Annotated in this window: 164 protein-coding genes, 3 tRNA genes, 5 pseudogenes and 1 CRISPR repeat array (1 of these 173 cut by a window edge); of the genes and pseudogenes, 107 read left to right on the plus strand and 65 right to left on the minus strand. The window is 68.5% G+C overall.

Going from position 1 to position 230,686, the window contains the following annotated elements:
- Positions 1-713: 713 nt before the first annotated feature.
- The 4 genes from C3B71_RS01230 to C3B71_RS01245 all read right to left on the minus strand — a co-directional run bounded on the left by C3B71_RS01230 (position 714) and on the right by C3B71_RS01245 (position 5,769).
- Positions 714-1,937, minus strand: coding sequence for an ROK family protein (locus C3B71_RS01230; RefSeq protein WP_159097602.1), 1,224 nt, complete (start codon positions 1,935-1,937; stop codon positions 714-716).
- A 146-nt stretch (positions 1,938-2,083) separates the two neighbouring features.
- Positions 2,084-3,178: a DUF6571 family protein gene (locus C3B71_RS01235; RefSeq protein WP_159097603.1), complete on the minus strand. Its 1,095-nt coding sequence runs from the start codon at positions 3,176-3,178 to the stop codon at positions 2,084-2,086.
- A 44-nt stretch (positions 3,179-3,222) separates the two neighbouring features.
- Entirely contained in the window at positions 3,223-5,319 is a 2,097-nt protein-coding gene (locus C3B71_RS01240; RefSeq protein WP_108965565.1) for a DUF6571 family protein, read from the minus strand.
- Between the two features lie 48 nt (positions 5,320-5,367).
- Positions 5,368-5,769, minus strand: coding sequence for a hypothetical protein (locus C3B71_RS01245; RefSeq protein ID WP_108965568.1), 402 nt, complete (start codon positions 5,767-5,769; stop codon positions 5,368-5,370).
- Between the two features lie 330 nt (positions 5,770-6,099).
- On the opposite strand from C3B71_RS01245, the gene C3B71_RS01250 reads away from it, so the two are divergent.
- The 11 genes from C3B71_RS01250 (at position 6,100) to C3B71_RS01300 (ending at position 14,216) form a co-directional block, all read left to right on the plus strand.
- Positions 6,100-6,801, plus strand: coding sequence for a hypothetical protein (locus tag C3B71_RS01250; RefSeq protein WP_108965570.1), 702 nt, complete (start codon positions 6,100-6,102; stop codon positions 6,799-6,801).
- A gap of 45 nt (positions 6,802-6,846) precedes the next feature.
- Positions 6,847-7,875 (plus strand): hypothetical protein, encoded by a 1,029-nt coding sequence (locus C3B71_RS01255; protein ID WP_146752437.1) that lies wholly within the window; start codon positions 6,847-6,849, stop codon positions 7,873-7,875.
- Between the two features lie 120 nt (positions 7,876-7,995).
- Positions 7,996-8,595: a malonic semialdehyde reductase gene (locus C3B71_RS01260; RefSeq protein WP_108965573.1), complete on the plus strand. Its 600-nt coding sequence runs from the start codon at positions 7,996-7,998 to the stop codon at positions 8,593-8,595.
- A gap of 101 nt (positions 8,596-8,696) precedes the next feature.
- Positions 8,697-10,055 carry an AGE family epimerase/isomerase gene (locus tag C3B71_RS01265; RefSeq protein ID WP_108965575.1) on the plus strand — a complete coding sequence of 453 codons (1,359 nt, stop codon included), beginning with the start codon at positions 8,697-8,699 and terminating at the stop codon, positions 10,053-10,055.
- Positions 10,056-10,142: 87 nt separating this feature from the next.
- A tRNA-Ser gene (locus tag C3B71_RS01270) sits at positions 10,143-10,231 on the plus strand.
- Between the two features lie 104 nt (positions 10,232-10,335).
- Positions 10,336-10,425 (plus strand) — tRNA-Ser (locus tag C3B71_RS01275).
- A gap of 36 nt (positions 10,426-10,461) precedes the next feature.
- Complete coding sequence (locus tag C3B71_RS01280; RefSeq protein ID WP_199912545.1) at positions 10,462-10,833, plus strand: transcriptional regulator; 372 nt, start codon at positions 10,462-10,464, stop codon at positions 10,831-10,833.
- A complete protein-coding gene (locus tag C3B71_RS01285; RefSeq protein ID WP_199912546.1) occupies positions 10,830-11,489 on the plus strand; it encodes a nucleotidyl transferase AbiEii/AbiGii toxin family protein in 660 nt (219 codons plus the stop codon). Before C3B71_RS01280 ends, C3B71_RS01285 begins: the two co-directional genes overlap by 4 nt.
- Positions 11,490-11,691: 202 nt before the next feature.
- Positions 11,692-11,764, plus strand: a tRNA-Arg gene (locus C3B71_RS01290).
- A 136-nt stretch (positions 11,765-11,900) separates the two neighbouring features.
- The gene (gene aqpZ / locus C3B71_RS01295) at positions 11,901-12,632 is read left to right on the plus strand and encodes an aquaporin Z (RefSeq protein ID WP_108965577.1); all 732 of its coding nucleotides are present in this window, start codon (positions 11,901-11,903) and stop codon (positions 12,630-12,632) included.
- 138 nt (positions 12,633-12,770) lie between these two features.
- Positions 12,771-14,216: a GuaB1 family IMP dehydrogenase-related protein gene (locus C3B71_RS01300; RefSeq protein ID WP_108965579.1), complete on the plus strand. Its 1,446-nt coding sequence runs from the start codon at positions 12,771-12,773 to the stop codon at positions 14,214-14,216.
- Positions 14,217-14,319: 103 nt separating this feature from the next.
- Here C3B71_RS01300 and C3B71_RS01305 read toward each other — a convergent pair whose 3' ends face one another.
- The 8 genes from C3B71_RS01305 to C3B71_RS01340 all read right to left on the minus strand — a co-directional run bounded on the left by C3B71_RS01305 (position 14,320) and on the right by C3B71_RS01340 (position 22,166).
- Positions 14,320-15,174, minus strand: coding sequence for a hypothetical protein (locus C3B71_RS01305; protein WP_108965582.1), 855 nt, complete (start codon positions 15,172-15,174; stop codon positions 14,320-14,322).
- A gap of 66 nt (positions 15,175-15,240) precedes the next feature.
- Positions 15,241-15,873 (minus strand): hypothetical protein, encoded by a 633-nt coding sequence (locus C3B71_RS01310; protein ID WP_146750764.1) that lies wholly within the window; start codon positions 15,871-15,873, stop codon positions 15,241-15,243.
- Between the two features lie 245 nt (positions 15,874-16,118).
- On the minus strand, positions 16,119-17,306 hold the full coding sequence (locus C3B71_RS01315; RefSeq protein WP_108965586.1) for a hypothetical protein: 1,188 nt from the start codon (positions 17,304-17,306) through the stop codon (positions 16,119-16,121).
- Positions 17,303-17,596 carry a hypothetical protein gene (locus C3B71_RS01320; protein ID WP_073327906.1) on the minus strand — a complete coding sequence of 98 codons (294 nt, stop codon included), beginning with the start codon at positions 17,594-17,596 and terminating at the stop codon, positions 17,303-17,305. The genes C3B71_RS01315 and C3B71_RS01320 overlap by 4 nt, the downstream gene beginning before the upstream one ends.
- Positions 17,593-17,868, minus strand: a complete 276-nt coding sequence (locus C3B71_RS01325) for an SAV_915 family protein (protein WP_234416020.1) — start codon at positions 17,866-17,868, stop codon at positions 17,593-17,595. The genes C3B71_RS01320 and C3B71_RS01325 overlap by 4 nt, the downstream gene beginning before the upstream one ends.
- Before the next feature lie 304 nt (positions 17,869-18,172).
- Positions 18,173-19,384 (minus strand): PLP-dependent transferase, encoded by a 1,212-nt coding sequence (locus C3B71_RS01330; RefSeq protein ID WP_108965588.1) that lies wholly within the window; start codon positions 19,382-19,384, stop codon positions 18,173-18,175.
- Between the two features lie 127 nt (positions 19,385-19,511).
- Entirely contained in the window at positions 19,512-20,903 is a 1,392-nt protein-coding gene (locus C3B71_RS01335; protein WP_108965590.1) for a MalY/PatB family protein, read from the minus strand.
- A 393-nt stretch (positions 20,904-21,296) separates the two neighbouring features.
- The gene (locus C3B71_RS01340) at positions 21,297-22,166 is read right to left on the minus strand and encodes a TetR/AcrR family transcriptional regulator (protein ID WP_108965592.1); all 870 of its coding nucleotides are present in this window, start codon (positions 22,164-22,166) and stop codon (positions 21,297-21,299) included.
- Positions 22,167-22,370: 204 nt separating this feature from the next.
- Between C3B71_RS01340 and C3B71_RS01345 the strand changes: the two genes are divergently transcribed.
- From C3B71_RS01345 to C3B71_RS16860, 5 genes and pseudogenes are all read left to right on the plus strand, one after another.
- The gene (locus tag C3B71_RS01345; RefSeq protein ID WP_108965594.1) at positions 22,371-25,289 is read left to right on the plus strand and encodes a YhgE/Pip domain-containing protein; all 2,919 of its coding nucleotides are present in this window, start codon (positions 22,371-22,373) and stop codon (positions 25,287-25,289) included.
- 212 nt (positions 25,290-25,501) lie between these two features.
- On the plus strand, positions 25,502-27,469 hold the full coding sequence (locus C3B71_RS01350) for an ABC transporter transmembrane domain-containing protein (protein WP_108965595.1): 1,968 nt from the start codon (positions 25,502-25,504) through the stop codon (positions 27,467-27,469).
- Entirely contained in the window at positions 27,466-28,380 is a 915-nt protein-coding gene (locus C3B71_RS16280; protein ID WP_234416021.1) for an ABC transporter transmembrane domain-containing protein, read from the plus strand. Before C3B71_RS01350 ends, C3B71_RS16280 begins: the two co-directional genes overlap by 4 nt.
- Positions 28,356-29,222: an ABC transporter ATP-binding protein gene (locus tag C3B71_RS16285; protein ID WP_234416022.1), complete on the plus strand. Its 867-nt coding sequence runs from the start codon at positions 28,356-28,358 to the stop codon at positions 29,220-29,222. The genes C3B71_RS16280 and C3B71_RS16285 overlap by 25 nt, the downstream gene beginning before the upstream one ends.
- A 794-nt stretch (positions 29,223-30,016) precedes the next feature.
- Positions 30,017-30,196: pseudogene (locus C3B71_RS16860) on the plus strand (helix-turn-helix domain-containing protein); the annotation flags it as partial.
- Positions 30,197-30,742: 546 nt separating this feature from the next.
- On the opposite strand, the pseudogene C3B71_RS01365 reads toward C3B71_RS16860, so the two are convergent.
- Positions 30,743-32,003 (minus strand): annotated as a pseudogene (locus C3B71_RS01365) (IS3 family transposase); the annotation flags it as partial.
- Positions 32,004-32,045: 42 nt separating this feature from the next.
- On the opposite strand from C3B71_RS01365, the gene C3B71_RS01370 reads away from it, so the two are divergent.
- Both C3B71_RS01370 and pulA (C3B71_RS16755) read left to right on the plus strand, forming a co-directional pair.
- A complete protein-coding gene (locus tag C3B71_RS01370; protein ID WP_159097604.1) occupies positions 32,046-32,756 on the plus strand; it encodes an integrase core domain-containing protein in 711 nt (236 codons plus the stop codon).
- Between the two features lie 395 nt (positions 32,757-33,151).
- Positions 33,152-39,226 (plus strand): pullulanase-type alpha-1,6-glucosidase, encoded by a 6,075-nt coding sequence (pulA, locus tag C3B71_RS16755; protein ID WP_199912547.1) that lies wholly within the window; start codon positions 33,152-33,154, stop codon positions 39,224-39,226.
- Between the two features lie 295 nt (positions 39,227-39,521).
- Here the strand turns inward: pulA (C3B71_RS16755) and C3B71_RS01380 are convergent, their stop codons facing one another.
- Positions 39,522-40,637, minus strand: a complete 1,116-nt coding sequence (locus C3B71_RS01380) for a hypothetical protein (protein WP_108965599.1) — start codon at positions 40,635-40,637, stop codon at positions 39,522-39,524.
- Positions 40,638-40,754: 117 nt separating this feature from the next.
- Here C3B71_RS01380 and C3B71_RS01385 point away from each other — a divergent pair, with 117 nt between their 5' ends.
- Both C3B71_RS01385 and pulA (C3B71_RS01390) read left to right on the plus strand, forming a co-directional pair.
- Positions 40,755-41,312, plus strand: coding sequence for a TetR/AcrR family transcriptional regulator (locus C3B71_RS01385; RefSeq protein WP_073327895.1), 558 nt, complete (start codon positions 40,755-40,757; stop codon positions 41,310-41,312).
- Positions 41,313-41,419: 107 nt separating this feature from the next.
- Positions 41,420-44,260, plus strand: a complete 2,841-nt coding sequence (pulA, locus tag C3B71_RS01390) for a pullulanase-type alpha-1,6-glucosidase (RefSeq protein ID WP_108965601.1) — start codon at positions 41,420-41,422, stop codon at positions 44,258-44,260.
- 158 nt (positions 44,261-44,418) lie between these two features.
- Here pulA (C3B71_RS01390) and C3B71_RS01395 read toward each other — a convergent pair whose 3' ends face one another.
- The 3 genes from C3B71_RS01395 to C3B71_RS01405 form a co-directional block, all read right to left on the minus strand.
- Entirely contained in the window at positions 44,419-44,760 is a 342-nt protein-coding gene (locus C3B71_RS01395) for a HepT-like ribonuclease domain-containing protein (protein WP_073327891.1), read from the minus strand.
- Positions 44,757-45,242 carry a nucleotidyltransferase domain-containing protein gene (locus C3B71_RS01400; protein ID WP_083565434.1) on the minus strand — a complete coding sequence of 162 codons (486 nt, stop codon included), beginning with the start codon at positions 45,240-45,242 and terminating at the stop codon, positions 44,757-44,759. Before C3B71_RS01400 ends, C3B71_RS01395 begins: the two co-directional genes overlap by 4 nt.
- A gap of 83 nt (positions 45,243-45,325) precedes the next feature.
- Positions 45,326-46,738, minus strand: coding sequence for a replication-associated recombination protein A (locus tag C3B71_RS01405; protein WP_108965603.1), 1,413 nt, complete (start codon positions 46,736-46,738; stop codon positions 45,326-45,328).
- A 391-nt stretch (positions 46,739-47,129) separates the two neighbouring features.
- Here C3B71_RS01405 and C3B71_RS01410 point away from each other — a divergent pair, with 391 nt between their 5' ends.
- The 3 genes from C3B71_RS01410 to C3B71_RS01425 all read left to right on the plus strand — a co-directional run bounded on the left by C3B71_RS01410 (position 47,130) and on the right by C3B71_RS01425 (position 49,225).
- Complete coding sequence (locus tag C3B71_RS01410) at positions 47,130-48,089, plus strand: SPFH domain-containing protein (protein WP_108965605.1); 960 nt, start codon at positions 47,130-47,132, stop codon at positions 48,087-48,089.
- Positions 48,090-48,119: 30 nt separating this feature from the next.
- On the plus strand, positions 48,120-48,380 hold the full coding sequence (locus tag C3B71_RS01415; RefSeq protein WP_108965607.1) for a hypothetical protein: 261 nt from the start codon (positions 48,120-48,122) through the stop codon (positions 48,378-48,380).
- Positions 48,381-48,763: 383 nt separating this feature from the next.
- The gene (locus tag C3B71_RS01425; protein ID WP_159097605.1) at positions 48,764-49,225 is read left to right on the plus strand and encodes a GNAT family N-acetyltransferase; all 462 of its coding nucleotides are present in this window, start codon (positions 48,764-48,766) and stop codon (positions 49,223-49,225) included.
- A gap of 83 nt (positions 49,226-49,308) precedes the next feature.
- Here C3B71_RS01425 and C3B71_RS01430 read toward each other — a convergent pair whose 3' ends face one another.
- On the minus strand, positions 49,309-51,999 hold the full coding sequence (locus C3B71_RS01430; protein WP_108965611.1) for an excinuclease ABC subunit A: 2,691 nt from the start codon (positions 51,997-51,999) through the stop codon (positions 49,309-49,311).
- 74 nt (positions 52,000-52,073) lie between these two features.
- Here C3B71_RS01430 and C3B71_RS01435 point away from each other — a divergent pair, with 74 nt between their 5' ends.
- The 3 genes from C3B71_RS01435 to C3B71_RS01445 all read left to right on the plus strand — a co-directional run bounded on the left by C3B71_RS01435 (position 52,074) and on the right by C3B71_RS01445 (position 59,191).
- Positions 52,074-52,544 (plus strand): helix-turn-helix domain-containing protein, encoded by a 471-nt coding sequence (locus C3B71_RS01435; protein ID WP_073327881.1) that lies wholly within the window; start codon positions 52,074-52,076, stop codon positions 52,542-52,544.
- 243 nt (positions 52,545-52,787) lie between these two features.
- On the plus strand, positions 52,788-58,394 hold the full coding sequence (locus C3B71_RS01440) for a DEAD/DEAH box helicase (RefSeq protein WP_181574878.1): 5,607 nt from the start codon (positions 52,788-52,790) through the stop codon (positions 58,392-58,394).
- Between the two features lie 110 nt (positions 58,395-58,504).
- Positions 58,505-59,191: an L-threonylcarbamoyladenylate synthase gene (locus tag C3B71_RS01445; RefSeq protein WP_108965615.1), complete on the plus strand. Its 687-nt coding sequence runs from the start codon at positions 58,505-58,507 to the stop codon at positions 59,189-59,191.
- Positions 59,192-59,195: 4 nt separating this feature from the next.
- Here C3B71_RS01445 and C3B71_RS01450 read toward each other — a convergent pair whose 3' ends face one another.
- The 4 genes from C3B71_RS01450 to C3B71_RS15735 form a co-directional block, all read right to left on the minus strand.
- Positions 59,196-61,682, minus strand: coding sequence for a (Fe-S)-binding protein (locus C3B71_RS01450; RefSeq protein WP_108965617.1), 2,487 nt, complete (start codon positions 61,680-61,682; stop codon positions 59,196-59,198).
- Positions 61,683-62,299: 617 nt separating this feature from the next.
- Positions 62,300-62,641 carry a winged helix-turn-helix domain-containing protein gene (locus C3B71_RS01455; RefSeq protein ID WP_108965620.1) on the minus strand — a complete coding sequence of 114 codons (342 nt, stop codon included), beginning with the start codon at positions 62,639-62,641 and terminating at the stop codon, positions 62,300-62,302.
- Positions 62,638-63,141 carry a hypothetical protein gene (locus C3B71_RS01460; RefSeq protein WP_108965622.1) on the minus strand — a complete coding sequence of 168 codons (504 nt, stop codon included), beginning with the start codon at positions 63,139-63,141 and terminating at the stop codon, positions 62,638-62,640. Before C3B71_RS01460 ends, C3B71_RS01455 begins: the two co-directional genes overlap by 4 nt.
- A complete protein-coding gene (locus C3B71_RS15735) occupies positions 63,134-63,463 on the minus strand; it encodes a hypothetical protein (RefSeq protein WP_146750819.1) in 330 nt (109 codons plus the stop codon). The genes C3B71_RS01460 and C3B71_RS15735 overlap by 8 nt, the downstream gene beginning before the upstream one ends.
- 677 nt (positions 63,464-64,140) lie before the next feature.
- On the opposite strand from C3B71_RS15735, the gene C3B71_RS16760 reads away from it, so the two are divergent.
- The 5 genes from C3B71_RS16760 to C3B71_RS15745 all read left to right on the plus strand — a co-directional run bounded on the left by C3B71_RS16760 (position 64,141) and on the right by C3B71_RS15745 (position 68,597).
- Positions 64,141-65,478, plus strand: a complete 1,338-nt coding sequence (locus tag C3B71_RS16760; RefSeq protein ID WP_325048214.1) for an SNF2-related protein — start codon at positions 64,141-64,143, stop codon at positions 65,476-65,478.
- Positions 65,462-65,683 (plus strand): phospholipase D-like domain-containing protein, encoded by a 222-nt coding sequence (locus tag C3B71_RS16765; protein ID WP_325048215.1) that lies wholly within the window; start codon positions 65,462-65,464, stop codon positions 65,681-65,683. The genes C3B71_RS16760 and C3B71_RS16765 overlap by 17 nt, the downstream gene beginning before the upstream one ends.
- A gap of 63 nt (positions 65,684-65,746) precedes the next feature.
- Positions 65,747-66,340, plus strand: a complete 594-nt coding sequence (locus tag C3B71_RS15740) for a hypothetical protein (RefSeq protein ID WP_146752414.1) — start codon at positions 65,747-65,749, stop codon at positions 66,338-66,340.
- A 167-nt stretch (positions 66,341-66,507) separates the two neighbouring features.
- Entirely contained in the window at positions 66,508-66,660 is a 153-nt protein-coding gene (locus C3B71_RS01480; protein ID WP_159097607.1) for a hypothetical protein, read from the plus strand.
- A 326-nt stretch (positions 66,661-66,986) separates the two neighbouring features.
- Positions 66,987-68,597, plus strand: coding sequence for a hypothetical protein (locus C3B71_RS15745; protein WP_146752415.1), 1,611 nt, complete (start codon positions 66,987-66,989; stop codon positions 68,595-68,597).
- Between the two features lie 36 nt (positions 68,598-68,633).
- Here the strand turns inward: C3B71_RS15745 and C3B71_RS01485 are convergent, their stop codons facing one another.
- Positions 68,634-69,512, minus strand: coding sequence for a Fic family protein (locus C3B71_RS01485; RefSeq protein ID WP_146752416.1), 879 nt, complete (start codon positions 69,510-69,512; stop codon positions 68,634-68,636).
- 953 nt (positions 69,513-70,465) lie between these two features.
- Here C3B71_RS01485 and C3B71_RS01490 point away from each other — a divergent pair.
- Positions 70,466-71,530 (plus strand): helix-turn-helix domain-containing protein, encoded by a 1,065-nt coding sequence (locus C3B71_RS01490; RefSeq protein ID WP_159097608.1) that lies wholly within the window; start codon positions 70,466-70,468, stop codon positions 71,528-71,530.
- Between the two features lie 59 nt (positions 71,531-71,589).
- On the opposite strand, the gene C3B71_RS01495 is transcribed toward C3B71_RS01490, so the two are convergent.
- Positions 71,590-71,883, minus strand: a complete 294-nt coding sequence (locus tag C3B71_RS01495; RefSeq protein ID WP_108965636.1) for a DUF4235 domain-containing protein — start codon at positions 71,881-71,883, stop codon at positions 71,590-71,592.
- Between the two features lie 484 nt (positions 71,884-72,367).
- Between C3B71_RS01495 and C3B71_RS01500 the strand changes: the two genes are divergently transcribed.
- From C3B71_RS01500 to C3B71_RS01545, 10 genes are all read left to right on the plus strand, one after another.
- On the plus strand, positions 72,368-73,510 hold the full coding sequence (locus C3B71_RS01500) for a thiamine ABC transporter substrate-binding protein (RefSeq protein ID WP_309300316.1): 1,143 nt from the start codon (positions 72,368-72,370) through the stop codon (positions 73,508-73,510).
- 22 nt (positions 73,511-73,532) lie between these two features.
- Positions 73,533-75,299 (plus strand): ABC transporter permease, encoded by a 1,767-nt coding sequence (locus C3B71_RS01505; protein ID WP_108965638.1) that lies wholly within the window; start codon positions 73,533-73,535, stop codon positions 75,297-75,299.
- Positions 75,296-76,435: an ABC transporter ATP-binding protein gene (locus tag C3B71_RS01510; protein ID WP_108965640.1), complete on the plus strand. Its 1,140-nt coding sequence runs from the start codon at positions 75,296-75,298 to the stop codon at positions 76,433-76,435. The genes C3B71_RS01505 and C3B71_RS01510 overlap by 4 nt, the downstream gene beginning before the upstream one ends.
- A 340-nt stretch (positions 76,436-76,775) precedes the next feature.
- Positions 76,776-77,765, plus strand: a complete 990-nt coding sequence (locus C3B71_RS01515; protein ID WP_108965642.1) for an ABC transporter permease — start codon at positions 76,776-76,778, stop codon at positions 77,763-77,765.
- On the plus strand, positions 77,762-78,748 hold the full coding sequence (locus C3B71_RS01520) for an ABC transporter permease (protein ID WP_108965644.1): 987 nt from the start codon (positions 77,762-77,764) through the stop codon (positions 78,746-78,748). The genes C3B71_RS01515 and C3B71_RS01520 overlap by 4 nt, the downstream gene beginning before the upstream one ends.
- A gap of 61 nt (positions 78,749-78,809) precedes the next feature.
- Complete coding sequence (locus C3B71_RS01525) at positions 78,810-80,540, plus strand: ABC transporter substrate-binding protein (protein WP_108965646.1); 1,731 nt, start codon at positions 78,810-78,812, stop codon at positions 80,538-80,540.
- The gene (locus C3B71_RS01530; RefSeq protein WP_108965648.1) at positions 80,540-82,351 is read left to right on the plus strand and encodes a dipeptide ABC transporter ATP-binding protein; all 1,812 of its coding nucleotides are present in this window, start codon (positions 80,540-80,542) and stop codon (positions 82,349-82,351) included. Before C3B71_RS01525 ends, C3B71_RS01530 begins: the two co-directional genes overlap by 1 nt.
- Before the next feature lie 294 nt (positions 82,352-82,645).
- The gene (locus C3B71_RS01535) at positions 82,646-83,512 is read left to right on the plus strand and encodes a glutathione transferase (protein WP_083565777.1); all 867 of its coding nucleotides are present in this window, start codon (positions 82,646-82,648) and stop codon (positions 83,510-83,512) included.
- A 403-nt stretch (positions 83,513-83,915) separates the two neighbouring features.
- Positions 83,916-84,242 carry a hypothetical protein gene (locus C3B71_RS01540; protein WP_073330390.1) on the plus strand — a complete coding sequence of 109 codons (327 nt, stop codon included), beginning with the start codon at positions 83,916-83,918 and terminating at the stop codon, positions 84,240-84,242.
- Positions 84,243-84,294: 52 nt separating this feature from the next.
- On the plus strand, positions 84,295-86,400 hold the full coding sequence (locus C3B71_RS01545; protein ID WP_108965650.1) for a DUF6571 family protein: 2,106 nt from the start codon (positions 84,295-84,297) through the stop codon (positions 86,398-86,400).
- 80 nt (positions 86,401-86,480) lie between these two features.
- Here the strand turns inward: C3B71_RS01545 and C3B71_RS16865 are convergent.
- Positions 86,481-86,606: pseudogene (locus C3B71_RS16865) on the minus strand (IS110 family transposase); the annotation flags it as partial.
- A 74-nt stretch (positions 86,607-86,680) separates the two neighbouring features.
- Here C3B71_RS16865 and C3B71_RS16055 point away from each other — a divergent pair.
- Positions 86,681-88,032, plus strand: a pseudogene (locus C3B71_RS16055) (IS3 family transposase).
- Here the strand turns inward: C3B71_RS16055 and C3B71_RS01560 are convergent.
- From C3B71_RS01560 to C3B71_RS01575, 4 genes are all read right to left on the minus strand, one after another.
- Entirely contained in the window at positions 87,975-88,295 is a 321-nt protein-coding gene (locus tag C3B71_RS01560; protein WP_108965652.1) for a type II toxin-antitoxin system TacA family antitoxin, read from the minus strand. The pseudogene C3B71_RS16055 and the gene C3B71_RS01560 overlap by 58 nt on opposite strands.
- A gap of 61 nt (positions 88,296-88,356) precedes the next feature.
- Complete coding sequence (locus C3B71_RS01565; protein WP_073330382.1) at positions 88,357-89,697, minus strand: DUF4921 family protein; 1,341 nt, start codon at positions 89,695-89,697, stop codon at positions 88,357-88,359.
- Positions 89,698-89,811: 114 nt separating this feature from the next.
- Complete coding sequence (locus tag C3B71_RS01570; protein WP_108965654.1) at positions 89,812-90,378, minus strand: cyclophilin-like fold protein; 567 nt, start codon at positions 90,376-90,378, stop codon at positions 89,812-89,814.
- A gap of 212 nt (positions 90,379-90,590) precedes the next feature.
- Entirely contained in the window at positions 90,591-91,310 is a 720-nt protein-coding gene (locus C3B71_RS01575) for an excalibur calcium-binding domain-containing protein (RefSeq protein ID WP_108965656.1), read from the minus strand.
- Positions 91,311-91,640: 330 nt separating this feature from the next.
- Here C3B71_RS01575 and C3B71_RS01580 point away from each other — a divergent pair, with 330 nt between their 5' ends.
- The 4 genes from C3B71_RS01580 (at position 91,641) to C3B71_RS01595 (ending at position 94,070) form a co-directional block, all read left to right on the plus strand.
- A complete protein-coding gene (locus C3B71_RS01580) occupies positions 91,641-91,880 on the plus strand; it encodes a DUF4244 domain-containing protein (RefSeq protein ID WP_108965658.1) in 240 nt (79 codons plus the stop codon).
- A gap of 208 nt (positions 91,881-92,088) precedes the next feature.
- Positions 92,089-92,418 (plus strand): TadE family type IV pilus minor pilin, encoded by a 330-nt coding sequence (locus C3B71_RS01585; RefSeq protein ID WP_108965660.1) that lies wholly within the window; start codon positions 92,089-92,091, stop codon positions 92,416-92,418.
- Positions 92,415-92,903, plus strand: coding sequence for an Rv3654c family TadE-like protein (locus C3B71_RS01590; protein ID WP_325048216.1), 489 nt, complete (start codon positions 92,415-92,417; stop codon positions 92,901-92,903). Before C3B71_RS01585 ends, C3B71_RS01590 begins: the two co-directional genes overlap by 4 nt.
- 273 nt (positions 92,904-93,176) lie before the next feature.
- Positions 93,177-94,070, plus strand: a complete 894-nt coding sequence (locus C3B71_RS01595) for a prepilin peptidase (RefSeq protein WP_108965664.1) — start codon at positions 93,177-93,179, stop codon at positions 94,068-94,070.
- A gap of 203 nt (positions 94,071-94,273) precedes the next feature.
- Here the strand turns inward: C3B71_RS01595 and C3B71_RS01600 are convergent, their stop codons facing one another.
- Positions 94,274-96,922, minus strand: a complete 2,649-nt coding sequence (locus tag C3B71_RS01600; RefSeq protein WP_108965666.1) for a DEAD/DEAH box helicase — start codon at positions 96,920-96,922, stop codon at positions 94,274-94,276.
- Between the two features lie 778 nt (positions 96,923-97,700).
- Positions 97,701-97,829, minus strand: coding sequence for a hypothetical protein (locus C3B71_RS16660; RefSeq protein WP_258522159.1), 129 nt, complete (start codon positions 97,827-97,829; stop codon positions 97,701-97,703).
- A 204-nt stretch (positions 97,830-98,033) separates the two neighbouring features.
- Here C3B71_RS16660 and C3B71_RS01605 point away from each other — a divergent pair, with 204 nt between their 5' ends.
- Positions 98,034-99,827 (plus strand): SWIM zinc finger family protein, encoded by a 1,794-nt coding sequence (locus C3B71_RS01605; RefSeq protein WP_108965668.1) that lies wholly within the window; start codon positions 98,034-98,036, stop codon positions 99,825-99,827.
- A 655-nt stretch (positions 99,828-100,482) separates the two neighbouring features.
- Positions 100,483-100,977 carry a helix-turn-helix domain-containing protein gene (locus C3B71_RS01610; RefSeq protein ID WP_108965671.1) on the plus strand — a complete coding sequence of 165 codons (495 nt, stop codon included), beginning with the start codon at positions 100,483-100,485 and terminating at the stop codon, positions 100,975-100,977.
- Between the two features lie 92 nt (positions 100,978-101,069).
- Here C3B71_RS01610 and C3B71_RS01615 read toward each other — a convergent pair whose 3' ends face one another.
- The 4 genes from C3B71_RS01615 to C3B71_RS15750 all read right to left on the minus strand — a co-directional run bounded on the left by C3B71_RS01615 (position 101,070) and on the right by C3B71_RS15750 (position 111,430).
- Positions 101,070-102,005, minus strand: a complete 936-nt coding sequence (locus C3B71_RS01615) for an Abi family protein (protein WP_108965673.1) — start codon at positions 102,003-102,005, stop codon at positions 101,070-101,072.
- Between the two features lie 229 nt (positions 102,006-102,234).
- Positions 102,235-104,736, minus strand: coding sequence for a UvrD-helicase domain-containing protein (locus C3B71_RS01620; RefSeq protein ID WP_108965675.1), 2,502 nt, complete (start codon positions 104,734-104,736; stop codon positions 102,235-102,237).
- A 1-nt stretch (position 104,737) separates the two neighbouring features.
- Entirely contained in the window at positions 104,738-111,274 is a 6,537-nt protein-coding gene (locus C3B71_RS01625; protein WP_108965676.1) for a DEAD/DEAH box helicase, read from the minus strand.
- A 3-nt stretch (positions 111,275-111,277) separates the two neighbouring features.
- Positions 111,278-111,430, minus strand: a complete 153-nt coding sequence (locus C3B71_RS15750) for a hypothetical protein (protein ID WP_159097609.1) — start codon at positions 111,428-111,430, stop codon at positions 111,278-111,280.
- Between the two features lie 112 nt (positions 111,431-111,542).
- Between C3B71_RS15750 and C3B71_RS01630 the strand changes: the two genes are divergently transcribed.
- The 5 genes from C3B71_RS01630 to C3B71_RS01650 all read left to right on the plus strand — a co-directional run bounded on the left by C3B71_RS01630 (position 111,543) and on the right by C3B71_RS01650 (position 114,928).
- A complete protein-coding gene (locus C3B71_RS01630) occupies positions 111,543-111,803 on the plus strand; it encodes a type II toxin-antitoxin system Phd/YefM family antitoxin (RefSeq protein ID WP_181574810.1) in 261 nt (86 codons plus the stop codon).
- A complete protein-coding gene (locus C3B71_RS01635) occupies positions 111,800-112,063 on the plus strand; it encodes a type II toxin-antitoxin system RelE family toxin (RefSeq protein WP_108965678.1) in 264 nt (87 codons plus the stop codon). The genes C3B71_RS01630 and C3B71_RS01635 overlap by 4 nt, the downstream gene beginning before the upstream one ends.
- A 298-nt stretch (positions 112,064-112,361) precedes the next feature.
- Complete coding sequence (locus C3B71_RS01640) at positions 112,362-112,862, plus strand: ImmA/IrrE family metallo-endopeptidase (protein ID WP_258522914.1); 501 nt, start codon at positions 112,362-112,364, stop codon at positions 112,860-112,862.
- 51 nt (positions 112,863-112,913) lie between these two features.
- The gene (locus C3B71_RS01645) at positions 112,914-113,204 is read left to right on the plus strand and encodes a type II toxin-antitoxin system RelB/DinJ family antitoxin (protein WP_199912548.1); all 291 of its coding nucleotides are present in this window, start codon (positions 112,914-112,916) and stop codon (positions 113,202-113,204) included.
- 392 nt (positions 113,205-113,596) lie between these two features.
- Positions 113,597-114,928 (plus strand): hypothetical protein, encoded by a 1,332-nt coding sequence (locus C3B71_RS01650; protein ID WP_181574811.1) that lies wholly within the window; start codon positions 113,597-113,599, stop codon positions 114,926-114,928.
- A gap of 176 nt (positions 114,929-115,104) precedes the next feature.
- Here C3B71_RS01650 and C3B71_RS01655 read toward each other — a convergent pair whose 3' ends face one another.
- From C3B71_RS01655 to C3B71_RS01670, 4 genes are all read right to left on the minus strand, one after another.
- Entirely contained in the window at positions 115,105-115,980 is an 876-nt protein-coding gene (locus tag C3B71_RS01655; protein WP_108965685.1) for a DNA adenine methylase, read from the minus strand.
- 3 nt (positions 115,981-115,983) lie between these two features.
- On the minus strand, positions 115,984-117,546 hold the full coding sequence (locus tag C3B71_RS01660) for a ParB/Srx family N-terminal domain-containing protein (protein WP_108965688.1): 1,563 nt from the start codon (positions 117,544-117,546) through the stop codon (positions 115,984-115,986).
- Positions 117,547-117,711: 165 nt separating this feature from the next.
- Positions 117,712-122,526 (minus strand): restriction endonuclease subunit M, encoded by a 4,815-nt coding sequence (locus C3B71_RS01665; RefSeq protein WP_108965690.1) that lies wholly within the window; start codon positions 122,524-122,526, stop codon positions 117,712-117,714.
- On the minus strand, positions 122,526-125,861 hold the full coding sequence (locus C3B71_RS01670; RefSeq protein WP_234416026.1) for a helicase-related protein: 3,336 nt from the start codon (positions 125,859-125,861) through the stop codon (positions 122,526-122,528). The genes C3B71_RS01665 and C3B71_RS01670 overlap by 1 nt, the downstream gene beginning before the upstream one ends.
- A 959-nt stretch (positions 125,862-126,820) precedes the next feature.
- On the opposite strand from C3B71_RS01670, the gene C3B71_RS01675 reads away from it, so the two are divergent.
- The 5 genes from C3B71_RS01675 to C3B71_RS01695 all read left to right on the plus strand — a co-directional run bounded on the left by C3B71_RS01675 (position 126,821) and on the right by C3B71_RS01695 (position 130,707).
- Positions 126,821-127,258, plus strand: coding sequence for a helix-turn-helix domain-containing protein (locus tag C3B71_RS01675; protein WP_108965692.1), 438 nt, complete (start codon positions 126,821-126,823; stop codon positions 127,256-127,258).
- 59 nt (positions 127,259-127,317) lie between these two features.
- Entirely contained in the window at positions 127,318-127,890 is a 573-nt protein-coding gene (locus tag C3B71_RS01680) for a PIN domain-containing protein (protein ID WP_111819380.1), read from the plus strand.
- Positions 127,891-128,317: 427 nt separating this feature from the next.
- Positions 128,318-128,533 carry a hypothetical protein gene (locus C3B71_RS01685; RefSeq protein WP_234416030.1) on the plus strand — a complete coding sequence of 72 codons (216 nt, stop codon included), beginning with the start codon at positions 128,318-128,320 and terminating at the stop codon, positions 128,531-128,533.
- Complete coding sequence (locus C3B71_RS01690; RefSeq protein ID WP_258522910.1) at positions 128,524-128,868, plus strand: type II toxin-antitoxin system PemK/MazF family toxin; 345 nt, start codon at positions 128,524-128,526, stop codon at positions 128,866-128,868. The genes C3B71_RS01685 and C3B71_RS01690 overlap by 10 nt, the downstream gene beginning before the upstream one ends.
- Before the next feature lie 201 nt (positions 128,869-129,069).
- Positions 129,070-130,707 (plus strand): hypothetical protein, encoded by a 1,638-nt coding sequence (locus C3B71_RS01695; protein WP_108965700.1) that lies wholly within the window; start codon positions 129,070-129,072, stop codon positions 130,705-130,707.
- Between the two features lie 282 nt (positions 130,708-130,989).
- Here the strand turns inward: C3B71_RS01695 and C3B71_RS01700 are convergent, their stop codons facing one another.
- The gene (locus C3B71_RS01700) at positions 130,990-131,985 is read right to left on the minus strand and encodes an ROK family protein (protein WP_108965702.1); all 996 of its coding nucleotides are present in this window, start codon (positions 131,983-131,985) and stop codon (positions 130,990-130,992) included.
- A gap of 39 nt (positions 131,986-132,024) precedes the next feature.
- On the opposite strand from C3B71_RS01700, the gene C3B71_RS01705 reads away from it, so the two are divergent.
- The 7 genes from C3B71_RS01705 (at position 132,025) to C3B71_RS01735 (ending at position 139,942) form a co-directional block, all read left to right on the plus strand.
- Positions 132,025-132,825 (plus strand): GntR family transcriptional regulator, encoded by an 801-nt coding sequence (locus tag C3B71_RS01705; RefSeq protein WP_073330337.1) that lies wholly within the window; start codon positions 132,025-132,027, stop codon positions 132,823-132,825.
- A gap of 34 nt (positions 132,826-132,859) precedes the next feature.
- Positions 132,860-134,158, plus strand: a complete 1,299-nt coding sequence (locus C3B71_RS01710; RefSeq protein WP_108965704.1) for an ABC transporter substrate-binding protein — start codon at positions 132,860-132,862, stop codon at positions 134,156-134,158.
- An 11-nt stretch (positions 134,159-134,169) separates the two neighbouring features.
- Entirely contained in the window at positions 134,170-135,117 is a 948-nt protein-coding gene (locus C3B71_RS01715; protein ID WP_083565772.1) for a carbohydrate ABC transporter permease, read from the plus strand.
- Positions 135,114-135,989, plus strand: a complete 876-nt coding sequence (locus C3B71_RS01720; protein WP_108965706.1) for a carbohydrate ABC transporter permease — start codon at positions 135,114-135,116, stop codon at positions 135,987-135,989. Before C3B71_RS01715 ends, C3B71_RS01720 begins: the two co-directional genes overlap by 4 nt.
- A 17-nt stretch (positions 135,990-136,006) precedes the next feature.
- The gene (locus C3B71_RS01725) at positions 136,007-137,098 is read left to right on the plus strand and encodes an SIS domain-containing protein (protein WP_073330328.1); all 1,092 of its coding nucleotides are present in this window, start codon (positions 136,007-136,009) and stop codon (positions 137,096-137,098) included.
- Positions 137,089-139,194 (plus strand): glycoside hydrolase 5 family protein, encoded by a 2,106-nt coding sequence (locus tag C3B71_RS01730; RefSeq protein WP_108965708.1) that lies wholly within the window; start codon positions 137,089-137,091, stop codon positions 139,192-139,194. Before C3B71_RS01725 ends, C3B71_RS01730 begins: the two co-directional genes overlap by 10 nt.
- A 160-nt stretch (positions 139,195-139,354) precedes the next feature.
- Positions 139,355-139,942 (plus strand): GmrSD restriction endonuclease domain-containing protein, encoded by a 588-nt coding sequence (locus C3B71_RS01735; RefSeq protein ID WP_108965711.1) that lies wholly within the window; start codon positions 139,355-139,357, stop codon positions 139,940-139,942.
- A 243-nt stretch (positions 139,943-140,185) separates the two neighbouring features.
- Here C3B71_RS01735 and C3B71_RS01740 read toward each other — a convergent pair whose 3' ends face one another.
- Entirely contained in the window at positions 140,186-140,428 is a 243-nt protein-coding gene (locus C3B71_RS01740) for a hypothetical protein (protein ID WP_108965713.1), read from the minus strand.
- Positions 140,429-140,813: 385 nt separating this feature from the next.
- On the opposite strand from C3B71_RS01740, the gene C3B71_RS01745 reads away from it, so the two are divergent.
- Positions 140,814-142,763 carry a ribonucleoside triphosphate reductase gene (locus C3B71_RS01745; protein WP_395994448.1) on the plus strand — a complete coding sequence of 650 codons (1,950 nt, stop codon included), beginning with the start codon at positions 140,814-140,816 and terminating at the stop codon, positions 142,761-142,763.
- Positions 142,764-142,945: 182 nt separating this feature from the next.
- Positions 142,946-143,659, plus strand: coding sequence for an anaerobic ribonucleoside-triphosphate reductase activating protein (locus C3B71_RS01750; RefSeq protein ID WP_108969424.1), 714 nt, complete (start codon positions 142,946-142,948; stop codon positions 143,657-143,659).
- Positions 143,660-143,797: 138 nt separating this feature from the next.
- On the opposite strand, the gene C3B71_RS01755 is transcribed toward C3B71_RS01750, so the two are convergent.
- Positions 143,798-144,532 carry a CPBP family intramembrane glutamic endopeptidase gene (locus tag C3B71_RS01755; protein WP_108965715.1) on the minus strand — a complete coding sequence of 245 codons (735 nt, stop codon included), beginning with the start codon at positions 144,530-144,532 and terminating at the stop codon, positions 143,798-143,800.
- Between the two features lie 285 nt (positions 144,533-144,817).
- On the opposite strand from C3B71_RS01755, the gene C3B71_RS01760 reads away from it, so the two are divergent.
- From C3B71_RS01760 to C3B71_RS01780, 5 genes are all read left to right on the plus strand, one after another.
- Positions 144,818-145,336, plus strand: a complete 519-nt coding sequence (locus C3B71_RS01760; protein WP_234416031.1) for a histidine kinase — start codon at positions 144,818-144,820, stop codon at positions 145,334-145,336.
- On the plus strand, positions 145,333-146,004 hold the full coding sequence (locus tag C3B71_RS01765; RefSeq protein ID WP_108969426.1) for a response regulator transcription factor: 672 nt from the start codon (positions 145,333-145,335) through the stop codon (positions 146,002-146,004). Before C3B71_RS01760 ends, C3B71_RS01765 begins: the two co-directional genes overlap by 4 nt.
- Before the next feature lie 309 nt (positions 146,005-146,313).
- Positions 146,314-147,081, plus strand: a complete 768-nt coding sequence (locus C3B71_RS01770) for a PadR family transcriptional regulator (protein WP_108965719.1) — start codon at positions 146,314-146,316, stop codon at positions 147,079-147,081.
- Entirely contained in the window at positions 147,081-147,821 is a 741-nt protein-coding gene (locus C3B71_RS01775) for an ABC transporter ATP-binding protein (protein WP_108965721.1), read from the plus strand. The genes C3B71_RS01770 and C3B71_RS01775 overlap by 1 nt, the downstream gene beginning before the upstream one ends.
- On the plus strand, positions 147,818-150,736 hold the full coding sequence (locus C3B71_RS01780) for an FtsX-like permease family protein (RefSeq protein ID WP_108965723.1): 2,919 nt from the start codon (positions 147,818-147,820) through the stop codon (positions 150,734-150,736). Before C3B71_RS01775 ends, C3B71_RS01780 begins: the two co-directional genes overlap by 4 nt.
- A 203-nt stretch (positions 150,737-150,939) precedes the next feature.
- Here C3B71_RS01780 and C3B71_RS01785 read toward each other — a convergent pair whose 3' ends face one another.
- Together C3B71_RS01785 and C3B71_RS01790 are read right to left on the minus strand one after the other, a co-directional pair.
- Positions 150,940-152,151 carry a bifunctional glycosyltransferase family 2/GtrA family protein gene (locus C3B71_RS01785; RefSeq protein ID WP_234416033.1) on the minus strand — a complete coding sequence of 404 codons (1,212 nt, stop codon included), beginning with the start codon at positions 152,149-152,151 and terminating at the stop codon, positions 150,940-150,942.
- Between the two features lies 1 nt (position 152,152).
- Positions 152,153-153,238: a phosphodiester glycosidase family protein gene (locus tag C3B71_RS01790; RefSeq protein WP_108965728.1), complete on the minus strand. Its 1,086-nt coding sequence runs from the start codon at positions 153,236-153,238 to the stop codon at positions 152,153-152,155.
- A 243-nt stretch (positions 153,239-153,481) separates the two neighbouring features.
- Between C3B71_RS01790 and C3B71_RS01795 the strand changes: the two genes are divergently transcribed.
- The gene (locus tag C3B71_RS01795) at positions 153,482-154,969 is read left to right on the plus strand and encodes a multidrug effflux MFS transporter (RefSeq protein WP_108965731.1); all 1,488 of its coding nucleotides are present in this window, start codon (positions 153,482-153,484) and stop codon (positions 154,967-154,969) included.
- Positions 154,970-155,049: 80 nt separating this feature from the next.
- Here the strand turns inward: C3B71_RS01795 and C3B71_RS01800 are convergent, their stop codons facing one another.
- Positions 155,050-155,721 (minus strand): winged helix-turn-helix transcriptional regulator, encoded by a 672-nt coding sequence (locus C3B71_RS01800; RefSeq protein ID WP_073330282.1) that lies wholly within the window; start codon positions 155,719-155,721, stop codon positions 155,050-155,052.
- A 92-nt stretch (positions 155,722-155,813) separates the two neighbouring features.
- Between C3B71_RS01800 and C3B71_RS01805 the strand changes: the two genes are divergently transcribed.
- From C3B71_RS01805 to C3B71_RS01830, 6 genes are all read left to right on the plus strand, one after another.
- Positions 155,814-156,719 carry a tellurium resistance protein TerC gene (locus C3B71_RS01805; RefSeq protein WP_108965733.1) on the plus strand — a complete coding sequence of 302 codons (906 nt, stop codon included), beginning with the start codon at positions 155,814-155,816 and terminating at the stop codon, positions 156,717-156,719.
- A 76-nt stretch (positions 156,720-156,795) separates the two neighbouring features.
- A complete protein-coding gene (locus C3B71_RS01810; protein WP_108965736.1) occupies positions 156,796-157,500 on the plus strand; it encodes an FABP family protein in 705 nt (234 codons plus the stop codon).
- Positions 157,500-158,807: a CAF17-like 4Fe-4S cluster assembly/insertion protein YgfZ gene (gene ygfZ / locus C3B71_RS01815; RefSeq protein ID WP_108965738.1), complete on the plus strand. Its 1,308-nt coding sequence runs from the start codon at positions 157,500-157,502 to the stop codon at positions 158,805-158,807. Before C3B71_RS01810 ends, ygfZ begins: the two co-directional genes overlap by 1 nt.
- 447 nt (positions 158,808-159,254) lie before the next feature.
- Complete coding sequence (locus C3B71_RS01820) at positions 159,255-159,755, plus strand: hypothetical protein (RefSeq protein ID WP_108965740.1); 501 nt, start codon at positions 159,255-159,257, stop codon at positions 159,753-159,755.
- Between the two features lie 274 nt (positions 159,756-160,029).
- Positions 160,030-160,641: a hypothetical protein gene (locus C3B71_RS01825; protein WP_146752334.1), complete on the plus strand. Its 612-nt coding sequence runs from the start codon at positions 160,030-160,032 to the stop codon at positions 160,639-160,641.
- A 542-nt stretch (positions 160,642-161,183) separates the two neighbouring features.
- Positions 161,184-161,474, plus strand: coding sequence for a putative quinol monooxygenase (locus C3B71_RS01830; RefSeq protein WP_073330270.1), 291 nt, complete (start codon positions 161,184-161,186; stop codon positions 161,472-161,474).
- A 141-nt stretch (positions 161,475-161,615) separates the two neighbouring features.
- Here the strand turns inward: C3B71_RS01830 and C3B71_RS01835 are convergent, their stop codons facing one another.
- Both C3B71_RS01835 and fucP read right to left on the minus strand, forming a co-directional pair.
- Positions 161,616-162,908 carry an ABC transporter substrate-binding protein gene (locus C3B71_RS01835; protein ID WP_108965745.1) on the minus strand — a complete coding sequence of 431 codons (1,293 nt, stop codon included), beginning with the start codon at positions 162,906-162,908 and terminating at the stop codon, positions 161,616-161,618.
- Positions 162,905-164,311: an L-fucose:H+ symporter permease gene (gene fucP, locus C3B71_RS01840; RefSeq protein WP_108965747.1), complete on the minus strand. Its 1,407-nt coding sequence runs from the start codon at positions 164,309-164,311 to the stop codon at positions 162,905-162,907. Before fucP ends, C3B71_RS01835 begins: the two co-directional genes overlap by 4 nt.
- A gap of 241 nt (positions 164,312-164,552) precedes the next feature.
- Between fucP and C3B71_RS01845 the strand changes: the two genes are divergently transcribed.
- The 6 genes from C3B71_RS01845 (at position 164,553) to C3B71_RS01870 (ending at position 170,355) form a co-directional block, all read left to right on the plus strand.
- A complete protein-coding gene (locus tag C3B71_RS01845; RefSeq protein ID WP_234416035.1) occupies positions 164,553-164,939 on the plus strand; it encodes a DUF2516 family protein in 387 nt (128 codons plus the stop codon).
- Positions 164,939-165,394, plus strand: a complete 456-nt coding sequence (gene dtd / locus C3B71_RS01850; RefSeq protein WP_073330262.1) for a D-aminoacyl-tRNA deacylase — start codon at positions 164,939-164,941, stop codon at positions 165,392-165,394. The genes C3B71_RS01845 and dtd overlap by 1 nt, the downstream gene beginning before the upstream one ends.
- A gap of 17 nt (positions 165,395-165,411) precedes the next feature.
- Positions 165,412-166,119: a 4'-phosphopantetheinyl transferase family protein gene (locus C3B71_RS01855; protein WP_108965749.1), complete on the plus strand. Its 708-nt coding sequence runs from the start codon at positions 165,412-165,414 to the stop codon at positions 166,117-166,119.
- 172 nt (positions 166,120-166,291) lie between these two features.
- Positions 166,292-166,714, plus strand: coding sequence for an SdpI family protein (locus tag C3B71_RS01860; protein ID WP_111890605.1), 423 nt, complete (start codon positions 166,292-166,294; stop codon positions 166,712-166,714).
- A 963-nt stretch (positions 166,715-167,677) separates the two neighbouring features.
- A complete protein-coding gene (locus C3B71_RS01865) occupies positions 167,678-169,711 on the plus strand; it encodes an oxidoreductase (protein ID WP_108965754.1) in 2,034 nt (677 codons plus the stop codon).
- Positions 169,712-169,773: 62 nt separating this feature from the next.
- Entirely contained in the window at positions 169,774-170,355 is a 582-nt protein-coding gene (locus C3B71_RS01870) for an O-acetyl-ADP-ribose deacetylase (RefSeq protein WP_108969431.1), read from the plus strand.
- 283 nt (positions 170,356-170,638) lie between these two features.
- Here the strand turns inward: C3B71_RS01870 and C3B71_RS15755 are convergent, their stop codons facing one another.
- Positions 170,639-170,815: a DUF6054 family protein gene (locus C3B71_RS15755; RefSeq protein WP_159097611.1), complete on the minus strand. Its 177-nt coding sequence runs from the start codon at positions 170,813-170,815 to the stop codon at positions 170,639-170,641.
- Between the two features lie 270 nt (positions 170,816-171,085).
- Here C3B71_RS15755 and C3B71_RS01875 point away from each other — a divergent pair, with 270 nt between their 5' ends.
- From C3B71_RS01875 to C3B71_RS01920, 9 genes are all read left to right on the plus strand, one after another.
- On the plus strand, positions 171,086-173,605 hold the full coding sequence (locus tag C3B71_RS01875) for an ATP-dependent Clp protease ATP-binding subunit (RefSeq protein WP_073330248.1): 2,520 nt from the start codon (positions 171,086-171,088) through the stop codon (positions 173,603-173,605).
- A 512-nt stretch (positions 173,606-174,117) separates the two neighbouring features.
- Positions 174,118-175,341: a hypothetical protein gene (locus tag C3B71_RS01880; protein WP_083565760.1), complete on the plus strand. Its 1,224-nt coding sequence runs from the start codon at positions 174,118-174,120 to the stop codon at positions 175,339-175,341.
- A complete protein-coding gene (gene pelF, locus C3B71_RS01885) occupies positions 175,335-177,122 on the plus strand; it encodes a GT4 family glycosyltransferase PelF (RefSeq protein ID WP_108965756.1) in 1,788 nt (595 codons plus the stop codon). The genes C3B71_RS01880 and pelF overlap by 7 nt, the downstream gene beginning before the upstream one ends.
- A complete protein-coding gene (locus C3B71_RS01890; protein WP_108965758.1) occupies positions 177,119-178,243 on the plus strand; it encodes a putative glycoside hydrolase in 1,125 nt (374 codons plus the stop codon). Before pelF ends, C3B71_RS01890 begins: the two co-directional genes overlap by 4 nt.
- A 488-nt stretch (positions 178,244-178,731) precedes the next feature.
- Complete coding sequence (gene ppdK / locus C3B71_RS01895) at positions 178,732-181,437, plus strand: pyruvate, phosphate dikinase (RefSeq protein WP_073330526.1); 2,706 nt, start codon at positions 178,732-178,734, stop codon at positions 181,435-181,437.
- A 477-nt stretch (positions 181,438-181,914) separates the two neighbouring features.
- Positions 181,915-182,184 carry a hypothetical protein gene (locus C3B71_RS01900; RefSeq protein WP_108965760.1) on the plus strand — a complete coding sequence of 90 codons (270 nt, stop codon included), beginning with the start codon at positions 181,915-181,917 and terminating at the stop codon, positions 182,182-182,184.
- Positions 182,185-182,244: 60 nt separating this feature from the next.
- Positions 182,245-184,347: a DUF6571 family protein gene (locus C3B71_RS01905; protein ID WP_108965762.1), complete on the plus strand. Its 2,103-nt coding sequence runs from the start codon at positions 182,245-182,247 to the stop codon at positions 184,345-184,347.
- 1,620 nt (positions 184,348-185,967) lie between these two features.
- Entirely contained in the window at positions 185,968-186,225 is a 258-nt protein-coding gene (locus C3B71_RS15760) for a hypothetical protein (RefSeq protein WP_159097612.1), read from the plus strand.
- A 34-nt stretch (positions 186,226-186,259) separates the two neighbouring features.
- Complete coding sequence (locus C3B71_RS01920; RefSeq protein WP_309300304.1) at positions 186,260-188,701, plus strand: DUF6571 family protein; 2,442 nt, start codon at positions 186,260-186,262, stop codon at positions 188,699-188,701.
- Positions 188,702-188,767: 66 nt separating this feature from the next.
- On the opposite strand, the gene C3B71_RS01925 is transcribed toward C3B71_RS01920, so the two are convergent.
- A complete protein-coding gene (locus tag C3B71_RS01925) occupies positions 188,768-189,307 on the minus strand; it encodes a MauE/DoxX family redox-associated membrane protein (RefSeq protein WP_159097613.1) in 540 nt (179 codons plus the stop codon).
- 198 nt (positions 189,308-189,505) lie between these two features.
- On the opposite strand from C3B71_RS01925, the gene C3B71_RS01930 reads away from it, so the two are divergent.
- The 3 genes from C3B71_RS01930 to C3B71_RS01940 all read left to right on the plus strand — a co-directional run bounded on the left by C3B71_RS01930 (position 189,506) and on the right by C3B71_RS01940 (position 195,550).
- Positions 189,506-190,507, plus strand: a complete 1,002-nt coding sequence (locus C3B71_RS01930; RefSeq protein ID WP_234416037.1) for an AAA family ATPase — start codon at positions 189,506-189,508, stop codon at positions 190,505-190,507.
- Positions 190,508-190,511: 4 nt separating this feature from the next.
- The gene (locus tag C3B71_RS01935; RefSeq protein WP_108965772.1) at positions 190,512-194,240 is read left to right on the plus strand and encodes a transglutaminase domain-containing protein; all 3,729 of its coding nucleotides are present in this window, start codon (positions 190,512-190,514) and stop codon (positions 194,238-194,240) included.
- Positions 194,241-194,533: 293 nt separating this feature from the next.
- On the plus strand, positions 194,534-195,550 hold the full coding sequence (locus tag C3B71_RS01940) for a hypothetical protein (RefSeq protein ID WP_108965775.1): 1,017 nt from the start codon (positions 194,534-194,536) through the stop codon (positions 195,548-195,550).
- Between the two features lie 155 nt (positions 195,551-195,705).
- Here C3B71_RS01940 and C3B71_RS01945 read toward each other — a convergent pair whose 3' ends face one another.
- From C3B71_RS01945 to C3B71_RS01965, 5 genes and pseudogenes are all read right to left on the minus strand, one after another.
- Positions 195,706-197,085 (minus strand): alpha/beta hydrolase, encoded by a 1,380-nt coding sequence (locus C3B71_RS01945; RefSeq protein ID WP_108965777.1) that lies wholly within the window; start codon positions 197,083-197,085, stop codon positions 195,706-195,708.
- Positions 197,078-198,112: pseudogene (locus C3B71_RS01950) on the minus strand (bifunctional lysylphosphatidylglycerol flippase/synthetase MprF); the annotation flags it as partial. The gene C3B71_RS01945 and the pseudogene C3B71_RS01950, both read right to left, overlap by 8 nt.
- A 681-nt stretch (positions 198,113-198,793) precedes the next feature.
- Positions 198,794-199,873, minus strand: a complete 1,080-nt coding sequence (locus tag C3B71_RS01955) for an alpha/beta hydrolase (RefSeq protein WP_108965782.1) — start codon at positions 199,871-199,873, stop codon at positions 198,794-198,796.
- The gene (metX, locus tag C3B71_RS01960; protein WP_073330217.1) at positions 199,870-201,069 is read right to left on the minus strand and encodes a homoserine O-acetyltransferase MetX; all 1,200 of its coding nucleotides are present in this window, start codon (positions 201,067-201,069) and stop codon (positions 199,870-199,872) included. Before metX ends, C3B71_RS01955 begins: the two co-directional genes overlap by 4 nt.
- Positions 201,070-201,122: 53 nt before the next feature.
- Positions 201,123-202,484, minus strand: coding sequence for an O-acetylhomoserine aminocarboxypropyltransferase/cysteine synthase family protein (locus tag C3B71_RS01965; RefSeq protein ID WP_108965784.1), 1,362 nt, complete (start codon positions 202,482-202,484; stop codon positions 201,123-201,125).
- Between the two features lie 305 nt (positions 202,485-202,789).
- Here C3B71_RS01965 and C3B71_RS01970 point away from each other — a divergent pair, with 305 nt between their 5' ends.
- Entirely contained in the window at positions 202,790-204,265 is a 1,476-nt protein-coding gene (locus C3B71_RS01970) for a C40 family peptidase (protein ID WP_234416039.1), read from the plus strand.
- An 84-nt stretch (positions 204,266-204,349) separates the two neighbouring features.
- Here C3B71_RS01970 and C3B71_RS01975 read toward each other — a convergent pair whose 3' ends face one another.
- Entirely contained in the window at positions 204,350-204,850 is a 501-nt protein-coding gene (locus C3B71_RS01975; RefSeq protein WP_073330211.1) for an inorganic diphosphatase, read from the minus strand.
- 235 nt (positions 204,851-205,085) lie between these two features.
- On the opposite strand from C3B71_RS01975, the gene dacB reads away from it, so the two are divergent.
- The 3 genes from dacB to hpt all read left to right on the plus strand — a co-directional run bounded on the left by dacB (position 205,086) and on the right by hpt (position 208,349).
- Complete coding sequence (gene dacB, locus C3B71_RS01980) at positions 205,086-206,480, plus strand: D-alanyl-D-alanine carboxypeptidase/D-alanyl-D-alanine endopeptidase (RefSeq protein WP_073330208.1); 1,395 nt, start codon at positions 205,086-205,088, stop codon at positions 206,478-206,480.
- 12 nt (positions 206,481-206,492) lie between these two features.
- The gene (locus C3B71_RS01985) at positions 206,493-207,599 is read left to right on the plus strand and encodes a zinc-dependent metalloprotease (RefSeq protein WP_108965786.1); all 1,107 of its coding nucleotides are present in this window, start codon (positions 206,493-206,495) and stop codon (positions 207,597-207,599) included.
- A 195-nt stretch (positions 207,600-207,794) separates the two neighbouring features.
- Positions 207,795-208,349, plus strand: a complete 555-nt coding sequence (gene hpt / locus C3B71_RS01990; protein ID WP_108965788.1) for a hypoxanthine phosphoribosyltransferase — start codon at positions 207,795-207,797, stop codon at positions 208,347-208,349.
- A gap of 26 nt (positions 208,350-208,375) precedes the next feature.
- On the opposite strand, the gene cas6 is transcribed toward hpt, so the two are convergent.
- The 3 genes from cas6 to C3B71_RS15765 form a co-directional block, all read right to left on the minus strand.
- Positions 208,376-209,182 (minus strand): CRISPR system precrRNA processing endoribonuclease RAMP protein Cas6, encoded by an 807-nt coding sequence (gene cas6 / locus C3B71_RS01995; protein WP_108965790.1) that lies wholly within the window; start codon positions 209,180-209,182, stop codon positions 208,376-208,378.
- A 542-nt stretch (positions 209,183-209,724) separates the two neighbouring features.
- Positions 209,725-210,568: a CRISPR direct-repeat array (repeat unit 37 nt; unit sequence GTCAGGAAGCACCTCGCACCTTAAGGTGCATTAAGAC).
- Positions 210,569-211,228: 660 nt separating this feature from the next.
- Positions 211,229-211,576 carry a type II toxin-antitoxin system PemK/MazF family toxin gene (locus C3B71_RS02000; RefSeq protein ID WP_108965792.1) on the minus strand — a complete coding sequence of 116 codons (348 nt, stop codon included), beginning with the start codon at positions 211,574-211,576 and terminating at the stop codon, positions 211,229-211,231.
- Positions 211,564-211,797 (minus strand): hypothetical protein, encoded by a 234-nt coding sequence (locus tag C3B71_RS15765; RefSeq protein WP_146752337.1) that lies wholly within the window; start codon positions 211,795-211,797, stop codon positions 211,564-211,566. The genes C3B71_RS02000 and C3B71_RS15765 overlap by 13 nt, the downstream gene beginning before the upstream one ends.
- 408 nt (positions 211,798-212,205) lie before the next feature.
- Here C3B71_RS15765 and cas1 point away from each other — a divergent pair, with 408 nt between their 5' ends.
- Together cas1 and cas2 are read left to right on the plus strand one after the other, a co-directional pair.
- On the plus strand, positions 212,206-214,332 hold the full coding sequence (gene cas1 / locus C3B71_RS02005; protein WP_159097614.1) for a CRISPR-associated endonuclease Cas1: 2,127 nt from the start codon (positions 212,206-212,208) through the stop codon (positions 214,330-214,332).
- On the plus strand, positions 214,323-214,610 hold the full coding sequence (cas2, locus tag C3B71_RS02010; protein WP_083565755.1) for a CRISPR-associated endonuclease Cas2: 288 nt from the start codon (positions 214,323-214,325) through the stop codon (positions 214,608-214,610). The genes cas1 and cas2 overlap by 10 nt, the downstream gene beginning before the upstream one ends.
- A gap of 41 nt (positions 214,611-214,651) precedes the next feature.
- Here the strand turns inward: cas2 and C3B71_RS15770 are convergent, their stop codons facing one another.
- The 7 genes from C3B71_RS15770 to C3B71_RS02040 form a co-directional block, all read right to left on the minus strand.
- Positions 214,652-214,789, minus strand: a complete 138-nt coding sequence (locus C3B71_RS15770; protein WP_159097615.1) for a hypothetical protein — start codon at positions 214,787-214,789, stop codon at positions 214,652-214,654.
- A gap of 208 nt (positions 214,790-214,997) precedes the next feature.
- Positions 214,998-217,472: a hypothetical protein gene (locus tag C3B71_RS02015; protein WP_111890606.1), complete on the minus strand. Its 2,475-nt coding sequence runs from the start codon at positions 217,470-217,472 to the stop codon at positions 214,998-215,000.
- Between the two features lie 13 nt (positions 217,473-217,485).
- Positions 217,486-219,702, minus strand: coding sequence for a hypothetical protein (locus tag C3B71_RS02020; RefSeq protein ID WP_108965799.1), 2,217 nt, complete (start codon positions 219,700-219,702; stop codon positions 217,486-217,488).
- Position 219,703: 1 nt separating this feature from the next.
- Positions 219,704-220,264: a hypothetical protein gene (locus tag C3B71_RS02025; protein ID WP_073330177.1), complete on the minus strand. Its 561-nt coding sequence runs from the start codon at positions 220,262-220,264 to the stop codon at positions 219,704-219,706.
- Positions 220,261-222,006, minus strand: a complete 1,746-nt coding sequence (locus C3B71_RS02030; RefSeq protein WP_108965801.1) for an RAMP superfamily CRISPR-associated protein — start codon at positions 222,004-222,006, stop codon at positions 220,261-220,263. Before C3B71_RS02030 ends, C3B71_RS02025 begins: the two co-directional genes overlap by 4 nt.
- Positions 222,003-223,898, minus strand: coding sequence for an RAMP superfamily CRISPR-associated protein (locus tag C3B71_RS02035; RefSeq protein WP_108965803.1), 1,896 nt, complete (start codon positions 223,896-223,898; stop codon positions 222,003-222,005). The genes C3B71_RS02030 and C3B71_RS02035 overlap by 4 nt, the downstream gene beginning before the upstream one ends.
- On the minus strand, positions 223,895-225,793 hold the full coding sequence (locus C3B71_RS02040; RefSeq protein ID WP_108965805.1) for a Cas10/Cmr2 second palm domain-containing protein: 1,899 nt from the start codon (positions 225,791-225,793) through the stop codon (positions 223,895-223,897). The genes C3B71_RS02035 and C3B71_RS02040 overlap by 4 nt, the downstream gene beginning before the upstream one ends.
- Before the next feature lie 185 nt (positions 225,794-225,978).
- Between C3B71_RS02040 and C3B71_RS02050 the strand changes: the two genes are divergently transcribed.
- The 3 genes in view from C3B71_RS02050 to C3B71_RS02060 are tightly spaced (each overlapping or abutting the next) and all read left to right on the plus strand, a layout consistent with a single transcriptional unit that may run on beyond the window.
- Entirely contained in the window at positions 225,979-228,366 is a 2,388-nt protein-coding gene (locus tag C3B71_RS02050) for a hypothetical protein (RefSeq protein ID WP_108965810.1), read from the plus strand.
- Complete coding sequence (locus C3B71_RS16060; RefSeq protein WP_073330164.1) at positions 228,363-228,815, plus strand: hypothetical protein; 453 nt, start codon at positions 228,363-228,365, stop codon at positions 228,813-228,815. The genes C3B71_RS02050 and C3B71_RS16060 overlap by 4 nt, the downstream gene beginning before the upstream one ends.
- A protein-coding gene (locus C3B71_RS02060) for a hypothetical protein (RefSeq protein WP_108965812.1) crosses the window boundary here: on the plus strand, positions 228,812-230,686 show its 5' portion. 2,508 nt of this gene lie beyond the right edge of the window; the window shows 1,875 of its 4,383 coding nt (coding positions 1-1,875); its start codon is at positions 228,812-228,814; its stop codon lies beyond the right edge, outside the window. The genes C3B71_RS16060 and C3B71_RS02060 overlap by 4 nt, the downstream gene beginning before the upstream one ends.

Below are 230,686 nucleotides of genomic sequence, written 5' to 3' on the forward strand. Positions count from 1 at the left end.
GTGACAGTTCGTGGGTTGTTGGGGGTGACAGTTCTGGTGTGCTTTTGGGCGCATGAGCTCAGTCAGGAAGTCCAACAGTAGTGGTGTTGATCCGCGTGTGCGTCTGGCGATCGTCCGGTGGCCTGATGACGCCCCGCGCGGGGCGGTGACCGCATCCTTGCGACCAGCGGGCCATCGGCTGGTGGCTTCTGGAGCCTGACCGGGCCGGCGTGCTGCGGCCGTAAAGCGGGCCCTGACCCGACTTACGAGGCCCTGGTTGGTCGACTTTGCCGGAGAGACCCCCGGGCTGTCCCCGGCCCGACCCGGCCGTGGGTTACAGCGGCCGCCACCACGACCCCCAGCCCACGCTCCAACCGTGCCGGCCCCCGCGAACCACCACAAGTGTCACCGATGTCCTGATACACCAAGTGTCACCGATGTCCTGAGGCAGAACTGTCACCGATGTCCTGAGACATCACAGTGCCGAACCGTCGCCAGAACTGCCGAAGCGCTGGGGCGAAGTGCCGAACCGTCGGTGGAACGCGTAAACAGTCATCGCAGGGAGTAGCCGCTGTGCCTGGGGGCCATCGCCCGCTTTTGGTGTTTTCTGCATGCGCCATGCGAGGCCGGTGATGGTTTTGCGCGCCGCTGTTGCGGCCGATCTCAGTGGGCGGACCCGGGCTCCACCTCGCCTGTTCGGCATCGACCGCATCCTGGGGATCAAGCGCGGGCCCTCAACTCCCGATGAGCAGCGTTGCCGGAGTCGGCGAGAAGAGGCGGTCAAGCACGAGACAGGCCGCTCCCACGGTACCGGCACGTTCGCCGAGCGAGGAGGTGTGTAAGTTCAGCGGACGCGGTTGCCCGTGCAGCGTGTGATCGGCGATCGCGTGTTGCAACTCGGGTTCGCACAGCGGCCGCATGGCGGCCCAGCGCGGGCCGGTGATGACGATTGCGGATATGTCCAGCAGTTCGGCCACGGCCAGTACGGCAGCGCCCAGCACACGCCCCGCCGAGGCGAACACCTCGATCGCCGTTGCCTCCCCCCGACCGGCGCGGACCAGCAGGTCGGTGAAGCCCTCCTCGATTTCATGGGGATTCCACGAGTCGACCTCGCCCGGAAGCGTCATGCCGAGCTCGCGCGCATGCGCCACCAGCTCGCGCTCGCCCAGCGAGGTGCCCAGGATGCGGCCGCGCGGCGAGGCTGAGAGCGGGTCTCCGGGCAGGTGCATGGTTTCGCCCGCGTTGCCGGTTGTCCCTCGTACCACCTGCCCGGCGATCACGGGGGAGATCGCGGCGCCGGCGCCGAGGTAGAACACCAGAAAGTCGGCCGGATCCGGCGACTCGCCGGTCCATAGGTGCGCCTTGGCCACCGCCGTGACGTCCTTGTCCAGGACGACGTCCAGGCCCGTCTGTCGGGCCAGCAGGTCGCGCAGCGGTACCGTGCCCCAGCCCGGCAATAGGGGCGGACTGACGGTGCCGGCGTCGTCGTCTATCGGTCCGGGTGCGGCGACGCCGATGCCCAGCAGCCTGCCGCGCGGAACCGAGGCCTCTTGCACCATGCGTTCGACCTCGTGGTGCAGATGCGCGATTGCCGCCGTGGCATCCTGGGGCGAGGGCAGCGGGCCGTAGTTCTCGGCGACGATCTCGCCGGTCAGGTCCACTACCGCGATGCCCAGGGCGGATGGGTCGATGTGAACGCCGACGGCGAGTCCTCCGGAAGGGTTGAGACTGAGGGCGACGCCGGGTCGCCCCCTGCCGCCGGGGGGCACGATGCCGGTCTCGCGGATCAGCTGCTGGTTGAGCAACTCACGGGTCACATTGGAGACCGTCTGCGGCGCCAGACCGGTGATCCGCCCGAGCTGTGCCCGGGTGAGTCCGTCGGCGGAGTGGCGGATCGCCTCCAGTACGACGGCCCGGTTGAACCCGCCCACCCGGGGCAGGTTGCTGCCACGTCCCATGGTGCCTCCCTCAGCTCGGCCCTCCTGTGCGGGATGGAGACTACCCAGGAATTCGATGCGACCGTTCTGGGGAACGCACGCGTAGGGTTCCAACGCGGGGCCGCTGGACTGTGGGGTTGGCGCCGAGCAGGCAAGGGCGGGGCGGTTCATGTGATGGCTTTGGCCGCCTGCCCCTCGCCGTAGCCGAGGTTATAGCCTGCTTCGATACTGACGTGAAGGCTGTTCATGGTGGGGTCGGCGGCTAGTCCGTCCCAGTCCATGTACTCCTGGGCTGCTTGGGGGGTCATGGGGTCGGGGGCGGTGATGGTGGGATTTCCGTCGATCTCGGTGTAGAAGGAGAAGGGCTGGCCGTTGTTGCCGGTGGCGGCGGCCTCCATGGCGGCGTCGCTGAGCAGGCCGTACTGTGCGGCATCAACATAGGCCTGAGCGCGCAGCACGGTGTCGACGTCGGCAGCGTTGATGGTGTCTGAAGTACTGTTGTCCATGCGTAGCTCGGCCATGCCATCGAGATAGCCCATGGTCTGCGCGGCGGACTGATACTGCCCAAGCAGGGTTGTTTCGGGGTCGGCGGCCGTAGTCATCTTTGAGTCGATTCGGTTTTGGTGGTACTGGAGCATGGCGGAGGTCAGGGTTTCAGCGGCGTTCTCGTTATCAATGACGCGGTACAGGGCGGTCTCGAACTGCGCGTCGGTGACCATCCCAGACAGGCCATAGACGTTATTGACTTCTAAGGATCCGCCGTTCGCCAGGCCAGCGAGCTCCTCGGGGCTGTTGCCGAGCAGGACGGCGAGATTCTGCTTCATGGTTGAGGTGAAGTCCTTGAGGGGCACCTGGTTGGCGGTGAACTCAATTGATTCGGCGGCAATCCAGGTGGCGGCTGCTGATGTTTCGTCGTCTTTGTCGGTGCGTAGGGTCGAGACGGCGGCCATGGCAGCGGTGAGTTCTTCCAGGCCGCTGGAGTTCCAGTGGCCTTCTTCAAGTGTCTTCCACCTTTCTTGGGTCTGCTGTCCGGGAGCCCACTGGCCAGCGTCGACCTGCCCGTCGGGGCTGAGGTAGTCCAAAGCGGCCCGGGCGTTGGTTTGGTCGCCGCTTGCGGTTCCTGGATCAAAATCGGGAATGTCCAGTTCGCTTTCGAAATACTGCGCGCACGCCACCAAGGGTGCGCATGCCAGTAATAGCGTCAGCAGGGCGGCCGACAGACTGCGCCTGGGGCGGGGCGTGCTGGCTCTGGATCGCATCATAAGAAAGCTCCTCATCAGGTCGACGCCCCTATTGCGTGCCCCTATCATTTGATGATCTCCGCGCCCTGGCCCTGTTCGTAGCCTGTGGTGCTATTGACCATTTCGGAGTTGATGCGTCCCATGGTGGGGTCGGCGGCTAGTCCGTCCCAGTCCATGTACTCCTGGGCTGCTTGGGGGGTCATGGGGTCGGGGGCGGTGATGGTGGGATTTCCGTCGATCTCGGTGTAGAAGGAGAAGGGCTGGCCGTTGTTGCCGGTGGCGGCGGCCTCCATGGCGGCGTCGCTGAGCAGGCCGTACTGTGCGGCATCAACATAGGCCTGAGCGCGCAGCGCAGTTTTGATGTCGGCCACGTCGACAGTGTCCGGGGTGTTCCAGCCTTTGGCTAGCTGGTCAACGATGATGGGTCTGGCGACGGTGGAGCCGGTGCTGTACAGCAGCGGGCCGGCGACAGCCATGCCGGTCCCCCCGGTCATGGCGCTGACTCCGGTACCCAGGACGGTGGAGAACACGCTCAGTGCGGTTCCCATATTGGACTTGGCATCAGCCTGTGCGGCGCTGTCGTCGCCTGCACGCAACTCGGCAATGCCATCAAGATAACCGATGGTCATGGCCGCGTTCTGGTACTCTTCGAGAAGAGTCTCTTCAGGTTCAGTGGACGTGGGCATGTCGGAGTCGATTTGGCTGTGGTGGTACTGGCCCATTGCCGCGGCCAGGGTTCCGGCGGCGTTCTCGTTATCAATGACGCGGTACAGGAGGGTCTCGAACTGCGCGTCGGTGACCATCCCAGACAGGCCATAGACGTTATTGACTTCTAAGGATCCGCCGTTCGCCAGGCCGGCGAGCTCTTCGGGGCTGTTGCCGAGCAGGACGGCGAGGTTCTGCTTCATAGTGGCGGTGAAATCGGCTTCCTCGACATGATCGACGAAGAAGGGGATGGCCTGCGCGGTCATCCAGGTGGCACGTTCGGAGGCATGTGCGGGCACGTTCGGGTCGCCGTCGGCTCCCCGGTAGGCGGAGGCAGCGGCCGTGGCCGCACTCAACCCATCCAAACCGGCACCACCGTGGTAGTCCCAATCGCGCTGCCTGAGCATCTCCCAGCGCTTCTCGATCTCGGCGTCGTTGGTGCCATCACTGGTGAGATATTTCAGGGCGGCCTCGGAGTTGGAGCCCATGGCGGTCAGCACGCCGGCCAACGGGTCCGCGGTATAGAACTCGCCGTTCGCGAACGGCGGAGGTCCGGAGGCGGGAACCGAGGTGGGATCGATATCCTCAAGATTTTCAGCGAGCGCGCCAAGGAACCCTGTGCCGTATGCGGTATCCGGTACTGACAACAGTGCGTTGAGCGCCGTCATCGGAGATTCGAGCTGCCGCTGGCTGATATCCGGGTTCACTGCGTCGGCGAAACCAGCGGCGAGGTCGGCTCCGCCGACCTGATCCTGGCTGGCGGCGGCAAGTATGTGAGAAAGAGTCTCCACCGACTTGCTGAACTGTTCGCCACCGTCATCCCCGTCATAGCTAACCTGGTAGTGGCCGTCCAGCGCATAGACGAGTTGCAGATACTCTTCAGCGGTGTACTGATCGGTGAAGGACGCCCCGTAGGCGGGGATATCACGGTGCTTGGCAATCTCGTTGAGGATCTGCTCGACCGTACGGCCATCCTTGGCGGTTCCGTCCAAGCTGCCGAGAGCTTGATCAAGTGCAACGGTGTCGGCCTTAGCCGCTTCTGCCGCGCCGGTGTTGTAGGCGTGGACGTTGGCGGCGGTGTCCATGTTGCGCCAGTAGGCGGCTTCGTCGGTGGTGCCTGGGGGTGGGTCGGGTAGGTAGTAGGACAGGGTGCCGTCGGGGTTGGTCATGGTGATACCCGACTCGTTGATGTCGATGGCTTCCTGACGGCGGGATCGCAACTGGTATGCCACTTCGCGCAGTCTGGCGACGTTTGCCGATATAGTGGTGTTCCCGGGTGCGGGATTGAGCAGGTCGGGGAGCGGTTCGGTGTCGGTGACAACCGACTCCACCGGATCGTAGTGGTACTCGCTGCTACGACGTATTGCGCGGCGAGCGCCGTCTGCGGCGTTTGCGTAGTCGTTGATGTTGTTGATTACGGTTTGCATGGCATCGGTGTCGATCTTGATGTAGGCCATGGCTTCGCTTCTAGTCTCCGGGGGTTTCGGGGCGGGTTGGGAACGGGGTCAGATGTTGGGCCATCTGGCCTGTTCGGAGTCGGCGGGAACCTGATCTTGTCCGGTATTGTAGATGGCGTTCTCCGCATCTGTGAGGTCGTTGACAATCTGTGAAATCGCTTCCTCCGCGCCAGTCTGGGCCGAGTCGATGGCGGTGCGGTAGTCGTCGGCCAACGGTGAGGTCCACACGTCGTCGGACAGGCCCAGTGACTGTGGTATTCCCAGGTACCCGGTTATCTGGACTCCACCTTGGGTTGTTGGGGGCGGAGTCCACTCGGCCAGGCCGCTTTGCGACCGGGTTGCCTGCTCCTTAACGTCCTGGATCGCCTCCAGCTTGGGGTTGTTCACCATGAGAGTGCTGTCGCCGTCGTTATCAGTAGAGTCATCCTCGTAGTAATAAGTGGTGGGCATCGCGATCTCGGTCCTCGGAGGGGTGGCGGTTCGGGAGGGGCGGGACGCCCCGGTAACGATGGAGTCAACTTACCCTAAACGTAACGCCCCCGTCACAAGAAGACTGGTCGGTAGTCGTCCACCAGCGCCAGGGTGGCCCCAGCGGAAGGCGGGCGCTGGCGGACGACTACGGGGCGAGGGCGTTGGGTGCGGCTGTCACGTGTGGTTGACATTGGTGCCGCTTCTCGTATGTCCGGCAGTCCTGGCAGTTGCTGTTGCTTGCGTGTGACCTGGGGTCGTGTGAGACTGTATGACGTCCCGATAACGTACTCTTACCCCGAGGAGTTGCTCATGGCTCGTTTCCCGAGTCTCCCGACTGGTTCAGCCGGGCTACGCCGCACCGCCGCGGGAGCGGCGGCGCTGCTTCTGGCGTGTGCGCCTCTGGTGGCGTGCTCGTCTGAGTCGGACGACAACCCCCTGGGTATCCCTACCTACGATCCGGAGGCTGCCGCGTCGGCGGAGGCGTCGGAGTCGGCGGCTGCGGCTGAGGCGTCTGCGTCGGCTGCGGCTTCTGCGGAGGCTGCTGGTGTGGTGACGGCGGAGTCGCTGTCCACCGACCGCTACGTGGTTACCTCCATACCCGAGGACCTGGATGATCAGCAGACCGAGGTCCTCAAGGCCTTCATCAACTACGACCAGGTCACCTGGAACATCTGGTTCACCCGCACCGGCGTAGAAAACGCCGAACCCCTCATGACCGCAGAAACCTACCAGAACCTAAGGGATAATCTGGAAGCGGCCGGTGATGGGTACACGGACGGAACCGTTAAGACATCCGTAATTGAGGTGTTCGCCGTGGCTCCATATAAGGCGCAGGTTCTCGTGTGTGACGATCAGTCGGATCTAGTTGACTATGATGCGGCCGGCAATGATGTCAGCAATCCAGAGACTCTTCAAGGTCGTTACGAAATTCTTGTCACTATGACCTACGAGGATGGAGTCTGGAAGGAATCAGAAGAGTTTTTGCGTTCGACTAATAAGTGTACGGCGTGACCAATGAGGCCGATTAAGCTAATATTAGTAGTTGTACTTGCTCTGTTGCTGTCGCTCGTAGGTGTGACGGGCGTCGAATCCTTTGCCTGGGCGCATGAGAACCACAACTGGGATTCTGGTTCTGGTTCGTCGTCTGGTTCGGTTGTGCAGGGTGGGGATGGTTCGGTGACGATGACGGTCACAGCGACGTCCACATCTGCTGCGGCGGATGGGTCGGCTGGTTCTGGCGGTGGTGCTTCGGCGTGGTCGCAGTCGGTGGCGGCCACGGTGCATCCGGTGTGCTGGTATGAGCCGGATCGGACGGGTGCGGAGGTCGCCGAGTGGATTGACTCCGGGCAGGCGGAGAAAGAATCTTCAGTGCATGGCAACTGGGGTTATGTGATGCCGTACCTGAGGGATCAATATCCGGACTATGAGTCGTATGCGGACGATGAGGAGGGTTACTGGTATAGGCCGTGGTGCGATTGGACGTACTACAACGGTGACGATCCGATGGAGTACCAGAAGCTGTTCGGGCAGTTCACCTCGAATGGTCCTGTGTATGTGCCTGCCGGCGAGTCTGCTCCCGCCCCGGAGGTGGATGGGGCGACGTTGGCTCAGGCGGCGTGGGATGCGGTGACGATCCCTACTGCGACGATTTCGTATAACCCGATGGTTGGGGATGTGGGGGCCACGATTGTGGGCATGGATACCTGGGTGTGGGCGACGGGTGATACCCCCAAGGAGGTGCAGGTGACGGCTACGGCGGGGTCGACGACCGCCACGATCACGGCGACCGCGAAGTGGTTGACGCTCCAGCCCAAAGACGGCACCGCCAAGTGCACCGGCTTCGGCATCCCCTGGACTGAAGAGAACGACGCCAAGGGCACCGACTGCAAGATCGTGTTCAACCGGTCCAGCGCGCACTTCAAGGACGGTGTGACTCCGGTAGACATCAAAGTGTCCTACGCGATCACCTACACCGCCACCGACGGCGCTTCGGGATCGATGGACACCCACACCACCTCCACGACCACCACCATCCCCGTGGCTGAGATCCAAACTCTCAACACCCAACCAACCAAACAACCATGAGACGTCAGGTGAAGCCTGCAAGCCTCGGCCGGGCAGTAGGATGCCGTCGTTGGGGCAGCCGAGCTTCCCCGTAATCAACATCCGCGGAATAATCCCCGCACCAGGTCAGTTGCCGCCTGTATGAGCAGTCACGACACCGCCGTCTCCGACGACGCTCTTGCAGTCCTCTTCACCGACGCCCACACGGCCCGCTCGTTCCGGGACGAGCCGGCCCCGATCGAGCAGGTGCGCCGCGCCTACGACAACGCGCGCTGGGCGCCCACCGCCCTCAACTCCCAGCCCATGCGCCTGGACCTGCTCGCCTCCCCGGAGGCCCGCCAGCGGCTCGCCCCACTGATGTCCGGGATCAACCAGGAGCCGGTCCTCGGTGCGCCGCTGGTGCTGATCGTCTCCGCCGACCTCGCCCTGGACCAGTCCATGCGCGAGCTCGGCGCGTCCGAGCAGATGCTCGAGCGCCTGGCCGGCTCCCTGGAGATGCGCCAGGGACTCGCCCGCGACTCTGCCCTGATTCAGCTCGGCTACCTCGTGCTCGCCCTACGCGCCGAGGGCCTCGACGTCGGCGTCATGACCGGCGCCGACCTGCCCGGCATCGACGCCGAATTCCACGCCGACCGCCCCTGGCAGACCATCGCCGTCGTCTGCGTGGGGCACGGTGACGCCGACGCGTTCCACCCGCGGGCCGGCCGCCACGACTTCGAGACCGCTTCTCAGGTGCTCTAAGCACCGGCCCGACCGGTGCATACTCCGGGCGCCGGCTGCTAACGTTCGGGGTGTCCCGGCGCGAGTGAGGCCGGGAAGCGAGTACGGGTCGAGGAGGACTCATGGGACTGGGATGGTTCGGCGCCCCCGAGCACAACCGCTGGCTGGCCGAGGAGACACATGCACTACTGCGCTACGCGCGGGCGGCCAAGGTGCCCGCCGGCTTCGGCTGGATCGGCACCGACGGCATCGTCGACACCAGCCACCCCGTCGAGTTGTGGATCACCGGCCGCATGACCTTCGCCTTTTCCCTGGGCGCCCTGCTGGGCATCCCCGGCTGCCGCCGCTACGCCGACCACGGCGTGCGCGCCCTGAGCAGGGTCATGCGCGACTACGAGCATGGCGGCTGGTACTCCGCTGTCCGCCACGAACTCGACGACGACGGCCACGGCATCCCGGTCGACGCCGACGCCCGCAAGGAGTGCTACCAGCACGCCTTCGTGCTGCTGGCCGCCGCCACCGCGACGGCCGCCAACCGGCCCGGTGCACACGAGCTGCTGTTGGACGCCATGGAGGTGCAGAACCGCTACTGGTGGGATGACACCTACGGGCTGCCCATCGAGTCCTACGCCGCTGACTTCACCGACCCCGAGAACTACCGCGGCATCAACGCCGCCATGCACACGGTGGAGGCCTACCTCGCCACCGCCGACGTCACCGGGGACGTCACCTGGCTGACCCGCGCCGTGCAGATCATCGACTTCGCCGTCAACGTTCAGGCGCGTGCCCACGACTGGCGCCTGCCCGAGCACTACGACACCAAGTGGCACCCGCTCCTGGACTACAACCGCGACGCCCCTGCCCACCCCTTCCGCCCCTACGGCGTCACCCCCGGTCACGGCCTGGAGTGGTCGCGCCTGACCGTGCAGGCCCGCGCGGCGCTGGTGGCTCGCTCCCTGCCCACGCCCGACTGGATGCTGGAGGCCGCCGAGCAGTTGTTCGACCGGGCTCGCACCGACGGCTGGCGGGTCGACGGCGGCCCCGGCTTCGTCTACACGACCGACTTCGACGGCAACCCGATCGTGCACGAGCGCATGCACTGGGTGGTGTGCGAGGGCGTGTCGGCCGCCGCCGCCATCCGGCAGGCGCTGCTGGACGACGGTCGCGGTGAGATCGATGTCGAGCACTACGAGCACTGCTACCGCTCCTGGATCGACTACGCCGAGGAGTTCCTCATCGAGGCTCCGGGTGTGTGGACCCACGAGCTGAATCAGGCCAACGAGCTGTCGACCCGCACCTGGGAGGGCCACCCGGACATCTACCACGCCCTGCAGATGACGCTGGCCGCCCGCATGCCGGTGTGGCCGACGGTGGGGCAGGCGCTGAGCGAGGGCCTCCTGGACCGCCCCGACCGGCCCGCCCCGGCCCCGGACCAGCAGCGCGGCCAGGCGCGCCGTCGTGGCCTGTTCGGGCGCGGGTGACAGGGGGAACGCTCCCGGCGGCCTGCGGTGCGCGCGGCGGCGAGTGTTAGCATGTGTGCGCTGCCCGGGATCTGTGTCTTCGGGCCTGGAGAGGTGACAGAGCGGCCGAATGTGGCGGTCTTGAAAACCGCTGTGCGCCTAGCGCACCGGGGGTTCGAATCCCTCCCTCTCCGCCACGGGCGTGGGTAATCCGTCGCCGACGGCGCTCCGCGGGGCTCCACGGCGGGTCGTTGCCTCTGCGCGTGCGCTGGGGTAGGCTCATTGGGCCGATCCGGCAACTGGAGATGTCGCATAGTGGCCTAGTGCGCCTTCCTGCTAAGAAGGTTGGGGATAAAACCCCTCGGGAGTTCGAATCTCCCCATCTCCGCCACCGCCCGTGCCCATACGGGTGCCTCGGAACGGGGGTGTGATGAGCAGGACCACGCACATCGAAGCGCGCGGTGCTTCTGGGTCGTCACGCCGCGTGCTTTTTGGTGACGTCAAGCCCTATGCGGTTCCCGACAGCTTGGATGATCTGCGCGGGCCGGCAAGCGGCAGCATCGACTTGCCTCACGCTCTGCTATGGGCGCCCGGCGGCGGTCATGTGGACTTAGATGAGGACGGCGGCGTGAACCTGGCCTACCGGGTTGCCATAGCCGAGGGAACTGTTGCCGATCAGGTTGCCATCCTCAACCGGGATCGGCTCGTGTCGGTTTGGTCGGAACTGCTGCTGCCTAGGCGTGCACGCGAGCTCTGGGAGGTTCGGTTCCCGCAGCTCGGAGGTGGGAAGAGCGCATGAGCGTAGAGCGGGACGTGCAGCGGGAAGTCGCGCATATTGCTTTGACCACGCTAGCCGGGGCTGGCTTCGTGCTGGCGGGCTCTGGTGCCATTCGTGAGCACGGGGTGATCGAGCGGCCGACAGAGGATGTTGACCTGTTCACGACGATGCAGGACCCAGTGGAGTTCGACCGAGCTGTAAAGCAGGTCGTGGGTGAGTTACACAGGCGTGGCTACGGCGTTGACGAGGTCCGTCGGTCACCGCAGTTCGCAAGGTTACAGGTTAGCGTTCACGGCGGGGCGCAAGTTGAACTTGATCTGGGGGTGGATTGGAGAGAGAACGATCCCGTGCCCTTCGCCATCGGACCTGTGCTCAGCCTGAGGGACGCGGTGGCCAGTAAGATCGACGCCCTGTATTCCCGGGGCGAACCGCGTGATTTTCTTGACGTTGACGGCATCCGCAGGTCGGGGGAGTTTGCCGACGGCGTGCTCGTGGACGCCGCGGCCGAGCGTGATCCTGGCTTCGACATCGACATGTTTGCTCGTCAGCTGGAAGCGGTCAATCGTGTGACGCCGTTGGATGTCCGCCGGTACGGTGTCACTCCGGAACAGCTCGAAGAGGTCAAATCGCGCTGCCTTCAGTGGGCCGCGGCATTACGCCGAAGTCGCGAGCAGTGAACGCCCCGGCCATCGCCACGCCCGCCGACGGCGCCGCGGCCGTGGGAGTCGCCCGCCCCTCTCAGTCGCCTCCGGCGGGGCGCGATACCCCCCGCCGACTGCGAGCGTGGCTGGTCGGCCGCGGCTGTGCCCAGGCTCACGGCCCGAGGATTTGTGGCCTCCCGGATCGCCGAGTAATGTTCCGGGTTGTCCGAACCGGATTGCGCCAGTAGCTCAATGGATAGAGCATCTGACTACGGATCAGAAGGTTGGGGGTTCGAGTCCCTTCTGGCGCACTGACGCCCCGTCATCGGCTGAACAGTCGGTGCTGCGGGGCGTTTTCCATGTCCCTGGCTATCCCTGTGTAGTCCCTGTCCCATCCACATTGCCGGATCCGCCTGAATCCAGCATTCGAACAACGAAAGGCCATCAATGGCTCCCCTGTCCAAGCGTCTGGGCGCCGAGTTCCTCGGTACGTTCTGGCTCGTCTTCGCCGGCTGCGGCTCCGCCGTCCTCGCCGCCACCGCCATCACCGACTCCGACTTCCCCGTCGGCATCGGCTACCTCGGCGTGGCCCTCGCCTTCGGCCTGGCCGTGACCACCATGGCCTACGCCGTCGGCGCCGTCTCGGGCGGCCATTTCAACCCCGCCGTCACCCTGGGCCTGGCCGTCGCCGGCCGCTTCGCCTGGAAGGACGTCCTGCCCTACTGGTGCATCCAGATCGTCGCCGGCCTGGTGGGCGGCGGCGTGCTGTACGCCATCGCCTCCGGCTCCGACAGCTTCGACGTGGCCGCCAACGGGTTCGCCGCCAACGGTTACGGCGCGCACTCCCCGCACGGCTACTCAATGGCCGCCGGCTTCATCTGCGAGCTGGTCATGACCGCCATCTTCCTGATCGTCATCCTCGGCTCGACCGACTCCCGCGCCCCCAAGGGCTTCGCCCCGCTGGCCATCGGCTCCACCCTGACGCTCATCCTGCTGGTCTCCATCCCGGTCACCAACGCCTCCGTCAACCCGGCCCGCTCCATCGCCGTCGCCTTCGAGGCCGGCAACGGCGCCCCCGGGCAGCTGTGGCTGTTCATCGTCGCCCCGCTCCTGGGCGCGGCCATCGCCGGCTTCAGCTACGCCTTCCTGCTCGGCAAGGACCCCGAGCAGAACGCCTGACCGGCCCGCGCGGCCGACCATCCGGTCCGCGCGGTAACGGCCCCTCACCCCCTCGTTGCTCGCGACGAGGCGGCCGTGAGGGGCCGTTCGCCACCCGCGGGCACGCTCACGGGCCGGGCTGCGCCGTAGAATCCTTAAGTGAAGTTCCTCAACGGCATGCAGCCCACCTTCGACCTGACGTACGACGACGTATTCATGGTCCCCTCCCGCTCCGCCGTGGGTTCACGCACGGGCGTGGATCTGACCACCGACGACGCCAGCGGCACCACCATCCCGCTGGTGGTGTCCAACATGACCGCCGTGGCCGGCAAGCGCATGGCGGAGACCGTCGCCCGCCGCGGCGGCATCGCTATCATCCCGCAGGACATTCCCGCCGACGTCGTCATCGACACGGTCGCCCAGGTCAAGGCCTCCCACCTCGTCTACGACACCCCGGTGACGGTCAAGCCGCACCACACCTGCGGCTACGCCCTCGGCCTGATCCCCAAGCGCGCCCACGGGGCCGCCGTCGTCGTCGACGGCGAAACCAACGTCCCGATCGGCATGGTGGACATGCGTGACGTGAGCGGCGTCGACCGCTTCACCCAGGTGCGGCGGGTGATGAGCACCGAACTGGTCACTCTGCCGGAGGGGATCGACCCGCGCGATGCCTTCGATCGGCTCAAGGCCGCCCGCCGCACCCTGGCGCCGGTGGTGGGGGCCGACGGCGGCCTGGTCGGCCTGCTCACCCGCTCCGGGGCCGTGCGCTCCACCATCTACCGGCCCGCCGTCGACGCCGCCGGCCACCTGCGCGTGGGTGCCGCCATCGGCATGAACGGCGACCCGGCCCGCCGCGTGGTCGAACTCGTGGCGGCCGGGGTGGACGTGATCGTCGTCGACACCGCCCACGGGCACCAGGACCGCATGGTGGAGGTGGTCCGGGCCGTGCGCGCCGCCCTGCCCGACGGCTTCCCGATCGTCGCCGGCAACGTGGTCACCGCGGCCGGCGTGCGCGACCTGGTCGACGCCGGCGCCTCCATCGTCAAGGTGGGGGTGGGGCCGGGCGCCATGTGCACCACCCGCATGCAGACCGGCGTGGGCCGCCCCCAGTTCTCCGCCGTCCTGGAGTGCAGCCGGGAGGCGGCGTGCCTGGGCGCGCACGTGTGGGCCGACGGCGGGGTGCGCCACCCGCGCGACGTCGCCCTGGCGCTCGCGGCGGGCGCCTCCAACGTGATGATCGGCTCCTGGTTCGCCGGCACCCACGAGTCCCCGGGTGACCTGCAGTACGACGCCGACGGGCGCGCCTACAAGGAGAGCTTCGGCATGGCCTCGGCCCGGGCGGTGGCGGACCGCACCGAGGGGGAGGACGCCTTCGACCGCGCCCGCAAGGGGCTGTTCGAGGAGGGCATCAGCGCCGGCCGCATGTACCTGGACCCCGAGCGCCCCGGCGTGGAGGACCTGATCGACTCCATCGTGGCGGGCGTGCGCAGCTCCTTCACCTACGCCGGCGCGGCCTCCATCCCGGAGTTCCGCGAGCGCGCGATCGTCGGCATCCAGTCGGCCTCCGGCTACCGCGAGGGCGCCCCGGTGCCGGTCAGCTGGTAGCCCTCCCGACCAACTCTCCCCGCCCCTCCCCGCCGAGGTCGGCTGATCTTACGTGCCGAGGTCGGTTGATCTGGCTGCCAGCCGGGATGGCTCGGCGCGTGATTCATTTTCGGTGGCGGCGTGGCCGATCAGGCGTCTGTCGGGAAAGCTCTGCTTCTATTTCCCAGATGGGGTGTTGCATGAGGGAGCGGACGCGTTTGAGTCCTTCGGGTTTGGCGAGTTCTTGGCGGAGGGGCGCGTGGGTGCTGTAGAACTCCAGGACGCGGCCGATCTGGGTGCAGCCGGGGTACAGGTAGCTAATGGGGAAGACGATGGTGCTTCGTCTGCGCGTGGTTATGAGTAGTGCCCCGTTCTGCACGCCCGCCTCCCGCGGGCGTTCCTTCCAGGGGATCCAGGCTTCGTAGCGTTGCCCCGGCCATAGGTGTACGCCCTCGTAGTTCAGGATGATGGCGGGGCCGGTGGGCATCCCGAACGGCCTCCGACTCAGTCCGGAGATCACTGCCCGAAGTATCACCAGTGCGACGGCGCTGCTGCCGACTCCGCCGATCCGTTCCTGGGGGACGAACCACGGCAATACCACACCGACGCCGATGCCGACAATCGAGATTGTGGTTGCGAACCAGTCGTAGGCGAGCAGGCGCCACGAGGGCCTGATCACGATGCCGGAGTCGTCCCGGTACCAGTGCTCGTACGCACTGCGGCGCAGCATTGACTTGCCCTCCAGCTGTGCAGCGGCCATTGCGGAGGAGACCGCCAGGGCGGTGAAGACCACGCCGAGTGCGATTGCGGAGACCGCGAAGAAGAACCAGGCGCTAAGGATGTAGAGCAGTGTGATGGCCAGCGTGGAACGGAGGCCCTTACCGTAGACGTCATCGGCGTCATCACAGCTGACGATCTTCGTGCGTGCTTCCTCTGTTGCGCGTTCTGCGCGATGACGCACTATGTACAGCCAGCTCATAACGGCTCCCGTTTCCCCTGGCAACGCGTTGGCTGATGTGAAGCTGGAGTCATATGGCACATCGATTCACTTGCGGTGTCTGCGTGGGCGTCTGGGTGTCGGTGGGGGTAGTTGCTGTTCGACTTCCTGGACGGTGTGTTGCATAAGGGATTTGACGCGTTCGAGGCCTTCGGGTTTGGCGAGTTCGTGGCGGAGGCGGCGGTGGCCGCTGTAGAACTCGATGACACGGCGCAGCTGGACGTATTCCATGGGGAGGCTGCCCATGGGGAACTCGTAGGTTCCTGTCTGGCTTTTGATGACGGCGTTGGCGGTGGTGGTTAGGAGTAGTCGGTAGGCGACTACTTCGGTGACTTCGGGCCGGCTTTCCCATGACACGTATGTGCTATGGCGGGTGCCGGGCCAGATGTGGATGCCGTCATGAGTGAGGGCCAGTGCCGGACCGTGGCGCAGGGTGAACGGTGTCTTACGCCAGGACGCGGTGGCCAAGCCGACCGTAATGGAGGAGAGGAATACGGTTCCGCGCATGGTGGAGCCGATCGGTGTCTGGGTGAGCCGCACGAACCACACCAGGCCGATGCCGAGCAGGCCGGCGAGGAACACCAGGGCGAAGAACGCGTACTCGGCTATGGCGATGCTCCGGTCGGGGAAGAACAGCGTGGCGCCCTCGGCGTGCCGCCAGTACTCACGCACACGTCGCAAAGCCCCAAGATGATCCACCGCAACCGGAATATGTATTGCAAAGCCTGTCGCGGCTAGCCCGAAAACGACTGCGCAAGAGGTGTTGCCTACCAACGTTGCCAGCATCCAGGCAAGGAGCAGTGTTCCACCCGCTAATAGTGCCTCCCACCAAGGAGATTTCGAACGGTCGATATCTGCCTGGTGGCAGGTGGTAACGCGCGGATACTTCCGGCGTTCCCTCCAACGGGACATATGACTATCCGAACTCATCCAAAGATCCGATTCCATTGGTTGGAGGCCCAGTCGGTCGCGTCATCCACACGGTCTGCACCCCAGTCCCACATGTCATTAAGGCCCTCGTCTATCTTTCCGCGTATTTCCAATGGTACATAGTTCTGATAGAGATAACCTACGCCTACTGCTACGGACCCTGTCACGAACACGGTTGCCCACACTGGTGCTCCCGCTATGGCGACCGCCGTTGCTGCCGAAGCTGCGGCTGGCACCAGGACCTCGGACGGAGAATCCCCTGTTGCGAGCTCAATGCCAATGAATCCGAGGGTTATCGAGGTACCAACGCCTTTTGCTACTTTCTTCCCGGTTTTGGCTACTTGTTCGGCGGTGTCAGCTTTAGGGGAACGGTTCAGGTTCCTGTCTACAGTGTCCTGATTCGGCGGCTTGTTGCCGGATCTGACAGCGGGGTTGCCTGAGCGCTCGATCGCCTTCGCGGTCGCCGCTGCGACGGCGGCGTCGTACAGCGCGGTGGCCTTGTTGTAGTAGACGTTTTGCGTTCCTGCTTCGAATCCTTCGCCGATGGCGTTCTCCACCATCTCCTTGACCCCGTCCATGAGGACGTTGTCCAATGCGTCGGACTCTGCGGTGACGAGGTGCTCGGTGATCCAGTCGTCGAGTTCGTCAAAGGTGTCCTGGACGTCCTCGCTGACCTCGTCGAAGAGGGCCTTCTTGGTCTGATAGTCCTCGTAGGCGTCGTTCGCGGTCGTCCACTCCTGCTTCTCGGCTGCGGTGGCGCCATCTCCCAGGTCGGCGGGCTTGGACACCGGGGTCGGTGCCACAATGACGTTGCCTACGACTGTCAGACCTCCTGCTATCGCGGTCTCGCGGTGCTCGGCCATGTCATCCTTGCGCCAACCCAGCTGGTCGGCGAAGGACCTAATGACGTCTACAGCGTTCTTCGCGCGATCGTAGGCATTGCCGCAGGCGTCATACAGGTCGTTCGAATACGCAACCACCGCGCTAGCAAGCTCTCCCGACAGGTCTGCGTTGGTGAGCGTGGCAGCGTTGCTGAACATGGTGCGCGCGTCACAGAACCCGTCCTGCAGCAGCTTTAGCCAGTCGGCGGAGCTGTCGACCGACTCCACACTCCCGGGGATCGTGGTGTCGATCTGGGCGGTGCAGACTCCGTCTCCGTTATCGACAGGGAAACCCGTGCTCATGGCATGTCCTCCTCCATGTCGCGGAAGGTCTGTGCGACGTCGTCGTCGGCACCGGAAACCAGGTTGATGGCGCTCTTCATGTTGGTGTAGCCGAGTTCAGCAGCCAAAGCCAGCGTGCCGGCGTCCTGCGCGAGCTGGGAGATCATGCTGGTGATGTACGTGCTGCCGTCTCCGGCGTCCACCGAGTAGGGCATGGTCGGCGCGTTGGCCTCCAGGTCGTCCTGGGCAGTTGCAAACCTTGCCGCAATGTCGATCGCGGAGTCGTACTCGAACCGGAACTCTTCGCTCATTGCGCCGACCTCCGATCCGTGTTCACCGCCGTGCGCCAGAGCTCCTTTGGCACCGGCAAGTCCAGGTAGATGACGTCGTAGTGCTCCACGACTTCCAGATCACCCAGTCTCTCGGTCGGGTACAGCACCCAGGGCTGGTGTGGCCCCATGCAGTCCGCCAGGCGATCCAGCGCCGTGTAGGCCAGCAGTGCCATGCGCCCGTCATTCGTCTTGCGCAACTCGATCTCGGCGCCGTAGGTGTTCGGCGCGCCGGTCGAGGGCAGGTAGAGCACGGGCGGTATAACGGGCTTCTTGCCGCGTGGTGCCCGGCCGCCACGCGAGGGCCGTCGATCTGGCCGGTCGGCGGCATGGCGCCCACGACTCGGGGGCAGATACTGCTCGGTGGCCGTAACCGCGGCGGCCTCCCGTTGTCTTTGCTTCCTCTGTGCCAATACTGCTGTGGCCGACATCGGGAAGCTCGGACCTGTGCTGGAATCCATGACGACAGCCTACCCGGCCGTGTTGCTAACCCGTTACCAAACAAGCCTGTGGCCTCGGCCGCACTTGGTGCGTCCGTCAGTGCCCTCGCTGCTCTACTCACGCCGTCGCGCCCGCCCGATCCAGCGCCTGCCGCAGGTCGGCCACCAGATCCTCGGCGTCCTCGATGCCGACGCTCAGCCGCAGCAGCCGGTCCGTCAGCCCGTAGGCGGCGCGGGTGGCCGGCGGCACGTCCGCATGCGTCTGCACGCTCGGGCACGTCACCAGCGACTCCACCCCGCCGAGTGACTCGGCGAAGGTGAACACGCGCACCGCCGCCAGAAATGCGGCCACGTCGACGCCGTCGGCCAGCTCGAAGGACACCATGCCCGAGCGTCCCGGATACAGCACCCGCGTCACCCTCGTGTCGGCGCGCAGGAAGTCGGCCACCTTCCGGGCGTTGGTCTCGTGGCGCTCCATGCGCAGCGACAGCGTCTTCAGTCCGCGCAGCAGCAGGAACGCGTCGAAGGGGCCCAGCGTCGTCCCGGTCGTGTTCGACTGATACTGGAGCCGCTCGCCCAGCGCCGGGTCTTTCACGACGACGGCGCCCGCCATGACGTCGTTGTGCCCGGCCAGGTACTTCGTGGCCGAGTACACGGCCACGTCCGCACCCAACTCCAACGGCCGGCAGATCACCGGCGTGTAGAAGGTGTTGTCGACCGCCAGCAGTGCCCCCGCCGCATGCGCCCAGTCGGCCACCCGCGCAATGTCCAGCTCGGTCATCATCGGGTTGGTGGGTGTCTCAATCAGCACCAGCGCGGCCGGCCGCCGCAGCGCCTCCCGCAGGCCGGCCTCGCCGACCACGAAGTCCACCTCGTAGGCGCCGTCGTCGGCCAGACATTTCAGGTACCGGTAGGTGCCGCCGTATAGGTCCTCCAGGGCGACGATCCGCGAGCCGTACGGCGCCAGCGTGGTGACCGTCAGCTGCACCGCCGCCATGCCGGAGGCCAGGGCGAAGCCCGCCGCCCCGCCGTCGAGCCGTGCCAGGGCGTCCTGCAGGACGTCGCGGGTGGGGGAGGCGGTGCGCGTGTAGTCGTAGCCGGTGGAGGCGCCCAGGCCCGGATGCCCGAAGGCGGTCGACAGGTGGATCGGCGTCGTAATGGCGCCGGTGACCGGGTCGGTGCCGGTCCCCGCATGCGCCAGCACGGTGTCGAGCCGCCAGGGGCTGGGGGAGTCCGACCACGTGGGGTGGTGCTGGATCGGCGCGGTGCGACACCCGGAATGGTCGACGGCGGAGTCGGCGACGGCTACGGCAGATTCGGAAATGCTCATGAGTGCTTTCTGGCTGTATATGGGGGGATGACCGGTTTGGGTGAGGTGCTCGTGGCGGTCTCAGCGAGCCTTTTCGACCGATCTCGGTACGTAACTTCTACCGATCTCGGTGAGTGGGGGCGGCGGGTCAGTCCGCACGTCGGGCGAGCAGACCGTGCACGGCGATCTCCAGGCGATCCAGCGCCTCGTCCAGCGTTGCGCGCGGGCAGGCGATATTCAGCCGGGTGAAGCCGGCACCGCCGGTGCCGAACAGGGCGCCGTCGTCGAGCCACAGGCCGGCCTGATCGGTGATGAAACCGTCCAGCTCCTCCGCCGCCAGGCCCGTGGCCTCCAGCAGACCCGTGCAGTCCAGCCACAGCAGATAGGTGCCCTCGCATGGCGAGACTTCGACGCCGGGCACCCGCTCCAGGCGGCGGATGACGTGTCTGCGCGCGTACTCGATATGGCGGCGCAGGGCGTCGAGCCAGGCGTCGCCGGACTTGTAGGCCGCCTGGCAGGCCGTCAGTCCCAACACATTCGGCTGGGAGTAGCCGGCGGCGCCAAGGGCCGAGCGGAAGCGGGCGCGCAGGTCGGGATCGGCGATGAGGATGTTGGCCACCTGCAGCCCGGCCAGGTTGAAGGACTTCGACGGCGAGGTGCAGGTGATGGTGCGGGCGGCGGCATCGGCGGACAGGGAGGCGAAGGGGGTGGTGCGGTACCCGGGCAGGGCGAGGTCGGCGTGCACCTCGTCGGAGACCACGAGCACGTCGTGGCGTTCGGCCACCTCGGCCAGCCCCGTCAGTTCGGCGCGGGACCACACTCGGCCCACCGGGTTGTGCGGGTTGCACAGGAGCAGAAGGCGGGCGCCGGTGCTCGTGAGCACGGCCTCCAGCGCGTCCAGGTCGCGCCGGTACACGCCGTCGGCGCCGCGCACCAGCGGGGCCGGGGCGACCACGCGCCCCTGCTGCTCGACCACCTCCCGGAACGGGTAGTAGACGGGCTCCTCAATGACGACGGCGCCGCCCGGCTCGGTCAGGGCGCGCACCGCCGTCGCCAGCGCGGGCACGACACCCGGGGTGACGACGTTCCAGGCCGGGTCGATGCGCCAGTCGTAGCGGCGGGCGAACCAGGCGGCCAGAGTGGCGTTGTAGGCGGCGTCGGGCTCGGTGTAGCCGAAGATGCCGTGCCGCACCCGCCACAGCAGGGCGTTGACCACGCAGGGCGCCGTGGGATGGTCCATGTCCGCCACCCACAGCGGCAGGACGGCGCTGGGGCGGCCACGCTCGGCGGCGAAGTCCCACTTCAGGCTCGCGGTGCCGGCGCGGTCGTGGACCACGTCGAAGGGGGAGGCGGAGGCGTGCGGGGCGAGGCCGGAGGCATCGGGGACGACGGCGGAAGTCGCGGCGGCGTCGGCCGGCAATGAGACCACGGCTGTGGGCGAGTTGGCGGCCGGAGTCTGGCGCTCCGGAGCGGATGGGTGCTTTGGCGGTTCGGATACGGCGTCGGTGCCGGTCACGACGGCGGGGGCGTAGGTGGTCATGGTGCTTCCTGTAGGGCTTGGGGCTGCCGTCACGTCGGCCGACCCGGGCACGTAACTTCAACCGACCTCGGGGAGGTGGAGTGGACGCGGTGTGCACAGGCCGGTGGCGGCGGTGAATGGAGGATTACCGGGGTTTGAACGCGGGCCGACATAGTCGACGGCCGCGGAGTGCAACGAGCGCCCGCAGGCGGCTCGGACTCTGACCGTTACTCGTGTAAACAGCGACGGCTGGCGCTGTCAGCGCATCTGCATTCGACGCATGCTTTCGGCGCGCGCCATCAGGGCACGGGTCGTGGGCGTCGAAGCGGTCATGGGGTGAGGTTAGCGCCGTTGGTGCGGGGCATGTCAAGGGTGGCCGGGATGCGGTCTCCCGTCTGGGGCGCGCACTAACGGTTAGGCGTCAGCGGTGTGGGTGACCGGCGTCGACAGGCGGGCCAGCAGCGTGGGCAGGGTGCGCACGAGGAAGGCGGTCAGGTCGGGGTCGGCGGCGTTGGCGCCGGTGCTCTCCGACCCGCGGTCGCTGTTGGCGTCGGCGTCGTCGGTCTGAGCGCCACGAGTGCCAGCGGCCTGTGCGTCACCGGGCCTGTGCGCCTCGGGCGCGGCGGACAGGGCCATGCGCATGGAGCGCACGGCGGTAGCCATGATGAGTTCGGTGGTGTCCTCCGGGCTGAGCAGGCAGGCGCGGTTGATCGACGCCAACCCCTCCACCAGCACCCTTACCAGGTGCCGTTTGAAGGCGGCATAGCCCTCGCGCAGCGGGGAGCCCCCGCCATCCGCCTCGGTGCGCGCGATGTAGGCGGCGAACTCGTTTTGCAGTAGGAACACCTCGCGTGAGATCGGCATGGCCCCGAGCAGCCGGGAGGCGAGTTCTGCCAGCCCGGCGGCCAGTTCGGCGTCGGACTCCAGCGTTGGTCCCTCCGTCTGCGTGGACAGCGCGCCGGCGACGGACTCGTCCACGAAGTTGACGATGGAGGTCCACTGCTCCTCGGCCAGGCGCTGCACGAAGTGGTCCATGTCGGTGAAGTTGGAGTAGAAGGCGCCGCGGGTGAAGCCGGCCCGGGAGCAGATGTCGCCCACGGAGGTGCCGCCGATGCCCTTGTCTGCGAACAGTTCCCGGCCGGCGTCCAGCAGCAGCGCCTGAGTCTGGGCGCGTCGCTCGGACGGGGGGACGCCGATGAGCCGACGCACCGCGGCCCGCCGGGCCGACAGGCGCGCGCCGGCGGCCTCGATCAGCTCCTCCGCTTGTTCCCTACTCGCACTCATGTCCAGCTCATCATGTCATTTCGCGTCGCCCTGTGTCATTCACGACATTCGCGACGCCGGCGTCGAGGGTGTTTTCGGCGTCCCCTCGGGGTTTCTCAGGCCGATCCTCGGCGTCCAGCCAGACAGGCATGATACAGGTCTGTATTGAAGGCGTCGATACAGGTGTGTATCGTCGGTCGGCGGAACTCAGGAGAGGCAACTGAAATGAAGAAGCTCAGCGGCTCGCGCATCGCCAACCTGGTCGTGGTGCTCGCCGTGTCCATCATCCCGCTGCTGTACTCGGGACTGTTGACGCTCGCCTACCAGAACCCCACCAACCGGCTCGGTAACATCAAGGCCGCCGTCGTCAACGAGGACAGCGCCTACACGGCCACGCTCGCCAACGGGGAGACCGAGACCTTCAACCTCGGCGCCGACCTCACGGACGCCCTGACCCATCCGGACGGCGATGAGAACGTCGGCTTCACCTGGGAGCAGATGGACGCCGCCACCGCCGAGGCGGACATGAACACGCAGAAGGTCCGCGCCATCCTCTACATCCCCGCCGACTTCTCCCAGATCGCCTCCCGCGTCGGCTCCGATGACCCCTCCGACGCCGTCACCCAGGAGCTGAAGCTCGTCACCGACGACGGCATCAACTACCTGGCCGGCACCATGGCCGCCACCGTCGCCTCCGAACTCTCCAACCGCCTGGAGCAGCAGGGCTCCGAGCGGGTCCTGTCCACCCTGCTGCTGAGCGTCTCCACCATCCGCGAGGGACTCGTAGAGGCCTCCGACGGCGCCACCGCCCTGGCCACGGGCGCCGCCACCCTGGAGTCGGGCACCACCGACGCCGCCGACGGTGCCGACCAGCTGGCCGACGGGGCCACCACCCTCACGGTCGGCATGAGCGAGCTGGCCTCCGGCGCCGTCACCCTCTCCGACGGCCTGACCATCCTCGCCACCTCCACGTCAACCGCCGCCTCCGGCTCCCAGCAGCTGGCCGACGGCGTGGCCCGCCTGTCCACCGGAGCGTCATCGGCCGCCTCCGGCGCGAGCACGCTGGCATCCGGCGCGGGCACCCTGGCCGACGGCACCTCCACGCTGGCCTCGGGTGCCGCCACGGTCGACTCGGGCGCGGGACAGGTGGCCGCGGGCGCATCCTCCGCCTCGTCGGGCGCCACCAGCCTGTCCATCGGCGCCACCAGCCTGTCCGCCGGCGCTACCACCCTGTCCACCGGCGTGAACACCTACGTAGACAGTGTGGACCAGGCCTACACGACGCTGAAGGACCAACTCGACCCCGGCGCCCAGGACCTGGCGTCGGGCCTGAACCAGCTGTCCGCCGGCGTCGGCAAGTCCACCGACTCCTACGCCAGCGGCGAGGAGAGCCAGCGGACCCTTTACGGAGCCGCCAATGACCTGGCGACGGGCGCCCAGAGCGCGGTCAACGGGATCGGGTCGTCAACCGACTCGGCCGCGGCCGGCCAGGCGACCCTGTACGGCGCCGTCAACGACTACACCGGCGGCGTGTCCACCGCCCAGGCAGGGGCCGGGCAGGTCGCCACCGCGCTCGCGGGCGCCTATCAGCAGTGCGTCGCCGACCACGGTGAGACCGACGCGACCTGCCAGGCGATCGCGCAGGCCGCAGGCGGGCTCGGTACCACCGAGGACACTGCCCAGTCCGGCACCGTGCTGGGCGGCCTCAACACCCTGGCCGCCTCCAGTGCGGGCGTGACCGGCGCCGTCGGCCAGGTCGCCACCGGAGCGGAGCAGCTCTCCTCCGGCGCGACCCAACTGCAGGGCTCCGTCGGTGCCGTCGCCACCGGGGCGGCGGATGCGTCCTCCGGCGCCACCACGCTGTCCGGAGGACTGGGGTCCGCCACCGACGTGTACAACCCCGCCACCGGCGAAGACCGCAGCCTCACCGGGGTGCTGGCCGCACTGTCCTCCCAGGGCCCGACGTTGACCTCCGGCGCCACCTCCGTCAGCGACGGCGCCTCCCAACTCGCCACCGGCTCCAGCGACCTGTCCACCGGTCTGAACACCCTGTCCACCGGGGCCAACAGTCTCTCCGCCGGCACCTCCCAGCTCGCCACCGGCGCGAACTCGGTCAACTCCGGCGCGCAGACCCTGTCCAGCGGTGCCGGCACCCTGTCCAGCGGCCTGAACACGCTGTCCTCCGGCGCTTCCACGGCCGCCACCTCCTCCCAGACCCTTGCCGACGGCCTCGCCCGGCTCTCCGCTGGCGCCGACACCGCCGCCACCGGTGCGGACACCCTGTCCAGCGGCCTGGGCGCTGCCTATTCCGGCTCCGTCACCCTGTCCGACGGCGCCACCAACCTCAGTGATGGCCTGGATCAGCTCCAGAACGGCTCCACCGAGCTGTCCGACGGCGCCGACGCCCTCAGCGAGGGCCTGGAAGACGGCGTCGACCAGATCCCCGACCACACCGCGGCCCAGCGCCAGACCATGACCGATGTGGCCGCCGACGCCGCCGACGTGGATGCGGTGCGCGACAACCCCGTGGCGAACAACGGCGCCGGCTTCACCCCGATGTTCATGAGCCTGGCACTGTGGGTCGGCGCCATCGCCCTGTTCCTGGTGCTGCCCGCCCTGGACAAGCGCGACCATGGCGAGCGCTGGTACGCCGCAGCTATCCGGCCCGCCACTACCGCCGCCCTGCTCGCCGTCGCCCAGGCCGTGGTCATGATGGTTGCGGTCAATGCCGCGGGCGAGATTCACGCCGCCAACCTGGTGGGCCTGTGCGCCATGGCGATCGCCGCGTCGCTGACCTTCGTCGCCGTCAACCAGGCCTGCGTAGCCACGCTCGCCTTCCGCGGCCGCTTCGTGTCCATCATCCTGCTCAGCCTGCAAATCACCTCCATGGGCGCGACCTTCCCGATCGAGACCACGCCGCGCTTCTTCCAGTGGATCCACCCCTACCTGCCGATGAGCTACACCCAGCTCGCCTTCCGGCGACTGATCGCCGGCGGCGGCGTGGACGGGATCTACCTCAAGACCCTGGCGGTCCTGGCCGTCTGGGCGCTGATCGCCTGGGCCTTCATCCTGCTGGGCGCCCGCCTGCGCCGCGGCCCCAAGCCGCTGCCGGCGGACAACGCCCTCGCACCCACCGCGGCCTGACCTGGTCCCGCCGCTGCGGTGGTCCGCTGTGGCCGGCCCCCAAGGCACCCGAATTCGCCCTGATACGAGCTTTTGCACCCTGGTGTACGCCAAATTGCCGAACACCAGGGTGCAAAAGCTCGTAGTAGAAGGCAGATGTTCGTTGTAGCCGGGACCGGCGGGAGCGCATTCCTTGTGGCCGGCCGCGGCCGGGTCACATAGGCTAGGAGATCGTGTCAATCCCCGTTGCCCGCGCCCCGCGGCGGTGGCCCGCCCTCCTGTCGGTGCAGACGACGCCGCCCCCGGAGCTGGCCGCTACCCCGGGCGGGCTGCTGCGCGCCGTGACCCGCATGAGCGTGCCCGCGATCGCCCTCGGCGTCGTGGTCTCCACGGCCTCCTACCTCGCGCAGGCGCTGATCCCGCTGGCACTGGGCGACCTGCTCGACGCCGGTCTCGAGGCCGGACTCACCGCCCGCCTGCTGCCCGGGTTGGCTGCGCTGACCGGACTGGGACTGCTCGGCTCGCTCGCCGCTGGCCTGGAGGACGCCACCGGCATGGGCGCCTGGGTCGGCGCCTGGAAGCCGGCCATGCGCGGCGCCGCCCACCGCCTGGGCCTGCGCTCGCGAGCCGTCACCCGCCGCATCGCCAGCGGGGACGTGATCGCCACCATCACCGCCGACGCCGACAACATCGGCGCCCTGATGTACTTCGTCGTCAACGTCATCGGCGCCCTGGTCAGCGTCGTGGTTGTGGGTGTGCTCATGCTGCGCACGTCCGCCCCGCTGGGGCTGCTGGTGCTGATCGGTCTGCCGATCGTGTTGGCGTTGGTGGGCGCCTTCATCCGTCCCCTGAACCGGCGCCTGTCCGTGCAGCGCGAAGAACAGGGACGCCTGTCCACCATCACCACCGACGCCGTGTCCGGCCTGCGCGTGCTGCGCGGCATCGGCGGGGAGGACGTGTACGCCGCCCGCTACGCCGAGGCCTCCCACCGGGTGCGCGACGCCGGCATCCGGGTCGCCTCCACCCAGGCGCTCCTGGCCACCGTCAAGGCCGGCGCCCCCATGGTCTTCACCGCCGTCGTCGTCGGTGCGGGTGCCCGCGCGGCCCTGACCGGCACCATCAGCCCGGGCCAACTGGTCACCTTCTACGGGTACACCACCTTCCTGGTCGGGCCGCTGGGCGTGATGGCCGACCTGATCCAGTTCTCCACCCGCGCCTGGGTGGGCGCCCGCAAGGTTGCCCGCATCGAGGCGGTCGAGCCGCTGACCGACGACGCAGGCGTCGTCCCCGGGGCGCGCCTGGACCCGGCCGGCGACCTGACCGACCTGAGTTCCGGCGTGGTGCTGCGCGGCGGACGCATGACCGCCCTGGTCTGCCCCGACCCGGCCCGCGCCGCCGCCCTGGCCCAGCGCCTCGGCCGTGCCGACGACGCCGACGGCCCCGTCGCGCTGGGCGGCACCGACCTGCGCACCGTCCCGCTTAAGGAGGTGCGCCGCACCATCGTCGTCTCCGGCGCCCACGCCGAGGCCTTCGCCGGCACGCTCGCCGAGGAGGTACTCGGCGACGAGATCCCCCTGTCCGGGCCGCGCCCGACCGCCGAGGTCATCCGCTCAGGCGCGGTGGCGGGCGCCCACGGCGACGACGGCCCCGCTGCCGGCGGAGGTGCGGCGCCCCTGACCGCCGCCCAGCGGGAGCGCGCCGAGCAGGCCCTCGCCGTGGCCGCCGCGGGCGACGCCCTGGACTCCCTCGGTGGCCTGGATGGCCAGCTCACCGAGAAGGCCCGCAACGTCTCCGGCGGTCAGCGCCAACGCCTGGCTCTGGCCCGCGCCGTCGCCCGCCACGCGCCCGTGCTGGTGCTGGTAGAGCCCACCAGCGCCCTGGATTCGCACACCGAGGACCTGGTGGCCCGGAGGCTGCAGGAGGAGCGGCGGGGCCTGACCACCGTCGTCGTCACCTCCTCCCCACTGCTGTTGGGACGTTGTGACGAGGTGGTGCTGCTCGCGCCCGCCGAGGCGTCTGACGGCGGTGCGGTCGGCGCTGTCGTCGACGCCAATGGCGCCGGTGCGGCCGGCCGACGCGGGACTGCGACCCCGGCGGCAGATGTGCATGAGGTCGCTCGCGGTACCCACCACGAGCTGAGCGCTCTGGACGCCTACCGCGCCGTCGTCGAACGCGGTGTAGACACGGGAGGAGAGCCGTGAACCGACGCCTACCCGTGGCCGACGGGGCTGCCGTGCGTCGCCGCGCCGTCGAACTGGTCCGCGAGCACCGCGGCGCGATCGCCGCCGTCACGATCATCCAACTGCTGGCGGCACTGGCCTCCGTGGGCATCCCCCGGGTGCTCGGATCCATGGTCGACCTGGTGACCGGTGCCGTGGACGCCAATACGGCCGGTCGGCTGCAGGGGCTGATCGTCGTCGTCATCGCCCTGGCGGTCGGCAACGCCGCCCTGACCGGCTGCGGCGAGTACCTGGCGCGCGTGCTGGGGGAGCGGGTGTTCGCTGAGCTGCGCGAGCGGCTGGTCGGCTCGGCCATGCACCTGCCGCTGTCGGTGGTCGAGTCCGCCGGCACCGGCGACCTGCTGGGGCGCACGGGCCGGGACCTGGACTCCATTCGCAACGTCGTCCAGCGCGGCGTCAGCCAGATCCTCGTCATTGTGCTCACGCTGCTCACGATCGTGGCCGCCGCGGTGATCACCTCCCCGCAGCTCAGCCCCGCGCTGATCATTCCGCTGTCGACCATCCTGCCCGCGGCGAGTTGGTACCTGCGCTACGCCGTGCCCGCGTACCGGGCCATGAACGCCATGTGGGCCGAGGTCGACGGCGTTGTCGCCGAAACCGCCGACCAGGCGGTCACCGTCGACGCCCACGGCTTGGGGGCGCGCCGCAACCGCATCCTGGACCGGGCCATGATCGAGGTCTGGTCCACCGAGCAGTACGCCCTGTGGCTGCGCATTGTCCTGATCACCGCCCTGGGGCTGGGCTCCTTCGCCCCGGTGATCGCTGTCGTCGCCTGGGGGCTTGGTTGGCCGGACACGGTGCCGTATCCCTCGGGGCGATCACCACGGTGTCGCTGTACGCCGTTCAGTTGCGCACGCCCGTCTCGGAGATGACCTTCTGGATCGACTCCCTGCAGACGGCGGGCGCCGCCATGTCCCGCATCGTCGGCGTGGAACTGGTCGCTCCCGACCGCCAAGCCACCAGCAGCACGGTCACGGGCCTGCCTCCGCGCGTGTGCGGCGTCTCCTACGCGTACCTGCCCGGACACGACGTGCTGCACGATGTCGACCTGGAGTTGATCCCGGGGGAGCGACTGGCCGTCGTCGGCCCGTCCGGCTCGGGCAAGTCCACGCTCGGCCGCATGCTCGCCGGCATTCACCCGCCCACCCGCGGGCGCGTGACAGTGGGCGACGGCGATGGCGTCGATCTGACCGCGCTCACGGAGGATGCGCTGCACCACGAGGTCGCGCTGGTGACCCAGGAACACCACGTCTTCGCCTGCAGCCTGGCCGACAACCTGCGTCTGGCCCGCACGGACGCCACCGACGCCGAACTGGAGCGCGCCCTGGAGGTCGTCGGTGCCGCCGAGTGGGCGCGGGGGCTGTCCGACGGGCTGGACACCCTCGTCGGCGCTGGCGGAGTGCAGCTGACTCCGGGGCAGGCGCAGCAGGTCGCGCTCGCCCGCATCGTGCTGATGGACCCGGCCACGCTCGTTCTGGACGAGGCCACCAGCCTGCTCGATCCCAGCGTCGCCCGCTCCGCCGAGCGCTCGTTGGACGCCGTCCTGGCCGGTCGCACCGTGGTGGCCATCGCCCACCGACTGGACACGGCTGCCGCCGCCGACCGGGTGGCGGTGGTGATTGACGGGCGGATCGTGGAGCTGGGGCCGCACGCCGAGCTGCTGGCCGCCGGCGGGGAGTACGCCCGCCTGTGGCGCGCCTGGGTCAGCGGCTGAGCGGCGCTCACCCCTCCAGCTGGACCGCCCACGCCCCGTTGGACCGCCCACGCCCCGTTGGACCGCTGTAACCGGCGGCTACGGCGGTCCAACCGGGGAACAGGGGTCCAACCGGGGAACAGGGGTCCAACCGGGGAACAGGGGTCCAACAGACAGGCTCAACAGCCACACACCGCCACCCAACCGCGCATCGCCACCCAAGCACTTACACAACAGGACCTAGAACCTCGAAAAGCTCCAGAACGCGTACGTGAGGCGGTATCGGTGGGCGGCCTGAGCACGGGGAGCGGGCTATGTGCAGGCGGCCGGGCCACAGGCGGCGTTACCGATCTCGGTGCGTAACTTTGACCGACCTCGGCGGAAATAAGGATCTTCCGGTTTGAGGGTGTGGTGGTTGGGGTCGGGGCTGCGGTGCGGGTGGTCGTTGTCGGTGGGTGGTGTTGGCTTGCGATGATTCTTCGGGGCCGTTGGGATCATCTGGGTGCTGGACTGGGACTGCCGCCATTGACGACGCACGGCGGTGATCTTGGCGCCCTACTCGACAGGCCCCGGGCCCAGACATGAGCGCCCGGGGTGCGGACCTGGCGTGTTTGCCCGCGCGCCCCGGATGACGGTTCGGCACCTCGCGTGACGGTTCGGCACTGGGTGCCAACGCTTCGGCACTTCTGACGACGGTACGTACCCCTACCGTACTGTGTTGTCTCATGACTTCTGGGACTGTTGGATCTCATGACATCTGGGAGTGTCAGAAGTCGTGAGATTCTGGGGCGGTGCGGGTGGGGTTGGGTTGGGGGATGGGTTATGCAGTTTCGCCGTTCAAGCGTCAGCGCATCATTGAGTTTGACTCGCGGGTTGCGGGTGTGAGCGTGGAGGAGTTCTGCCGGCAGGTGGGGGTCTCGAAGTCCTCGTTCTACCGGATCCGTAAGCGGGCCAAGCAGGAGGGACCGGGGGCGGCGCTGGTCGCCCGTTCCAGGGCGCCGCTGCACCCGGCGCGCCGTTGGGATGAGCGGGTTGATGAGCGTATCGCCCAGGTACGCCGGGAGCTGGTTGCCGACGGGAAGGATGCGGGTGCGTGGTCGGTGTGGTGGGTGCTGTCCGGGGCGGGGGCCAACCCGGCCCCGTCGCGGGCGACTATTGCCAGGCGCATGCGGGCCATGGGGCTGGTGGTTCCGGCGCCACGCAAGCGCCCGCGGGTGTCTTTCAAGCGGTTCACGCGTACCAGTGCTAACGAGCTGTGGCAGCTAGACGGTATCGAGTGGCGCATCCAGGGGCGTGTGGTGACCATCTACCAGGTCATCGATGACTGCTCCAGGGTGCTGGTGGCGCTCAAGGCGGCCTGGGGCGGGGAGACGCATGAGGCCACCCGCCAAATCCTGTCCGAGGCGTTCGACTGTCAAGCCCCGGGTTTTGTGGAGGCTGTTTTATCTGGCGCCGGCGGTCGCCGGCTGGGGTTGGCTGGTGGTCTGCTCGCCGACGTCCTGGGCGTCGGCGGTGTCGGTGGTATCTGGTGGTGGTGGGGTGTATGCCTGCTCGTGCTGGACGGGGCTGTGCATGTCGATGGCGGAGTGAGGCCGGACGGTGTTGAACCAGTGCACCCACTCGGCGGTAGCGAGCTCGACATCGTCGATGCCCTCCCAGGGCCCGTGGGAGTCGAGGTACTTGTGGTTGCGGATGAGCTCGGCCTTGTAGAGCGAGTTCAGGGCCTCGGCCAGCGCGTTGTCATAGGAGTCTCCCTTGGAGCCCACCGAGGCCACAGCGTCGCAGTCGGACAGGGTCTGCCCGTAGCGGATCGCCCGGTACTGCACCCCGCGGTCGGAGTGGTGGATCAGGCCGGTAAGGTCGGCTCCTTCGCGCTGGCGCTGCCAGATACCCATCTTCAGAGCGTCCAGCGCCAGATCGGTGTACAAGCTCGTTGACGTCTGCCAGCCGACGATCCGACGGGAGTACACGTCAGTGACAAAGGCCACATACACCCAGCCCGACAGGGTGCGCACGTAGGTGGGGGTACCTCCCACGTAGTGGGGGAATGTCCGCCACCCACAGCTCGTTCGGCCTGAAGGCGCTGAAGTGTCTTTTGACCAGGTCCGCCGGGCATGCGTCCTTCGGTACGGACCGGGTCGTCCTGGGCGACTTGGCGCGGCGGATGCCGTGCAGGCCCATGTCCCGCATCAGACGCTCCACGGTGCAGCGGGCCACATGCCCCAGGCCGTGCCGGGCGGATTCCTCGGGACGGCCCCGCATCGCATGCATCTTCCTTGCGCCCAGTACGCAGTAGTTGTTCTCATGCACCCGCCCGATCTCGGCCTTCAGAGCCTGGTCGCGCACCGTCCTTGCCGATGGGGGACGACTCCTGGCTGCGTAGTAGGTGCTCGGGGCGATCTTGACATCGGCGCTGGCCAGCGCCTGACAGAACCGGCACAGGCCCCGCAGCTCCTCCCTGTGGGAGTCGATGCATCTCGCAGATCAGCGGGACGGGCGGCCTGGCTCCGCCGCGAAGAAAGCCGACGCGCTCCTCAGGATCGCGTTTGCCCTGCGCAGTTCGCGGTTCTCGGCCTCCAGCTGCCTGATCCGCTGGGCGTCCTCGCTCGTGGTTCCCGGCCGGGCGCCTGCGTCAATCTCGGCCTTCTTGACCCAGGTACGCAGCGCCTCGGGGTGGACGCCCAACTCCTCGGCGATCCTGCGGATCGCCCCCTTAGACCTCTCGGGGTCCCGGCGGGCCTCCACAGCCATCCGGGTAGCCCGCTCCCGCAACTCCTCAGGGTACTTCCTCGGTGCACTCATGACAGTGATCCTTCCGTGCATTCACTGCCTCCATCAAACCCGGTGCAGTTCAGACTCCTGGGGCGGCCCGCAGCCATCCTGACCGACAACGGCAGGGCTTTCAACACTCACCGCACCACCGGATTCGGGCGGACAGAGAGGTGGCTGGCCAGCCTGGGGATCCGTCCGATCAGCGGCGCCATCGGTCACCCACAGACCCAGGGCAAGGTCGAAAGCTCCCACAAGCCCCTCCAGCTGTGGCTGGAAGCGCACCCCTACACCACCCTGGAGGACCTCAACACCGGCCTGGAGTGTTTCACCGCCTACTACAACACCGAGCGCCAGCACCAGGGGCTGGGGATAGCCATAACCCCCATACGCGTGTGGCACCAGGTCCCCCGGGCCCTGCCCAACCCCTCCCCGATCAACCTTGACGCGCTATCCGGGCCGGTGCCGCTGAGCCTGCCGCAGGCAGCCAGCACCGACCCGGCCATCACCAGCAGACAGGCCCTGAGCAACGGGAGCGTGACCTACAAGGGCCGGATCATCTACGTCGGTTCCTTCATGGCCGGCCAGAGAATCGAGTTCCGCCAGTACCCCACCCGCCTGGACCTTTACGACCAGGCCGGAACACACTTCGCCGCGATTCCCTGGCCCCAGCCCACCCAGGCACAGACCCACAGCCGGGCCACCATCAACGCTTCCAAACCACCCAACAGAATCATCAGCAGGCCACCCCGCTCACCCCGCTCCCAACCGTCCCAAAACCCATGAGACTCAACCGTCCCAGAAGTCATGAGACTCAACCGTCCCAGAAGTGTGGAGACAGCACAGTACCCCTACCGTACGAACCGTCGCAAGACGGTACGAATCGCTGACCAGAGCATACGAACCCTTATGCGAAGGTACGAACCGTCGCGTCTACACACAAACCCCCAGGCCAACACACCCTCAAACCGGAAGAGCCGGTAACAGCGACCGACCTCGGCGATGGTTTCGACCGATCTCGGGGAGGAAGGGGTGTAAGGCGGGTGAAAGAGTTGCAGAGGTTGCAGGTTGCGGTTTCGTGTCGTACCCTCAGATGACCCGACCGGCGCCGTCAGGCTTTGGCCGGAACCCACCTCGCCCGCCCAGGCGCGGGCGCGACATGCACAGACGAAGGAGTCACCGTGCGCTTGCATTCCTTGCATACTGGGCGGCTGAAGCGTTCCCGCGCCCTCGGCGCCGTCGCTGCCACCGCCCTGGCCCTGTCCACCGGGGCGATCGGTCTGGCCGCGCAGCCCGCCGTCGCCGTCGCCGACGAGGCCGCACCGGCATCCGTGGCCCTGGTCGGCTCGCTGCAGGATGAACTCGGCTGCGGAGGCGACTGGGACCCCGCCTGTGACGTCACCGAGCTGACCGACGCCGACGGTGACGGCACCTGGGAGTACACCGCCACCGTGCCCGCCGGCGCCTACGAGATCAAGGTCGCCCTGAACGACACCTGGGACACCTCCTACGGCAAGGACGGCGGCGCCGACAACATCCCCCTCACCCTCGCCGGCGACGCCGAACTCACCTTCACCTGGAACCAGGACAGCCACCGCGTCGGGCTCGCCTCCGCCGACCTGACCGGTGACTACACCGACGCCGCCCTGGCTGCCGCCCCGGTACGCCAGGGCACCGCTGAGCAGTTCTACTTCGTGCTCACCGACCGCTTCGCCAACGGCGACACCTCCAACGACACCGGCGGGCTCACCGGCGGCAGCGACATCACCGGCCTGGACCCCACCGACAAGGGCTACTACCACGGCGGCGACATCCAGGGCCTGATCGACCACCTGGACTACATCCAAGACCTGGGCACCACCGCCATCTGGCTGACCCCCTCCTTCACCAACCAGCCCGTCCAGGGCAGTGGCGCAGACACCTCCGCCGGCTACCACGGCTACTGGATCACCGACTTCACCTCCATCGACCCGCACCTGGGCGGCAACGAGGCGCTGGCACAGCTGCGCGACGCCCTCCACGCGCGCGGCATGAAGCTGTACCTGGACATCATCACCAACCACACCGCCGACCTCATCAGCTATGAGGAGGGCACCTACTCCTACGTCGAGACCGCCGACGTGCCCTACACCGACGCCGACGGCAACGTCATCGACATCTCCGCCCTGGCCGGTCGGGACGACTTCCCCACCCTCGACGCCGCCACCTCATTCCCCTACACGCCCGTGCGCAACGGCGACGTCATCCCCGAGGCCCTGAACGACGTCACCCTGTACCACAACCGCGGCGACTCCACCTGGACGGGGGAGTCCACCACCATGGGCGACTTCCAGGGCCTGGACGACCTGATGACGGAGAACCCGATCGTCGAGCAGACCTTCGAGGACGTCTACACCGCCTGGATGGACTTCGGCGTGGACGGCTTCCGCATCGACACCGTCAAGCACGTCAACTATGAATTCTGGGAAGACTGGACCGCCGCCATCGACGCCCACGCCGAGGCCACCAACCCGGACTTCTTCACCTTCGGCGAGGTCTACGACGCCGACGCCACCAAGACCAGCCCCTACGTGCGTGGCACCGGCATGGACGCCACCCTCGACTTCGCCTTCCAGGCCGCCGCCCAGGGCTTCGCCCGGGGCCGGCCGACGACGAACCTGAGCACCTTCTTCGCCACCGACGACTACTACACGACCGACCACTCCAGCATCTACGCCGAGCCCACCTTCCTGGGCAACCACGACATGGGCCGCATCGGCTACCTGCTGGGCGGCGGGACCGGCAGCGCGGACCTGCTCACCCGCTCCGAACTGGCCCACTCCCTGATGCTGCTGACCCGCGGCCAGCCGGTCATCTACTACGGCGATGAGCAGGGCCTGGCCGGCTCCGGCGGGGACAAGGACGCCCGCCAGGACATGTTCGCCACCCAGGTGGACCAGTACGCGAGTGAGCAGCTCATCGACGGCACCGTGGCCGGCTCCACCGACCGCTACGACACCGACTCCGCGCTGTATAAGCACATCGCCGAGCTCTCCCGGCTGCGGGCCACCTACCCGGCTCTGTCCACCGGCTCCCAGATCGAGCTGTACTCCCAGGACTCCGCCGGCGTATACGCCTTCGCCCGCGTGGACCGCGACGAGAAGATCGAGCACCTGGTCGCCCTGAACAACGCCGGCGAGGACCAGACCGTCACCTTCACCACTCTCACCCCCGGTGCCGCCTACACCCCGCTGTACGGCACCGACAAGGCGGTCACGGCCGACGCCGACGGCACCGTCACGCTCACCGTGTCCGCGATGAGCGCCGTCGTGCTGCGCGCCGACGCCACCGTCGCCGCCGCGGAGAACCCCACGGTCGGCTTCACCACCGCCTATGGGGCGAACCTGTCCGGCAGCACTGCGGAGATCGCCGCCGCCACCACCGCCGACCGCTGGGCGGAGACCACCTTCTCCTACCGGCCGCTCGGCACCGAGGACTGGACCACCGTCGGCACCGCCGAGGACGACACCCCGCGCGTGTACGCGGACCTGTCGGCCGTGCCCACCGGCACCGTCCTGGAGGTGCGGGCGGTAACCACCGACGCCGCCGACAACCGGGCCGCCGCCTCCACCCTCGCCGTCGTCGGCGCGGACCTCACCGGCGCGGAGCCCGAGGCCGACCCGGAGGCCCCCATCGACGGCCTCGAGGTCACCATCCCCGGCGACCACAACACCGAGATGGGCTGCATCTCCGACTGGCAGCCCGACTGCGAGCAGGCGCTGCTGGCCCAGGACCCGGTCTCCGGCCTGTACACCGGCACCTTCGACATCCCCGCCGGCACCTGGCAGTACAAGATCGCCATCGGCGGCACCTGGGACGAGAACTACGGCGCCGACGCCGTCGCCGGCGGCGACAACATCTACTACACCACCGACGGCGGGCCGGTCACCTTCTACTACGACGCCCGCACCCACCAGGTGTGGAACGACGCCGAGGCCCCGGCGGTGACCCTGCCCGGCTCCTTCCAGGACGAACTCGGTTGTGAATCCGACTGGGACCCCGCCTGCCTGGCCTCGATCATGCGGCCGAACGGCGACGGGACGTGGACCTTCTCCACCGCGGCACTGCCCACCGGCTCCTATGAGGTGAAGGTCGCCGTCGGCCTGTCCTGGGCGGAGAACTATGGGGTTGACGGTGCCGCGGACGGCGCCAACTACTCCTTCTCCGCCACCGCGGGCAAGAGCGTCGTCTTCACCTATGACGAGTCCTCCCACCTGCTGACCATCGCCGTCACTGACCCGCCCGTCGCCGGCACCGGCGAGGAGCGCGCCTACTGGGTCGACTCCACCACGCTGGCCTGGCCGGTGAGCCTGCTGCCCGACGGCGTGACCCGTGCGGACGTGGTCGGCGACGACGGCACTCCCGCCGCCGACGCCCCCATCAGCCTGGGCCTGGTCACCTCCCCGGATGGCGGCGCCGCCCTGGCCGACGGGAAAGTGACGGGCGGTACCGAGACGCCGCTGCGCGTGCTCGGCAACCTGTCCGACGACGTCCTGGCCGCGCACCCCAATCTCGCCGACTACATCGCCGTCTCACCGACCGACGCCGACGGCAAGGCCCTGCTGTCCGAGGCGGAGGTCGCCGAGGCCCTCAAGGGCCAGGTGGCCGTGGTCCAGCACGGCGCCGACGGCACCGGCGCGACCGCCTTCACCGGCGTGCAGACCGCCGTCGTCATCGACTCCCTGTACGCCGACGCCGTCGCCGACGCGCCGCTGGGCGTCACCTTCGTGGGCGGCGTCCCCGACTTCGCGCTGTGGGCGCCCACCGCCCAGGCGGTCACCCTGCTGACCTGGGACACGGGCACGGCCACCGGCTCGGCCGCCCTCGTGGACGGCGACCCCGTGCGCACCGCCGCCGTGCGCGGCGACGACGGCCGCTGGACGGTGGACGGCGCAGACGCCGGCATCACCGCCGGCTCCCAGTACCTGTGGGAGGTCAAGGTGTATGCGCCGTCCACCGGGAAGGTGGAGACCAACCTGGTCACCGACCCCTACTCGGTGGGCTTGACCCTGGGCTCGGCGCGGTCGGTCGCCGTCGACCTGTCCGACCCGGACCTGGCCCCCGAGCAGTGGACGTCCACCGCCTCCCCGCTGATCTCCTCCGACGCGGCCCGCACCATCTACGAGCTGCACGTGCGCGACTTCTCCGCCGCGGACGCCACCGTCCCGGAGGAGTACCGCGGCACCTATAAGGCCTTCACCGTCACCGACTCCGACGGCATGCAGCACCTGGCCGAACTCGCTGACGCGGGCATCGACACCGTCCACCTGCTGCCGACCTTCGACATCGCCTCGATCGAGGAGGACCGCTCCGCCCAGCAGGTGCCGGACATCCCGGCCGACGCCGGCCCGGACTCCACCGAGCAACAGGCCGCCGTGGGAGCGGTCAAGGACGCCGACGCCTACAACTGGGGCTACGACCCCTACCACTACACGACCCCCGAGGGCTCCTACGCCACCGAGGGCAACCAGGACGGCGGCGCCCGCACCTACGAGTTCCGCGAGATGGTCGGCGCCCTGCACGCCACCGGCCTGCAGGTGGTGCTGGATCAGGTCTTCAACCACACGGCCGGTGCCTGCCAGGACACCACCTCGGTGCTGGATCGGGTGGTGCCCGGCTACTACCAGCGGCTGGACGCCAAGGGCGACGTGCTCACCTCCACCTGCTGCCCCAACACCGCCACCGAGAACGCCCTGGCGGAGCGGCTCATGATCGACTCGGTGGTCACCTGGGCGCGCGACTACCACGTCGACGGCTTCCGCTTCGACCTGATGGGCTACCACTCGGTGGACACCATGAACCGGCTGCGCGCCGCCCTGGACGAGCTCACGGTTGCGAAGGACGGCGTGGACGGCTCGGCCATCTACCTGTACGGCGAGGGCTGGAACATGGGGGAGATCGCGGACAACGCGCTGTTCACCACCGCCACCCAGGGCCAGTTGGACGGTACCGGCATCGGCACCTTCAACGACCGGCTGCGCGACGCCGTCCACGGCGGCGGCCCCTTCGACGACGACCCGCGCACCTACCAGGGCTTCGGCACCGGGCTTTACACCGCCCCCAACGGATTGTCCAACAAGACCGAGGAGGAGCAGCTGGCCGACCTCGGCCACGCCACCGACCTGGTCAAACTGGGGCTGGCCGGCAACCTGAAGGACTACTCCTTCACCCAGTCCGACGGGACCGTCAAGCGTGGGGCGGAGGTCGACTACAACGGGCAGGCGGCCGGTTACGCCTCCAGTCCGGAGGAGACGATCAACTACGTGGACGCCCACGACAATGAGACGCTGTTCGACCTGGGCGTCTACAAGCTGGCCGCGGACACGTCCATGGCCGACCGGGTGCGTATGAACAGCCTGTCGCTGGCCACCGTGACGCTTGGCCAGTCGCCGTCCTTCTGGGCGGCGGGCACCGAGATGCTGCGCAGCAAGTCGCTGGACCGCGACTCCTACAACTCCGGCGACTACTTCAACGCGATCGACTGGACCGGGCAGGACAACGGCTTCGGCGCCGGGCTGCCCATGGAGTCCTCCAACGGCTCCAAGTGGGACATCCAGCGCCCACTGCTGGCCGACCCCGCGCTCAAGCCCACGGCGGAGGATATTGCCGCCTCCAATGCGCAGATGCTGGACTTCCTGCGGATCCGCACCTCGACGCCGCTGTTCCACCTGGGCTCGGCCGACGCCATCCAGGCCAAGCTCTCCTTCCCGAACTCCGGGACGGACGCGACGGCCGGCGTGATCGACATGCTCATTGACGACACCGTGGGCGACGACGTGGACGCCTCGCTGGCGGGTGTGCTGGTGGTGTTCAACGCCTCCGACGCCGAGGTCAGCGAGACGATCACGGACCTGGCCGGGCGGGAGTTCGTGCTGCACCAGGTTCAGGCCGATGGCTCCGACGCCGTCGTCAAGGACTCGACCTTCGACGCGGCCACCGGCACCGCCACCGTCCCGGCGCGCACCGTGGCGGTCTACGTGGAGAAGCAGGCGGGCGGCTCCACCGAGCCGACGGCCGAGCCCACAGCCGCGCCGACCGCAACGGTGGAGCCCACCGTCGTGCCGACGGGCGGGGCCACCGCCTCGCCCACGGTTACCCCGGCTGCGCCCGGAGTCGTCGTGCTGTTCCGCGCCGGCGTGGTGGTGACCGTGGTGATCGCGACGGGCCTGTCACTGGCCGCGGTGGCCGCGTTCCTGCTCCGGCGTCTGCGCTTCTGAGCCGTAGCGCGTAACAACGCGGGCGGTGTCCGGGACCGAGTGATTGGTTCCGGGCGCCGCCCGCGTCGTCGCCCGCCGTCTGCTACGCGGGTTGGGCGTTAACAACGCTACTTAACGTTCTGCTGTATACCTCGGAGCCCTTCAGCAGACCGTTAACCGGCGTTGTTAACCCCGAAGTGGCGTTGCAGACGACCACCGGCCCCGCCGGCGCCGCGACGCCCGCCGGGACGGCCCCGAAGGCGCTCGCCTCCGTACCGTCCCGGCGGGGCTGGTGATGGTCTGCGCGGTCGAGGTGTCAGCTCACGCGGTCTCTGCGACTGCGGCGCGCGTTGACGTATGCGCCGAGTGCGAGCAGGGCGAGGCCGCAGACGATCCAGGCGGTCAGTACCCACGGGCTGGCTCCCATGCCGGCGCCGTCGAAGTACGCGGCGGAGCGCAGCCAGGTGCCGGCCGCACCCACCGGCAGCAGCTGCCCGAAGGTTCCCCATCCACTGGGGAGCCACTGCCAGCCGGTGGCGAGACCGGAGAGCGGGTTCGCCACGAACAGCATGAGTACGGCTCCGAGTCCGAAGCCCGCGTAGCCCAGGGTCTCCTGCAGGCCGATCAGAGTCAGGGAGATCGCCGCGATGCCTAGGCTCAGGCCCGCCCACAGCAGCAGGAAGGAGCCGTCGACGGCGCCGAACCAGGTCTGCAGCACGGCGGCGACGCACAGTCCGCCGAGCGCCGCGATTGCGACGGCCCCCAGGGCTCGCCTCCACGGGGAGGTGCGCAGCACCAGGCTCAGGATCACGCCCGAGGCCATGCCGCCGAACACGAGCGGCAGCGCGATGGCGGACAGTCCAACACCGGAGGGGTCGGCTTCCGTCAGCGGGGCGACGTCGGTGACGGTGACCGTCTGCGAGGCGCTCGCCTCCTGCTGCACCTGCAGGAGCGTGGCGGCGTCGGCGCCCTGCGCCTGGGCGGCGGCCACGGCCTGGGCGTCGGACTGCGCCTCCAGCGTGGTCGCGAGATTGGTCAGCAGGGCGGCGTAGGGACTGCCCGCGCCGGAGGCGGTGACGACCTCTATCTGTTGGCCGGACTCGTCGGCGGTGATGGTGATCCCGCCGATGGCCTCACGGTTCTCAACCGCGCCGGCCACAGCCTCGCCGTCCGCGACGACGGTTACGTCGAAGACCCCGGGTGCGGCGGTATCCAGCTGCGTCAGCAGCTGGTCCTGCACGGCCTGCGGCGCCGAGAGGGCCAGCGGCAGGTCCTGTGCCCCGGAGTTGATGGACGGGGCCAGGAACGCCAGGAGCATGAGGATGATGACGACGGGGATGCCGAGTGTGGCGAGCAGGAGCCCGCGGGTGGAACGCCGCGGGTCCGAGGGTGTGTTGGAAGCCGACGCGGCGGTAGGGGTTAGGGCGGTCATCGGTTGCTCGATTCTGTAAGTGGAGTAATTCGCTCCGGAAGTGATCCGGAGCGTATCGCTCCGGATGTAGTCTGGGCAAGTCCGCGAGACCGGCTCGCGGGGGAGAGGAGCATCACAATGCGGGTGGACGCCGTCGCCAACCGGGACTCGATCATCAAGGCGGCCCGGGAGCTGTTCGCCGACGTCGGCGTCGACGTCCCCGTCAGAAGGATTGCCGCGGAGGCGGGAGTCGGGATTGGCACGCTGTACCGGCATTTTCCAGACCGGATGAGTCTGGTGGTCGGGGTCGCCGACGAGGTCTACGAACAACTTGACGCGGCCGCGGGGCGCTGCGAGCAGGCGTGGGACCGTGACCCCGAGGCCGCCTGGGCCGGTTTCGTGCGTGAGGTGGCATCGTTACGACTGGGCCGGCTGCTGACTCAGGTCGGTACCCGCTCCGAGCTGTTCGAGGCCGGCGGACTGGGACCTGCACTGCGCGAGCGCGCCGTCGCGCGCATCTCCGGTTTGCTTCAGGCGGCCCACGCTGCCGGATTGGTGCGTGAGGAGGTGGACCCGGTCCGCTTTCAGATCGGCGTGGTGGAGGTGTCGCGGCCGCTGGGGGCGATCGTCGATGAAATGGCTCCCGGCTGGCAGGACTGGCTGGTCGACGTCTACTTGCGCGGCCTGCGACCCTGAGGGCGAGCGCGCCGTCCGGGCCGCGCCGCTGCGGTGTCTTGACACAGCTTGCTACTCCCCGGAGACATCGGACTACACTCGGCGCCAACAGGCAGGAAGGTGTTCCTATGGCCATCGTCGTCCCGGTGCATCACGACGCCCCGGTCCGCCACGAGCTCCCCGGCGTCGGAGAGGCCCGCGCCTACTGGGTGGACGAAACCACCCTGGCCTGGCCGGACGACCTGATGCCGGCGATGGTGGACGTCGAGGCGCTGCGCGTGCGCCCACCGGTCGGCACCCCGGCTCACACCCCCGTCACTTTCGGCCTGGTCGCCGCCCCCGCCGGCGGTGCTCGCCTGGTCGACGGCATCCTCGATCCGGGTCCCGAGGGCGAGGAGATCCCCCTGTGTATCCACGGCTCGCTGGAGGACCTGCTCGGTGAGGAGGCCATGGCCGCTCACCCCGCCCTGCGCGGCTACCTGGCCCTGTCCCTGGAGGACGAGTTCGGCGGTCGCCGCGTGGAGCGCGAGGACATCACCATGCTGCTGGCCGGCCAACTCGCAGTCGTCCAGCGCACCGCCGCGTCCACCGGCGGCTGGGTCACGGCCTTCACCGGCGTGCAGATCTGGCCGGTGCTGGACCGCCTGTACGCCGACGCCGCGGCTCGGGACGGCTCGGCGCCCCTCGGCGCCCACATCGCCCCCGACGGCGCCCCCGCCTTCGCCCTGTGGGCCCCGACCGCCGTCGACGTCACCCTGCTCGCCTGGCCCACCGGCGACCCCACGGGCTCCGTCCCGCTGGTCGACGGCGATCCGATTCGCGTGCCCGCATACCGCGCCGAGGCCGAGTCCTGGGACGGCCGCTGGGAAGTGGACGCGAGCAGTTCTCGTGCCGCGGGCATCGACGCCGGCTCCCAGTACTTATGGGAGGTACGCGTGTACGTCCCCGCCACCGGGGCGATTGAGACGAACCTGGTCACCGACCCGTACTCGCGGGCACTGACCGTCGACTCGCGCCGGAGCGTCGTCGTCGACCTGGGGCAGCGCGCCCTCAAACCGTCCGCCTGGCGGGAGAACCTCAGCCCCATCGTCACCAATGACGCGGCCCGCGCCATCTACGAGCTGCACGTGCGCGATTTCTCCGCCGCCGACACCTCCGTCCCCGAGGAGCTGCGCGGCACCTACGCCGCCTTCACGCTCGCCTCCGACGGCACCCGCCACCTGCGCAGTCTCGCGGCCGCCGGTATCGACACCCTGCACCTGCTGCCCACCTTCGACTTCTGCTCCGTGCCCGAGGACCGTGCCGCCCAGCACAACCCCGAGATTCCCGCCGACGCCTCCCCGGCCTCCCGACGCCCCCAGGCCGCCGTCACCGCCGTCGGCGACTCCGACCCCTACAACTGGGGCTACGACCCCTGGCACTGGCTGGCTCCCGAGGGCTCCTATGCGCGTGCGGGCTGCCAGGACGGCGGGGCGCGCGTGCGCGAGTTCCGGGAGATGGTCGGCGCGATCCACGGCATGGGTCTGCAGGTGGTGCTCGATCAGGTCTTCAACCACACCGGGGCCTCCGGGCAGGATCCTCACAGCGTGCTCGACCGGATCGTCCCCGGCTACTACCACCGCCTCGACGCCGCCGGGAACGTGGAGATGTCCACCTGCTGCAACAACATCGCCACCGAGCACCGGATGGCCGAGCGGCTCATGATCGACGCCTGCGTGTCCTGGGTGGTCGACTACCGGGTGGACGGCTTCCGCTTCGACCTGATGGGCTACCACTCGCTTGAGACCATGGCCCGGCTCCAGGACGCGCTGGCGGAGGTCGCGGACGACGCCGTCGGCCACCCCATCTACCTGTACGGCGAGGGCTGGAACATGGGGGAGGTGGCGGACAATGCGCTGTTCACTCAGGCCACCCAGGGGCAGGTCGGCGCGCTCGGCATCGGCACCTTCAACGACCGTGTCCGCGACGCCGTCCACGGGCGCGGAGCCGACACCGACCCCCGGGTGCCGCAGGGCCTGGGCAACGGCGAGCTGACCGACCCCAACGGCTTTGACGACCGCTCCGAGGAGACTCTGCGGAACGACCTCGCCTGGCGCGCCGACCTGGTGCGCCTGGCCCTGGCCGGGAACCTGCGGGACTTCGAGCTGCCCGGTCCCGACGGGCAATGGGCCAGGGGGGAGGAGATCCGCTACGGCGAGGAACCCGCCGCCTACGGGCTCGCCCCCAGCGATTCCATCAACTACGTCGACGCCCACGACGACGAGACCCTGTTCGACCGGCTCGCCTACAAGCTGCCGCTCGGTACCCCCATGGCCGAGCGCATCCGCATGAACACGCTGTGCCTGGCCACCGTCACGCTCGGGCAGTCCCCCTGCTTCTGGGCGGCGGGCACCGAGCTGTTGCGCAGCAAGTCGTTGGACACCGACTCCTACAACTCCGGCGACCACTTCAACGCCATCGACTGGACCGGGCGCGACAACGGTTGGGGTCGGGGGCTGCCGCCCGCCGCCCGCAACTTCGACACCTGGGTGGTGCAGGCCGGCATCCTCATGCACGAGGATCTGCGTCCCACCGCCGCGGATATTGCCGCCGCTCAGGAGCAGGCCCTCGACCTGTTGCGGCTGCGGCGCTCCAGTCGGCTGTTCTCCCTGGGGACGGCCGCGCTCATCCGCGAGCGCGTCTCGTTCCCCACCGCCGACGACGCCGCCCCGGGGCTGGTAATCATGCTGATCGACGACGGCGCCGGGGACAGCGACATTGACCCCGACCTCGACGGGCTGCTGGTGGTCTTCAACCCGGAACCCGGCACCGTCAAGCAGCGGGTCGACGCGCTGATGGATCGCTACTTCGAGTTGAGCGACATCCAGATGGAGGGCGCCGACCCGATCGTCAAGGACACCCGCTTCGACGCCAACACCGGCGTCATCACCGTCCCCGGACGCACCGTCGCCGTCCTCTGCGAGCGCTGACAGTCGCTCACCGTGCCCCCTCGCCGAGATCGGTCGATATAACCATCGAGATCGGTCGACGTTACCGTCGAGATCGGTCGATATGGCGTTGCGCGGTGAGTCGGTATTCCCTATCCGTGACGGAGTACCTGCTGTTGCAGATGAACAGTCGGACAGTATCAGTTGCTGCTGAGTCTTTGATGCAGGGAACGAAGGGTCGCAACCAGCGCTGGCACGTCACGCTGAACGGTCGCTGACACGATGGTTGGATCGACTTGCAGATAGCCGTGAGCAATGCGATTGCGCATTCCTCTTAGGAGGTGCCATTCCCCTTGGGCTGCCTCATCTCGTAGACGGGGTGGGAGCGCGCCGAACGCCTCAATGCCTGCAGCCAGGCGGAGCGATATCGCGTCAAGAGTCATGGGGTCGGTGATATCACGCTGAGCGTAGGCCTGTGCGGCTTCAAAGTGGTAGAGGGCTTCATCGATGAGCTCAAGCGGCGTGCGACTCGTGGGAGTCATAGGGGGACCGCCTCTCGGAGAACGCGATCGCGCATATAGGGGGCGACAGCGGAGTCGGGGACAAGGTCGACGCTGGTCCCCAGGATAGTTTCAAGGCGGGCCTCGAGCCGCTCCAATTCCATGAGGCTCATGGGGTGATCCATTTGAAAAAGCAGGTCGATATCTGAATCCTGGTGGTCTTTGCCGGTGGCTACCGAACCGAAAACCCTCACGTTGGAGCCCCCGGCCTCCTTGATGCACTTGGTCACCTCGGCGCGACGCGCACGCAAGCAACGAGCAAGCGGAGTTGTCCCATGAAAGTGGAGGAGGCGCGACACCTCGGGTTGAGAACGACCGATTTGGGTGGCGATCTCGGTTTGCGTCATGCCTGCGCGATGGGCGGCACGTACTGCAGAGACCAGACGCGCGCGCGCTTCGCGCACGTCCGCGTCGGTTTTCCGCGCGATTGTTGCGAGTTCGGAGGCAGAAGAAGGTGCCGCCATGGGCTAAGTATAGCAACTCTTATGCACGAAGGTGAACCGAATGCGTGTGGCCCGCCCGCGCTCGAGTGGTGGTTGCTGAGGCATCAGTTGTCGGAGCGGAGCTTGGCGCGCAGGTCGTCCCAGTAGGCCAGGCGCTCACGGATGCGGCGCTCCTGCCCGTTGGCGGTGGGCTCGTACAGGCGCTCGCGCTGCTCGCGCGGCGGCAGGCCCTCCGGCATGTAGTCGGCGCCGGAGAAGCCCTCGGGGGTGTCCGGGTCGTACTGGTAGCCCTCGCCGTAGCCGAGCTCCTTCATCAGCCGGGTGGGCGCGTTGAGTATGTGTGCCGGCGGCATGAGTGAACCGGTTTGCCGCGCCAGCCTCATCGCCCGCCCCAGGCCCCGGTAGACGCTGATCGACTTCGGCGCCGTCGCCAGGTAGACGACCGCCTGAGCGATGGCGAGCTCGCCCTCCGGGGAGCCCAGCCGTTCGTAGGTGTCCCACGCGGCCAGGGTCATGTGCAGCGCGCCGGGATCGGCCATGCCGACGTCCTCGGAGGCGAAGCGCACCAGCCGCCGCGCAATGTAGAGCGGATCCTCCCCGCCGGCCAGCATGCGCGCCAACCAGTACAGGGCGGCGTCCGGGTCGGAGCCGCGCATGGACTTGTGCAGCGCGGAGATGAGGTTGTAGTGCTCCTCGGAGGACTTGTCGTACAGGGGCGCCCGGGAGGCGACGACGGCGGCCAGCGCCTCCTCATCGAGTGCGGCGGGCTCGGTGGGGGCGGGTCCCGTGGGCGTATCGGCGCCCGTGTCGGGGGTCGCCCCCTGGGAGTCCGCGTAACCGACCACCTGCTCGACCATGCCCAGCAGGTAGCGCCCATCGCCGTCGGCCATGGTCAGCAGCGCGCGACGGGCGCCGTCGGTCAGCGGCAGTCGCCGACCGAGCAGCGCCTCGGCGCGGGCGAGGAGTTCGGCCAGGGCGTCGTCGTCGAGACGGTGAAGCACCAGTACCTGGCAGCGGGACAGGAGCGCCCCATTGAGCTCGAAGCTGGGGTTCTCGGTGGTGGCGCCCACGAGCACCACGGTGCCGTCCTCCACATACGGCAGGAAGGAGTCCTGCTGGGCGCGGTTGAAGCGGTGGATCTCGTCGACGAACAGCAGCGTTCCCTGGCCGACCTCACGGCGGCGCGCGGCGGCGGCGAAAACCTTGCGCAGGTCGGCCACGCCGGAGAAGGTGGCCGACACCTGCTCGAACACCAGGCCGGTGCGCTCCGCCAGCAGCCGGGCGATCGTCGTCTTCCCGCAGCCGGGTGGGCCCCACAGGATGATCGAGGCCAGGCGGCCGGCCGCGACCATCCGCCCCAGCGGCGCGTCCGGGGCCAGCAGGTGGTCCTGACCGACGACGTCGTCGAGTGTGCGCGGCCGCAGCCGGTCCGCCAGCGGGCGAGTGGGGTCGTCGACGATCGGGCCGCCGGCGTCGGCCGCGGCGTCGAAGAGCGAGGGCGCGTCCTGCGGGGTCATGGCACCAGGCTACGGGGCCGGCCCGACGGCGTGCACAGCTACTGGGCTCGTCTCACCTCCCAGGCGGTGGCTCTACCCGTGCCGAGTTCACCTGTGTAGGAGGTCAGAACCAGGGCCCGGGCTCGGTCAAGGTGGCACGGAATGCACCACTTTAGGAGCCTGCCCGGTAGTGAGCGCTCGGTGATTCGGCGGAATCGGGCCGTTTCTGACAGCGTGGTGCGCGCGATGTGATTGAAAGTGGTGCATCTGGTGACAGGCGTGGGCCTGCGGGTGGGTGGCGGCAGGGGAAGGAGCTTGCCTCCCGTCAAAAAATAGCTATCATATTGCTATAGCTGCTGCGGGAGTCGGGAGGGGTTCGCCTCCGCCGCAGCGGTTCGAACCGGAGGTCATCATGTCCGCGGCGCCCCACGCCCCCATCGCCCAGCAGGAGTCCGGCGTCGTCAAGGGACGAGTCGACATCGCTGAGCGTCCCGCCATCAGCGCCGGATCCGGTGCGGCCTTCCTGGTGCTGCTCCTGCTGCTGGGGATATTCGGCCTGTCCATAGCCGCCTTCATCACCGGCGCCATCGCCGCGGATCAGGGTGAACCGGGTGGGGTGTCGCGCCTGGTCGTAGGCTCGGTGGGCCTGGCCATCCCGCTGCTGTTGTTTTCCTCCTTCGTCATCGTGGCCCCGGGGCAGACCAGCGTGCGCCAGTTCTTCGGCCGCTACATCGGCACCGTGCGCCGCACCGGCCTGGTCCTGGTGCCGCCGCTGACCTCCGGCAAGAAGGTGTCCATCAAGGTCCACAACTTCGAGACCAACGAGATCAAGGTCAACGATCTTGACGGCAACCCCGTGGAGATCGCGGCCATTGTTGTCTGGCAGGTGGCCGACACGGCGCGCGCGGTCTTCGCCGTCGAGGAGTACGAGGCCTTCATCAAGGCGCAGGCGGAGTCGGCGCTGCGGCACGTGGCCACCACCCACCCCTACGACGAGCCCGGCCCCGGTGAGACCTCCCTGCGCGGCGGCACCGACCTGGTCTCCGCCGAGTTGGCCGAGGAGGTGGCCGCGCGCGTGGCGATCGCCGGGTTGGAGATCATCGAGGTGCGTATCTCCTCCCTCGCCTACGCCCCGGAGATCGCCCAGGCGATGCTGCAGCGGCAGCAGGCCGGGGCTGTCATTGCCGCCCGCGAGCAGATCGTGGAGGGCGCGGTCACCATGGTGGACCAGGCCCTAAAGCGCCTGGAGGCGGACGACATCGTCTCCATGGACGACGAGCGCCGTGCCCAGATGGTCTCCAACCTGCTGGTGGTGCTCTGCTCCGACCAGCGCACGCAGCCAGTCGTCAACACCGGCTCCCTGTACGCCTGAGGTCGGTCGGCTCGGTGACGGAGGGCGCCGATGACGGGCGGTAAGCGCAAGCAGGTCCTGTTGCGGCTCGATCCGGCGGTCCACGCGGCCATCGCCAAGTGGGCCGCCGACGACCTGCGCTCGGTCAATGCGCAGATCGAGATCATCCTGCGCCGCGCGCTCGACGACGCCGGCCGGGGCGTAAAGGCCGCCCCCATGCGGGGTAGGGGTCGGCCCCGGAAGGACGTCGAGGGCGCCGACGGCGCCCGGGATGGCGATGGTGCGAGTTCTGTCGGGGCAGACGGCGGGTAACGCTGCGGTGATGGGATCGATGTGGGATCTCGTGGAGTTCCGGTCTTCTCGCTTCCACTTGGGCAGTCGGTTCATAGGGTGACTTTGGACCTCGTTGAGAAGCACCGTGATGGCGATGAGCGAGTGTCCGCTGCGTGTCTAGACCTCAACGTAGTGCTCGCCCCTTCCCCTTTCGTCGGGTCTTTATCGGCAGGTGCGGTTAACCTGATCGACGGGGTCGGTGGTGCGGACGAAAGTGATGCATCCAATGACAACTGCGGACGGATAAACGGTTTGCGGTTCTCGCGGACGCCGGCTCGTTGGTCTGGAACTGCGGCAATGAAGACCGTAGTACGTATACCGTGTAGCATGTCGCTGGTCTGCGGCAGGGGAGGGGATCATACTTGATTACGCTGAGGGACATCACGGAGGAGAACTTCGCTGCGATAATCGCTATGAAACGACCTGTGGACGAAGGGTATGTGGCGCCCAATGTTTATTCGCTTGCGCAGGCGTGGCTATACCGCGACAACGGTGACGTGTTTCCCTATGCGATATGCAATGGCGATGATCCAGTGGGATTCCTGCTACTGGAAGAGGATGACTCTGAGCGTGCTCTGCGTATATGGAGAATCATGTTCCCTGAGGAGAACACCTCCAAGGGGTACGGTACGGAGGCCATTCGTTTGGTTCTGGGTAGGGCACGGCAGATGCGCGAGCGGTTCGATCTGGTTACCTGCGACTGCGACCCATCGAATGCACGCGCGAAGCACGTCTATGAGAAGCTGGGGTTCGTGGAGACCGGGACGGTTAACCATGGATCGAAGGAAATGGTATTCGATCTGCGCGCGGAGCGCGGATTCTGACCGTTGATGGGAGGAGCGCAGGCCGGCGGGAATCGGAGGGCAGGCGGCGACGCGTCATTTGAACCGACCTCGGCACGTAACTTCTACCGACCTCGGCGGGAGGGGGAGGCTGCGTAGGACAGATGGGCGGCGAGGTAACGGGCAGTGACGCTGCTGGTTGCGTCTGCGGGGAAGACGCCGTCCGTGTTCGCGTTCCGCTCTGCTGCGGCGGCCAGCTGCTCCGGGGTGCCGGCGGCGACCACGCGGCCGCCCGCCTCGCCGCCGCCCGGGCCCATGTCGATGACCCAGTCGGCGTTGGCGATCATGTCCAGGTCGTGCTCGATGACCACCACGCTTGCGCCCCGCTCCACCAGCCGGTCCAGCACGCCCAGCAGCACGCGCACGTCCAGCGGGTGCAGGCCGATGCTCGGCTCGTCGAGCACGAACACCGTGCCGTGCTGGTCACGGCCCAGGTCGGCCGAGAGCTTCAACCGCTGCGCCTCGCCGCCGGACAGGGCCGTCGTCGTCTCCCCGAGCGTCAGGTAGCCCAGTCCCAGTTCGGACAGCAGGCGCAGGTGGCGGCGCACCTTGGGCAGGTCGGCGCAGGCCTGTTCGGCCTGGTCCACCGTCAGCGCCAGTAGCTCCGGCAGGGACAGCCCCGCGGCATCCCGGCCGCCGTCGTCCCCGTTTGTCTGGTGGCCATCGCCCCCGTCGGCCTGCCGGTCGCCCGCCGCCCGGGCGCCTGCGGCCCCGCCGCCCGGCACTCGGCGGATTTCACGCGCCGCCTCGCCGTAGCGGGAGCCGTCGCACTGGGGGCAGACGATGTCGACGTCGGGCAGGAACTGCACGTCCAGGACGATCTGGCCGGTCCCGTCGCAGTGTTCGCAGCGCAGCGAGCCGGTGTTGTAGGAGAAGTCGCCGGCCTTCAACCCCGCCTGGCGCGCGGCCGGGGTGCGCGCGTACACGCGCCGCAGCTCGTCCATGACCCCGGAGTAGGTGGCCACGGTTGAGCGGACGTTCGTGCCGATGGGGGAGGCGTCGACGACGACCACTCGCTGTGTCTGCTCGGTCTGGATGGAGGTGGCCGGTGCGGGCAGGGGGGCGTCGTCGGCGAGCGCGCGCAGTGCCGGCACCAGCGATTCCAGCACCAGGGTGGTCTTCCCGGAGCCGGATACTCCGGTCACGGCGGTCAGCCGCTGCTCGGGGATGGCGACGTCGAGCGCGTGGACCGTATGGATCGGTGCGGTCTCCAGGTGGATGGCGCCGTGGGCGAAGGCCTCGTCGGCCTCGGCCCGCTCGCGGCAGACGACCTCCGCCCGGCCGGTGATGAACGGGGCGATGCGGCTGGCCGGATCCGCCACCGCCTGCGAGATCGGCGCGTTGACCACGATCTGGCCGCCGGCGTCGCCCGAGCCCGGACCGATCTCCAGCAGCCAGTCGGCCTCGCGCAGCAGGGCGACGTCGTGATCCACCACCAGCACCGAGTTCCCGTCCGCCAGCAGGTCCCGCACCACGCCGGTCAGACCGTCCAGGTTGGCCGGGTGCAGGCCTATGCTCGGCTCGTCGAGCACGTAGAGCACCCCGGTGGTGCGGTTGCGTACGGCCCGGGCCAGCTGGACGCGCTGCCGCTCCCCGGTGGACAGGGTGGAGGAGGCCCGGTCCAGGCTCAGGTAGTCCAGGCCCAGATCCAGCAGGCGGCGGGCGGTGACGGTGAGCTCGTCGACGATCTGTCGGGCCATCGCCACCAGCTCTTGCGGCATGGTGTCCGGGATGCCGGCCGCCCATTGCACCAGGTCGCCGAGCGGGAGGCGGCACGCCTCGTCCAGGCCGATGCCGCGCACCTTCGTGGAGCGCACCGCCGCGGACAGGCGGGAGCCGCCGCAGTCCGGGCAGACGGCCTCGTGGAGGAACTTCTCCACCCGCTTCATGCCGCGCTCGTCCTTCACCTTGGACAGCGCGTTCTCCACGGTGTGCACCGCGCTGTAGTAGGTGAAGTCCATTTCGGCGGCCGTGTTGGTCTTCTCGTTGACGTAGAAGAAGTGTCGCTTCTCCGCGGGGCCGTGGAACACGATCTCCCGCTCCTGCTCCGTCAGCTCGTGGAACGGAACATCTGTGCGCACGCCCATCTCCCGCACGATGTCCTTCATGATCGACCACATCAGGTTCTGCCAGGGGGCGACGGCGCCCTCATCGATGGACAGCGACTCGTCGGGCACCAGGCTCGCCTCGTCCACGGTGCGCACGACGCCGGTGCCCTCGCAGCGGGGGCAGGCACCCTCGGAGTTGAAGGCCATCATCTCGGCGCCCGGGCCGTAGAACTCCACCCCGCAGGTGGCGCAGGTGGTGGGGACCTCGAGGGCGACGTCGGTGCTGGGCGCATTGGGGTGGCCGTTGGGGCAGCAGTGCGAACCCAGGCGGGAGTAGGCCAGGCGCAGCGAGTTGAGCACCTCGGTGGAGGTGCCGAAGGTGGAGCGCACGCCGGGTACGGGCGGACGCTGGTGCAGGGCCAGGGCGGCGGGGACGTGGAGGACCTCGTCGACGTCGGGGCGGGCCGCCTGCGTCAGGCGCCGGCGCGTGTAGGTGGACAGCGACTCCAGGTAGCGGCGGGCGCCCTCCGCGTAGAGCACCCCCAGGGCCAGGGAGGACTTGCCCGACCCGGACACGCCCGCCACTGTCACCAGTTTCCCCAGCGGCACCTCGACGTCGATGTTCTTGAGGTTGTGCACGCGAGCGCCGCGCACACTGATGGTGGTCGGGCTGGACGGGGCAGTGCTGGCGGGTGCGGTGGCTGGCATGGGGCTCAGGCTACGTCGAGGCGCCGACACAAACACGCCGCAGCGTAATAGCATTCCTGCTATACACTTTGAGCATGAGGCGCTTCAACATTGATGCGGCGCCCGAGCTCATCCGTGCCGCACGACGTGACGCGGGGTTGACGCAGACCCAGTTGGCTGAACGTGCTGGCCTGCGCCAGCCGAGTCTGGCCCAGATGGAGTCGGGCAGGCGTTCCGTCTCCGACGAAATGCTGGAACGCGTCCTGCGTGCGGCCGACTACCGTCCGTCCATTCCGCTCGCCGCACACGCCGATGAGATCAGCGCCAGTGCCAGGGCTCACGGCTTCGCGAATCCGCGGGTGTTCGGCTCAGCGTTGCGCGGTGAGGACACCTTCGACTCCGATATTGATCTGCTGGTCACGCCCGCCCCCGGCACCGACCTGTTCGATCTGGCCCTTTTCGCCGCCGAGGTTGAGGAGCTCACGGGATTCCCGGTCGAGGCGGTGGCTGATACCTCGGTGCCCGATGCCCTCAAGAGCGCCGTCCGAGAGGCGGTGCCGCTGTGAACGACGCCGTCAGTCGATGAATGACGACCTGTTCTGGGCGGCGGTGACACAGAGGGTGCCGGAGATCCTGGACCGACTGATCGAGGAGTCGGCAGGGTCTGAGGAACGCTGACGGGCAAACGGCTCGTGGGGCGCCGCCCCCGCTCGAGCCAGAGCCGGCTGTCACCGCCGTCCGAGACGGCTGCGGGGTGTGGGCCAGAATGGGACCGATTAATGTCGGCGGCCGCGCCTATCCTGGCCCCGATGCCGCCCACACTGCCCGCTGCCTTCGCTGCCGCCACGCGCGCCTGGTTCGACGCCGCCTTCCCCACCGGGCCGACGCCGGTGCAGCGGCGCGCCTGGGAGGCGATCGGCCGCGGCGAGAACGCCCTGGTCATCGCCCCCACCGGCTCGGGCAAGACCCTGGCGGCCTTCCTGTCCGCCATCGACCGCCTCGCCCGCCCCGTGGCGCAGATGGCCCGGGGTGATGAACCCACCCCGGCTGGTGCCGCCTCAGCCGGTGCCATCCCGGCCGATCGCCGCCGCACTCGGCAGTCGCGCGGGCGCGGGGTGCGGGTCCTGTACATCTCCCCGCTCAAGGCCCTCGGCGCCGATGTGGAACGCAACCTGCGCCGTCCCCTGGCCGGCATCACCGCGGCCGCCGCGGAACTGGGCGTGCCCGCGGCACCGATCGCCGTCGGCATGCGCACGGGAGACACCACCCCGGCCGAGCGGCGCCGCCTGCGCACCAGCCCGCCGGACATCCTCATCACCACCCCGGAGTCGCTGTACCTGATGCTCACCAGCGCGGTGCGCGAGACGCTGCGCACCGTGGACACCGTGATCGTCGACGAGATCCACTCCTTCGTCGGCCAGAAGCGCGGCACCCACCTGGCTCTGTCGCTGGAGCGGCTGGACGACCTGTTGCCCCGCCCCGCTCAACGCATCGGCCTGTCCGCGACGGTCCGCCCACCCGAGGAGATCGCCCGCTTCCTGGGCGGCCCCCACCCGGTCGGCATCATCGCCGACGACGACGCCCACGCCACTCCCGATGTGACCGTCGCCGTGCCCGTGACGGACATGGCCCGCGTCCCGGCCACGCTCGACCGCCACGAGCGCGCCCTGCGGGGTGCGCCCGGCCGTGGGGGCCCTGGCGGTGGGACGGGAATCGGCCGTGGCCCAGGCGGAGGGGTGCGGGCAGGCGGCACTCGCCCGGACGGCCCGACCGGTGCCGCTGGCGGCAGAGGCAGTCGGCAGGCCTGGCGCAGCGATCGGGCCCTGCGTGCCGCCATGGCCGGCGAGATCGCCGGCACCGGAGGATCCGCCGGCGCGGGCGCGCCGGCCCGCATGACGGCCTCCATCTGGCCGCATATCGAGCACGCCCTGCTGCAGCAGGTCCTCACCCACCGCACCACGCTGATCTTCGTCAACTCCCGGGGCGTGTGCGAGCGCCTGACCGCGCACCTGAACGAGGCCTACGCCGCCCATCTGGCCGAACGAGGCGCCGCGTCCGCCCCGGCGGCCGCTCGGGCCGGAGACCGGGCCGCCGCGGCGGGCCCGCAGGCCGCCGAAGACCCGGCCGCCATGGAGGACGCTGCTGCGGAAGGCACCGCCACCGCATACCGGGCCACCGCCGAGGACCCGGTCGACCCGCCACCCAGCATCCCCGAGCCCGTCCGCCACCACGAGTCCTGGGAGATGGGCGCCTCCCAGCACACCCAGCCCCTGCCGGCCGACGCCCCGGTGATCGCCAAGGCCCACCACGGCTCGGTATCCAAGGAGCAGCGCCGCCTGGTCGAGGAGGAGCTCAAGTCCGGCGAACTGCGCTGCGTGGTGGCCACCGCCTCCCTGGAACTCGGCATCGACATGGGCTCCATCGACCTGGTCCTCCAGGTGGCGCCCCCACCGTCGGTCGCCGCCGGATTGCAGCGCGTCGGCCGGGCCGAGCACCGCGTCGGCGGGCGGCCCCGCGGGGTCATCTACCCGATCGAACGCACCCAGCTCGTGGACGCGGCCGTCGTGGCCGAGGGCATGCGCAACGGCAGCATTGAACACACCGCGCTGGTGTCCAACGCGCTGGACGTGCTCGCCCAGCAGACGGTGGCCGCCGTCGCCGTCGAGGACCGCACCGCCGACGACTGGTACGCCACCATCACCCGCGCCGCCCCGTACCGGGACCTGCCGCGCACCGCCTTCGACTCCGTGCTGGAACTGCTCGCCGGCGGCTACGCCTCCGCCGACTTGAGCGACTTCTCCCCACGGATCATCTGGGACCGGTCCACCGGCGCACTCACCGCCCGCCCCAATGCCCAGCGCCTGGCCGTCGCCGCCTCCGGCACCATCCCCGACCGCGGCATGTTCCCGGTGATGCTGCCCGAGGGCGACGCCGCCACCGGCCGCCGCCGCGTGGGGGAGCTGGATGAGGAGATGGTCAACGAGTCCAGCGTCGGGGACGTGATCACCCTGGGTACCGCCTCCTGGCGCATCCGCGAGATCGGGGCGGACCGCGTCGTCGTCGACCCCGCCCCCGGCCGCAGCGCCCGGCTGCCCTTCTGGCGCGGCGAGGGCGCTGGCCGCCCGGCCGCCACCGGTGCCGCGAAGGGCGCCTTCCTGCGCCAGGCGGCCGCGGCCCTGGGCGACGGCGGCTTCGGGGACCCGCCCCAGCCGGAACTGACCGACCGCCTGCGCCGCGCCGGCATGGACGCCGGCGCGCAGGCCAACCTGGTGGCGCTGCTGCGCGAGCAGCGGGCGGCGACCGGCGTCGTCCCCTCCGATACCGACCTGGTGCTGGAGCGGTGCCGGGACGAGGCCGACAACTGGCGACTGATCCTGCACAGCCCACTCGGCCGCCGCGTGCACGAGCCCTGGGCCATGGCGATCAAGGAGCGGACCCGCCGCATGCTGGGGATCGACCCGCAGATCGTCACCGCCGCCGACGGCATATTGCTGCAGACCCCGCCCACCGAGCAGCCGCCGGGCGCGGAGCTGTTCATCTTCGATCCGGCGCAGATCGAGCAGCTGGTGCGCACCCGGGTGGACCAGACCGCCGTGTTCGCCGCCCGCTTCCGCGAGTGCGCCGCCCGCGCCCTGCTCATTCCCTCCGCGCGCCCCGGCCGCCGCACCCCGCTGTGGCTGCAGCGGCTGAAGGCCGGTCAACTCCAGGAGGCCTCCCGGCAGTTCGCGCGCTTCCCTGTGCTGGTGGAAGCGGCCCGCGAGTGTCTGCAGGACGTGTGGGACCTGCCCGCCCTGCGCGCCCTCATGGAGCGGCTCGCCGCCGGGGACGCGCGTGTGGTCGAGGCGGTAACGCAGGTGCCCTCGCCCTTCGCCGGGCCGCTGCTGTTCGGCTACACCGGCACCTTCCTGTACCAGTACGACCTCCCGCACGCCGAGCGCCGCGCCCAGCTGCTGTCCCTGGATCCCGACGCCGTGGCCGAGCTCGTGGGCGACGGCGGCATCGCCGACCTGCTGGACGCGGACGTCATGGCGCAGGTCGAGTCCGAACTGCAGCGGCTGGAGCCCGGGCGGCGGGTGCGCGCCGACGCCGAGGGACTGGCCGACCTGCTGCGCGAGCTCGGGCCGCTGTCGGCGGGGGAGTTGGTCGCCCGCTGCCGGGGCGACGACGGCGAATCGGCGGTGCGCGGGCAGGCTGAGACTGCTGCCGCGGGCGAGGATGCGGACGCCGGCGGCGTCGATGCCGCTGGTGGCGCCGCGGGAGGGGACGAGACCGCCGCTGATGTTGGGGGCGGGGCCCCTAAGGGAGTGCGCGTGGGGCTCACGGCGCTGGAACGGGCGCGGCGCGCCTTCCCCGTGCGCGTGGGCGGACGCGACTGCTGGGCGCGCACGGAGGACGCGGCCGCCCTGCGCGACGCCCTCGGGGTCCAGGTGCCCGACTGGGCGGTGCGGCCCGCTGTGACAACGTCGACCGCACCGGTTGAGCCGGCTGCCGGGCAGGCGGAATCGGGTGTTGAACCGCCCGCCGTCGGCGTCGCGGGGATTTTGGGTGCTCCCGCGGTCGCTGCGGAGGCTTCGGCACCCCGTGGGGCGCTGGCCGACCTGGTGCTGCGCCACGCCCGCACCCATGCTGAGGTGACCGCCGAGGCGGTGGCCGGGGCCTTCGGCCTGGGCGTTTCCGTGGCCGCGGACGCGTTGAAGGCGCTGGCCGATGAGGGCGCGCTCATGCGTCTGAGCGGCGGCGCGCAGGTCCGTTGGATGGCACCCGAGGTGTTCACCCGGGTGCGCAACCGCTCCCTGGCGAAGGCGCGGGCCGCCGTCGAGCCGGTGCCGCCCGCGGCCCTGCAGCGGCTCGTGCTGGAGCGCGCCGGTATCACTGCGCGTGCGGAGGAGGCGGGTGCCGCGTCAGCGGCGGCGGGTTCGCCGGGAGCGCAGGGTTCGCCCGGAGCGCCCGGTACCACCGGCGGCAGTGGCGCATTCGGCGTCGCGCCCGGGCTCGGCGTAGAGGCGCTCGCGGAGGCGATTGCCGCCCTGGAGGGCGTATGGCTGCCCGCCGGGCTCTGGGAATCCGTGGTTTTCCCGGCGCGCGTGGCCGACTACCGCCCCGCCATGCTCGACGACCTCATCGGCTCCGGAGACGTGATCTGGGTGTGCCGGACGCAGGACGGGGTCACGCCGGGCGAGATCGCCTTCTTCCCATCCGACTCCCCGCTGGTACCCGTCGCCGGAGCGCCCATCGGCACAGGCGAGTACGACGCGGAGGAACAGTGGGCGCTGGTGGGCTCCGGGCAGCTGACCGCCGACTCCTTCGCACCGGTGAGGGCACTCCTCCAGCCGCGGCCACCGGCCGCGCCGCCGCGGCGTGTGCGCAGTCGCCGCACCCGCCGCTACGGCGGCTACCGCACGGGTTATCTCACCGAACGCACCCGCCCGGCCGGATCTGCCGGGGCGGCGCAGTCGACGCCGTCCACGTCGGGGCCGCTGCCGCCCCCGGACGCTCTACGACCCTCATCGGCCTCGACAGCCGGTGGGCTCTCCGCCGCCGGCGGCAGCCCGACGGCGGCCCACAACCCGGCGCTCGCCGCCGCGCTCGCGACCGCCTCCTGGCGTCGGCTCGCCCCGCCGCAGGTCACGGCCGAGGAGCAGGCCGTGGCCGACGTCGAATCCCTGCTCGACCGCTACGGCATCGTCAGCCGAGACGTGGCGCTCGCCGCCGGTATCCCGGGCGGCATCACCCCGCTGCTGCCGGTGCTGCGACGCATGGAGGACACCGGCGTCGTGCTGCGCGGCGCCTTCGTCACCGGGCTCGGGCCGAGTCAGTTCGCCGGCCGGGAGACCGTCGACCGGTTGCGTGCCCTGGCGGGGCGTGACGGCGGACTCGACGGCGCGGCCGCGGGCACGCCAACCGCCGCACAGTTCACGCCGTCGGACGAGCCTGCGGCCGGGCGGGCGCCGGAGCAGTCTTCCGCCTCCCGCCCCGAATCGGTGGCGGTGCTGGATCTGAAGGACCCCGCCTGCCTCATGGGCGGCGTCGTCCCCTGGCCCGAGCCGGCGCTGCCGCCCGACTTGGCCGCGCGGGCCGCGGATGTCGCAGATGAGGAGTTGCCGCGCCCGGCGGCGCGGCAGGGCGCGCGCGTCGTTCTGATAGGCGGGCGGCCGGTGCTGCATGCCGCCGAGCGGCTGCGCGCCCTCACCTGCTACACCACGATCCGGGAGGAACTGGAACGGGCGCTGGCCGCCGTCGTCGCCGCCGAGACCCGCGCCGCGCTGCGGGAGACCCCGCGCACCGGCAAGCGCGTGATGGAGGCCCTCAACGGCGTCTCCGCAGTGGACCCGGTGGTCGGCGACCTGCTGGAGACGGCCGGACTGGTGCGCGACCCGCGCGGCATGCGTCTGCACATCGACCCCTACCGGAGCTGAGCCGTGCCCGACCCGCACCCGTTGACCGGGACCCTGTTCGACTCGCCCGTCCCGGGCGGGGGAGAATGACTCGATGCGACTCCCTGATCCTCGTTTGGAGGCGGCGACCGATGACTGAGACGAGTGCCGACGCCCTCCACCATCCGAAGGTGGTTGCCGCTACGGAGGAGAACCTTCGACGCGCGGCCCGGGTGGTGTTGGCCGGGGGCGTTATCGTGGCACCCTCGGACACGAATCTGGCGCTGACACTTGACGCCTGGAACGAGGCGGCCATCGAGCGGGCCTTCGCCATCAAGCGCCGCCCGGCGACCTCCCCACTGACCCTGTTCCTGCGGCACTCCTGGGACTGGGAACGCTACACGCGGGTACCCGCGGCGGACAGGGCCACGGTTCAGGCACTGGCGGCGGCGTTCTGGCCCGGCCCTTTCAACCTGGTCCTGCCGCGCAGCGACGCGGTGCCCGACTTCCTGGTGCGCGGAGGCAGCACGGTTGCGCTCGGGGTGTTGTCCAACCCGACCCTGCAACGACTATTGGATTTCATCGGTCGACCGGTGGCGATGACCTCGGCGAACCTGTCCGGGAGGGCCGACGGCATCCTGGTGGACCTGAAACTCGCGAGCGAGCAGATCGGCGACGCGGTGGACCTGATCCTCGAGGGCGGGCATCAGGGCACCACGGCATCGTCGACGATCGTCAAGGTTCAGGACGGCCGGGCGACGATCCTGCGGCAGGGAGACGTGCGCCCGGGCGCCATTCGTGCCGCCTTGACCGGGGTAAGCGTCGCGACCGACTTCTAGGCGCTCAGGCCGGCGTCGGCTGCTGGCCGCGGCGGACGGACTCCAGCATCAGGGTGGCCACGTCCGTGACGCGCACGTCGGCGCCCTCGGAGGCGACGCCGTCGGAGAGCATGGTGGTGCAGAACGGGCAGGCCGTCGCAATCACCTGCGCGCCGGTGCCGATCGCCTCGCGCGAGCGCTCCACCGCGATGCGGGTGCCGATCGACTCCTCCATGAAGGCCCGCGCCCCACCGCCGCCGCAGCAGAATCCACGCTCGTGGCTGCGCGGCATCTCCACGGTGGTGGCGCCGGTCGCCTCCAGCAACTCGCGCGGCGGGGAATAGATGCGGTTGTGACGGCCCAGGTAGCAGGCGTCGTGGTAGGTGACGGTCGGGGCTGCGGGCGACGTGGATGACGGCGTCGTCGCGGACGACTCCGGAGCGGGCGCCGCAGCGTCGTCGGGACGGGCGGCCTGCGGCGGGGCGGGACGCAACCGGCCCTCGCGCACCAGGCGGCCCAGCAGCTGCGTGTAGTGCAGTACCTCGTAGTGCCCGCCCACCTGCGGGTACTCGCGGGCCAGCGTGTTGAAGCAGTGGGCGCAGGTGACCACGATCTTCTGCGCGCCGGCCTCGTTGAGCGTCTCGACGTTCTGCGCCCCCAGCGTCTGGAACAGGATCTCATTGCCGGCGCGGCGGGCCGGGTCGCCGGTGCAGGCCTCGGCGTCGCCCAGGACGGCGAAGGACACTCCGGCGGTGTGCAGCAGCTCGGCGACCGCACGCGTCGTTTTCTTCGCCCGGTCCTCGTAGGCGCCCGCGCAGCCCACCCAGAACAGGTAGTCGACCTCGGAGGCGTCCTCCACGTCCACGCCGACGACCGGCACGTCGAAGTCCAGGCCCTTGGTCCAGTCCATGCGCTTGCTCGCCGCCAGGCCCCAGGGGTTGCCCTTGGACTCCAGCTTGCGGAACATCTGCCCCAACTCCTTGGGGAAGGCCGAGGCCATGAGCACCTGTTGACGGCGCACGTCGATCACGTGATCCAGGTGCTCGATGTCCACCGGGCACTGATCCACGCACGCCCCGCAGGTGGTGCACGACCACAGCACGTCCGCGGGGATCACCTCGCCGGCCAGCGGCGCCGGACGCGTGGCCACACCCGTGTCGCTCGGGGCGGCCTTGGCGGCCAGCAGGGCGCCCAGCACGTCGCCGGTGTGGGCGCTGCCCGGAGCCAGGCCCAGATCGTCGTCGTCCTCCAGGCCGTCGGTCATGCCCGCCAGCCGCCCGAGCGGGCCGCGGGCACTGCGGCGCTCGGCGAGCATCTCCTCGGTGACCTCGTCGGGCTCGACGCCGAGTGCGCTCGCCGCCCGCAGGTAAGGGGCGACGGCGGCGTGGTGGTCGCGCAGGGCCAGGGTGAACAGCTTCGGGGACAGGGGCTTGCCGGTGTTCCACGCCGGGCACAGGTCCTGGCAGCGGCCGCACTCGGTGCAGGTGGAGAAGTCCAGCAGGCCCTTCCAGGTGAAGTCCTCAATGCGCTCCACGCCGAGCTTGACCTCGGTGCCCGCCTCCTCGGCAGCCTCCATGGCGGCGTCGAGGTCGTCCAGGGTGTCGGCGGTCAGCGGCCGGCCGTCGGGTAGCAGCAGCGGTTGGGCGGGGCCGAGCGCCTTGGTGCCGTCGGTGTTGCGGCGTGCGTAGAGGTTCACGAAGGCCAGGAAGCGGTGCCAGGCCACGCCCATGGACGGCTGCAGGCCGACCACCACGAACCACCACATGGAGATGACGATCTTGACGGTTGCCACCACCGTGATCGCGGCCGCCAGGGCGTCTGCGCTCAGTGGTGCCAGCAGTGGGCCGGTCCAGGCGGTCAGTGGGAAGTGCGTCCAGTGGGCGAGGGCGGCGTCGGCCGGGTCGGGGGAGAGCACAAGCTGGGCGTGCTCCAGCATCCGCAGGGATAGTACGCAGACCACCACGCCGGCCACGATCGCCTCCACGAAGTGCGCCTGCCCCCGGCTGGAGCCGGCGAAGCGGGAGGTGCGGGTGCGGGTGCCGCCGGCGGAGTCGGTGTTGAAGGGGGGCGCGGCGGCCCGGCGGCGGGTCAGGCGGCGGCGCACCGTGATCAGGTGGACGATGCCCGCCAGGCTCAGCCAGGCGATGAGCTCAACCACCCACGCCCACCAGGCCTGGTGGCCCAGCCACGGCAACTCCCAGTGCGGGCCGGCCAGTACCTGGCCGTAGCCGGTGACCAGGGTCAGGAACAGCAGGGGGAAGCTGACCATCACCAGCCAGTGCGCGGCCCGGATCCAGGGGCGGCCCTTGAAGGCGGTGTGGCCGACGACCTCACCGAGCATGCGCACCAGGCGGCGGCCGATGGGGCGCAGGCGCTCGCGGGGGACGGGGCGGCCCACGCCCATGCGGTTGGCGATGGTGCAACAGGCGCGGCCGAACACGAAGACGCCGACCACCGTCGTGACTGCGACGATGACGGTGCACACGACGCGGATGCCCATCAGCCAATTCATGGCGTCAGCCTACGCAAGCGGACGGGTGCGGGTGCGCAGGCGTCACGAAGGGCCGGCTGGGATGCGGGTGGGAAGGGATGTCGGGGTGTGGGGGAGGTGGCTGGGGCGGGGGTGTTGAGTGTTGGGGTGGGGCGTCGGATTGTCGGTGGCTGGGTGTGGTTGTCGGTGGCTGGTGGGGTCGGGGGTGTCATTGGATGCACCACTTTCAGCTCTGTGACCGCTGCCTGCGTGAGCTGCGTCCGTGGATTTCCGCAGTTTTAGCGTGATCCTGGCGGTGGTGCGGTCTGAAAGTGGTGCATTTTGTGACAGGTGCGGGGTGTGTATCGGGTGGAGGCGGCGGTGCGCGGTTGGGTGGCGGTGTGTGGCTGTGCTGTTGAGTCTTCCAGTTGGACCGCTGTTCCCCGGTTGGACCGCCGTAGCCGCCGGTTACAGCGGTCCAACGGGGGGTGGGCGGTCCACCGGGGGGGTGGGCGGCGCAAGACCCACCCACACCGCCAGCACCGCCCCACCAGCACGAACGACTTACACAACATGACCTAGCCGAGGAAGTACAGCTAGCAGTCCGATGCGGTGCCGGGGCAAGCGGCCGGGGCCGGGCATGGGTGGCGGGGCACGGGTTATGGCCCGGCGATCGCCTGGAGCGCCGTGAGGTGGGCCTGCCAGCGTGTGCGGCCCTCCTGGGTCAGGGACATCCAGGTGCGGGGCCGCTTGCCCACGTACCCCTTACGGATGGCGACGATTCCCAGTTCCTCCAGCTGGGAGGCCTGACGGCTGAGTACCGAGTCGCTGAGTTGGAGGGTGTCGCGCAGCGTGGGGAAGTCGACCTGCTCCACATTGGCCAGGGCGGCTACCAGGGAGAAGCGCACGGGGTGCATGAGCGCGTCGACAAGCTGGTGACGTGGGTGCCGGGGGGTATCCCCGGCGGCGGGGGCTGTGGAGTCTGTGGCCGAGCCGGTCATCGGACCTCCCGCACTGCACCCCACACGGTCACGGCGATTTGTGCCAGGACCGCGAGTATGGTGAACCACAGCTCGCCCTTCCAAATGACGGTGCTGCCGAAGAGTGTCACTGCCCAGACGGCGACCCAGGAGCGTGTGGAGACGGCCCACCGGCGGGTGAAACCTAGGCTGGTGGCGCGCGCGGTCATGATCATGGCGGCGATGAGGATGGCCAGCCAGATCAGGAAGACGGTCAGGGGGAGCAGGAACAGCCGCTCGTCGGTGAGGCTGATCAGGTAGATGGCGACGGTCAGCATGGAGCAGAGCGAGCCGAGGCCGACGAGGAAGAACGCGTAGGGGGTTCCGGCTCCTGAGACTGCAGCGGCGCCCAGGTGATCGGCCTGGCGCAGTAGGTCGCGCGCCTGCTGGGGGTTCACGCTCAGGAATTCTGAGGGGCGAGAGTCCGAGGACTCCAGGCCCGTCTGCTGAGGGTCGGTGGACCGGAGGTCATTGTCAGGCACGGGAGTGCTCCTTCGTGGTGGAGGCGGGTGTTGCTGCTCGGGCGGTGACCCAGGGGGCCGTCGCACAGGAGATCGTGGCGAGGAGTCCTATGACGCCGGTGCTGACCATGTCCTCAGAGCCGCGGACGACGCCTGCGGCAAGGATGGCCAGCAGCGCGAGGATGACAGTGGCCAGGCCTGCCAGTGCAGCAGGATGGTGGCGGGTGGTGTGAGATGGGCGAGAAGGCGGTGTCAACGGGATGTGGGCACCGCCTGTGCTGCTGGGGGTGTCCGGGTCGCTGCTCGCGGTGCGGTCAGGTGTGAGGTTCGGTCTGGAGTGCATGCCGCAACAGTAGCAAGTACTTTCCGGATCGGCAAGTAGTTACCGCATCGATGAATTATTGTATTTACGTAAAACTCTTGAGAGTGCCGAGAGTCTCCTCCGTGTGTGCTGGGAGGGCGGAACTGAGCCCAAGAGGCAGGCGCCTCAAGGCCGAAGGGGCAAGGTGACGGCCTGGCGGGTGAGGCGAGTTCCGCTTTGATGCACTCGTAGTGGATCTCGGAACGGGCTCGGCTTCGTTGGATGGTGCTCGTATGCGCGCAGGTGGTGGCAGCCACGGCTACAGTGTGCTCGTCTCGCGCCCGGCCACAGGCAACGGGCGCTCCCGCACGAACAGGCACCGATGACTACGCACACTTCACCCCGGCCCACGGGCGCGACTGCAAGCTACAGCCTGGATTCCAGCACTGACGCTGCACCGGCCCTGCCCGAACCCGGGCAGGGGGTGCAGGTGCGGGGCGCCACCTGGGCCGTCACCGACGTGCGCGAGCAGGGCCTGCCCCACAGCCCCGCCGACGATTCACGCACCGGCCTGGAGCACCTGGTCTCACTGCAATCGCTGGCCGAGGATCGTATGGGTGAGGAGCTGACCGTAATCTGGGAGCTGGAGGTCGGCAACTCGTCCGGACCGCGGCCTGCCGGAGACGATCTCCGCCGACTCCTTCGACGACCCGGACACTTTGGGCGCCTTCGTCGACGCCGTGCGCTGGGGCGCGGTCACCTCCGCCGATGCCAAGGCCTACCAGGCGCCCTTCCGCTCGGGCGCCACCCTGGAGCCCTACCAGCTCGAGCCTCTGCGCCGCGCCCTGGAGGCCGCGCGCACCAACCTCCTGCTCGCCGACGACGTGGGCCTGGGCAAGACCATTGAGGCCGGCCTGGCCATCGAGGAACTGCTGCTGCGGCACCGGGCCCGCTCGGTCATCATTGTGTGCCCGCCGAGCCTGGCCCTGAAGTGGCGCGATGAGATGCGTGAGAAGTTCGGCCTGGAGTTCGTGATCGTCGACTCCGCCCGGATTGCCGCCGACCGCCGCACCTACGGCCTGGCCGCGAACCCGCTGCGCCTGTATCCGCGGGTGATCGTGTCCATGGCCTGGCTGCCGGGCGTGCGCGCCCAGCGGCTGCTGCGCGAGGTACTGGATGACGCTGGCCGCCCGGGCAGCGCCCGCAACTACGCCTTCGACGTGCTGGTGGTGGATGAGGCCCACCACGTGGCCCCGGCGGCGCCCTCGGCCGTTGGCGGCGGCCGCGGTTACGCGGTGGACTCCCAGCGCACTCGGGCGCTGCGCCGCCTGGCCGAGAAGTGCGAGCACCGCCTGTTCCTGTCCGCCACTCCGCACAACGGTTACACCGAGTCCTTCACCGCCCTGCTGGAGATGATCGACCCGCGCCGCTTCGCCCGCGGCGCCGAGATCGACCGCAGTGCCCTGGATGAGGTGACGGTGCGGCGCCTGAAGGCGGACGTGCCGGACCGCGACTTCAATCGCCGCAAGGTCAACTCCGTGGAGTATGCGGCCGCCGCCGATGAGGAGGAGGCCTACGCCAAGCTGGACTCGCTGCTGCGCGCCTCGGGACGCCAGCAGGGGCGGCGCAGCCTGGATATTGCCACCCTGCTGCTGAAGAAGCGCTTCTTGTCCAGCCCGTGGGCCTTCGCCCGCACGCTCGGCAACTACTTGACCGATCCGGTGGCGGCGGGACGCCGTCGTCGAGCTTGGGTCGGTCCTGAGCGGGGCCCAGGCGCGGGCCGTCGCTGCGAGCCTGGAGGCGGGCGAGACCCTGACGCAGGCGCTCGGGGCTGTGGAGGCGTCGCGGCGACGTCGAGTGCGGGAGCTGATGGGCCGGGCCGGGCTCGGCATGTTGGAGCGGGAACGGACCGTGGCGGTGCTGCGCGCCATCGAGGGCGCGCTGGCGCACCCGACCTCCGTCACCCCGGTGTGGACGGTTCCCGGAGGGCCTGGAGCTTTTGGGGTGACGGGGCACCTGACCGGGCTTATCCACGAGCTGGTGACGCGGGCCGGTGAGGACGGGAAGCGGCCGCGAAATCACGCCAAGTTCGTGGTGGTGGATCACCAGATCGTGGTGGTCACGAGCGCGAATATGTCGCGCTCCGCGGAGGAGCGGAACGTCGAGCTCGGCCTGCGCCTGGACGAGCCGCTGCTGGCACGCGCCATCGAGGACCAGATGCGCGCCCTGGAGCCGCACGTCTATGAACGGGTGGCCGGTTAACGCAGGCTTCGTGATCGCGACTCAGACACGGTTAGTGTCTGAGGGCATAGCTACAATTTGCCCATGGCGAAGGTGGCGTACGGCGATGAGAGCATCCGCAGAAGAGGCGTGCGGAAGCCAACATATCTCTTGGGTGCTTATATTCGTGATGATGCCGCCCCTGATCTTGCCTCCGAGCTGATGGCTCTCGTGGGGGGAAGGAAACTGCACTGGCGAGATTCCATTCCTCGAGTTCAGGAGGAGGCGTGCCGCATAATCAGTTCCCACGGCGGAGGCCACTTGATTGTCGCGGCGCGTCCCCTTGCTGAGGGTGTGCGTGAAGAGTCGGCGCGTCAACAGGCGCTTATGACGCTGATGACCATTTTGTCGGGAGGCTACGGCGTAGACGAACTAGTCCTGGAGCGTCGGCAGCAGAAGCAAGATGACAAAGACCGAGCGGTTTTCGCTGTTGCCCGTAAGAGCGGGATGGTTAGCGCTGACTTCAAACTTCGGCACGAGTATGGGACCCAACAACCCATGCTGTGGGTGCCGGATCAGGTTCTGGGAGCTTACGGCGATGCCTGCATGGGTAAAACTACGGCATGGGCGCTGCTCGAACCGCACGTGCGAATCGAGACGATTCATCCCAGGAGGTGGCGCGAACGCCGGGCCCTATGACGTCACAGGCGCACCGGCGTTAACTTCCTGTCCGCACCTTGATGCGGCGGCGACATTAGTGTGCCACCCCCCTCCTCTGAAGGTCAACCCCGCGACGGGACTCATCTCAGGTGCCGACGAAAGTGGTTCGGTGCCTCATCTGGGACTGCCCGCGAGAGTCGCGGATCGTGGTCGTCGCGAGTGCGAATGTGTCGCGTAGCGCGGAAGAGGCTAACGTCGAGCTCGGGCTGCGCCTGGACGAGCCGTTGCTCTCCTGCGCCATCGGGGACCAGACACGCACCCTGGAGCCGCACGTCAACGAGCAGGTGGCTAGCGGCTGAGCGGGCCGGCAGACGGGCGCCGCGGTCGTACCGGGGCACCATGTCCCAGAGCGAGAACCAAGGGAGTGGGGAGGCGGAGCGCCTTGCTCTGCTTGGTCCCGTGAGTAACTGGTTGGCGGTCGGTCACGAGGATGGTGGAAGGGCGAGGTGGCGGAGCGTGAGTGCCGAATGCGCGCCGGGCAGCCTCAGGCGGTCTAGCCCAGCCTCGTCCCTGCCTCAACCCGTAGGCCGGTAGTTCGTGTCGGACCCCCGTGGCACTGTGACTGTGGGCGGGAACCGCCGGCCCCGCCCAAGACCCTGACCGGCCGGCGAGAACCGAGGCGATCATGAGTGAGCGCGAAGACGTGCGTGGTGATGGTTCGCAGCCGCGGGGCACGGCGTCCCTGAATGACGGGAACGATACGAAGGAGCCCGAGCAGGAACCTGCCCCGCAGAAGAGCGAGCCAACGAATCGTGCCAAGAATGTCGTGGGTAGCGAACAGGCCAACGGCCTGCACCGCTTCCTGAGCCGATTCAAGGCTGCATTCGCGGCGGAGAAAGATGACTCCGTGGCCGTCCCTCCCGACCTCGGGCCGGACCGAAGTCTTAAGAAGGGCGAGAACGGTCGAGTCGGCTCGAGGGAGAAAAGAGACAAGCGTTACGAACGAGGCCTACTCTGGGAGCATGGTAGCAACCTCCCTATGCTCGTCGTGCCTGGCATGCTGGCTACTTGTATATGGATGCTGTGTGTGCTGATCGAGAATCATCTCGAATATTCCCCAGAGGTGTTTCTCGCGACAATAATGGACATACGGGAAGCCGGCAGGCGGTGTCTTGCTACCACTGCAAGTCCCGGAGTGGAAGGCCTCAATCAGTGCCCTTACGGGCTGGACATGTCGGTGTCTACAGGGATGACCTTGGTTTCAGGGATGTTTGCCGTCGAGTGTGGCGGCGTTGCGGTGCTCGGATTTCGAGCTCGTGCGCGAATTGGGCAGGGTGGTGACTCTGATGAGACGGTTGCTCGTCGCGTCTTTGGGTCACCCCTAGGGGCGTTATGCTTATGGTCGCTGATGTACTGTCTGTGGGTTCCAATTCTTGGTGTTCTCCTGCTGTGGACTCCAAGCCGTACGGCGGTTCTAAGTCGACCTGTACTTGTGCTGTCAGAGTCGGCTGTGCCTCTATGGTTTGTTGTGGCGGCATCGGTTGTTATTCCGATTTGGCTGTATGGCCGTGTTGTTGAGTATGTGCTAGAAGATGTTGAACGTCGGCGTCGTGCAATACGGTGGGAGTATGAGCGGGCTTACCGCTTGATTCGAGTCAAGGTTGCGTCAGACGTGGAAGCGCGTGACGTGGTGCAGGTGCGCGGCAAGGCGGCGCACGTTGGTCGCTGGATTGCTTTCGGGTTGATGCTGCTTATTGGTCCGCTGCTGGCGGGAACATTCCTGCCGTACGCGCCAGCGCGGTTTCTTGGGCTGTTTTCTGTGTTGGCTTTGCTTGACGCATTTTGTGTATATTTTGTCGCCTACGCCTGGAGCTGGGGGCGAGCTCAGGGTGTTTTTCTTGTGATAGTTTCTGGATTCGCGGGATGTTTCTGTGCAGTGGTGACGGTCATGTGTTTTATGGTGTATTGGATACTGATGTCTAGTCCGGTGACTATTCCTGCTGCACTGGCTGTATTCGTGCTGCTTGTGCTTGCCTGGTCGGTGGTGATCATGCGTGGAGTTGATGCGGCCAAACATCCAGTCACCGTGATTCGCGCGCGTCGGGCGTTGCGCCGTAGCGACGAGCTGGTGTGGCTGCGCGCGCAGGAGAAAAGACTTGTACCCATGGGGATGGGTGAGAGTGCTGTGAAGGCGCGGCTCAGAGGGCTGCGCCGTGCCGCGTCGCGCAAGCGCCCGTCAAAGCGCTTGCGCGCTGAACGCCTTGAGAGGCTGCGGCGAAATGACAAGCGGTGCTGACGACGCGTCGGAAGCACTGCTGCTGAGCGGATCATCTCATTGGCCCGCTGATGGGTCACGTCGCGGAGGAAGGAATGCGGACATGACCTCGACGCGGGGGCGCACGCCGCGGCCACGCTGTTTCTCGACCAGCCCCATCTTGACCAGCCCGTTGACGTCGCGCGTAACGGTCTTCGAAGTCTTGTTCCGATACGCCTCGGCGAGACCTCGGTCAAGGGTCGTCACATCGCCGATTGGGGTCCAACGGTCGGCGGGCAGGGCCAGTACGAGGTCTCTCATCCTGGTTCGCGCTTGGGTGTGCTGACCATGGAACCGATCGTGGACGTAGGACTGCCACATGATGGATAACTGCATCTCTTGCACTTGCGCGATCTGCTCGCGTAGACCATCCACAAGGCCCTGGGCTGCGTAGTGGACGAAGTCCTCTGCCGGGTAACCGGGGCGTACGCTGGTCTGCTCCAAGATGGAGTAATACATGTCGCGGGTCTTGTTGTAGTGATCGGACAAGAGATGGGCGGCGGGTACGGGAACTCCGGCACGTATGAGCAGTTCAAACTCCAGCAGGCGGGACATGCGTCCGTTCCCGTCGCCGAAGGGGTGAATCCAAGTCAGGTGCAGGTGGGCCAGCGTGGCCAGTATGAAGGCCATGGGCGTCCGCAGGGCGGGGTCGTCACCCAACTGGGAGAGCTCGTTGTTCAGCCATTCGCACAGACGATCGACTAGATACTCGCAGTCTTCCGGTGGCGCGCCGCGATAGCGTCCGACCAGCACATCGTGCGTACGGAACTCGCCGGGAACAACGTCCTCCTTCGCCGGCTGACCTACCATCAGACGAGCATGTTGAGCCTTCAATCGCGTGGCCGACAGCGGCGGGGCGTTGTCGGGCAGGCACCCTTGAATGATGTCATTGAACAAAGACACCAGGTTCTCGATCTCTTGGCGCTGGTACGCACGCGACGGTGGAGTGCCGACTCGCCGCTCGACGATGTCGCGTACTTCGGCTTTGGTCAGGGTGATGCCTTCCCATGAACATGGCGGCTGGGATGCGGGTGGGAAGGGGCGTCGGGGTGCGGGTGAGGTGGCTGGGGCGGTGTTGGTGCTCGGGTGAGGTGGCTGGTGGGGTCGGGGGTGTCATTGGATGCACCACTTTCAGTTCTGCGGCCGTCGGCCGTGTCGGCTGCGTCCGCGGATTTCCGCGGTTTCGGTATGTTCCTGGCAGTGGCGCGGTCTGAAAGTGGTGCATTTTGTGACAGGTGCGGGGTGCGTATCCGGTGGAGGCGGCGGCGTGCGTGCGGTGGCTCGGGGTGGCAGGCCCGTCGCCACGCTGAGGGTCGTGGCTCCGGAAGAGCGTCGTTCCTTCGGGGCGCGCCCCGATCTCAAGGTTCCCGATGAGTTCTTCTTCGCGCCTCTGGCGGAAGGCAGGGGCGCGAAGGTCAATCTGGCTCGTTGTCCACGTTACCTACGCCGACGATGACGTTCTCGGGACCAGGCTGACGGTCGGCCTGGTCCGGTATCCCACGTGACCTCGGATCACGCCGTTGTAGCTGTCTGCAACGAGTTTGCGCTGACGGGGATTCATGTGAGGAGTGCTCGCGCCGATCCACTTCGGCTCACGGGGCCGAAATGAACTCCACACCCGGTGCTCGCCGGGTAGCCGGGTGTCGGTACGCGCTTGGTGCCCGCCGCGGCTGACGGGCCCGCCGCTGGCCTCGCTCGACCGTTCCCGATACGCTGCGTGAGACTGGCGGTGCATGGTCGTCTGGGAGCACCGTGACCGCGCCGCTCGGCAGCTTGTCGGCGCGATAGCGGACCGCTGGTGTCATGAGACTCAGCAACTCAGCCAATACCGGAACCCAGGGAGCGCATCCATGAGCCCACGCCGCGAGAACGACGACCATCACGAGCCCGACGATCCCGACATTGCCGAGGCGATGCGGGAGCGCCGACAGGAACTGGGGCTGAGCGTGCCGGTGATGGCAGCACGCGCCGGCGTTTCCGAGCAGACCTGGCGCAACTACGAGGCCGGTCGCACCCAGGTGCGCGGCGACAAGCAGGCGGGCGTGTGGGAAGCCCTCGAATGGGAGCCGCCCGCCCACGTGGCCGCCCTGGACGGCCTTCGCGCCTACCTGCAAAGCGGCGCAACGCCAATGGGCATGGCTGGTGGCCCCGGCGACCTCGGCACCGCCTTCGGCATCCCTGGATACGACATCCCTGACGAAGCCTACGACGCCTTCGAAGGCCTCGAGGCCGAGGACCTGGCCGCCCAGGCCGCCGCCGAGCTCCCCATCCCCGACTGGGATGACATCCCTACGGTGTTTTCCGAGGTCTACTCCCCGCGGTTGGCCCGCATGCTCGGGGAGGACGCCGCCCGCTGCTTCGCCCTGGGGACCTTCCTGTTCGACATGTCCGTCGCCGAGGACCTCGAGGGCCTGGCATCGCTTCCCCGCGGCGCCCACCTGGGCCAGCTTGACGAGACCCACATCGGCTCCACCCTGCCGCAGTTGTGGCTGACCCGCTACGACTACGAGTTCGTCTTCCAGTTGCGCGGCACCGCCCGGGACATGACCCTGCGTTTGACCGACGCCGGCCCTGCGGACGGTGAGCCGCTGGTGCGCAACCTGGCCGACGCCCTCGTGCTCCACGACATCTTCAACCTCGGCGGCGTCATCGCCGACTCGCGCGGCGCCGACATCGACGAGGACCGTTGGGAGGGCTGGGTGGACGCCCTGTCCGGCCCCGACCAGCCCGCTCACGCGCTGATCGCCATGGGCCTGGTCCCGGCCGCCGACGCGCCCGATCACTTCGACAACTGGTTCGCGCCGCTGCCGGCCCCCTTCAGCCCCGACTGGGACAGCCCATCAGAGGGCACCGGGTCGACGACGGCGACCGACCGGGGCGACGCCACCGTCACCCCGCTGCGCCGCAGTCACTGACGGCGTCGATGGTGGAGTCGCATACCCGCAGGGGCGGCGATGGGTACCACCACCCGCCCTTAGGCCTCCAGTGCGGTCGCCCCGTTCGCGCCGGGCACGTCCCCGCTGCGGCGGGCGTGGATCTTGGCGGCCTGCCGCAGCGTCAGCTGCCGGGTCAGTGTCATGACGGCGCCGGAGATCACCGCGAATGCGACCACTTCACCCAGGCGGTAGCTGAGCACCTGGTCCTCCTCCCGCGGAGCCGGCTTGCCGGTTACGGCCTTCCACCCGGCGGCCACGGCCTTCTCGGCAACAGTGCCGGAGACCAGGAGTGACAGGGCGGAGGCAACCGTCCAACCGAGACTGTTCTTCATGGTGGTGACTCCCTGAGATCTGCTTGATGACTGGACACCTGTCGGCGACGTCGGCGCTGTCGCTGGTCGCCGACCCCGCCCTGATCCTGTCACATGCATCGGGCGGGCGGTGCGTGGACGCACCCGGACCAGTGCATTACACGGGCAGTCGGCAGCGTTTTCACAGTTGCCCGTCGGCGGCGCAACGGGACGTGGCCACCGCTGCGCCGCCCGCATGAGTGCCACGCGGGCAGACGCGCCTGGTGCCGCCCGGGCCGGTGCGGGATGTCGGGCGAGCATCGTCGTCGCGGTAGGCTGTTCCCGCAACGACAGGGGAGCGCCCGTCGTCGGCGGGCTTGCCTGCCTGCGGCCACGGCGCTGAGAGTGCGGGCAGCCGCAGACCCTCGAACCTGCCCCGGTTCGCACCGGCGAAGGAAGTCGAGAATCTCCCCGGGCGCACCGGCTGCGCCCGGGCCCTCCGGAGAGCCCATCCAGGAGGACCATCGTGAACACCAACCAGATTGACGGCGCTGCCTCGACGCGCAGCGCCCGGTCGCTCACCACCATCCGCCCCAGCCGCCGCGCCCTGCTCACCGGGGGCGCCGCCACCGCCGTCGGCCTGGCGCTCGCGGCCTGCGGCTCCGGGAACAACGGCCCGAGTACGGGAGGCACGGCGGCGGGCGGTGACACCGTCACCGTCGTCACCTACGACTCCTTCGACCTGCCCGACGAGCTCATCACCGCCTTCAAGGACGACACCGGCTACACCCTGGAGATCGCCCGCTCCGGCGACGGCGGCGAGGTCGCCAACAAGCTGATCCTCACCAAGGACGCCCCGCTCGGCGACGCCGTCTTCGGCATCAACAACACCGTGGCCTCCCGCATCCTCGCCGAGGGCGTCATCGACACCACCACCGCCCTGAACCTGCCCGACGGCGCCGCGGACTACCTCGCCCCCTACATCGTCGACGACACCCCGGCGCTCGTGCCCATCGACTTCGGGGAGGTGTGCGTCAACGTCGACACCTTCTGGCTCTCCGACCGCGGCCTGGAGATACCCACCGTCTTCGAGGACCTGACCGACCCGGTCTACAAGGACATGTTCGTCGCCATCAACCCCACCACCTCCTCCACCGGCATGGCCTTCCTGCTGGCCACCATCGGCCACTTCGGCGAGGACGGCTTCGCCCAGTACTGGAAGGACCTGGTCGCCAACGGCACCAAGATCGACGAGGGCTGGTCGGACGCCTACTACACCGACTTCACCGCCGGCGGCGGCGATGGCGCCTACCCGATCGTCGTCTCCTACTCCTCCTCGCCCGCCGCCACCCTCAACGACGACGGCATCCCCACCACCGCCGCAATGTCGCGCACCGCCACCCGCCAGGTCGAGTATGCGGGCGTACTGGCCGGGGCCGCCAACCCCGACGGCGCCGCCGCCTTCGTCGCCTGGATGCTGTCGCGCCAGGTGCAGGAGGCCATCCCCGACGCCATGTACATGTACCCGGTGGACCCCGATGCCGCCCTCGCGGACGACCTGGCCGATTTCGGTGCCACCGCTGAAGATCCGATCGTCGTCGACCCGGCGGACATCGCCGACCACCAGCAGGAGTGGCTGACCACCTGGGCGGAGGCCGTCGGCCAGTGACGGTGGGAACGGAGGGCTGCCAGTGACAACGGCGGTGGCCGGACCGAGTGCCCGGGGCCCGCGGGCGACGGCGGGGGAGCGGATCGGCTGGACGCTCGCCGTCGCCGCCCCGCTGGCCTTCCTCGGCGTGTTCTTCACCTGGCCCGTGCTGACGCTGCTGGCCCGCGGCCTGGCCCCCGACGGCACCCTCGACCTGGGCGGCTTCGGCGAGGTGCTGTCCCGGCCGCGCACCTGGCGGATCATCGGCCAGACCCTCATCCAGGCCACCGCCGCCACCGTCATCTGCGTGGCGCTCGGCATCCCGGGGGCGCTGGTGCTCTACCGGCGCCGCTTCCCCGGCCAGGGCCTGCTGCGCGGCGTGGTCACGGTGCCCTTCGTGCTGCCCAGCGTCGTCGTCGGCACCGCCTTCCACGCCCTGGTGACCACCGGCGGGCCACTCGGCGGGCTGCACCTGGACGGCACCCGCACCGCCGTGATCGCCGCCCTGGTGTTCTTCAACTACGGGTACGTGGTGCGCAACGTCGGCACCATGTGGTGCCGGCTCGACCCGCGCGCCGTGGAGGCGGCCCGCACCCTGGGCGCGTCGGCGTGGCGGGCGTGGCGCACCGTCACCCTGCCGAGCCTGCTGCCCGCCGTCGCCTCCGCCGCCGCCACCGTCTTCCTGCTGTGCGCCACCGCCTACGGGGTGGTGCTGGTGCTGGGCGGCACCGGCGCGGGCACCATCGAGACCGAGATCTATCAGCTCACCGCCCGCTACCTGGACCTGCGGGCCGCGGCCGTGCTGTCGGTGGTGCAGCTGGTGGTGATCGCCGCCGCCCTGTGGGTGGGGGAGCGGGCCCGCCGCGCCCGCCAGGCCCACCTGGCGCTGCGCACCGATGTGCCCGCGACGCCGCTGCGCGCCGCCGACGCCCCGGCCCTGGCCGTGACCGCCCTAACCATCTGTGGTCTCCTGGTGATGCCCATGGCGGTGCTGGTGATCCGCTCGCTGCGGCGCGCCGGGCACTGGACGCTCGCCAACTACGCCGACCTGTCCACCCGCGGCGGCGACAACGCCCTGCTGGTATCGGTGTGGGAGGCGGCCGGCAACTCCCTGCGGGTGGCCGTGGCCGCCACGGTGATCGCCCTGGCGGTGGGGGTGGCCGTGTGCCTGGTGCTGTCCCGCAACCCGCGCTCGCGGCTGCTCAGGCGCGGGATCGCGCTGTTCGACGCCGTGTTCATGCTGCCGCTGGGGGTGTCCGCGGTGACGGTGGGCTTCGGCTTCCTGATCACCCTCGCCCCGACCGGGTTGACCCGCAGCTGGTGGATTCTGCCGCTGGCACAGGCCGTGGTCGCCGTGCCACTGGTGGTGCGCACCCTGCTGCCCGGCATGCGGGCGATCGACCCGCGTCAGCGGGAGGTCGCGGCCACGCTCGGTGCCGGTCCGGGCCGGGTGCTGGCCGACGTGGACGGGCCGCACCTGCTGCGCGCCGGGGGGTTGGCCGCGGGATTCGCCCTGGCCACCAGTCTGGGGGAGTTCGGGGCGACGTCGTTCCTGGCCCGCCCGCAGGGACCCACCCTCCCGGTGGTCGTCTACCGGCTGGTCGGCTCCCCGGGCGCGCAGAATCAGGGCATGGGGCTGGCCGCCGGGGTGGTGCTGGCGGTCGGCGCCGCCGCCCTCATGCTCGCCTGCGAGCGTCTCCAGACCTCCGCGGCGCTCTCCCGTCCCGCCCCTCCCCACCGAGACCGCACCGGTAACACGCTGCGACCGGCACAAATGATGCCCGCACACAACCCAGGAGAATCCGCATGACCGTTGCCCCTGCGGTTCCCGCCCCCGTATCCGAACCCGCGCCCGCCGCCTCGGGTCTGTGTGTGCGCGGCCTGCGCGTCGTCTACCCGGCCACCCGCGGCGCGGCACCCCTGACCGCCGTCGACGCCGTCGACCTCGACGTGCCGCGCGGCCAGATCCTCGCTCTGCTGGGCGCCTCCGGCAGCGGGAAGTCCTCCCTGCTGCGCGCCGTCGCCGGCCTGGAGGACATCGCCGCCGGCACCGTCACCTGGGACGGCGACGACGTCGTCCCGGTGCCCGTGCACCGACGCGGCTTCGGGCTGATGTTCCAGGACGGACAGCTGTTCCCCTTCCGCGACGTCGCCGGCAACATCGCCTACGGACTGGCCGGCCTGCCGCGTCCCGAGCGGGCGCGCCGGGTGGAGGAGGTGCTCGACGTCGTCGGGTTGCCCGGATACGGGGACCGGGCGGTGACCACCCTGTCGGGCGGGCAGGCGCAACGGGTCGTGCTCGCCCGCGCCCTCGCGCCGCGCCCGCGGCTACTGCTCCTGGATGAGCCGCTGTCCGCCCTCGATCGCGCCCTGCGCGAGCAGCTCGCCACCGACCTGCGCACCATCCTGAAGGCGCAGGGCACCACCGCCCTGTATGTCACCCACGACCAGGACGAGGCCATGACCGTCGCCGACCGGGTCGGTGTCATGGCTTCCGGCCGGCTGCTGCGTCTGGACACCCCGGAGCGGCTCTGGGCCGACCCCGGCAGTGCGCGGGTCGCCCGGTTCCTCGGCTTCGCACCGCTGCTCGACGCCGACGCCGCCGCCCACCTCGGCTGGGCCGACCTCCTGGCGGGGCGGCCGGGGGAGCTTCTGGCGCTGGCGCCCGGTGCGCTAGCGGTTGCGCAGGGCGACGCCGGGAACGCGGACGACGGCGGGACTCCAGGTGGTGGGGCCGCCACCTCGGGACCGGGCGGCTACGAACTCAGCGCGCGGGCGCGGGTGGCCGCGGTACGCATGCGCGGCGGACGGCGCGTAGTGGAGGTCGAAATCGCCGGCGAGCCCGCCATGGCCGTGCTCGCCGATGGCGATGCGGAGCCGGTGCGGGCGGGGCAGGAGATAACCGTTCGCCTGGACCGGCGTCGCACCGCGGTGGTGCGGGCCTGAGCGCGAGACCTCGTCATAACCACCGATCTCGGCACGTAAGAGCCACCGACCTCGGTGAGAGGGGCGGGGTGGGGGGCAGGTGAGAGGCTGGTCTCACAATGCCGTGGCGACTCGCGTGATCGCTCTGCACGCTGCTACCGTCACGCCCCGACGCCGACACCCGGCGTCGACGGTCGAACCGGCTCCCCGGAGCACGTCGACCGCAACCCGATCCCCGGAGGAACCACCTCACATGCTGGCCACGCGAATGTGTTGTTGCTGTCGCTGACGACAGCTCTACGCCCATTCGCCGTCCACTCCGAGCGCTGACGCGTTCCCCAGCCCTAATGTGAGGTTCCCCGTGCACACGTCCACCCGGGACGCCCGTACTCTCTCCGCCGCCACGCCCGCTAAGGGCGCGCCCCTCACGCCCCCGACGCCGCTCGGCCCGGCGGCCCCCTCCACCTCCCGGCAGCTGTTGAACCGCCTGCGCGCCGACCGGGCCGCCACACTCGGCGCGATCATCGTCGCCCTGACCACCCTGGTCGCCTTGTTCGCGCCGTGGATCACGCGCGCCTTCGGCGTGGACCCCTACACCTACGACCTCGACGCGCTGGACGCCTCCGGCCTGCCGCTCGGCCGCTTCGGCGGCATCAGCGCCGCGCACCCCTTCGGCGTGGAGCCGCAGACCGGCCGGGATTTGTTCGCCATCGTCGTCGAGGGCACCCGCACCTCCTTCTCCATCGGCATGGGCGCCACCGTCCTGTCCATGGTCGTGGCCATCGCACTGGGCGTGTCCGCCGGCTACTTCGGCGGCTGGTGGGATGCCCTGGTCTCGCGCCTGACCGACATCACGCTCGGTTTCCCGCACCTGGTGTTCATGATCGCCGTCTCCGCGATCGTCCCGGCCACCGCTCCGCGCGTGCCCATCATGATCCTCATCATCGGGATCCTCGGCTGGCCGTCGACCGCCCGCGTGCTGCGCAGCCGCGCCCTGTCCCTGCGCTCACGCACCTACGTCGGAGCCTCCCGCGCCATGGGCGCTTCTCAATGGCACGTGGTGACCCGGCAGATCCTGCCCGGCCTGGTGGCCACCATCATCGTGTTCACCACCCTGTCCATCCCCGGGAAGATCACCGCCGAGGCGGCCCTGTCCTTCCTCGGCGTCGGCGTGAGCCCACCGACCCCGTCCTGGGGGCGGGCCATCGGCAGCGCCGTCACCTGGGTGAGCACCGACCCCTGGTACCTGCTGTTCCCCGGGGCGGCCCTGTTCCTCGTCACCCTCGCCTTCAACCTCTTCGGTGACGGCCTGCGCGACGCCCTCGACCCCAGGACTGGTGAGGCCCGATGAACCGCCTGCGCTTCCTTGCCTCCCGCACCAGCCAGACGCTGCTGGTGCTGGTGGTGATCGCCTTCATCACCTTCGCGATCTTCTCCCTGTGGCCCTCCGATCCCGCCGCCCTGGCCTGCGGCAAGCCCTGCACACCGGAGAACCTGGCGCGTGCCCGCGAGTTCATGGGATACGACCAGCCCTGGTACACCCAGTTCTGGCACTACCTGACCGGTATCGTCACCGGCCGCACCTTCGGCTCCGGTGCCGCCGCCATCACCTGCGCCGCCCCCTGCCTGGGCTACTCCTTCCGCCTGTCGACGCCGGTCACGGAGCTGATCGCCTCACGGCTGCCGGTCACCGCCTCCATCGCGATCGGTGCGGCGGTGCTCTGGCTGGTCATCGGCGTGGCCGCGGGCGTCGTGTCCGCGCTGCGGCGCGGCACCCGACTGGACCGCACCATCATGGCCGGAACCGTCCTGGGTGTCTCGGCGCCCTCCTACCTGCTCGGCCTGCTGGGCATCCTCCTGTTCGGCTTCACCCTGGACATGGTGCCCGTATCCGGCTACGTGCCCCTGAGTGAAAGCCCCCTCGACTGGGCCTGGCACCTGATCCTGCCCTGGTGCGTGCTGGCCCTGATCTCCGCCGCCGTCTACGCGCGCATGGTGCGCGGAGAGATGCTGGAGAACCTCGGTGAGGACTATGTGCGCACGGCCCGCGCCGTGGGCCTGCCCGAGCGGCGCGTCATCGGCCGCCACGTCATGCACAACGTGTCCCTGCCGGTGGTCACCTATTTCGCCCTCGACCTGGGCGGCATGCTCGGCGGCGCCGTCATCACCGAGCGCGTCTTCTCCATGCAGGGGCTCGGCGCCCTGCTCATGGACGCGGTCAGTACCACCGACCTGCCCGTGATCATGGGGGTCACGCTCGTGGCCGCCGCTTTCGTGATCGTCGCGAACCTCCTGGTTGACGCCTTCGCGGCCGTCATCGACCCGCGGGTCTGAACCCGCCCATTCCCACACCCTTACTCGCTCTGCGCTCGATTTCTACCCGAAAGGAACCCCCATGTCCTCCACCCGCCCGACGACGACGCAGCCGGCCTCCACGCGGCACCCCGAGACCCGGCCCGCCGGCCGTGGACGCTTCGCCGTGTCCCGCCGCGGCCTGCTGGCCGGCGCCGGCGTCTCCGGTCTCGCCCTGGCGCTGGCCGCCTGCGGCGCCAACTCCCGCTCAACGGCCACCGCCACCGCCGCCACGGCCTCCGCCGGCGGCACCCTGTACGTGCTCAGCACCGACACCGACATCAACTGGGACCCCGCCAAGAGCCAGTCCCTGGCCATCACCTCCCTGGGTCTGGTGCACCGCCGCCTGACCACCTGGGACATCACCGCCGACGGCGTCCCCGCCGTCGTCCCGGACCTGGCCACCGACACCGGCACGATCTCCGAGGACGGCCTGACCTGGACCTACACCCTCAAGGAGGGCATCACCCTCGAGGACGGCACCCCGATCACCTCCGCCCACATCAAGTACGGTCTCGAACGGTCTTTCGCCTCCGCCCTGTCCGGCGGACTCGGCTACCACAAGACCCTGCTGGCCGACGCCGAGGGCTACACCGGCCCCTACGACGGCGAGCACCTGGACTCCATCGAGACCCCCGACGAGCGCACCATCATCTTCCACCTCGACCACCCCTACGGCGACTGGCCCTGGATCGTCTCCCTGCCGGCCTTCGCACCCGTCCCCGAGGACAGCGACGACCCGGCCACCTACGCCCAGGCCCCCGTCGCCTCCGGCCCCTACCGGGTGGAGTCCTACCAGCAGGGCAACTCCGTGACCCTGGCCCGCAACGAGAACTGGTCGGCCGCCACCGACGAGGTGCGCACCGCCCTCCCGGAGCAGATCGTCTTCTCCCTGGGGCAGGATGAGGACACCGTCAGCCAGCGGCTGATCGCCGACTCCGGCGACGACCAGAACGCCTTCTCCGCCCAGCTGCTGACCGCCTCCAAGCTCGCCCAGGTCAGTGCGGACCCCAATGCCTCCGCCCGCCTGGCCACCTCCGACCCCGGCCCGCTGCTGTACCTGGCGATCAACACCGAGCGCATCACCGACCCGGATGTCCGCAAGGCCATCGCCTACGCCGTCGACAAGACCGCGGTGCAGCGCGCCCTGGGAGGGGAGCTCGGTGCCGGCATCGCCACCACCTACATCACCCCGGGCATCCCCGGCCAGGAGGACTACGACCTCTACCCCACGGACCTGGAGCAGGCCAAGTCCCTGCTGGAGGGCAAGGACGTGCCCGAGCTGGTCCTGCTGTCCCAGAACAACGAGGCCCGCCTGGCGATCTCCGAGGCCGTGCAGCAGTCGCTGACCGAACTGGGGCTGAAGGTCACCATCGATCCGCAGTCCTCCGACGCCTACACCGAGCGGGCCACTCAGGGTGACGGATCCACCTACGACCTGACCGTCGTCTCCTGGAACCCCGACTACCCCTCGGCCAACGCCAACATCCAGCCCCTGTACGCCTCCTCCGAGATCGGCCAGGGCGGCTACAACATCTCCCGCTACTCCGACCCCGAGGTGGACCAGCTGATCACCGAGGCCTCCCAGGAGAGCGACCCGGAGGCGGCGGCCACCAAGTGGGCGGCCCTGGACCGGCGCATCGCCGAGGACGTTCCCGCCGTGCCTCTGGTCAACCGCCGCAACTCCTTCCTGCCCGGATCGAAGGTGACGGGCTTCTTCGTCGCGCCCTTCCCGGCCTACCCCAACTACCTGGTGCTCGGGGTGAGCGAGTAGTGCGCGGCGGGGAGCAGCAGACCGAGTCCGGCCGGACGGCGCCGACCCCCGCGCTGTCGCTGCGCGGCCTGGGCGTCTCCTTCGCCGGCACCGTTGAGCACGCCAGCGCCGACATCGACCTGGATCTGGTGCCCGGTCGGGTGCTCGCCCTGGTCGGGGAGTCCGGTTCGGGCAAGTCCGTGACGGCCATGGGGGCGCTCGGCCTGCTGCCGGACACCGCCGTCGTCATCGGCTCCGCCGTCGTGACCGACCCGCGCCCGGGCGCCCCCGACGCTCCGGGCACGCAACTGGTCGGGGCACCCCGGCAGGTGCTCGACGACGTGCGCGGGCGCCTGGTGGGCACCATCTTCCAGGAGCCGACGACGGCGCTGGACCCGCTGGAGACCATCGCCTCCCAGATCGGCGAGGCGATCCGCGCGCACGCCACCGACCGCCCCCGCCGTCGCCGGGTGTACGCCCGGGTGCTGGAGCTGCTGGGGCGCGTGGGTCTGGGCGAGGGCGAGCAGGTCGAGCGGGTCGCCCGCTCCTACCCCCACCAGTTGTCCGGCGGGCAGCTCCAGCGCGCCTGCATCGCCCTGGCCATGGCCGCCGACCCGCCGGTGCTCATCGCCGACGAGCCGACCACGGCCCTGGATGTGACCGTGCAGGCCGGCATCCTCGACCTGCTGCGAGAGCTGACGGACTCCGGCGTCGCCGTCCTGCTGATCACCCACGACATGGGCGTGGTGGCGGATGTGGCCGACGACGTCGCCGTCATGCGGCAGGGGCGGATCGTGGAGCGCGGCGGCACCCGTGAGCTGTTCGCCCACCCGCATCACCCCTACACTCGTGCCCTGCTCGACGCGGTGCCGCGGCTGGAGTCCCTGCGCCGGGCTGCCCCGGCCGACGGGGCGTCACAGGACGAGGCGACCGCGGCGTCGCCCGCCACGACCGCGCCCGACGCCGGAGCGGACATTCCGACGCCGATCACCGGTGCGGCCGCCGACCACGCGTCGCAGGCCGAGCCCGTAGTCGAGATTGATGGCCTGAACGTGGTCTACCGCAGTCACCGGCACCGGGTGCACGCCGTCCGGGACGTCTCCCTGCGCATCGGCGCCGGCGAGGTGCTCGGGCTGGTGGGTGAGTCCGGTTCCGGCAAGTCCACCATCGCCGGCACCCTGACCGGGCTGGTGCCGATCGCGGCCGGGTCGGTGCGGGTGTGCGGCGTGGAGGTGGCCGGAGCCGGACGACGGGCCCTGCTGCCGGCCCGCCGCGCCACCGGCGTCGTCTACCAGAATCCCGCCTCCTCCCTGAACCCGCGGCGCACGGCGGGCTCGGCCATCGCCGAGCCGATGGTGGTGCACGGCGGGTACGACTCCGGTGCCCGGCGGGCGCGGGTGCGTGAACTGCTGGAGGCCGTGCGCCTGCCGGCCGATCTGGCCGACCGCTACCCGCACGAGATGAGTGGCGGGCAACGCCAGCGCGTCGCCATCGCCCGGGCGCTGGCGCTGGAACCGCGCCTGGTGATCGCCGACGAGCCGACCAGCGCCCTGGACGTGTCGGTGCAGGCGGTGGTGCTGGAGCTGCTGCGCGAGCTGCAGTCGGAGCTGGGCTTCGCCTGCCTGTTCGTCTCCCACGACCTGGCCGTGGTCGACTCCCTGGCCACGCGGACCGTGGTGCTGTCGCAGGGGCGGGTCGTCGAGCAGGGCGCGACGGCGCAGGTGCTCGCCCACCCGCGCCAGGAGTACACCCGCCGCCTGGTGGCGGCGGTGCCCGTACCCGACCCGGACGCGCAGGCCCGCCGCCGTGCCGCCCGCCGGCAGGCCGCTTGAGCGGACGGCCGCCGGGCGGGGAACTGGAGGCGCGGGGCGTTATCGGCCGGGCGCCGGGCGGGTGGGGTACCGGATGAGTGGAGCGCCGGATGGGCCAACCGTCCCGGTCTGTTCACCGAGGTCGGTTGAAGTCACGCGCCCAGTTCGGCTGAAATGGCTCATCCCGGGCCCGGTAGTGCAGTAATCTCACAATGTGGGTTCGCCTCCGGTGAAGGGGCTGACGGGAGGCGGGCACAGGGGCCACCATTGGGTTGAGCCCGTATGACGTTCGTTTCCATGCCCCGGGAGGCACCCATGGCTCTTGCCCACTCGCACCGCTTCACTGAAGGTGATCTGCCGGTAGAGGCCGGCCGTTACCGGCTGGTCGCCTCCGCCTCCTGTCCGTGGTGCCGTCGCGTCCTCATTGCTCGTCGGCTGCTGGGCCTCACGGAGGCGATTCCCGTCTCTTGGAGCTACGGTCGCGGCGCCGACGGCTTCTGGGAACTGACCGGCCCCGACGGCGAGCCCGGCCCCGACCCGGCCCTCGGCGGCGCCACCTCGATCGCCGAGGTCTACGCCGGCACCCCCGGCTATACCCCGCCGCCCACGGTCCCGGCGCTGGTGGACACCACCACCGGGCACGTCGTCGTCGATGACTCCGGGGACCTGCTCTTCGACCTGGCCACCGCCTGGAAGCCGCTGCACCGCGCCGGCGCCCCCGATCTGTACCCACTGGACCGGCGTAACTCCACCGACGCCTGGGACAAGTGGATCGGCGAGCACATCAACCGGCCGCACGCCACCGCCACCCACTCCAAGGACACCGAGGAGGCGACGACGGCCGCCAACAATGTGTTGCTGGCCTTCGACGTGGTCGACACTCTGCTGGCCCGCGCCACCAAGATGGAGGCCTCCCGCGAGGCGGCCCTGACCGTGCAGGATGTGCCGCCGCTGTCTGCCGTGGTGTCCGTGGAGCAGTTCCTGTGCGGCGCCGCCCCTACCGGAAGCGACATCCGTCTGTTCACCACCGTGCAGGCCTACGAGTACGGCGGGCGCGCCTACTACCCCGGCGGCGAGGCGCCGTCGATCGCCTTCTGGCCGGCGCTGGCCCGCTGGTTCCGGGCGTTGGAGGGACGCGTCGGCTGGGTCGGCACCGAGGAGCGCAGCGCGCTCGGACTCTGAGGTGGTGGCGTGCCCGCGCCATTGGCGGCGGGCCATGCGTAATCAGGGGCTATCCATCGCCGTGAATGGCGGACGACGCTGAGGCGCCACGCCACCGACCACCCGAAGACGGGTCACCGGCTTTTGCCGTTGCGCGGGTGGCTATGGGCAGACCTGCCCATTTGATGGATGTACTTGTCCACGTACTCTCCTATGCATACATGATCCTGCATGTATCCGACATTAGGAGAGAACGTGAAACATGTATCCGACCGACGTTCTTACCCGAACGAGCGCGCTCGTAATCGAGGCGTGCCGCTGGCACCAGTGCGCGTCTTCGCGAATACACGCGAAGCGGCCATGGCGGTCCGGACTCTCGAGCCAATGAATGCGTCCACCTGCACCGGAAACAGGGGCTAGTCTGATGGCGGAGAATCTGCGGCGTCAGGCGCTCGGACGCCTGTGCGAGTATGTGTCCAACCAGAACACGAGGCTTGGCTTTGACGGCACCTTGGTGCCGCGCTACGCGGGGCCCTCAAAAGGCGCGGAAATAATGGCAACGGTCAATGCGTCAGACACCTGGACGGGACCGTTGGCGGATGAGATGGCCGAAGACGCCAAGGCGGATGTGGACGCGGTTGATGCCGTATTCAGCAATCTGTTCCGGGATGTCCGGAATAAAAGGGACGCCCTGGAAATGGAGGTGGAGGAGGACGATCCGGACGCCAACTGGCCCAATGGCGGCGTTTAGGTGCGGCGCCGCAACCAGACTGACAGTCCAACCCGAAGGAGGGTAGCAACAAATGGCCGTGCTACATATGGATCCCAGTAAGCTGGAATCAGTGATACAGAATATCCGCAATCTAGCGGACGAGTGTGACGCCGCCAAGTCGAGGATCGATAGCGAGTTCGAGGCGGAGCATGATCCGATGGACATCGAGGACTTTCCGCCCGCCGCCGATAAAGTGATCGGTAACCTCAACGGCAGGGCCGACACGTTGGAGGAGGCCAAGAATGCCATCGTGGCTGTCAACGAGTCCGGCGTCGGCAGCATGAACGCGGACGGTGTCATTACTTATAATCTGCCAGACACCGTGACGATCAGCTCGGTCAGTGATCTCAGTTCGCTGGTGCAGGCTGAAATCGATGCGGAGAAGGCGAAGAACGCCGATCCCGATGAGCTGCTGGACCTGATGAATGGGTCTGTGGCAGATCATCAGAACGACGAGGTATATGCCGCCGCCTTCGCCGACGCCATGGGACCTGAGGGTATGGCGGATCTGGCGTACGCGATTGATAAGCACCGGCAGTCTCAGCTTGAGAATGTGCCCGACTATGATCCGAACGATCTTGACACCGACTACAGCACACGCTTGGATCGGACCAACGATGCGTGGTTGTCCGCTCAGGCGACGCTGTCGATCTGCTTCGGCACCGCCACGAGCTCGTCGGCCTGGACTCCGCAGCACCGTTCGGAGTATGCGGAGGAGCTGGCTGAACTTGTCACGGACGAAGATCAGCCCTACTACATGCCTCTCGGCTTCAACCTGCTGCTGGAAGGGGCTAATCGGACGGCTGCGAATACGGCCGAGCTCGATGGCGAGGCCGTGCAGGCCGGTGGGGTGTTCAACAAGTACTTCCTCCAGGAACTGGGGTATGCCGTGGAGGCACACGAGAAGACTTGCGAAGGTTACCCGGTGTGGCAGTCGCAACGGATGAATGCGCCACGACCAAAAGGCCCTGTGGGTGATTGGGATCCGATGACTGGGATTCTGACTGCGATGGGGCGGCAGCCTGACGCGGCTTTGGATTTCCTGGCGCCGCCGGTTGATGATCGTGCAATCGAGCAGACCGTGGAGGTTGATGGGACTACTTGGGAGTGGCTTAAGGATCGCGATTGGGACTCGACCAGTTTTGAGGCGCTGAGCGCTGCGTTCGCGGGCGCTTCGGAGCATCGGCAGTTGACGACGGGGACGAAGGACGAGCGTGCTGCGTGGATTACGGAGCAGGCGGTGGTCGACATGGCTGGGCGTGAGGACGGCTTGTGGACGGATACTTCGCGGCAGAACGCGGCCGTGGTACTAGCAAACTCCATGCACGAGATCGATCAGGCTGCGAGTGGACGAGATGACTCACAGCCGCCAACTCGGTTCCTTCAGGATCAACCAACTAGATGGGATGAACTTCACTGGGATGAAATCAGACTATTATTGCAGGAGACGCTTAAGGATGATGTTGCGCTGCTGACCGTTTCGGACGCGGCAGGTAGGTATACGTCGCAGCGCCTGGATAGCTCGCTGGATGAGTTGCCTGCGGACGCGACCTACCAGGACGCGTATGATCAGGTTTCCCAAACGCGTTATTACGATGGCTGTTTGCTTGGATACATTCAAGGTGCGGCGGAGAAGGGGCGCGGCGACGAGGCGGCCGAAAAAGACGCGACCAACCAAATGATCCTCGGTGCCTTTGGTAAAGGGCTGAGCTTCATCCCGGGGCCGCAGTCCGCTGTGGCTAGTAAGGCGTTAAGCATTGTCGAGTCCTACATGCTCGACGCGGGCGGCGACGCCTTACCGTCCAATTCTGAACAGGCCAAAAAAGATGCGAAGGACATGCAGACTGCTGTTAAGGATCGGCTATTCGCTGAAACTTATGCGAAGCTCGATGAGCGGGGGTATTTGCCGGCCGGCGCATATACGGATCCCAGTGGGAAGCCATATGATTATACCTGGATGGATTATGATAATCAAGACGGCTCTCATGTTAATGAAGAGGAGCTGCTTTCTAGTCCTGAAAACATCGCGAAGTTCAAGAGCTGGATTGCAGACCCCGACCTTAGCGTGGTCTCGAACGAGGCTCGAGAGCCTTCTACGGAAGGGTTCGAGCATGGCCGCGAGAAAGGATTGGAGTGATGCTCGATCATCGCTCGTGCTGTTCGCAGCATGGCATGCGCCTTATGCCGGCGGCGGGGGGGGTGCCCCTACGTGGCTTGTCAAGCGGCGGTGGGTAGTTGTTGGGCTGGTGGGTCGTAGAGGGAGCCGTCTCGGATCATGGCGTATAGGATGAGGATGCGGCGGTGGGCGAGTGCGAGTATGGCTTGGTTGTGGCGTTTGTCTTGGGGGCCTTGGCCCTGTTTGTTGGACACGCTGATTCCTGCCCTGTGTGGCTGGGGAGAGCGAGATGATCTGACCTGTGGCTAAGAAGAGCTACTCGGAGGAGCTTGCGTCGCCAGGCGGTGGACTTGTACGAGACGACCCCGGGGGCGATGCGTGCGTGGTATCGCCCAGGACCTGGGGGGCTCCCGCGGGACGCTGCGCGGTTGGTTGCACCGTTGGGGCACCGGGCGGAAAACCGGTCCGGACGGGGCACCGGCCCAGCCCTCTCAAACCCAACAGCAAGACCGGGACGGCGCCACCTGCTCAGGCCGGCGCTGACGGTGCACTGGCGCCGGCTGGGGAGTCGGTGGAGGAGCGGGTCGCCCGCCCGAGTGGCGGAGAACGCCGCATTGCGGGCGGAGCGGGCCAAGCTGACCCGGGAGCGGGAGATCTTCCCGGCAGGCGGCCAAGCATGTTTCGCGGGGAGACGATCCGGTAGAGGTCGCCTTCCCGGTTTCGTCGTCGACCATGCAGCCACCTATGGGGCGGGAGCGGCTTTGTGAGTTGCTCGGGGGTAGCCGGCTCCTCCTTTTACGCCTGGAAACAGGCCGGTCCCAGACGAGCCGAGCGGGCCGCGGCTGATGCCGCCCTGACTGAGCGGATACGGGCCATCAATGCTGGTGACCGGGCCATGGGCGCGCCCAGGACCCGCCGCCGAACCAGGCGACGGGATCGACAAGGGCGACGACAGACGCATCAACCGCAAGGCGGGTGGCGCGTCTGATGCGGGCCGGCGGCATTGCGGGGTACCGCAAGCGGCGCCGGGTGCGTACCACCGCACCGGGACCAGGCGGCGTCGAAGTACCCCGATCTGATGGGGCGGGATTTCACAGCGGATGCGCCCAACCGCAAGTACGTAGGGGACATTCCCCCACTGCGTGGGAGGTGCCCCCACCTATCTGCCGCTGGCTGGCGGGAGCAGCCTGTACCTGGCCACCGTTATCGACTGCTACAGCCGGCGCCTGGTGGGCTGGGCGGTGCGCGACCACATGCGCACGTCCCTCGTGGTCGACGCCCTACGGGCGGCCGCGCGGACCCGCGGGAGCCTTAAAGGGGCTGTCTTACACTCCGATCACGGCAGCGTCTACACCTCCAAGGACTTCCACAAGGCCTGCAAGGACCTTGGTGTTACCCAGTCGATGGGTGCGGTGGGCACCAGTGCCAACCAGCGCCCTGGCCGAGTCCTTCAACGCCGCGTTCAAGCGGGAAGTGCTCATGGACGAACGCGCCTGGCCCGACAAGATGGCCTGCCGACGGCAGACCTTCAGGTGGCTGACCCGCTACAACACCGTCCGCAGGCACTCCTACTGCGACAACCTGCCCCCGAACACCTACGAGAACCACCACACACCCGCGACGCCAGCCACTACGCTGGAACACGCCGCATAAACCAACCCCTCGTGTCCACACAACAGGGGCAAGCCCCAGGTGTCGGTCAGGGGAGCGTCGAGCACCTGCATGACTTGTTCGAATGTGGGGTCGTCAACGGTGAACCAGCGGCGGCTCGTCGTGACTCGCTCGGCTTCCATGGTTGCGGACGAGAGTATGAACTCGCTGACGGTGCGGTCCGTTTGGGCTGCGGCTTGTTGGATCAGGGCCTCTTGGCGCGGTGTGGCGCGCAGGTCGATCCGCTGGGTCTTAGCGGGCGGCATGATGGTTCCTCCTTGTACGGACGATGTACGTACGGAGGCCCCACTTGGCAATAGCTGGGCCTCAACGCGTCAGCACCGGGTTGTACAGCAGTCGGTTCGGCGTCGTCGGGCACTCCTCGCCCACCGCCATCGGGGCGATCAGGCGGTCGGCCCGCAGGTCCTCCAGGCGGGACACCACGCGGTCGCGCAGCGTCCACGGGTCGATCGTGTTGAGGTACACCTTGGTGCCGCCCTCGAAGCCCGCCAAGGTGGACACCCGCCACTTCAGGGTGATGTGCCAGGGCATCGGCTGGTCGACGTCGATCGGCTTGTGGTGCCACTCCTCGTTGCTGGGCACGTCCGCGCCCGTAGCCGCATGCAGTGCGTGCAGCAGGTCGGAGACGGCATCCACCTCATCCCGACTCATTAGCCACGGCTCGCAGGTGGGCGACGTCGAATACACCTCCAGCGTCGGGTAGCGGTGCCCGAAGCCGGCGAAGGCCACCGCGTGTTCATTGGACGCCACCAGCAGGCCCCGGTAGGCGGCGTAGTCCACCCCCATCTCGTTGTACAGGTTCGGGTTGGCGCGCACCCGCTGCAACTCCAATTCGGAGGACACGCCCCGCTCGTCGATGCCCACCAGCTGCTTGTGCAGGTGGTCGAAGGAGGCGCCGGCCGGGCGCAGCCAGTTCTGAAACACCGCCACATAGCGAACCCAGCGGTTGGCCTGATACAGGTCGTGCGTGGCCTGCACGGCCAGGCGGATGTAGGCGCGGTGCTCGGCCGGGGTGAGGGTGCCCGAGCCGGCCAGGGAGGAGGAGTCGACGGCGTCGTCGGTGTAGTGCCGCCGCGCCACGATCACGTCGTGACCGCCGGCGAAGAATGCCGCCAGGTACTGTCGGCGAGCGTCCGCGTCCATGGTCTCCCAGGTGTCGGGGTTCTGGCCGGAGGCGCGCAGCTTGGCGCGGGCCACCCGGGCCACGTGGTCGGCGCCGGCCGGATCGGCCAGGTAGGCCTCCATGCGTTCCCGGGCGGCGTCGGGCACTTCATAGCCGTGGTTGGCGTGCCAGTAGTCGTAGGACAGGATCTCGAACAGGTTCGGGATGCGGCGGAACTCGGCGACCGTGTCGAACAGCTCGGCGGCGGGCAGGGCGTCGATCCGCTCGAAGCCGCCGTCGGGCGTGGCCACGACGCGGGACTTCTCCGGCGGAGTCTCGGTGTAGTGCGCCGGGCAGAACTTGCAGGCGCGAGTGCGCTCGGCCTGCGTGAGCGTGTGGACCTCGGCGGCGGGGTGGGAGATGGGGCGGTTGCCGCGTCCGGGTACGGTCCACACCTCGGTGCCGGTGAAGGGACTGATCTGCTTGACGGTCCCGTCCGCCATGCGGGTGAGTGGTTCGGCGGAGGGGGAGTACGGCTGGAGCATGATCCCAAGTATCGCGCCGTCACGGCCCCGACCGGGCCGATATCGGCGGCCCATCCCCGGCGGCTTGCCCGCACCTCGGCGCATACACGCGTCAGTGGCGGCTCGGCCGGCGCGTCACTGCGCCAGGGTGATCGACGCCGGCAGGTCGGCCTGCCTGGCGAGGAGGACGACGTCGTAGTCGGTGTGTCCAATGACGTACAGGCCCGGCCAGGAGCCGACGGCCGTGTAGTACAGGACGAGCACCTTGCCGGGTTCGTACCAGCCGATGTCGCCCGGCTGCGGGGCGCCGGCGCTCATGCCCGTGGTGTCCAGGTCCTGCGGCAGGGAGGCGGTCAGTTCCTGGCCGCCGTAGTCGGAGAAGCTGAGCTCCAGTGGTAGCTGAGCGAGCAGGGAGCGGGTGGCGGCGTTGTCGTCGAGAGTCGCCTCCATGACGGTGCCGTCGAGGGCGTCTCCGAAGGTGATGCGGATCGAGGCGGGTTGTGTTGCGGGCATGTTGGTCTCCTGGGTGGGTTGTGGGCTGCCGGTGGTAGGGCCGGGGTTTGTGGCTGTCGGGGAAACCGTCGCCGGCGACGCGTTGGTGCCTTCGCCGGAGGCGCATGCCGCCAGCGCCAGGCCGGTCAGGGCGACGGGCATACCCTGCAGTAGACCACGGCGAGAGAGCGAGTGAGCAGAGACGTGCATGACGATCCTTTCGGCTGTGCGCGGTGTCGAGATGGGAGGTTCGCAGCTACTGCGTCTTGCCCAGTCTGGACTCGAGGATGCCGACTCTGGGAGGCACGGGTAGGGCCATCTGGACGCATGGGAGGCGGGAGAAGGCTCTATCGCATGTCCTGCCGGGCTGATGATGGCGTCCTGGTGAGCTTCAAAACGCCGACTCGATTTCGTGTGCCGCGTTACTCGCAGGCGATTCCGTCATTGTCGCGATCAAGTGCGCTGCGGTAGCCGGGTTCGCCGGCATAGATCGGTGCGGCGCCCGCTGCCCTGGCCTCGCTGCAATTCTGGTAGTACGCCGACGTGTCCTGCTGTGGCATCAGAGGCGCTGGCGCGGGGGCTTGTTCGGCCTGTGCAGCCTCTTCAGCGGCTTGTTCGGCCTGTCGTGCTGCTTCTTCCTGGGCGGCCTTCTCGGCCGCAGCAGCGGAGGCCGAGGCCGCGGCGGAAGCGGAGGCTTCTGCCTCGGCCGCCGCTGCCGCGGAGGCTGACGCAGAAGCGGCCGCATCGGCGGCGTCGTGGTTCACCGTGAGGGTGATTACCTGGTCGGCGGTAGCCGTTGTCCCGGCGGCGGGGTTCTGCTCCCTGACCGACCAGTTCTCGGGGATGATGACCGTCTCCTCACCGTCGATGTCGGTGAAGGTAGGCCTTTCGATGAATCCTGCCCGTTCGAGTGCTTCCGCAGCCTCCTTCCCATCCATCCCGACCAGGTCCGGGATAATCAGGGCGGCGGCGGTGGTCTGTGTCGGCTGCGCTTCGGATTCCGGGGAGACGCCGCAGGCCACTAGCGTCGGGCCGGCTAGGAACAACGCGGCAATAGCAGCAAAGAATGCGGCTCGGCAACGTTCACGAAGAAGGACGTGCGGGAACCGGGCCGAAGGGGAGTGGGCGGACACTGCCGACATGGAGACTTCCTGTGGATGGGATTCATGGGAGCTGAGGGGAACTCAGGCGATCAGCACCGTACCGGCCTGTGCACCGGCCGTTGCCCAGAAGCATGGAATCGCAATCGCTCATCAACCCGATGTTGAGAATCGTGATCGGCATGTAGTGCGCCCGGAAAGGTGCATGCCGACGCCGCCAGTGTCCACAGGTGCGGTTCGTGCACCCCTAATCCACAGAGATCAAAAGGCCCAGATGCGCCGCCGAGGCGGGTGCCTGACGCTGGTGACGCGGGCACGGTGCCCGCGGGCGCGGCCAACGTCGGCCGGCCCTAACCCCTCCAGGAGGAGATCATGAAGCACACCTTGTTGACCTTGCACAACGCGTGGGTCCTCGCCCACGGCACCCCGCCCGGCTTGCACGATACCGACGCCGCCGACCGGGACGGCGAAGCGGGCATGGCGACCGCCGAATACGCGATCGGTACTCTGGCAGCGGCGGCCTTCGCCGGCTTGTTGTTGGCGATCATGCGCTCGGGGAGCCTGACCGGCGTCTTGCAGGGCATCATCGAGTCCGCGCTGTCGGTGGGCTGAGGCGGTCATGTGGACGCCGCAACGCCCAGAGGGAGCCGCGCCCGTGAACCGCCCGCGCGACGCCGCAGAACGGGATCAGGCCGAGCCGGTCGGCCGCGGAAGCCCGGCGGAACGAGGCTGCGAACCCTGCCGTCGGCGCCCCGGCTGTCACTCCTGCCATGGTCCGAGAGGCTGTCGTGGACGCGGACCCCGTGGCGGCGAGTGCGGCATGGTGACGGCAGAGCTCGCCGTGACTATGCCGGCCGTTGTGCTCGTCCTGCTGCTGGTGCTCGCCACCGTCAACGCCGGTGTCACCCAGCTGCGGGTCACCGACGCCGCCCGGGTTGCCGCACGCCAGGCCGCCATCGGGTCCAACGACGTCGCCGGCGCCGCCCAGCGCGCGGGCGGACCGGTGACGGTGAGCGTCGAGACCGGCGACCTTACCTGCGTGACAGCGAGCCGTCGGGTTCCGGGACCGCTGGGCGGCCTGGGCCTCACGGCCCGCTCCCGGGCCTGCGCCTACACCGAGCCGACCTGGGGCGAGGCGGGTGCGCCATGAGTCGGGCCGAGACACCGCCGCCGTCTACCGGCGTCGGCGGGGGCGGTTCGGAGATGAACGGCGCCTGCTCCCGCCGGTCCTGCCTGGGCCACTCGGTGGCCGGACCCGAGCAGGCGGGCGACGCCTTGGCGCGGGCGCCTGATCGTGGCTCGGGCACGGTTATGGTGCTCGGCATCATCGCCGTCGCCCTGTGCCTTGCGCTCGGTGCCACCGGGCTGATTCAGGCCCAGGCCGCCGGCGGTCGGGCCCGGGCGGCCGCCGACCTGGCCGCACTCGCCGGGGCGACGGCGCTGACCTCCGTGGTCGCACCGGCCGACCCCTGCGCCACAGCCCAGCGAGTGGCCCGGGCCAACGGAGCCGAACTCGCCGCCTGTACCGTCGACGGCGAGGACGTCACCGTAGCGGTCGGGGTGCCCACCCGGATTCTCGGAGTTCCACGCCGGGCCGACGCCGCCGCCCGCGCCGGACCGGTCAACCCGCTATGACCGGCGGCCGGGCGGGTGCGTCACGGTGGCGACCCTCGCCCGGTTTACGGTTGGGCGCGCCTCGTTGGTACCCGGCCGGGTTCGCCCGGTGCCGGAGGATCCGCCGACCGGTGCCGGCTGGCTCATAGCGGGCACCGAGCGGCGCAAAACCGTCGCGTCGGTGGTGGCATACCGCGGGTGCCGCTACCGACGCGGGCGGGTTTTGGGGCGAGCGCCCCCGATGATTGGGGCGCCGCGGGGCCGTGCCAGGGCGTCGTGACATGAGAAGGTGGGATGGTGAACGCAGCTGCCGTGTTGCCCGTGGTGGCGGTCTGTCTCATGGCCGTCGCATCCGTAGGAGTGGCCGTCTGGCCCGCCTCCGGCTTTGCTCGGGGCTACGTCGACCGGTTGGAACAGGCCTCAGAAGAGGACGCCGGTCGGAGCGACGCTGCCACCGGCGGTGCCGGCGGCAACGGAGCCGACGAAACCGCCGGCGAGGACGGTCGCGCTGAAGCCGGGGGCGCCGACGGGCGAAGCGCCCAAGCGGCCGGCGCGGAGGCCGAGCCCATCGGCGCGGGTGGGATGACGGATGTGACTGCTGTGCGAGTCCGCTCCCGGGGTCTGCTGGAACGCCGTCCCCAGGGCGTGTTGGCGGCGATCCTGTGCGCGGTGACCCTGGCTTGGGGACTTGGCCACGGGGCGGTGGGCTACACAGCCCTCGCCCTTCCGGTGGTGGCCCTGCTGGGTGTGGCCGGCAGCGTCGACGCCGTCTGCCACCGGCTGCCCAATCGCCTGCTCGGTACCGCCGCCCTCTGGCTGGTTGTGGCCATCGCGGGGCGCAGCCTGGTGCGCCTGGTTACGGTGGAGTCGGTGCATGCGGCACTGTGGCCCGCGGGCCGGGCAACGCTGTGTGCGCTGGGTGCCGGGGCCGCCGTCTTCGCGATGTGGCTGATTCCCGCCTCCGGCATGGGACTCGGGGACGTCAAACTATGCGCCCTGCTGGGGCTGTGGCTGGGCTACATCGCGGTGGATTGGGTGGTCGCCGGCCTGCTGCTGGGCTTCATACTCGCCGGACTCGTGGCCATCGGACTCCTGGTCACGCGCCGGGCCGGGCGCAAGGACACGCTCGCCTTCGGGCCCTACCTGGCCGCGGGCGGCTGGCTCGCCTGGCTGCTGGCCATGGCCTGACGCCGCGTCGAGCGCAGGGTTCCCGACGCCGCCGGGCACTTCCATGAGCTCAGCGACCTGACGCCGAACCGGGCACGGGACGCCGTTCGAGGCGGCCGGGCCAATGTCACCGGCGCTCTACGCCGCCGTCATGGCGGCGGCGTTTGCGGGCACACAACTCGGGGGTGGCGTGACCGCCACCGCGTGAACGAACCCCGACGGAATTACGCGGCCGCGACGTCGTCGGGGATCGCATCCAGCAGCAGTTGCAGCAGTGCGATCGCGCCCGCCTTGTCCAGCGGCTCGTTGTTGTTGCCGCACTTCGGTGACTGCACGCAGCTCGGGCAGCCGGCGGTGCACGAGCACTCGGAAACCACTGCGAGCGTCGCCTCCAGCCAGGCGCGCCCCGCCCTGAAGCCGCGCTCGGCGAAGCCGGCGCCACCGGCCTGGGCGTCGTGCACGAACACCGTGGGCGTCAGCGTCTGCGGGTGCAGCGCCGTCGACAGCCCGCCGATGTCCCAACGGTCGCAGGTGGCCAGCAGCGGCAGCATCCCGATCATGGCGTGCTCCGCAGCATGCAGGGCGCCCGGCAACTCCGCGGCCTCCAGCCCCGCGCGGGCGGTGAGCTCCACCGGCACCGTCCACCACACCGACGCCGTCGGCAGCACATGCTCGGGCATGGACAGCGGATGCTGAGAGACCACCTCCATGCCCGGCAGCGCCAGCTTGTTGTAGCCGACCACCTGGCTGGTGACCTCCACCGAGCCGAAGGCCCACACCACGCCGTCGGCCCACTGCTGCCGCTCCCGCTCGGCGACTATGCGCACCGAACTCTGCTCGCGCGCCCGCGTGCGATACCCGACCGCCGTCTTGCGGCTGACGACGGCCGCCTCCTCGGTCAGCTCCTCCACCAGGTAGGTGCGGCCCTGATGGATGTAGACCGCCCCAGGATGGACGGTGGAGTCCGCGGACGACCCGGACACGGTGCCGACGACGGCGCCGGTCGACTCCTCCACCACGGGCACGTCCGCCGGCCCGTCGCCGCGCAGGGAGGTCAGGTCCTGCGCCCGGCCCGGCAGGTTGGTGTTCCAGAACCAGCCGGTCGGGCGGCGTCGCAGCGCCCCGCGGGCGGCCAACTCCGTCAGCAGGGAGTCGTCGGGCAGGCCGAACAGGGGCAGGTCCTCCTCCCGCAGGGGCGACTCCGAGGCCGCCGCGCACAGGTGCGGGGCCAGCACGTAGGGGTTGGCGGGGTCGAATACGGTGGCCTCCGGGGCGGCGAACACGTCGTCCGGGTGGTGAACCAGGTAGGCGTCCAACGGGTTGTCGGAGGCGATCAGCACCGCCACGCCCCGGCCGCCCGCACGCCCGGCCCGGCCCGCCTGCTGCCACAGGCTCACCCGGGTGCCCGGCCAGCCGGCGATGATCACGGCGTCCAGGCCGGTGACGTCGATGCCCAGCTCGAGGGCGTTGGTGGTGGCCAGCGCCCGCAGGCGGCCGCGGCGCAGATCCTGCTCCAGGGTGCGACGCTCCTCGGGCAGGTAGCCGCCCCGGTAGGCGGCGACCGTGTCCGCCAGCTCCGGTTGGGACAGGCCCAACGTGTGCCGGGCCCGTTCGGCCACGATCTCGGCGCTGCGGCGCGAGCGCACGAACACCAACGCCCGCGCGCCCACACTGAGCAGGTCCACGAGCAGCTCGGCGGCCTCAACCACCGCGCTGCGCCGCGCCGCCGGATCCTCCGTCGGATCGTCCGTGTCCGGGCCGACGGGCGCGGCGGGCCGGGAGGCGGGGGATGGCGCCGGTGGGCGCGGCGGGCCTGCCTGGCTGGTCGGCGTCTGCGCCGAGGAGGGATCGCCTTCCACCGAAGATGCGGTTACGCCGCCCGGGCGGTTCAGGAAGGGATCGGCGGCGGGGAAGTCACTCGCCTGCGCCAGGGCCGCCACCGAGTTCTCCCAGGCCGCCCAGGGATCCAGCAGGGCCGGCTGCCACAGGGCGAGGGTGTGTTCGCCGGTGGGGGCGGCGTCGTCGGCGATGGCGGTGATGGCCTCGGGCTCCGCCCCGATCAGGCGGGCGGCCGTGAGTGCCGGCTCGGCCGCCGTCGCCGACGCGCACAGCACCACGGGCTCGGGGCCGTGCGGGCGCAGGCGGCGCACCAGCCGCAGCAGCCTACGCAGCACCAGGGCCACGTGGGCGCCGAGAATGCCGCGGTAGGCATGGCACTCGTCGACCACCACGTAGCGCAGCGAGCGCAGCAGGCGGTTCCAGCGCTCGTGGCCGGGCAGGAGCGAGAAGTGCAGGAAGTCGGGGTTGGTGAGTATGACGTCGGCGTGGGCGCGGGCCCAGTCGCGCTCGGGCAGAGGCGTGTCGCCGTCGCAGGTGGCGGCGTGCACAGTGCGCAGTGAGCCGCCCGGGACGCCCGCCTCGCGCTGAACCGACTCCAACTCGGTGATCAGGCGGTCCAGGGCGGCAGCCTGGTCGGCGGCCAGTGCCTTGGTCGGGGACAGGTACAGGGCGGTGGGACGACGCCCGTAGGCGGAGATACGGGCATCGGTGTCTGCGCGTTGGGCGGCCAGGACCTCCGAGAGGACGGGTAGCCAGGCGGCCAGAGACTTGCCCGAGCCGGTGCCGGTGGCGAGCACGGTGTGCCGGCCGGCGTGGACGGACTCGGCGGCGGCAACCTGATGCGTCCAGGGGCGGTCTACGCCCAGGCGGGTGTAGGCGGCGATCAGGTCGGGGTCCGCCCAGGCGGGCCACTCGCCGTGGCGACCGGGGCGGGCCGGGGTGCGCTGTAGGTGAATCAGCCGGCTGTCGCGCGCGCCGATGCTTTCGAGCAGGTCGGTGAGGTTGCGCGCGGGCGAGTGCGGCTGGGTGGTCATGGGGCAAGTGTGCCGCAGGGGTACGACGGGAACCGTCAGCCGGGTGGTCGGGCGGGGTGAGACTGGCTTGGCGGAGATGCGGGGAGAGCGGGACGGGCCCCGAGTGGAGCCGGTTCCAGGCTGGGGCGGCCCCGGGTGGAGCCGGTGCAGGCCGCGCAGGTTCCGGGCGGGGCCAGCTCCGGGTGGAGCCGGTGCGGGTTGCACACTGGAGCTGTCAGGACAAAGTCGGCCGATCGTGTCTTTTCGTTGAAATCACGCGGAAGTGGTGGCCGGGGCGGGGTTTGGTGTTGACGCTCCAGTGTGCAACGAGGCCCTCGTTGCACACTGGAGGTGTTCTGCCGCCAAGGCTGTTTCAGTGAAACCGCGGAATCATGCGGTTTCGGGAGCCGGGTTCGGATAGGTTGCGTGCAGGTCGGAGCCTTAGGGGAATATACGTGATCGGCGACCGCGAGGCATGGACGCGATGCCGGTGCTTCCGCGACCTCGGCGGCGCCCTCGAGCCGCAGCCGGGCGCAGGGCAGTACTTGTGAGCGAGGTCGCCTTATGTGCCTTCCCGGGATGGAACCCCGGTGATCGTGGGACTGCGTGAACGAGAGCGCCTCCATCGGTTTGAGAGACGCTGCCGCCGGTCTTCAACGACAGGGGTCTCCCCGTTCGGCAATGCTGCCGCAATCGCGTGTCCGCGGCTGCAGGCGCAGGCTGCTGAGGACCGTACCCCGCTGGCGACGCACTCGCTTATTGGACAATCGGCGCACTCGCGGATGTCGGTGAGCCTTTCTCAGTAGGGGAGGCTGTTGTTCAGGTTGAGGATGACCAGGGCGGCGGTGGTGTCGACGCTTGTGCCCTTGACGGGTGTCTTGATTCCGATGCCGGCGTCCACATCCTGAACCCGATGAGAAGAGTTCAATGTCCATCGGTGACCACTTTGAGTGACGGCCCACGCGTTGCTAGATGAGCAAGTGGCGCCAGAATGGGGAAAGCTCGACGTTCCCGATCGGCTTCTGAGCTCACCTTGGACCAAAGTGGTCACGGATGGACAGATTTGGGTTCGCTGGGCGACCTCTGGTGCAGTCCCGGTTGCACCTTGACCGGTCTTTGGCACGATAGGCGTATGCGCATCGAATCACTCGGCTCGCTTACTGAGGCGGCCCTGGCCACGGCCGCTGACGGGGCCGTCTACGGGCGCGGCCAGGGTCTGGTGGACGCGGTCGGCGAACTTCGAATCGCTGACGGCGAGGCTACCGCCACGGTTTCCGGCACCTTCCCCTATTCGGTTCGGTTGACCTGGCAGCAGGATGAGGATGGCGGGGTCGCGGGCGATTGCAACTGCCCGCACCACGCCTCGGGCGCCTTCTGTAAGCACCTGGTGGCCGTCGGCCTGGCCGTGCTGCAGGCGGCCGAGCGTTCCGGTGCCCTGGTGCAGGCCGAGCCCGTGGGGGCGGAGGAACCAGCCCCTGAGGACGAGGCGGCCACCGCCGTCGAGGCCTATCTGAATGGCCTGGATGCGGACCAGCTGCGCGAGTTGATCCTGAATCTCGCCGACTCCAATGCGGAGGTGTTCCGCTCGCTGAGCACGACGGCGTCCCTGGTCGGCGGGGACGTGGAGGCGGTTGCCGCGGACCTGATGGCGCAGGCTAAGTCTGTCACCGGAGTGCGCCGCTTCCTCGGCTACCGGGACGCCATGGACTACGGCAAGGACGTGGGCGACGTCCTGAACGAGCTAGAGCCCCTGCTAGATACTGCCGACGGCGCTAAGGCAGCGGCGCCCGCACTGCTCCACATCACCACCCGCCTGCGCAAGCAGATGGAGAGGAATATTGACGACTCCAGTGGCGTGGTCGGTGATGTCTGCCAGCGCGCTGTGAGGCTCTACGCCCGCGCCTGCTGCGCAAGCCCGCCCGAGCCGGGCAAGCTCGGGCGCTGGCTGGCGAAGTTCCGCCTGGACTCGCCCGGTTGGCCCTCGGTCACCCTGGCGGAGTTCCTGCCGGCACTGGGGAATAAGGGCCTGAACGTCTACCGGCGTGCGGCGGCCAAGGCGGAGGCGGCCGCCGACGCCGAGGGGAAAGACCCGGACTTCGAGCTGAAGCAGATGCTGCTGGAGCTTGCCGATCACGACGGCGACGTCGACCGCGCCGTCCAGCTGCTGAGCCTGGGCGAGCACGTCCAGTACGGGGCGATCGTTGAGCGGCTGCTTGCGGCGGATCGTCGTCGGGAGGCGATGGCCTACCTGGACCGGGCGGTAGCCGAGGGGCGTGTGTCCACCAGCAACCTGGACTACTGGCGCAGGCGGGGCGGCGGCTACTGGATCGATCCGCTGCGTGCGGCCGAGCTGTACCGCGAAGACGGGCGCGACGACGATGCGCTGGAAATGGCCCGTGCCCTGTTCCGTCGCGCGCCCACCCCGGAGATGCTCGACGTCCTCACCGCCGTCGGTGCCTGGACGGGCCGTGGGAATGCGGAGCGGGATGAGGCGCTGGCCTGGGCCGAGCAGCAGTCCTGGCGCAGCGGCGACCCGATGATCGAGCTGGCACTGCATGTGGGTGACGTCGAGCGGGCCTGGGCCGCCGCCGACCGCTGGGGCGTCGGCTACGCCTGGCGGCAGCTCGCCGACGTCAGCCCGCAGCCGCGTCCGGACGACGCCGTCGCCCTGTACCGCCAGGCCATCGAGGAGACGCTCATTCCGGTCGGGCGGAAGGCAGCCCGCGAGGCGGCGGTGCTTGCCACCCACATGATGGCGCTGGCCGCGGCCGCCGACGGCGTGGCAGGCGGCGGGGTGACGCAGCCCTATGACTCCGCTCCGGAGGGCAGCCGCGTGGCGGGCTGCCGCGCTTGGCTCGCCGATCTGCGCGAGCAGTACCGGCGCCGCCCCACCGTCCGCGAGGAGCTCGACCGGGTCGGGCTGTGAAGCCGGGGAGGCGGTCGTTGGTGCCCGGGGGCGGAGTCGTCTACTACGCAGGATCGTGCTGTAGTACGCCGGTTAGGCGTTTATTGAAGGGCTGCGGAGCCTTCAGCGCAGGTCTAACCGGCGTAGCAGGCGCCGAAGGGGCGTACCCAATGTGCCCTGCGGCCCCGCAGTCTCGGCACCTGTAGGCCGCGGCGCCGCGGAGGACCGCACCGTCAATCACCACACCCCCAAACCGGAAGAGCCCGTTTGTGCTGGTGGGGCGGCGCTGGCGGTGTGGGTGCCTCCGGGTGGGCTCGCCCGTGTGCTCGGTGAGGATCGTTGGGCGCAGTCAGGCGTCCAGGGCCGTTCCCGCGGTGTTGGGGGCCTGGTTGTCGGTGGTTGAAGGGGGTGGGTCGGTCTTGCGCCGCCTTGGTTGGACCGCTCACGCGCGGTTGGACCGCTTGCGCGCGCTTGGACCGCTGTAACCGGTGGCTACGGCGGTCCAACGGGGGGACAGGGGTCCAACGGGGGGACAGGGGTCCAACGGGGGGACAGGGGTCCAACGGGGGGACAGGGGTCCAACGGGCAGGCGTAACGGCCACACACCGCCTCCCGAGCGCTCACGCAACAGGACCTAGTAATTTCGATTTTTTCGAACTGCTGCTACGATTGCCGCATGGCTGCCACAGCTGCGCAGATGCAGACGACCCTGCCGCCCGAGGACCTTGAGGCGATGCTGGATCTGTCCCGCTTTCTGGGGCAGGTTGCGGAACCGGCTGCGCTCGTCGGGCCGGACGGCCAGACCGTAGGTCTCCCGGCGGAGGTACATCGGGTGCTTATGGACGTCGTGCACGCCATGTCTCAGGGCAGGGCGATCACGGTGGCGCCGGTGGATCAGGTACTGACGACCCAGGAGGCTGCGGATTTCCTCGGTATCAGCCGCCCCACCCTGGTCAAGCTTCTGGAGTCCGGCCGGATCCCTTACGAGCGTCCCGCGGCGGGTAGGCACCGCCGGGTCCGGCTCGCAGACATCGTCGCGTACCAACAGCAGTCCGCTCAGGAACGCAGCGGCACTCTGGATGCCATGACGCGTGAGGCCGTCGACCTCGGCCTGTACGAGGATACTGCCGCTGACTACACGGCTGCTCTGCGTCGCGCGCGCAAGGGATGAAGCGGCCGTGACGCCCGGAGGGCGTCCTGTCACCAGGACTGAAGTGTCTTGGCATGGTGCACTGGGGGTGTTTCGGATGTTGAAAGTGCGTGCTAGGTGACAGTCAAGTCCATCTGCCCGTACTTGCTTGGTGCCAGGAACCCTCTGGCGGTAAGTGGGTTGTTTTCAAGGTGGGGCCAGATGTCTCCGCTCAGCCATGTGGCGGAGATCCCGGATGCGGTGAGAAGTCTATCCAGTATTACGAGAATGGTGAATATCGAGCGCGGCTCGAAGTTCCCGTAGTTTCGCTTGGCCCTCCCCCTGATGTTCTTGGGGAGCTGTGGCGCGTCAAGAACTGAGTGATTCCAGATGCGCGCGTGGTGCGCGATGCGGTTGCGCAGGTATACTAGAGAGCGTACTTGGCTTGCGAGTGGGGCTCGCGCAACTCCTAGGGAATAAGCGATATTGTCAATAATCGGTGTTCCGCTGCATGCCTGAATGCACCGCGAGAGCGTTCCGAATGACAGTGATTCGGATATTGCCCACACGGGCATGTGGTCGTATGCGTCCGCCAGGTACTCGCCTTGCGGGCCCTTCTTCGATTCGTCGCGGTAGTGAGATACGTAGGCTTCTTTGCTTCGGTCAAGATCGCGAAGTACGTGCTCTTCGATCGGCTCCTCGTTTGGCCTAGGGTTCTGGGTAAGTCCCTTGCCATGAGTCAGGGCGCCCTCTGGTGAAGCGTGCTGGGCGTAGTGATGTGCGAATGTTGTTCGTAGCAGTATCTCAAGTCTTTGCAGAGCCTCGAAGGTGAGCGCGGCTATAGTCTGCTCGGTTTCGTAGACCTCGCGGATTGTGGAGAAGCTGGCGCCTTCTATGAATCGGTTATCGCCGCGATCGGGAGACCTCTGCCAGTAGCGAAAGTAGCCGGAGAAGCGGTAGTAGCTGACTTGCGATAAGAACCTGCGGCAAGCGTCGTCGTCATCAACGATGAGGCCGCGGCGGCGAAGCCGTGCCACCTGGTCTTCTAAGCTGAGCCAGGTCTTCGACATTGAACCTGCTCCGTCCAGAGTAGAAAAGGCCCCAGCCATTTGGGCGTGGCTGCGATGAGTCATAGGCCTGGCTGGGGGCGATTGACTCCAGTGTAGGCACCAACGTGCCGGCGGCGCACGCGTTTGCGGGTGTGAGTTGTGTACCTTCACGCCCACGGTCTCGCCCGGTGCACGGCGCCGAGCAGGTGGTTCCCGCTGGCGGCGCGAACCACCCGGAACCAGGATTCGCTCACGCCGCCCCGTGCACACCTTCCAGCAGGGGGCTGGCCTGGCCGGACCAGGAGATGGCCAGTTGGTCGCGGGCGCGCGTGGCGGCCACGTACAGCAGCGAGCGCTCGCGCAACAGGGCGTCGTCGTGGTCGGCCTCGGAGTACTCCTGCTCCCGCAGGGACCGGGGGATCGCCTCCACGGACACGTCGAAGAGCAGCACCTTGCGGAACTCCAGCCCCTTGGCGCGGTGCATGGTCATGACCACCGGTCGGCCCCGGCCGACCGCCTCCCGGTCCACCGGGCGCACCTCCACGCCCCGGTGCGCCAGACCGGTGACCACGTTGTCCCGCTGGTAGCGGTCGCGCACCAGGATGGCGATGGACTCGGGAGCGCCCGCCCCCGCGGCACGGTCCTCCTCAAGCCACAGGTTCAGCAGCGCCGCGGCGTCGTCGAGTTCGGCGGCGTGGTCCTTGGCGTGCAGCAGCAGCGGCTCGGGACCGGAGCGCGGAGACACGTAGTGGTGCTGCTCGGCCTGCCCCTCCAGGTCCTCGAAGGTGCCGCGCTCCAGGATCTCGAAGGCCAGGTCGAGGTTCTGCCGGGTGGTGCGGTAGTTGCGCGTCAGCCGCCGCGAACGCCCCCGCACCTGAATGCCGTAATGACTGAGCGTGATCTTCTTACCGTAGATCCGCTGGTGGGAGTCTTCCGCCAGGAACAGGTCATCGGGCCCGGGCTCTACCAGCGCGCGCAGCAGTTGCAGGTGCGCCGGCGTGAGGTCCTGCGCCTCGTCCACCAGCACATGCCGGTACGGCCGCGGCACCCCGTGCGCCGCCCGCGCATCCAGCCAGGCGGCGGCCAGCGCCAGCATCTCTGCGAAGGAGGCGACGCCGAGCTCGACACTGCGGTCCCGGTACTTCTCGATCACGTTCCACACGGACGCCCGCTTGCGCCGGTCCAGCGCCACACCACGGCCCGGCCGCCGGATGCGCAGGTACTGCTGGAGCGTGGTCACGCGGTGCGGCAGCACCACCAGCTCGTACTCCGACTCCAGGAAGTCCGTGGAGCGCAGGTCCTCCGGCAGATCATCACCGGTGAGGGTCAGGGCGTCGTCCCAAAGGTTCTTCCGGGTCACGGTCAGCACATTCGTGCGCCGCCTGCCGAGCACCTGCGCGGCGGTGTCGGCGATGGCGTCCCCGGCACGCTGAAGAATCGCCCGGGCCACCTTGTCCAGGCCGCTGACCATCAGCCCGGGCTGCCCGACCCGTTCGGTGAAGCTGAGTGACGGATCGAGTTCCGCCACCTGCCGGCGCAGGTCGTCGGCCAGGTTGCGCGTGTAGGTGGTCAGCAGGATGCGCGGCTCCTGCCCGGCTGCGGCGTCACGCCTGGCCAGCTCGACGGTACGGTGCACGGCGACGACGGTCTTGCCCGTCCCGGCACCGCCGGAGATACGCATCGGTCCGTTCGGGCGACTGTCCACCAGCGCCCGCTGCTGGGGGTGGAGGAACACCTGCCACTGGGCGAAGGTGAGGCCGTCGATGGCGCGGCGCAGGTCCTCATCGTTCTCGATCCAGGTGAAGGAGGAGCGGGCGGCGCGCGTGCGCAGTCCCTTAATGAGCTCCGAGTCGGAGGAGCCGGCGGCCACCTGCTCCGGGCGGCGCAACTGGAAGTCGTCGCGGACGTCCTCGATTGTGGAGCCCGTGGCCAGGGCGAGCATCGCCTCCCCCTGCCAGGGCACCTCCGCGGTGGTGGCCAGGTCCAGCAGCTGGGATTCGCGGGTGGCGGCCAGCGCCGCGGCGGCGAGTGTGACGTCGATGCCGAGCTCGTCACGCAGCACCTCGATGCTGAGGCCGTCCGGCCAGGTGGGGGCGGCATCTCGGCTGGCGACGACGACGGCGTCCGGCAGGGGCTTCGGCGTGGCATCCGGGGCGAGCGCAGTGGTGCCCCCCGTTCCGGTGGCGGCCCCGGCCCCCGTTGCCGGACCGCCCTGCACCGCCCCCGCGGTCGGCTGCACTGGCGATCCCGACGTCGCGGCGGAAGCGGCGTCCTGACGCGCCTGCGCGTTGGCGGCCTGGAGGCGGGCGGCCTCACGCGCGATCTCGGCCGCCTCACGCTGAGCTGCATCCAGCTTGGCCTGGGCCTCCCGCCGGGCCTGCTCGACGGCGTCGGCGCCCTGTGCGATGGCGTCCTGAATCCGGGTCACCTCGGTGGTGCCATTGGCGGGGTTGATGCGGACGGTGACGGACTCGGCGATCTTGATCGCGTCGTCGTGCGGCCAGATGCCGTGGAATACGTATACGGGCTCGGCGTCCGCATTCAGCTCGAACAGCACCGCCCGGTAGAAGCCGGTCACCCGGGCGGTGCGCACGCGCCGGTCCCGGGCATTCCGGATTGGCTCCACATGCAGCCCGGAGCTGGTGGAGTCGCCCGCGAGCTTGTTCAGGAACGGGCCGATCTTGGCCTGCAGGGACGGATCCTTGGCGGTCGCGTCCTTGACCTTGCTGCTGGGCCAGACGATTGCGGGCATATCAGTGTTCCTTCAGGAGTGCGGAGACCTCTGCGGCGGTGGAGGCGGGATCGGCCCCGGCGACGACGGCCCTCCAGCCGGCCGCTTGCAATACTGCCACGTCGCCTTCGAGCGGCTGGTAGACGACGGCGACCCGCTGCGCCTTCCACGATAGCTCGGTCATGACGCCGTCGGCGGCCTCCTGTCCCTCGCCGTCGCGGGCAATGCCGGCCCGGGCCAGGTGGGGTACCAGGGCCAGGACTTCCTCGGGCATGAGCGTGGTGTCGACGGCGTCCCAGCCGAGCTCATGCATGGCTTCGGCGGAGACTCCGCTGCCGCTGACGGCGGCCTCGGCGGCGGCCCGCTCCTGCAACTCGGTCAGGGCCAGGGAGGTGGTGGTGATGGTGACGGGCGCCTGCGCCAGGGCGAGCACATTGCTCAGTCGCAGCCAAGTGCGCCAGGAGTCGGCGTGCGCGGGGGAGGCCACCGCGTCGGCGGAGTCGTCGAGCACGAGCGCCATGCCGGTGGTGGCGGTGCCGGTGAGCTGTATTGCCAGGGACAGGTGATCGGCCACGAACACCGAGCAGGAGGTCTGGGCGGAGGTGGTGGCCGGCTCGGGGAGCCTGCTGCCGGGCCGCAGCGCCCGCAGCGCCTCCCACAGGGGGTCATTGTTAGGGCTGGTGGCGGGCGCGTACCGCATGGCGGCGCCCCCGGCCAGGGGCAGGCGCCGGGTGGCGCCAAGGATGAGCGGGCTCCAGATGGAGTCGGCCAGGGCGCTGAGGGCCGTGCCGGTAGGACCCTGGCCGTCGGCGTCGTCCAGCAGCATGGTCACCAGCAGCTCCATGGGGCCGCCCCGCCAGGCGGTCAGGGCCTGCTCGGTGACGGCGCCCGCGCGGGCGGGGCGACGCTTCCCGGTGCGCAACTGGGCGACGGCGGGATCGTCCAGCCAGGCGGGCTCCCACGTGCCCGCCAGGTCCTCAAAGCCCAGGGAGATGACCCGATAGCCGTGTGCGCGCAGACGGGCCCGCTTGGCGGCGTCGTCGGCGAGCCGGTTGTGGGACAGGCTGGCGTGGTAGCCGCGGCCGTCGGTGTATACGGCGATGGGGGAGCGGCCCGCCGCCCGCTGGCAGGTGAAGTCGGGGCGGGTGCCGTGGGCGTCGAGCTGCGGGCGGATGCGCCACCGGCCGCCGTCCAGGTCGAGCGCGGGCGCGCCGGAGAGGCTGGCCACGGTGGTCACATTCATGGTCTTGCTCAGGCGCCGCGCCAACACGGTTCGGAAACTGGCCTCCAGGGGGCTCTCGCCGACGCCGGCGTGTACGGCCTCATCGGTGACCTTCCAGGTGGGCACGTGCGGGTCGAGGTCGGCGAACAGTTCCTCCTCATCCATGCCCAGCAGCTGCCGCAGCGCGTGCAGTGCGGCCACGCGAGTCACCCCGGCGGATGTCGCGTGGGGCTGCAGGCAGCGGTGGCACATGGCGGTTTCCTCACCGCGGCACGGGCAGTCCTCCAGGTGCCGGCCGGTGGTGACGATCAGCTCCCACAGTCGTTCGGGGCTGTCGAAGTCGGTCAGGTAGCCGGTGCCGCCGGGAACCGCGTCGTGCAGGAGCAGGGAGGGACGGGTCTCCCCGGCCTCACCGTCGGCCACCGGGTAGGGGACGGCGGTGATCTCCAGGTGGTCGGGGGCGCCGCCGGTCAGCAGTTCCAGGCCGAGCAGGATCGCGGAGGCCAGGGAGCCCAGGCCCTCCTGGTAGCCGGCCAGCCCCACGGGGAGCACCAGGGCGATCGCCTCGGTGGTCAGCTCCCGCATCAGGTCCACCTGGATCACGTGCTCCTTGGGGTCGGTGCGGTGCTCGCACCAGGGCCGGTGTTCGGAGGGGCTGGAGGCGCCGGTGTCCGTGTCGAGCTTGCCGCAGGCCTCGCACAGGCGGAAGTCACGGGAGGAGACCGGCAGGGAGGCGACCTGGTCTACCGCCTGCCCCGCCAGGGCCCGCCCGGTGTTGAGCCAGCGCAGGGCCAGGCCGCGGTAGCGGATCAGCCCGAAGCCGGAGGCGCTTACGCTCCACTCGCGCTCGACCCGCTCCGGGTTGAAGTCGGCCAGGGGCAGCACCTCGAAGCCGGTGCGGATGCGGTCCTCGCTGCCGTCCCCGATGCGGGCGTCGTCCTTGGAGACGTCGGCGAAGACCCGGTTCAGGCGCAGCACGCGGCGGGCGCGCCCCACATCGGCGATGGCGGTGTCATGGCAGCGGGGGCACTGCGTGGGGGCAGCGGGTAGATCCTCCTGCGGGGGCCGGACGTCCACGTAACCGCAGGCCTGGCAGCACAGCCACCACTGCGCCTGCCCACTCAGCCCGGAGGCGTCAACGCCCTGAATACCCATCTCCATGCCGTGGGTGTAGAAGGTGGCGCCGGGCGCGAACTCGCTCAGGGCGTGAACGGAGGGCCGGTCGATGTCGTAGGGCTCGGAGTGGAACTCGTCGGTCTCCGGATTGCGCCAGGACACCCGGGCAGACAGGCGCACCATGTCATCGATCAGGGCGTAGTTGGGCAGCACCCCATGCCGTTCCAGGGCGGAGACCCAGTGCTCCTGCTCCAGGTCCAGCAGGCGGGCCTCGACGGCGCGCCGGGTGCCCTCGGCGGCGCGCAGGGCCCGTCGGTCCTCCTCAGTGGGGTTGGGCCGGAGCGTGGCGGCCTGCAACTCGGGCAGGGCGTCCTTGACCTGCTTGTGCTGGCGGCGCAGCTGCTCGGCCTCGGTCCGGTGCTCGGCCACGGCCCGCTGCAGCATATCCCGGGGGCCGGCGCCGTCGTCGTGCCGGATCCAGGTTTCCAGACGGGTCAGTGCCGGGGTGCGGTCGGCGAAGGTGGCGGCGAAGGTGCGTGCCAGGATCGCCCCATCGCGGGAGATCCGCTCGCATACGGCGCCTATGAAGGAGTCGTCGTTGGCGCTAAGGGCGGTGCGGGCGTTGCCGCTCCCGTGCCCGGCGGAGGGCACGGCGGGGTGGTTCTCCCGGGTGAGCACGTCAATGACGTAGGCGATGAACTGGCGGCGCAGGATCTCCTCCGCCCCCAGGTAGGTGGATGGCAGCCTGACCGAGCCGTCCAGCAGGTTGGCGGGGTCCTTGAGCAGAGCCAGCTGCTCGCGCCTGCCGGGCACGTACGCCAGTGCCAGGGCGGAGCCGTTGCGTCTGCCTGCACGCCCGACCCGCTGCACGTAGGAGGCGACCGTATCCGGCAGGGAGCCGAGTATGACGGTGGACAGGTCCCCGATGTCGATACCCATCTCCAGGGTGGGGGTGGCCACCAGCACGTTGGGGTCGCCGGGCCGCTGCACGGGGCGTTTGAAGCCGGCCTCCACGGCGGCGCGCTCATCGGCGTCCAGCAGGGAGGTGTGCTCGTGGGCGTCCACGCGCCGCACATGCGCACCGGCGTACATGTCCCGGTAGAAGCTGTCCGCCTGGTGCGCTCGGGCCGCAAGGGTGCCGGGGCAGTCGGCGGTCAGGCAGTGGGCGCCGTCGAGCTGGTCCACGGTGGCGACGGCGGCCGGCAGCTGGCTGCGGCAGGTGTCGCACACCAGGAGCAGCTCCTCCCCGGTGGCGTCGTGCAGCGGGGAGACGATGACGCGCTCGGCGGGGATGCCGTAGACGGTGCCGCCGGTGTCGGTTGTGGTGGCGGAAATAATCTCCGCCTTCGCCAGGTCTGCCAGCAGGGCGCGGGCGAGCCGGGCGGCGTGCGTGGGGGTGACGTGCAGGCATTTGCGGGTCCAGGTGGCGTACCAGGAGCGTGGGGAGCCGACCGGCACGAAGGCGGAGCGGCGCGTGTCCAGGCTGCCGCCGACCTCCGGGAAGGCGGGCGCGCTGCGGCCTGCGGGGAAGGCGGGCTGCCCCTGGCGCCGGTTGCGCTTGTACCAGATCCACAGGCGCTTGCCGTCGTCGCGCTTGTAGCGGGTCAGCCATTCGTGGTCGATGGCGCCGTCGCGACGCATGTGCTCCAGCGTGCCACGCACCCAGGCGAGCAGGTCCCTATCGGAGACGTCGTCGAATCCGGGCAGGGCCGACTGCTCGCCACCCTCACCGAGGGCCGCGCGGGCCAGGCGGGTCAGGGCGCCGGCGCGTCCGGCGGACACGTGCACGGTGACGGAGCCGGTGGCCTCCAGGGTGCGCCCGTAGGTGGACTGGAGGCCGACCTCCAGGGCGATGTCGAACAGAAGCCGACGCCGCACATAGTCCTGGGCGGTGCGCCGCCTGCGGGCGGTGGCCTCCGAGTCCCAGTAGGGCTTGAAGCGCTCATGCTCGACCAGGGCGGAGGGGACCAGGCGGTAGCGGTCGAAGGCGCTGGCTCTGGCGGCGTCGAGGGCGGCGTCCGCCCAGGCGTCGATCGGCATGTCCGCCCGCAGGGCGCCGCGCAGGGCGGAGCGCAGGCTCATGGTGTGGGAGCGCTGGTCCACGAATCCGGCCCGGTGGGCGGCGTCCTGCACGGAGTCGGTGAAGATCAGGGCGCGCTTCTCGGCGTCGTCGAGGGCGTCGTCGCCGAACAGCGTGGTCAGGGAGACGGACAGGAGGGTGGCGACGGCGGAGCCGAGGAAGCGGATGGAGTCGGTGGCGCCGCAGGAGGGGCACATGTCGCGGATGGAGTCGTCGGCGACGGCGCGCTCGTCCCCGGTGAGGGTGAGTACGGGCAGGAAGCGGCCCTCCCGGGTTTCCAGGTCGGCGTCCTGCGGCGGGCGGGTGAGTAGCTCGCGGCCGTCCACGGAGTACCAGCGCAGCCCGGGGTGGCGGGCCTCGGGGCTGGGGTCGCCGGCGTCGAACCGGGCGCGGTAGTCGGTCTCCTCACCGGGTGCGTGCAGGAGGACGCGGAAGCGCGGGTCACCCAGCAGGTGGTCGCGGCGGACGGTGGACTGGTCGTGCTTCTCGCCCTGCCCGGTGGGTGCCAGGACAATGCTCCAGCCGGAGCGGCCGCAGGAACGGCAGTACACGGCGGGGCGGGCATCCGGGCGGTCGTCCTCCTCGGTGGGGGCGAGGGCGTCGTCGGACCACCTGAAGGCGGGGCGGGCGTCCAGGGCCCGGTCGATGCGGGTGACCTCCCGAATCCACATGGTGACTTCGACGCCGACGGCGCCGCGGTCCGGGTTGCCGTCCAGCCCGGCGCGGATGGTGGACAGCGCCGCAAGGATGGTGGCCAGGGCCAGGCGGGCGGTCTCCGGATCGGCGGCGGGTCCGAACAGGCGGTAGGCGAGGTCGCTCAGGGCGGTGGCGTGCTCGGCGGCGCGGATCAGTTCCACCACGTCGGGGTGGGAGTGCAGGGCGGCCGCGAGGACCGGGGCGTCGGGGAGCGCCTCGGTTGGGTCGACCGGATCGGCAGCGGCGGTCGGGGGCGAGCCGGGGGCCGCCAGGGCGGCGTCGTCGGGGGTGCCGACGGCGTCGGGACGCCGATACAGGGCGGCGACGACGCGGGCGAGCAGGTCGGCGGGGTCGGGGGAGCCGGCGTGGGCGAGGCCGGCGAGGGCCTGGAGGGCAGGCGCGGTGAGGTTGCGCAGGTGGATCGGGGTGCCGAGCACGCCGGCGGGGACGGCGGCGCGGCGGGAGGCGGCCCACTGCTCCAGGTCGGCGCGGGTCTCCAGGACGACGGCGTCGGCGGGCATGTCCACCCCGAACACGTCGCGGGCGAAGGCGAGCATGCGGGAGGGGTCGCCGCCGTCGCCGAGGGTGGCGGAGGTGGCCGCGGGGCAGACGGGCCCGAGCGGGGAGGCGTCGAAGGCCTGGCGGCGCGGGTCGTCGTCGGGCAGCAGGTCGCGCAGAGCCAGGCCGAGGCGGCGCAGCAGCATGGCCACGTCGGTGCCCTGGGCGCCGTCGTAGGTGTGGAACTCGTCCAGCACCAGGTAGGTGAGAGAGGCGGCGGAGGCCCGCCACAGCTCGCGGTCCTCGGGGCGCAGCAGGAGCTGGTCTAGCATCTTGTAGTTTGTCAGCAGAATGTCCGGCGGGGACTGGCGCAACTGCTGGCGGTCGGTGATGAGGGAGTCGGCGGTGACGCGGCTGTGGTCCTGGGCGGTGTCACCGGTGTAGAGGCCGGCGGTGACGCCTGCCAGGGCCGGGTCGGTGGCGAGCAGGCGGGCGAGGCGGGCGGCCTGGTCGGCGGCCAGGGCGTTCATCGGGTAGAGGATAAGGGCCTTGATGCCGGTGATGCCCTGGGCGCGGGCGCGCAGCACGTGGTCGAGGACGGGGTGGAGGAAGGCCTCGGTCTTGCCGGAGCCGGTGCCGGTGGTGACGATGGTCGGCTCGGGGCGGTGGCCGCCCTTGGTGGTCAGGCGGCGGTAGGCGTCGGCCTGGTGCCGGTAGGGGGCGAGGCCGGGGTCCCAGTCGAGAGCGTCGGAGCGGGCGCTCGCGGGCAGGTAGGGCAGGCGCAGCCGCACGTAGGGGCCCACGAAGATGCCCTGCTCGGGGTCCTGGAGGAAGTCGGCGAGGGCCCGCCGCGGCTCCGCGTCCGTGAGTGCGAAGTTGGTGGAGAGGTAGTCGACGATGGAGCGGCGGATGCGTTCGGCCTGGAGGCTGGGCAGCAGGAGGGACACGGGTCAGCCTCGTGAGCCGTAGGGGCGGGGGAGGGGGCGAAGGGGACTCAGCCCGGCGGTGGGGGTGAGGGTGAGCTTGGCGGTGGGGGTGAGGCGGCGCGCGCCGGGCGGGATGTTAGGACGCGGACGACGGGCCCGGCGGGAGATGCGGCTCACAGGGGCGAGGGTACCGCAGGGGCTGGGGTGGTTCGAGGGAGTTGGCAGAGGCGGGGACCAGCGTTGACGAGCAAGATGTACATTTTGAGCGTTATTGCGCATACTGGGCATCATGACCGAGATCAGTGTCTCCGCCGCGCGCAGCAGGCTCGCCGACGTCATTGATGACGCCCGCGTGCACCATGCACCCGTCTTCCTCACTCGCCGGGGCCGCCGTCTTGCGGCGGTCATCGATGCGGAGGACCTTGAGCGCCTGACCGAGGCCGCGGAGGACCTTGAGGACATCAAGGCGGCCGAAGCGGCTCGCGCGGAGGTCGCCGAGCACGGCACCATTCCCTGGGATGAGGTCAAGGCGGACCTCGGGCTGGCATGACGTACCGGATCGAGTTCAGCCCAGCCGCCGCGCGCCAGCTGCGCAAGCTGGACGGCCGAGCCCGGCTCCGGGTTCAGGCGGTGGTTGAGCTGCTGGCGCAAGAGCCCCGCCCCTCTGGCGCGAAGAAGCTGGTCGGAGGGCGGGGTGAGTGGCGCGTACGCAGCGGGGACTACCGCATCGTCTACGAGGTCCACGATGGTGTGCTGCTGGTTCTGGTCCTTGCCGTCGGGCACCGCCGCGAGGTCTACCGGCGCAGGTAACGAGTAGTCGTGGCCATCATGGCTCGAGAGTTCGCTGTGCGGCTTGCCGCTGCCCCGTGTGCCGGTGGGCGAGGGGCCTGGGGCATGCGGTGTCACAATTGATGACAAACGGGGTCGGCGGCGTTGGCCTCGTCGGACGATTCGGCGGAATCATGCGGGTGCCGTACTGGCTCTTGAAGGCTGTCGGTGGTGTTTGTCATCGATTTTGACACCCTGCCCCTCGGGCGAGGCTCGCGCGCGGACCGGCGTCGGTAGATGGCGCGTGCGATGGCTCATCACCTGGACTGCCTCTACAGTGGTGTCTGGGTTTGAGTTGAACTGTGGCGCCTACGAACTCGGCCATCTCGTAATGCACTCCCAGCACCAGGACGAAGACGTCGAGGCACAGGCGAACGCCTTTGCCGCTGAGTTCCTGATGCCTGAGCATGTCATACGTCCCCAGTTGCGTGCGCTCACCCTCGGTAGGCTTCTTGATCTTAAGCAGGAGTGGGGTGTGTCCATGCAGGCTCTTATGGAGCGGGCGCACGCCCTCGGCGCCGGCAGTGCACAGGAGCGCCAGGACTTCTATAAGCGACTCTCGCGTCGCGGGTGGCGCAAGCAGGAGCCCGGCAGCGACACGTTGCCGCCAGAGACGCCCCGCCTGGCAGCGAGCGTCGGGAAGGCCCTTGCGGACGCCGGGCTCACCGACGCCGAAATCCGCGAGCTCGTCGGCGTCGCACCCGGCAGGCGATCGGCGATGTACTCGGCATGGCCTGCGAATGAGCGAACAAACGGTTCCACGCTGTCCGGCTTCTGCTAGACAGCGTAGGTCGGGTGCCAGCTCTTGGCGCACTTCTCACGCATGAGTACCATGGCAGTACAACAGGCTCACAAGCGGAGGGGAATGGTGGAGCTAGACACGCGTATTCAGGTCCGCACCAACAGCCAGCTCAAGGAGCAGGCCACGAGGACTCTTGACCGAATGGGCATCGACATGCCCACCGCGATCAACATGTTCCTCAGCCAGATCGTCCACGACCAGAGGCTGCCCTTCCAGCCGAGCCTCACCCCTTACGCCGATGCGATCCGCGAGGCCGAGGCGGAACCGGCTATCAAGGTCCGAGACGTCGATGAGTTGATGGACCTCATCGACCGTGCGTGAGCGGGTGGTCGCCGCCGAATGACTATTCCTGTATGCCGTCGACACCGACGGAACTCTAGTCCTGGTTCGAACTGGTAGTCATGGCCAGCATATTTGAGGTGATGGCATATTACGGTGTGCCATTCTCGCCACTAGCAACACTCGGCTCTTCCAGTTCGGGGGTGCGGTGGGCGGGGTCCCTGATGATTGGCGTGTTGGTAAACATCTCCGGTCACGGAGATCTCTGATATCATGACTTGCGCCTCGGCGAGGCTTAGGAGGGTGTCGGCGAGTGTTGCGGGCACGACTCTTCACCCTGGAGGATGACTCCGGTAGACTTGCTGTAGCGCCTCGGAGCTCGCCATTCAGGTTCCTTGTGCCGTAGTTAGTTGGAGTCTCTCGAGAAGGACACTATGTCGCCCGAATCGGACCCTTTCTGCCATGAGGTCATTGAGGATGGTGGGACGCTTGCGCCTGGTCAAGGTGACCACCGCGCGGTCGAGGAGGATGTTCGCGCGGATGTCTCCGGACTGCTGACCGAACCGAATGGCGAACTCTACCGGAACCTCGCTCGGGGTAATGAAGACTACAGGGTTCTGTTTGGAGACGCTTCCCAGGTACTCGCGATCCTGCCCGAGCTGGGAGATGTGGTTGCTTCATTCGTTCCTGAATCTACAGTGGTTGCCAACATTCCGTCGTTTCTCCAAAAGCTGATCGATAGCGGGGAACTCACTTTCCAGGTCGACCGCTCGGGTGATGCTCTCGCGCACCTGGTGGACCGGAGCGGGCGGATGCGCCACGTCCTTCGGCTCGACACGAGGCACCTTACTCCTAAGCTGTCGCAGGCATGGAGCAACCTTCGTGCCAGTGCCGTGCAGCTGGAGGTTGTGACCGGGCTGCGTGGCATCGAGGATGACGTCGCCGCCGTCAGGACGGGGCTCCAGGATGATCGCCTCGCTCTCGTGGACAGTGCCTGGTCGCTTATTGATCAGGCACACGCCGTCTCGGACAGCGAGCGCCGGAAAGACCTGCTTGATATTGCCCTGAGCAAGGCTGACGAGGCGCGCGAAATGCTCGCCCGATCGATCGACTCCGACCTGAAAGGCCTCGCGAGGGACTACGAACTTGGGGCAATGGCGTTCTTGTGGCAGGACGCAGTGATCTTTGTACAGTCGCAGAAGTCGTTGACTGAGAGGAACGCGGAACGTGCCGAACGCGTCGTGCGCTCGGTCGCGGCGATGGAGAGCGCGACCCGGGCGGTTGCCCTGGTGCACATGCATCACGGTGACACCGACGCAGCGAGGATTGCACTCGGTCGATTCCAGGACCTGCTTAGCCAGCGACAGCTTAATAACGACGCCAATGTAACGGCACTCAGCTCGTTCGCCCACGAGGACCAGAAGCCGCTGTACGCGCGGGTTCTCTCGACTCATGCGCGTGCGATCGAGGTCTGTGGCATGGAACCAGATCGCCTGCTCATGCCGCCTCCGGAGGCTATTGAAGGGCGCGCGTCGTTTGACGAGGAGGAGGCAAACGTCACTGTGGCGATGTGCAGCGAGTGCGGCAGGGACATCGAGGTGGGTGCAATCATGTGTGCCTACCATCGGGGGCGGCATCGAGAGAATCTCGCCAAGACCGCAGGTCCACTCCTCTCAGTAGGCGTCGTCGCAATACCGGAAGTGGTGAAGCATTGGCCGAAGGTGCGGAAACTCGCGTTTGCGGCCATCAAATTGATTCGTCGTTAGCCTCCTGCAGTATCGTCAGACGGGTGCGTCTCAGCAGAGCGTCTCAGCGCGCATTGCGCATCATCCAGGGCGGGTGGGGCTCAGCAAAGCGCCGGTATCCGTAGGTGCCGCAAGACTCATCGAAGAGCTCCGCAACGTGTGTTGCCAACCCCATTAATAACCTTCCGGAAACGGGGTTAGGCGATCCAGGTGGCGCGGACTCCGGGAGTGATTTCAAGATTTGTAGGGACGGTGAGAGTGGGGCCATAGACAATGGTCTCCTTGCCGACGTGTTGGACGGCCGCCGTGTGGGCGATGCTGAATCGGGCGCAGCGGGCTGCGTTGTAGAGGTTGGACCAGATGATTTTCTGGTCGTCGTAAGTTAGGAGCCACGGGTAGGTGGCGGTCAGGAGTTTGTCGGCAAGGGCCTGGTGGTCTTCGGTGTTGAAGGCGTGGAGGTAGAGGCTTCCTCCTTGCTCCACGTAGGGCGGGTCAGCGTAGACAAGGACGTCGGTGGCGTGGGGTTCCATGGTGGTGAGGAAGTCGAGGCCGTCGAGCTGGCTGACATGGATGCGGCGCCCGAGCATGGCGACATGCTCGACCCGTTTGATGAGGGCTGGCTTGTTGAAACGGGCGTCGATCTTCCACTTGCCGCTCTGATCGAGACCGCCGATGGGGCGCGCGTCTAGGATGCCAGATCGGTTGGTGCGGTTGAGGTAGAAGGTTGCGAATCCGAGTGTCAGGTCGTCAGCGTCACCGGCCTGGTAGATGGATCTCTGGTGGTGCCATTGGTCGATGGTGACGGGGGTGTTGGTGATGAGCTGGGTAAAGGCATCAGCGCCGTCGGGGGTGGTGATGGTGCGCCAGAAGGCGGCGATGCCGGCGTTGATGTCGTTGATGTGAATGTGGTCGACAGCGCCATCTGTTAAGAGACGCAGAGCTGCGCCTGCGCCGCCGGCGTATGGTTCGGCGTAGGTGGTTGGGGCGGGGACCTGAGCGTGAACCAGGTGCGTGAAGAAGGGAGCCAGGCGGGCTTTGCCGCCTGGGTAGCGTAGGGGGGACAAGTACCTCACGACTCAAGCCTGCCCGCATTGGTTACTAGTGGCCGCTGCGCCTGCTGGTGCGATGCCAAGTTCAGTGTTGATAGCGTTGAGTAGGGGTGTGAACAGCGTATTTGCCCGATCGGCCATCTCGGGCGCGGCGGTGTACTGCCATGAGTGCACGCAGTTGTGGAGATCACGGATGAAGTGTCCGTCAGCGGTGTTGGTGCGTATGGCTGCCCACGTTCCTGCCAACTCTGGGCGTGCGGGGATCTTAGAATCCAGACGGGGGTCGAGGTGACGCAATGCGGCGGCGAGCTTATTGAAGAGTGTATTGCCCTTCGGATTGAGATTCCGGCGGTCGATGAGTGCGTCGGTGGCGAGTTCAACTGCGACGCGCGCCATGATCGAGGCTGTTTCAGGGTTGGTTTTGATTTCGGTGTTTGCGCACTCCTTGAGTATGTCCTTAACTCTCTTGGGCATGTTGGAGCGTCTTACTCCGTAGTAGAGGTGGGTCTCACTCTTGGACGGCTTGGGCTGGCGTACTCGAGAAGTGGTGCCAGAGCCCTGATTCTTCTGCGTAGTGGTCGCGTCTGAAGCAGAGCCACCCGCGGACTCGGCGCCCGCGGAAGAGGGCACGTTGGAGGAGGCTAGTGTTGACTCGAATACTCTTGTGTCCTGAGTTGGGATGGAGATGGTGGGATCGGTCGACGATGGGGCTGCAGGCGTGACATCGGTGTTTCCGATGGTGTCACGCCACACCTCTTCTATTTTATCTTCGGCGGAGTCCCTGCTGTTGAGCGTGCGGGAGGAGATGACGAGAACGTTGGCGACGTTGGACTCGTTCATGTCTTTTGGCTGGTGCGTGAGCATTCCGGTTATGACTGTGCTAATGAACGGCTTGATCTTCTCGGGGTCGACGTTGACGTTGATCTTACCGGGTTGGGCGAACCCTGCGCCGAGAAGCTCTTTGACCTTCCAGGTGTAGACGCGTTCCATAAGAGTGTACTGTTCGCGCCGCGCACGGTCGATGAGGTCGACCAGGGGGCGGTCGTGCTGGTAAGTCTCTTCCAACCAGTACCAGAACTCGTTCCACTCCACAGGGTTGCTGCCGCTGTTGACCTGATCGAGGTAGACCATCTCTGGTCCCCAGGCGGCGGTGCCCTCGCCACTGCCGGCGCCGTGGTGCTTGAGGTGAATCCAGTAGCGAGCGTCAGAGCGGTGCTCAAACTCCACGCAACTGGGCCGAAGGTAGGAGTCTGCGGCACGGACTCCTCGTTTGATGCGCTCGAAGGTTGCGGTCGTCTCTGGATCGGGTGCCTTGCCAGGACTGTCGAGGAGTCGACAGGCGACAAGGCGGCGGTTGCCTTCCAGGACAACGAATTTGCCTTCTTCGCGGACAACCGCCCAAGACTCGGTGGGGTTGAGCCCGTGCTCGGCGATGCTTCTTGCCAAGCCGATGATCTTAGGGCCGAATTCCTCCAGCAGTCTGCCCATGGCCTCAGCCTCGGTGTCTACGGCGGGGCGACCGAGGCGGGGATTCCTTAGGTCGAGGTGGAGACGCTTGATGGAGCGGTTCCTGTACCCGGTTGTGGCCACGGTGCATCGCCTTTCTGAGGTAGTGGTCTGGAGGTGCTTATCGGATAGTAAATTGTGTGTTTTGTTAGGTTGCGTTCACGGCGTTAGTCGGTAACTCGCGGTCCAGCTGTCTGGTGGGCGGTTACCAATCGCCGTAGGTGGATGTTCGGTGTGAGTTTATGTCTCCTATGAGAGGCTCTTGTGGATGTGGCGGAAGTCGAGTTCGCGGTCGCGGGTGCGGAAGGGGAGCTCGTAGACGTAGGTTACGCCGGAGCCGGGGTGGGTGTGGGTGCGCTCGTCCAGCGGCATGTCGGCATCCGACTCGGGGCGCTTGCGCTTATCCCAGGCCTGCCGCACCGGCGTGGGCACCTGCCGACCGTTCGCATCATAGACATAAGCACCCGTACCGCGGCCATGGTCGTAGTCGTAGAGCACCGCGAACTGGGTGCGGTAGATCGTGCACAGGTCCTCGATCGGGACCCCAAGCATCACCGCCACCATCACATCGACCTCAGCCTGCGCGTTGCGCCGGTCCTCCGCACGCCGCAACGGCGTGTCTGGAGTCCAGACCGGCCCTACCGGGCGTTCGTCGTAGCGCTCCAGAATCGGCGAGTCCTCAAGGAACGCCTGGTCCCAGCATGCGGCCCACAAGTCTGTATAGGCCTCGGTCAGACAGTTGAGGCGGAGGGCGCGGAGAACGACCCGTGATGAAAGGGGGGAATTGAGGGGAGGCATAGGGAGTGAGCTGACTGCGCCGCCGCGGATATGGGAGAACCCACGCGAACGCGCATAAAAGTCCGCGAGGATCGAACTGAGCGTTCCGGACACGTGCATGAGTTCACTTGCGTGGGCCGCGGGCAGGCCTGCGGAGAACAGGCCATCCACGTGCGCGGATGAAGGCGGGATCAGCGCAGGAGCCAAGGTACGTTCGCCGGTCAGAGGCACCTGGGTACGCCAGGCGATGCGGTAGTGGTCGCGGGCGGAGGTGGTGCCCCAGTGGGTGTAGAGACGATCGTAGGTGGCGCGGTCGCCGGCAGGCTTGTACTGGGTGACCGGCTGCGCATCCGCCGGCAGGGCCTCGAAGTCGGTCGGAGTCCAATCGAGGAAGTTCTTCATGGATTCGTTCGGCCATTTATACAGGGGCGTAGACACGTACAGGTGCGGTCCCTGCAAGATGGCGTCCTCCCAGAAGGTTCGGCCCCATTCCTTGACGAAGCGGCCCTTCTCAAAGTCTGCTGTCTCGTGCCAGCCGGCGGAGAACTGAAGACCGAGGGAGCCTATGCGCTGGCTGCGTGACAGCGTTTCCAGAGTACGAGCGGCCGCCGAGTTGACCGTGGAGACCATGGGGGCGGAACGCCAGTCGTCGGCCTCGGTCACCGCCTGCCAGGTCCGAAGCATGGCGTCGTCGACCTGCTGGATGCGGGAGGCGTGTGGGCGCAGGTCCCAAGTGCCCGTGTGCGGGTCCTTGAAGCCGGGCTCTTCGCCTGAGCCGTCATGCTTGAGAGAACGTGCGACCGTATCGGGATGGTAGAGCGAAGCGGCATGAAGGAAATGCGGTGCCCGTTCGGTGCTGTAGACATGGACGCCGTAAATCTTCTGGTGCTGAATATCGAACAGCTGAAGCTCGTTGATGAACTGCCAGTGCCTCCGCAGGTGCCGATACGTCGCTGCGCGCAAGTTCTGGGTCTTGGCATCCGTGAAGTGGGTCTCCATATGGATGAGCCCCGAGGTGCCGCTCGACTTCTGGTGTTCCCACACCTGGCACATGAAGGCTCGATACAGATCGGGCTGGCCGCTCAGCAGCGGGTAGACGGTCGAGTCGCTGAGCAACTCGGACTGCACGATCTGTTCGGCGGTGCCGTCGATTACCAGGTTGCGCATGCCCGGGCGTGCCAAAGTTTCCGGGCGGCGCGCCTGCTTCGCGGCCTCCGAGGGCTTCTTCGTCAGGGTCCACCACGGGTCGCTCTCTGATAGAAGCGCGTTCACGTCGGCGGTGGGCCGCACCCACGGCGGGTTGCCCACCTGCAGGTCGAATCCGCCGCGCGCAAACACAGTGGCGAAGTCCAGTTCCCAATGGAAGAAGCCCTGCTCGTCCGCAACCCGCTTGGCCACACGCAGCCACGGCTGCTGCTCAAGCACCGCCTCCACCCTGCGGGCACCGGCGAACTGGAGGTCCCAGGCCTCCGTCTCCTCCAGGCCCTCCCAGGTGGTCGCCTCGGCAAGCGGCACCGCGTTGGCGGGGGCGGCGTCGCCCGCGTAGCCGAGCGTGTGCTCCAGCGTCTCCAGCCACTCCTCCAGGCTCGGCGGCTTGACGTCGGTGGTTAGCGGCCAGTACCACAGTGCGCACCAGGCATCCATTACCAGCCGCAGGCGCCGGTAGGCCGAATCCGGGTTGGCCAGGTAGGTCTCTATCTGCTCCCGCGTCACCGCCGAATCCGCACCCGCCTGGGGCTCGCGGCCCCACAGGTCGATGCGGCGGGAGGCCTCGGCCTCCGCCACCCGCAGGCGCCGCAGCGTCAACTCCCAAAGCACCTCCACGCGCCGCGCCAGCGCCGTCAGCCGCTTGATCTGCTTATTCGGCTTGTCCTTCGGGGCCTTGGTGATGTCCTTGCGCCACTCCTTCAGAGCCTTCAAGCGCCCGGCGTCCACCAGGTTACGCACCTGCTTGGGCACCTCCGTGGCCGAGCCCCAGCCGCTGGCGGGCAGCAGGAAGTGATGCACCCGGCCGGTCATGTCCAGGGCCTGGCCCAGGCGGTGCACGGAGACGGGCGCGGCAGGCTCACCCCGGCCTGCGGGCAGGCCTCCCGGGCCGGCCGGGCTCGACGGGCCATCCGGGCCGACGCCGTCGGCACCCGCCGAACCATCAATGGCCTCGGCCACCTGCCGCAGCGGCTCGGCCACCGGCGTGGTGCTCAACCACTTCCGCTTGCTGCCCAGGGCACTGACCGGATACAGGGCCCGCCTGGCCCCCACCAGCGAATTGCCTCGCCGCAGCCGCAGGCCGAACCACGGCGCCGCCAGCCCCTCCACCATCGTGTCCAGCCACAGGGAAATCTCCGCCAACTCCACCGCCGTGGCGTTCAAGTCCACGCCGTAGACCTGATGCAGCGCCAGGTAGGCCTTCACCCTGGCCAACTCGCGCGGACGCTCCTCCGGGTCCACGCGCCGCCCCAGCTCCCGCTCCCGGCGGGACAGGTACTGCTCGGCCAACTGGCGCACCGCCTCAATCGCGAAGGCGCCCGACCCCAGCGCCGGCTCACACACCGTCAGGTGCAGCACCTCCTCCGCCGTCGTCGTGCGGCCATCCTGATCCAGCAACTCCTCCAGGGCCTGCTGCACCGTGAAACGCGTCAGCACCTCCGGGGTGTAGAAGGACGCCGACCGCTGCCGATCCCGGCCCGAGAGCCGGAACACGAACTCGCCCGGCTCATAGGTGACGTTGCGGCGCTCACCCGTCACCTCATCCTCCACCGTCACGAAGTCCTTCTCATCCAGGCCTTCCATGACATCCTCGGGCACTACCCACGAGCCCTTGGAGGCGTCCCCGCCCGGCGCCACCTCCCACAGGCGCTCGACGGCGAAGGAACCCGTGTAACTCATCAGCCCCTCATAGACGGCGCCCAACTGGTTGATGCCCAACTCCACATAGGAGATGAAGCCCCGGCCCGTCCGGCCGTTCTCCTTAGTCAGCAGCAGGTGCCGCAGCACCCGCAGCAGGGCCGCATTACCCAGGCCCACCTCATCAATCAGCGCCGTCGCCTCCGGGCGGAACAGGTCCGCGCGCATCGGCTGGAACACCAGGCCGTCGAAGGTCTCCTCCTGATCCGGCGTAACCCCCGTGTTCCAACCCGAATCCACTAGCTTGAACAGCAGCTTCAGGGACTGGTAGATGTGCGTGCCCGCCTGCGCCGTCTCCTCATGCAGCTCCCGCAGCGTGAGCTCCCGCAGCCGCTCCAGGCCGTAGCCGGCGTCGTACTCGGCCGCACCTACCGGCAGCACGCCCAGCTCCGGGCTCGCCTCCGCATACAGCAGGAAGATGATCCGGTAGATGTACCTAAGCGACTGCAAGGCCAGTGGCTGCGCCTGCTCCTGGCCCAGCGGCGGCATACCCCGGGCGGCCCGACGCCGCACCACCTCATTGGCGATGATCTCAATGGAGGAGCGCACCCCCTCACGCAGATCCCTCGACACCCCCACCGTGTGGGCCGCCGAATCCGCGAGCGTGCCCGACCACCAGGTCTCGCCCTCCGGAGTCGGCAGCAGGGAGCGAGCGTCCATGCAGGTCAGTGCCCGCTCCACCTCACCGCCCCGCTTGGCGTCATTGCGCTCCACCACCAGCTGCACATTCACCGCCAGCCAGCGGCCCTCCGGCCAACGCTCCTTCTCCGCCACCAGCGCCCAACGACCCGCCAGCACCAGGGCGAAGGCCGGGCCGTGCTCGTCGGTCATCAGCGTGGACAGCGCCCGCGCCACCGAAACCACCGGCTCGGCGCCCTCCAGGGCGGGGGCATCCGGGTCCTCCAAATCCACCGGCTCCCACGGCTCGGACAGCGTCTGGGCATCCTTGACCAGCAGGTCCTCCACCGTGGCCGCGGGGCGGGCCCGCAGCAGCGCCAGCGGTGCCGGGCCCTCATCGCCGACCGGCCGCACCAGCGTCACCGGGCCGCGGTCAACCAGCCGGAACTCGGCGGAGGCGAAACCCAGAATCTCCCGCAGCGCGGCGTCCAGCTCCCCGGCGGCCCGCAGGGCGGCGGCGGTGGGTGTGGCGGCGTCGTCGTCGGGCAGGGCCGCCAACAACTCCTCCAGGTGCGGGCGCGCCGAACGGAAGCGGCTGCGCGGCGTGGACACCGGGGCGGCGCCGTCGGAGGGCTTCTCCAGCTCCTCCCACTCCTTGCGACGCTCCAGCACACGGGCCAGGAAGGACTCCTTCGTGGCGTCGGTGGTGAAGTAGTGCTCACTGATCCAGTCCTCGCCCACCACGAGCGCATCCGACGCCGCCATCAGCGGTCCCCTTCCTTCCCGAAACCACCACTAAAACCACTGCCCAGGCCAGCCCCCGCGCCACCGCCGAGGCCGGTACTCGCGCCACCGCCGAGGCCGGTACTCGCGCCGCTGTCGAAACCATGGGGCACTACCACCAGCAGCGGCCGCACCAGGGTGTGTGCCGGAAGCTGCTGCTCCATCAGCGCATGCTCCGCCGCCACCGTCTGCCGCTGGGAACGCAGCTGCCGGTTCTGGATGAGGCGGCCCGCGTCGTCGTCCCAGGAATCCGCCCGCCGCGCCCAGGCCTCCACCCGGGTGCGCGCCTGCTCCCGGGCCGCCTGCACCGTCAACGTCATCTGCTTCTCGGCCGCATCCACCGCCGGGGCCAGCAGCGCCTCCAACAGTGCCGTATCCGGGGCGCCGCCGGCATTGGTCAGCTCCCGCTCCACACCGACCGCCTTGAACATCTCCGCCGGGGAGGCGTGCACCCGCCCGATCGGCACCGCCTCCGGGTCCCGGCCCGCCTGCAACTGCGCGCGGGCGGCTGCCAAGTCCAGGAACGGGAAGGCGACGGAGACGCTCACCAGGGAGATCGTGCGGCCCGCCAGATTCGTGAGCGTGCCCAGCAGCAGCACCGTGGGCGACTCCACCGCCCCGTGCACCGCGAACACGGAGGAGCGGCCCAGCCGGGCCAGCACCCGGTCGCCCGCCCACTCCAGCACCGGGTGCAGCGGCCCCAGGTAGTGGGCCTCCGGCCAGGAGGAGTCCGAGGAGTCCCGCAGCGCCTGCGCCAGCAGCGCCCTGCCCTTGCGCTGGCTGGTGGCCAGCAGTAGGTGCTCCTGCACGTGCCGGTCCTTCAGATACGACTGCGGCAGCACCGCCAGGCGGGCGCGCAGGCCCGCGGGCGGCACCAGCTCCACCACATGGTCCTCATGCTCCCGCCAGGAGACGCCACCGCCGCCGGTCTGCCCGTGCTCGGCCTCCTCCGGGCGCTCATACAGCTCGGTCAGGGCCTGACGCAGGTAATCCAGCTGGGAGTCGTACAGGGTGGAGGACGGCAGCGGGGCCGCGGGGCGGGCCGACGGCGAGAGCCCGGCGGCCGGGGCGCCGCCGACCGGGGCGGCTTCGGCAGCGGCTGGTGCGGCAGCGGCCGGGGCGCCGTCGTCGGAGGTGTCCGGGGCGTCGTCGGAGCCGGCCTGGGCGGTACCCGTCAGGGAGGCGAACAGGGCCGCCATCGGATCCAGCTCCAGGGCCGCATCCACATCCGGCACCACCGCGTCAATGTCCGCACCCTGCTGCAACGCCTCACGGATCGCCTGCTCCTCCTTCTCCCCGGAGTACAGGCCCATCAGGGAGGCGGCGTCGCCCAGCGCCCGGTGCGCCTGATCCTCCTTCTCCATCAGGCGGGTCAGCACGCGCACATCACCGGAGAAGCGTGCGTCGGAGGGGTCCAGCAGCAGGGTGGTGATCTGCGGGCTGGTCTCCTGCCCATAGCGGTCGATGCGGCCATTGCGCTGCTCGATCCGGATCAGCGACCAGGGGATGTCATAGTGGATCAGCTCATGGCACTGGGCGTGCAGGTTCACTCCCTCCGAGGCGACGTCGCCGGTCACCAGCACGCGCAGCGGCGTATGCGCCTGCCGGAACTCCTCAACGATCTCCTGCTGCTCCACATCCGACAGGCCACCATGCATCACGCGCACCGCGCCGTCGCGCAGGCGCAGGTCCCGCCGAAGATTCTCGGCCAGCCAGTTCAGGGTGGCCACGCGCTCGGCGAATACCACCGCCCGCGCCGTCGAACGAGGGCCGACGCCGATGCGGCGCAGTTCCTTCAGCAGCGCCTGGTACTTGCCGGACTCGGTGTTATTGGCCGCCTCGGCCAGCTGCCGCAGGCGGGCCAGGGCCCGGGACTGCTCGGAGGATTCCAGCGCCTCCTCACTTCCGGCCCGGGCGCGACGCCGCGCCATGCGCTCGTCGATCGTCTGAATCAGCGCCGCCGGGGAGGACAAGAAGGCCTTCGCCAGTGTCCAGGAGAACAGGGCGCTGCCGCTATTGCCCGCGGTGCCCGGGCCGGCAGCGCCCGGGGCGGAGGCGCCGTCGGGCCGGTGCAGCCAGGAGCGGGACAGCTCCCCGGCCACCGCATCCTCCGCCGGGGAGGGCGCTACCAGCCGGTTCACCGGAGTCAGCCGCTCCTTCCAGCGGTCGCCCACGACGTCGCGCACCTCCTCGGAGTGACGGTGGCGGCGGATCACCAGCCGACGCACCGCCTCCTGATCCAGCGAGCCGTCCGCATGGACTGCCGTCGGCTCCAGCAGGCGAATCAGCTCCGCGAAGGACTTCGGGTCCCCGTTGTGAGGCGTGGCGGAGGCCAGGATCAGGGCGTCCGTCTGGCGGGCCAGGATGTCCGCCAGACGGTTGTTGAGCGTGCCCTTGTTAGTGACGTTGTGCGACTCGTCGATGACCACCGCATCCCAGCGCTGCTTACGCAGGTGGTTGAGGTAGCGGTCGGACTTGAGGGTGTCGATGGAGATGATCGCCCGGTGGTAGACGGAGAACGGGTTGCGGGTGGCCGGGATGGTGCGCCGCACCCGCTGAATGCCCACCGAGTCCAGGCGCACGAAGGGCAGGGCGAAGCGCGACCACATCTCATGCTGCATCTGCTCCAGCACGTGCCGGGGCGTGACGATCAGAATCCGGTCCCCGCGGCCGCGGCGCACCAGCTCCGCCAGAATCATGCCGATCTCCAGGGTCTTACCCAGGCCCACCGTGTCCGCCAGCAGAATGCGCGGGCGCAGGTTGGCCGGGTCCAGGGCCTGCCGGACGGCCGTGAGCTGGTAGGGGAGCGGGTCGGCCAGCATGTCGCCCACCACCGACAGCTCCGTGGAGCCTGCCGGCAGCGCCGTCTTGCGCAGCGTCGCCTCCAGCCACAGGCGCGAAAGCCGATGCCGGGTGGAGGTATCCGCCACCACCCGGGTGCGGCGCGGGTCAACGGGCTCGATGCGGTCGATCCCGGCGGAGAACTGGGCGGTGACGTCCTGCACCAGCTCCGACAGCCCCTGCACCGTCACCAGGGTGCCGTCGGAGTTCGTGGAGACCTGGGTGACCAGCCAGTCCTCGTCGCGCACTCGCACCACCGAGCCGGGGGCGACGTCGAGGGACGGCGGGGGAGTGGAGGTGGACGGCGCAGGGGTGGGGGAAGGGGCGGCGCTGGCGGGAGCGGTGACGGGCAAGGAAACGTCGGCGGAAGAAGCGTCCGAGCGGGCGGTGACGGTGGGGGAGACGGTTGCCGCGGAAGGCGCGGGAGTGGAGACCGCGCTCGCTGCGCTTGGGTCGGAGGGGGTGGCCGTGGTCACGGGGATGATCCTAAGAAGCGCCGTCGGCCAGGAGGCCAGGACGGACAACTGTGTTCGAGGTGTGACTCGCCCTTGCCCGCCGGGCCGTACGGCGGGCACAATAGAGGGGAGCCACCCGGCAGCAACCCGGATGACTCCCCGACGCGGTCGGTCCTAGAACCAGCCGCGGAGGGAATCCATCAGGACACTAACGGCCCGGATCAGATGAGCGATAGCGTTAATGAACTCGCTCGTCTTCCGGGCCGTTTCCTGGTCCTTGCGGACTTTGGCGTGTCGGCCTTTCGACTTGGCACACCCCCTCACCTCCTCCCTGACCTCCTTCTTCCCCGGCCATCAGGACGATGCGTGATCCGGGAGAGGGTACCGGAGAAGGCGCCCCCAGGGTGACGGTTTGTTATCCGGCCGGGGAGGGTGTGGGTGGAGCCGGGGGTCTGCTCGCCCGCGTGCTCAGCGGTGACGTCGTCTACTACGCCGGTTCGGGGTTTACTACGCCGGTTAGGTGTTTGTTGAAGGGGTCTGGGCCCTTTAGCGGAGGTCTAACTGGCGTAGTAGAGGCCGAAGGGGCGTACCCAATGATCGGGCTCTGGCCTCCGCGTCATCAACGCCATGCCGAGCGCTGCATCCCACCGTATACGTTCGCGCCCTAGTGCCGCACCCAACCTCAGATGCCGCCGCCAACCGCCGTACTCCACGCACGAGGAGCCGTCCTCGTCGGGAATGCATGGCATGGAGTCATGCCAGGACGGCGCCGATTAGGGTCAAACGCAGTGATCCGTGCCGTCGCGGAGCGTCAGGGCGTGGTCGCGGATGTCGCCATCCGGTGGACGCCCCGGTTCGCGGCCCGGTCTCCTGTGGTTGCACCAGAAGAGTGGTGATCCCCACTGTGTTTCACATATACGTGAAACTGCGTTATCCTGTAACAGCACCTACGAATGGTGTGTGAGGAGAGGGGAGACATCATGTCAGCCGGTACGCTCACCAGGGTCGGCCTCGCGGCGCAGACCGTGCGTGAGGTCCAGGAGATCAAGCCCATAGAAGGAGCCGTACTCGTACTGCGTGACCCTGACGGCCGCGAGGTCGTGTTGACGCAGGGTGTTCAGAAGGCTCTGTTGGCAGCCCTCGCCTCGATCGCCGAGCATGGCGAGGTCACTATCGGACGTGTCCCTGACGAGCTCACCAGCACTGTTGCCGCCGACATGCTCGGTGTCTCGCGTCCTACGCTGCTGAAGTGGAGCCGCGACGGCCTGATTGACTCTTTCAAGGTCGGCTCGCACACTCGCTTCCGCCGGGAGGACGTAGTGCGGCTTCGTGATGAGCGTGAGCGCGAGCGTCGCCGTGCCTTCGAGGCACTGCGAGCCCTGGACGCGGAAGGGGACTTCGAGCACTTCGAAGACTGACTGCGACAACAACCACGGAAACCTGTGAGCGGGGCTGCGTCTTGCCGTACTCTGCGTCTATGACGCAGCGGGTGCTCGTGGATGCCAACGTACTGTTTCAGAAAACAACCATGGACTGGTTGTTCCTGCTGCGTCTTCATAATCAGGGCATGTTCCAGATCTATGCCACTGAGGATATCTTGGCCGAGGTCATTGCAAATATGCGTGAGAAGAAGCCGAGGATGCCCGGACATGTCACCCGCCGTCGCGCTGAACTCATTCGGAAGAGCCTAGATGAGGTGATTCCCGACTATCCCGGCAATGTGCCGTTCAGCGGCGCTGATCCGAAGGACTATCATGTTCACGCGGCGGCGGTGTTCGGTCAGGCGGATTTTCTGCTCACACATAATGATTCCAGAGACTTTACCGATAATCCCGACGGTGAGAGCTACTCGGTCATCGCCCCCGATGAGTTCTTCCTATTGATCGCAAACTCTGCCCCGAACTGTATGATGCCCATCGTTCGGAAGCAAATGGAGTACTGGATGGACAGGCCGGGGTATCGGCAGTTGGATGATGCGTTGATGCGGTCCGGGTGTCCTGGGTTTGCGCAGTGCGTCCGTGAGGTGCTCCAGCAGATCGCATTGCTATAGTAACTCTTCGCGTTTGAGGGTGTGGGTGGAGCCGGGAGTTGGCTCGCCCGCGTGCTTAGCGCTGACGTCGTCTACTACGCCGCCCCACCTCGGATGCTCGCACCGCCAACCTCCATGTCCCCACGAATAGGCGGTTCGTCGTCGGGCATACATGGAGTCGTGTCCAGGGTGACGGCGATCAATGTCAGTACGCACACTCTTACGCCGAGAGGGCGAAGCGCGGCTTCGTGATGAGCGTGAGCGCGAGCGTCGCCGTGCCTCCGGTGAACCGCGAGCCCTGGATGTTGAGGCAACACTCAACATCGACCGACCAGTGGTGCTCAACTCAGAGGGGCCGGCGTGATGGCCTCCCCGAGGCGTCTATTGTCGAGCGACTGCAGGTATGGTCAAGAGTATGCCTAGCGGGCATACTATGAGCATGAATAGGATGACTACGATCAAAGTCGAGAGCAGCACCCGTGATGCGGTCCGCGCCCTCGCTGAGCGTCAGGGCGTCACCATGGATGTCGCCATCCGGCAGATGGTCAAGGCTGCGGAGCGTGAGCTACGTTTCGCCGACCTCAAGGCTGCCATGGAAGCAAACCCTCCGGATGAGGCTTACTTTGCCGAACTCGCTGACTGGGAGTCGGACGCTTGGAACTGACTCCGCATCCGTCAACCGGCGAACTGTGGTGGGCTGCGCCGGACCCGGTGGTTGGGCGTGAGCAGTCTGGGCGACGTCCTGTTCTCGTGATCTCTAACGCCCGCTACCATCAGGCCGTAACGACGTTGGCGGTAACTGTCCCGGTAACCTCCGTCGACCGACGCTGGCCGAACCATGTGCGGATCCCCCGCGGTGCGGGTCTGCCCCAGGACTCCTTCGCCATGACCGAACAGGTCCGCACGATCTCCCGGAGGAGACTGGTCGAGCGTATCGGTGTTGTTGGTGACGATGTCCTGGGGCAGGTGCTTGGCTGGGTGAGAGACTGGATCGCCTAGCGTGTCCAGCCAGGGGTGGACTGGACGGACCGGATGAGCGACGGAACTGCCCTCGTTTCGAGACGCGAAGGCGGGTTAGCGGGATTCGGCGGGCGCTAACGTTCCCGCTGACACGTAGCTCAAGCGCGAGAGGGGATCCAAGTGGACACGAGTGGGGCCGGGAGTCCATCACGGGCTTCACAGGAGTCGAGTGAACCCCTTGTGCAGACGGCCGCGGGGGTGACGCCGTCGCCGGCGGAAACAGGAGCGGAAGCGCCGGCGCCGAATGCCGCCACCGAACTTACGCTGCTGGAGGCCGCCCCCGGCGTAGCCGTGTTACTCGCCGACACGGTGCCGGACGGCTGGGAGATCGAGCCCTTCAACCTGGGGGAGCGAGCCAACACCGAGATCACCAATGCCGTCAGCAACGCCGCCGGTGCACTCAACCTCGTCGCACAAGGGGCGCAGGGGCTCGTCTCCGCCCAGGGGCTGGTGCGACTTGCGCCGGAGACTCTGCACAACCTGCGCACCATGAACACCATTGTTAAAGGCGGCTACAACCTCGGCGTCCTGACCCAAGGCGGTAAATTCGCGGCCCAGGTTCGCTGGGTCCCCGCCACCGGAGTTCAGGCCGCCACGGTGGCCGCGAGTGCCGGTCCGGCCTTCGCCCTGATGGCCATCAGTGCGCAGCTGACCTCACTGTCCAAACGGGTCGACCAGAACCTAGAACTGACTCGCGACGTCCTCCAGAGCCTGCTGCAGGACCACTGGAACGCCCTCAGTGGCATGTATGACACCGTCGTCGGCGCCATTGATGCGGCACGCACGATCGGGGCCGTCACGTCACGGGTATTTGAACCAATCGCGCACCTTGAGGCCGATCTTCGCGCCGAGTACAAGCACTTCGACCGCCGCCTGCAAAGTCACCTAAAGGCGCTGGGCGGGACCGCTGTCGAGCGGCGCGACTACCTGCGGGACCATGCCCAGGAGGTCGCCGCAGACGTCCAAGGACTCGTCATGTCCGCCAACGCCCACTACGGGTACCAGTTGCTCCGAGCAGCCGAGATCGCCTCAGACAGTGAGCGCAGCGAGCAGGACGAGCAGCTCATGCGGTACCGAGCCGAACGGATACCGGCCGAGCGGGCCGAAACCATGGCAAGGATCGCCCAGGTGCTCGGCCGACTCGACGCGTACTGTCACCTGGCCGAGCTCCTGGACGGGCGCGGCGTCGACCTCGGGCGTGCCGGTGCCAGAATCGGTGACCTGGCGGGGCAGGTCTCCGGACGTGTCCCGGCGCTGCGCCGGGCGCGGCGGGACGCGAGCACCGAGCAGGTCGTCGCGGCCATGACCCAGTACGTGGCGGCACCGTGCGTCGGCGCCTATGACGCCCCCGCGCCACTGGAGCCGAACCTCGAAGTGGTTGAGGATGACGACGCCGCGGCGCACGCGCTCGACATTCTCAGATGGGCGCTGCCCAATGGCGGGCCCCTACTCGTCCTAGCCGAATTCGGCCGCGCCTGGGCGGGAGACAACAACCTTAAGGGCGGATACCTGGGGGTGACGCCCACGCGGTTCTTCCTCGCCTCACGTTCCACGCTCACCAAAGACGGACTGATCGACGACGACTTCCCGCTGGCGGACGTGCGCTACGTCCGGTTCCGGCAGGGTGAGGACAGGGCGCGGCTAGACATCATCACGAAGGATGAGAACCTCGCAGCGCACTTCGCCGACCGGGCGGCCTCGGGCGAGCAGGGCGAGCGACTGCGGCGCGTTGCGGATGTGCTGATGACGGCCGCGAACCTGCCCGCGGAGGAGAGGCGCTCCGACCCGCTGCTGGAGGCGGCCGCGGCTCTCCCGTAATAGCGCCCGATCCGTCGCCTGGTACGTACGCAGCACCTCTGGCGGGAATGAGGCGCTCCCCGGGTTACGGCGGGCGCAGGCGTCCACTCCTAGGACGGGTGAGGCGGTACCAGGGCTGGCGAACGGGAGCGGCGGGGCTCCAGACGCGTTCCGGCACTACGCCTGACGTCGGATCCCGCGAGCACCGGGTAATCGCCGCTCCCATGATCCGGTACGTGGCGGGGCATGGCTCAGCATCCATCGGTGTGTGATGCCCGATGGCGAGCCTCCACTCGCCCGCAATCACCTGCGGCTCAGGAGCGAGGCGCCGATGAGGGACACGTCGTCGCCGAGTCGCGCCGGTACGACGGTGCACGCGTCGGAGGACGGGGAGAGGGCGGCGGTCCGGATGGCCCGGGACGCGGCCCCCAGCCACTCCTCATGGTGGGCCGCCACGGACCCGCCGACGACGATCAGTCGGGGGTTGAACACGTTGACGAGGTCGACGCAGGCGGAGCTCAGGGCGCGACGTGCGTCGTCGAGGGCGCGGAGTGCGGCGTGGTCGCCGAGTTCCGCGAAGTGGCTGATGTCGGCCCCCGTGACTTCTCGGCCGGCGGCGAGATGCTCCTGCAGCGGGCCGGCTACATCGGCGGCGAACTCGGCGGCGCGCCGGGCGAGGGCGGGCCCGGAGGCGTAGGCCTCCAGGCACCCCTTCCGCCCGCAGCCACATCGCGGTCCCGCTGGGTCCAGGCTCATGTGCCCGAGCTCGCCCGCGGTCCCGGTGCTTCCGTAGAGGAGTCGGCCATCGACCACGGCGGCTCCTCCGACTCCGGTGGACAGGGTGAGGTAGATGAAGTCCGAGACGTGCTGGGCCGCCCCGCGCGCGTTTTCTGCGAGCGCGGCGGCATTGGTGTCCTTGTCGACCGCGATGGGCAGCCCGGTCGCTTCGTGCAGGCGTGCACCGAGTTCCAGTCCGGCGAAGTTCGAGTCCGTGTTCGGCGGGGTGAACAGGGTGCCGGTGCGCGGGTCGACCGGTCCGGTGACGCTGACGCCGATGCGCCTTACGGGAGCGTATTCAAGCAGGGCTCCCGCACCCTCGAGGGCGCGCACGCACGTGGTGACGACGGACGACGGGTCGGGCCCTCCGGGCGTCTTACGCCGTGCTCGCGTCAGGATCTGGCCTCGGCGACTTACTCGCGCACCGCGGATCCAGGTGCCGCCGATGTCGAGGACGCCGACGTCCCGAGCGCTGAACGCCGCGATCTGATGCTTGTTGACAAGAGGGCTGGCACTGTCCATACTTGATTATAACATTATAATCTTTCGATCCGTGAGGGGGTGTCGGATTTGGCGAAGGGAAGTGCCGACGCGAAGACCGCGCAGGAGTGGAGTCGTATAGGTGGGCCTCTGGTACAAGGGGCATCGCCCCTTTACCATCAGGTCTACCGTGCGCTGCGTACCCGGCTGGAGTCGGGGGAGCTCTCGGCCGGAGATCGGCTCCCAACGGAGAAGGAGCTCGCGAGTTCCTTCGGCTGCTCCCTGGTGACCATCAGGCGGGCCCTGGATGAACTGGTTCGGGAGGGGGCGATCACCAGGACCCGCGGCAAGGGCACCTTCGTCTCCGCCCGGAGAATTGACCGCGAGCTCAACCAACTGACGTCATTCACCGACGAGATGTCGCTCATGGGCCTGTCCCAGGAGACCAAGCTCCTGGGCGGTGAGATCACCGAAGCCATCGCCTCGACCGCCGACAGGCTCGGAATCGCCGAAGGCGCGCCGGTCTACGCCATCGAACGCCTACGCGTGGCCGACGATGAACCGCTCCTCATTGAGCACGTCTTCCTTCCTGCGCACATGTTCCCGGGCCTGCTGTCGGTGGATTTCGGGACCACCTCGCTGTACTCCTACCTCTATGAGCAGTTCGGGGTGGAGCTGGTCCGCGGACATCAGACCGTCGAACCCGCTCTGCCCTCGGCTCGTGAGGCCCGACTCCTAGAGCAGGACCGCAGTCAGCCCGTCCTCCTGCTGCGCCTCACCTCCTACTCGTCAGACGGAAGACCCATCGAATACTGCCGAACAGTGGTCAAAGGATCTCGCGCCAGGTACCACCTGGAAGTCTCCCGCCCGCGCTCTCTCTAACCCGATCCGAGATTGATTCGCAAAGGAGCGAACAATGAACACAGGGAAAACACGTCAGCCATTGAAGGCCGCCGCCCTCGTCGCCGGCGCCCTCGCGCTGTCCGGACTCGTCGGGGCCTGCTCGGCGAACGACGGCGCGAACAGCGACGCAATCGTCGTCTGGGACTATTACGGCTCCTCATCTCCGGTCAAGCCCGCCCTCGACCTGTTCGAGGAGAGCCACCCCGACGTCACCATCGACTACCAGGAGTACGACTACGACACCTTCCAGAACAAGCTGGCGGTCGCCGTGTCTTCCGGTGCGGCGCCCGATCTCGCGACCATCGACATGGTGTGGACACCCGTCTACGCCGCACAGGGCGTGCTCTCCGACATATCGGAGATCTCCCAGGGGGAGCTCAACGGAGAACCCATCGAGAGTCAGTACTCCAAGGGTGCGCTAGAGGCGATGGAGTATGACGGGCGCACGATCGTCCTGCCCTACGACTTCGATGCCTATGCCCTCTACTACCGCAAGGACATCCTCGAGCAGAAGGGCCTCGACGTGCCCACGACGCATGAGGAGCTGCTCAACGTCGTCGAAGAGATGTCCGAGGATACCGACGGCGACGGAAAGGTGGACAAGTACGCCTTCCAATTGCGACCCGACACCTTCGAATTCAGCCAGTTCCTCTTCCAGGAGGGAGGAAGCCTGGTCACCGAGGACGGTACGAAGTCGGCCTTCGCATCGCCCGAGGGAGTAGATGCGCTGGAGTACATGGGACGACTCATGGATGCCGGCTCGGTCTATTGGGGGCCGGACGAGGGCGATTCGGGCGGTCTGGCCGGCATCGCCGACGAGCGCATCGGCATGTTCCTCAACGGCCCCTATATGATGGGAATCCTCAAGGACGGTGTCCCCGAGCAATCCGGGAAGTGGGCGGTCGCCGATGCGCCCTTCTCGAAGGAGCCGGGCAGCTACCTCGGCGGGACAGGACTAGTCATCCCCACCGGCGCGAAGAACCCCGCGGGTGGATGGGAGCTCGCGCAGTTCCTTCTCCAACCCGCCCAGCAGGAGCTCGTCTACACGAAGGCGGGCGCGGCTCCCGCCACTCTGGAGGCCCTCGAACTGCCCGCACTCACGCAGGCGGACCCCTTCTTCGACGGGCAGGTCCCCTTCCCCGTCTTCGAGAAGGCCCTCGAGTCCGCCCAGCCCTTCCCCTACGTGGCCGGATGGAGCGATATCGATCAGGCGATCACCGACGGGGTGGTCGAAACCCTTGTCCAAGGAACCTCGCCGGAGGTGTCACTCCGAAAAGCGGCGGCGACGGCCGACGAGGCGCTTCAGAAGTAGGTGACGGCGCAATGAGCGCAAATCTGATCCCTTCACTGAGCGGCAGGGGGAGAAGGCGCCGAGAGGGCGGGCGCACGGGAGTGCGCGCCGGCGGATCACGGTTCACGTCGGGCCAGGCCAAGGCGGGCCTGCTCCTGGTCGCCCCGGCGATGCTCATCACCACGGTGTTCTTCTTCATCCCGATGCTTCTCTCCCTGTGGTGGAGTTTCACCAGATACAACGGTATTGCCCCGCCGCAGTTCGTCGGCGTCGACAACTATGTCGACCTCGTCACCGACCCCCTCTTCCTGAAGTCGGGGATCAACACGGGACTATTCGCCCTGGCGACCATGACCACCGGCCCTCTCCTGGGCCTGCTTTCCGCACTCCTGCTGAATCAGGCGCGGGTGCTGCAATCCCTGTTCAGGTCCGCGTTCTTCCTGCCGGTGACCATGTCGCTGGTCGTCGTCGCATCCATGTGGAAGATGCTGCTCAACGAACACGGGGTCATCAACCAGATGCTGGAACTGGTCGGCCTCAACGGCGTGTCCTGGCTGAACAACACGAAGACCGCGCTGATCGCCGTCGCGGTGACCAGTGTCTGGCAGGGATTCGGCTTCGAAACGGTCGTCTTCCTGGCCGCCCTGCAATCCGTGCCCCACGAGCTCTACGAGGCCGCTGCCGTCGACGGCGCGGGCCCCTGGAGACGCTTCTGGGCGGTTACCCTTCCCGCGCTGCGCCCGACGATGCTGTTCGTCTTCATCGTCGGCATCATCGGCGCCTTCCAGGTGTTCGACCAGGTCTTCGTCATGACTCAGGGGGGTCCGGTGTCGGCGACGACGACCGTCGTCTACTTCGTCGTCAAGCGCTTCGAGGAGCTCGACCTCGGGCACGCCTCCGCCGCGGCGTATCTCCTTGCCATGTTCCTGGCACTCGCCTCCGCTGTCCAAATGCTCCTCGAGAGGAGGGACGAGCAATGAAGGACGTACGCGTAGCGCAACCGAGCATGCGGCGTAGAAGGGCCGCGTCTACGACGGCGATTTACGCACTCCTCGTCGTCTCGACAATCGTCATGGTCGCTCCGTGGCTATGGACCCTGTCTACCTCCTTCAAGCGTTCCCAAGACGTATTCTCGCCGGACTCGGGGATCATCCCCTCGCCCTTCTCGTTGCACGCCTACGAGCGGATCTTCACGGAGACCTCCTTCGGCACCTATGCGATGAACTCGGTCATCGTCACCGTGTGCGTGGTCGCACTCAACATCCTCTTCGACTCGTGCGCGGCATACGCCTTCGCCAAACTGAGGTTCCCCGGGCGCAACGTCCTGTTTTGGCTGCTGATGGTGACGATGATGATTCCCATGCAGGTCAACCTCATCCCCCTGTATCGGATGATGGTGTGGGCGAACCGGTATTTCTCATGGTTCGGCGTAGACACGCTTGCGGGCATCATCGCCCCGGGAATCGTCCAGGTGTTCGGGATCTTCCTCATGCGACAGTTCTTCCTGTCGATCCCGGACTCGATGCTGGAAGCGGCCCGCCTGGACGGCGCCTCCGAACTCCAAATCCTGCGCAGAATCGTCCTGCCGATCGCCGCTCCGGGGCTGGCGACCCTGACGATATTCACCTTCCTCGATACATGGAACGACTTTCTGTGGCCGCTGATCGTGTCTAGTTCGGAGTCCACCAGAACCCTGCCCGTCGGACTGGCGCTCCTCGCGCGCAAGAACTCCGTCGACTGGCCCGGGACCATGGCGGGCGCGGTTGTCACAGCCGTCCCGATGGTCATCATCTTCCTCCTGGCGCAGCGCCAGTTCATTGACGGCCTGACGGCCGGCTCCACCAAGGAATAACCGATAAAGGAACAAGAATGCACTCGACATATGAGTCCGCCGAACCCATTGAACGCGACGTCTTCCTAAGCGAGATCTGCGAGAGCGGGGACGCCCTGCGCAGGACGGCCGATGAACTGCGCGCCCAGAAACACGCGCTCAACGAGGTCAGACGCCGCCTGTCCGGGCGTCGTCTGATTCTGACGGGCATGGGCACTTCCGGGGACGCGGTCACGGGTCTGGCGTCCGTTCTCGGTCGATCCGGACGCGAAAGCACCGTCATCAACACCGCCGAGCTTCTGCACTTCCGTCTCGCGTCGCTCACGGACCGGCACGGAGTGATAATCGTCAGCCAGTCCGGTCACAGCGTGGAGGCGGTCAAACTCATGAGTGTTTTGACCAGGGAAAGAGGCATTCCAGTCGTCGTCGTCACGAACATGGCGGGCAATCCGCTCACCGACGCCGCCGACGTCGCAATCACGCTGGGCGCCGGAGTCGAGGTCGGTCCTTCGTCGAAGACCTATGTCTCGACCATGTTCGTCATGCAGGTACTCGCCGAGCTCCTCGCCCTGGACGACGCGGTCGAATCGATCCTCACGCGGGCGGACCGCAGGGCCGACGCCGCCGCGAACGTCCTGGCGGCCTGGATAGACGATGCCGAGGGCGTGGGCGCGCGGCTCGCCGACTGGATGGAACAGGTGGATTCCCTCATCATCGTCGGTCGCGGCGCGGGAGTCGCGGCGGCAGAGGTCAATGCTCTCGTTCTCAAGGAATCGGCGCATGTCTCCGCCCAATCGATGGACTCGGCCGAGTTTCGTCACGGTCCACTCGAATTGGCCGCCCCCGGACTCGGAGTGGTGCTCATGTGCGTCGAGCCGTCGGTCTCCGATCTCGATGCCCGGCTCCGCAACGAACTGCTGAGTAGAGGAGCATCGACCATGACTATCGGTGTCGATGCCTGCCGGGCCGGTGACCTGCCGATCGACTATGTCCTGCCCGACAGCGAGCCGCTGATAGATGCGGGACTCGTCGCCCTGCCGCTGCTCCTCGCCGCGTGGGCGGAGGCATCCCGTAAAAGCGAGACCCCCGGAGTGTTCAGCGTCGGAGCGAAGGTGACGACATGCGAGTGAATCCGTTGAACGACGGCCCGGGGCGCTTCCGCATGGGGCCACACTTCATATATGACCAGGGCCGGGCGGTCGTGCCGGTCGGCGTTCACTACGTCCCGCGCTCGGGGCCGGATTGGCCGTGGCGCACGGGGTCCGGGGAATTCGCCCGAGCTTTCCGCGACATCGCGGCTCACGGACTGGACACGGTCAGGATCGACCTGCTGTGGGCGGCCCTCGAACCGCGTGAGGGCGTGCTCGACGAGGAGCACCTGAAGACCCTCGACCGGATCCTCGACGCGGCGGCCGCTAACGGACTGACACTTCACCCGACGCTCTTTGTGGGCGGCGAAGTCGGCGACGCCTACTGGGACCTTCCCTGGGCGAGCGGAATCAACCCCCATTCGGATCGGCATCTGCTTGACGCGCAGTGCGCGCACGCCGCCCATCTCGCCGAGCGCTGGTCCGGTCGCCGCGAACTCATCGCTTGGGACCTCACCGATGAACCGCCCTTCTGGATCTATGGGGACTCCACCTCGGATGAGGACGCGCGCCTATGGACCCATCGCCTGGCCGAATCGTTGCGCTTGAACGACCCGAACCACCTGATCACCGTGGGAACCGCCTCCCAGGAGGTCGACGGCGGGCCATTCCGCTGCGACGTCGTGGCCGACGAACTCGACTTCTGCTGTGTGCACCCCTACCCGATCTATTCGCCGGAGCTCTACGCCGATCGGCTGGAATCGCGTCGCATGACGCATGCGGCGGCATTCGAGACCGCATTGGCGCGCGGCGCCGGCAAATCCGTGATGATCCACGAATTCGGTGCTTCGTCGACCCAGCACGCCCCCGATGTCATTGCGCACTACGACCATCTGTCGTGCTGGTCAGGTTTTGGGGCGGGCGCCATCGGCTTCTACGCCTGGTGCTGGATCGACGCCGAGGCCGACGCCTATGGGCGCGCACCGTATGTGCGGATGCCACACGAGACCCAGTTCGGACTCGTCGACGCCGACAACGTCCCGCGCCCGCGGCTGACATCCCTGTCCGACCTGCGCGCCTGCCTGGCGGGTTTCGACCTCGAGCGCTGCGCCTCGGACGGCCCCCGAGCCCTGGCCTCGATACCGGTGCCGCGCGAGTACGCCCACCCCTACGCGCAGGAGAACTACGGACTCGACGATGCGCCGGCGGGACCCTACGTCCCATCCGAACAGTCCTGGGACTCCACCCGCGACGTCAAACCCCTCATCCGCGGCCTTCTCAACGCCTTCGTCTACTCCGAGCGGGCGGGGATGCCCGTCCAGTTCCCCCGGGAGACCCTCGACGACGCCTGGCCGACGACGCCTGTAACCGTGCTGCCCGCGCCGCTAACGTCGACGACGAACTCCCTGCTGCACGTGCGTACCTCCTTCTGGCAGGGTGCGTCGAACTACGTGGCTGACGGGGGAGTTCTCTACCTGTCGCTGTCCGCGGAGAGCGCGATCCCCGAGCTGCACCGGTTCGCCGGTGTGCGTATCAAGGACCGGGCTCCGGTCGATGAGGATCTGAGGCTCACTGTCGTTCGGCCCTTCGGCGGCTTCGCAGTAGGCGATGAGCTCTCCCTTCCCGGAGGCAGTGCCGACCTGCATGGACGCGGGGTGGAACTGGAGGCGGAGGGCGCCGAGGTCCTGGCGCGCACGGCGGCTGGTGCCCCGGCGCTGACGCTATTCACCCGTGGGGATGGCGCCGTGGTCGTCAGCGCGTATCCGCTCGAGCTCATGGCCGCGGCCACTCCGGACGCCCACGACGACGACCGCGTCTGGCGCCTGTACCGCTTCGTCCGCGAGCTGTCGGGATGTCGCCTGCCGGTGGACTTGGACGACGGCGAGTTGACCAGGGGAGTACTCACCGGTAACGGGGGAGGCATGCTGGTGGCCACCAACCACGGGGCAACCGCCGTTGAGGTGCCCGTCCAGGTTCACGCCTCTTCCACGGTCCAGAGCGCGTCTCTGTGCGTCTGCTCGCCCGAGCGTGTGGCCCGGCCCGATTTCTCGCAGGACATCCGCGAAGGCGCGATGGTGACGGTGCCCGCTTTCGGTACGCGCATCATCACGTGGGATGCCCCGCCGGTCGACTCCTGAACTAGCGGTCTCGGCCGCGTTCCGACGACGGTGTTAATGGTCTTCATGCCTGTTAGCGTCGCCGTTGGTCTCGGCAGGGTGTCGATTTCCGTCTATTCGTGCAGGCCCCGGCAGACGGTTACCTACGATCGCCCCATCCCATCGGCGCCCAGGAGCACGCATGATCACCGAGCTCGCGATCCCACAAGACCTCTTCGCCCTCACCATGCGCTTGGATGCACCGCTCTTCCAGCGCCCATACGTGTGGAACCAGGAGGACCAGTGGGCGCCCCTGTGGGAGGACATTCGCACCCTCGCCGAGGCCTGGCTTGACCCACACGCGCCCGGCCCAGGTAACGCACGACGCCCGGCGGAGCCCCACTTCCTTGGCGCCGTCGTTCTCCAGGACCGTAATACCTTACTGACCGGAGAGGTCCTCGCCATCTGGCCGACGCCCGCCGGGCACGTTCACCGCGCCCCGCGCCGTGCGCTAAGCGTCAACAATGCGACGATGAAGGACCTCCTGGACGCGGGCCTGCTGGCGGTCGGGGATGAGCTGGTCGGTGTTGGAAGAGACGGGGAAACGCGTGGCGGCGTTGACGCAGCCGGGAGACTGGTGTTCGAAGGCGTAACTTATGCGGCTCCGTCGACGCCGGCGTCTCAGGTGCGAGGCACCAGCACGAACGGCTGGACTTTCTGGCGCTTGGGGAGCCTTGACGGCCCCACTCTGGATGAGCTGCGAGCGCGTCTGCTCGCGTCGCACGAATGAGCCGGGTGAGCCTCGGCGGCCAAAAGTGTCCATCCGTAGCGGCTTTGGCGCGGCGGTCTAATTTCGATGCCGGGACAAACCGCCTCTGACCTGGGCATACGTGACGTCCCATGAGGGCTACGACTGTGCTCTTGAGGTCAAAGCCGCGACGGATGGTCACTTTCGGGGCGGGTGAGCAGGACTCCGGAGGCTTCCCGGCTGCTCGCATCGCTGCGATGAGCGCATCGGGCCCCACCCATCGCCTCAACCGGGGGAGAAGGCAGTTACACCCGTGGCGATGTTGCAGTTGCTGCCGATCACTGCGGCCGGATTGATGATGATCCGGCCGCGGTGTCCGATGTAGAAACCGGGGCCGATCCTGGTCGACCAAGGAATTTGGATGAATGTCGTCGCCGACAGATGGCTGAGAGCCGCTCGGTAAGCCTTCTGCATCAGCGGCGAGCTGGCGTTCTGCGCATGACGGAAGGTCCACAGGTAGCTCAGCACCTTGCGCTCGCCGAGGCTTGCCGGTTCTACCTGCGGCCGCGTGGGGTAGCGCGGCTCGCCCGCCTGGCGACACGCGCGTGCGCGTCAGAAAAAGTGTGAGCTGCGCCACCCACAAGAAGTGGGGTTGCGCAGAGCGGCGGTCGCGCCGGATGGCGCCACCGTTGCGGGTATGGTGCGGGTTGTGACCACAACATGTTGTGGTTGCTGGCCGGTTACGCTCCTAGATGATGTGTTACACCGGTGTCGTTTGTGGGGGTGTCTTGGAGTAGGTGTGGGGGTGTCTTGGAGTAGGGTCGAGGGTGTCGGCGGCGCCGACGGGGGCCTGGTGGCCCCGTCTGCACCGCCCGTTCAAGGAAGACCGCACGCTCAGCACTGGAGGCCCCTCGTGTCCGACAGCACTCAGACCCCGTCCGCCGCTCACCTGGCCGCCGCGCACCCCGAGCTCGTGGCCCGAGGTTCTGCCGACTCCGCTGTCGCCCACGGCTCGCGGCCCCAGATCGACGCTGTCTCCACCATCACCGAGTACCTGGACCGCTCCGACTGGCGCGTGAACGCCAATGCCAACCAGGGCTACTCCCTGGGCGGCATGATCCTGAACACCTCCGGCAAGGTCATCGCCAACTACTGGCTCAGCCAGATCTACCCGCAGGCCGCCGGCGACGCCCACCGCAACGGTGACATCCACATTCACGACCTGGACATGTTTGCCGGCTACTGCGCCGGCTGGTCGCTGAAGAACCTGCTCCAGCAGGGCTTCAACGGCGTCCCCGGCAAGATCGCCTCCGGCCCCGCCAAGCACTTCTCCTCCGCCGTCGGCCAGATCGTCAACTTCCTCGGCACCCTGCAGAACGAGTGGGCCGGCGCGCAGGCCTTCTCCTCCTTCGACACCTACATGGCCCCCTTCGTCCGCCTGGACAACATGAGCTACGACGAGGTCCTCCAGTGCATGCAGGAGCTCATCTTCAACCTCAACGTCCCCTCCCGCTGGGGCACCCAGACGCCCTTCACCAACCTTACCTTCGACTGGACCTGCCCCGCGGATCTGGCCGACGAGCACCCGCTGATCGGCGACGAGCTGTGCGACTTCACCTACGGCGACCTCGCCGAGGAGATGGGCATGATCAACCGCGCCTTCATGGAGGTCATGACCACCGGTGACGCAGACGGCCGCGTCTTCACCTTCCCGATCCCCACCTACAACATCACCAAGGACTTCGACTGGGACAGCCCCAACGCCGACCGGCTGTTCACCATGACCGCGAAGTACGGCCTGCCCTACTTCCAGAACTTCATCAACTCCGAGCTCGACCCCGGCATGATCCGCTCCATGTGCTGCCGCCTGCAGCTCGACCTGCGCGAGCTGCTCAAGCGCGGCAACGGCCTGTTCGGCTCGGCCGAGCAGACCGGCTCCGTCGGCGTCGTCACCGTGAACATGGCCCGCCTGGGCTACCTGCACGCCGGCGACGAGGAGGGGCTGGTGAAGGCGCTGGACCGCCTCATCGACATCGCCTCCGAGACGCTGGAGCTCAAGCGCACCGTCATCCAGCACCACATCGACACCGGCCTGTTCCCCTTCACCAAGCGCTGGCTCGGCACGCTGGACAACCACTTCTCCACTATCGGCGTCAACGGCATGAACGAGATGGTTCGCAACTTCACGCACGACGCCTACGACCTGACCGACCCGCGCGGTCACGCCATGTGCGTGCGCATCCTCGACCACGTCCGCGGGCGCATGGTCGAGATCCAGGAGGCCACCGGCCACCTGTACAACCTGGAGGCCACCCCCGCCGAGGGCACCACCTACCGGTTCGCCAAGGAGGACCGCAAGCGCTACCCCGACATCCTCCAGGCCGGCACCGACTCCAACCCGTACTACACCAACTCCTCCCAGCTGCCCGTCGGCTACACCGACGACCCCTTCGAGGCGCAGGAGATGCAGGAGGAGCTGCAGACCAAGTACACGGGCGGTACGGTGCTGCACCTGTACATGAACGAGCACATCTCCTCGGCCCAGGCCTGCAAGGAGCTGGTGCGCCGCTCGCTGACCGCGTTCCGCACGCCCTACATCACCATCACCCCGACCTTCTCGATCTGCCCGACCCACGGCTACCTGGCCGGCGAGCACTTCACCTGCCCCAAGTGCGCCGAGCTGCACCCCGACGCCGAGCCGGTCGAGTGCGAGGTGTGGACCCGCGTCATGGGCTACTTCCGCCCCGTGAAGTCCTTCAACATCGGCAAGAAGGGCGAGTACATGGAGCGGCAGATGTTCACCGAGTCGGCGGCCGGTGCCCACGGCACCACCACCTCGCGCCTGACCTCCATCAGCGCCTGACATTCCGCCCGAGGCGACGCCGGGGCGCTGGGACCGGGGAAGATCCTCTCCGATCCCAGCGCCCCGCGCGCCCAGGCACTCGATCCCCACAGGGAGACACCGTGAGCAGCGAATCCGCGCCCGGCGCCCGTCGCCCCGGAGGCGTGGACGTCGACGTCCCCGCGCACCGCCCCGCCGACGATCTGCAGATCGCCGGGCTCGTGCCCATGTCCACCGTCGACTGGCCCGACCACCTGGTAGCGACGGTCTTCCTGCAGGGCTGCCCCTGGAACTGCTTCTACTGCCACAACCAGGCCCTCATCCCCACGCGCACCCCCGGCGTGGTCTCCTGGGATGAGGTCCGCTCCCTGCTCGCCCGCCGTCGCGGCCTGCTCGACGGCGTCGTCCTGACCGGTGGGGAGGCGCTGCGCCAGGACGCCCTGGCCGACGCCGCCGCCGAGGTGAAGGAGATGGGTTTCCAGGTGGGCCTGCACACCGCCGGCCCCTACCCGGGTCGCCTGCGCGACATGGTGGCGCGTGGGCTGGTCGACTGGGTCGGCCTCGACATCAAGGCCCTGCCCGAGCACTACGACGTCGTGGTCGGCCGCCCCAACTCCGCCGCCAAGGCCTGGGAGAGTCTGCAGGTGCTGGTAGACGCGGCCACCCGCGGCGACGGCGTCGACTTCGAGGTACGCACCACCGTGGTTCCCGGGGATGTCACCGCCGCCGACGCCGTGGAGGTTGCCCGCCGCGTGCACGACGCCGGCGCCCGGGTCTACGCCCTCCAACAGGCCCGCGGCGCGGGCACCACCGGCGACTTCGCTGTGTCCGCGCCCGGCTGGGACGCCGAGTGTGAGCGCATGGCCGCCCAGATCGAGGCCCTCGGCTGGGACCGCTTCACCTACCGCCCCGCCTGACGCCTAGCCGCCCCCGCGCCTCTTCTTCCGCCGAGACCGGCATCTGTGATACGCCGAGACCTGTACTAATGCCGGGCGGAGCTCGCACGCGCTTCTATGGAAATGGCTCGCGCTCCCGTAATGGGGCGAGGGCGCAGCTCACAACGAGGGGGCGATGCCGCTGAGGTTGTTGAGCACGTGCAGTGCTGCCGGGAACAACACGTTGCCACGTGTTCTCACGAACAGGATTCCGGCCGCGACGCCGAAGCAGGCGTGCGGAATGATGCCTACCCATTCGGACAGCGTCCAGGAGTGCATGTGCAGCATGCCGAACAGCACACCGGAGACCGTGATCCCCACCCACGCCCGGGTGCGGTCGGCAATGGCGGTCAACAGGAACTGGCGGAAGAACATCTCCTCCACGACCGGTCCCGCGAACACCAACACTCCCAGCACGGCCCAGGGCGGGAAGGCGACTATTGCCCGACCAACATTGGCGTCATTGGCCAACTCGGCCCCCACGCCGGGCAGGACGCCGGCGAGCCAGTCGGATGCCAGGACCCCTACGCTCTCCAGCGCCACCGCCCCGACGGCGCCGAGCGCCAGCCAGGCCACGGCCCGCAGCGGGCCGGCTGTCAGTAGGCGCCCCTGCTCGGCCAGCTCACCGCCCCAACCGCCGACCGCCAGCATGAGCAGCACCGCGTAGGCCCACATGGTGAAGGCGCCCTGTCCCGACGCAGGCAGCCACGGCGGCGACAGGTGCAGCAGGAACGCGCCGGTGTAGCCAACGACGAAAACCAGCCGGCACGCCGTCGCGGTTTTGGAGGGCGGCCCCGCTTCGCGGCTTGGGTAGGCGGTGGTCTTCGGGCCGGCCCATGAACGGGAAGACATCATGAGTTTCTCCTCCAGTCGAGGTGATTCAGCGGTGTCGGCAGGTGAACTCGGCGGCACCGAAAGGTGCCGGTGATGCCGTTTACCGATCGCCCCGAGTCTGGAGTCATGCCCACTGCCAGCGACTCGGCCGCGGGAGGGATCTCGCATCTTCTCCTCGGACCTGCGGATGTAGAACCCAGGTTCGATGCCCGGCACGAGTCGTCCCCCTAGACTGCAATGGTGCCGAAATCGCCAATTCACTCAGCTCGCGCTCCACGCCGACACTCCGCCGCGGGCCGTGTGGCGGTGGCCTGCGCACTGCTGTTCCTGGTCGCCTCCCTGGCGGCCACCGCCGACTCCGGTGCTCCCAGGACGGCAACGCGCACAGTGGTGTGGGGCGTGCTGCTTGGTCTGACCGGCTCGGCGTGGTGGCTGCGGCACCGCGATCGTGCAGCATTCGAGCGGGCGCTCGCCCGGGAGGCGGCGGCCCGAGCCGTCGCCGAGGATCGTCTTGAAATCGCTCGCGATTTGCACGACACGATCTCCGGTGCCCTGGGGGCGATCATGGTTCGGGCGGCCGTCGCACAACGCCTAGAGCACGACCCGCAGGATCTGCGCGTTGCCCTGCAGGAGGTGGAGCAGGCCTCGCATGAGGCGACTGCCGGGTTGCTGCGCATGCTGCGCGTGTTGCACGGCAAGGGTTCGCCGGACTCCGCCGTCCCCGTCCCGCCGCCCGCAGACGCGGATCGCGAGGGTATCGACGCCGGAGACTCGCCGTGCGGTACCGGCTGGCGCGCCACGGACACCGCCGGGAGACGGGCATGACCGGCGAGATCGGCGTGCTGGTGGCCGAGGACCAGCGCCTGTTACGCGCCTCTCTGATAGCGCTGTTCAACGCCGAGCCGGATATGACCGTACTGGGCGAGGCCGCCGACGGGGAACGCGCCGTCGCCGAGGCGTCGCGACTGCGGCCCGATGTGGTGCTCATGGACATCCGCATGCCTGCGCTCTCCGGTATTGAGGCCACAGCGCGCATCTGCGCCGATCCGCGGTTGGCTCACACGCGCATACTCATACTGAGTATGTATGAACTCGACGAGTACGTTCTGGGCGCCCTACGTGCCGGCGCCTCCGGCTTCCTCCTCAAGGACGCCGATCCGAGCATGCTCCTCGACGCCGTGCGCACCGTGCACTCCGGGCAGTCGTTACTTGCCCCAAGCCTGATGGCGCGCTTGCTCGATCACTGCGTGCCCGCCGCGACCTCCTCAACCGCTCGGTTGGAGACGTTGACCCCGCGGCAACGCGAAGTTCTTACGCTGATCGCCCGTGGAATGTCTAACACCGAGATCGAGGAGGAGCTGAGGATCACTCGCGCCACCCGCCGCAGTCACATCAACGCCTTGCTAGCGCGACTGGGCGCTCGGGACCGGGCGCAGTTGGTGATCGCCGCCTACGAGTTCGGGCTGGTGCGACCCGCCCGCCAAGGGCTGTAGGCCCGATCTGCCACCACCGACGCTGACGGTGCGACCCGCGCGCCACGAGTTGTAGTTGTCATAGACTGCACCACTTTCACGTGTCGGCTGTACTCGACGAAACGCCGAACCGCGTGATTGCGCGCCTGCTGCGCCCGAAGCGGGTCTGCTGTGCAGGGAAAGTGGTGCATTCCGTGCCACCGTCGCCGTTGTTTCCCTCCGCACCCTGCGTGTGCTTGAGCGTGCCGCTCCGGAGGCATACACTTACCGAGTAAGCGTTACTCAGTAACTAGGTCGGTTGCTACATCGCCACGCGACTCGGAGGTCCGAATGGCCGTGAAACACGCCCTGCTCGCCCTACTCGCACGCGGTCCCGCGGGCACCTACCAGCTGCGCAAGGACTTCGAAGCGGCCACCGGAACCACCTGGCCCCTCAACATCGGGCAGGTCGCCACCACGCTGGCGCGCCTCGAACGCGACGGCCTGGTGATACGCCTCGATCCCGGCCGGCCCGCGAACGGCCCCGGCGCGCCGGGTTCCGCAACCGCTTCCGCCGCATCCACCTCCGTCCCGGCGGCAGCGGCGCAGCCCACGCCGCGCAACTCCGACGCCGCGCCGGCTGCTGCGGACGCGGCTCCCGTAACCGGGCCTTCCAATACGCAGACGCTGCCCACCGCCAACCGGGACGTGGCCGCCTGGACCCTGACCGACGCGGGCCGAGAGGAGCTCGCCCATTGGTGGGCAAGCCCGGTGGCCCGCCGCGCCCCCGAACGCGACGAGCTCGTCATCAAGCTCGCGCTGGCCACCGCCTCCCCTGACGTCGACGTCGCTGCGCTGATCCAGCAGCAGCGCCAGGCCACGCAGACCACCCTCCACGAGATCAACCGCGCCCGCCGTGCCGCCGCCGACGAGGACCTGGCCACCACGCTCGTTCTGGACCACCACGTGTTCATCGTCGAGGCCGAGTTGCGCTGGCTCGACGACGCAGAGGGCCGCCTGACCCGCGCCGCCGCGCTCCGCGCTTCGGCCGCGTCCACCACGCCCGCCGCGTCTCCCGCCTCCACTGCGCCGGTCTCATCCACCGGGAGGCGGTCCTGATGCCCGCCTCGCGTCAGCAGCCCGTACTCGAGCTCCGCGGCGTCGGCCGCATTCACGGCACCGGCGCCCGCGCCGTCACCGCCCTGGACGGGGTCGACCTCACGGTCGCGCCCGGCGAGTTCGTCGCCGTCATGGGCCCGTCCGGATCCGGGAAGTCGACCCTGCTCAACCTCGCCGGCGCCCTGGACCGGCCCACCTCCGGCAGCGTGATCCTGGCGGGCCGCGACCTGGCCGGCCTGGACCGCACCGCCCTGGCCGAGGTGCGCCGCCGCGCCGTCGGCTTCGTCTTCCAGGACTTCAACCTGCTGCCTTCTCTGACCGCCGCCGAGAATGCCGCCTTCCCCCTGGAGCTTGACGGCTGGCCCGCCCGTCGCGCCCGGGCGGCCGCACTGACCGCGCTGGAACAGGTCGGCTTGGCGGATCTGGCCGACCGCCTGCCCGGCGACATGTCCGGCGGCCAGGCGCAGCGTGCCGCCATCGCCCGCGCCATCGTCGGCCCGCGCCGCCTGCTGCTCGCGGACGAACCCACCGGCGCACTCGACTCCGCCACCGGCACCGCGGTCATCACGGTGTTGCGGGAGCGCGCCGACGACGGTGCCGCCGTCCTTATGGTCACTCACGAGCCCCGCTTCGCCGCCTGGGCCGACCGCACGGTCTTCCTGCGCGACGGCCGCCTGGTAGGCGCCTCCGATCCCGCCGACATCGACGCGCTGCTGGCCACGCCGGGGGAGGGCCGGTGAACGCGGCCCGACTGCGGGCGCTGCGCCCCGTGGTCCGCCTGGCCGTGCGCGACGCCCTGGCGCATAAGGCCCGCAGCCTGCTGGCGATCCTGCTGGTGGCGGCCCCGCTGGTACTGGTCGTCGGTTTCCTGGGCACCCGCCTTTCCACCCCGCCTACCCGGCAGGCGGCCCTGGCGTCCATTCCCGACGGCGCCCAGGCGCTCGTGACCGGCACCGCCGTTGACCCCGTGGAGGCCCCGTTCCGGCAGGTGCCCGAGGGCGCGCCGGGCCCCTGGATGGACTCGCTGGAGACCGTGCCCCTGACCGCGGAGAAGCTGGTGGAATATCTCCCCGCGCGCGACCGGGTCCTGCAGTTCTGGGACTCGGAGGATCTGCTCGCCTTGGCTGACCCCGACGCCGAAACGGGCACGACCACTCCTGCCGCCGCGGGGGACCTGCAAGGAGCAGACTTCGGCGCAATCGGCACCTTCACCCTGCGCGAGGCCGATGCCGCCGGACTGGAGCTACTCCTGCCCCCGCTGGTCGTCGGCACCGCCCCGACCGGCACCACCGACGTCGTCATCACCACCGCCCTGGCCGAGCGCACCGGCATGGAGGTGGGGGAGACGATCACCCTGATCGCCCCGCCCTTCGACGGCTGGTACTCCACTAACGGACGCATCGCCGAGGTCATGCAGGACTCCCGGCGCTCCTACCGCGTCACCGGCCTGGTCGAAGACGACGCCGCCCGCGCCTGGGCGCTGCCGGCCTGGCTGGCGCCGGCGGTCCAGGGCGACCCGGCCGGTGTCGACACCCACTTCCTGGTCACCGGCCCCGACCCGGTCACGTGGGAGGTCGCCAAGCAGCTCAATGGCGAGATGGCCTTCGCCGTCTCCCGCCACGTGCTCACCAACTATCCGGACGCCTCCGAGCTGTATCCGGTGGCCGTCAGCGCCGACTACCTGGCCACCGCCCTGGTGATGACCGTGATCGCCTGCGCCGCCGCCGCGGGCCTGCTGCTGGGGCTGGTGACCCCCGCCTTCGTGGTCGCCGCCGAGCAGCAGCGCCGCACCCTGGCCCTCGCCTCCGCGACCGGAGCCGCACCGCGGCAGCTGGCCCGGACCATCACCCTGCAGGGGACTGCGATCGGCTGCCTGGGTGGAGTACTCGGCGCCGGTGGCGGGCTCGTCGCTGCTTGGGCGGTCTACCGCATCTTCGAACCCGAGGTGCAAGCGCTCGCGGGCCTGCCGGAGTGGCTGCCGGTGCTCGTTGTCGCGGGCGCTGCCTTGGCCGGGTGGCTGGCCACACTCGCGCCCGCTCGGCGAGTGGTGCGCCTGGAGCCGGTCCAGGCGCTCAAGCAAGGGAGCTGGCCGGCGGACGCGGTCGGCGCCCCGCAGAGTCGGGCCGGACGCAGGTGGCGCCTGCTCGGCGGTGTTGTGGTGTTGGCGGCCGCGATCGGCTGCGCCCTTGCCTCACTGCGCATACAAATACCCGTCGCCGCGCCCGGAGAGGCGCCGGCGGTGCCCGGCACACTGCCCGGGGGAGCCGCCGTGCCGCTACTGGTGGCGGCCCTGCTGCTGGGTGCGGTGGGGCTGTTCGTGTTGGCCCCGGTTGCGCTCGACGCCGCAATCATGGTGCTGGCCAAGGGGCCGCTGGCGCTGCGCGTGGCCGCCCGAGACGCCGCCGCCCACCGCGGCCGCGCCCTGCCGGTGGTCGGTGCGATCGGTGTCGTCGTCGCGCTGGCCGGCGGGCAGACCGTCTACCTGGCGTCCTCAACCACCAACTACAACGACACCTCCACGGTTCTGGTGGCGCCCGGGCACCTCGCGCTGGGACCACGCGTGCCGGTCTCCGACGACTTCGACGCCGCCGTCCTGGCCGACGCCGTGAGCGTGCTGCAAGACGCCGGTCTGCCCGTCACCGGCTCCGCGCCGGTTCGCGCGATGGACTATCGTAAGGAGGGCGTGTCGTACACCCTCAGAGTCGAACCCCCGGCCGACTCCCGCTGCCCCGACTTCACCGACCCGGACGTCGCGGCCTCTCTGGGACTGGTGGACACGGTGACTTGTGTACCTGCGGGGCAGGGATACAACCCGGGCATCACGGCCCCCTGGATGCTGGGAGACGATGTCTTTGTAATGGAAGGGCAGGCGCTGCGCGCCACAGGCCTGGACGGGGCGCAGGAGGCCGCGGAGCTCCTGGAGGCGGGCGGTGTGGTGGTCAACAACGCCACCTGGATCGATGATGACGGCACGGTTCGTGTAGGTCTGATGGACTACAGCGATGCCGCCATGACCGTCCAGCACCCGCAATCCCGGGACGCCTACTTTCTGCCGCGGATGACCGCCACCATCACGGTGTCGCCCGCCACCGCCGCCGAGCTGGGGCTGACCGGCGCCGACGCGCCGATATACGTGGGGGAGATGGTGCAGCTGTCGCGACCGCTGACCGCGGCGGAGACCGCCACTGCACGGCGAGTTGTTGAGGAGCGGAGCGACCTGGTGACTGTCGGGACCAACTCGGATCTGCCGCCTTGGGGCGGCGTGGCCGACTTCGCGGTCCTGGCCGTGCTAGCGGCGGTGGCCCTGTTCGCACTGGTGGTGAGTCTGCTACTGACCCGCACTCAGATGCGCGCCGACATGGTCACCATGCACGCGGTGGGAGCCTCGCCGCGTTTCCTGCGACGACTCACGGCCGCCCATGCCACCGTCATCCTGGCGCTCGGCGTGCCCGCCGGGGCGGTGTGCGGCTGGGCGGTGGCCGCGTATCTGGTGGCCTGGAATCGGCACGTGGCCATTGACGGTCCCTGGCTGCGCCTGGAGGGCCTGTGGGGCTGGCAGCTGGTGGGACTGGCCGGCTTCGTCGCGGTGGGTCTGGGCGTGGCGTGGCTGATGGGTCGCCCGCCGCGCCATCTGGCGCGCTCCCGCGACGACTAGCCGTCACGTTCCACGACCTTGGGGGCGTTTCACGACCTTGGGGTGCATTCCACGACCACCCCGGGGTCGTGAAACGTGCACGGGAGTCGTGGAACGTGCACCAGGGTCGTGCAACGTCGTGGCGCGGCCACCATCGGAGGATCGGCGCGGGTGCGTCTCGGCGTGCGGGCGCCTCGGCTCGGGCGCACAGCAATGCTCCGTCCTCAGCGCCGCTCCCGGAACACCGCCCGCCGTTGCGCCAGGTAGCTGACGGCGTACAGCACGCCGTCGCCGAGGGGCTTGGCCAAGCCGAGCGGCACCCCGATCCCGGTCAGCGCCCGCAACAGCACATAGCTGGCGGCGAGCAGCGCCAGCGCGAGCGCCATGTAGCGCACGGCCGTTCTGCCGACGGTGCCGGGCGCCGCCCGGAACACGCGCCGGTTCATGAAGAAGTTGGCCGTCCCGCTGACCAGCCGTGCCCCCACCACACTCGCCAGCAGGTTGCCGGTCAGCAGGTGCAGCACCAGCACCGCGACCCAGTCGATGCCGAAGCTCGCCAGGCTCGCCCCGACGAATCCCAGCAGCGGCGCGTAGATCCGCGCCGAGTCCTGCAGCGGCCGGAAGTGACTGGAGGTGTTGCCCGGCTCGTACACCGTGGCGATCTCCACCTCCTCGACCTCCAGGCCGAGTTCGTGAGCGCGCAGCAGGGCGCTGAGTTCCCACTCATAGCGGTCTCCGGGCACATCCGCCAGCCAGGCGGTCTGCCCGGCAGGGTAGCCGCGCAGGCCGGTCTGGGTGTCGCCCAGTCGCCAGCCGGTCGCCAGACGGAACAACAGTGCGGTCACGCCATTGCCGATCCGGCTGCGCGCCGGCACCGGCCCGGTCAGGCGCCGCACCCCGAGCGTCATATGCCCAGTGGTGTGCACGCGCCGGGCCACCGCGGCGATGTCCGCGGGCCGGTGCTGCCCGTCGGCATCCGCGCACACCACGTCCGCCTCCGGCCACAGCTCGGCCACCTGCGCCAGCCCGGTGCGCAGCGCCGCCCCCTTCCCCCGGTTACGGCCATACCCGACGACGTCCGCCCCGCGTGCGCTTGCCGCCCGAAACGCCGGCGCATACTCCGGCCCGGAGCCGTCGTCGACGACGAGCACCCGGCATCCGGGCAACTCCCGCACCAGGTCGCTCACCAAATGCGCCAGCCTGTCGTCGGGCTGATAGGCGGGTATGAGCACGACCAGGCCCACGCGGGAGGGGCGTCCCGACGCCGGTCGCATCCCCGGGACGGGCGCAGGCCCGCCGCTGCGTTCGGCCTCATTCTCTCGGGCCGACGCCGCCGGGCGTCCCGGTGCGTAGGCGGTGTGCGGTCGGGCCACGGCGTCGGGCCGCAGGCGACGTCGCGGGAAGGAACCGGTGGCGGGGCGCGCAGGCGTACTCATCTCAGGCCCCCTGTGCGATGTAGAGGATGTCGGAGGTCTCGCGCTCACCGCCGTTGGAGGGCTGGTTGATCACCTCGCCGTTGAACCAGAGCGTCGAGGAGCCGCCGCCGTCGAGGTTGTATGCGCAATCGCAGCCCAGGTCCGCCATGATCTGGGCGAGTTCGGTCATGGTCACCCCACGCGAGTAGCCCTTGTCGCGCCCGTCGACGACGACGAACACGTAGTGCCCGTCCGCGATCGCGCCCAGCGCCGTGCGCGGCTGGGTGCCCTGGATCGAGTGGTTGCCGACGTTGGTGTCCACCTCCACCGCGTCGATACCGGCCAGCACCGAGCCGCCCTGCACCAGCGCCGGCCCGAAGGACAGGGTGTTCCACACGCCGGCGTCCAACAGCGTCTGGGCGTCGGTGTTGGTCTCGTCGTAGACCTCGACGCGGCCGTCGGTGTAGAAGGCGATGCCGTCGCGCACGCCGTCGTCGCGGTAGATGACGCCGTTGCGGATGAGGATGCCGTCGGAGCGGAACCCGTAGTAGTCGCCGTTGACGGCGAGGATCGCGTCGTGCTCGGTGGCCATGGCGCTGGGCAGGGCGGTGATGTTGGTGCCGTAGGCGTTGTTGGCGAAGGCGCTGCGCACGGCGGTGGCGTCGCTGGCCTGGATGTCGGCGACGTAGTAGGTGACCGTGTCATCCCCGGAACCGTTGGAGACCCGCTCAATGCCGATCGAGGTCAGCGAGGAGGTGTAGCCGGTGTCCGTGATGTTGACGTCGGTGGCCCGTGCGGTGGAGGAGACCGAGGAGTTGATGGCCTCGTAGGCGGCGACGTCGTCGACCTCCACGTGGTCGATGACGAACCGGTTGAGCGCCCAGGCGGCCGTACCGATCAGGCCGGTCCCGACTAGGGCGCCGCCGCCCAGGAGGACGCGGCGCCGGGAGTGACGGCGGGGCGGGTCCGGGCGGGTGGCCGACGGCGTCTGGGACTGCTGTGCTCGGGGCGCGGAGGACTGTTCGGCCGGTGTCGCGCCGAGGCGGCTGTCTGTTGCCCGGGACTCGTCCCGGGCGTTACCGGGCTCAGGAGTTGAATAGCTGAACATGGCCTCAACCCTTGCGGGCGGTCATATGCCGCGGCCGGGTCTGCGCTATGGGCCGCCTGTGGATCCGGGGGCCGGCTCTGAGCGCCCGGCTACCCGGCTTTGAGACGCATCCGGCTGTGGCGGCCACTGGAGGCGGGATGATCCGTGGCGCGCTCACAGTGAGCCCCGCAGACGAACCGGGTGCAAGATCTCACGCGCCCCGCATACATGACTTCACGCCATCCGGTTTCATAATCTCGGTCCATGACCACCTCCCCTTCGACCGGACCCGCCTCTGCCCAGCAGGGGAAGGGGGTCACTCCAGAATCCGCATCCGCCGACGCCCAAACGGCCGAGGGCCGCGCCGCCGCGTCCGCAGACCCGCGTGACGCCGGCCTGCGCACCTCCTTCGCCCCCACCCTGCTGGTGGCACTGGCGGCGCTTGCGGCCATTGCCCCGCTCGCCATGGACGCCTACCTGCCGGCCTTCAACCAAATGGCCGCCGACCTGGGCGTCTCCGCCTCCACCACCCAGCTGACGCTGACGGCATTCCTGGTTGGTGTGGCACTGGGCCAGCTGAGCATCGGCGTGCTCTCCGACCGCTTCGGCCGCCGCCCGCTGCTGCTATGGGGCAGCGTGCTGGCCTTCGTCGCCGGCGTCGGCACCGCGCTCGCGCCCAGTGCCGCCTTCCTGCTGATCGCGCGTTTTCTGCAGGGACTCGGCGGCGCCGCCGGCATGGTGCTGGGCCGCGCCGTCATCTCCGACCGTTCCCGCGGCATCACCGCCGCCCAGGCCCTTTCCCTGGTGATGTCGATCCAGGGCGTTGCACCCGTCATCGCCCCGATTCTGGGCGGCGCCCTGGTCGGCCCGGTCGGCTGGCGCGGCATTCTCGGCGTGGTGGCGGCCTTCCAGGGCATCCTCGCGCTGCTGGTGGCCGCCTGGGTGCCCGAGACGCTTCCCGCCGAGCAGCGCCACGAGGGCGGCTTCGGCGTGCTCGTGGACGGCACGCGTGCGCTGTCCAAGGACCATGTGTTCGTCCGCCTGATCCTCATCAATGCGCTGGTCTACGCGCTGCTGACCTCCTACCTGTCCGCCGCCCCATTCATGTTGCAGGGCGTCCTCGGCATGAGCACGGCCGCCTACACCGCCGTGTTCGCCGTGTGCGGCCTGACGGTGACCCTGACCGTGGCGGCCTGCGGCTCGCTCGCCAAGCGGATCTCGCCGGAGCGGCAGATCCGCCTGGGGCTGATCGCCATCCTCGTCGTCGACGTCGTCTTCGCCGCCGTCTGCCTGACGCGCCTGACCGGTCCCGTGTCCTCCACTGCGCTTACGGTCGCCACCGTCGCCCTGTTCATCATCCACGTCATGGCTCTGGGCACCTGCATGGGTAACCTGCCGGCCGTCGCCCTGGGCCGCACCGGACGCTGGGCCGGCACCGGCTCGGCGCTGCTGGGCTTCATCCAGTTCGTCTTCGGCGGCATCGCCAGCCCGATGGTGGGGCTGACCGGAGAGGCCTCCGGTGTCGCCTTCGGCGCGACGATCGTGGTTGTGGCGTTGGCGGCGAACGTGCTCGGCGCCTTCGGCGTGCGCGACCGCGGTGAGAAGGAGCGCCTGCGCGCCGAGGCGGCGGCCAAGCGCGCCGCCCGACTCGGCCGCGACCAGCTTCCGCAGGTCGACCAGAACGGCGCCGACGGCGGCCCCGCGGCCGCGGACGCCGTCGCCGAGCCCGCCAAGGAGGCGGCCGGAGCCTGACGGCCGCACGCATCCCACCCGCGGTCACGCGTCCGTCCTACCCGACGACGCCGCGGCATGCTCCTGCCGCGGCGTCGTCCTTACTCCTCCTCGGAGGCGTCGAAGCGATACCCGACGTTGCGGACCGTGCCGATCAGGTGGTCGTACTCGGTGCCGAGCTTCGCACGCAGGCGGCGGATGTGGACGTCGACCGTGCGCGAGCCGCCGATGTAATCCTCACCCCACACCTCGTCCAGCAGCGCCTGGCGGGTCAGCACCCGCCCCTGGTTGAGGGCCAGCGCCTTGAGCAGTTCAAACTCCTTGTAGGTCAGGTCCAGCAGTGTGCCGCGGATGCGAGCGGTGTAGGCGGTGGTGTCGATAACCAGGTCGCCGGCCTCGATGCGGTCCTCGGCGATCGGTGCCGCCTCGGCGATGTGCACGCGCACCAGCCGCAGTCGCGCGCCCAACTCCGCGGGCGTGGCCCCGGCCATGACGAAGTCAGCGGCCCCCCAGTCGGGCTGGACGACGGCGGCGCCGCCCTCCTCAAGCACCAGGATGATCGGCGGGCAATCCATGGGGCCCGACAACAGCTGGCATAGGGCGCGGGCACGCATCAGGTCCCCGCGGGCGTCGATCATGACGACGTCGGCCTCGGCCGCCGAGGCGTAGGAGGCGGGCACCGGCTCCAGGCAGTCGACCTGGCAGTCGAGGAATGAGATCGCGGGGACGACGGCGGTGGCGTCGTGCTCACGGGTGAACATGATGACGCGCACGGCCGTCTCCTTCCGGTCCCAACTGGGCCCGAAGCTCAGTGAACCACATTTGTATTTGCGAGCGGATTACATGACCGGGCACGCGTGAGTACATGCACGGCCCGCGGGTGTGGGACGATGCGACCGTGAACACGCAGGATGTGCCCGGCACGGTGGACCCCGGCAGCTACGGGACGCGCCGCGGCGCCAACCTACCCATCGAGGTGGGGCTGGTGGACCCGGCCTGGACTCGACTGGCGGTGGCCAGCGTCGTGCCCGTGCTCCTGGCCGTCTCGGCGGCTCTGCCCGCCTGGGTGCGGCTGATCGTCGTCGTCCTGCTGGTGCCACTGACGGCCCAGGGCTGGCCCGCGCTGGTGCGCACGCGGCACGATCAGGGCGCCACCGGCGTCATCACCCTGACCGGACTGACCGCCGCCGTGCTGGTGGCCATCACCAACGACTTCGGCATGGCGGGGGTGGTCATGGCCCTCAGCGTGCCGGCGGCCTTCATCGCGCAGATGGCCCGGCGCGACGGCCGCAAGCATTTGGTGGAGGACCTGTCTGCCACCGTCGCCGGCAATCTGGTGATGATCTCGGGTGCTGGCTGGTGCGCCCTGCGCACCGGAATCGCCGACCCTGCCGTGATCGTGCCGTGCACGTTGGCACTGTTCACCGGCGCCCTGCTGACCACTTTGAACGTGCGCGCCACCGTGCTGGAGGTGCTCACCATGACCGTCCCGGCCCTGGTGGCGGGCGCCGCCGGTGGGGCATTGGCCATGGTCGGCTTCTTCGGGGTCAGCCACGTCGGGCCGGAGCCGGCCCTGCAGTCGGCGGCCGCGTGCCTGGTGACCGGGTTCGTGGCCGGGGTGCTCATGGCCGCGGCCAACCGCGTGCTGTGGACTCACCGCTGGGTTCCCGGCGGGCGTGCCGCGGTGGCCAGCGCGATCGTGCCGATCCTGTCGCTGGGTGCCCCGGTGTACGCCATCGCTCGCCTCATGGGCGGTTTCATCGCGGGCTGACGCCGGCCCTTCGCGTTCGTCGCGGGCTGACGCCGGCGCCGTGACGTCGGCCAAGCCCGGGCCGTACCCTGCACCTATGGCGTTCATGATTCCCGACGATCTCGCCCCCGAGCTGTACCCCCTGGCCTGGCTGGTGGGCACCTGGCGCGGCTACGGCATCCTCACCTATGGGGAGACGGTCCCCGAGCAGGCCGTCTACCAGGAGATGACCTTCGACCACGACGGCGGCCCCTACCTGCGCCAGACCAGCACCATCTGGACCGTGGACGCCACCCGCAGTCAGGACCTCGACTTCGAGATGCCCGGTCTGGAGGGCGCCGCGCGCCTGACCCCCGCGCAGATCTGGTCCACCGAGACCACCTTCTGGCGTCCGGTGGGCCAGGAAACGCCCGCCGACGACGGTGACGCCTCCGGAACCGCCTCAAAGACTCCGATCACCTCTCTTGAGTTGGTCTCCACCGACCCCGCCGGGCACGTCGGCGTCTGGGAGGGCTGGATCCAGGGGCCGCGCGCCCAGGTCGGCACCCAGGCGGTGGGGCGTACCCGGACCGCCGCCACGGTCACCCAGATGAACCGCATGTTCGGGCTTGTGGGCGGGGAGCTCATGTGGACGCAGGACATGGCCGCCTTCGGTGAGGAGGAGCCGAAGTCTTACGCATCCGGCCGCCTGGGTCGAGTGGAGGAGGCGGGGGAGACCGACCCCGGCGCCGCCCTGCGAGAAGCCATCGCCGCCGACGAGGCCGCCCGCGCTGCCGACACTGCGACGGACGCTCCCGCCTGATGCGCCGCAGCCCCCTCCTGGACCGGCCCGACGCCGTCGCCAACCCCGCCGGCGATCTGGACGCCGCCGTGCCCGCCCGCTACGGCGACCCCCTGCGTGAGCAGAACGCGCTGCTCGACGGGCGCGCCGCCACCGCGCTGGCCCGCGACGTCGTCGCTGTGACCGGTCCCGACCGGCTCGGTTGGCTGACCTCCCTGTCCAGCCAGGAGTTGACTCGCCTGACGCCGGGCGACGGCGGCGCGGAGACGCTGCTGCTGGACGCCCAGGGACACATCACCCACGCCCTGGCCTGCGTCGACGACGGCACCGCCCTGTGGCTGGTCACGGAGGCGGGCCGTGGGCGGGAGCTGGCCGAGTTCCTGGACTCCATGCGCTTCATGCTTCGCGTTGAGGTCGCCGTGCGCGAGGACGCGGCCGTACTGGCGGCGCTGGGTGAGGGCGGCGGCGCCCTGGAGGAGGCTTCGCGGGCAGCGGGCGCGTACCTGGCCACCTGGCGCGACCCCTGGCCGGGCGTGGTCGAGGGCGGCACCAGCTACGACGTCGGGCTGGCTCGTGAACATCCCGGCGCGGGTTACCGGGCCACCTGGGTGCTGGTGCAGGCCGACGCGGCCGGCACCGTCGCGGATGCGTTTCTTGCCGGCGGGAATGCGGCTGCTGACGTCGGCGGTGCCGAGCGCCGCAACTCCATGCCGGGCGTCCCCGGGCGGAGCCTGGCCGGCTCACTGGCCTGGGAGGCGCTGCGCGTGGAGGCCGGGCGGCCGCGATGGGGCCGGGAGGTGGATGCGCGCTCGATCCCGCACGAGCTGGACTGGCTGCGCACCGCCGTACATCTGAACAGGGGCTGCTACCCGGGGCAGGAGACCATTGCGCGCACTCTCAACCTGGGCCGACCGCCGCGGCGCCTGACGATTCTGCAACTCGACGGCTTCACCGGGCAGCTGCCGGTGTCGGGCGCGAATGTGCGCCTGGGGGAGCGGCCGGTCGGCGTAGTGACCTCCGTGGCCCGGCACGTCGACTACGGTCCCATGGCGTTGTCGCTGCTGCGCCGGGGCGTGCCCGCGGATGCGCCGCTGACCGTGGACATTGCTGCTGAGGCCGAGGAAGAGGAGACCGACTCGGCGACCGGCAGCCGTGAAGAACCCGAGGCGGTCGCCGGTGTGGATGCCGCCCAGGAGCCTCTGGTTTCCCCCGAGGGCCGGGCACAGGCCACTCCCGCCGAGCGCCCCGGCGCCGGCTTGGGCCGCCGCGAGGCGCGTGGTCAGGAAGTCAACCGGCGCCAGGGCGCCGGCCGGGGCCTGCTGCGCTGACCGCCTCGTCCTTGTCACCGCGGTCGGTCGATGCAATGAAAGTCGTGCGAGTGGGTCGTGCTCGTCGTCCTCCCAGGCGGAACGCGTGATAGCTGCCGCACGCTTACGCTGGTGGCAGGAATTCTGCCAATCAGGGATTTCCGTTGAGATGATGCGGAATTGTAGGAAGTGGCTGAGGTCGTCAGGATCCGCTTGAAATGCTCCCATGTGCGCCGGAGGCCTCGCCGCACGCAGGAGCTCTCCTGACGTTCTGCAACTGCCGTGTGAAACCGCAGAATCGCGGGGTTTGTGGTCGGTGGTTGGTTTGTTAAGCGTGCGTCGGGTCGGATGACACGCGACGCGTGCCGATGCTCAACCTGCGACTGCGCGCTCAGCGCATTTGACAAGCGGGGGGGTGGCATATTTCGGTTCGTCCTAGCAATCCTGATTCATAGGAGAATCGCTGCCATGACTGCCATGCCACGCCGGGTTTTCGCACTGGGAACCGTGGGCGCCGTCGCCGCCTTTACGCTTTCCGCATGCGGCTCCTCAGACTCCGCGGACTCCTCCAGCGCTGCTGGTGGAGGATCGACGAGTGAGACGGAAACCTCGGCTACCTCCGAGGAGACCGCCGAGGAGTCCGATGTTGCTGCTGGAAACGACGCGGGTAAGCATACGATCGTATTTGAAGTCACCAGCGATACGGCGACCACCGCGGACATCACGCTGACCAGTCTGGACGCCAACGGCAACATCAGCCAGGAGCAGCTGAGCGATGAGGCCCTCCCGTTCAGCAAGACGGTTGAGATTGACGGCGCCGTCGTCTTTGACGCCTCAAACGCCAATGTGCTCGCTCAGGCCAAGGACGGAATGGACATCACCGCATCCATCGCCATTGACGATAATGAGCCCGTCAGTTCGTCGGGATCCGGCGAGTTTGCTACCGCGATAGCCCAGGCCACCAACTGAGAATCGGGCGTCCGAGAACTTAGGATCGCCCGAGCCGGCGGAACCGTTTGGAGCGGCTTGCGAGGCGCGTGGCGTCTCGTCTACTGCGAGCTTTTGCCCTCTGGTGTGCGGCAAATCGGCGCACACCAGAGAGCAAAAGCTCGTACCAGGGTGCGAAGGGTCGCTGGGTTCGCACCGGCCAGACGAGCACGGCCGCGGAGTGCGAGCGCGGCGCCCGCCATGATTTGGCGTTGTTGTCCTTGTGGGAATGTTGCCCCTGTGGGAGGGTGAGTTCATGAGCGAGCGCAGCCGCTGGATCGTGCCCATCGCCCTCGGGGCCGCTGGTGTCGCCTATGTGAACGGGCGCCTGCGCCCGCGCGGCGACGCTGCCGAGCCCCTGCCCGGGGACGAGCTCCTGCCCGACGCCGAGATCGTGGAGACGCACGAGACGGTGCTGCAGGCGCCCGTGGCCGACGTATGGCCCTGGCTGGCCCAGATGGGCTACGGGCGCGGCGGCTTCTACACCTTCGATGCGCTGTGTCAGCTTGTCGGTGTGGGCATCTCCAGCGCTGACGTGATCAACCCGGCGTGGCAGAACCTGACAGAGGGTGACTCGGTGGACCTGGCGGAGAACATCTCGCTCGTCGTTGCCCGCCTGGAGCCGGAGCGCTACCTCATCCTGTCCAGCGAGGGCGGAAGCGCCCCCGCGGGTAATGAGATGGAATTCGACTTCACGTGGGCGTTCGTCCTCACCTTGACGGGGCTGCATGCCTGCCGTCTCACGGTGCGTGAGCGGTACGTGCCCCAAACGCCGGCCGCCCGCCGAATGCTGCGGGCTATACGCCCGGTCGCGCGGCTCATGACGCACGGCATGTTCCATGGCCTGCGGCATCGTACCCGGGGCTGAGGACAAGGGCCGCAGACGACGGCCATCGGTGTGCCGACTCAGATGACATCCCGACGCACTCCGGCGCGCAGCCGGGCGACGGCGTGCCGGGTGGCTGCCAGGTCCGTCCTTGGCACGGCAGACGGAGAGGATCGCGCGGTCGCTTCTGAGCCCCGTTGCACACTGGAGCTGTCAGGACAAACTTGTGCAAGTAGGGTTTTTCGCTGGAATCATGGGGAAGTGGCGGGAGTAGCCGAAGTCGGCTCCATGGCTCCGGTGTGCAATGAGGGGATGGTTGCACATGGGAGCCTCCTCGGTACTGCAAGGGGAATCTGCGAAACCGCGGAGTTATGCGCTTCTTGGACGATTGCTCGAGATTCGAGTGTGCAACGCGTGGTTGTTGGCATGCGCGGGGTCTGCCGCAGGGCACCCGGTGGAGGCTCCGAAGCGCCGCGGGCGCTGTTCCCTGGGCGATGTGGGTACGAACCCCACTGGCCCTACCGTGAACGTGATGCGCATCATAGAATCGGCGCGACGCATCCCATACGCCCTGAGGAGGAGCCATGAAGATTCTGCACTCGCAGTTCACTGCCAAACCCGGATTCGAGGACGAGGTTGCCCAGATGATCTGCGACTTCGGCGAAAAAGTCCGTACCGAGCCCGGCAACCGCGTCTTCGACGTTTACCGCCACAGCGATGACCCCGCGAAGTTCTTCGTCATGGAGGCCTACGTCGACGAAGACGCCTTCCAGACCCACCTGGGCATGCCCTATGGCGGCCCGTTCAACGCCCGCCTGGAGGAGCGCATCGAAGAGCCGCACTCGGTATTGACCTTCCTGGACCAGATCGGCTGACGGCATTTCATGCATTGTGGGCTATCTGCCACCGTGAGACGGTGGGCGCCCTGCTAAGCCGTGCAGCGGCCGGAGTCGGTGGTATGGAGACGCGGGGCGGGGGCCGGACCCGTTCGGAGTCGATCCACACCCGGTTGCCGCTCAGAGGTTCGGGCCCGCGGCGCCCTCGTTGATTCGCTCGGTGAGGATGCGGGCGAAGGTCGAGGCGGAGGCGTCTCCTGTGCTCAGATAGTTCTTAACGGCCTTGAAGAAGCCGTCCTGCATCGCCGGAGAAATCACCTCGCCGTAGGAGATCGCATTGAGCACCGTCTGACTGCGCAGGTCCGCGGCTGCCTGCTGCTGGTAGGGGGTGAGCGTGGTGACGTCGGCGTCGTTGCGCACCGGCACACAGCCCTTTACCTCACACACGGCGGTCTGCACCTGCGGATCCAGGACCGTAGCCAAGAAGGCGTCCGCGCCCTCACCGTCCGCCGAAGCGGAAGAGCGCACGAATGTGTCTACCACGATCAGGAAGGTTCCCTCGGTTCCGGGGAAGGTCACGGAGGAAACCGGGGACTGCCCGGTGGTGGAGCCGGCGAGCGCCTCGGACTCGGTGAGCGCGCCGTCGTTCATCTGGTAGAAGCCGCACTGACCGTCCGCCAGCCGCCCGGCCGCTTCGTCCCAGGTGCGGTCGGCGTCGGCGGGGTCGGTGTAGTCCATGAGCTGTCCGAAGGTCTTCAGGGCCTCGGTCACCTGCGGGCCGGACCAGTCGAAACGATCGGCCTCGATCTGGGCCCAGCCCTCCTCACCGACGGTGGCCAGGAGCACGGACTCGAACAGTCCTGCCGTGGTGATGGAGTCGGCCCCGCCGATGCACAGCGGTGTGGTCCCCTGTTCCTCCAGGGTGCCCAGGTCGGCGAGCAGATCGTCTAGGGAGTAGCCCGTGCCCGGCTCATCGATACCGGCATTCTGCAGCACGTCGCGGTTGAACATGAGGATGTTCGCCCGGTGCACGGACAACGGGGCTGCATACTGGCTGTTACCCACCGTGACGGAGGCGAGTACTTCCTCGGGGAGCTGACTGGTGACCTCGTCGGTGAACAGTGAGGACACGTCCTCGACCACCCCGGCCTCCCGCCACGCCGTCACGTTCCCGGCGCTCAGTGACTGCCACACATCGGGGGCATCGCCGCGTGCGAGGCGCTGGGCCAGTGTCACGTGAGCCTGTGAGCCGGCGCCGCCGACGACGGCCAACTGGTCCACGGAGGCGTCGGAGTTGCGTTCCTGATAGGCGTTGACGAGCGTGTCCAGGGCGACGGACTCCGACGCGGAGGTCCACCAGGACAGGACCTCGATGGAGCCGGACGGGGCGGAGGAGCCACCGCAGGCGGTAAGGGCGAGGGCGGTACTGACTGCCGCGAGTAGGGCGGCGACGCGTTTTCTCAGGGAAGTCATGACTGGGCCTTCCTCTTAGAAGCTGTTCCGGCAGGCGCCGCGTCGGAGGCCGTTTCCGGTGTCGCGGCAGCGGTGACTGTTTGTGCAGGGGCACGCAGGTCGTAGATCGCGTAGGCGGTCACCATGGCGAAGCAGACCGCCGGAACGATGAATGAGGTGGCTGCGCTGGTGGCGTCCATTACCCGGCCCTGAACCATGGGCATGATGGCCCCGCCAACGATCGCCATGACCAGGCCGGCGGCCCCGAACTTGGTGGCGTCCCCGAGCCCGGACAGGGCTACGCCGTAGATGGTGGGGAACATCAGCGACAGACAGAAGGAGGCGGCAATAATGGCCACCACGCCCGTGAGGTCCGGGCGCAGCGAGGCGTAGATGCATAGGCCCACAGCCACCGCGCCGAGGACCGCCATGACCTTGGTGGCGCGGATGCGGGCAATGACGGCGGTCATCAGGAACCTGGCGATCAAGAAGACGATAAGGCTGATCTGCAGCATCTGCGAGCCCAACTGCAGGGAGCCGTTAAGCGCCTGCTGGGTGTACTGGATTATGTAGGTCCAGCAGCACACCTGGGCGGCTACGTCGAAGAACTGGGCAATGACGCCGTAGCGGTACCGTTTTGAGCGCCACAGGGTGGTCAGGGGGCTCGCCGGGCGGGCGCCGTCGTCCGTCGGGGCGGTGGGCGGCGCCTTCTGAATGAAGATGATGACCAGGATGACGGCCAGCAGCACACCGAGCCCGATGTAGGGGCCCGTGACGGCGCGCAGCTGCTCGGCGCGAATGGCACGCTCGGTCTCCGGGCTGACATCGGCCAGGTTCACCGGAGTGTCGAGCTTGGGGAGGATGAGCGTGGAGGCGATCAGCACGCCGATGTTGGTGCCCAAAGGGTTGAAGGCCTGGGCCAGGTTCAGCCGCCGGGTGGAGGTCTCCTCCGGACCCAGGGAGATGACGTAGGGACTGGCGGAGGTCTCCAGCAGTGAGCAGCCGGCGGCGATGGCGAACAGGGCGGCCAGGAAAGCGCCGTAGGTCATCACCCGGGAGGCGGGCCAGAAGCCGAAGGCGCCCAGCGAGGCCAGCGCCAGGCCCGAGACCATGCCCGCCTTGTAGCCCCAGCGAGAGTTGATCAGGGCGGCGGGGATGGCCAGCAGGAAGTAGGCGCCGTAGTAGGCCATCTGCACCAGAGAAGCCTGGAAGGAGGACATGTCGAAGATGCGCTTGAAGCCGGAGACCATGGGGGTGGTCAGGTCTGCGGCGATGCCCCAGGCCGTGAAGCAGCCGATGACCGCAACGAGGAGCATGGTGGCGCCCGGATACAGGATCTTCGCGGATGCATGGGATGCGCCGGGCGCGGCGGCTGCGGTGGGATCGGACTTATTCGTTTCGTTTGTGTCTGCCAGGGCTGTCATGGGAGCTCTCGGATCGGCGGTGATGCGGTGTGCCTCGAGGTGACGATGTGGGCGAGGGGACGGGGCGGAAGGGAACCGGACCGCCCGAAGACGTGATCTGAACCATATCACGTGTTGGTGACGACGGCACGGGGAGAGGCCGTCGGAGGGCTCATCGCTTCGTTTATTCCCCGTCGTGGCACGCTTTCGCCCACGGGGGATGGTAGTCGCGGCGAGCGGAGGCGGCGGCTACAGTGGCGGTGTGGAGATTCTGGTGATGGTAGCCGTGTACCTTGCCCGCGCCGTCAACCTGATCTGGCGATTCGCGCAGATCACCGCCGTGGGCCTGGGCGTCTGGGCGCTCATCGACACCCTCACTCGCGACCCCTCGCATTTCATCGCGGCCGGCAAACGCACCAAGGGCTTCTGGCTCGCCGTCAATGCCGCCGGGGTCGTCGTGGTCCTGCTGATGGGGCCATCCTCGATGCTGGGCCTGCTCGGCGTGGTCACCAACGCCGTCTACCTGGCCGACGTCCGCCCCGCCCTGCAGTATTACTCGCCGGTGCGCGTGCGCTCCTCGATCCGCTTCCCCGGGCATGAAGGTGGCCAGGGCGGCCGCGGTCCGCGCGACTGGACTCCCGGCCGCTGATGCGCGCCGTCCTGCAGCGCGTAAACCGGGCGGCGGTGCGCGTGGATGGCGCGGTCGTCGGCGCCATTGACCGTCCCGGGCTGCTCGCCCTGGTGGGCGTCACTCACGACGACGGCGCCGCGCAGGTCGCCACGGTGGCCCGCAAGATCGCCGAGTTGCGGCTCTTCGACGGCCCCGGCGACGACGGTGGCGCACCGGGTCGGGAGGTCTCGGTCACCGACCTGGGGGCGCCGGTGCTGGTCGTCTCCCAATTCACGCTGTACGCCGACGTGCGCAAGGGGCGGCGCCCCTCCTGGAACGGCGCGGCTCCGGGCGAGGTGGCCGAACCACTGGTGGATGCGGTAGTCGCCGACCTGCGCCGGCGCGGCCTGGAGGTGGCAACCGGCAGCTTCGGCGCCCACATGGACATCGACGCCGAACTGGACGGCCCGGTCACCATCCTCGTCGAGGCCTGATGCCCGCGGCGGTGCGAATGACTCAGACGCCCCTACTGGCGGGGCTGGCCCCGCCGTCGGTGATCGTTGCCGAGGCATTCGGCGACGTCGACGCCTCGCTGCTGCCTGCGGAGCGCGCCCATATCGCGGGAGCCTCGTCCCGCCGCCGCGCCGAGTTCACGACCGTCCGCCACCTGGCCGGGCGGGCGCTGGCCGAGCTGGGGCTGGAACGTCCGGCGATGGTGCCGGGGCCGATGGGGGAGCCCGCCTGGCCCGACGGCGTCGTCGGCTCTCTGACCCATTGCCGCGGCTATCGGGCGGCGGCGGTGGCCCGCACCAGCCAGGTGGCTGCGCTCGGCATTGACGCCGAACCGAACCGGTCGCTCGCGGGCGGGGTACTGGCACGGATCGCCTCGCCGGCGGAGCGCGAGAACGTCCGCGAGCTGGTCGAGGCGCTCCCGGACGTCGCCGGGGATCGGCTGCTGTTCAGCATTATGGAGTCCGTCTACAAGGCCTGGTTCCCCCTGGCTCACCGCCCCCTGCGTTTCGGTGAGGCCGCGGTGACCATCCGTTCGGACGGCACCTTCACGGCTCGGCTCGCGGCGGGAGCCGACGACGATGCCGACGGCGCAGGCCCGACCGGCCGCTGGGCGGCGGCCGGCGGCCTGCTGGCCAGCGCCGTCGTCGTGCTTGTTGACATTGACGGCTTTCGCAGTGTCAGCCCCATCAAGAGCCGTCAGCATTGACCAAGGCGTAGAAGAAGCTGCTCGAGCCCTGCGCACATCTGAGATGTCGCCGGGACGGCCTGCGTGTTCACGCCTCTGCCGGAGCTCGCGGCGAGTCCCGTCGAAGTCTTGACGCGAGGAAGAGGTAGACACGATACTGTAACAAGCGCCACGGTCGGCGGATCCTTGAGAAGTGACTGGTGCGGAGATGTCCGAATCGTTAGCGAGCATCATACTTGCGGTCGTAATGGCCGCGTGCGGAGTTGTGCTCACAATCGTCGGCCTCAAGATGAGGCACGGTACCCTGAAGCCTAACTCGTTCGCTGGTGTGCGCTCTCCTGGCGCCTTTCGCTCCGAAGAAGATTGGTACAGGATTCAGGCAAGGTGCGCCTTTTCGACATTGCTGATGGGTGGCGTAGGATTTGATTCCGCACTGCTCTTTATCGCTCAGGCGATACTGTCGGATATCGTCTCCATATTAGTGCCATTGGCTATCACCACGGTTCAAGCTCTTCTGGGTTTGGTTTATATGAGTTACACCGCGGCGAATGCCAGCAGGCAAAAAGAACATCACGGAGAGAGTCGAGGCATCTCCGATGTTCACTACAGTAACTGAGGCAAACGTCGGCGTCGGCTACCATCTCGCACGACTGTGACGCCAACTGATGGCGGTTGATGGTGAGGTTTAGGAGTCTCGAGGGTGATGCCTTGAAGGTGTTCTGGACGTTCGTTGACGGCCTCGGCGGTGAAGGTCTCGCGCCGGTTTGGGTCGCTTCCTGGGCGCTCTCAGACGGTCCAACTGAGAATCGGGGTCCAAACTGAGGGACGGGGTCCAAACCGGCTCTTCCGGTTCGGGGGTGAGGTGGTGGGGGTGAGGTGGTGTCTGGGGTGTGTGGTTGTTTGCGGTTCGGTCGGCCGACCCGCGCAGGCTCTACTTGGACCGCCCAGCTCTGCTTGGACCGCCCTAGACGCCGTCTCAGGCGGTCCAACGGGGGGAACACGGTCCAAGTAGGGGGCCCGTCCGTCCGCGGCCCGCCGTTGGCGGCGAATCCCGTGTGCGGTGGCCCAAAGTGTCCAGGATCGGCACAAACGGCTCCGACGTCGCAGACAGCCACAGGCAGAACGTTGGAATCATGCGGTTTCAGAAACGACCCCAGCGGTCGCCGACGGTCTTTGTGCCGAATTTGGACATTCCGCCCCACCAGCACACCCGGGCACACACCCCACACCCACCAGCACCCAACCCACAACACTCACCAACCCCCCAAACCGCAAGAGCCTCCAAACCGCGGGATGAAGGCCGGCCCGCCGGGACGCCGCCTCGGTGGGCGTCCTCGACGGCCCCGTCCCGCAGCCTCGACGTCCCCGAATATCTCGAAGCTCACTAATTGGAAAGCAAAGGCTCAGCTACTGCGGGTGTTCTGGCGGGCTCGCGGGGATCATATTCCGGAAGATCCTGCGATCGTCGCGAATGGCCGTGGCTCCTCTTTGCCGTGACCCCTGGTTCTCGCCTAATAGCGGGTGTTACGATTGTTATCACGCCGCATTTCGGATGCGCCGAGTTCAAGGAGGAACCGGTATGTCCATATCCCTACAAACCGAATTACCGCACGCGGAGTTATTCGAACCCACCCGTGTGGGCAGCATCGAGGTCAAGAACCATTACGCCATGGGGCCGATGGGTCCGTTGGGATTCTCCACCGCCGAGGGCGGTTGGAACCAGCGGGCCATTGAGTTCTATACGACGCGGGCGCGCGGCGGCATCGGGTTGATCATCACCGGCGTGTGCCAGGTGACCAATCCCGCCGACGGCGTCCCGCCGGGCCTGATCCCCAACCCGACGCAGTCCCCCGGTCTATTCATGACCACCAGCCGCGACCTGACCGAACGCGTACACGGCTACGACGCCAAGATCGTTCTCCAAGCCGGGGCCGGCTTCGGCCGCGTGATCACCAAGGCGATCCTCGGTGGCCGCACGCCGGTCGCTCCGTCGGCGATCCCCTACCGCTGGGACCCCTCCATCACCTGCCGCGAGATGACGGTGGAAGAGATTCAGGGCGTCGTCGAGCAATTCCGTATTACCGGAGCGGTGGCGCGCGAGGCGGGATTCGACGGCATTCAGGTGCACGCCGTCCACGAGGGCTACCTGCTCGACCAATTCGCCATCTCCTTCTTCAACCACCGCACCGACGAATACGGCGGCTCCCTGGAGAACCGGTTGCGCTTCGCGCGCGAGGTGGTCGAGGCGATTCACGCCGGCGCCGGCGACGACTTCCCCGTGCAGCTGCGCTTCTCCCCGAAGTCCATGATCAAGGCCTTCGGTGTGGGCGCCATGCCGGGGGAGCGCTTTGCCGAGGTGGGCCGGGACATCGACGAGGGCATCGAGGCGGCCCGCCTGCTCGTGTCCTACGGGTATGAGGCACTCGACGTCGACGTCGGCTCCTACGACTCCTGGTACTGGAGCCACCCGCCGATGTACCAGGCCAAGGGCCTGTACGTCCCCTATGCGCGTCAATTGCACGAGGCCTGCCCCGACATCCCGCTGATCGTCGCCGGCCGCATGGATGATCCGGAGCTCGCGGCCGCGGCCACCGCCGACGGCACCGCCACCCTGATCTCCCTGGCCCGCCCGACGCTCGCGGACCCGGAGATCGTCAACAAGCTGCAGCGGGGCCGGCGCGACCTGGTGCGCCCCTGCATCTCCTGCCAGGAGGGCTGCATCGGCCGCATCGAGCACTACTCGTCGCTGCGCTGCGCCGTCAACCCGCTGGCGGCCCGGGAGACCGAACGCCCGCTGCCGCAGGCCAACGACCGCACCCGCATGCGCGTGCTGATCGTGGGCGGCGGCGTAGCCGGCATGGAGGCGGCCCGGGTACTGGCCGAACGCGGCCATACCCCGGTGCTGTACGAGGCCTCCGACCGCCTCGGCGGCGTGGTCATCGCCGGCGGGCAGCCGTCGTTCAAGGAGGACGACCTCGCCCTCATCGCCTGGTACGAGCGCCAGCTGGAGGACCTCGGGGTCGAAGTGCGCCTGAACTCGCCCGTGGATGCCGCCGTCATCCGCGCCTCCGGAGCCGACCACGTGCTCATCGCGACCGGCTCCAACCCGCGGCTGCTGGACCTCGGTGAAGGCGTGCCCGTGGTTGAGGCCACCGACGCCCTGCTCGACCAGGACGCCCTCGGCAAGCAGGTCGTCATCATCGGTGGCGGCCTGACCGGCTGTGAACTGGCGATCTCGCTGCGCGAGCGCGGCGTCGAGGTCACGATCGTGGAGGCGCTGTCGGACGTGCTGGAGAAGAACGCCCCGCTGTGCATGGCCAACCACGCCATGCTCCACGACCTGGTCCCCTACCGCGGGGTCGAGGTGCTCACCGACGCCCGCGCCGAGCGCGTGACCGACGCCGGCCTGCTGGTCAGTGTCGACGGCGAACAGCGCCTGGTCCCGGCGCAGACGGTGGTCACCGCGATCGGCTACACCCCGCGCCACGAACTGGAGGCCGAGGTGAAGGCCGCCGGCATCCCCTACCACGTGGTGGGTGACGCCCGCCGGTGTGCCAACATCATGTACGCGATCTGGGACGGCTTCGAGGTCGCCAGCCAGCTCGCCAAGTAGCGCCTACGTCGCCTGCGGGATGCGCGCCCGACGGTCGATGCGGCTGCCACAATGGGGGCATGATGCGGATAGAAGCGGTACGCGGAGACATCACCACCCAGGAGGTGGACGCCATCGTCAACGCGGCCAACTCCGGGCTGCTCGGAGGCGGGGGTGTGGACGGCGCCATTCACCGCGCCGCCGGGCCGCGCTTGCTCCAGGCCTGCCGCGAGTTGCGCGCCACCAGCCTGCCCGATGGGCTGCCGGTGGGGGAGGCCGTGGCCACCCCCGGCTTCGACCTGCCCGCCCGCTGGGTCATCCACACCGTGGGACCCAACCGGCATGCGGGCCAGACCGACCCCGCCCTGCTGCGCGCAGCCTTCCGCTCCAGCCTGGAACTGGCTCAGGAACTCGGCTGCCGCAGTGTGGCCATGCCGGCGATCTCCGCGGGCGTGTACGGCTGGGATGCCGACGCCGTCGCCCGCGCCGCCGTGACTGAGACGCGCGCGCTCGCTGCCCGGGCCGACACGACCAGTGGCGTGGAAGTATGCGGAACCGACGTCGTCGACGCCGCTGCGGAGCAGGCGCGCGGGCTGGAGCTGGTGCGCTTCGTGCTCTTCTCCGACCGGCTGCTGCGGGCCTTCCAGGCGGCGCTGGATGCCTGAAGCGCGGTGATCGGCGGCTCTCCCGCCAGAGCTGCCAGGCGTTGACGCACACGAGGCCGGTCGGGTTGGTCGGGTGTGTGGTGGGTGGGGTGTCTGCAACGCGGGTTGGGCGTTAACAACGCTACTTAACGTTCTGCTGTGTGCCTCGGAGCCCTTCAGCAGACCGTTAACTGGCGTTGTTAACCCCGAAGTGGCGTAGTAGATGACCCGACTTCCATGCACGGGGACGCCAGCAGCCACGTCCCGCGCTCTTGCTGCTCGGTCCTTGCACGGCAGCCCGGCGTCAGCGCTGGGGCAGGACGCCGTGCATGGACTCCCACGCGGCGCAGGCGCTGGCGAGGGTTTCGAGGAAGGCTTCTTCCCCGAAAGTATTGATCTTCATGAAGAGTGCCTGGCTGCCGCCGACGGTGATACCGACGACGTGGACGGCGTCGCCGTCCTCGACGGCCGTTAACGTCATGCCGACGCGATGGTCAGCTCACTGTGTGCTCGGAGGGGAGAGGATCTCAGGGTGACCGGCCCCTGCGACGAGGGTCTGCATGCGCCCGCCCCTCCCTTATTCCTGAGTCGGCCCGACTCAACCCTGCTCACGCCCACTGCGAACAGGGGCATCGGCGCCGGCCTCGCGCCGTTAGCCTTATCAGCGCGTGCCCCGCGTTCCCCCAATCCGGGCAGTGCCCGAACCCGGGCAACGCGATCACCAACCGCACGTGCCGAGGAGCAATCAGCGATGTTCGAACGCTTTACCGACCGCGCCCGCCGCGTCGTCGTCCTGGCCCAGGACGAGGCCCGCGCGCTCAACCACAATTACATCGGCACCGAGCACCTCCTTCTGGGCCTGATCCACGAAGGCGAAGGTGTCGCCGCCAAGGCGCTGGAGTCGATGGACATCTCCCTGGACGCCGTGCGCGCCCAGGTCGTGGAGATCATCGGCGAGGGCCAGTCGGCCCCCTCCGGACACATCCCCTTCACGCCCCGCGCCAAGAAGGTGCTGGAACTGTCCCTGCGCGAGGCGCTGCAGCTGGGCCACAACTACATCGGCACCGAGCACATCCTGCTCGGCCTGCTGCGCGAGGGCGAGGGTGTGGCCGCCCAGGTGCTGACCAAGCTCGGCGCCGACCTGTCCACCGTCCGCCAGACCGTCATGCAGATGCTCTCCGGCTACGAGGGCAAGGAGACCGTCACCGCCGGCGGCTCCAACAAGGAGGGCACGCCGTCGGGCTCCGCCATCCTGGACCAGTTCGGCCGCAACCTCACCGCGGCCGCGCGCGAGGGCAAGCTGGACCCGGTCATCGGCCGCCACAAGGAGATGGAGCGCGTCATGCAGATCCTCTCCCGGCGCACCAAGAACAACCCCGTACTGATCGGCGAGCCCGGCGTCGGCAAGACCGCCGTCGTCGAGGGCCTCAGCCAGGCGATCGTCCACGGGGACGTGCCCGAGACCCTGCGGGACAAGCAGTTGTACTCCCTGGACATGGGCTCGCTCGTGGCCGGCTCCCGCTACCGCGGTGACTTCGAGGAGCGCCTGAAGAAGGTGCTCAAGGAGGTGCGCACCCGCGGCGACATCATCCTGTTCATCGACGAGATCCACACCCTCGTCGGGGCGGGCGCCGCCGAGGGCGCCGTCGACGCCGCCAGCATCCTCAAGCCGATGCTGGCCCGCGGCGAGTTGCAGACCATCGGCGCCACCACCCTGGACGAGTACCGCAAGATCGAGAAGGACGCCGCCCTGGAGCGCCGTTTCCAGCCGGTCACCGTCGAGCAGCCCTCCATCGACGAGACCATTGAGATCCTCGGCGGGCTGCGCGACCGCTACGAGGCCTTCCACCACGTGGTGATCACCGACGAGGCCATCGAGGCGGCCGCCAAGCTGGCCGACCGCTACATCAATGACCGCTTCCTGCCGGACAAGGCCATCGACCTGATCGACGAGGCGGGCGCGCGCCTGCGCATCCGCCGCATGACCGCTCCGCCGGAGCTGCGTGAGATCGACGAGAAGATCGCCGCCGTCAAGCAGGAGAAGGAGTCGGCCATCGACGATCAGGACTTCGAGCGCGCCGCCTCCCTGCGCGACGACGAGCGCCGCCTCGGCGAGGAGCGCGTCGCCAAGGAGAAGGCCTGGAAGTCCGGCGACCTCGACCAGGTGGCCGAGGTGGATGAGAACCTGGTGGCCGAGGTGCTGGCCATGTCCACCGGCATCCCGGTGGTCAAGCTCACCGAGACCGAGTCCGCCAAGCTGCTGGGTATGGAGACCGAGCTGCACAAGCGCATCGTCGGCCAGGACAAGGCCATCGAGGCCCTGTCGAAGTCGATCCGCCGCACCCGCGCCGGCCTGAAGGACCCCAAGCGCCCCGGTGGCTCGTTCATCTTCGCCGGCCCCACCGGCGTGGGTAAGACCGAGCTGGCCAAGGCCCTGGCGGAGTTCCTCTTCGACGACGAGGATGCTCTGATCCAGCTCGACATGTCCGAGTTCGCCGAGAAGCACACGGTTTCCCGGCTGTTCGGAGCGCCCCCCGGCTACGTCGGCTACGACGAGGGCGGTCAGCTCACCGAGAAGGTGCGTCGGCGTCCCTTCAGCGTGGTGCTGTTCGACGAGGTTGAGAAGGCCCACCCGGACATCTTCAACTCGCTGCTGCAGATCCTGGAGGACGGTCACCTCACCGACGCCCAGGGCCGCGTGGTCGACTTCAAGAACACCGTCATCATCATGACCACCAACCTCGGCTCCAAGGACATCGGCAAGTCCGTGGCCACGGGCTTCCAGTCCACCGAGGGCGGCACCATGGACTACGAGGAGATGAAGGCGCACGTCAACCGCGAGCTCAAGCAGCAGTTCCGGCCCGAGTTCCTCAACCGTGTGGACGACCTGATCGTCTTCCCGCAGTTGACCAAGGCGGAGGTGCGTCAGATCGTCGACCTGATGATCGGTCGCCTGTCTCAGCGCCTGGCCGAGCAGGAGATGAGCATCGAGCTGACCGACGCCGCCAAGGAGCTGCTCGCCGAGCGCGGCTTCGACCCGGTGCTCGGTGCCCGCCCGCTGCGCCGCGCCATCCAGCGCGACATCGAGGACGCCCTGAGCGAGAAGATCCTCTTCGGGGAGATCGAGCGGGGCCAGAAGGTCCTGGTCGACGCCGAGGGCGAGGGCATCCTGGGTGAGTTCACCTTCCGGGGCATGCCCCGTGAAGAGGCCGAGGACGCCGTGCGCGAGGCCGAGGAGATCGCCTCCGCCGCGGCCGAGCCGGCGCAGTGAGCCCGGACCCGGAGTGACCGCCCGTCACCGCCGCGCCTGCACAGGGGCCCGGCACAGTGGCCCGCGCCGGCACGCCGGCCGGCCGGGCACCTGACTCCGGTGCGCTAGCGCGCAGTCGCTGACACGCTCCACCAACGCGGCGGGGCCGTCCCACAGGGGACGGCCCCGCCTTCATGCCTGTGGCCGAGGTTGCGGACGTCGGTCATGCCGGTGCGCGGATCGCCGGTACGGGCGTCGCAAGATGCTTGTTATCGCGGGACTGTGAAAACGATGTGACCTTTGTGGTACTTGCCGGATTTCATTAATGGCGAGCGCATTCTCGGCTAATGTGTGCGCGGTAGTAGCACGCAAGTACTTGGCTACGCATGCGTTGATGGGCTCCACCGGCGCGGCGTGCCGCCTCACGCACCAAGGAAATACTTCTAATGACTGCGAACGTGCCTGTCGTTAGCCGACAAGCGTCTCCGCTTCCCGGCTGGATCAGGCCCCTGACCGGCCCCGATGAACCCCGCTTGAGATGTAAGGCCACTTGGGTCGTCAAGACCCTGCTGCTGGCCATGTCGCCCGCCATTCTCCTGGGACTGTCCTATCCGCTGGCCATCCGCCGGATGGAGGGGCACGCCGTCGCCGGCGTCCCCATTGCCTCCCTGATCGTGAGCGTTGCGGTGGCCGTCCCCTGGCTCAGCCAGGTCACCTGCGGGCCCGTCTACCGGCTCATGGGCTCGGTCGCAGACACCGAGCCCGGCCAGTGCGTCCGGCAGTTCGCCCGGCTGTGGCCGACCGTGCTGGCCTTCTCCGTCGTCCCGGTGCTTCTCGTCAGCGCACTGGTGGGTGCGACCACGCACTGGCCCGCGCTGACGATCGCGGCGCACTTCCTGCTGCTGCTGGAGAACATGGTTTTCGCGCAGTCCCTCATGGTGGCGGATCTGTTGCGGCGTCGGCGCCACTGGGCGCTGGGCTGGCTTGCCTACGCCGCCGCGGTCCTGCTGCTTCCGACGGCGTGGTACCTGCCGCCGCTGCTGGCCACCCTCACCCAGGTCGTGCCGATGCGGTCCGCCCTGGCCGGCCTGCTCCGCCCGCTCCCGGTACGCATCGGGGAGTATGTGGTCGACATGGGGCGCGGCCTCGTTCTCGGCGGGGTGCTGTGGGCGGACAAGCTCCTCCTCTTCCTGACCCTGGGCACGCAGTGGCGCATCGCCCTGGCCTACTTGTGTCTCCAGCCGGCGGTCCTCGGCTACAGCTTCTACTTCGCGATCGCCACCCCCAGGGTGACCGGCGCGCTAACCGACTTCCACCGGGGGCTGGAGTCGGTAAGCATTGACTCCCTGCGTGACCGCAGCCGCTACCTAACCAGGCTGCTGGATCGCGCGCTCGTGCGCGCTGGGATCGTGGCGGCCCTCGGGGTGGTGGCGGTAGTGGTGGTCATCGCCCTGGTCGACCCGGCATCCGTGGCCGATGCTCTGGCCGTCGCGCTCGGCTCGGCGCTGCTGGCGGTGCTGACCCTGCTCGCATACGAGATCGACCACGCCGGGGACCCGGCACTGGCACTGGCCCTGTCCGGCGCGCACCTGCTGGCAGCACTCATGGCGTTCACACTGGTGGGCGGCCTGGCCGCGTCCTTCGCCGCGACCGCGCTGGTCGACCTTGCCTTGATCGCCGTCTCGGTGGTCGTTTACCGGGCGCGGTGGTCCTCACCCGAGTACTCATTCTTCTGGCGAAAGGCCCTGTCATGGTGAGCAGCAATACCGACCGCGTTACCGGCCGGGCGGACGGCGTCGATCCGGCGGCTGCGGTCCTCCCCGACGGCGTTCCCGCCGACGGGCGCTATGACGAGGTTGACGTCGCCATCGTCATGGAGTCGACCTACCCCTATCTCAAGGGCGGCGTGTCCGCGGTCGTGCATGACATCATCACCGGCAACCCCGATCTCTCATTCGGGATCATCCACATCACCTGGGACCATGACTGTCCGCGCACCGATCTGTACGGCATGCCGGGCAATGTGCGTTGGGTCAAGGTCGTGTACCTGTCCATGGCCGACCACCCGGAGTTCACCTCCAGTCGACCCGCGGACCTGCACATGAACCACCGCGAGCGGCTCGTGCTGGCGCACCGGCTCGTCGACGCCCTTCAGGCTCTGGCCGCCGGCGAGGGCAAGCCGGTGTGGGATCTGATCGCGGAGGGTATGGCGGCCTCGACGCGCCGCTATCCGCTGTGGGCGCTACTCGGATCCGCTGAATTCATGGAGACGTATCGCGACCGTATGCCCACACTGGGAATGTCACTGAGCGAGCTGTTTTGGTGCCTGCGCGAATTCTTCTCCCTGGCGTACGCCGTTTTAGGTGAGACCATGCCCCGTGCGCGCGTGTATCACGCTCACACCACCGGCTATGCCTCTCTCCTGGCGGCCAATGCCGCCCGGGAGAACGACGCCTCATTCCTGCTGACCGAGCACAACCTCTACGTGCGCGATACGATCAATACCCTGCTCGGACGGCGCATGGACAAGCCGGTCACCTCGCAGGACTATCGGACCTTCGACGTCGGCGGACGAGAGCGTATGTGGATGGCCTGGTGGATCGAGATGGGGCGCCTGTGCTACCCGGAGGCCTACGCCACCACCTACCTGTATCCGGACGCTGTTACGGAGGCGCGGGCCCTGGGACTCAACTCGGGCTCGATCCGCGTCATCCCCAACGGCATCGTCATCGACGAGTTCGACGCGGCCTACGCCGAGCGGCAGGCCGCAATCGCCTCCCTGCGCGACGGCGGAGCGGACTCCCACCGGTGGCGGCTGGTGTACATCGCCAGGGTCGTACCTATCAAGGGGCTGCTCGACCTCATCGAATCCATGCGCATTCTGCGCGAGCGCGGTCTGCGCTTCCATCTGGATGTATGCGGTCCCACCGAGCACGCTCCCGAGTACTACGAGCGCTGTGCCGCGCGAATCGCGGAACTGGGGCTGGAAGACTTCATCACGGTGCGCGGCACGATCAATGTGCGCGAGCATCTGAGCGACTGGGATCTCTTCCTACTTCCCTCCTATAACGAGGGCCTGCCCATGGTGTCCCTGGAGACCATGGGGGCGGGCATTCCCACCGTGTCCACAGACGTGGGGGCGCTGCGTCCCGTCGTCCTGGATGCCATCACCGCCCAGGACGGCACGGTGCTGGATCCCAGCGGCTTCATCATCCCTCCCGGGGATCCGACGCTCATGGCCGACCGGATCCAGCAGGTTACGGGCGACATCGACCTGTTCGAGCGGATGAGCCGTTCCGCTCGGGCCCGGGCGGAGACGGCCTTCAATCTGCTTAAGGTCAATGCCGCCTACCACGACCTGTTCCTGGAGGGTGGAGTCGGCGTTCGCCGTCGCCGCACCGACCGCATCCGTGCCGTGGGTGAGCAGCGGACTCGTGGAATCCATTCGTTGTCGCCGAGGCGGGGACGTCACCGGGCCCCGCGGCGACACCGACGCTGGGCCGGCCGCGTCTTCAAGGGCCACACGGCCGACAAATGACTGGCACTGGACCGGGCGTTGGCGCCTGGCTGCGTTACGGCGAGCCGATTGCGCCCGCAGAGGTGGACTTCGCCGTCGCCCACTACCGGACCGCTGTCCTCCAGCCCTGGGAGCGGGAGACGGCGGCCAGGCTCAAGGACGCCCGCCCCGGCATGACCGTGCTGGCGTACCGCTGTCTGTCCTCGGTGCGCGTCTTTGAGCCGCCGGAGCGGTGCGCCTCGGGGATCGGCTGGGCCGAGGCCCGTGACCGCGGCTGGATTGCTCGGCGCGGGGACGAGCCGGTGGAGTGGGATTCCTATCCGGGGCACTTCCAGACTCGTGTCTGGGATCCCGCCTACCGCGCCGCCTGGACGGAGCAGGTGGTTGCCTCCCTCGACGGCACCGCCTTCGACGGCGTCATGGCGGACAACGACGTCTTCGAGGACTACTACGGCCTGCGCCTGCCCGCCATAGCCTCCGCCGACCCGGACGCTCCGGCGGAGGTCGCGGGCCTGCGGGCGGCGCTGGGCGAACTGGTGGAGACTGCGGGCCGGGCCCTGGCCGACGCCGGCCGGCTGCTGGTCCCCAATATCGCCGAGGCGCGGCGCGAGCCCGGCCGCTGGCGTCGGCATGCCGCCTGGGGTGGTGGCTTCGAGGAGTGCTGGCTGGGCTGGGGCGACGACGCCATGTTCGATGCGACGACGGCGGCCGCGCAGTTGGAGCAGCTCGACGGGCCGGGGCTCGCCCTGCTGCGTGCGCCGTCGGGCGGGCACGGGCCGGCGTGGGATGGATCGCCGCAGGGGCTGTATGGGCTGGCCCTCTTCTGGATCGTAGGCGCCGGTGCTCCGCGGCTGTCCTATACGGCCACCGGCCACAACGACTACTCGCGCACGCCCTGGTTCCCGGCGATGGACGCCGACCTCGGGCAGCCGCGCGGGCCCGTGCACAGGTCGGGCCGGGTGTGGCGGCGCCGCTTCGAGGGTGGCGTTGCAGCAGCGGTCCTAGATGGGGAGGTGGGTGGCACGGTCGCCCTGCCCCCGGGCGCGGTACGGCCGGGGCCGCGGGGGCGGCCCGACGGTGAGCCACTGCCTCGGCGTCTGCGGCTGCGTCCCCATGAGGGCGTCATCGCCCTGACCCCATGAGCTGTTGTCCTGCCCTTCCTGGCTTCGCGTTTGGGGGTGTGGCGTGTTGACAGGCGGGACGTGGCGTGCTGACGGGTGGCGGCCGTCCGGGTGATGGTTAGCGTGCTCGGGTCAACGGTTCGTGCGTTGGACCGCCGGTCCCCACTTGGCCCGACAACGACCTCCCGCACCCGACAACGAACCACGCAAACGCACGAACCGTCGGGCGATGACACGAGCCGTCAGACGAACGCGAGAACCTCATGGCGGGACCACGCCGCCGTCCTGCCCCGCCCACTGTGGGCTGGAGTTGTGCGACGCCACCGTGGGGGCTGCACCGTCGTCGCACCCTACCCAGCGCGGCCGGAGTGCGCACGCTTTTGTTCGTACAAACATTTGCATTTAGGGGACACGACGCCAGGAAGTGGCATTAGGACTGAAGTCACATTACAGTGGCTCCTGTCAACGCGCACGGGCGCACATTTCACCAGAATCAGAAAGAGGCGATGATGCCCAAGTACGTGTACCGCTTCAGCGAGGGCGACAAGGATCAGCGGGACCTCCTGGGCGGTAAAGGGGCCAACCTCGCCGAGATGACCCGACTCGGCCTGCCGGTGCCACCCGGCTTCACCATCACCACCGACGCCTGCCGCGCCTACCTGCGCGACGGCGTCGTCCCCGATGAACTCGCCGTCCAGGTGACCACCGCCCTGCGGCAGGTCGAGGAGGAACTCGGCCGTCAACTGGGCGCCGCCGAGGACCCGCTGTTGGTCTCCGTGCGCTCCGGTGCCAAGTTCTCCATGCCCGGCATGATGGAAACCGTCCTGAACATCGGTCTGAACGACGCCTCCGTCCAGGGACTGGCCGCCGCCTCCGGGGATGAGCGCTTCGCCTGGGACTCCTACCGCCGCCTGATCCAGATGTTTGGCAAGACCGTCCTGGACATCGACGGCGACCTGTTCTCCGACGCCCTGGACGCCAAGAAGACCGCCCGCGGCGTCAGCCTGGACTACGAGCTCGATGTGGAGGCCCTCAAGGAGCTCGTTGAGGAGTACAAGGCGATCGTCGCCAAGACCGCCGGCATCGACTTTCCCCAGGACCCGCGTGCCCAGCTCGACATGGCCACGGAGGCGGTCTTCCGCTCCTGGAACACCGAGCGCGCACACATCTACCGGCGCCGCGAGAAGATCCCGCACGACCTGGGTACCGCCGTCAACGTGTGCACCATGGTGTTCGGCAACATGGGGGAGACCTCCGGCACCGGCGTGTGCTTCACCCGCGACCCCTCCACCGGCCGCTCCGGCGTGTACGGCGACTACCTGGTCAACGCCCAGGGCGAGGACGTCGTCGCCGGCATCCGCAACACCCTGTCCCTGGCCGACCTGGAGCGCCTGGACAAGACCAGCTACGACGAGTTGCGCGCCGCCATGCGCCGCCTGGAGACCCACTACCGCGACCTGTGCGACATCGAGTTCACCATCGAGCGCGGCAAGCTCTGGCTGCTGCAGACCCGCGTGGGCAAGCGCACCGCCGCGGCCGCCTTCCGTGTCGCCACGCAGCTGGTGGACGAGAAGCTCATCACCATGGACGAGGCGCTCACCCGCGTCACCGGCGACCAGCTCAACCAGCTGATGTTCCCGCAGTTCGGCGACGTCACCGGCCACGACCTGCTCACCCGCGCCATGCCCGCCTCCCCGGGCGCCGCCGTCGGACACATCGCCTTCGACAACGCCGAGGCCGTCGCCCGCGCCGAGGCCGGCGAGTCCGTCATCCTGGTGCGCCGCGAGACCAACCCCGACGACCTGCCCGGCATGGTCGCCGCCGTCGGCGTGCTCACCGCCCGCGGCGGGAAGACCTCCCACGCGGCCGTCGTCGCCCGCGGCATGGGCAAGACCTGTGTGTGCGGCGCGGAGGCCCTCGACGTCGACGCCGAGTCCCGCACCGTGCGCGTGGCCGGGCGGGAGGCCCCGCTGACCAGCGACGACGTCATCGCCATCGACGGTGCCACCGGCGAGGTGTTCCTGGGCGAGGTCGCCGTCGTCGACTCGCCGGTCATGACCTACCTGCGCCGCGGCCTGGAGGCAGCACTCGACACCGCCGGCGACGTCGACACCCGCGAGCTGATCACCAGCGTGGACCGCATCATGCGGCGAGCCGACCAGGTGCGTCGCCTGCAGGTGCGCGCCAACGCCGACACTCCCGACGACGCCCGCCACGCCATCCACCGTGGCGCCCAGGGCGTGGGACTGTGCCGCACCGAGCACATGTTCCTCGGCGAGCGCAAGCAGCTGGTGCAGAACCTCATCCTCGCCGCCGACGACGCAGAGCGGGAGGCCGCCCTCGCGGCGCTGCTGCCGCTGCAGAAGGCCGACTTCGTGCAGATGTTGGAGACGATGGACGGCAAGCCGATGACGGTGCGCCTGATCGACCCGCCGCTGCACGAGTTCCTGCCCGACCTGACTCAGCTGAGCGTCAAGGTAGCGGTTGACCGTGAGCGCGGCACCCTGGACCCGGCCGACGAGGAGCTGCTGAACGTGGTGCGCCGCAACCACGAGGCCAACCCGATGCTCGGCCTGCGCGGCGTGCGGCTGCTGCTGACCATGCCCGGCCTTATCGAGCTGCAGGTGCGCGCCATCGCCGAGGCCGCCGTCGAACGCCTGCGGGCCGGTGGCGATCCCCGTCCGGAGGTGATGATCCCGCTGATCGGCTCGGTGCGGGAGCTGCAACTGGCGCGGGAGCGCGCGGAGTCGGTGCTGGCGGAGGTGTCCGCGGAGTCCGGCTACGAGCTGAACTTCCCGATCGGTTGCATGATCGAGCTGCCGCGCGCGGCCGTCACCGCCGCGCACATCGCCGAGGAGGCGGACTTCTTCTCCTTCGGCACCAACGACCTGACCCAGACCACCTGGGGCTTCTCCCGCGACGACGTGGAGTCCTCCTTCGTGGGCCGCTACATCGAGGCGGGCATCTTCGGCACTTCCCCGTTCGAGTCCATTGATGTCGACGGCGTGGGCGGCATGGTGCGGCTGGGCGTCGACGGCGGCCGGTCCACCAAGTCCGGCATGAAGATGGGCGTGTGCGGCGAGCACGGTGGTGACCCCGACTCGATCGCCTTCTTCCACCGGGTCGGCCTGGACTACGTGTCCTGCTCCCCGTTCCGCGTGCCGGTGGCGCGTCTGGAGGCCGGACGGGCCGCGGTGCTGGCACCGACCGAGTGACGTCGACGGCATGCGCCGGCGTGCCATCGAGGCCGGCGTGATGCCGACTTAACGCGCTGACGGCGGGCTCTGGCCAGTGTCCTGGCGGAGCGTCAACCTGGCCGGTAACCCGTTGGGGCCGGCCGGTGGCCCGGCGGGGCGCCAAGGTAACCGGCCGGCGCGCCAGTCGGGCGGCGAGCCTGGCGGGCGCCCCACTGGCCGTCGTCTGCTGCGAGCCCTTGTCTCCTGATCCGAGCTTTTGCACCCTGGTGTACGGCAAATGACCGCACACCAGGGTGCAAAAGCTCGTAGTAGGGGGCATTCGGTCGTCGCAGGTGAGGGGCCGACTGGGCGGGATCCTGACACGCTGCGTACAGGTGGCCGAGTGCCGCGCGAGCCAGAGGGCTTATGCCCGGAGGTGCTGTCGCCTGTTCGTTGCGGTATAGTGACAGTATTGCAATGCCGGGCACGAGTCGGTGCGGAACCCTGGAGGAAGAGATGTCTGAGAAGGAACGACTCGCCGAGTTGAAGGAATATGTCGATCGTAAGAACCGTGAAATAGGCCTGGTGAACCCTTACGCGTGCACCATTGTGGAGGGGCTGTACGGCTGGGTAAATGCCTCCGATACCTGGGAGGGGCCGTTGGCGGATGAAGAGTCTGAATACACCAAGGGCGAAATTGATGCCTTGATTGCGGTATTCGTCGGCCTCAGCGACGATCTCGCGACAGCGATAGCGAACGCGGAAAGCGGTGAGGAGAGTGACTGAGTTCCGCGAGGAATGCTCGCAATCCCATCCTAATGCTACCGAGTCGGGAGAACAACAGTAATGACGAAGGTATCCCTCAACGCCGAGAAATTAGAAACAGCTATCGCTCAAATCCGTGAGGTTGCCACCGACGCCGAGGGTGCCAGGACTTCCATCAATTTCCAGTTAAACAGTGCTGAAGTCTCCCTCTCCGACAGCAACTTCAGTTCGGACGCGTCGACTGCTATTGAAAACCTGAACCTCAGGGCAGACGAGATTGAGTCCTGTAAGGATGAGATCGTGCGACTGAATGAGTCCGGAATTGCGAGCATGAATGCGGACGGCGTCATCACATATAATCTGCCGGACACAGTGGCGATCAATTCGTCGAAGGATCTCAGCTCAGTGGTCCAGGCGGAGATCGACGCGGAGAAGGCGAAGAACGCCGATCCCGATGAGCTGCTGGACCTGATGAATGGGTCTGTGGCAGATCATCAGAACGACGAGGTATATGCCGCCGCCTTCGCCGACGCCATGGGGCCCGAGGACATGGCCAATCTGGCGTACATGATTGATAAGGATCGGCAGTATCAGCTTGAAAATCTTCCCGACTATGATCCGAACGACCCCGACAGTGACAAAGGCACACGCTGGGAACGGACCAACGATGCGTGGTTGTCCGCTCAGGCGACGCTGTCGATCTGCTTCGGCACCGCCACGAGCTCGTCGGCCTGGACTCCGCAGCACCGTTCGGAGTATGCGGAGGGACTGGCAGCACTTGTCACGGACGAAGATCAGCCCTACTACATGCCTCTCGGCTTCAACCTGCTGCTGGAAGGAGCGAACCGAACCGCAGCGAACACTGCCGAGCTCGATGGCGAGGCCGCGCAGGCCGGTGGGGTGTTCAACAAGTACTTCCTGCAGGACCTCGGGCATGCTGTGGAGGCGCATGAGAAGACTTGCGAAGGGAACCCTGCGTGGCAGTCGCAACGGATGAAAGCGTCGCCCCCGGAAGGCTCGGTGGGTGATTGGGATCCCATGGCCGGGATTCTGACTGCGATGGGGCGTCAGCCCGATGCGGCATTGGATTTCCTGGCGCCGCCGGTTGATGATCGCGCCACCGAGCAGACGGTGGAGGTTGACGGGACTACTTGGGAGTGGCTTAAGGGACGTGACTGGGACTCGACCAGTTTTGAGGCGCTGAGCGCTGCGTTTGCGGGTGCTTCGGAGCATCGGCAGTTGACGACGGGGACGGAGGATGAGCGTGCTGCGTGGATCACGGAGCAAGCAGTTGTCGACATGGCCGGGCGCAAGGACGGCCTGTGGACTAATACCTCGCGGCAGAACGCGGCCGTGGTACTCGCCAACTCCATGCAGGAGATCGACGAGGCTGCGAGTGAACGTGATAACTCAGATCCGCCAACGCTATTCGTTGAAGGTCAACCGGCTAGATGGGAGGAAGCCCACTGGGGTGAAATCAGACTATTGATGCAGGAGACGCTTAAGGATGATGTTGCGCTGCTAACTGTCTCCGATGCGGCGGGTAGGTTTGCGTCGCAACGCCTGGATAGCTCGCTGGATGAGTTGCCTGCGGACGCGACCTACCAGGACGCGTACGATCAGGTTTCCCAAACGCGTTACGACGATGGCTGTTTGCTTGGATATATTCAAGGTGCAGCGGAGAAGGGGCGCGGCGACGATGCGGCCGACCAAGACGCGACCAACCAAATGATCCTCAGTGCCTTTGGCAAAGGGCTGAGCTTCATCCCGGGGCCACAGTCCGCTGTGGCTAGTCAAGCGCTAAGCATCGCCGAGTCCTACATGCTCGACGCTGCCGGCGACGCCTTACCATCCAATTCTGAACAGGCCAAAGAAGATGCGAAGGACATGCAGAGTGCCGTTAAGGTTCGGCTATTAGTTGAAACGTATGCGAAGCTCGATGAGCGGGGGTATTTGCCGGACGGCGCATATGTGAATCCCGATGGGAAGCCATACGGTTATGCCTGGATGGATTATGATAATCAAGACGGCTCTCATATTGACGAAGAGGAGCTGCTTTCTAGTCCTGAAAACATCGCGAAGTTCAATAGCTGGATTACAGACCCCGACCTTAGGGGGGTTTCGAGCGAGGCTCGAGAGTCTACAGAAGGGTTCGCGAATGGCCGTGAGAAAGGGCTGGAGTGATGTATGAATATAGCTCGCGCTGTTCGCAGCATGGCATGCGCCTTGTACTGGCCGCGGTGTTGGCGATCTCGGCGTGCTGCACTGGTGCGTGCTCCCATGATTCGGTCGCAGGGCCCTACTGTGGTTTATTTTCCGAGGAGGATGTAGATCCTATTGTGGGTCGCGTGGAGGTGATTACTGGAGGTGATGGGCGTGAGATTCCAGGAACCGACGCACGTGTCTTTTCTTACATGTCTGGTGGAGGGACTGAGAACTCTAACGCGTATACATATTGGCTGGAAGGTCGCGCCGGGTTCACGATGTACACCGTGGTTGCCGAGGATGCTGACGAGTCGACAGCTGCGGCGCTGGAGGAGTTGGTGATTAAGTACGCGCCGCAGGTCCTGGATGGCGTTGCCTCGCGTACCGAGGACCCGGGTCCTAACAGGTACATTCCGGACGCTTCGGTGCCAAGCGGTGGGCCGTCCGCCGATGGAACGGCGGCATCCAGTGCGGCTGAGCCTACGTCTGCAGGATCGCCAGGGCAGTGACAATGATGCGACTCAAGTTCAGGCGTGTGCTGTTACTCCGTGCTGTTGTGGCGGCGCTGCTAGTGGTCGCGCCGTTAGGTTGCGTAAGTGGTTGCGGTGAGGACTCGGTTGCGGGCCCATACTGTGGGCTGATTGCCGAGGAGGACGTGACTCCGATAGTGGGTCGTGTGACGGAGGTTGAGGAGGGGGATGGCGGACTGCTCTATTGTAGAGTTCGAGGTGAGCGCGCTGTACTGGTTGCAAGCGGTACGGACGACTCGTGGGTTTCGTATGGCCGCGGCGGTAATAATGCGTTTACGACGTTGGAGGCGATTACTGGAGGTGATGGGCGTGAGATTCCAGGAACCGACGCACGTGTCTTTTCTTACATGTCTGGTGGAGGGACTGAGAACTCTAACGCGTATGCATATTGGCTGGAAGGTCGCGCCGGGTTCACGATGTATACGGTGGTTGCCGAGGATGCTGATGAGTCGACAGCTGCGGCGCTGGAGGAGTTGGTGATTAAGTACGCGCCGCAGGTGCTGGATGGGGTGGACTCGCGTACAGCGGACCCCGGTCGCAACCGGGACGATCCTGCCACTGGCACTCCCGGCCCCGAGCCGTCTGCCACTCAGACAACGGACTCGTCCAGAGAGGCGGAGCCTACGTCCACGTCCACCGGATCGCCAGGCCAGTGACAATGCTGCAGTTCAAGTTCAGCCGTGTGACGTCACTCCTTGCCGTTGTGACGGTGGTGCTTGTGGTTGCATCGGTGGGCTGCGCGAGTGGCTGTGCCGGCGACTCGGTTGCGGGCCCTTATTGTGGGTTGATTGCGGAGGAGGATGTGGTTCCTATAGTGGGTCGTGCGACGGAGGTCGAGGAGGGTAGTGACGGAGTGTTCTACTGTAGTATTGAGGGCGAGCGTGCCGTATTGGCCGCGCACGGTACGGCGGATTCATGGGTGGCGTTCGGGCGTGGTGGTAATAATGCGTTTACCACGTTGGAGGCGATTGCCGGGGGTGAGGGGCGTGAGGTCCCGGGTACGGATGCGCGTGTATTCTCTTACGTGTTTGGTAGTGGGACTGAGAGTGCTAACGCGTATGCTTATTGGTTGGAGGGTCGTGCCGGGTTTGCCATGTACACGGTGATTGCAGAGGATGCTGATGAGTCGACGGCTGCGGCGTTGGAGGAGCTGGTGATCAAGTACGCGCCGCAGGTGCTGGACGGGGTGGCATCGCGTACGGAGGATCCCGGTCGTAACCGTCATGATCCGGCCACTGGCACTCCCAGTCCCGAGCCGTCTGCCGCCCAGACTGCGGACTCGTCCAGCGAGGCGGAGTCTACGTCCACCGGATCGCCCGGAAGCTGACAATGCAATGCTATTCTCTAGGTTAACCCGTTTGGTGTCGCTTCGCTCGGTTGTGATAGTGCTGTTTATGCTTGCATCGACCGGTTGCGTGAGCGGTTGCGCTGATGATTCGGTAGCGGGCTCGTATTGTGGTGTTTTTGAACAGGATGATGTCACGTCTATCGTGGGTCGGGTGGATAGTGTTGAAGATGAACGTTCTAGCGTGATGGGCTGCAGGATTCATGGTGAGCGCGGCATACTTGTCGCAACCAGTACTACTGACTCGTGGGTCGGGTTCGGTCAGAACGGCAATAATGCGTTCACCACGTTGGAAACGATTACTGGGGGTGAGGGGCGTGAGATTCCGGGCACGGATGCGCGCGTCTTCTCCTATCTTGGGCCGCACCCAAAGCATCCGGATGCTTATGCTTATTGGCTGGAGGGCCGCGCCGGGTTCACGATGTACACCGTGGTCGCCGAGGACGCTGACGAGTCGACGGTGGCGGCGTTGGAGGAGCTGGTGATCAACTACGCGCCGCAGGTCTTGGATGGAGTGGCCTCACGCGCCGATGACCCCGGACCTAACTGGAACGACCCGACCGATGCTGATCCCAGCGCTGAACCGACTGCATTCGCCACCGCTGAGCAAACCGCAGCGGTCGCGGCGAGTGCGGATTCATCGGACCGGGCTCGAAGCGATGCGGAGGATGCGAAGAACACCAAGCCCGATGAACTGCTGGAACTTATACATGGCTCGGTGGCAGACCATCAGAATGATGAGGTCTACGCCACAGCCTTCGCCGACGCCATGGGTCCCGAGGGCATGGCGAAACTGGCCTATACGATCAATCAGCAGCGGCTGCAGCAGACCGAGAACCTGCCCGCTTACGATCCGATTGATCCCGACGCCGAATACGCGACCCGTTGGCAGCAGACCGACGACGCATGGTTGTCCGCTCAGGCGACGCTGTCGATCTGCTTCGGCACTGCTACTCACTCCTCGGCCTGGACTCCGCAGCACCGCTCGGACTACGCCGAGAAACTGAGCGGGCTGGTCACAGACGAGGACCACCCCTACTACATGCCGCTCGGTTTCAACCTGCTGCTGTCGGGAGCCAACCGCTCGGCGACGAACATACTGACCGGGGCGCCGACGACCGCTGGCGGGGTGTTCAACAGGTACTTCCTCCAGGACCTGGGGTCTGCGGTAAGGGCGCATGAGCGGGCCGGCGATGACCTGCCTGAGTGGCAGTTGCAGCGGATGAAAGCGTCACCACCAGAGGGAACTGTGGGTGATTGGGATCCGATGACTGGGATTCTGACTGCGATGGGGCGGCAGCCTGATGCGGCTTTGGAGTTCTTGGCGTCGCCGGTTGATGATCGTGCAATCGAGCAGACTGTGGTGGTTGATGGTACTACTTGGGAGTGGCTTAAGGGGCGTGAGTGGGACTCAAGCGGTTTTGAGGCGCTAACGGCGGCCGTGGCCGGTGCTTCGGAGCATCGGCGGCTGACGACGGGGACGAAGGATGAGCGTGCTGCGTGGATCACGGAGCAGGCGGTGGTCGACATGGCGGGGCATAAGGGCAGCCTGTGGTCGGACGCTTCGCGCCAGAATGCGGCCGCCGTGCTGGCCAACTCCATGCAAGAGATCGACGAGGCCGCCAACGGGGCGCAACGATCTGCGGAGGCATCCGGTTTCAACGCGTCCATGCCTGCGGGCTGGGAGGAAGGCCACAGATACGAGGTTCGGTCCTTGCTGCAGGAGACGCTCAAAGACGACATCGCGCTACAGACCGTCTCCGCCGCGGCGGGGCGATACACCTCGCTGCGCCTCGACGATGCGCTGGAAATGCTGCCTGCCGACTCTGATGGCTCGGAAGACTCTGAAAAATCGAATCTGAAGAAAGCGAGCTCCCTGATCGTTCAGAAACTTTACCCCGATGGTCGTCTGCTCGGATACATCCAGGGCGCCGCGGAAAAGGGCCGCGGTGACGAGGGAGAGCAGCTGGATGCGACAAACCAGATGTTGCTCAATGCCTTCGACGACGGGGTGTACTCCACCGCCGATACTGTTGCCGGCGCCGCCGGGCCTGCTTGGGGCGGTATGGCGCGGCAGAGCGCGCAGTCCTACACAGTGGCCGCGCTGCAGAATCCCATTGTTGGCGCACCTGACCGAAGTGACGTGCAGGAGTTCGGAATATCAGAGGCTGTGAGGCGGCACTTCCTGGTGGAGGCGTACTCCAAGCTCGATGAACGAGGACTGCTTCCGGCCGGAGCCTACGAGAACCCCGATGGCAGGCGCTACACCTACGCATGGATGAAACAGGACTCCACCGGGCTCCCCAAGCTAGACGTCGCGGTGCTGTTGTTCAACTCGGGCAACATACCTCAGTTCGCCAGCTGGCTACTCGATCCCGATCTTTCCGGAGTGACCATCCGTGATGGCGTGCCGGCAGTAGATGCGTTTGAAGTGGGCCACGATGCGGGCGGAGCATGAACGCGGCGCTGTACGACCACTGCGCCATCGGCCGCCCAGCACAGAGCGCGACCCGGCGGGTGGTCCTCAGGCCGGCTGCGGCTGACGGAACTTGTCCCAGTTCGTCAGCAGATTGAAGAACATGGCGATACCCAGCACGATGACCACCATGTTGCTGCCGGGGCTGGCCAGCACCAGGCGCTGCGGGGTGACAAGCAGGTCGGCCACGAGCACCGCGGCCAGCGCCACATTCGCTGCGACGACGCCGGGTCCCACCCGCCACCGCAGCCGCGAGCCGAAGTAGCCGCAGTCGGCCTTGATGCCGCGCGCGAGCACGCTGACCGAGGCGCCGGCCAGCGCCAGCAGCAGGACGGCGGTGATCGTTTCGGTGATGGGCAGGCGCCCGCCCAGCACCAGGCAGCCAGCCAAGAACAGTTCGACCGCGGGCAGGGCTATCGCCACGGCCCGCGGGCCTCGTCCGGGGAGTAGACGGTAACCGGCGACGTCGGCGACCTGCAGCTCTCGCGAGGTGGCGAGCTTCGCGTAGGCGCTGACCGTGAGCAGCAGGCCGATCAGGATCCGACCCACCGCGAGGGCCACCGGGACAGTCGGGGACACAGGACTCACGCTCCTTCTGCGGACCGCTGTGCGTGCATCCACACAATGCGAGCCGCGTTGTGACGGTGGTCTCAGGATGCTCGATATTCGGACGCAGGTCAATACTTAGGCGACACGAACTCGCGCCTTGCGGGAAGCGCCCGGACTCGCGCTGCCAGGGCCTGCCACCCCCTGTCACCACTTGGAGACCTCTGCCAGAATCGGCGCATGACCAGCGCTGATAGCCGCGGCGCCGCCGACGCGCACACACCGATGGCCCCCGCCGCCCTGCGCGAACTCGCCGACGCCCTGCGGGAGCGAATGCAGCGCGTAGTCGTCGGCAAGACCGAGGCGATCGACACCCTCCTGGCCACCTTCCTGGCCGGCGGCCACCTCCTGATCGAAGACGTTCCCGGCGTCGCCAAAACCACCCTCGCACTCGCGCTCGCGCGCTGCCTGGACCTGAGCTCGGCCCGCATCCAGTTCACCGCCGACCTCCTGCCCGCCGATGTCACCGGTGTGAGCGTCTACGACCAGTCCACCCGCGAGTTCCGCTTCCACCCCGGCCCGGTGTTCGCCGGCGTCGTCGTCGCCGACGAGATCAACCGGGCCACGCCCCGCACTCAGTCGGCCCTACTGGAGGCCATGGGGGAGGGGCAGGTCAGCGTTGAGGGCCGCTCCCTGCCCCTGCCCGACCCGTTCATCGTCATCGCCACCCAGAATCCACTGGACATGGAGGGCACCTTCGCGTTGCCCGAGGCCCAGCGCGACCGCTTCATGACCCGCCTGACCATGGGCTATCCGGACCCCGACGCCGAGGCGGCCATGCTGCTCGCCCGCGGCGCAGCCGACCCCCTGACCGCCCTCACTCCCATCGCCTCCGAGCACGACGCCCGCGCGGCCCGCGCCGCCGTCGCCGGCCTGTATCTGGCCCCCGCCGTCGCCCGCTACATCGTCGCCCTGGTATCCGCCACCCGCAGCGACGCGGCCCTCGCCCTGGGCGCCAGCCCGCGCGCCAGCCTCCATCTGGCGGCCGTCGCCCGCGCCCGCGCAGCCATGGCGGGCCGCGGCTTCGTGTCCCCCGACGACGTCGCGCGTGCCAGCGGTGACGTGCTCGCCCACCGGCTGGTCCCCGTCGGCCACTACGCCCGGGCCGCCGACGCCCTCGCGGCCGCCGACGCGGCCCTGGAGCGCATCGTCGCCCACACCCCTGTGCCGGCGGAGACCTGAGCCGATGCCGGTGAAATCCCAGCGTCCGGGCCGGCCGGCGGATCCCAGACGCCCGCATCCCCGGCACCCTACCGACCTGGGAGCCCGGAACAGCCGGCCTCATCGCCGCATCCCCTGGGCGGCGCCGACGGCGGCGGGCTGGCAGGTCATCCTGCTCGCGCTGGCCTTGACGGTGGGCGGCGCCTGGGCCGGCCTGACACTCGCACGGAACCTGGGCATCGTGCTGGCCGCACTGGCGGTCGCCGGCCTGCTTGCCGGCTGGTTACTCGCGCTCGCCGCCGGCCCACGTCCGCGCCTGACCGGCCCCGGCGACGTCCACGCCGGCGAGAGGGCCGTGTGGCGGTTGGCCGTGGACACGCGTCTACCTCGGTGGATGCCCCTATGGGCGGCCTGGCGCGTCGACGGCGACCGTTTCCTGATCCCGGTGGTCGCGGGCGGCTGCGCGATCGCCCACAGCCCGAGCCGACGCGGCCGGCTCGCGGTCGGCGTGGAGGGCCTGACCTGCCATGACCCGCTCGGCCTGGTACGCGCCCGCATCCCGCTCGGTCTCGACGGTGACCTGTTGGTCCTGCCCCGACCACTCGTGCCGCCGCCGGAGGCCGTCGCCGCCGCCGACCCGAACGCCGCCACCGCGTCTACCGCCTCGGCCTGGCGCGCTCGCGGCCGTGCCGGGGGATCCGATCCCGGCAATTTGCGCGACTACCGTCCCGGCGACTCGCTCGGCGCCGTCCACTGGCGGCAGTCCGCGCGCGTGGACCGGCTGCTCGTGGTCGAGCGGGTGCGCGAGGGTCGGTGGCCGCGCCGGCTGCGCCTGGACCTGCGCGCCGACGCCTACGCGCCCGACCCGGATACGGCGCACTCCGCGGCGGCCCCGGGCGCCACGGAGGCCCCGGGCGCCACGGCCGGTTTCGAGACCGCGGTGAGCCGGGCCGCCGGACTGCTTGAGGCGTGGGCGCGCGCCGGGCACGACGTCGAACTGCGACTCGGCGCAGATATCCACCACGCCGCCCCGGGCGGCGCCGTCGCCCTGCTGCGGCATCTGGCCGTCGTGGAGGTCGAGCCCGGCACTGCCGCCCGGATCCCGGCTCACGATGCCGACGTGGTCATCACCGGCGTCGCCGCCGACCCACCACCTCAGCCGGCACGCGGAGGCGTGGTGCTGGCGGTGGAGTCGGAACCGGACTTCGCTGCCATCCCGGCCGAGTCGGCGTCACCCACCGCGCCGGCCCGCCCACAGCCGGCGACGGCCGCGCGGCCGGCACCGTCCACCCGGCCGCCCACCCGCACCTCCCGCTGGCAGCCCCTGGCTGCCGCGCTCATCGTCGTCGGCCTGTGGCACCTGGCCACCACCGCGCTGGCACCCCTGCTGGCCCCCGAACCCTGGGCGGCCCGTAGCCTGACGATCGCCGCAGCCACCCTGCTGCTCCCCGCACTGACGCGTACCGTCTGGCCCCACCGGAGCGGCCTTGCCTGTGGTCTGGGCCTGGTCGCCGGCACCGGGGCATTGTGGTGGTGCTGGCCGGACACGGTGCGGGCGCGGGCTTGGCTCGCCGACCCCGTGGCGCAGCTGCACGCCGTCGGAACGATCCTGCGCAACGGCCTCGCCCCCCTGGCTACCGGCGGGGCGCTCGGTTTCGCCCTCTGCCTGTTCACCCTGCTGCTGGCCTGGGCGTGTGCGCTCATGAGTGCGGGCGGCGGCGACCGCTGCGGTGCCACCGGGCTGGCGCCAACCGCCGCCCTGCTGGCCCCCGGCGTCGTCCTGGGGCGGTACCCGGACCGCGCCGTGCTGCTGGCCGCCGCCGTCGGCGTGGTACTGCTGATTGTCACCTCGGCGCCCAGCGGCGGACCGGGCTGGGGACCAGGACGCCGTCACGGCGGTTTCCAACCGCCCCGCAATGCCGCCGCCCTGACACGTGCGGCCGGGCGGCTGGCCGGCACCGCGGCGGTGACGTTCCTGGCGACGGCTCTGGCCGCGGGCGCGCTGTCCCGGGCCCCGGCCGTGCCGACACGAACCTGGAGTTGGAACGTGTCCGGCACCGGGCCGGCGGCGGTATCCGTGCCGGACACGACGCTCAGCCTGGGGGAGGACCTCGTGCGCGGGTCGGCCGCCACCGCCTTCGAATACAGCGCCGAGGGCGTGGCCCCGGGAACCGGCCTGCGCTTCACCCTCGCCGTCATCCGCGACCTGGACGGCCGGGAGTGGGAGCCGCTGGACGATCCCGGCCCCACGCGCGCCGACGGCCTGGTCGGGCGCATCGGTTCCGGCGCCCTGACCGCAGGCGGTGCCGTCGCCGCCGCCGGGCTCAGCGGCACCGACGTGCGTTCCGGCGCCGCCGACCTGCAACGGATTCACCTCCGCGTCCTGAACCTGTCCTCCCCGCGCCTGCCACTGCCACAGTCGACGGTATTGATCGCGCCCCCGCGAGACTCCTCCGACGCGACGGCCCTGAACCCGCGGGGCTGGGCGTGGGTGCCCGGCACCTCCACCGTCCTCGCCCGGGGTGCCGATGCCGCGAGCGGCGGCAGCTACACGGCACTGGGGTGGAACGCGGTCGCCGGCACGGACGGCACCCCGCAGGTACCCCCGCCCTACGCGGCCGCCGCCCCGGCCTCCGAGGCTCTGGCCGCCTACACGGCCCTGCCCGAGGGCGCCGACCAGATCGCCGTCACCGCCCAGGAAGTGGCTGACGCCGCCGGGCTCGGCGGCACCGGCGCGGATCCGGCCGCCCGCGCCGCCGCCTTGGCCGCCTGGTTCCACACCGGTGCCTTCGTCTACGACGAGTCGGCCCCCGGTGGCTTTGACGCCGACGCGGAGGTGGCGCCGGTGGAGACGGTCACCGGCTTCCTGACCGAGCGGCGCGGCTACTGCATCCACTACGCCGCCGCCTTCACCCTGATGGCCCGCAGCCTCGGCCTGCCCACTCGCATCGCCATCGGCTACGCCTCTCGCGCCGGAGAGGCGACCACCGCCGTGTCCGGCCGGGATCTGCACGCCTGGCCCGAGGTCTGGTTCGACGACGTCGGCTGGGTGGCCTTCGAGCCGACACCGGGTGGCGCCGGGGCCCGCGCGGACACCGGCACCGCGGCCCAGACCGAGCCCACCGCCGCCACCTCTGCGACGGCGACCGCCTCGACGCAGACCGCACCTGCGACGCCGTCCGCCGGCGCCTCCACCGAGGCGGCAGCACCCGCCACCGGCGGGGCGGCGTTCGAGGGCGGCCCGGGACGACGCCGGTCATGGCTACTTGGAGTGGCTGGGGTGACGCTGTTGCTGGCCGCGCCCGGCCTGGTGCGTGCCCGGCGGCGCCGGCGGCGGCTGGCGCGCATTCGTGCGGGTGACCGGCCCGCGACCGCGGCCTGGGAAGAAGTGGAGGACGCCGCCACCGACCTGGGCCTGTGGGATGCGACCGGGCGCGCCGCGCGCAGTGACGGCGATGCCCTGACGGGGCGGGCCGGGCCGCGGGCGCGCACACATGAGGCCCTCGCCGAGTACCTCGCCGCCATCCCCGCCCTGGATGCGGCCGCGCGTCGTGCCCTGGCGGAGCTTGCCGAGGCGGCCGTGGCCGAGGCCTTCGGCGGCCGGGAGCGCAGCAACGGGGATACCGAGTCCGGCGACCGGCGCCTGGTCCGGCTGGTGCGCACCGGGACCGCGGGGTTGGCCCGGACAACGTCGTCGGTCCGGCGGCTGCGTGCCCGCGCACTGCCCGCGAGCCTCTGGCGTCGGCGTCACTAGGCGGTTGGATCCCAGGCGCCGGAATGTCCTGAACTGTCATGAACGGGGACAAACGCGCCCGCAGCGCTTAAGCGCGAGTTAGTGACCGTTGGAATCATGCGGTTCTCAAAAACGACCCGGGGCGATGAGTCGGTCGTTTGTCCCGGTTGGTGACAATGCGCGCACGCTGACTTCCGGTTGGCGTGTGCAGGCGCCCACACGGGGGCGGTATTCGGGGCCGCGCGTGAGAAGATGGCCCAGCACAGTGCGCGACCCGTCGGGGCGGTGAGCGCCGGACAGGAAGGCACAGCAAGATGGCGCTCTTTGACCTCAAGGATGACCGGCTCGAGCCCGCGGTTCTCGGCCGCCCTGCCACCGATGCGGATCGCACCGCCGTCCTGGCCGCGGTGCGCCGCCAGATCGCCGAGGTCCTGCACCGCCCGCTGCTGGCCGTCGGCTGGGACCAGGTAGTCGGGGGCGACGCCCTGACCGCGCTCGACGCCGCCGGCCAGGTCATCACCATTGAGGTCATTGACGTGCTCGACTCCACCGCACTGCTGCTGGCCATGGCCCGCGCCACCAACGCCGCCCGTACCGGACGCGACCAGCTCGCCTCCCGTTACCCCGGGGGCCTGCCCGCCTTCGAGCGGGACTGGTCCGGATTCCGCGGCGCCATGCCCGCCGGCGTCGAGCCCGGGCCGCGTCTGACCATCGTGGCCACCACCATCGCCGACGACGTGCGCACCTCCTTCGGCATGATCGCCGAATCCGGCGTGGAGTTGCATGAACTGCGGGTGCGCTCCACCGAGGACGGACGTGCCCTGGTATCCGTGGAGCTGCTGCACACCGACGTCGCCAGCCAGGCGCTGGACCTGGACCAGGCCGCCGACCCGGCCGTGCAGACGGTGGCCTCGGACGCCGACCCCGAGCCTTCCACCGCCACCGTGCCCACGCCGGTGGTTGCCGAGCCGCCCAGCCCCCAGCCCGATGCCGTGGCCCCGGTCCCCGTCTCCGCCAGTGGACACCGCCTGGATGCGGCGGCACTCGGCGCCGAACCCACGGTCCCCTCCGGTGCGGCCTCGGAGCAGGCCCTGGCGACCATCGCCCAGGCGCTCGAGACCCCGGCGACCCTGGTGTGGCTGCGCCGGCGCCGCGGCATCGATCACCGTGCGACTCTGGCCGCCGACGGCACCATCACCCTGGCCGACGGCACCGCCTACCGGGACCCGTCCGCGGCCGCCAACGCCGCCCAGCACACCCAGGACATTGACGGCTGGCGCGTGTGGCGCGTCGGCGTCGGCGGCCCGAGCCTGCGCGAACTACTGGCCTGAAGGCGGGAACCGGAACGGCGGGCGGCGGAGGCCGCCCCGGTCGCCTCAGGGGTCGCCCGGTCGCCTACTGCGAGCTTTTGCACCCTGGTGTATGGCGAATAGCCGCACACCAGGGTGCAAAAGCTCGTATCAGAGGGGAAAGGCGTGCCCCAGGCTCAGGCCGTGAGCGCGAGGCGCTGCCCCAGCCAGTCGAGCTGATCGCGCAGCGCCGCCGACCACACCGCCCACGTGTGCCCGCCGGGATACTCCCGCTCCGTCACGGACATGCCCGCCCGCATGGCCGCGTCAGCGACGGTCGGCACCACCTGCGCGTAGCGGTCGTCCCCGGTGCCCACCGACAACACCCCGGCCACGCCCGCGTAGCTTCCGGCCGGCGCGGCCGCCAGCAGGGACAGGGGGTCGTTCGCCTCGTAGGCGGCCCGGTCCCCGTCGAAGCCGACGTCGATGGTGCGCTGCTCCGACCCCAGGGTGGGGTGCTCCTCGGCGCTCATCGCCAGGAAGGTGGGGTAGACCTGCGGGGAGCGGGTCACCGCCTGCAGTGCGCAGGTGCCGCCGTTGGACAGCCCTCCGATCGCCCAGTGCGCGGCGTCGTCGTCCACCTGCAGGTGAGCGCGAATCCACGCGGGCACGTCCCGCTCCAGGTAGGTGGCCACCTTTCCGCCGCGCACCGTGTCCGCGCACAGGGGGTTGCGGTAGGGGCTGCCCAGCAGATCCGCAACCACCACCACCGGCGCCAGGCCGGCGTGCGCGGCGGCGTAGGCGTCCAGCGAGTCCTTCAACCCGCCCAGCTCGAACCAGTCCGAGGGGCTGCCCGGCTGGCCGGTCAGCAGCACCAGCACCGGCAGTGCCGGGCGTTGCGGCGTCAGGTAGGCCGGCGGCAGGTAGATGTAGGCGTCGCGGGGTGTGAAGCCGTCGGTGCCGGACTGGTCGCCGGCCGGAATGGTGGCGGTGACGACGGCCCCGGTCTGCGGCATGGCGGCGGGCGCCTGCCACGTGTCTTCAAGCGCGCCTTGCCCGCGCTCGGGGTGACGCGGCAGGGCGGCCGCGGCCGGCAGGGACGCCAACGGCGTCGTTGCCACCCCCATGCCGAGCACCGCGGCGGCCGACGGGTAGGCGGCGAAGAACGCGTTGACGGCCAGGCAGGCGGCTGCCACGGTGGCGGTGATGGACACGCCCGACCCGGCGGCGCGCACCATCCGCCGCTTGCGCTCGCGCACTCGGGCCCGGTCGGCGGCCGCGTCCCCGCCGAGTAGGACCTGGACGACGACGGTCGCCGTCAACGCCACCCACAGCCACACGGTGCCGCCCACGCCGTCGGCGAAGGGCCGCCACAGGCAGTCGACCACCAGCCAGCAGGCCGCTCCGGTCCCCGCCCCGGCCAGTGGCGCGGCGAGCTGCCGGCGCCACGGCAGGTGCCGGGTGCGAGTGAACCACAGCGCGGCCGCCACCGCTGCCACGACCGCCAGGCAGGCCGCCCCCATCCACGGGTGCAGCAGCCGCACCTGCCGCAGTAGCTGCACCACTCCGTCAGTCATGATGCACCAGCACCCGGGCGAAGCGGGCCGCCTGCGCGGGTGTGAGGCCGGGCACGTAGGCGTGTGCGATCGCCAGCCCCACCGCCGGCAGGTCGATGGCCTCCGGCACCGCCAGGTACATGGGCACCGCTCGCGGCTGGAACTTCTGCTTGAAGGCGTGCAGGGAGGCGAAGCCGTAGGCCGGCTCCAGCAGGCGGGCCAGCCGGTCCAGCACCGGGTCCAGGCGAGCCGCGGTCACGCCCGGGCAGGCGGTATCGGCGGAGCGGGCCAGCGGGGCGCCGGACAGGGACAGCAGCTCCAGCCCCTCGGCCTGCGCGTCCTGGACCGCGCGGGCGATCAGGTATTCGATGGCCGGCCGCCACCCGCCGCACCGCCGACGCATGACGTCCAGGGTGAGGCCGACGACCTCGCCGTCGCGGTACACGGGCAGCCAGGAGGTGACGGCGTGGACGGTGCCCTCGGCGTCGACGGCCAGCAGCAGGCGGGTGTCGGCGTCGTCGAGTTCGGCCAGGCCGCCGAGGGTGAAGCCCATCTCCGGCAGGGGCTTGTCCGCTGCCCACTCCTGGGAGATGGCGCGGATCTGGTCGCGCAGGCCGGCGGGCGCCGTGGGCCAGCTGGTCCATTGGGCGGTGATCCCCTCCCGGCGCGCGTGATTCAGGGCGGTGCGCACGTCCTGGAAGGCCTTGCCGCGGAACTCCAAGCCGTCCAGGTCGAGCACCGCCTCCTCGGCGACCTGCAGGACGGTCCAGCCACGCGAGCGCGCCGCCTCCATCACCGGGGCGTGCACGGAGTACAGAGCCGGGATCAGCCCGGAGTCGGCAGCGAAGGCGGCGAAGGCGTCGACCGCGGCGCCCACCTTGTCGGGCGCGGTGGCCGGGTCGCCGAGCGTGAGGGCGACGCCGCCGCCGGCCCGGTAGGCGAAGCCGGTGGCCCCGTCGGCGGTGATCCACGCCTGGTTGCCGGGCCAGGTCGCCATCCAGCCGAGCGTACCGGCGCCATGCGTGCGCACGAGCGCGCCCAGTTCCTCGCGCTGCGTGTCCGCGGCCGGGCGGGCGCGTCGCGTGACGCGCTCGCGGTGCCATACGGCCAGCAGGACGAGCCCGGTCAGCAGCGGCACGAGCAGCCGGCTCGAGGGTCGAGCGCCCGCGCTCCAGACGACGGCGATGACGACGGCGAGCAGGCCGGCGGCCACGCCCAGCAGCGTCAACCCGATGGTGCGGTAGCGCGCCGCGCGGGAGGGGCGTGCCGAGGTGGGGGCAACCGCGTGACGCGGGCGCGCCGTCGGCGCCGGCGTGGGGTACGGCCGCCTCGGAGCGTGGACCTGTGTCGGGGTGGCGGCGCTTGCGGAGGGGGTCATGCGCGGCCAGGTGGGGCTCGCCGCGGTGGTGGGAGATGACGGTGAGATGGCTGGGGCGGACATGAATCCATGGTGCGCGAGCAGTGGTGCAGGTCACCTCACCCCCGCGGATGAACGGCCCCTGAATCGGGCTCCCCCCGGAGTCGGGGACATCCCCTACCTCCGGGTAGGGGGCGGGAAGAAGAAAGTCGTCCTGGTGGCCCCCGTAGCCCTTGGCTCGAGTGACCCAGCCCGGGCACCGGTCGTCTACTGCGAGCTTTTGCACCCTGGTGTGCGGGAATTTGCCGCACACCAGGGTGCAAAAGCTCGTAACAGGCGGTGAAGACGTGGAAATCGCCTAGCGCCGTAGCCTCAGGTGAGCACGTAGCCGCGCAGCCAGCGGCGCAGCGCCGAAAACACCTGGCCGCGCACGGGCGGGGCGGACAGCACCAGGTCGTGCACGCCGCCCTCGAAGCGGGCCACCGTCACCAGGTTGCCCAGGCCGATGGCCCGACGGGCGGTGGCGTCGGCGTCGACCACCGTATCGGTGCTGCGCGCCTCGGGTGTCCAGGTCACGCTCAAATGGCTGCGGGCCGAGCCCATGGACAGGATCGGGCAGCGCACATCCAGGCCCGCGGACACCCGTGCCTGGCCGGCCAGGATCGCCAACAGCCAGCCGGGGCGTATGGGGGCCGACGGCACGATCTTCCAGTCGTGGTCGACGTTCCAGCCGGTCACATACGGGTCGTCCGCCCAGGCGGGGTCGGGCAGTTCGCCGTCGCGCTCCACGTCCCAGCCGTCGGCGAGCGAGTACAGGGCCTCCGGCGGATAGGTGCGGGTGGGGATCACCATGTGCGGGTCGCGGCGGGCGAGCGTGCGCACCACCGGCTCGCCGACCAGGCGCACCGGTTCGGCGCCCTGGATCTCCAGCCAGGCGGAGTTCAGCACCAGTGCGGAGACGGCGCCGGGGTGGCGGTCGGCCCACAGGGCGGCGGTGAGCCCGCCGGTGGAGTGACCGCACAGCACGGTGGGGGTGTCCCAGCCCTCGGCGGCGCGGATGGCCGCCAGGGCCAGGCCGATCTCCTCGTCGTAGTCGGTCAGGGAGGTGACCCAGCCATGCATCTGCCCCGCGCGCAGGGAACGCCCGTAGCGGCGCAGGTCCAGGGCGTAGAAGGCGCCGCCGCTGCGGGAGATCTCCCGGGCGAAGTGCGTCTGGAAGAAGTAGTCGTTCCAGCCGTGCAGGTACAGGAAGGTGAAGCGCGGGATTGTGGGGGTGCCGGGCAGGGCGGCCGGGTCCAGGGCGGGCACGTGGTGGACCAGGGTGGCGACGGCGTCGTCGTCCTCCGCGTCCGGCAGCAGCCGCAGCGTGCGGGCGCGGAAGCCGGGGCCGAGCACGTCCGGTCCCCAGGCGTCGACGGGGGCTGCGGGGGCCCGGTCGGTGGGCGTGCTCATCGGCCGGGCTCGTCCTCGGCCAGGAAGCCGCGCAGGGCGGCGTCCATCTGGTCGGCCTCGATGAGGAAGCCGTCGTGCCCGTGCAGGGAGTGGATGGTGGCCCGGCGGGTGTCGGGGATGCCATGGGCCAGTTCCTCGGCCTGCGCCGGCAGGAAGAGCCGATCGGAGTCGACGTCGACCACCAGCGTCCGGGCCGTCACCGTCCCCAGGGCCGCCTCGATGCCGCCGCGCCCGGCACCGACGTCGTGCACCATCATGGAGTGGTTGACGATCAGGTAGGTGTTGGCGTCGAAACGCGCTAGCAGCTTGCCGGCGTGGTGATCCAGGTAGGACTCGATCTGATAGCGGCCGCCGACGGCGGGGTCCTCCTGCCCCTGGTGGGCGCGGCCGAAGCGCGTGTCCAGCTCCCCGGCGGAGCGGTAGGTGGTGTGGGCGATGGCGCGGGCCAGTCCCAGTCCGCGCACGGGGCCGACCACGTGGTTGTAGTAGTCGCCGTCGAGGAAGTAGGGGTCCCCGACGATCGCCAGTTCCTGCAGGTGGCACCAGGCGAGTTGGTCGGCGGTGGTGGAGGCGCCGGTGGCCACCAGCGCCAGGTTGCGCACCCGCTCGGGGTTCATCACGCCCCATTCCAGGGCGCGGTGCCCGCCCAGGGAGGCGCCGATGACCAGGTGGAAGGCGTCGATGCCGAGGGCGTCGGCCAGCCGCGACTCAGCGCGGACGGCGTCGCGGGTGGTCAGCCAGGGGAAGCGTGAGCCCCAGGGGCGGCCGTCCGGGGCGGTGGAGGAGGGGCCGGTGGAGCCCTGGCAGCCGCCGAGGATATTCGCCGCCACCACGAAGTAGCGGTCGGTGTCGATGGCGCGGCCGGGGCCGACAAGGGTGTCCCACCAGCCGGCGGTGGGGTGGCCGGGGCCGGCGTCCCCGGTGACGTGGGAGTCGCCGGTCAGGGCGTGCAGCACCAGGACGGCGTTGTCGCGCGCGGGCGTCAGCTGCCCCCAGGTCTCAAAGGCCAGATGCGTCTCGGGCAGGATCTCGCCGGAGTCCAGGGGCAGGTCGCCGATCTCCAGGAAGCGGCGGTGGCCCGGGTCGTCGCCGGGTCGCCAGGCGCCCGTGGGGGAGCCCGCCGAACGGTCGACGAGCTTGAGGGTCGCCGTGCCGACCCCCGGCACCGGTGAAATGGGCGAGGTCATGGCCGTCATGGTAGCCGGGGCGGCGGGCGCCGGGCGAGGCCCCCGCGGCCCCGGCGGTCGGGCTAGAGCGCGGCGACGGCGGCCAGGCCCCGTTCGAGGTCGGCGATGATGTCGTCGACGTGCTCAATGCCGATGCTCAGGCGCACGGTGCCGGCGCTGATGCCCGCACGGGACAGCTCGGCGTCGGTCAGCTGCGAGTGCGTCGTCGTCGCCGGGTGCACGGCCAGGGAGCGGACATCGCCGATGTTGGCCAGGTTCGAGAACAGGCCGAGGGCATCGATGAAGGCGGCGCCGGCCTCCCGGCCGCCGACCAGGTCGAAGGCGAAGACGCTGCCCGCGCCCCGCGGGCAATACTTGCGGTGCAGCTCGTAGTAGGGGCTGGACTCGAGCCCCGAGTAGCGCACCTCGGCCACCTCGGGCCGGCCCTCGAGCCACTGCGCGACGGCGAGCGCGTTGTCGACGTGCCGTTCCATGCGCAGGGAGAGGGTCTCGACGCCCTGGGCGATCAAGAAGGCGTCCACCGGGCCGGCGGCGAAGCCGAGGTCGCGCTGGCCTGCGGTGTGGGCCCGCAGGATGAAGGCCATGTTGCCCAGCGGGCTGCCCACGCCCAGGTCGCGGGCGTAGACGAGCCCGTTGTAGGAGGGGTCGGGGGTGTTGAAGGCGGGGAAGCGCTCGGGCTGGGAGGCGTAGTCGAAGTTGCCGGAGTCCACGACCACGCCCATGACGGTGGAGCCGTGCCCGCCGAGGAACTTGGTGGCCGCGTGGACCACGATGTCGGCACCCCACTCGAAGGGGCGGATCAGGTAGGGGGAGGCGACGGTGTTGTCCACCACCAGCGGGATTCCCAGCGCATGTGCGGTCTGCGCGATCGGCTCGATGTCGAGGATGTCGCCCTTGGGGTTGGGGATGGACTCGCCGAAGAAGCAAATGGTGCGCTCGTCGGCCAGCGCCGCCCAGGCGTCGGGGCTGCCCGGCTCGTCCACGAAGCGGGTCTCGATGCCCAGCTTCGGCAGGGTGTGCTTCAGCTGGTTGACGGTGCCGCCGTACAGGGAGGGGGAGGCGACGATGTTGGAGCCGGCCCCGCCCAGGGTGACGAAGGTAAGGGCCTGGGCCGCCATCCCGGAGGAGACCAGGTGGGCGCCGACGCCGCCCTCGAGGGCGGCGATGCGGCGGGCGACGATCTGGTTGGTGGGGTTGTCCAGGCGCGTGTAGATCGGGCCCAGGGACTTCAGGGCGAAGCGGTCGGCGGCCTCCTGGGCGTCGGGAAAAACGAAGGAGGTCGACTGGTAGATCGGGATGGCGCGGGCGCCGGTGTCGGAGTCCGGGGTGTGGCCGGCCTGCACCTGCATGGTCTCGAAGTGCCAGCCGGTCGGGTCAGCGGGGGAGGGGACGTGCGCGGGAGTGCTGGACGGGGTGTCAGCCATGAGAACTCCTTGGTTGGCAGATCGGCGGGAGTGTTGCGGGGCTGCCGGCCGGGTGCGGGAGGCCGCGGGTCGGCTTGCCTGCGGGCAAAACGCTACCTCAGCAGGCGATGTGACGAACGTCACGTTGGCGTGGAGTGTGTCGTGGATCCGCTCCATTGCGGGGTTTGTGGTACGTGAGTGATGTCTTGTGACTCCTGTGAAATCTGTTGTTTCTGTTTCTCTTGCGGGCGTTGGTGGGTACGGTATCCGCAGACACCCAGGGTGCGTCGGTCAAGGAGGCGCGCCGTAACACGTTCGGAGAATCTGTGAGCACGACCCATCGCCCGCGCCGCGCGAACGCTGCCCGGCGTGTGAGCCTTACGGCCGCGGCACTTGCGCTCGCCGTCACGCTCACCCCGGCCGCCGCAGCCGATGACGTAACCCAGGACGACATCGACCAGGCCAAGTCCGCCGAGCAGACGACCGCGGCCTCCATCGCCTCCCTCGAGGCCTCCCTGTCAGAATTGAGCGCCACCACGGCCGCCGCCGAGCTTGCGGCCTCCGTCGCCAACGAGGACTACCTGACCGCGCTCGACGAACTCGACACCGCCACCACCGACGCCGAGGACGCCCAGGCCGCCGCCGACGCCGCGGCCGCGGACACCGAGGAGGCCCGCGCCGACATGGGCTCGGTGGTCGCCGAGACCTACGAGGCGGGCAGCGCCGGCACACTGGACTCCCTGGCCCCCTACCTGTCCGGCGAGTCCTTGGGCGACGCCACCGACGTCAGCGTGGCCCTGACCCGCGCCGGGGAGAACACCGACGCCCAGCTGCAGAACGTCGAGGCCCTCCAGGCGGTCGCGGACACGATGCAGTCCATCGCGGACGAGAAGGTGGAAACCAAGCAGGCGGCCGCAGACGCCGCAGCCACCGCCAAGGCCGACGCCGACGCGGCGGCCACCGCCGCCCAGACGGCCCAGACCAACGCCGAGACCGAGCGCGCCAGCCTCATCGCCCAGCTCGCCGAGCAGCGCAACACCACCGTGGAGCTCGAGACCGCCTACCAGGACCAGCTGGAGGCGGAGCGCCAAGCCCGCGAGGAGGCGGCCGCGAAGGAGGCGGCCGAGAAGGCCGCCGCGGAGCAGACCGCGCAGGAGCAGGCCCAGCCGGCCGAGGCCACTCAGGCGCCGGCCTCCGCCGGTGCGTCCAGCTCCGGCGCCGACTCGGGTACAGGATCCTCCGCAGCCTCCCCGGCCCAGAGCCAGCAGCCCGCGCAGTCCTCCAGCTCCTCCGCCTCCAGCTCCTCCGGGGCGGCCTCATCGAGCAGCAGCACTACCTCGAATTCGTCCTCCACGGCATCCGCGCCGCGGCAGACAACCACACAGACCACAACCTCCGCCCCGGCCGCCTCGTCGTCGACCAGCTCCGGCAGCTCCACCAGCAAGGCGCAGGCGGCGATCGCCGGGGCGAAGGCCCAATTGGGCATCCGCTACGTGTGGGGCGGCGAGTCCGACGCGGGCGTGGACTGCTCCGGCATGGTCATGCGCGCCTACCGCAACGCCGGGGTGTACCTGACGCACTCCTCACGCGCCCAGTACGGGCAGGGCACCAAGATTCCGCTGGCCCAGGCCCAGCCCGGCGACCTGCTGTTCTGGTCCTCCAACGGCACCCAGCCCGGCATCTACCACGTGGCCATGTACCTGGGCAACGGCATGCTCATCGACGCCAACTACTCCCCTTACAACGTGAGTATTCGCTCCGTCTGGTACTCCCAGATCATGCCCTACGCGGTCCGTCCCTGAGCGGTGAGGCCAAAAGCAGACGGCCGCCGGCACCTCGTGGTGCCGGCGGCCGCCGTCGTCAAGCGGCTTGGGCGCGTCAGGCCGTCAGTGCCCCTCGCGGGCGATGCGGGCGGCCTCACGCTCGTAGGACAGGCGGATCTCCGCCTCCGCCTCCTCACGGCCGACCCAGTGGGCGCCCTCCACGCTCTTACCGGGCTCCAGGTCCTTGTAGACCTCGAAGAAGTGCTGGATCTCCAGGCGGTGGAACTCGGAGACGTCCTCAATGTCGGTGCGCCAGGAGGCGCGCTGGTCGCCCGCGGGCACGCACAGGACCTTGTCGTCTCCGCCCTTCTCGTCGCGCATGCGGAACATGCCCAGCGCCCGGCAGCGGATCAGGCAGCCCGGGAAGGTGGGCTCCTCCAGCAGCACGAGCGCGTCCAAGGGGTCCCCGTCCTCACCCAGCGTGTCCTCGATGAAGCCGTAGTCGTCCGGGTAGCGGGTCGCGGTGAACAGCATCCGGTCCAGCCGGATGCGCCCATTGGTGTGGTCGACCTCGTACTTGTTGCGGTTCCCCTTCGGGATCTCGATCGTCACGTCGAATTCCACGACTGCCTCCGTATCTCGCGTTGTGAGCAGGTGTCGGCGGCTCGGTGCCGAGAGGGGCCGCCCTTTGGCACTAGTGTGGACTATGACGGCGCTTCCGGTGGGAAAAGCCATGCCGCCCGCCTCGCGTGCGGCCGCCGCTTCCCGGCGCGATTGCGCCCGTACGTCGCCGCACATGCCGCCCGACGCGTTGCCGGAAACGTCCGCTCGCAGTAACCGCCCGACCCCCGGAGGAGCCGTGCACAAGGCCCAGATCGCCGCCCTGACCGCAGCCACCCTCGTCGTCGTCGGCGCCTACTACGGCCTGGCCGACGCCCTCGACCTGGTGCCCGGCGCGCTGACCGCCTCACCCGCCGACTACGCGGTCCAGCCCTTCCCGACGCCCGCTGCCGCCGCACAGGACCCCGAGGCCGCCACCGCCCTGGCCGACGACGCGCCGGTGCCCGCGGCCGGCGAGTTGGCCGCCCTGGCGAACACCCTCGCCGCCGACGAGCGCATCGGGGACGCCACCGCCGGCGTGTCCATCGTGGATGTGGCCAGCGGCGAGGAGCTGGTCGACCTGGGTGCCGGCACCGCCCTGACCCCCGCCTCCTCCAACAAGGTGCTGGTGGCCTGGGCCGCCCTCTCCCTGCTCGGCGCCGACCACACCGTGGACACCACCGCCGTCCTGGACGGCAGCACCGTCACCCTGGTGGGCGGCGGGGACGTGCTGCTGGCCGAGGACGACGGCGACCCCGACGCCACCATCGGCCGCGCCGGCCTGGGCGACCTCGCCCGGGACGCCGCCGCACAGCTGCAGGAACAGGGCGTCACCAGCGTCACCGTGGCCCTGGACGACACCCTGTTCACCGGTCCGACCTGGAATGACGCCTGGGCGGACGGCAACGAGGCCTGGGTGGCGCCGATCCAGCCGCTCATGGTGGACGTCACCGCCTACCCCTCCGGCGGTTATCCCGCCGATCCGGCGCTCGACGCCGCCCAGACCTTCGCCGACCACCTGCGCGAGGCCGGCATCACCGTCACCGGCACGGTCACCCGGGCGGCGGCCGCCGACGGCGCCACCGAGCTGGCCCGGGTCACCTCCGCCCCGCTGGCCGACATCCTGTCCGTCTCCCTGAAGGAGTCCGACAACACCATGACCGAGGTCGAGGGGCGACTGGTCGCGCTCGCCGCCGGTGAGGAGGCCAGCTTCGACGGCGCTACCCGGGCCGTGCTCGCCCGGCTGCGGGACGACGGCTTCGACATCAGCGGCGTGACCCTGCACGACTCGTGCGGGCTGGCGCTGGGGGACAAGGTCCCCGCCCGGCTGCTGGCCCAGATCATCACCCGCGCCTCCGGCGACGACGCCGGCACCGTCGGCCGCAGCCTGATGGCCGCCCTGCCGGTGGGTGGCCTGGACGGCACACTGGACGACCGCTTCATCGGCATTGTCGGCGCCGGCACCGTGCGCGCCAAGACCGGCTCCCTGGACACGGCCGCCTCCCTGACCGGCACCGTGGTCACCAAGGACGGGCGGCTGCTGGCCTTCAGCGTGATCGTGGACGGCTTTGAGGCCGGCGGGCTGTACTCCGCCCGCCTGGCCATCGACGACGACCTGGTCTCCCCACTGGCCGACTGCGGCTGCGGGGGCTGAACGATGGGCGGCATGAACCGGGGCGGCGCAGGCTCGGTGGAGCGCAGCGCCGCCGCCGGCGTCGACTGGGACCGGGCCCTGCGCCTGGCGCGCGCGGGCACGCCGGCCGGGCCTCACCTGCCCGGGGCGGTCCGCCGCGGTGCGGTCGCCCTGCTGCGGCGCAGCGCCGACGACACCCTCCCCTGGGCGGCGCAGCTCACCGGGCTGACGGCGCCGGCCCGGGTGGCCGCCGACACCACCGAGGTGCTGGTGGTGGACCGGATCGGATTGCAGCGGGCCAACGCCGCCTTCCTGCGCGCCCTCATGGAGCGCGTGCCCGACCCGTCAGAGGCGCGCCCCGGACCGTCCGAGGCCGTCGGCCGCGCCGTGGTCTCCTCGGCCATCGCCGGCCTGCTCGGGCTGATCTCCACCCGCGTGCTCGGCCAGGTGCTGCCCGCCGACGCCGGGGAGCGGGGCGCCCGCATGCTGCTGGTGGCCCCCAACGTCGCGGAATTGCAGCGACTCCGGGACCTGGACCGGATCGACCTGTCCGCCTGGGTGGCGCTGCACGAGGCCACCCACGTGCTGCAGCTCGCCGCCGCCCCCTGGCTGACCGCGCACCTGACCACACAGGTGGAGCAGGTGGCCACCGCCCTCATGCGCCCACTCACACCCGGCGAGCCGACCGGACTGGTCCGCCTGGCCCGGGCCGTGCGTGCGGGGGCGACGGCGCACCGGGGCGCTCCCGGGGACGCGGGTACACCATCCCCGCTGCTGACCGACCGCCTGGGCGCGGCCGAGCGCGAGCAGCTGGCGGCCATCACCGCCACCATGGCGCTGCTGGAGGGACACGCCGAGGCGGTTCTCGACGCCGTCGAGCCCAGCCGCATGCCCTCGGTCTACCGGCTGCGCGCCGTGCTGGGGCACGCCCGCGACGGCGTTGCGGGCACGCTGCTGGAGCGGCTGCTGGGCGTGGAGGCCAAGCAGACGCAGTACGTGGACGGCGCGGCCTTCGTGCGCGGCGTCGTCGGCCGGGTGGGGCAGGCGGGGCTGAACGCGGTGTGGCGGGAGCCGGCGAACCTGCCCCGCCCCGAGGAGATCGGCCGGCCGGAGGCGTGGATCGAGCGCATGGGCCTGTAGTGCGGGCACGGGTGCCGCAGCGGCGTTCGGGAGCCGCCGTCGTCGGGACATGCCGGACAACCGGGGCCGACGGCCCGGGTCGGAGCGCCGCGGGTATGAAAGGATCCGGGCGGGGCCGGAGCGCGCGCCCTCCCCGACGTCGCCCCAGCCGCCCAGTGCTTGCCGGACACTCACCGCTAAACAGGAGGCTCATTCATGGACGCCGCGGACATGGGACAGGACCTGCAGCAGGTACTCATCACCGAGGAGGAGATCAACCAGCGGCTGGACGAGATGGCCGCCCAGATCGACGCCGACTACGCTGGCCGCGACCTGCTGCTCGTGGGCGTGCTCAAGGGCGCCGTCTACGTGATGGCGGACCTGTCCCGGCGGCTGCACCGCTCGGTGCCGATGGACTGGATGGCGGTGTCCTCCTACGGGTCGGGCACCAAGTCCAGCGGGGTGGTGCGCATCCTGAAGGACCTGGACGCGGACGTGACCGGTCGGCATGTGCTGGTGGTGGAGGACATCATCGACTCCGGCCTGACCCTGTCCTGGCTGCTGGGGAACCTGTCGAGCCGCGGCGCCGCCAGCGTGGAGATCGCCACCCTGCTGCGCAAGCCGGAGGCCGCGAAGGTGGAGGTGGACGTGAAGTACGTCGGCTTCGACATCCCCACCGAGTTCGTGGTCGGTTACGGGCTGGACTATGCGGAGCGCTACCGCAACCTGCCCTTCATCGGCACTCTGCACCCCGAGGTCTACGGGGGCTGATTGCACCGCGCCGAGGCGGACGCGGTTCAGGGATTGGCGATGACGTCGAGCGTGCCCATGCCGTAGGCGGCGTGGGAGCCGACGTTGGTGAAGCGCGCCAGCGACATCAGCCGGGAGAAGACGCGGGTGGTGGCGGCGCCGACGACGCCGCTGATGCGCAGTGAACCCTCCGTGGCGAGGATGGAGCGGCGCGTCAGGCGGCCGCGCCGGTCGGCGCTGGGCATTCCCAGGTTTACGCGCACGGGCTCGGTGCGGTCCTGCATGGTGAGTACGTCGAGGTCGTCCCGGTGGAGCCGAGGTGGTTCGGTCTGTGGGGACCAGGCGTGCCAGCGGGCGTGCAGGCTCGTGGCGAGCTGCTCCGGTGTGACCCCGGGGACGTGACGCCCCCGGGAGGTGAACACGGTGGGGCTCAGCAGCGTGACGTCCCAGGTGGTGGAGGCGTCGTCTTCGGCCAGTTCCTCCCAGGAGACGCGTTCCAGGATCTGCGCCTCGGTGACGACGACGAGCGCCGTGCCTTCCAGGCTGCCGTCGCCGAGGGGGAGGACGCCGCCCCAGGCGAGCCAGCCGTCGAGGTTGTCCAGCAGGCGGTCGTCGAGCAGGCGCAGCTCCGCGCCGATCATGCCGGGTTGTTCGGTCATCTGGCCGACGCTGTAGGGCTTGGGGCCGTGCAGATTGTGTGGGGGCCTGGCCGCGAGGGAGGGGAGCAGGGCGGCGCGTTCGGGGGAGATGCCCTCGGGGAGCTCGAGTACCCTGCCCCAGGCGGCGTGCAGGCGGCGCGGGGTCAGGGCGAGCGCGTCGGGGGCATCGAACTGGAGGAAGACGGTGCTGGGCATGGGCGTCTGCCTCTCCTCGGATCGGTGCGTACGTGACGGCGCTGTGTGCTGCGGCGGTACGACCAGGTGTTCCGCAACGGGAACATCTTGGCACCGATTGCGCCGGTGCGGGGCGGTGTTGGAAGGGGCGGTGTCTGAGTAGAAGGTGCAATTGCGTGGGGCGGATATTGGTTGGCGGCTGGTATTTGTCACCCGGAGTTTGAGGGAGTCGCGGGTGGGGTAGGTGCGCTGGGGAGCGGGGGCGGTTGCGGGTGTGGTGTGTGGTGCGGTTGGGATGTGTGGGGTTGGTGTGGTGCTCGCCAGATGGTCACAATTCGGTCTACGGTACAAAGATTGGTGCATTTTGATCCTGACTTTTCCGCATGACTTCGTTGAAAGTTGGTGGCTGGAGGGGGTTGGAGGGGTGTCGGTGGCGCTTGGCTTGTTTTCAACGAAAGGTGGTAGTTTTGGCCTGGTGCCAGTCGGTCTCGTGGGGTGCTTGCGGGGTCGGTGGCGATCTCGCCTCTGGAAGTGGCGGTATGACGCGGTTTCCAGGGGTAGGGGTCAGGAAGCACCTCGCACCTTAAGGTGCATTAAGACGAGGAACTCGACCTCACGTGGCTTGAGGTTTAGGCGTCAGGAAGCACCTCGCACCTTAAGGTGCATTAAGACCGGCGGATGAAGGCCTCGACGGGGATCGCTTGCGAGTCAGGAAGCACCTCGCACCTTAAGGTGCATTAAGACGAGGCGGCGAGCACGTCGTCGATGCCGATGCGCTCGTCAGGAAGCACCTCGCACCTTAAGGTGCATTAAGACCATCATCGTAGATGCGGGCGACCTGGTCGAAGCCCTCGTCAGGAAGCACCTCGCACCTTAAGGTGCATTAAGACGTTCACCTTGTTCCAGTAGATGGGCATGATCGCTAGTCAGGAAGCACCTCGCACCTTAAGGTGCATTAAGACCCACCTTCTCCCGGAGAGTCTCTCCCACATAGCGGCGGGTCAGGAAGCACCTCGCACCTTAAGGTGCATTAAGACCGGAGGCGCGGCGCGGTCAAGTCGGCGGATTCGGATGTCAGGAAGCACCTCGCACCTTAAGGTGCATTAAGACTTCACATGCATCAACCGCCGCATTGGTGATTGTGATGTCAGGAAGCACCTCGCACCTTAAGGTGCATTAAGACTCTGGCGGATGGCGGACTCGATGCGATCAATTGTAACGTCAGGAAGCACCTCGCACCTTAAGGTGCATTAAGACGCCGGCCAGCCCAGGACAACAGCGCTCCCGTCATCAAGTCAGGAAGCATCTCGCACCTCAAGGTGCATTAAGACGCAACCGGGATTGGGCCGGCGTAGTGGTTATCGTCGCCTGTCAGGAAGCACCTCGCACCTCAAGGTGCATTCAGGTCCTCGGGGAGGGTGACCTGTGCGACGGACGCCGTGGGCATGGTGTCAAAATCGATGACAAACGCCTCCCACACGCGCCAACCCTGATCCCAAGACCGCATGATTCCAGCGATTTGTCCGCAGTTGACGACGTCGCCAGCCTCGTTTGTCATAGATCCGGACACCCTCGGCCGCTGCCCGGCGGAATCAATGGCAACGGCGAGCCGCCGTCGTACCGCCCGAACGCCCAACCAACTCGCGTTGGCGGCGCTACCACCAGTGTGGGTTGGGCCACCGCTCAACGAAGAGACAAAGGCAATGGACTCAGACTCGGATACACCGCCATCTTCGTCTCACGGTGACGCGCGCTCGTCGGAGGAATCAGCACGCACCGCCGGCGGCAGGCTCCCAGACAGCACCATCGCCTACGTGTGTAGCCTTTATCCCGAATCCGGACACTTTTCAGTCCTCTGCCCACCGGGATGTGCGGCAGCGATTGCCTCTGCCGGTCGAAGTACCCGCAGGTGAGCAGAGCGGCACTCGCTCCACGCGCGCCAGATAACACACCCTCAAACCGGAAGAGCCCCTGAATTCCGGGCACTAAAGTGAGGCGACTCGGGCCTGAGAGCACCTCGCAGGCAAGTAGCGTTACATTATGCCGGTGCCCGCTGCGTGCCTGCGTCTAAAGGTCCAGCACCAGCCGAAGTCCATCGTCCACGCGGGCGAGAATGTGCATGGGGATAGCGCCAATGCGGTTGTTCAACCTGGAACGGTCGACAACAAGAGTTTGCGAGACGTTGACGACGCACTGCTTGGGCAGGCCCGCCTCGCCGCGCTCCAACTCGACGTTGCCCGGCGCCGCCGCCAGGCGCAGGTTGCTGGTTATCGCTGACACGATGACGGTGGCTATACGGGATCGGTTGAACCGGTCCGAGGAGACGATCAAGGCGGGCCTGAGGTATCCGGGTTCCGAGCCGATGGGGTCGCCGAAGTCGAGCCACCAGACTTCCCCTCGAGCTACCAAGGCCATGCTCCCGACTCGATGAGTTTCCTAGCCGGTGTTAACGGCGCCTGCGCCGCCTCGACGTCTTCGAAGGCATTGAGAGCTTCAGTCACAGGATCATCGCTGTAGCGAACTATCAGATCGCGGACGGCCTTCGTGTACAGCTGCGACCGGCTCCATCCGAGGCGCCGCGCAACTTCCTCGGCTTCCTGGAACACCGGGTCTGGAATGGATACTGCCGTCTTCACACGCCGAGTATAACCGGTATGACCGGAGTGGCCTAGGCCGCCTTGCATACTCGGATGTAAGGTTTCGCCCGGCGGCCGCGCAGGGGACGGCCAAATGGCTGCTCGCGTTTGCGGGTGTGGCGGTCTGGGTATGTCCCGGGGCTGACGGTTCGGCACTTCGCCCCGACGCTTCGGCAATTGTGATGACGGTTCGTACCCCTGGGTGCCGAACCGTCGAACAATGGTACGAAGTGTCGATCAGAAGGTACGAACCGTCAGGTCCCGCCCACCACCCGGCTCTCTCGAGGGCCGACGGCGGGCGCCCCCGAGGGCGGACGGTGGGCGCCGGTGTGCCCGGATGCCCCGCTCATTGAAGCCGTCGGCGCTATGATCAGCTTGCGCCCCGCTGCTCGACGAAGAAGTCATGGAATGGACTCGCATGCAGACATCCCAACACCTTCCGCTGGCGGAGCACGCCCGGCGAGAGGCTCGGCGTCTGCTCGTCGGCTAGGTACCAGGAGCTATCGGCAACGGCGCAGGCGCCGCCGCAATGACGAGTTCCATGCTCCGCGACGGGATCAGTTCCTCGGCCAGGACCTGCCGCCGCTTGCCAGGCGCTCCCTCCTGTCGACCGAGCCCGCGGGCGCGGCCCCGCAGGAGGCAACCCCGAACTCCCTATATGAGCGCATCAGCTCGGTCGAGACGCTGACTGCCGCCTGGGAGACCGTGTTGGCCAGAGATGCCCGTGACGGCATGCTTCAGAAGCAGACGCGCGCCATTGTTGGCGACCTCGATCATTTCCTCGCCGAGCTTTCGACTTCCCTGCGCGACGGCACCTACGTTCCTGAACCGTTCATGCGACTGGACATCCCCAAACGTGAGCCCGGAGAGACACGAGCACTGCACATTCCGTCCATCCGCGACCGGATCGTCGAACGGGCCGTCCTGGACACGATTGCACACACCGCCGACCTACTGATGTCGACGTGCTCCTTCGCCTACCGCACCGGTATCGGCACAGATGACGCCATCGACCTACTCGCCACCCTCCGCGACGACGGCTACAAGTACGTGCTGCGCACCGACGTGGAGGACTACTTCCCGAACGCGGAAGTAGAGGACGCCCTCGCCGTGCTCTCCCCGGTGCTGCGGTGCGCGCGGACCATCAACCTGATCCGCCTGCTCGCCCGGCCCCGCCGCGCCCACGGTGAGCGGCGCGTGCGGGGCCGCGGCATCGCCCAGGGCTCTTGCCTGTCCCCGCTGCTGGCGAACCTGGCGCTGGCCGACGTCGACGCGGCACTGTGCGACGCCGGCTACGGTTACGCCCGCTTCGCCGACGACATCGTCGTGTGCGCCCCCAACGAGGACGACTTGCTGTCCGCATACGACCTGCTCAGCGCCAAGGTCGCCGCCCACGGGCTGAGCCTGAACCAGGAGAAGACCAGCATGACCACCCTCGACGAGGGCTTCTGTTACCTCGGAGTCGACTTCTCCCGCACCCGCCCGGCCGTGGACCCGCACCACGACATCAAGGGCCACCCCAACCCGGACAAGGTCGTCTACGTCGGCCGCGACGGCGCGCGGCTGCACGTGACCAAGGGTCGGCTGATCGTTGACGGCGCCGACGGACTCCCGCAGGTCTCCATACCCCGGCAGGCCGTCAGCCGGATCGTGCTCACCGGCGCGGTGGGGCTCTCCGCCGGTGCCAGGTCATGGGCGCTGTACAACGACATCGACGTCGTCTTCCTGTCGCGGCGTGGCAGCTATCTGGGCCAGCTCTCCGGTCTGCGGGACACCGCCAACGCTCGGCGTCTGCTCACTCAGGCCGCTTTCGCCGCCGACGACGGCGCCCGCCTCCCACTCGCCCGTGCCATCGTGCGCGCCAAGCTGCGTCATCAGATCGGCGTCCTGCACCGCATAGGCAGGCGTGACAGCGGGGCCGATATTGAGGGGACATGTACCGCTATCCGGGAGCTGGCTGAGGACGCCGCTCACGCCACCGACACCGACGAGCTGATGGGTCTGGAGGGGGCGGCGTCGACCGACTACTTCGAGGCACTGTCCCGGCTGGTGCCTGAGGACGTCGCCTTCCAGGGCCGCAGCCGCCGCCCTCCCAAGGATTTGGCGAATGCGGCCTTCTCCTATGCGTATGCGATCCTGCTGTCCGAATGCACCGGTGCGCTCATCGCTGCCGGGTTGGAGCCGTCGCTGGGTGTGCTGCACGCCTCAACCGACAAGCGACCCAGCCTGTCCCTGGACCTGATGGAGGAGTTCCGGCCGCTGCTGGTGGATCGTACCGTCATGGCGCTGCTGCGCTCGCGGCGTCTGCGCCCCGAGCACGCCACCAACTCCCCGGACGGGGAGGGCGTCTGGCTGGGGCCGGAGGGCAAGAGGGCGCTGGTGGACGGTTACGAGGCGACTCTGCAGCGGCAGGTCAAGGGCGCGTTGCCTGGGTTCGCGGGTACCTGGCGGCGGCACATTCACCACCAGGCGCAGCTGCTGGGGCGAGCCATTACCGAGCCCGGCTACGAGTGGACCGGTGCGGCATGGCGATGATCGTCATCCTGGCTTACGACGTGTCGGCCGACTCGCGCCGTACGCGTCTGGCGGCGGCATTGGAGAGCTGGGGCTACCGGATTCAGGAGTCGGTGTTCCAGCTGCGGCTGGAGGACGGTGAACTCGACGAGGTGCGTGAGCGCGTCAACGACATCATCGACTCGCGCGACGACGTGGTCCACATCTACCCGCTGTGCACGAACTGCCTGGGACGGGCCGAGGTGCACGGCACCGCCCCTGCACTGGACGACGGCGGCCTGTACCGCGGGGTGTGGTGAGGCGGCCCGCCGTCGGCACGGGCGTGAGGAACAGCACCTGTTTAGTGGTCCTCGGCGAGGAGCCGATCAACCTCCTCCGCGGTGATTGAGCGGCCGATGCGGAGCAGGTGCAGGCCGGTCTCCTCGTCCACCTCAAGAGTGGCAGTCGGCTTGGCCTGGTCGAGCGGTGCTGTAGTCAACTTCAACGACGTTGCGGGCATGGAGTCCCCCGGCACGGCCGTACTCCGCTCGGCGTTACGCTGAGTGCCGTCGGGCCGGCCAACAGTGGTGTGCGTGCATGCACCATATCGCGATGCACTTTATCGCAATACAGGTTGTTGTATGCGACGCACGCGTGCTGAGGTGAAGCGAGCAAACCGAACTGCAGGGGTACGGATAACCGCAAGGCTACGATCGGCCTTGCCTTTTACGGCTCTGGTCACCTCTGCGTTGCTGTCTGCGTCGTTGGCGGCTTTTGCTCGCAGTCGGTCCGGGCTGATCGGATTTGTAACTCCCTGAGACGCTGCTTGCATCCTGTTCGCCGGGTGTTGCCAGCAAGTCTGGTAGATTAAATTCGGAGTCAATCTTGCAATCATCAGGGTCGATGCCGTGCTTTACGCGGTTCTCCTCCCGGTTCTTGAACCAGTTGGTGGTGGCGGACACGCCAGTTTTACTGTCAGCGGGCTTGTGCGCGTCCGGGTACTGGACCACGGCCTTACCATCCCAGCCGTAGGCCGCACGCACGAATGCGCGTACCGGCAGGCTGTTCTCGAAGTCGCTGGGCAGCGCGTCTAGCGCGTTGGCCAGTCTGTCCGAAGCCGTCGTCGTTGCGTCGAGCTGCGTACAACCGAGGCATCCGTCGAGCTGCATGTACATTCCAGCTAACCTCTTACCGGTGTGCATGTGTACGTCGGTGGCCCTGATCTCGACCGCGCCGAGGCCGAGGGACTTGCCGAAACCGAGTCGGTGATAGCCGCGGCGCTTCGACTCGTCCTTGGGGGACGCATCCGGTGGCACTAGACGCTCTGGGGTGAGCAGCCATACCAGGACGGCGAGTTCCTCCGGTACGAGCCCTTCGAAGGTAAGTGTGGTGGTGAACTTGGCTCCAGGGTTTAGGAAGGAACCGGCTACCGTGTCGTGAGGGCCTACGGCTCCTTCGAGCCGCCTACAGTCGGGCAGGTCGTCCCGGCCGAGTAGCCTCCGATGCGTGGGATAGACCTTACGGATCAGAGTTTGCCCCGGTTGATAGGCATCTGCGCGGGTAGTGCTTTCAGCTAGGGTCCTTCCCTGCTCATCACGCAAATAAGGGAAACCCGTTGATGGCTTGGGGCTCGCCAGGGTTCGAAGCAGCCAACCCGGGCTATCAGCTTTAGGGGTGCGCAGCCACCTGCCTTCCTGGGGGAGTGCTGGCATAACGGGCCGGATTGTGATGCGCCCGCGCGCGGCGGCGGCTTGGCTGCGGTCCTTGTCCTTCTCATCGGCAACGAAGCCCCACATGCGATCGCCCGCGGAGGCTTGGGAGTGGGTGCGAGCGGGCGCAACCTGCGAGTCTCTGGCGAGACTCGCAGGAGGCACAGCGTCAGGGGCAGCACGTCGACCTACTTGAGACGGCACCAGAGCGGTTATGCAGCCATCGCCCGACACCGAGGCGAACAGGGGGATGCCTGGGCCTTTGGAGGCGAGTGTCCTCAGGAACTGCTTGATCTGTGCGCGGTCGGCCATGACAGCGGACTCTTTGCCCTTGTGCACATCGGGGTCGGAGGCGCCGAGGATCTGTCCGTGGTCGTCGATCTTGCCATTGGCGATCTCATGGATGAGCCACGTTTTCGAGTCGGTCGACTTCCGAGTCTTCGAGTTACCGGGAGTGCCCGCCTTTTCGCGTTCTATGAGTTGGCGTATGTTGAGCAAATAGCTGTGAATGACCTCAACCAATTGTTCAAGGACGTCGGTGCTTACAGGGCGGCGCGTTCGATTCTTCTCGGTGTCGAAGAACGCGAATTCGTTGTATTTGGTTCCGATAAGCGGGCGAGAGCCACGTGGTGTAAGTCTAACGACGACTCCGGTGTATTCCTCGGAGGAGGGTGGAGTATCTTCGTCTCGTGTCCCGCAGAAGCGTTCGCCGTCAATGCTCGCCACGACTGCGCGCTGTGAGTCGTAGAACTTCTCGGTTTGTACGGTGAAGGTGATTGGCTTGAGGTGTGGGGTGGCCGTGCGCAGCTTGTCCAGCCGTTTGTTGACGTCGGTCGTCGAGACGCCGCGCTTGCGCTCCTGGTTATCACGCTTGCGCGAACCTGAGTACATCCAGGCGCCAGTTGAGTCGTAGAGCGCGGTGGCAGACCGCGGGTCGTTGGGCAGAACAGCGGCACAAACGTAGTTCGGGCGGTCCCAATTACGCCTCACGTCTTTCGGGTCGTTGAGTCCAAGCATCAGACGTGCGCTCAATCCAGTTTCGGAAACGCCGTGTGGTCCGTTGTCATCGACCAGGAACACCGGATAGAGCGTGGTGGCTTCCTGGGTGGTGTGCCGGTGGGTGAGCACATGGTCGTGGTCCGCGAATACGCGCATGCGCGAAGCGGTGACCGCCTCGTACGCGGAGGAGAGGACCCCTTTGAGCGTGGTTACAGGAATAGTGGCATCTTCCCAAGTGCGGGCACCCTCCGGGTCTCCGCTGCGCGAGGCCACCACCACCCGTCTATCCGCAGTGCTCTGCCCCGGAATCGTGGGAGAAGCGACGGTGATAGTGAACGCCAACTCGCCGGAGACGGTATCCGGCGCAAGCCGATCCTGCCCAGACGGCGCGCCGTCGCCGGCAAACCCCGTGCCGGTCTTCCCGCCCGTGTCACGGACCGCGGGGATGCCGTTGTAGGCGTGGTGCCAATTCATTCTGTTCTCTTCTTCAGCGCCGCCGACCACGGATGCTGCCCGGGTACGGCGGCCGACCATGGCTCTGCGGACGCTTGTCGACGCGGAGAGGCTTGGCCGAGTGTGGGCCGAACATATCGCGAGGCCCGATTCCCTTTCCGGGATGGGGCTCGCCGGTACGTCCGTTGGTCTGGTTGTTCTCCTTGTTCTCGTTAAGAGTCATGTGCCGGACCTCAATGCCGTCGGCATAGCCGTAGGCTGCACGCTGCATCGCCTCTACCCATGGTGTCTTGTTGAGGTTCGACGAGTGGGACAGCGTGAAGTCGCTTGGCTCTGCGACCGGGTCATCGAGGCCCAGACACCCGCTGAGAGTCGCATAGGAGTCGGACAGATCGGCACCCCGACGCGCACGCAGACCGCCGCGGGCGATACGCACCTCCATTACCCCGAGACCGAAGGGCTTGGCTAGGCCCATTCGCAGGTAGCCGCACTTGGAGCGGTCAGAGTCCTGTTCCGACTCGGGAACTAGGTTCTCCGGGGTGAGGACCCAAATGAGAGCGGCAAGCTCATCGTGGCTCAGGTTGGTGAAGGACACGGTGCACCGCAGCACGCTGCCGACTTCTACCCACGACTTCGCGGTGAGCTGCACATCCGCGTTGTGCTGCTCGCGGCCGTTCATCACCGCCGGCGCTGTGGCCTGCTTGGGGAACTTCCGCGAGTCGAGCACGCTGCGGTGGACCGGATACGCAGCTGCCCCCAGCAGCTGCCCGGGGGAGAAGTACTCCGACCGCTTGAGCGCATTGGTGCTGCCTTTTGAGGAGGGGGTTCCACCATCGCCGCCGGTTAAGAAGCGGCGAGCCGATCCGGGCTTGGGCTCGAGCAGCGGCGTGAGTGTCTTGCGATCGCGGCTGATCCGTGCCCCGGACCCGTCGACCTTTCCCACGGTGATACGCCCACGTGCGGCCACATCTCCACGTGCAGCCTGTGGCACCGGATCTGGCACGACGTAGCCGAAGAGTCGGTCAGCGGCGGAGGCCTCCTCGGCTGTCGATACGGGGACCGCACCCTGCTCGAGGGCGAGGCGGTACGGGCTAGCGCTGTAGGCATGGCGTCCGATCATCGCCGGGACGACCTCGAGCACAACCGGCTCGGGGCCGCTGTCGTCTACAACTGCGAAGGCGAGGTCTTTGACCTTGAGCTTCGCTGCGGATGCGTCCTTCTGAGCGGCTCGAGTCGCCCGGTTCGGCTCGTGGCGCTTCCGCGGGGGGTCCTGCTTCCTTTGGTTAACGTAGCTGCGTACTACAGCCGCGTAAGCCTTGCAGACATCGGATTCGATGGTTACCTTCTTCGGTCCCTGACGCGAAACATCGAAGAAGAACCGTTCGTCATGTTTCCTGGGGAACAGGTGGTTCGGCCTCATGTCATCCGGCGCAGTACGGCACACATAGCCTTGGACATCATCCAGTTCGTCGACGACGGTTACCGAATCGGGGATGTCGAACAGCGGTGTCTCGCCCGCGTCAGTGATGATGTGGGTCACCTGCCAGTAGGCGTAGCGCGCGCCCTTACCACGGTCCCCGTGCAAGCAGAGTGAGAGATGACAGCGGATATGTGCGCCGTGCGGCGTCATCTTCGTGAGTCGTTGGGCGCTTACAAGCAGGTTTGCCGGCCCCATCGGGCCGCCTTGGAGCGAGGCCGCACGCATTGTCGGATAGGTTCGGCCTCTGTCATCGCGATAGTCGTTGGTGACAAGCGTGTCTCCGTAGAACAGCTCACCCACCAGGCCGTCTTCCTCCTCCCCACAGATACGGATGGGTACCAGGCCGAGCGCACTGGCGGCATCACCCCGGTATGTCAGCGGCTTGGTGTCCGCCTTGCGGCGGCGCTGGCCAGATGACGTATCGGGGATGTCCCCGAACACACGGAAGCGCGAGCAGGTGAGGGTCTCGTAGGCGCGGGAGATCATGCCCTTGACCATGGTCGGCGGCACTCGGAGCGTCTTGCCGTCCTCCTCAAGTGGCACCGTGACGGCCAGATCCTTCTGCTCCCCGAACACCAGCGGCGTGCGCACCGTCATCTCCAGGTCGATCGACCCGGACCAGCGATCGGGCTCAAGACGGTCGTGGCCGCGGGCGGCCCGGTCCTTGAAGAGGTCCTTTGACAGAACTCCGTGATCAGCCAGGCCAGCCGCCTTTTCGCGCGGCATCGGGATGCGGTTGACTGCGGAGTGGAAGTCCCCGAACTCGACCATTTCAGCTCCACCTTCCGGTCATGATCTCGTCGACGAACACGGTGTTCCCATAGGTGGGCTCTTCGGTGAAGACCTCAACGCTGGTCATGGCCTTCGACGGCTCATCGAACGGCGCGGTGGCCCCGTGCTGCAGATAGCTGTTGGATCGCGTCCAGCACCTCGTGGTCTGCCACCCCGCGTCGCCATTGGCGGACAACAACTCCTGGCCCCCGACGCGAATCTCCGCGGTACCCGACCCGTTGAGCCAGCGCAACTCGTGCGCCAGCAGGCCGTCGTCTGCTCTCCCGTCAATAACGGCCCACAGGCGTAACTCGTACACGGAGTCGAGAGGGATCGGTTGATCCCGTCCATCCAGCCGGGTCGTCAGCTCCGGCGTCGCCGTGTGGACCGACATGGCGCCGGAGGTGGTGTAGGCGATTCCCTGTACACGGTCGCCAAGGTCTGTGACGCGGCCGAGCGCGGAATGTACCGTCTCCGCCGCGGCATCGCCGGGCCACTGCCGCACAGACCATGCGCCCTCTTCCAGGACAGTGGTGAGTACGGACCTTGCCTGGTCGTTCATGACTGCCTCCCCTTGCCGTTGAGAAGGGCGGACCAGCCCTCCGGGGTGTCGACCTTGATCTGGTCGTTGATGTGGCGGAGCCGGTCGAGAAGTTGCTCCGCGATGCTGAGGCTGCCGTCGGCGGCGAACTCCCACTTGCCTCCCGCGATGAGCCCGACAGGCCCCTCAATGCGCATCCTGGTCACCTCTACCTGGCCCATGCCGCGGGTGCCGCGACTGCCCAGCGGCAGGGTGCCGGTGGACAGCTCGGCCAGAACCAGTCCGAGCAGGCACAGGGCGGCGCGTTGGTAGTCGATGTTCCCGCCGTTAGGTACGCCCGTCAGCAGCATCTGCGGGTCGACTTCCAACCGAATGTCGTTCCAGTTCACCAGGGGGAACTTCTCGCTGTACAGGGCGCCGCCCGCCACACCGCCGGTCCAGCGGTCCCCGGCGTTGTGCGTCACTTCTCGTGCCTTCGGCTCGTCCTTCTGGGCCACCGTTGCCAGTGTCTCCAGCACCGTCAGGGCGCCGCGGTGCGCCGTGGTGCCGAATAGCAGCCTGACCAGCAGTGCGTCGTCGGCCAGTTGCTTGTGGACATCAAGCCTGGACCAGTCCGGCTCCTGTTTCGAGGAGGCATCCACATCTGCGTACAGGATCGTCCTGGCGATTCGGCTCGCGCGGCCGCGTAGGGCACCGCGGACGGAGCTGCCCGGGATCACCAGTGGGCCGGTGCTCTTGCCCTTCGGCTCGGTCGAGGGATGTGTGCGCAGCGGAAGGATGGGGTCCGTCTTCTTGAGCTCGCCGCCGGGCTCGTAATCGTTGCGCCTGGGTGGTTCGTCCTTCTTGGTCTCGGCCACCAGTATGCCCGTCGGGCTGTTCCACGCGATCGCTATGCGAATCCGCTCGGGAGGCGTGACAGCGAAGGCCTGAATACGAGTAAGTTTGCCTCCGTCCAGCCATGTAGTCAGGCCGGTGGGTGAATCGAGCTGTGTGCGTTTGAGGCTCCATGGCTCCGCGACGTCGTGATTGATCCGGACTCGGCCCCAGCCCGCGCCCTTCCGCTTACCGAAGGAGACCAGGCCCGCCTCCAACGCGCCGAGGATCACGGAGAACAGTCGCTCTACGTTGGCCGCGTCGGCCGTGTCCTTCTTGGCGTGCTCCGCATCGCGCCTGGCCCGATCTTCTTCCGGGTGTTCGCCGTCCTGGTTCGAGGAGCTGGAGGCAGTCGTCAGGACGCTTCCCGTAGTCGCGGTGATGCGCAGGGTCAGTTTCTCGCCCTGCGGGACGATCTCGTGCGCGAATAGGGCCGTGTCGGCGGCCGTGCCCCAATACCGGTCGACGGCGATTCCCGCCCGCAATGGCAGCTTGTCGGCCGTCGCGACCGATGAGAGCGTAATCGGGTGGACCGTGAGCGCTGAGGCGTGGTCGAGCGACCCCCACAGCGCGTCGAGGTTGGCGCCGTCGTCGTCGCCACTGTCTGCCTTCGCGAGGTGCTGTACGGCGGCGCGCAGGGCCCCCTTGATCGATCGCCCGGTCAGTACAGGGTTGCCGACTCCGTCGCGCGAGAATCTGCGGGGAGTCCAAGAACGCTTGGAATCGTCGCCCCGCTGCGAGGCGTCGCCTGGGTTTGCGGTTGAGGTTCCCTCCGAGTCATCGCCGCCGCCATTAATCCGGCTGCGGTCGACTTCCTCCTCGGGACCTCCGGAGTGGATGGGTGAATCGGTCTTCAGATGGACGGTGAGCTCGTACCTGGTCACGCTCATCGGTTGGACTCCTCACCTTCGTTACGGATACCTGGGGCGGAACCGGGGATGAAGTCCCTGGCCGGCGAGCTCACGAACTTCTCCCGGGCGAGCAGCGGATGGCCGACGACGAAGCGTCCAAAGCCTTGAGCCTGAAGCTCCCCTATACCGGTGCAGGAAAGCCGCCTCAAAGCTTCAAGTACCTGGCCGGGGTCCGCCCCCGGAGCGGGCCTCACCCGTATTACCGAGCCGGCTTGGATTGCCAACCGGGTGGGCCGTGGCTGATGACTCGCCGCCGACCAGGTGTCTATGCGTCGGTGGCGCAGGCCGGCTACGTACCGATCCTCGACGGCGGAGCGAGCCACCCGTTGGATCTGTGCCCCCGCATTGCGCAGGGTGGCGACCAGGTCATCCAGGGTGCCGGTGGCTCCCAATTGAGCCGACCGCAGAAGGACGTCGGAGGTGAACCAAAGCGTCGTCATGCCCTCTTCGTCCCAACCGCTGCTGGGTGCGGGAGTCCATGTGGCTGCGCCGTCGGCGTTGCAGGTGGCTCTACCGAATGTGCCGGTAAGTCTGCGTGAGCCGAGCTGAGCCGGGCGCGACAGCAACTCGGTGAGCTCGCCGTCGAAAACACCCGCCAGGCGCTCGGACAGGATGATCTCCGCCTCCAGGTCCATTCCCGCCGGCAGTGCGCGCACCAGGAACAGCTGCCCGATGGCCGCGGTGCCCGTGGCAGGGTTGTGCGCGGTCGCCTGGCGTCCCACCAGAGGTGGCGAGCCAAGCGGGACCGGTTCATTGGCGTCGCCACCGGTGGGGAACACGTATCCGCCCCGCTTCGGACTGTGTGTCTGCTCGGGGCTCGGTACACCAATGAGTCGATTCCACACGAGGGGAGCGGCGCCCTCATCCGCTACCTTTTCGGAGGTAAGCACCAGGGGGACGGGTAATCCGCGGATGCCCGCGAATACTGGCAGCGCATCGGAGACGTACAGGTCGCCGTTGACCACCGCATCGCGCACCAGGCGCTGGACTTCGCGGGACTTCTGGGCCGCCGCATGCCTGAGCCGACCATGCACCCAGGGCAACAGCACCGTGCCGCGCAGGAAGTCCTCCGAGGGAATCTCATTCGACAGGGGAACCGCATATGAGACGACGGGAGAGTCCAGGTGAATATGCAGCACCAACCGCTGCCGCTGGTCGGTCTCGGCTCGCTCGGAAAGACGCGGCGCCTCGATTGCTTGAGAACTCGGCTTCGGCGCTTCGGGGGCGGGCTGGGGGCGCTGTTTCAGCGCGTTGGTGCACCACTCCTTGAAGTCTTCCGGATTGGCGTGCTCGTCCACGACGATCTCGCAGGCGCCGTCACCGTTGCTGCGATCCGACCCGATCGCGGGCACCAGGCTCCCGGCCAGGGACAGGACCAGGAGGGCGGCGTCGCGCTGAGCATCGCTCCAGACGATTGCGGCGCCCTGCATGTTCGTATCCAGCAGGGTGACCGAGCCGGTGAGTTTGCAGGCCGGAGCTCGCTCAATGATGCGCAAGTGGTCAGGTTTGGCGGCCCCCGTCCTCTCATCGATGGAGACGCTGACTACTTCATGAGGGCCTAAGGCGGCGTCGTCCGCCCGGGCGTCGGAGAAGGCCACGAGCCGCGGATACTCGGCGGTGCCAAACAACGCGGTCACGAAGCGGTGCCAGGGTCCGGATGAGCGTCCCTCATCCAGGGCCTCGGCAACGACCTGTGCCTGTTCACGGATGACGCCCGTCAGCCCGGTTGCCCGCACCACCAGGCGTCCGTCGCTGTCACGCTCAACCCGGGAGTCGACGCCGCCGACGACGCCGGTGCCGGTGCCGATGCCCCAGTCGCTCGTGAAGGTCACGGATACCGGGAAGGTCAGCTTTGAGTCCGGTCGGTTCATTCCCCTGCCTCCTGGATGTCAGCGGTGGAAGTGAGTTGGTCTTGCAGGTAGGACACGGGCAGGAGGTCCGCCAGTTCGAGCAGGTCGAACAGCGCGTCGGGGTTACCTAGTGCCTTCGCGAGTGCTACCAGGTCCTCATCGGAGCTTCCGAGGATGGCATCCCATTCGTCCTTGACTCGCTCACCGGGTGACTTCTCCGGGGCCGTGCCTTTGTTAATCCCCTTTTCGACGTCGTCGTCGACCGGCGCCTCGGGAGCCGGCTGTGCCGCGGGCTCGGGGGCATTAGCCGCCTCGGACATGTACTGGCGAATGCGGGCGGCGCGCGTCTTCGGGAACGGCACGCGCTGCGTGGGGTCGGAGACGTACTCAATGCGCCAGGTGGCCGGATCCGTGCTCTTGTCGGGAAGTACCTTGCCGACGCCGGTGAACAGCGCGGTCAGGCGGCACGCCTCATGCCAGGTCATGTTCCCCGGCGCGTCGTGGTCCTTGGTGACGAATCGGTAGGGGCGCTCGGTGAATGATGAGTAGGAGTCGATCAGAGCCTCGTCGTCCAGGAGGGTCGAGTCGAACAGGGCGTGGAAGGTGAGCGTGGAACAGTACGCGTTCGCATCCGCGGCCTTGCCCACCTGCTTGGCCTTCTTGATCAGGGTTTCCGCGAGGTCGTAGGCGATGTGGAAGGGGAAGGCGTGCCTGACGACGGCGATGCCTGCGCCGGCGGTCATGTGACCGTCCCGGTTTCCGAGCTCCGAGAGTAGGGGGTCGGCGGCGGTTTCGTGCTCGAAGGCCTCCAGGAATGCGCCGGTGAAGGGGAGTGCGTAGGTGCCTTCGGTGATGACGGTGGCGTCGTCGCCGCCAAGGATCACCGGGACCACTGGCACGGCCCGGTAACCGTGGTCCTCAACTCGTCGTCCACGCAGCTCGTCATCCTTGGCGGACCAGAGGGAGACCTGCGCCCAGGCGCTGTAGAAGGCCGTCTCCATGGCACCCGCCAGGCGAGTGTTGATCTGCAGGAGGAAGCGTCGGAGGGCGTCGTCGTCGCCTTGGCTCACACCCGTCGCCTCGCTGAAGACGTTCTCGGGGACCTTCTGCTTCGCCTCCTTCAGGTGGCTCATGATCGCGCCCACCCCGTTACCGTCAATGTGCACGACGGCGACCTTGGACAGGCGGTCGTCGCCGAACTCGGGATCGGTGTCGAAGAGCTTCTCCAGGTTGCGGAGGTCGCGAACCAGCAGTTCACCGAGTTGGTCAGTATTGTCCCTGTAGGGATGCTCCTTCCACAGGCTGCCATGGTCGGCGAGCGCACGGTCCACCAGGTCCTTACGGGCTTTGGCGGCGTGGTAGCGCTTGACGCGGCTGGGGAGCGAGTAGGCCATTGAGAGGTCGGCTGTGGCCTCGTCGTCGACTTTCTTCTTGTCGAACGGCGGCGCGGCGGGCAGGGACGAGTCCTGGGCGCGCACTAGAAACGGCATCTGGGAGAAGCGAGCGCCGGCGGGTGGGCGATCGAGCGCATGCTCGTTGGCGGCCATGTGCACCCGGCGGAGGTCCTCATCGTCTACGTAGACGCTGTCCATCTCGACGTAAACCCCGGTTACGTCGATACCCGGTGCCCGGCTGTGCGCGATTCGGGTGACTCGGCCGATCACCTCCCGCGCACTGTCCACGGAGTCCGCCAAGAAAATGACCTTGCCCGAAGAGCGCGAGACCCACGGCAGATCGGGCGCGCCCTCCGGGAACGCCCTTGCCACGGCGGCGGGGATGGTCGTGGTGTCGAGAACCTCCTGCGTCCAGTCCTCGAGCCACGTCAGCTGCGCCGAAGCCCCGATGTTCTCCCGCAGGCGCGGGGAGGAGAAGATGTAGTTCTGGTTCCCGTTGGTCTCGATCATGACGAGCTGCATGGGGATCCTCTCGGGGCAGGACGGGACGGAAGGTGGGACGCGTGCAGTCTGCCACTTGATCGTGAGTGGCGCCACGCCTTTGGTGGTAGCGTTCCGCAACGCGGGACAGGCGACCGGCGTCGCAGGCATGCCGATCCGCTCGGCCCGTGCGAGCCACCCTGCTCACTGTCCGGAGAGGACCTGACATGACCCTGCTAGTTCACATCGTCGGCGAAGGCGACCTGGGTAGCGACATCCTGAGACTCGAGGGGGAACAGCGCCAGCAAGCCAGGTGTGCCGGCGTCACAACGCTGCAGAATGCCGCAGCGGGCGGTGCGGGGTGCGAGGCCGTCGACCTCCTGCTCCGCGGTGCGGTGGCTGAAGAGCTTGAGAGTCGGTTCGTGTGGACGCCGTTGGCCCTGGAACTGGGAGCGATCCAGGACGATGGCCACGAGGGGCAGGTACGCGTGCTGTTGCTCGGTAGCAGTTCCGGCTACGGGGCCACGGCAGACATTGCCAAGGCCCTTGCTTCGCTTCTGGAGCGTGACGAGATCAGAGCGGCTCTGCATAAACGGTACGGGTTAGAAGTGATAGCGGAGCTTCACGCCGACGGCGACTTGAACGAGCAGGTAGGCCGCGGAGACCTCAGCAGCTGGGTTGAGGCGGCGCACGGCACTGCTGCGGACAGCCCCGTGGTGGTGTCCATGATCGGCGGGGCAACCATGATGTGCCTGAGCGCCATGGGAGTGGTCGACCACCTCGGCTACGACTGGCGTCTGGCGGTTGCCGGGAGTCCTGACGACGCCGAGGCGCGCCTGATCCGTCGCGGTCACCACGGCAACGCGCCCTTCTACTGGCTACGTGCCCTGGGCTATCTGGAGCAAGCCGCTCAGTGGGCCCGGCAGAACGGCCGAGAGGAACTGATCGACGAGGAGCACACGCGGCTACTTCGGGATCTCCAGGCGGTGCTCGGCGGTGCGGGGCAGGAGAGGGGAGAGGCGTTGGCCGCGGCCACCGATGAGCACCTTGCTTCGTTGGTGGCGGTGGAGATGACCCGGGCGGACAACGGCGCTGGTCTGGCCGTGCGCGCCTGGGTGGAGAAGCACTATGAGGCCCTGCTGGCCGAGGAGAACGCAGGGCGCGCCCAGGACGATCAGATCAGTAGCGTGTTCAAGCGCTTGCCGGGCAAGGAACTGGGCAAGGTGCTGGGCCTGGTCCGCGATGAGCAGCTGGACCAGGGCTCCACCTCGGCCGCGTGGCTTCTCACAACAGGTGATCGCCTGAGGCCGGTTGGCAACCGCGCCGTCCATGATGCTGCGGCGCCGACGGCATCCGACTTGGCGACGGTCAATCAGGTCCCCGAACTGGGAGAGCGAGTTCCATCCTGGATGCACTGGCCGGGGCGCGGGAGAGTCCTCTACATCTGCGGCATGGGTGACAACTACCAGCGGTCGTCGGTGATCGAGCGCGTCATGGATGCCGGACCGGATGAGGAGTTCAGGCGCGCCGTGCCCGGAGGGATGCTTGAGGGCGGCGGTGTTGGCGACGTCGATTTTCTGCTGCTGCACTCGGCGTCCCCTGGATCGAAGGAGACGGCGGTCAAAACCTGTGCCTCCGCGCTTTTGGCAAAGAGGCCGGGGGACCTGTACGCGCCCGGGGTGGACATCATCGACTACGGAGGAGCGGAGAGTAATGATTTCGCGCCGGTTGATGACTTGGCTGGCGAAGTGAGCGTAATGCTTCGTGAAGTACTCCGCACCAAGCAGCCGTCAGCAGTCGCCATCGTGGCATCGGGGCAGAAGTCGGTCGCGATCGGCGCCCTCGAGGCAGCCCAGGCCTGGTGCGCCGAGCACGCAGTCCCGCTGTTCGTGCAGACCTCGGTCCAGCCGGGGCAGAACATCAAGCGGTCGGGAATGCAGTTCCACCGTATCGCCCTGCACAACGACGCCGAGGCGGCACTGCGCGAGGCGGCGGCCGCAAGCCTTTCCAGCCTCAACCTGCTCAGTGCCGTGCGGGTGCTCAGCGCCGGCGACCAGGACATGGATGTGTGGGCCCAGGCGTGTGATGAGTTGCGCAAGGAGTACCTGGCGGCGGTCAACGCCAAGGATCCCGATGCGCATGCGGGCGTACTGCTGTCCGTCATGGATACGGTCCATGAACTCTGTCTGGAAACCGAGGGGGATGTCGATCCACGCCTGGTGGTTGTTGTAGCCGAGGCGGTCGACTTCCTGCGACGGGGCAAGAAGGCCGCCGAAACGCTGTTCCGAGAGCGTTACGCGTGGCAGGACGTCAAGGCGTACTCGGCACAGAGACATGGAGTGGAGGCATGTAGTCGCGGAGCCCTGCTGCGGCTTCTGTACGAGGTCAGGAACGAAGTGCGTCTCACTCACGGAGACAGCCAGGTCGATGAGGCGGTGCGGGAGGTGATGCGCAACAGGTTCGTCGACGTCGATGATGACTTCGGCTATGTGGACCTGCTTGGGTGTGCCATCAAGTCTGTGAAGGCTGGCCCCAAGCGTCTGACCACCGGTCTTGACGAGTCGTGGGCCGAGAGGTTCCGGGCACTGCGGCACTGGGCGGAGGAGCGCGCATGACACCCGCAGAACCTCTCGCTCTGGTCAACCTCACCCCGCACGAGGTGATCCTGCACCTGGACGGCGGGCCGCTGCGGCTGCCGGGGGCCGCCGTCGTGCCCCGGCTGCTGCTGTCGGACGGGCGGCAGGAGACGCTGACCGTCTACGACCCCGAGCACCCCGGCGAGGCGACCGGTGCGCGGGAGGTGCCCATCGCCGTCGGCGCCACCTGGCTCGGAATCGACCCGCCCCTGCCCGCACCCCAGCCCGGCACGGTCTACGTCACCAGCCGGGTGGTGGCCGAGCACTTCCCGCAGCGCACCGACCTGGTCTGGCCCGATGATCTGATCCGGGACGCCGATGGGCAGGTGGTCGGTGCTCGCCGCCTGGGTTGCCTGCCGCGGCCGGTCGACGCCGCCGCCGTGGGCGGTGGGGATGCGGGCCCTCAATGGGACGAGGAGGGCCGATGACCGAAGAGCGGGAACGTCCGGCCACGGAAGGGGCTGCCCCGAGCCGGCCGCCGCGCACCGGCTTCATCCACTTGAAGGACCCCGATGAGATGCGCGTGGTCTTGGTGTGGGAGGTGGAGGTGCATCGTGGCTGGAGTCAGGCCTTCGGGAACTGGCCCGCCAAGCCCCTGAGCTTCCGTGCCAGGGACCGCCATGACAAGTTGCGGCAGACGTACCGGGGCATGCGTGCCGCCTATTTCCACCCGGAGGTGGCCGAGCGCCTGCTGGGAAGCGGCCGGGACGGGGACGACGCGCCGCTGGGCGCGGACAACCGCCGCTCCCTGGAGTTGCACAAGCTGGTTGATCACCGCGACAAGGACAACAAGCGGGTGCTGCGCATCGGCGCTCTGGAGGCGCTGCGCGTGTCGAATGGCGACGGGGCGGGGACGGCGATCCTGGTGGTGCACGCCGTCGTCCCGCGCACATATGTCGAGCGGCTGCCCGGCGAGCCGGCGGATGACGAGCAGACGGATGGCGAGCACTCGGAAGGTGCTCACGCGGATGAGGACTCGCAAGAGCCACCCGATGAGCGGTCTTATGAGCGCTTTTACGACGCCGTCCGCCACCCGAGCCGGGTGGTCGGCATTTGCGAGACGATCAACAAACTGCTGGCGCGTCCCGACGTGTGCGGTCCGGCACGGGTGACGCTGGCGGCTGAGCACACCGCGCGGAAGTCCTGGTTCTCCGCCCCGCTGTTCACCCTGACGTGGGTGCCTCGGGAGGTGAGTCGGCGGTGGATCCCTGAGTTCGGGGAGACCCCCGAGAGTCTCGGCGCGCGCCTGGAGGTGCCGGTGGGCTCCGAGCCGCTCGACGATCTGCGCCAGGCGATGGCCGGAAGAACGTCTAGTGCGAGGCTGCCGCTGCCGGTGCTGACGGCGGCGGGTTGGCAGTGGGGGAGCCTGCCGTCTCCCACGGGCTTCGAGTTGGGGGAGGAACGCTACTCCCGGGCGAAGAAGAACATTCACGTGCTCTCGCAGAGCTGGGCGGTGAGTGTGTGGGAGCGAGGCGCCGCCTACCTGCCGCGCCAGGACGACGGCTTCCTTCTGGAGGCCATGCTCAAGATGTGTTCCACCGACCTGGACGTGTACCTGCTGGTGGTCCTGGACCGGCTGCGCGTGCGCGCACTCTCCCTCAGCCTCGCGGCCACCGCACAGGAGCTGAGGGTGGCGACCGAGAAGATCGGGCCGTCGGGGAACTTGGACGTGGCGACCAAGTACTTGGATCCTGTCATCGCCAGGGCGATCCGGCTCGACGGCGAGGCGGTCTCGTTCCTCGCCTCTGAATGGTGGATCGATGTCACCCGGCACCGACAGGCCGACATGGTGCTGGCTTGGATGCAGCAGGCAGGGGGTCTAGACCGGGCGGTGGAACAGACCGTCCAGCAGGCGCGGCTGCTGCAGGAGAGCGTACAGACCCTGATTGAGCGCCAGGAGCACGTCGCTGACAAGGAGCGGCAGGAGCGCGACCGCCGGCGGGAGAAGCTGGAGCGCGAGCAGCAGGACTCCGCCCGCGCCATGGAGTGGGCCGTGGGTATCCTCGCTTTTGTGGGCCTGCCGCTGTCGGTCGTGTTGGAGGTCTGGTCGAACTTGCACGACGGCGGTCCCCTCCTGCGAGGGGCGGCCTGGTGGGGTGCGGGTGTCGGGCTGCTCGTCGTGGCCATGGCGGTCGCCTGGGCGCTGGCAAAGTGGTTTGACGTCAGGCTGTGGCCTCCGCCGGGGCACAACCGCCGGGCGGTAGGGGACCGCGGGCGTGCCGCAGTCGGTGGTCGTGTCCCTGGGATCGGTTCGCGCAGGCGCGTCGACGGCGGTCGGGGTTTTCTGCGCCGACGGCGA

The organism is Actinomyces sp. Z16 (assembly GCF_003111765.1).
GTDB lineage: Bacteria > Actinomycetota > Actinomycetes > Actinomycetales > Actinomycetaceae > Actinomyces > Actinomyces glycerinitolerans.

What these genes read in the sequence shown, in the direction of transcription:
- C3B71_RS01615 (WP_108965673.1), bottom strand. Translation starts at nt 102,005, where the DNA reads ATGTCGAAGACCTGGCTCAGCTTAGAAGACCAGGTGGCACGGCTTCGC.
- C3B71_RS01250 (WP_108965570.1), top strand. Translation starts at nt 6,100, where the DNA reads ATGGCTCGTTTCCCGAGTCTCCCGACTGGTTCAGCCGGGCTACGCCGC.
- C3B71_RS01410 (WP_108965605.1), top strand. Translation starts at nt 47,130, where the DNA reads ATGTCCGCGGCGCCCCACGCCCCCATCGCCCAGCAGGAGTCCGGCGTC.
- C3B71_RS01935 (WP_108965772.1), top strand. Translation starts at nt 190,512, where the DNA reads ATGCCGGTGAAATCCCAGCGTCCGGGCCGGCCGGCGGATCCCAGACGC.
- cas2 (WP_083565755.1), top strand. Translation starts at nt 214,323, where the DNA reads ATGGCGATGATCGTCATCCTGGCTTACGACGTGTCGGCCGACTCGCGC.
- aqpZ (WP_108965577.1), top strand. Translation starts at nt 11,901, where the DNA reads ATGGCTCCCCTGTCCAAGCGTCTGGGCGCCGAGTTCCTCGGTACGTTC.
- hpt (WP_108965788.1), top strand. Translation starts at nt 207,795, where the DNA reads ATGGACGCCGCGGACATGGGACAGGACCTGCAGCAGGTACTCATCACC.
- pulA (WP_108965601.1), top strand. Translation starts at nt 41,420, where the DNA reads ATGGCCATCGTCGTCCCGGTGCATCACGACGCCCCGGTCCGCCACGAG.
- C3B71_RS01510 (WP_108965640.1), top strand. Translation starts at nt 75,296, where the DNA reads ATGACCGTTGCCCCTGCGGTTCCCGCCCCCGTATCCGAACCCGCGCCC.
- C3B71_RS01855 (WP_108965749.1), top strand. Translation starts at nt 165,412, where the DNA reads ATGACTCAGACGCCCCTACTGGCGGGGCTGGCCCCGCCGTCGGTGATC.
- C3B71_RS01320 (WP_073327906.1), bottom strand. Translation starts at nt 17,596, where the DNA reads ATGAGCGAAGAGTTCCGGTTCGAGTACGACTCCGCGATCGACATTGCG.
- C3B71_RS01675 (WP_108965692.1), top strand. Translation starts at nt 126,821, where the DNA reads ATGTCAGCCGGTACGCTCACCAGGGTCGGCCTCGCGGCGCAGACCGTG.
- C3B71_RS01380 (WP_108965599.1), bottom strand. Translation starts at nt 40,637, where the DNA reads ATGACCGCCCTAACCCCTACCGCCGCGTCGGCTTCCAACACACCCTCG.
- C3B71_RS01710 (WP_108965704.1), top strand. Translation starts at nt 132,860, where the DNA reads ATGAACACAGGGAAAACACGTCAGCCATTGAAGGCCGCCGCCCTCGTC.
- C3B71_RS02035 (WP_108965803.1), bottom strand. Translation starts at nt 223,898, where the DNA reads ATGAACCGACCGGACTCAAAGCTGACCTTCCCGGTATCCGTGACCTTC.
- C3B71_RS01775 (WP_108965721.1), top strand. Translation starts at nt 147,081, where the DNA reads ATGCCCGCCTCGCGTCAGCAGCCCGTACTCGAGCTCCGCGGCGTCGGC.
- C3B71_RS01265 (WP_108965575.1), top strand. Translation starts at nt 8,697, where the DNA reads ATGGGACTGGGATGGTTCGGCGCCCCCGAGCACAACCGCTGGCTGGCC.
- C3B71_RS01940 (WP_108965775.1), top strand. Translation starts at nt 194,534, where the DNA reads ATGGCGCTCTTTGACCTCAAGGATGACCGGCTCGAGCCCGCGGTTCTC.
- C3B71_RS01305 (WP_108965582.1), bottom strand. Translation starts at nt 15,174, where the DNA reads ATGAGCTGGCTGTACATAGTGCGTCATCGCGCAGAACGCGCAACAGAG.
- C3B71_RS01525 (WP_108965646.1), top strand. Translation starts at nt 78,810, where the DNA reads ATGTCCTCCACCCGCCCGACGACGACGCAGCCGGCCTCCACGCGGCAC.
- C3B71_RS01955 (WP_108965782.1), bottom strand. Translation starts at nt 199,873, where the DNA reads ATGAGCACGCCCACCGACCGGGCCCCCGCAGCCCCCGTCGACGCCTGG.
- ppdK (WP_073330526.1), top strand. Translation starts at nt 178,732, where the DNA reads ATGCCCAAGTACGTGTACCGCTTCAGCGAGGGCGACAAGGATCAGCGG.
- C3B71_RS01830 (WP_073330270.1), top strand. Translation starts at nt 161,184, where the DNA reads ATGAAGATTCTGCACTCGCAGTTCACTGCCAAACCCGGATTCGAGGAC.
- C3B71_RS01335 (WP_108965590.1), bottom strand. Translation starts at nt 20,903, where the DNA reads ATGACCACCTACGCCCCCGCCGTCGTGACCGGCACCGACGCCGTATCC.
- fucP (WP_108965747.1), bottom strand. Translation starts at nt 164,311, where the DNA reads ATGACAGCCCTGGCAGACACAAACGAAACGAATAAGTCCGATCCCACC.
- C3B71_RS01770 (WP_108965719.1), top strand. Translation starts at nt 146,314, where the DNA reads ATGGCCGTGAAACACGCCCTGCTCGCCCTACTCGCACGCGGTCCCGCG.
- C3B71_RS01600 (WP_108965666.1), bottom strand. Translation starts at nt 96,922, where the DNA reads ATGACCACCCAGCCGCACTCGCCCGCGCGCAACCTCACCGACCTGCTC.
- C3B71_RS01415 (WP_108965607.1), top strand. Translation starts at nt 48,120, where the DNA reads ATGACGGGCGGTAAGCGCAAGCAGGTCCTGTTGCGGCTCGATCCGGCG.
- C3B71_RS01260 (WP_108965573.1), top strand. Translation starts at nt 7,996, where the DNA reads ATGAGCAGTCACGACACCGCCGTCTCCGACGACGCTCTTGCAGTCCTC.
- C3B71_RS01230 (WP_159097602.1), bottom strand. Translation starts at nt 1,937, where the DNA reads ATGGGACGTGGCAGCAACCTGCCCCGGGTGGGCGGGTTCAACCGGGCC.
- C3B71_RS01635 (WP_108965678.1), top strand. Translation starts at nt 111,800, where the DNA reads ATGACGTACCGGATCGAGTTCAGCCCAGCCGCCGCGCGCCAGCTGCGC.
- C3B71_RS15740 (WP_146752414.1), top strand. Translation starts at nt 65,747, where the DNA reads ATGGCGAAGGTGGCGTACGGCGATGAGAGCATCCGCAGAAGAGGCGTG.
- C3B71_RS01630 (WP_181574810.1), top strand. Translation starts at nt 111,543, where the DNA reads ATGACCGAGATCAGTGTCTCCGCCGCGCGCAGCAGGCTCGCCGACGTC.
- C3B71_RS01865 (WP_108965754.1), top strand. Translation starts at nt 167,678, where the DNA reads ATGTCCATATCCCTACAAACCGAATTACCGCACGCGGAGTTATTCGAA.
- C3B71_RS01645 (WP_199912548.1), top strand. Translation starts at nt 112,914, where the DNA reads ATGGCAGTACAACAGGCTCACAAGCGGAGGGGAATGGTGGAGCTAGAC.
- C3B71_RS01755 (WP_108965715.1), bottom strand. Translation starts at nt 144,532, where the DNA reads ATGATGTCTTCCCGTTCATGGGCCGGCCCGAAGACCACCGCCTACCCA.
- C3B71_RS01315 (WP_108965586.1), bottom strand. Translation starts at nt 17,306, where the DNA reads ATGAGCACGGGTTTCCCTGTCGATAACGGAGACGGAGTCTGCACCGCC.
- C3B71_RS01455 (WP_108965620.1), bottom strand. Translation starts at nt 62,641, where the DNA reads ATGACCGGCTCGGCCACAGACTCCACAGCCCCCGCCGCCGGGGATACC.
- C3B71_RS01765 (WP_108969426.1), top strand. Translation starts at nt 145,333, where the DNA reads ATGACCGGCGAGATCGGCGTGCTGGTGGCCGAGGACCAGCGCCTGTTA.
- C3B71_RS01490 (WP_159097608.1), top strand. Translation starts at nt 70,466, where the DNA reads ATGAGCCCACGCCGCGAGAACGACGACCATCACGAGCCCGACGATCCC.
- C3B71_RS01610 (WP_108965671.1), top strand. Translation starts at nt 100,483, where the DNA reads ATGGCTGCCACAGCTGCGCAGATGCAGACGACCCTGCCGCCCGAGGAC.
- C3B71_RS01985 (WP_108965786.1), top strand. Translation starts at nt 206,493, where the DNA reads ATGAACCGGGGCGGCGCAGGCTCGGTGGAGCGCAGCGCCGCCGCCGGC.
- C3B71_RS02050 (WP_108965810.1), top strand. Translation starts at nt 225,979, where the DNA reads ATGACCCTGCTAGTTCACATCGTCGGCGAAGGCGACCTGGGTAGCGAC.
- C3B71_RS01605 (WP_108965668.1), top strand. Translation starts at nt 98,034, where the DNA reads ATGCGCATCGAATCACTCGGCTCGCTTACTGAGGCGGCCCTGGCCACG.
- C3B71_RS01585 (WP_108965660.1), top strand. Translation starts at nt 92,089, where the DNA reads ATGGTGACGGCAGAGCTCGCCGTGACTATGCCGGCCGTTGTGCTCGTC.
- C3B71_RS01430 (WP_108965611.1), bottom strand. Translation starts at nt 51,999, where the DNA reads ATGCCAGCCACCGCACCCGCCAGCACTGCCCCGTCCAGCCCGACCACC.
- C3B71_RS01700 (WP_108965702.1), bottom strand. Translation starts at nt 131,985, where the DNA reads ATGGACAGTGCCAGCCCTCTTGTCAACAAGCATCAGATCGCGGCGTTC.
- C3B71_RS01520 (WP_108965644.1), top strand. Translation starts at nt 77,762, where the DNA reads ATGAACCGCCTGCGCTTCCTTGCCTCCCGCACCAGCCAGACGCTGCTG.
- C3B71_RS01715 (WP_083565772.1), top strand. Translation starts at nt 134,170, where the DNA reads ATGAGCGCAAATCTGATCCCTTCACTGAGCGGCAGGGGGAGAAGGCGC.
- C3B71_RS01400 (WP_083565434.1), bottom strand. Translation starts at nt 45,242, where the DNA reads ATGGCGGCACCTTCTTCTGCCTCCGAACTCGCAACAATCGCGCGGAAA.
- cas6 (WP_108965790.1), bottom strand. Translation starts at nt 209,182, where the DNA reads ATGCCCAGCACCGTCTTCCTCCAGTTCGATGCCCCCGACGCGCTCGCC.
- C3B71_RS01565 (WP_073330382.1), bottom strand. Translation starts at nt 89,697, where the DNA reads ATGCTCCAGCCGTACTCCCCCTCCGCCGAACCACTCACCCGCATGGCG.
- C3B71_RS01795 (WP_108965731.1), top strand. Translation starts at nt 153,482, where the DNA reads ATGACCACCTCCCCTTCGACCGGACCCGCCTCTGCCCAGCAGGGGAAG.
- dtd (WP_073330262.1), top strand. Translation starts at nt 164,939, where the DNA reads ATGCGCGCCGTCCTGCAGCGCGTAAACCGGGCGGCGGTGCGCGTGGAT.
- C3B71_RS02000 (WP_108965792.1), bottom strand. Translation starts at nt 211,576, where the DNA reads ATGGCCTTGGTAGCTCGAGGGGAAGTCTGGTGGCTCGACTTCGGCGAC.
- pelF (WP_108965756.1), top strand. Translation starts at nt 175,335, where the DNA reads ATGGTGAGCAGCAATACCGACCGCGTTACCGGCCGGGCGGACGGCGTC.
- C3B71_RS01790 (WP_108965728.1), bottom strand. Translation starts at nt 153,238, where the DNA reads ATGTTCAGCTATTCAACTCCTGAGCCCGGTAACGCCCGGGACGAGTCC.
- C3B71_RS01545 (WP_108965650.1), top strand. Translation starts at nt 84,295, where the DNA reads ATGGCCGTGCTACATATGGATCCCAGTAAGCTGGAATCAGTGATACAG.
- C3B71_RS01590 (WP_325048216.1), top strand. Translation starts at nt 92,415, where the DNA reads ATGAGTCGGGCCGAGACACCGCCGCCGTCTACCGGCGTCGGCGGGGGC.
- C3B71_RS01870 (WP_108969431.1), top strand. Translation starts at nt 169,774, where the DNA reads ATGCGGATAGAAGCGGTACGCGGAGACATCACCACCCAGGAGGTGGAC.
- C3B71_RS01535 (WP_083565777.1), top strand. Translation starts at nt 82,646, where the DNA reads ATGGCTCTTGCCCACTCGCACCGCTTCACTGAAGGTGATCTGCCGGTA.
- C3B71_RS01540 (WP_073330390.1), top strand. Translation starts at nt 83,916, where the DNA reads ATGGCGGAGAATCTGCGGCGTCAGGCGCTCGGACGCCTGTGCGAGTAT.
- C3B71_RS02030 (WP_108965801.1), bottom strand. Translation starts at nt 222,006, where the DNA reads ATGAGCGTGACCAGGTACGAGCTCACCGTCCATCTGAAGACCGATTCA.
- C3B71_RS01890 (WP_108965758.1), top strand. Translation starts at nt 177,119, where the DNA reads ATGACTGGCACTGGACCGGGCGTTGGCGCCTGGCTGCGTTACGGCGAG.
- C3B71_RS02015 (WP_111890606.1), bottom strand. Translation starts at nt 217,472, where the DNA reads ATGAATTGGCACCACGCCTACAACGGCATCCCCGCGGTCCGTGACACG.
- C3B71_RS01685 (WP_234416030.1), top strand. Translation starts at nt 128,318, where the DNA reads ATGACTACGATCAAAGTCGAGAGCAGCACCCGTGATGCGGTCCGCGCC.
- C3B71_RS01875 (WP_073330248.1), top strand. Translation starts at nt 171,086, where the DNA reads ATGTTCGAACGCTTTACCGACCGCGCCCGCCGCGTCGTCGTCCTGGCC.
- C3B71_RS01785 (WP_234416033.1), bottom strand. Translation starts at nt 152,151, where the DNA reads ATGAGTACGCCTGCGCGCCCCGCCACCGGTTCCTTCCCGCGACGTCGC.
- C3B71_RS01340 (WP_108965592.1), bottom strand. Translation starts at nt 22,166, where the DNA reads ATGAGTGCGAGTAGGGAACAAGCGGAGGAGCTGATCGAGGCCGCCGGC.
- C3B71_RS01595 (WP_108965664.1), top strand. Translation starts at nt 93,177, where the DNA reads ATGGTGAACGCAGCTGCCGTGTTGCCCGTGGTGGCGGTCTGTCTCATG.
- C3B71_RS01435 (WP_073327881.1), top strand. Translation starts at nt 52,074, where the DNA reads ATGAGGCGCTTCAACATTGATGCGGCGCCCGAGCTCATCCGTGCCGCA.
- C3B71_RS01930 (WP_234416037.1), top strand. Translation starts at nt 189,506, where the DNA reads ATGACCAGCGCTGATAGCCGCGGCGCCGCCGACGCGCACACACCGATG.
- C3B71_RS01905 (WP_108965762.1), top strand. Translation starts at nt 182,245, where the DNA reads ATGACGAAGGTATCCCTCAACGCCGAGAAATTAGAAACAGCTATCGCT.
- C3B71_RS01235 (WP_159097603.1), bottom strand. Translation starts at nt 3,178, where the DNA reads ATGATGCGATCCAGAGCCAGCACGCCCCGCCCCAGGCGCAGTCTGTCG.
- C3B71_RS01580 (WP_108965658.1), top strand. Translation starts at nt 91,641, where the DNA reads ATGAAGCACACCTTGTTGACCTTGCACAACGCGTGGGTCCTCGCCCAC.
- C3B71_RS01330 (WP_108965588.1), bottom strand. Translation starts at nt 19,384, where the DNA reads ATGAGCATTTCCGAATCTGCCGTAGCCGTCGCCGACTCCGCCGTCGAC.
- C3B71_RS01570 (WP_108965654.1), bottom strand. Translation starts at nt 90,378, where the DNA reads ATGCACGTCTCTGCTCACTCGCTCTCTCGCCGTGGTCTACTGCAGGGT.
- C3B71_RS01445 (WP_108965615.1), top strand. Translation starts at nt 58,505, where the DNA reads ATGACTGAGACGAGTGCCGACGCCCTCCACCATCCGAAGGTGGTTGCC.
- C3B71_RS01620 (WP_108965675.1), bottom strand. Translation starts at nt 104,736, where the DNA reads ATGCCCGCAATCGTCTGGCCCAGCAGCAAGGTCAAGGACGCGACCGCC.
- C3B71_RS01650 (WP_181574811.1), top strand. Translation starts at nt 113,597, where the DNA reads ATGTCGCCCGAATCGGACCCTTTCTGCCATGAGGTCATTGAGGATGGT.
- C3B71_RS01560 (WP_108965652.1), bottom strand. Translation starts at nt 88,295, where the DNA reads ATGCCGCCCGCTAAGACCCAGCGGATCGACCTGCGCGCCACACCGCGC.
- C3B71_RS01730 (WP_108965708.1), top strand. Translation starts at nt 137,089, where the DNA reads ATGCGAGTGAATCCGTTGAACGACGGCCCGGGGCGCTTCCGCATGGGG.
- C3B71_RS15735 (WP_146750819.1), bottom strand. Translation starts at nt 63,463, where the DNA reads ATGCACTCCAGACCGAACCTCACACCTGACCGCACCGCGAGCAGCGAC.
- C3B71_RS15755 (WP_159097611.1), bottom strand. Translation starts at nt 170,815, where the DNA reads ATGACGTTAACGGCCGTCGAGGACGGCGACGCCGTCCACGTCGTCGGT.
- C3B71_RS01665 (WP_108965690.1), bottom strand. Translation starts at nt 122,526, where the DNA reads ATGGCGGCGTCGGATGCGCTCGTGGTGGGCGAGGACTGGATCAGTGAG.
- C3B71_RS01720 (WP_108965706.1), top strand. Translation starts at nt 135,114, where the DNA reads ATGAAGGACGTACGCGTAGCGCAACCGAGCATGCGGCGTAGAAGGGCC.
- C3B71_RS01385 (WP_073327895.1), top strand. Translation starts at nt 40,755, where the DNA reads ATGCGGGTGGACGCCGTCGCCAACCGGGACTCGATCATCAAGGCGGCC.
- C3B71_RS01395 (WP_073327891.1), bottom strand. Translation starts at nt 44,760, where the DNA reads ATGACTCCCACGAGTCGCACGCCGCTTGAGCTCATCGATGAAGCCCTC.
- C3B71_RS01735 (WP_108965711.1), top strand. Translation starts at nt 139,355, where the DNA reads ATGATCACCGAGCTCGCGATCCCACAAGACCTCTTCGCCCTCACCATG.
- C3B71_RS01835 (WP_108965745.1), bottom strand. Translation starts at nt 162,908, where the DNA reads ATGACTTCCCTGAGAAAACGCGTCGCCGCCCTACTCGCGGCAGTCAGT.
- C3B71_RS01495 (WP_108965636.1), bottom strand. Translation starts at nt 71,883, where the DNA reads ATGAAGAACAGTCTCGGTTGGACGGTTGCCTCCGCCCTGTCACTCCTG.
- C3B71_RS01900 (WP_108965760.1), top strand. Translation starts at nt 181,915, where the DNA reads ATGTCTGAGAAGGAACGACTCGCCGAGTTGAAGGAATATGTCGATCGT.
- C3B71_RS01245 (WP_108965568.1), bottom strand. Translation starts at nt 5,769, where the DNA reads ATGCCCACCACTTATTACTACGAGGATGACTCTACTGATAACGACGGC.
- C3B71_RS01285 (WP_199912546.1), top strand. Translation starts at nt 10,830, where the DNA reads ATGAGCGTAGAGCGGGACGTGCAGCGGGAAGTCGCGCATATTGCTTTG.
- C3B71_RS01575 (WP_108965656.1), bottom strand. Translation starts at nt 91,310, where the DNA reads ATGTCGGCAGTGTCCGCCCACTCCCCTTCGGCCCGGTTCCCGCACGTC.
- metX (WP_073330217.1), bottom strand. Translation starts at nt 201,069, where the DNA reads ATGACGGCCATGACCTCGCCCATTTCACCGGTGCCGGGGGTCGGCACG.
- C3B71_RS01240 (WP_108965565.1), bottom strand. Translation starts at nt 5,319, where the DNA reads ATGGCCTACATCAAGATCGACACCGATGCCATGCAAACCGTAATCAAC.
- cas1 (WP_159097614.1), top strand. Translation starts at nt 212,206, where the DNA reads ATGGACTCGCATGCAGACATCCCAACACCTTCCGCTGGCGGAGCACGC.
- C3B71_RS15745 (WP_146752415.1), top strand. Translation starts at nt 66,987, where the DNA reads ATGAGTGAGCGCGAAGACGTGCGTGGTGATGGTTCGCAGCCGCGGGGC.
- C3B71_RS01820 (WP_108965740.1), top strand. Translation starts at nt 159,255, where the DNA reads ATGACTGCCATGCCACGCCGGGTTTTCGCACTGGGAACCGTGGGCGCC.
- C3B71_RS01945 (WP_108965777.1), bottom strand. Translation starts at nt 197,085, where the DNA reads ATGACTGACGGAGTGGTGCAGCTACTGCGGCAGGTGCGGCTGCTGCAC.
- C3B71_RS01345 (WP_108965594.1), top strand. Translation starts at nt 22,371, where the DNA reads ATGAAGAAGCTCAGCGGCTCGCGCATCGCCAACCTGGTCGTGGTGCTC.
- C3B71_RS01810 (WP_108965736.1), top strand. Translation starts at nt 156,796, where the DNA reads ATGGCGTTCATGATTCCCGACGATCTCGCCCCCGAGCTGTACCCCCTG.
- C3B71_RS01825 (WP_146752334.1), top strand. Translation starts at nt 160,030, where the DNA reads ATGAGCGAGCGCAGCCGCTGGATCGTGCCCATCGCCCTCGGGGCCGCT.
- C3B71_RS01805 (WP_108965733.1), top strand. Translation starts at nt 155,814, where the DNA reads ATGCACGGCCCGCGGGTGTGGGACGATGCGACCGTGAACACGCAGGAT.
- ygfZ (WP_108965738.1), top strand. Translation starts at nt 157,500, where the DNA reads ATGCGCCGCAGCCCCCTCCTGGACCGGCCCGACGCCGTCGCCAACCCC.
- C3B71_RS02025 (WP_073330177.1), bottom strand. Translation starts at nt 220,264, where the DNA reads ATGAACGACCAGGCAAGGTCCGTACTCACCACTGTCCTGGAAGAGGGC.
- C3B71_RS01965 (WP_108965784.1), bottom strand. Translation starts at nt 202,484, where the DNA reads ATGGCTGACACCCCGTCCAGCACTCCCGCGCACGTCCCCTCCCCCGCT.
- C3B71_RS01405 (WP_108965603.1), bottom strand. Translation starts at nt 46,738, where the DNA reads ATGACCCCGCAGGACGCGCCCTCGCTCTTCGACGCCGCGGCCGACGCC.
- C3B71_RS01725 (WP_073330328.1), top strand. Translation starts at nt 136,007, where the DNA reads ATGCACTCGACATATGAGTCCGCCGAACCCATTGAACGCGACGTCTTC.
- C3B71_RS01450 (WP_108965617.1), bottom strand. Translation starts at nt 61,682, where the DNA reads ATGAATTGGCTGATGGGCATCCGCGTCGTGTGCACCGTCATCGTCGCA.
- C3B71_RS01680 (WP_111819380.1), top strand. Translation starts at nt 127,318, where the DNA reads ATGACGCAGCGGGTGCTCGTGGATGCCAACGTACTGTTTCAGAAAACA.
- C3B71_RS02020 (WP_108965799.1), bottom strand. Translation starts at nt 219,702, where the DNA reads ATGGTCGAGTTCGGGGACTTCCACTCCGCAGTCAACCGCATCCCGATG.
- C3B71_RS16060 (WP_073330164.1), top strand. Translation starts at nt 228,363, where the DNA reads ATGACACCCGCAGAACCTCTCGCTCTGGTCAACCTCACCCCGCACGAG.
- C3B71_RS02040 (WP_108965805.1), bottom strand. Translation starts at nt 225,793, where the DNA reads ATGCAGCTCGTCATGATCGAGACCAACGGGAACCAGAACTACATCTTC.
- C3B71_RS01440 (WP_181574878.1), top strand. Translation starts at nt 52,788, where the DNA reads ATGCCGCCCACACTGCCCGCTGCCTTCGCTGCCGCCACGCGCGCCTGG.